Source organism: Peribacillus sp. Aquil_B1 (assembly GCF_022603275.1).
Taxonomy (GTDB): domain Bacteria; phylum Bacillota; class Bacilli; order Bacillales; family DSM-1321; genus Peribacillus.
In genome coordinates this window covers 508,527-739,212 of sequence record NZ_JAKXEE010000001.1, presented here as the reverse complement: position 1 = coordinate 739,212, position 230,686 = coordinate 508,527, and the positions used below count along the sequence as shown (strand labels likewise).

Here is a 230,686-nt window from a genome sequence, read left to right as displayed (position 1 = left end):
CCATGAATTCCCGCTTGCCTCCGAAAGCTCCAACAGGCAAGCCGCCGCCAATAACTTTCCCAAGGCAAGTCAGGTCAGGTACGATATCAAAATAGCCTTGTGCACAATTATAGCCGACACGGAACCCTGTCATAACTTCGTCAAAGATCAATAGAGCCCCGTATTGGGTCGTCACTTCACGTAAGCCTTCGAGGAAACCAGGTTGTGGTGGAACCACACCCATGTTCCCTGCAACAGGTTCTACGATGATACAGGCAATGTCTTCGCCAAATTGTTCAAATGCGTATTTGGTTGCAGCTAAATCATTGTATGCTACGGTAATCGTATTTTTTGCAATGCCTTCCGGTACTCCCGGGCTATCCGGTAAACCTAATGTCGCAACGCCGGAACCCGCCTTGATCAGCAAGGAATCACCATGGCCATGATAGGAGCCTTCGAATTTCAGGATTTTATCACGGCCTGTAATGCCTCGTGCCAGCCTTAGTGCACTCATCGTCGCCTCGGTACCTGAAGATACCATACGGATCATTTCAATCGAAGGCACGCGTTCAATGACCAGCTTGGCCAGTTCATTCTCAATCTGCGTCGAGGTTCCAAAGCTTGTACCTGATTCCGCTACCTTTTTCAATGATTCCACGACACGGTCATTCGTGTGGCCCAGGATAAGCGGTCCCCATGAAAGAACATAGTCGATATATTCATTTCCATCGATATCATACATTTTTGAGCCTTTTCCGCGCTCCATGAAAATGGGATCCATGTCCACAGATTTGAAGGCACGCACCGGGCTGTTCACGCCGCCTGGCATCAAATTTTTTGCTTCGGCAAACGCTTTTTTCGATTTTTCATATGACCGCATGATTCAATCCCCTTTTTCCATTACAGGTTATATTTTTTATATCATTGATTATCTTCGTTTATCCAGCGTGCTACCTCTTTTGAAAAATACGTAATGATCAAGTCGGAACCTGCACGTTTCAAGCCTGTCAGCATTTCCATCACAATCGCTTTTTCATCAATCCAGCCATTTTGGGCAGCTGCCTTAACCATTGAATATTCACCGCTGACATTATAGGAAACAACAGGAAGATTAAAGTTATTCTTAACGTCCCTGATGATGTCCATGTAGGAAAGGGCCGGTTTCACGATCAGGAAGTCCGCACCTTCTTCAACATCGGATTCAGCTTCACGGAATGCTTCAAGGCGATTGGCGGGATCCATTTGGTAAGTTTTCCTGTCGCCGAATTGCGGCGCACCATTTGCGGCATCACGGAATGGGCCGTAAAAAGCCGAAGCATATTTCACCGCATAGGACATGATCGGAATATCTTCATAACCCGCTTCATCCAGACCCGCACGGATGGCCGCAACGAAACCGTCCATCATGTTGGAAGGTGCAATGATATCGGCGCCGGCCTCTGCTTGGCTGATTGCTGTTTTGGCAAGAAGGTCAAGTGAAGCGTCATTGAGGATTTTTTCCCCTTCTACGACCCCGCAATGGCCATGGCTTGTATATTCACACAGGCAGGTATCCGCTATGACAATAACATCAGGATATTGTTTTTTAATAAAACGTGTTGCCTCTTGCACAAGTCCGTTATGGTGAAATGCCCCTGTGCCCTGTTCGTCTTTATCATGATCAAAAGGGACACCGAATAAAATGACTGATTTAATGCCCAGACTGACGACTTCATCCATTTCGGCCCCCAGATTATCCATGGATAGCTGATAGATACCTGGCATGGAGTTGATTTCATTTTTCACATTTTCTCCGTCGATGACGAAGATCGGATAGATCAAATCCTCTTTATGCAATTGTGTTTCACGGACTAAAGCCCTCATGCCAGCACTTGCACGCAAGCGACGATGACGATTGAATGGAATGTTTTTCATTTTAAAGTTCCTCCTTATTACTTCTTTTCAAAATGAAGCGTATTAACTCCGCAACCATGGCATCCGTTGTATAAACATCTGGACAGACATTGACGGATAGCCCATGTTTTTCAGCCGTTTTAGCGGCAATCGGCCCGATTGCTGCAATGATGATCCGGTCTATGTATGTATCCAATTCATGGCGTTTCATGATCTGTAAAAAATGATTGACCGTCGATGAACTCGTAAAGGTTATGATGTCGATATCATCGTTCTTTATAAGCTGCACCAGTTTTTTTTCACTGCTTCGAGGAAGCACGGTATGATAAATAATCACTTCATCACAGGATGCACCAGCTTCATTGATTGCCTCCGCAATAACCGCCCTTGCGAGATTTCCTTTTGCCAGCAACACACGGGACCCTTTATCAAGCAGGGCATTGAACTCCGCCACGAACCCTTCGGCAACAAACTGAGTTGGAACGAAATCCGCCTTATATCCATGTCGTTTCAGGGCCGCCTCTGTTTTGGAGCCGATTACGGCTATTTTCGGAAGCTTTAAAGGCTGGTTACCAAGAAGCTTAAAGAAGAAATCCACCCCATTTTGACTGGTCAAAATGATCCAATCATAGGAAAGCAACTCATCTAACCGCTGTTGTACATCTTCCAAATGATCAGGAAGAGTGAACTCAAGCAATGGCACAAGAAGCGGCGTTCCGCCATTTTTTTCGATCGACTCTTTTAAACCATCTGCCTGTCCTTTCCCTCTGGTGATTAATACCTGATAATCCTTAAGAGGTTGAAAGGGATTCATTACTGATCAAGCTCTTCTTTTACGCGATCGATCAATTCTTTGCCGCCCATTTCGCTAATCTGTTTGGCAGCAGCATGGCCAACCGCCTCGGGATCGGTTCCCTCAACCATTTCTTTATAAATCACCTTGCCATCCGGGGCAGCGACCAAAGCCGTCAAGGATACGGATCCATTATCTTTTGCCACTGCAAATCCGGCAATCGGTACCTGGCATCCGCCTTCCATTTTATCCAAAAAGGCACGTTCCGCTTCAACCGTTCTTTTCGTTTTTTCACAGGTCAATTTCGCAAGTTCCGCCAGCAGCTCTTTGTCGTCTTCGCGGCATTCAATGGAAAGTGCCCCTTGTCCAACTGCCGGAATGCAAATATCTTCATCTAAAAATTCGGTTACGATGTCTTGCTCCCATCCCATTCTTGCTAGTCCGGCCGCTGCTAAAATGATAGCATCATAATCTTCCGTTTTCAGCTTATTCAGTCGGGTATCGATATTACCGCGAATCCATTTAATTTCAAGATCCGGCCTTCTAGCCAAAATTTGCGCGCCGCGGCGCAAGCTGCTTGTACCTATGATGGAACCCGGCTTCAGTTCGGAAAGGGTTTCATGATTTTTTGAAATCAAGGCATCCCGATGGTCCTCCCTCGGTGGTATGCAGCCAATCGTCAAGCCAGGAGGCAGCACTGCAGGCATATCTTTCATACTATGTACTGCCATATCAATTTCTTTATCAAGCATCGCTTGTTCGATTTCTTTAACGAATAAGCCCTTTCCGCCTACCTTGGAAAGTGTTACATCAAGGATTTGGTCACCCTTTGTGACAATTTCCTTCACCTCGAACTCGTATGGGACCCCAAGCTCTTTAAGTTGATCGATAACCCAGTTCGTTTGGGTGATCGCTAATTTACTACGTCTAGAACCGACAATTATTTTTCTCATAGTTTCCTCCTATGTATTCCAAAAGTGGAATGTTGAAAGACTTCCGAAAAGGAAAAAGTTAATTAACACAATCATGAAAGATCCAATATTCAGAAAGGCTAGCGTCCTTCCATACATTTGTTTCCGAATTTTCAAGTATAAAAACACACTGTAAGCGATAAGCAAAATGAATGAGCCGATGATCTTCATGTCCAGCCAGGATACCCCAGGCACTTTTATATAAGCCCATTGAATCCCCAGGATAAGGGAGACCAATAATAATGGGACACCTATTACTGCGAGGACATAAGACATATGCTCGAGCTTTGTTAAATCGCCGAGTCGAAGCAGGCGTTTTCCCCATTTCTTCCGTTTCAGTAAATCATATTGAATTAAGTATAAAAGTGAAAAAACGAAAGACAGCGTGAATGCCCCATATGATAGGATGGCAAAAGTGATATGTATGAGCAATAGCTCTGAAACCAGGCGCTGCGCAAGCACTTGAGATTCTATCTGAACAGGTGCAAAGGTATGGATGGCCATGACCATGAAACCTAATACATTCGTAAAAAAGACCGTAAAATCGACTCTTAGCAATCGGTTAATGATTAAAGATAGCGATATGAGGACCCATGCATAAAAATATAAGCCTTCAAAAATCGTCAATACCGGGAACCTTCCCGTTTTCAACACATACAAAAATAAAAAAATTGTTTGCAGTACCCAAACAATAGAAAGCAACCAGAAGGCGACCCTATTCGCCTTCTGGTTATTATTAAGGAAATCGATAAAATATAAAAGCATACTGATGGCATACAACAAAACAGTGGCTTCATGCAATCTTGTCATTAGTAATTCCATATCTACCTCATTACTGGACAGGAACTGGATTCAAAAGGGATGACTTGGAGCTGTTCCGTTCTTTTTCATCCGCAACCAGCTGGTCCTCAATCAATTCCTCTAAATGGAAGATTTTCACGAAATTATTCAATTGCTCTTTTGCATTCGGCTCATCTGCCAGCTCTTTTGCATAAAGTATCGGATCTTTCAGCATTTGGTTGATGATGCTTTTCGTATGCTTGTTCAGAACTTTTTTGTCACGTTCACTTAAATGCGGAAGCTTTCTTTCGATGCTTTCCATCGTTTCCCTCTGTATCGATAGGGATTTTTCCCGTAAAGAAGAAATGACTGGAACCACACCAAGCAAATTAATCCATTGGTTGAAGTCCACGATTTCTGATTCGATCATCAATTCTATTTTCTCTGCAGCTTTTTTGCGTTCTTCAATATTGGCTTGCACGATCCCTTCAAGATCGTCAATGTCATACAAGAAGACATTTTCCAGCTCGGCCAATGTTGGATCGAGGTCACGCGGCACGGCGATATCGACCATGAAAATAGGACGGCCTTTACGAAGCTTATTGATGAATGACATCATTTCCTTTGTTACAAGAAGATCTTTTGATCCAGTGGAAGTAATCAGGATATCAGCTTCCACTAAAGCGCATTGCAGCTCTTGAAGCTGTTTCGCCGTACCATTGAATCTCTCTGCCAGGTCGACCGCTTTCTGGAAAGTACGGTTAATGACCGTAATGCTGTCGGCACCATTGCTATGCAGATTTTGAATGGCCAGCTCACCCATCTTACCGGCCCCGAGAATCAAGACATTCTTGCCGCTCAGGCCTCCAAAGATTTTTTTTGCAAGCTCGACTGCCGCATAGCTGACGGAAACGGCATTAGTATTGATTTCGGTTTCCGAATGAGCTTTTTTAGCCAATGTAAGGGCTTGCTTGAAGAGATGGTTAAAAACGGTACCGATCGTATCTTCCTTCTGCCCTAACATATAGCTTGAACGTACTTGTCCCAAAATCTGAGTTTCTCCCAGTATCATGGAGTTCAAGCCGCAGGTAACTGAAAATAAATGCTCGACAGCCCCATCGCCTTCATAAATGAACAGATATTTAGAAAATTCTTCTTTATCGATTTTAAACCATTCCGAAAGAAATTCCTTTATATAATACCTGCTTGTATGAAGCTGGTCACCGACCGCATATATTTCCGTCCTGTTACATGTTGAAATAATAATATTTTCCAAGATGCTTTTTTTATTTTTAAGAGCTTTCATTGCCTCGGCAAGTTCGGCTTCGTTAAACGATAGTTTTTCCCGAATTTCTACAGGGGCAGTTTTGTAATTTATACCAACCGCTAGAATATGCATCCTTTTGTTTTGCACCCCCAAAATTTTTCATGTAAATTTATTATACCATGTACTAAAATGGTTTTACGCAAATAATATGAACAGTTTATGAAAACGTATGCTACCATGAAAAGACAGTTAAACGCCCGAAATGCTACAAAAGGTGTCTAAGCGGGATTGGTAAGTTACATACATATTTCGACATTGTGTACAAAAGTACCATATCAAAAATGGCAAAAAACTTCAAGTAATCGAATTGCATAGGAGGATAAAATGAAAACGCAGCGTATTTTCCCAGGAATCGTATTAATCGGTTTCGGGCTCTATTTTTTTCTTGAACATTCCCAAATCGAAATCTTTCCAGGCTTTTTCAGCTGGCCCACTTTATTATGTATAGTTGGTGCAGCCTTCCTGATTCAGGCATATAGCGGCAATGAATATGAGTCCATCCTGCCAGGCGTCATTTTACTGGGGTTCGGGGCTCACTTCCATATCGTCGAGAATCTGGATATTTGGCCGGATAATATAGGTATCTTTATTTTAATCATATCGCTGGGATTTATTCTCCGGGCACGTAAAACAAATTCTGGAATGTTTCACGGGATGGTAATACTTCTCATCTCGATCACTTTCTTATTCTATGATCAAATCACATCGTCATTTGGGCTTGTTGAAACAAGCACTGCGAACATCGAAAGGTTTTGGCCATTTGCCTTGATGGCAATCGGCATTTATTTTTTGGTTCGAAAAAAGTGAGATTGCCGATTCGCAATGTTGCAAATGAAAAAAGGGTATTCCAAATGCGGAATACCCTCTTCTTTTACATATATTTCTTAAGGACGCCCCAGGCTTGTTCCTTGCCTTCGCCTGTTTCACCAGAGAATAGAAGCAATTCATCTTCTTTTTCCATGTTTAACGTTTGGCGCGTGATTTTCAAGTGTTTCTGCCATTTGCCTTTTGGAATCTTATCCGCTTTGGTTGCAATGACGATCCGGGGCAGGTCATAATGCTTCAGGAATTCATACATCGCGATATCATCCTTTGTCGGCGGATGACGCAAATCCACAATCAGAAGCGCAGCGCGGAGCTGGTCTCTGGAAGTGAAGTACGTTTCGATCATTTTTCCCCAAGCATCACGCTCCGTCTTGGATACTTTTGCATAACCATAACCCGGTACATCCACAAAATGGAGTGCTTCATTTATGATATAAAAATTCAAGGTCTGCGTCTTACCTGGTTTAGAGGATGTGCGCGCCAAGTTTTTTCGATTGATCATTTTGTTGATGAAACTGGATTTTCCAACGTTGGAACGGCCTGCCAAGGCAAATTCCGGTATTGGAGTATTGGGATATTGCTCAGGCTTCACAGCACTGATGACAATATCTGAACTTGTCACTTTCATTCGTTCACACCTACCAATGCATGCTCAAGGACTTCATCGACGTGTGAAACTGGAACAAATGTTAATGCTTTACGGACACTTTCCGGGATATCATCAATATCCTTTTCGTTATTTTGCGGGATGATGATTTTCGTAAGTCCTGCGCGATGGGCCGCTAAAGATTTTTCTTTAAGCCCGCCAATCGGAAGAACCCGTCCGCGTAATGTAATTTCGCCTGTCATGCCTACCTCTTTTCTGATCGGCCTGTTTGTAAGGGCCGATATTAACGCTGTTGCAATCGTGATGCCTGCAGAAGGGCCATCTTTTGGGACCGCACCTTCAGGGACATGAATATGAATATCATATTTTTCATGGAAGTTCGCATCAATCTGAAGTTTCTCGGTTTTTGAACGGACATAACTGAAAGCAGCCTGGGCTGACTCTTTCATTACATCGCCAAGCTTTCCTGTCAGGATCAGCTTGCCTTTACCTGGTGATAAGGAAACCTCGATTTGCAGCGTATCGCCGCCTACCGATGTGTATGCTAATCCATTAGCTACACCGACTTGGTTCTCGACCTCCGCCTGTCCATAATGGAACATGGTTTTCCCTAAAAACTCCTCGACATTCTTTTCTGATATGACGACCCGCTTTTTATCTCCGGACACGATGATTTTTGCAGTCTTACGACAGATGCCTGCAAGCTGTCGCTCCAAACTTCGAACACCGGCTTCCCGAGTATAATAACGGATGATTTTTGTAAGAGCTTCCTCACGGATTTGCAGTTGTGTCTTCAATAAACCATGGTTTTCCAGCTGTCTAGGCAGCAAGTGATCCTTGGCTATATGAAGTTTCTCTATCTCAGTATAACCTGCAATCGAAATGATTTCCATACGATCACGAAGCGGGCCAGGAATCGACCCCAAATTATTCGCCGTCGCCACGAACATAACTTTGGAAAGATCGTAAGTTTCTTCAATATAATGATCGCTGAAATTATGATTTTGCTCTGGATCGAGTACCTCCAGCATCGCTGCAGACGGATCTCCCCTAAAGTCATTGGACATCTTATCCACTTCGTCCAGCAAAAAGACTGGATTGATCGTTCCAGCTTTTTTCATGCCTTGAATGATCCTTCCTGGCATCGCCCCTACATATGTACGGCGATGTCCGCGGATTTCTGATTCATCGCGCACCCCACCTAAAGATATACGGACGAAATTCCTATTCAGTGATGAAGCGATCGATTTAGCCAAGCTGGTTTTCCCGACCCCTGGCGGTCCCACCAAGCAAAGGATCGGTCCCTTCAATGAATTGGTCAATTGCTGGACGGCCAGATACTCAAGCACACGCTCCTTCACCTTTTCCAAACCATGATGGTCCCGGTTCAGGATTTTTTCGGCTTTATGAATATTCAAGTCATCTTTGGTCGCTTTGGTCCAAGGAAGCGAGATCAACCATTCGATATAATTGCGGATGACCGAACTTTCGGCCGAGCTGGAAGGAACCTTTTCATAACGGTCCAATTCCTTTAGTGCCGTTTCTTTGATGTGCTCCGGCATTTCCGCTTCTTCTATCTTTTCGTTGAGAACCTCAATTTCCCCTGTTTTTCCTTCTTTATCTCCCAATTCCTTTTGGATCGCTTTCATTTGTTCTCGTAAATAATATTCCTTCTGAGTCCGTTCCATCGAACGCTTAACACGCTGGCCGATTTTTTTCTCGAGAAAAAGAACTTCTTTCTCGTTATTGATGATCTCGATTACACGGCTTAAACGCTCTTTCATATCAATGGTCTCAAGCACTTCTTGTTTCTCCTTCAATTTCAAAGGCAAATGGGAAGCGATTATATCCGCTAAACGTCCAGGCTCTTCAATATCCGAAGTGGACGAAAACGTTTCACCGGTTATTTTCTTGGACATTTTTATGTATTGTTCAAAATAATCCAGTAGGGTGCGCATTAATGCCTGATGTTCAGCATCCTTTTCATCACTGTCTTCATATATTTTAATCTTGGCACCATAATGTGTCTCATAATCGTAAAATTCAATGACTTCTGCGCGATTCAACCCTTCCACCAAAACCCGGATTGTACCATTTGGAAGCTTCAGCATCTGTTTTACCTTTGTTAAAGTTCCCATTGTAAATAAATCTTCTTCAGCTGGTTCGTCCAACGAAACATCTTGTTGTGTCGTCAAAAATATAAGATGGTCTTCCACCATTGCTTTCTCAAGGGCTTGTACCGATTTATCTCGGCCTACATCTAAATGAAGTACCATCGTTGGATATACAAGCAGTCCTCTAAGCGGCAGGAGGGGGACGATGATTTCTTTATCAGTCATTTCCTGACACCTCCATCTAATTAGTATCGTCGTTGTAAACTATTTACCCATGTTCTCAACCTTTTAACAATTCTATCCTATTTATATAGAAGTGTCTATTCGTTTACCTTAACACGTTTCGACTGCTATTATTATCTCCAATATTAGATAAAAAAGCACGTCTGAATGCGTGTTTATTTTTACTTCACGTTAGTCCGGAAAGCCAATATGGTCCTTAAAATGCCCCGGTTCTTGTTTTTAGCCGGGGCATCTCCTTTATACACTTTCTTTTTTTGATAGGTCCAAGGTTGTGAGGATTTGTTCCGACATCAATTCTTTTTTCAGCGCCTGATCCAGCACTTCTTTCACATTCGAAACGGGAATGATTTCTATATCCTTGATTTCAGATAGAAGTGGCTGCATGTTTTCGGCTGGGACGATTACTCTCTTTGCCCCGGCCAGTTTTGCCGCCTTGATTTTCGGAATGACACCGCCGATCGGTTTAACGCCGCCATGAATGCTTATTTCACCAGTCATCGCCACTGTGTGATCAACAGGTATTTTATATATGGCCGAGTATATGCCTGTGGCCATTGCAATTCCTGCAGAAGGGCCATCTACTGGACTTCCGCCCGGAAAGTTCACATGGATATCGAATTGATCGGCAGGCACTCCCATCGACCGTAAAACCGTAATGACATTTTCAATTGAACCTTTTGCCATGCTCTTGCGGCGAATCGATTTGCCGCTTCCGCCGCCGATACTTTCTTCTTCAACGATGCCAGTAATGTTTATCGATCCTTTTTCATCAGAAGCGGCCATGACCGTAACTTCGATTTCCAGCAATGCCCCGCTGTTGGGACCATAAACTGCAAGACCGTTGACAAGGCCTATTTTAGAATTCGCTTCTATTTTCCTGTCCATTCTTTGGGTCAGCTGGCTGCTATGGGCCATCCAATCTATATCTTCTTCTCTGATAAAAGTCCTGTTTTCATTAATCGATATTCCAGAAAGAGTCTGAATCATGTTGACAGCTTCCCTGCCATTTCGGGCATAATCCGAAATCGACTGCAAGCCTTTTTCACTGATGGTGATCCCCACTTTATCTGAGGCATTCTTAGCCACGGTGATTATTTCTTCCCGGTCAAGTTCACGGAAAAACACTTCTATGCATCTTGAGCGTATCGCAGGCGCGATTTCATTTGGTGTTCTAGTTGTGGCTCCAATCAATCGAAAGTCAGCCGGCAGTCCATTTTTAAAAATATCATGGATGTGAGTGGGAATATTTTGATTTTCCTCTTGATAATAAGCACTTTCCAGAAAGACCTTACGATCCTCCAATACCTTTAACAGTTTATTCATCTGTATTGGATGAAGCTCCCCTATTTCATCTATGAACAGTACCCCTCCATGAGCATTGCTGACTGCGCCCTGCTTTGGCTGGGGAATGCCTGCCTGTCCCATCGCCCCGGCTCCTTGATAGATTGGATCGTGCACAGAACCGATGAGCGGATCGGCAATCCCTCGTTCATCGAACCTGGCTGTGGTGGCGTCCAATTCAACGAAAACGGCTGAATTCTTAAAAGGGGACTTGCCATTTTTCTTCGCCTCTTCCAAAACAAGTCTGGCAGCTGCCGTTTTCCCTACCCCTGGAGGACCGTAAATTATCACATGCTGGGGATTCGGCCCGCATAAAGCAGCTTTTAAAGATTTAATCCCATCTTCTTGACCGATGATTTCATTAAATGTGCTTGGTCTGACTTTCTCTGCCAATGGCTCTGTTAACGAAATCGATCTCATCTTCCGTAATTGGTCCATCTCCTTACGTGAATCACGGTCAATGGAAACTTTTTGTGTCCTCTGGCCCTTCAATAAGTTCAAAAAATACAATCCAATAATAATCCCAAAAAACAGCTGGATAAACAACGCCAATCCTGTCCAATTCATCGTATTCCCTCCTGCACTCTCCTAGTTTGTCATTTCTGTTAGTATCTCCTTTGGAAGGGCGAAATTATCCAAGAAATTCGTGTTGAAAATTTGGCGCTTTTATCCTAAATAACAACAATTTGAAAAAAAGACACAAAAAAGACTGCCAGATAAACTGGCAGTCTTTTTATTCCTTATAAATCAAGCAGATGTTTTCTTTTCTTGTCCTTTGATGGTTGTACCGTCTTTAAGGACGAGCTTTGGAGATTCATTTTTCGAAATCGTGCTGCCTGTGATTACACATTTTGCAACATCATCACGTGAAGGCAGATCGAACATCACTTCAAGAATGATGCCCTCGATGATGGAACGCAGACCACGTGCACCAGTTTTACGTTCAATTGCCTTTTTAGCAATTTCACTTAGCGCTTCCTGTTCGAATTCCAATTCAACATCGTCAAGCTCAAGCAACTTTTGATATTGTTTAACAAGGGCATTTTTCGGCTTTGTAAGGATTTCAATCAACGCAGCTTCATCCAATTGCTCAAGAGTCGCAATTACCGGAAGACGACCGATGAATTCCGGAATTAATCCGAAACGAAGCAAGTCTTCAGGAAGGACTTTTGAAAGCAATTCTTTTTCTGCAACATCATCCTTTTTCACGTCAGAGCCAAAGCCAATGACTTTTTGACCAAGACGGCGTTTGATGATCGGTTCGATGCCATCAAAGGCACCGCCGCAGATGAACAAAATATTGGTCGTATCGATTTGGATGAATTCCTGATGTGGATGTTTACGTCCACCTTGAGGCGGAACGCTTGCAACCGTTCCTTCAAGGATTTTCAATAATGCTTGTTGCACACCTTCACCAGACACGTCACGTGTAATAGAAGGATTTTCCGATTTACGGGCAACTTTATCGATTTCATCAATATAAATGATGCCTTTTTCCGCTTTTTCCACATCATAATCAGCGGCTTGGATCAGCTTTAGAAGGATGTTTTCGACATCTTCCCCAACATATCCAGCTTCCGTCAATGAAGTGGCATCAGCAATCGCAAAAGGAACATTCAGTAATCGTGCCAATGTTTGCGCAAGAAGGGTTTTCCCGCTTCCCGTCGGTCCAATCAGGGCGATATTACTTTTAGAAAGCTCCACATCGTCGACTTTGCTATTGGAATTGATACGTTTATAATGGTTGTAAACAGCGACAGCCAATGATTTCTTTGCCTGTTCTTGTCCAATCACATATTCGTCAAGAATTTCACGGATTTCCATAGGTTTAGGAACATCTCTGAATTCTACTTCTTCATCAGTGCCCAGCTCTTCTTCGACGATCTCCGTACAAAGTTCTATACACTCGTCACAAATATAGACACCTGGACCAGCAACCAGTTTACGGACTTGTTCTTGTGTTTTACCGCAAAAAGAACATTTTAACTGTCCTTTTTCATCATTAAATTTAAACATGTACGTTCACCCCTTTAAATACTCTTCCAACTCTATTACATAGCGGTACCCAATCGTAATGAAAAAAAAACTAGGCACACATCTACTTAAGCATTCCAAAATCCCTAGTATGTTTTGCATTTTATCATGTTCTTGGAAGTTTAGTAACAAAAATGCTCACGCGTCCGAGTTGTTAAATAAGTACAATAATCAATCAATATGTATTTGCCCTTTACCAGTATGCCCAAAACTTTGGATTTTTAAAAGCAGGATTTGCTGTATAAATATGTATATGCGGTATTAGAACTAATCTACACTGAAATCCAAAAAAAATCAATCAGGAAATAACCGATATTTGAAATTTACACTAATTCTCAATATGTATAAAACAAGGCACGATTACTCGCGCCTTGTTTTTTTAAAGGAAATATTTAAATCTACTTATTTATAAAAATTATTTTGCGTCAACTGTTTTGCTGTTTTCTACCAAGAAGTCAATTGCTTTCTTAATTTTAAGATCGCCTTTGATTCCTTCTAAGTTTCCAAGAGCTTGTTTGATCGCATCAACTTCCATATTGTACATAGTAGCCATTTGTGCAAGTTCAGCTTCTACATCTTCGTCAGTCGCTTCAAGTTTTTCAACTTCAGCGATTGCTTCAAGAGTTAGGCTCGTACGAACTTGTCCTTCAGCTTCTTCTTTCATTTGCGCTTTTAAAGCTTCTTCGTCTTGACCTGAGAATTGGTAGTAAAGTTCCAAATTCAGACCTTGAGATTGAATGCGTTGAGAGAACTCATTCATCATGCGGTCAACTTCATTTGAAATCATCGCTTCAGGAACGTCCATTTCTGCGCCTTCAACAGCTTTACCAATTACAGTGTTTTGAATGAAGTTTTCTTCTTCGTGTTTTTTGTCATGCTCTAATTTATGTTTTGTTTTTTCTTTAAGTTCAGCCAAAGTTTCCACTTCGTCGTCGACATCTTTCGCGAACTCATCATCCAACTCAGGAAGTTGTTTTGTTTTGATTTCGTGAATTTTCACTTTGAATACTGCTGGTTTACCTGCAAGTTCAGCAGCATGGTATTCTTCAGGGAATGTAACTTCGATATCTTTTTCAGCGCCAGTTTCAAGACCGACAAGCTGCTCTTCAAATCCTGGAATGAAAGAGTTTGAACCGATTTCCAATGAATGGTTTTCTGAAGCGCCGCCTTCGAATGCTTCACCATCAACGAATCCTTCAAAGTCAAGAACAACTGTATCGCCTTCAGCAACTTGTCCTTCTTCTTTAACGACAAGCTCAGCTTGACGCTCTTGTAAAGTTTTCAATTCGTTTTCAACATCTTCGTCAGTTACTTCAGTATTGAATTTTTCAACTTCAACACCTTTGTAGTCTCCCAATTTAACTTCAGGCTTAACTGTTACAGTTGCAGTGAAGATCAGGTTTTCGCCTTTTTCCATTTTCTCGATGTCGATTTCTGGACGATCTACAGGCTGAATTCCAGCTTCTTCGACAGCATTTGCATAAGCATCTGGAAGAATGATATCAAGCGCATCTTGGTAAAGTGATTCTACGCCGAATTTTTTTTCGAACATTTGACGTGGCATTTTACCTTTACGGAAGCCAGGTACATTTACTTGTTTCACTACTTTTTTGAAAGCTGCGTCTAAACCTTCGTTTACTTTTGCAGCGTCAACTTCAATTGTTAGTACGCCTTGATTACCTTCTTGTTTTTCCCATTTTACAGACATGTGTTTCCCTCCAAAAAATCTATATACTTCAATAATAAGCATTGGATGAATATGCTTTGCAAGTGTTAACAAGTCATCCTTCAAATATACCCAAAAAATATTGGGGAAATCGTCAAAATTAGACGAATATACATTACAACCACTACATTATACCACAGGATTAATCTGTTACAACAGCAATAGCTTAAATAATGGGATAAGAAATTTCTTCAATTTCTTTTATATAGGAAAGAATATCCGCAATGCTTTCCTCTTCAGCCTGGTACAGGTCCGCTAAGTCCCTACCGAAAACTTCCCCGGTCATGTATTCTTCCGCCAAGGCATGGTAGGCAGCTGCCCATGCAGGCAAGCTTTCAGGTCCGGGTTCTAAAGGGAACAATAAAAAAGTATGACGTTCAATCAAACTATGGACCATTTCAAATAAGCTCGGATTATCCTGACTGATTTCCGCTTCGGCCAGTCCGGTTACCTTCTTATAGAAGTCCGTCTCCTTCAAACTTTTCATTTCACTTGGTATGACCGACTTCGATTGATTGAATTTCCTCAACGTCACTTCCTCGTTATATTCCTGGTCGATAAGGATGTTAAGGAGCATCGTTTTAAAGAAAGGGTGTCCCTCGTCTTTTTGTAGAAATTTTTCGATTTGAGGGATAAATGGTCGAATATTGATATTCGTGAGTTTTGAAATGATCATTAGCATTTCATTATCCGTTTTCCCTTCAAAAAGTTCATCCTCCTGCAATTCCTCCGAAAGCTGTTGATTTTGCCTTTCTTTCTCCTCTTTTTTATCCTCAAGTGCCCTTTTACTGAACTGAAGCATCTTTTCGAAATGTTCCTCTTTATCAAAGGGAATTTGGCTTTCTTCAAATAGCAGTTCGATCGTCGTGACCATTTCCTGATGCTCGCCTAATTGCAGCAGTACCATCAAATAAATATTGATCAGCTGAAAATAGTCACCGATGCCTTTGTTCAGCATCTCTATACACAACTCTTTTGACTCATTGTAATGCTCAAGTTCGACTAGAGAGACCACTAGCCCCATGCAAACTTCATCATTCTCGGGCGCATACTCCCTGGCTTGGCTGAAAAGCTGTGCAGCCGCTTTAAAGTTTCTGTTTCCAAGCTCATCCAGTCCCTTTGCAATCAGCCTTTCACCGAGATTTGGAAAGGCGATAATCTTGGTTTCTCCGGCCTTCTTTGGGTTTTTCTCATTATCCATCCTATTTTCCGCCTCACCGTTCGCTTTTTGAGAAACAGTTTAGCATGTAATAGCAGGAAACACAAAATTTATATGGGCGGATGAACACCTTTCTTTCTTTCCCAGATAAAAAAATCCCGCATCCTTTCAAATTAAGAAAGGAGAACGGGATATGACCTTCTTCTATTAAATACTCGAAACAGCCTTTTTTGAGATTCATAGGCAGAAATCTCTTTATCATATTGAAGCGTTATCGAAATTTCATCCCAGCCTTTGATGAGCATTTCCTTCCAATATGGATGAATTTCAAAGCTTGTTTCAAACCCTTGACCATCATTCAATGTCTGATTGGGAAGGTCGATCGTCAACTCATAGTCAGGTGCGGACACTCTCTCCATTAAATAGTTTACTTCAGCCTGGGTTAAAGCGATGGGGACCATGCCATTTTTCATGCAATTACTTTTAAAGATATCAGCATAAGACGGAGCGATGATGATATCGAATCCGTAGTCTTTCAATGACCAAGGGGCATGCTCACGCGAAGAACCGCAGCCAAAATTTTCTCCTGCTATTAAAATGGACGTGTTTTGATTATGAGGCTGATTCAATTCAAAATCAGGACGTTTCTTTCCATTTTCATCAAAACGCCAGTTGTAGAATAAAAATTCGCCAAATCCGCTTCGCTCAATCCGTTTTAAAAATTGCTTTGGAATGATTTGGTCTGTATCCACGTTTTTACGGTCAAGCGCCGCCGCTCTTCCTTTATATATAGTAATGGGTTCCATTCTATGCACCTCCGGTTAATTCGTATTCTTAATGGACTTGTTCAGTTCTTTTCAAATTCCTAATATCGACAAATTTCCCATGAATGGCGGCCGCGGCAGCCATAGCCGGACTAACCAAGTGCGTTCTTGCTCCAGCGCCTTGCCTGCCTTCGAAGTTCCGGTTACTTGTGGAGGCGCAATGCTCACCGGCCGGAACAACGTCAGGATTCATGCTCAGGCACATACTGCAGCCCGACTCACGCCATTCGAAGCCCGCAGATTTGAAGATTTCATCCAATCCTTCATCTTCCGCTTCCCTTTTGACGCTTTGTGAACCGGGAACGACCATCGCCCGAACTCCTTTTTGAACAGTTTGACCTTCAATCATTTCTGCAGCTTGCCGTAAGTCCTCAATGCGCGAATTGGTACACGATCCTATGAAAACATGTTGAACGGGAATTTCCGTGATTGGCATGCCTTCCTTAAGACCCATATACTCAATGGCCCGATTCAGTTCCTTGGGATCCATGATATCTTCCGCGAAGGTAGGCACTTTACCGTCAACGCCACTAGCCATCCCAGGATTCGTCCCCCAGCTCACCATTGGTGGAATCAAACTGCCATCAAGAATGATTTCTTGGTCATATACAGCATCTTCATCACTGGAAAGTGACTTCCAGTCCTGCACACATCGCTCGAACTCTTCTCCTTTCGGCAAATATTTACGACCTTTCAAATAAGAGAACGTTGTTTCATCGGGAGCTACCAGCCCCGCTCTTGCCCCGCCCTCGATCGACATATTGCAAACCGTCATTCTCTCTTCCATCGACATATCCCGGAAAACTTCCCCGCAATACTCAATGATATGTCCAGTACCGAAATTGACGCCGAATTTAGAAATCACATATAAAATGACATCTTTCGCCATCACACCATGACCAAGCTTGCCATTAACCTCAAGCTTTAATGTTTTCGGTTTCGTTTGCCAAAGGGTTTGTGTAGCCAAAACATGCTCGACCTCACTCGTACCGATTCCAAACGCAATCGAGCCAAACGCACCATGTGTGGAAGTATGGCTGTCTCCGCAGACAATGGTCATCCCTGGCTGTGTAAGCCCTAATTCCGGCCCGATAACGTGAACGATACCTTGATCCGGGCTGTTTAAATCAGCAAGGCGAATACCGAACTCCTTACAGTTTTGCTCAAGCGCCTCTAGTTGTTTCCTCGCAATATCATCCTCGATGAAATAGCGATTAACGGTTGGCACATTATGATCCATTGTCGCGAAAGTACGGTCGGGTCTCCTGACTGTGCGTCCTTTTAATCTCAACCCTTCAAATGCTTGCGGAGAGGTCACTTCATGAATATATTGAAGGTCTATATAAATTAAATCCGGTTTATTCTCCTCTTCATTTACAATATGGCGATCCCATATTTTTTCTATTATTGACTTTCCCATCACTATCCCACCTCGATCAATTCTGTATTTTTTTAAAAAACACGGCCTAATGTTAGGCCGTGAAAGAAGTTTATGCGTAAGCTCCCATGATATTGGAAATGGCTTCCTGGTCTAAAAGATTTGCTTTTATTTCTGCAATCATCTCTGAAGTGGACGTAATATTTGGATGGCCATTTGCGATATCGCCTGTTCTTAAGCCATATTCAAGGACCCTTTCCACCGCCTGCTCAACGGCTTTCGCCTCATCTTCCAAACCAAAGGATAGACGCAGCATGGAAGCCGCTGACAAAATCGTCCCAATCGGATTAGCCAGGTTTTTACCTGCGATATCCGGGGCGGAGCCATGAATCGGTTCATATAGATTAGGCCCATTTGTTGATATGGAGGCGGAAGGAAGCATTCCAAGCGAGCCAGTCAATACCGACGCTTCATCGCTTAAAATATCACCGAACATATTCTCCGTCACGATAATATCAAATTGTTTAGGGTTTTTGATCAATTGCATGGCTGCATTATCAACAAGCATATGTTCAAGGATTACATCCGGATACTCCTTGGCAATTTCTTCAGCCGTCTCACGCCACATCCTGCTGGATTCAAGAACATTCGCTTTATCCACGGAAGTTACTTTTTTCTTGCGATCCGATGCTAATGCAAAAGCAAGTTCAATGATGCGCTTCATTTCGCTTTTCTGGTAGAAAAGGGTATCGACGACCGCCTCTTTTCCTTCTTTTTCAACGCGCTCACTTGGCTTTCCGAAATAAAGGCCGCCAGTTAGTTCCCTGACAATCACGAAATCCACATCTTCAATGAATTCCTTTTTAAGAGGAGAAGATTCCGACAAGCTGGAATAATAGCTGATTGGACGGATGTTGGCATAAAGATTCAAATCTTTTCGGATTTTCAGCAAACCTCGTTCCGGTCTTAGGTGCGCAGGCTGGTCATCCCACTTAGGTCCTCCAACGGCCCCTAATAATACCGCGTCGCTGTTTTTACAAATCTCCACTGTTTCATCCGGCAGGGGTGAACCTGTGTTATCGATGGCCCCGCCGCCAATCTCACCATATTGAAATTCAAAATCGTGTCCATATCTTTGGGCAACGGCTTCGAGGATTTCTACAGCGCCTCTTGTTACTTCTTTCCCGATGCCATCTCCTTGAAGCACCGCAATATTCCTTTTCATCGAAATCTCCCCTTCCTATTGTAATACTGCTTTTTCTTCCAGTTCCTTCATGATGATCACACGGTTCACAGCGTTCAAATACGCTTTGGCGGATGCTTCCAAGACGTCCTGATCAAGACCCCTGCCGCTTGTTTCTACACCGTTATAATCAATTTTCACAAAAACTTGAGCAAGGGCATCCATTCCGCCGCCCACCGATTGAATTCGATAGTCCAGCAAGCTGATCTCGCTGCCCAAACATCTTTCAAGCGTGTTATATAAGGCTTCTACACTTCCTGCACCTGTAGCCGCTTCCTGAATCTCTTCATTATCGCCTTTTTTCAGTGTGACCGTCGCTGTCGCCGTCTGATGGGTACCATGGGAAATCTGTAAGGAAATCATGTCATAAAAACTGATATCCGTCGCTTTCTCTTCAAGCACCAGCGCAACGATATCTTCATCCGTCATGTTCTTTTTATTATCGGCCAATTCCTTGAACTGAATGAATAATGAGTTCATTTCCTCATCCGTTACCGTAAAATTCAACTCTTGTAATCTTTCTTTGAAAGCATGGCGTCCTGAATGCTTTCCTAAAACTAGTGAATTGGACGAAACCCCGACAAGTTCAGGTGAAATGATTTCATATGTCGTTTTTTCTTTTAACACGCCATCCTGGTGAATGCCAGATTCATGTGCGTATGCATTGGCACCAATAATGGCTTTATTAGCAGGTACTTGCATTCCCGTAAGGCGGCTGACCAAATCACTGGTCCTTTTTATTTCATTCAATACAAGACCCGTTTCCGCTTGATAGAAATCTTTACGGATGTAGAGTGCCATGGCCACTTCTTCAAGCGCCACGTTTCCGGCACGTTCACCAATTCCGTTGATTGTACCTTCGACTTGCGTAGCTCCGCCTTCGATGGCAGCCAATGAATTGGCCGTCGCCATTCCAAGATCGTCATGGCAGTGTGCGGATAAACTAACTTTATCAATAGAAGGAACATGTTCACGAAGGTATCTGAAAATGTTTCCGTACTCGATTGGCGCTGCATATCCAACAGTATCCGGGATGTTAATGACCTTGGCACCAGCTTGAATGACCGCTTCAACGATTTCAGCCAAATAGTCAAGTTCTGTACGGCTTGCATCTTCTGCAGACCATTGTACGATCGGAAAACGCGCTGCCCCGTACTTGACCATCTCAACTGCCTTTTCAATCACTTGCTGCTTCGACATTTTCAACTTATATTCACGATGAATGGGCGAAGTGGCGATGAAAGTATGCAACCTTGGTTCTTCCCCGCCCCTTAATGAATCCCAAGCTGCATCGATATCTCCTTTTACAGCACGCGCCAGCCCTGTGACAGAGCTGTTTTTGATTTTGCGCGCGATTTCCTGTACGGAGTTGAAATCCCCTTTGGATGCTGCCGGAAAACCGGCTTCGATAATATCAACACCCAATCTTTCAAGCTGATAAGCAATTTCAAGTTTTTCGGTAAAATTCAAATTTACACCGGCTGATTGCTCGCCATCTCGAAGTGTAGTTTCAAATATATTAATTTTTCGCAACGGCTACCACTTCTTTCTCTTTTTGTTGAGGTTTTACGAATGGCATCATTTTTCTTAATTCACGGCCAACCACTTCGATTTGATGTTGGTTTTCACGATTATTGATCGCATTGAAGACTGGACGATTCGCTTGGTTTTCCAAGATCCATCCTTTAGCGAACTCACCGTCTTGGATGTCTTTCAAGATCGCTTTCATTGCCTCTTTCGTAGTTTCCGTCACAACGCGTGGTCCAGAAACGAAATCTCCCCATTGAGCTGTGTCAGAAATGGAATAGCGCATGTTTTCCATACCGCCTTCATACATAAGGTCGATGATTAATTTAAGTTCATGCAAACACTCGAAATATGCTACTTCCGGTTGGTATCCAGCTTCTGTCAAGGTTTCGAATCCAGCTTTTACAAGGGCAGTCAATCCGCCGCAAAGTACGGCCTGCTCTCCAAATAGATCCGTTTCCGTTTCTTCCTGGAATGTAGTTTCCAAACCGCCAGCTCTTAAAGAGCCGATTCCCCGGGCGTACGCAAGGGCCAAATCTTTTGCTTCACCCGTAACATTTTGATAGATGGCGAATAATGCCGGCACCCCTGCACCTTGTTCATATGTACGGCGAACAAGATGTCCCGGACCCTTCGGAGCGACTAATAATACATCTACGTCTGCCGGAGGAACGATTTGATTGAAATGGACGTTGAATCCGTGTGCGAACATTAACGCTTGGCCTGGACGCAATACCGGTTTGATTTCTTCTTGGTATACTTTCGGCTGAGTTTCATCCGGTAATAGGTTCATGATCACGTCTGCCTGTTCAGCTGCCTCTTTCACCGTGTAAACATTAAAGCCGTCTTCCACCGCTTTATCGAAGGATTTACCTTTCCTGATTCCGATGATTACATCTACACCGCTATCACGTAGGTTTTGTGCGTGTGCGTGTCCTTGTGAACCATATCCGATGACCGCTACCTTTTTATTGTTGAAGAAATTCTCGTTTGCTTCTGCGTTATAATATACTTTTGCCATAATAATTACATCTCCCTTTTCATCATTGTTTTTTGTTTTTTGTTTTTTGTTTTGGTTTTTTTTTTTGTTTTATACGATTGTCGCACTCTTAGCGTGTGCAATTTGCATTCCACGCGGGATGGCGGCTGTCCCTGTCCTTGCCAATTCCTTGATGCCATATGGCTTGATCAGTTCAATGAAGGCTTCGATTTTATCCGATTCCCCTGTGATTTGAACTGTCAGGCTATCTTTACTGACATCAATAACTGAAGCTCGGAAGGGTTCGATGACTGAATAAATCTCGGCTCGGGTTTGTGTTGTCACCAATATTTTAATGAGTGCAAGTTCCCTCGCCACAATCGATTGATTCGTAATATCATATACTTTCAAAACATCGATCTGCTTATTCAATTGCTTGGTGATCTGTTCAATGACGGCTTCGTCATCAACATCGACCACGAAGGTCATCCTTGAAATGCCATCCTGTTCGGAAGGTCCGACAGTCATGCCTTCAATGTTATAATTTCTTTTCGTGAACAGGTTCGTAATCCGATTCAGGACGCCTGGCCTGTTATTCACGGTGAGGCTAAGAATTCCCTTCATTGATTAAACTCCTTCCATTTCATCAAGCCCTTTTCCTTGCGCTACCATCGGAAAGACATTTTCGTTTTGTTTTACCCGGAAATCAATCAACACTGGACCATCAGTCTTTAACGCTACATCCAGGCAGTTGCTTGCTTCTTCCTCCGTCGTCACTTTGTATCCCGGAATTCCATAAGCATCGGCCAATTTCACGAAATCCGGATGCGATTGAAAAATACTGTGTGAGAAACGTTTATCGTGAAAGAGTTCCTGCCACTGTCTTACCATCCCTAGTGCCCCGTTGTTGACGATGATGATTTTGATTGGCAGATTCATTTCGGCAATGACTGAAAGTTCCTGCAGGCACATCTGGAATCCACCATCCCCCGATACGGAAAGCACCGTCGCTTTCGGATTCGCCAGTTGCGCCCCGAGAGCCGATGGTAAGCCAAAGCCCATTGTCCCCAATCCACCGGAAGTGACCCATGAATTCGGTTTGTTAAATGGATAGTATTGCGCTGCCCACATTTGATGCTGTCCAACATCCGTCGTAACAATGGCTTCCCCATTCGTTTTTTCATGAAGCATCTGGATGACCCGCTGAGGTTTCAATACCCCTTCTTCATGGGTATAACGTAATGGGAACTCTTCATTCCATGCAGTCAGCTGTGTTGTCCATTCGTCAATTTCCGGTTTCTTGCCATTTTGCGCAATCAACTCCGCCAGCGCTTCCTTGGCACTTCCGACGACCGGAATTTTTGTCGGCACATTTTTACCGATTTCCGCTGGATCAATATCGATATGGGCCACCGTTGCATGCTGTGCGAATTTCGCCAGGTTCCCAGTCAATCGATCATCGAACCTGGCACCGATATTGATTAATAGATCACATTTCGCTAACGCCATGTTTGCTGCATAGCAGCCATGCATACCACCCATTCCGATAAAGAGAGGATGTTCCGCCGGAAAGCCCCCAAGACCCAATAAAGTGTGGACGACGGGAATGCCTTGCTGCTCGACATATTCCTTTAATAGATGGGAGGCCTTTGCATGCAGGACACCTGCTCCTGCAAGAATGACCGGTCTTTTCGCCCCGCTTACGGCTTCAACAAGCTTTCTGATCTGTAAGTAATTCGGCTTGGTCGTCGGCTGATAGCCCGGGAGATTCATTTCTGGCTCCTCATCAGTCGATACACCTTCTATAATGGCCATATCCTTGGGTATATCGATTAATACTGGACCGGGCCGGCCGCTGGAAGCGATATAAAAAGCTTCTTTTATAATGCGCGGAAGGTCTTCCGGCCGCCTTACCTGATAGTTATGTTTTGTGATCGGGGTAGTAATCCCCAGTACATCAGCCTCCTGGAAAGCATCTGAGCCAATTACACTGGTAGCTACCTGACCCGAAATTACCACAAGCGGTAAAGAGTCAATCATTGCATCAGCCAAACCGGTGACAATGTTCGTTGCCCCTGGACCGGATGTGACTATGACCACCCCTGGCTTGCCGGTAATCCTGGCGTATCCTTCCGCTGCATGAATCGCACCTTGTTCGTGCCTTGTCAAAATATGAAAAAGTTCTGAACTGTAAAGTTTGTCATAAATCGGCAACACAGAACCTCCCGGATAACCAAAGATGACTTCAACATTTTCCTTTTTCAATGCATTCAGCAGAAATTCGGCACCACTATAATGTGTCTTTCCGCTTTTCCGATCAGCAACAACTGACTTTTGTGTCATTTCGTAAAAAACCTCCTTCGCTTTTCTATTGAATATTTCCTAAGATTCAGAATTTTCAGCTTTTTATGCATACAAAAAAGCCTTTTCACCCCAAATGTACTTGCACTCGGCAAGTTAAAGGGGTGAAAAGGCTTGATGAGCCACTCCACGGTACCACCCTTTTTCGCATGAAACTCCATGCGCACTTTGAATAGCCTACACTATTCTCTGTTTTGGTAACGGGTACTGGTACGCACCCGTTCAGCCCTACTAGTCTGACGTTCAAGCTGAAACTCCAAGGTGAGTTCATCTTTCGGGACAATACCGGCTCTCAGCTACCCGGCTCTCTGTGACTGCCTTTTTAAAAGACTACTTATCCTCTTCAATGCTTTTCGCATTATTCATATTTTTCGAAACGCTTATGTTTGATGTCTTGTATTTGTGATTATCTTACGTGTATTTCAGGTAGTAGTCAACAGGTTTTTTGAAATTTTTTGATAATTCTAAATTGAAAGATTTGTTGTATCCGCTTACATACCTATCATGACCACATTCTATAAAAAAAGTTTTTTCAATATTTAATTTTTCAAAACGTAAGATATCTCATTAAAATTATTAAAGTGATAACGAACTTCTCCACTGAAATATCGCGCACTACCCACATGATGCCAGTCACAAGATTCTCAAATGGCTGATCATCCATTTTCCCGTTCACTGTTCGCTGACGCCACTCTCGATACAAGATTCGGCCTCAATCCCTTTTGAAGATCTCTCGTGGATAAACCGCCTGACATTCCAAGATGCGGAAAATCACGGAACAATTCAAAATCCCCTCCCCAAACAAGTCCCAGGGATTTTGCTATGGCTGCCACCCTTGTCCACTTTTCGTCCTCTGTCCATAATGTTCGCTTGCCGTCATCACTAATAATGACAAAATCTACAGCAAGTCCATAGTTATGCAAGGACTGGCCCGCTCTGGCATAAGTCACGATAGGCATTGATTTATTCGTTCTGCCTCGTTCATATAATTCATTTTGTTCTGGGAAACTTCGATAACCAGCCGTTATTTGAACAAAAATTCCCGCTTCATAAGCTAATTTAACCACTTCAAGTATCGTCTCGTTCACGACCGGGTTCATACCGCCTCCCATATTTTCCTTTGCGCGATTCAATAGGGTTTGTAATTTGATGGCCATCCTGGCACCTCCCCTATATTAAATGCGAACAACACTGTAGGCGGAAAGGCGTTTACTATTTTTTTCTTGGAAATTGAAGGGGTTAAGATTATCTAAAAATGACAAAGGGCTGAACACAGGTGTTATGAATTCCCCTGGTCCAGCCCTCTGGTTCATTTAGCCAATACATCCTCGTATTCTTCATGTTTTTCAAATTGTTTTTGAACGAACGAACAAACCGGAACAATCTTCAGTTTTTCCTCCCTTGCGAATCCTATTACCTTTTCAACAAGGGCATTTCCTACCTTTTGCCCGCGCAGCTCGTCAGAAACAACGGTATGATCGACCGTGATTTCATCATCACCTGATTTAAAGAATGTAATTTCCGCTAATTTCTCACCAGATTCTTCGACAAAAAAAGAACTTTCACCTTTTCTGATATCAACCATGTTAATGACCTCCTTTTAGTTCCTCTTTATCATATCTCACAAAATCGAAATTAAACAAATATTTAAAACGGGATTGAAATTGAATAAAGTAAAGTACTTTGAAGAGTTTTAAAGCTAGCATTTCCCATGTGAAGTTTATTCACAAACTGATGGAGGATAAATATGTAATTTTTCAAGGAAGGCAAAAATTGACCGCTCTTTTCCTAGCCATACCTAAGCTTTACCATAGCTGACGTATACAATACTGAATGAAATATTTTTATAAGGTTTTTAATCGATTTTATATAATGGAAGAAATCTTTCCATAACCATGTAAGAATAAGTATATTAATAGTAGAAACTGAAAAAACTGCCCTTTACATGTTAGGACAGTTTTACACTTTTATGAAAAAAAAAAATATAAAATGATCAACGATAACAATATGACCATAAAAATAGCGATTAGAATAACGTGCGCACTCTAGGGCCGGAATTCCCTTCTTTGATTTGCCGCTTCTTCTGAAGATAACCGAACATCGCCAACACTAATCACAAGGCCCCATACACATGCAAACATCCCAGCATGATACTGATCAGATCAACCCGGGATCCCGATGCCTACCAATCGTAAAATGCGGCTTGTCGCAAGAAAACCAACCCCGCTATCACCGTTCTTACCCAGCTAAAAAGGTGCGTTCATTAGCCAGATGCTGCCGGGCTTCAATTGGTTTTTCTCCATGTTTTTTGATCAACCTTTAAATCAATCATCTTTTCAGGAGCGAAAAGGCCCTGAACATAGACCCGACAAACATTAGCCCCGCACCGCCGAGCAATAAATATATACACAGAGTTTTATCAATAACATCCAAAGGATAAAGTAAGGCCCCCAGCGCTATGATTGCTCCTATCCCCGTTATGGTCCATCCTATTTTTTTCATTCGCAACTCCTAAAATTAATTATTTAGTGAAGGTCCTCCACGGGTTTCCCCCCATTTCATGAACAGGACCCTCATTATTAGCTTAAACCATTTAAAAACTTACAACAAGTGAGATCCCCTGATTATTTTCCCACAAAAAAAAGAGCCACAAACGACTCCCTGTTTTAAAGGCCACTTACAAGTCAGTGGATTTTTTTCTATTGTATCCCCGTTCTTCGTATGGCTGAATTTTTTCCATCCATATTTCTTCAAGCTTTTTCAATTCCCGTTTAACATCAAAAAATCCTGTATCTTTGGGCTTCAATACTTCCAGTACCTCAAAAGAAAAAGCATCTTTCCCATATTGGTTCCACTCACCCTGCAGCACTTTATTGGTGTTCGTTCCGACTTCCAATTCAAATTGCTTCCCCTTCAACGTCTTTAAATTCCTGGTGCTTCCGATAAAAACTTTATTATTTACCGTATTTCTGATTTGGTACACACCTGCTTCAACTTTCGTTTCTTTATATAATTGCTTCAATTCTTTTTTACGATCCATCTTTCTTGCCTCCTCATTTCTTCAGCCAATATTGGCTCCCATCAGGCTTTCTATCCAAGAATCCATATTCTATTAAATATCTTCTCAAAAGAACATGATCATGATAAACGGTACCCAATATTTGATTGATTTCTTTTTCTTCGTATTTCCGATCATTTTCAAAACGATTCATAATTTCTTGGAGAATGATCAGCCTTTGTTTTTCCTTCGGCGGGAAAGACTTTAATGCATCCTGACTGCCTTTAGGGAAGTATTTTTTCAGTACAGTCACCTTTTCATCCTCGGTAACGTTATAACGATCATCAACCATCGTCGCTTTTTGATGAAGCGGGATAAATGCCGGTGCATGTTCATCTTTATCTTTCAAAAGTTCCATCAGGGCTAAAAACAACTTAGCCTGACGCTCTTTCTCTTTCAACACAAAACGATGATTCCGAATGGTGGACGGACTGCCAATCCCCATTTCCTCCTGAACCTCAGCATCATTCTTCCCTTGGTAAAATAGACGAAGAAGCCGGTTTTGATGGTCCGTAAGGCCTGTAAGTTTTTTATCGAGATCAATCAAATATTCAAAAACGGAGCTGTGTGCATGTTCAATATGAATTCGCATATACCTCTTTGCTTCATAAAGAACCCCATCTTTCGGATATACTATCCCCTTTTCAACTGCATTTCCGCACAGCAAACAAACAAATTGGTTCTCACCTTCTATATACCCTTGTTTAAGCTCATCCTGAGAGGCGTTCCAAAACATTTCAGCGTCCTTCATAAAACAAACACTTCCCTATAAAGTTTATAATATAATAAACATAATATTAATTCGTTTACATTATGTCAATGTTTTTTCTGATTTAATTCCAGCAAATCATCTAAAGATGCCCTTGATGGCCAGAGGCTTCATTAACACACAGCCGGCTTACAAATACACCATCCATTAGTAGATTCCCATGGTACTATGCCGATATAATTTATTGAATAATAAGCGTAATTTCCCCAATAATATGCTATATAAGCGTGAATAAGCTTTAGAGGAGGATATATTATTGAAAAATGAAAACGATTCGATTGTTCCATCAATCCATAACACCGATTTACACAAGGCATTACAACATTTATCTGAACAATTCAATGTATCACTGCCAGAATTACGCGATACGATTGAATTACTTATACAAAACCAATCAAGTGGGATGCAGCTTAGTTTAGAAGATGATAAAAGTTCACCCGTCGAAGAATTGAATACGGCAATAATCAAAAACCGTGAAATCATTAAAAAAAATCTCCAAACATTAAATAGAATTTGATATAGAAAAAAGGTATCCGATCATGGATACCTGAATTTGTAGACAAACTCGATAATCATTGATTTTTGTAAAATTCGAACGTTAGCCACTCGCTTTCCGCGGGCGGTCCGGGAGCCTCCTTGGCGCCCTTTGCGCCTGTGAGGTCTCCCTTGGACGCACTTTTCGCCCGGAGTCTCTCACACCCGCTCCAATCAACTTTACTTTAAAATCAGATACAAACTCAGGCATCCAATCATGGATGCCTGAGTTTGTGGAGCATATGAAATTCCTAATATCAGTCCTCCGTTGGGGCTCATTAAGTATTAGCTAGGCACAAACTTAAGTATTCCTTCCAGATAAACACCCTGTTCTTTTCGTGTGCATTCCCTTAACTTGATTCTTCCTTCTTTTTCTAACTCCTTGGCTAATTGGACCACTTCTGTTCCATCTTCGGTTATTTCGACTGAGAAGAAATTGCCCCGAGTGGAAGTTTGAATGAACTTGAATAATCTATCTTTATTCATTTAAACATCTCCTTATTTATAACAAGTTCGACATAAAAGGTCATCCACCTGCGATAAATATGAAATAAAAAACTTCTTGTCGTCATACGAACTTTAACAGTTAAAAGGATAGCAAACTGAAATGACCCTCGTTGACTTAAGCCAAAAGTAAAAAAAGCCAAAACCTTAAAAGGTTTTGGCTTTTTTTTAGTTAGTGTCCCAGGAGAGATTCGAACTCCCGACCGACGCCTTAGAAGGGCGTTGCTCTATCCAGCTGAGCTACTGAGACGTTTATGATATAAGTTGCGGTAAAACTTATGTATTACCTTAACTGTTCCCTTAGGACACTTCTTATTATAGTAGGATATCAAAAGAAAGTCAACGGTTTTTCATAAAAAGTTTTTTCTTTTTTTTATGAACAGGAAGCGGGGAAAAACGCTTCCTGTTCATTATACATGAAGTCATCCCATTTGATAAGCATTTCTTAGTTCTTCTACGATTTTTCCTTCAAGGTCATAATAGATGATTTCAAGTTGGTCATTTCCGATTTCCAAAATGGCATAGGTTTTCTCTTTTCGTCCACGCGGCTGACGTATGCTTCCCGGGTTGATGAAGAGCTTGCCGTCAATCAATTCGGAGCCTGCAGCGTGGGAGTGACCAAAGCAAATAATATCCGCCCCTGTCTCTTCACTTTTATAAGATAGGTTCATCAAGGTCATATTTATGTTATAGAGGTGTCCATGCGTAAGGAAGAAACGCTTGCCTGCGATACTCTCCACAATATCATTCGGATATCCCGAATCATAGTCACAATTCCCGCGTACAGCTAAGAACTCCGACATGTGAGGGTCATTTCTTTCCAACTCTGAATCACCGCAATGGATCATGGCAGCAACCTCTTGTTTATGACGGTCGGCAATCATGCTGATTTCGTGAGTTAAGCCATGACTGTCACTCATTATTAGCACTTTCATCGTCACATTCCTTCTTCCCCTTTAAGAAATAGATCAAGTTTTTCATCTAGAGCCCTCAATGCATTCGCACGGTGGCTGATTTTGTTTTTTTCCTCTTTTGTCAATTCGGCGTTTGTTTTACCCTGTTCCTCAACAAAAAAGATGGGATCATAACCAAATCCATTCGCTCCTGAAGGCTGTTCTGTAATCAAGCCTTCCATCGTTCCCGATACCGTAATCGTTTCCTGGTTGGGTGACGCTAGTGCCAAGGCGCAATAAAACCTCGCCGTTCTATCCTCTTTTGGCACGCCTTCCAGTTCCCGGAGGACTTTTTCAGTGTTTGCTGCATCACTCTTGGACTCTCCAGCATAGCGCGCAGAATATACGCCTGGACGGCCCTCCAATGCATCTACAATCAATCCGGAATCATCAGCAATGACAAAACGGCCTAGCTGATGGGCAATGGCCTCTGCCTTCAGGATCGCATTTTCTTCAAAGGTCGTCCCTGTTTCCTCAACATCCGGAGCATCCTGTACATCAAGAAGTGTTTTGACTTCATATCCTTTAGCAGAGAATAAGCTTTCGAACTCCTTTGCTTTTCCTTTATTTTTCGTTGCAATGATTACTGTCTTCATTTTTCATTTCACCCTTTTTCATTTTATCGGCATGTGAGCTTTTTTCGGGCTAAGAAAGAATTTGCTGTAACTCGTTATATGTAAAAGCCGCTTTTTCTCCAGTGCCAAACGGACGAATTCAGCGCCGCCTTTCATGATCAATAGGCCGCTGAATTTTCCAGATAAATTAAGTCTAACACAACTCCCTCATCTGCAATAACCTGAAACTTATAAACTAACGTTTGTAATTTTCACTATGTTCAATATGGATATTAACTTTTATGTTATTTATTGAAGTCTTATCAAAGGCATTAATCATTTTATTATCCCACTTATTGACATGGTATCTGTATGCCTTTTCACTTATGTTAAATAGGTCTGTATTGATTTCCCCCCCCGTCTCCAATGTCTTCAAAATATCTTGCTTAACTTTTGCTTCTACCTTTTTTTCGATTTTTTTCATATCCAAGTTATTTATATTTTGTTTCAATATTCCATTTGCTCTAACCTCTAATTCATATAAAGGTTTCTTTTGTTGTTCCAATACTATGATTTTTGTTTTGGGGTCCATGATTTCAACACTTACCTTTTGTTTGTTCAGGGAGAAAAACATGACTGTCGCCTTGTTTTCAACCCATTTTAAACCTATCAAATCTTGTTTACTTACGAACCCTTTATATTGTTGTTTTGATAAAACATAGCCGCCATTCAACGTTGGTATCTTCTTTCCTTTCCCGCTCCCTGAGAAATGATGCTCATCTATGACCAAAGAGGGAATTAAAATGGAACCGACCGGTTGATAAAACTTTGAAACCAGTTCACTGAATTTTAACGGGGAAATGAAATAGTTCTCATTAATAACAGTCTCTGGCCTTTGAATGATCGTGAATATGTTAGGAAGATTAAAGAAACTATCACTGTTAAACACCTTTTTAATATCCTCGTTCGTAACGAACAGCCATGAATTGTATCGCAATAAGGGTTCTTTTCCTACATATTCAATGAAATCCTTCATTTTATTCTTGATTACACGCTCACTTAAAATGAAGGAGTTAATATGCCCGATATAAAGCGGTAATGCCGCATGTTGTTCTAATTCGGTAAATGCTTCCTCGATACTTTTCCCTTTACCTTCCCCAATGACAACATTAGATTTTTCTTGTAATATAGCTGCCCCCTCCTGTTTTGCAATATCCGCAAAATTCAACGCTTGAAAGTATAAGATGAATTCACCCTCTTTATAATCGATCCCTAGGGCTGTTCCATATGTTTGGGCTTGAATTTCCTTCATTCCCCAGCATCCTGTCGTCAGTAAAAGTTGACAGCCAATAACCATGACTGCAATTAGCTTTCTCATTTGTTTGACTCCTTTTGAGGTTCATTATCAGTGGACTGTATAGCATGATTCCGCTGCTTTAACATCCCATACGGAAGCCTGAACAAGACTTTTAACATATCCGATTTATTTGGCTTGGAAAGTGGATTCACAAAAGGCTGGCTGAAACTTTCCAACGAAACCACAACAATCAAGACAAGGAATATTCCCATGAAGAATCCAAACAAGCCTAAAAACGCTGAACACACAAATATGAATAACCTTATAAGAACGATATTCCCAGCAATATTCTGATTGATTAAGGTATAGCTTGCGAGAACGGTAACAGCTATTATTACAAGCATGGAGGGGGAAGTCAGCCCTGCCCGAATCGCTGCATCACCTATGATTAACCCACCCAATACAGAAACCGTCGGACCTACAGCTTTTGGCAGGCGAAGACCAGCTTCTTTAAATAGCTCAAACAATATGATCATCATGAAAGCCTCCAACGAAGCAGGGATCGGCAATCCCTGTCTCGTGATTGAAATCGTCGCAAGAAGCGAAAAGGGAATTTGGTCGAATTGATAGGAAACTAACGCTATAAAAAAACCAGGTAACGTAACCGCTACAAATAAGGCGACTACACGAAGAACGCGCATGAAACTGATGTAAAAAAAGCTTGCATGCGCGTCATCAGCAGCATACAGTAACTGATTAATGCTTGTCGGTCCGATCAAGCATGTGGGATTCCCATCCACCAGGATGGCAAAGCGCCCTTGATTCAAGGATTCAACAACATAGTCCGGTCGACCGATATAATCCATTAAAGGGAAGATGGAAAATTGAGTATCATACAGGTGCTCTTCAACTTGGTAACTGCTGACTATGATATCGACCTTTAATGAATCCAATCGTTTTTTAATATCCAAAAGAATTGAGGGATTAATAATGTCATCTATATAAAGCAGCAATATTTTAGTTTTACTTCTTTCCCCGACTGTATATTCAATGCATTTAAGTGTTGACGTTTTTAACCTTTGGCGAATTAAAGACATGTTATCCGATATATTCTCAACAAATCCATCTCTAGGTCCGCGAATGGAAGATTCTATATTGGATTCTTCCGGACTTCGCTTAGGGGAATTAGCTAATGGGGTATAGTAAATTTCATCAGAAGATTCATTAATAATGATTAGGTCTCCTGAAAAAAGAATGCTTTCTACTTCCCCTTTTATATCGGAGTCTTTTTTTAGCGTACCGATCTCCATAATGTTGCTTAATCGATCAATCGTTAACTCCCCATTTTCTTGGATCGCTTTTGATATTGTAGGCAGTATCACTTCATTGATAAATTGCATATCCACTAAGTTTGGCGCATATAAAAACCCCAACAAATAACGACCTTCGGGATCAAATGTTTTTGTTCTTAAATCAACATCAGAGGAATGATCGAACCATTTTTGGATTTGGCCAATGCAAGAAGGTGTTCCATTCAATTTTCCCTTCCTCATAATGTTTCACCTTTTCCTTTTCCTTTTTTTATGATAAGAAATAACAGTATAATTGCAGCACTCAAGAGAAACAGACTACTGATTGGAAAGAAATATTTATATATAAAATAAAAAAATGAAGTGGCATCCCACTGGATGAGCGTTCCAATAACAATCATTAAATATAAGGAAAGCAGTATCCACTTCTGATGTTTTGAATTCGAGATTAATTTATATCCTATAAATAAACATAAACTTATTCGAATCATGGAACCTGATAGCCATTGGAAAATGGAAAGGAAATCGAGTCGAGTGATATAATAGCCAAACCTTAACAACTTCCACTGTTCATAAGCTGGATTCCTCATTTTCACCGCTTCCACAGAACCAAATTCTGCAATCGCTCCCATGAGTGGTCCTAACGTCAGCATGATTAAAATTACACCAACTAATAAAATCCACTTGGCTTTTAGCTTATCTTTCAGGTAAGGAGTCAAAAATAAAAAAACGATCATTTCTAAATATCCTGCACTCGTATACAAAATACCATTTAGAGTATTGCGATACCCGCTTTCTAATATCGGGAACAATAATTCGTAATTCTTATTAGTCGTATTCCCCAGCCCCACAAATATCCCGAAAAAAGTGACGAACGGAAGAAACAGGAGAGCCAAAGTGCTTATGGTGCGTATTCCTTTATACGTTGCAAAAATACAAATAAAAGTGAATAGGCTGACGACTACGATGTTTGGGATGTCATGAGTGTAATTAGCTTTTGCCCAAATCACTGTAAATTTGACGGTAATGAATGCGTTCATTACAAAGTACAACCCAAATGCCATCGTGAAAATATTTGTAACCAAAGGTGTAGACCATTTTTTTAGAAGATCGATTATATCTTCTTTATCTAGTTTTTTATAAATATAAAAAATAAATAGGGTCCAAACGATACAAGGAACAACACTTATTATGACACTTATCCATGCATCGCGTTGAGATGCAGTCAAGATATTGGGAAGGAGCAGGACATGTACCATGAATCCTGTATTCATAATGATTAAAACATAGATGTGTACAGCTTGAATTACCCTTTGATCCAAAAATATCCCCCCCATTGATCGCATTATTAAAAGTAATTTCCCCTTTTAAAAATTTATTTATGTAAAAACTTTCTCACGATACGAGAAATTGCCAGGCAGGGGTATTAGTTTTCATCTAATGCAATTCTGGAGGCAAAAAAATAAGAGACAGCGTCAGGCTGTCTCATCGTGCTATTTCCAATATAATATCGTTCCTTAAAAACTTCCTGTGTTGACTTTCTCTGGACGTACCACTGGTTCGGATAATTTCTTTCCATCTTCATTAAGAACATCTGCGCTGCCCTGCACTTGCACTTCAACGCTTTCAATTCCTTTCTGTTCCGTTAAAGAAAGGACCAAGGCATCAAGGACTTCTTGTGATACCTTTTTCTCTTTAAAGCTTCCAAGGATATTTTCGTTAAAATTGAGGCTTACCTTACCTTCTGCCACTTTAGGCTCGTCAAGTAAAGCTACATCACTCATGAACCCTGTTTGCAGGCTAGAACCTGAAGGACTCTTCGTTAATTCCTTAATGACCGCCGTTACATTATCAGACACCGTTTCACTGATCCTGCGCGTCACCGGAACATAATAGGTGTACTCCTCGTCACCGCCTACATAATAAACGGTTAGTGCTTTTGTATTGGAAATGTCGACTACGTCACTCGTATCGATATTGATTCCTGACGACCTTGAGATGTTTTCATCTATCGGTGTGCCATTGACCGGCATTTCGGAAATATCTTCTCCATTGATTCTCATTTGGATTTTATCGACCGAGTCGAATTGTGTCAGGGTCCATGTAATGGCTTGAAGGATTTTAAGTTCATCCTCTTTCTGATAGTTCTTGAACTCCGGCGAAAAGTCCGCCACAGCCACTCCGTCTTTAATATTCACGCTTATTTGGGTATCGGCAGGAATGACGGCCCTGAACCCGTTTGGAAGTTTATCCGTGACTGGTCCATTACTGACAAGGTAATCAAGGGCCTGTTTAGCGACAGCTTCCGATTTAGGAAGTTCCAATGTCTGCGGAACCACATACCCGCTTTTATCAATTAAATATAACTCCGTCTTCACCGTTTTCGATTCAACAGCGCCTGATTCTCCATCAGCCGCTGGCTTTTCCTCACCATTCGTTTCTGTTTCTTTCAATGAAGATTCATCCTCGACTAATGAAACATCCTTTGGTGGATCGATTTCCTTTTTCTCTTCACCGCCAAATAATCCGCAGCCCGAAAGCCAAAAAGAAGATGCCAGAATGGTCACAACCATTGTTACTTTTGATTTATTGGACATAAAATCACTCCTAGGACAGTTTGTACTCCTATTTATACGAGCCCTAGGGGAAAATAGACCAATTATTTTTCTCTCTGATATGGAGCCCGGCATCTTGCCCGTATTGCAGCATCTTTGTCAGCTTCTGATTGAGCAATCAGCTCCCATCCCCAAGTGTAATCGGAATGATGGACAGAATCATTTCATCCCCCTGCGTTTCCCTGATGAAATCACTCACTCTTTCTGCACCGCCGACAAGACAGGTTCTTGAACCTTCTTTCTGTCTTCCGATGACATCACCTACATCTTCGTTCATAAATTCGGCATATCCTTCTTTCCCTTTCGCACTTCTTGAAAAGACATAGCAGGCTTTATGTTGATAGGGAATTCTTGTTCCAAAATATGAATCTGATATATGGCTCATAATCACCGTATCGATACTAACACCGTCTGTTCAAGACAAGAAAAAAGACTTCCAAATGGAAGTCTTATAAGTGATCGATTTTAATTGTTTCGATGGTATTGACATGAATACCGAGCCAACTCGACGCGATGGAACCAAACATATCTTTGGAACCGGTTGTATAAAAGCGATGAACTGGGCGGAGCTTGCTTTTATTGATTAATTTATAGTAATCCAAAATGACACTTGCCTCACGGGCCGTTTCTTCCCCAGAGGAAATGACTTGTACTTCATCCCCCATATAGGAAGAGATTACAGGCCCCAGCAGCGGATAATGGGTACAGCCAAGGATCAATGTATCGATCTTCGTTTTCTTCAACGGGTTCAAGGTTTGTGCCACGACCCTATTGACGATACCCCCTTCAAACTCCCCGCTTTCTACGATCGGGACAAATTTCGGGCATGCTAAACTATCCACTTTCACATCGGAATTGATGGAGGCAAGCGCGTCGTCATATGCTTTGCTTTTCACCGTGCCTTCCGTACCAATAACGCCTATATGCAAGGAATCAGAAACTTTCAAAGCCGCCCTTGCCCCTGGATGGATGACACCCAACACCGGAATCGGAAGTGTTGCCCTGATCTCATCCAGTACAGCTGCAGTCGCTGTATTGCAAGCGATGATCAGCATTTTTATTTCCTTCTTCATCAAAAACCTCGTCATTTGCCATGTAAAGGTTTGGACATCTTTTTTGGTCCTCGGCCCATAAGGGCATCTTGCTGTATCACCTAAGTAAATTATATTTTCATTTGGAAGCTGACGCATGACTTCTTTAGCCACTGTCAAACCGCCTACCCCTGAATCAATGATGCCTATCGGTTGTTTCAAAAAACTCGCCTCATTTTTCTTTCATTTCTTGATGTAGTTTCACTAGAATCCCTTTGAGGGACATGATGTCAGATTCGTTAAAATTGACTAATACGCCGCTCAAGTACTGCTGCCGTTTATTAATCACTTCTTCGATTATCCGTTCACCTTCTTCAAGAAGGTGAATTCGAACCACACGCCGGTCCTTTTCATCCCTGACACGCTGGACAAGCTGATGTTTCTCCATGCGGTCAATCAGATCCGTCGTTGTACTGAAGGCGAGAAACATCTTCGTGGACAATTCGCCAATCGTCATGTCTCCTGATTCAAAAAGCCATTGCAAAGCCACGAATTGAGGAATGGTAATTTTATAATCATGGAGAATTTCTCTTCCCCTTTGCTTAAGCCATGACGATACATAGCGCAATTCCCTCTCGATATCGGCTACATATGCCGCCTGCTTCTCTTCATCCATACACACAGCTCCCCACTTCATGAAACTTATCATACTACCATTTTGGATGAAAGTGAAATGATTTTCAAGATTGATTACCTGGAATCATATTGAAAACCCTTCAAAAAAATAAGCAGCATCCAAAGAAGTCAAAACAACCAGATTGTTTTGCCCTTCCTTATATGCTGCCAATGAACGGGAGAGAAAATATTTATAAGGCTTACGTATTAAAAGTTAACACATCAAAGCTTAAGTTCTCCCATACGAAGGAGTTCTATGACTGCCTGCGAACGTCCTTTAACTCCAAGCTTCTGCATCGCATTCGAAATATGGTTTCGAACTGTTTTTTCGCTAATAAACAATTCACCTGCGATTTCTTTTGTTGTTTTGTCTTGTACTAGTAACTCAAATACTTCTTTTTCTCTTTTGGTGAGTAGTGGCTTATGAGTGAATTCGTTCTCCTTCAAGTAATGTTACCCTCCTTGCCTTCACCAGCATAAAACCCGGAGTGGGTGTCTATTTAGTCAAGATATAGTATGTCGGCTGGGGCAATGGAGTGACTCTTTTACTTGTCTAAATGGAAATATTTTTAGGAATGTTCCAGCACAGTATGGCACATCGATTGCTTCATCTCTTCCGTCCAAGGTATCGGCTTTCCCGTTGCCTTGGAGACTTGTACAATCGTCCCCCTGCCCGTTAGACAAATTGAACCATCTTGTTTGGTCCCCATATAATGTATATCCACTGAAGAATTTCCGATATGGTCAGCTTTCACATGGATCGTCAATCGATCATTGAAAAACACCTGCTTCAAGTAATCGCACTGTAAGTTAGCAACAACCGGCATCTCACCGCATTCAGCAGAGGTCCAATCCTTCATGAATCCCATGCTATTGAAATACTCAATCCGTGCTTCCTCAAAATAAGTAAAAGGAATCGTGTTATTCAAGTGCCCAAACATATCAGTTTCTGAAAAGCGGACCTTAATCTCATGTTTAAAGGAAAAATCATTGATCCACTCCGTTATATTATCGATATATGATATTCTGCCCAACTTGTGCACACCCTTTCTGAAATGAATGACTATTCACTCATTTTATAAGAAAACAGCCATAATGAAAAGTATTTTATATTGTAAGCTGCTTAAATTGATCATACTCACTTCATTAATCGAATCATTCAGCATTTGCCGGGTGACGCCAATCATTTTACACATCAATCTCAGCTATATTGAGAAAAAAAGAACCCGTATCATAAGATACAGGTTCTTTCATGTTCATTATTAAACTTCATCGCTGCCGAAGAAGTTACGGAATTGTTGGATCGTCGTATCACGGTTCAACGCTGCAATCGAAGTCGTTAATGGAATGCCTTTAGGGCATGACTGCACACAGTTTTGTGAGTTACCGCAGTTTGCAAGTCCTCCATCACCCATGATTGTATTTAAACGTTCCGCTTTGTTCATTGCACCTGTTGGATGTGCGTTGAATAAACGAACTTGTGATAATGGTTGTGGCCCCATGAAGTCTGAATTGCTGTTTACGTTCGGACAAGCTTCCAAACAAACACCGCAAGTCATGCATTTAGATAATTCGTAAGCCCATTGACGTTTCTTTTCTGGCATACGCGGTCCCGGTCCAAGATTGTACGTTCCATCGATTGGAATCCATGCTTTTACCTTTTTCAATGAGTCGAACATACGGCTGCGATCGACTTGCAGGTCACGAACGACAGGGAATGTACGCATTGGAGCAAGACGAACCGGCTGCTCCAATTGATCGATAAGAGCTGTACATGATTGTCTTGGTTTACCATTGATAACCATTGAACAAGCACCACATACCTCTTCAAGACAGTTCATGTCCCATGCGATTGCTGTAGTGTGCTTGCCTTGTACAGTTACCGGATTACGACGGATTTCCATTAGAGCGGAAATTACGTTCATATTCGGGCGGTACGCTAATTCGAATTCCTCATCATAAGGAGCTGAATCCGGTGTATCTTGACGAGTGATTATAAAACGGACTGTTTTAGTCTCAGATTTAGTTTCAACCATTTTTTTGCTCCCCCTCTTTAGTGTTTCGTAGTGTAGTCACGTTTACGCGGTGCGATCAGTGATACATCAATATCTTCATAATGGAATTCAGGTGCTTGATCCAAGCCTTTGAATGTTGCCATAGTAGTTTTCATGAATTCCTCATCATTACGTTCTGGGAAATCAGGTTTGTAATGCGCTCCGCGGCTTTCGTCACGGTTTAACGCACCAATTGTGATTACACGAGCCAATTGCATCATGTTTTGCAGCTGTCTAGTGAACGCAGCTCCTTGGTTACTCCATTTAGCCGTGTCATTGATGTTAATTTTCTTGTAACGTTCCATCAGCTCAAGAATCTTGTTATCCGTTTCTTTCAGCTTGTCATTGTAACGAACTACAGTAACATGCTGTGTCATCCACTCACCAAGTTCTTTGTGAAGGACGTACGCATTTTCGTTACCATCAAGAGACATGACTTCATTCCATTTCTCCTGTTCTTGTTTTTCGTACCCTTCATACAATGAAGAAGGAATGGATTCTGAAGTTTTATCAAGGCCTTCAATATATTTAACGGCATTCGGTCCAGCGACTGAACCGCCATAGATTGCAGAAAGAAGTGAGTTCGCACCAAGACGGTTACCGCCATGTTGTGAGTAATCACACTCACCTGCAGCGAATAAACCTTTGATGTTAGTCATTTGGTCATAATCCACCCAAAGTCCGCCCATAGAATAGTGAACGGCAGGGAAAATTTTCATTGGAACTTTACGAGGATCTTCGCCCATGAATTTCTCGTAGATTTCAATGATTCCGCCAAGTTTAATATCAAGTAATTTCGGATCTTTATGTGATAGATCCAGGTAAACCATGTTTTCACCATTAATGCCAAGCTTCATGTTCATGCAGACGTCGAAGATTTCACGAGTCGCGATATCACGAGGTACTAGATTACCATAAGCAGGGTATTTTTCTTCAAGGAAATACCAAGGTTTTCCGTCTTTATATGTCCAGATACGTCCACCTTCACCACGAGCGGATTCACTCATTAGACGAAGTTTGTCATCTCCAGGGATTGCTGTCGGGTGAATTTGAATGAACTCACCATTAGCATAATTTACACCTTGTTGATAAACGATGGATGCTGCTGAACCTGTATTGATCATTGAGTTAGTTGATTTACCGAAAATGATTCCAGGGCCGCCGCTCGCCATGATGACTGCGTCTCCAGGGAATGATTTGATTTCCATTGAAGTCAGGTTTTGAGCTACGATTCCGCGTGCTGTTTGCTCATCATCGATGACAGCTCCAAGGAATTCCCAGCCTTCATATTTTGTTACAAGGCCTTCAACTTCATAACGGCGAACCTGCTCGTCCAATGCGTAAAGTAATTGCTGACCAGTTGTTGCACCAGCGAATGCTGTACGGCTATGTTGAGTACCACCGAAACGACGAAAATCAAGTAGACCTTCCGGAGTACGGTTGAACATAACACCCATACGGTCAAACATATGGATGATTGATGGTGCTGCTTCGCACATCGCTTTAACCGGCGGTTGGTTAGCCAAGAAATCTCCGCCATAAACTGTATCGTCGAAGTGGATATATGGAGAATCCCCTTCACCTTTTGTATTTACTGCCCCGTTGATTCCGCCTTGGGCACAAACTGAGTGAGAGCGTTTAACAGGCACTAAAGAAAATAAATCAACCTGTTGTCCCAGCTCTGCTGCTTTGATCGTAGCCATTAAACCAGCTAGACCTCCACCAACGATAACTATTTTACCTTTACCCAATTCTGTCACTCCCTTATTTCCATTAGCCAAGCTAAGTTTTTCCTAATTCTTATAAATGAACTCTATCTTCTTATACGAATGCGAAAATTGCGCTGATTCCGATATAAGTAAGAAGAACGAAAACGATCAATGTAAAGTAAGTCATGATTCTTTGCGATCTTGGTGAAACTGTAAGACCCCAGCTCACAGCAAATGACCATAATCCATTAGCAAAATGGAAGATTGCCGAGGTAACACCGACAATATAGAACACAAGCATGAATGGACTGGAGAAAATCTCTGCCATCATGTCAAAGTTAACTTCTGCACCCATAGCAGCTTGAATTCTAGTTGCCCATATATGCCAAACAAGGAAAATCAACGTTATGATTCCAGTTAGGCGTTGTAGCATGAACATCCAGTTACGGAAAAAACTAAATCTGCCTAAATTGTTTTTGGCTGTAAAGGCAATATAAATTCCGTATACAGCATGGAAAATGAGCGGTAGATAGATGACGACCCATTCTACCAAAATCTTCACGGGCGTATACTCAATTAAATGAACTGCCCCATTAAAAGTTTCTTCTCCTTTTGTTGCCATAAAGTTTACCGATAAATGAAAAATTAGGAATAGACCAATTGGAATTACTCCTAGAAGTGAATGAAGCCTGCGATTCCCAAACTCACGATTTTTTGCCACTAAGTGCCCCCCCTTAATTTGTGAAAAATCATGCAAAGATAAACTGGTGGCTACCTTTTATCTCCGCGTGAAAATACAGTATAGAGTCAAAAAAAAATCCTCTATACTTCCTTTACAATTATGTGACATGTCCATTTTACTCCTGACTTCTATGTGCGTCAAGAAAACGGATACAAGAAATCTCTTTTTCAGAATAGATTTTATTGGATTAAATTGGCTATTTTTTGTTTGTCAAGATGATATTTTGAATAAATTTCTCATTTACCTATTAATATCTCGGTATAATTTCTCATTTTTTTCCAATTGTTATTTAAATAAATAAAAAACAGTATAATTTGCAAAAGAAATACGTTTATAATAGATTTACAGAAAGAGGCGATAAATTATGAAAAAAAATATTGCTGCTGCGATAGAAGAAGAGATTCAAACTGAAGAAATTCAAACAACTGAAGAATTCCTGGTTCCAGCTTTCGGATACGAATTAATCAGAGAAGTTCTATTGAACGATATTCTCGGAAAAGACTCTAATCAAATCCTCTATTGGGCAGGTAAACAATTAGCAAGAAAATTCCCATTGAATGGCGATCAGGAAGTGATTGAATTTTTCCAAAGCGCCGGATGGGGCAATCTAGAAATCTTGAAATATACGAAACACGAGATGGAATTATCCCTGACAGGTGAAATAATCAGCCGCCGCTTGGATTTACACCCTGATTGTCACTTCCAACTTGAAGCCGGTTTCCTTGCCGAGCAGTTTACACTGCAAAAAAAATTCCTCAGCGAATCAACGGAAGAAATCAAACGCCGCGCAAAAAAAGTGATATTCACCATCCAATGGGATCCCAGAGATCCAATCTAATGAGCCCTGAAAACAGACTTACCCTTTTTACCGGAAGTCTGTTTTTTATTGGACTCAGACACTTACGCTAGCACATTTGCATGCTGACCTAGTTTAAATGCTTCATGAAGAGATTCAACCGCCTTCACCATTTCCTTTTCATTGACGACAGTGGAAACTTTAATTTCAGATGTGCTGACCATCTTCACCTGGATGCCTGTATTGGCCATCACTTCAAACATCTCGGCAGCCACTCCCGGATTGGATACCATTCCAGAACCGACGATGGATACTTTGGCCAATCCGCTCTCCGTTTCGACTCGGTCGAATCCCAATTGTTCTTTATTATTTTCCAGCACAATCAAGGCCGCTTCCGTATCTTCACTTTTTGTGGAAAAAGATAGATTCGTCGTATCCTCGGCAGTCATGCTTTGAATGATGATGTCCACATTAATCCGGTTTTTCGCAAGTGTCGTGAAGATTGTGGATAATGCACCAAGTGATTGGGGCAAACCATATATGGTGACCCTCGTAATACTGTCTTCAAAAGCAATCCCGCGTACAATTAAGTTTTCTTCCATAGTTGCTTCCTCCTCAATGATCGTTCCTGATTCTCTCTCCATGCTTGAACGGACTTCAAGCGGTATTTGATAATTTTTTGCATATTCGACAGCCCTTGGATGAAGGACGCCCGCCCCCAGATTGGCAAGTTCCAGCATTTCATCATAAGAAATGGATTGGAGTTTCCGTGCGCCTTTTATGTAGCGGGGGTCCGTTGTGAAAACGCCCGTTACATCCGTATAAATATCGCATCTATCCGCATTCAGCGCTGCAGCGATAGCAACCGCCGTCGTATCGGAACCGCCTCGCCCTAAGGTAGTAATTTCCCCATTTGCATCGGTCCCCTGGAAACCGGCCACGACCACTATTTTCTTCTTCTGAAGCTGAGCTTGGATCCTCGTGGCATCGATGTTTAAAATCCGGGCATTCCCATGAACGGATTCCGTTTGCATGCCAGCCTGCCAGCCAGTATATGAAATGGCTTCATGTCCTTCTTCAATCAATGCCATCGTTAACAGGGAAATCGTTACCTGTTCCCCCGTAGTCAATAGCATATCCATTTCCCTCTTGCTCGGGGTTCCGGAAATATCCCGCGCCATGGAAACCAATTGATCCGTGGTTTTCCCCATCGCTGAAACAACGACGACTACCTCATTTCCATTCTCCACTTCCTCGATTACCCGATTGGCAACATTTTTGATTTTTTCTACGCTTCCGACGGATGTTCCGCCAAATTTTTGAACGATTAATGCCATCCCCATGCACCCTCTCTACCTTTTTAGGCAATAAAAAAAGCAATGAGAAATATCTCATTGCTGTGATCACATATCTAAATACTGTAAACACAGTGAGATAGCTCTCCAGGGTATAAACCCTGACAATCCGCCATTTATTAAATGTCGGACCAGGAAAACAAGGTATGAGTCTTGTCTTCCTTCGGCGTCATCCCCTTTCAAAACCTTTCATGGAAGCTCATACTTCTCCAGGTTTTTACTCTTGAATTCCGCACCTCTATCAGCACTTTTAAGTTGTCTAGTTAAAAATTCTTTTTAATCATAGCATAGAGATTTATCGGTAGCAAGATTATTCTTGTAATTTTCTAACGATTCCCTCGGCTACCCCTTTTGGCATGCCAGCTTCCATGATTTCCTCGGCCGTCGCCTCTTTGATTTTCTTCAATGATCCAAAATGCCTTAATAATTGCTTCCTTCGCTTTTCCCCGACTCCTGGAATATCATCAAGCTGGGAGTGAACCGCATTTTTCCCGCGTAGCTGGCGATGAAACGTAATCGCGAACCGATGCACTTCATCCTGAATTCTTTGCAATAAGTAAAATTCCTGGCTCCGTGAATCAAGAGGTACGATTTCAAGCGGATTTCCGATCATCAATTGCGAGGTCCTATGCTTTTCATCCTTAATGAGGCCTGAAAGTGGAATATCAAGGCCCAATTCATTTTCCAGAATATCCCGAACTGCTTCGACATGTCCCTTTCCGCCATCAATGATGATCAAGTCCGGAAGCGGAAGCCCTTCTTTCAATACTCTTGAATACCTTCTTCTGACCACTTCACGCATCGATTCATAATCATCAGGCCCTTGGACCGTCTTGATCTTATATTTGCGGTACTCCCTTTTTTCCGGCTTTCCATCAATGAACACGACTAAAGCGGAAACTGGGTCACTTCCCTGGATGTTGGAGTTATCGAAAGCTTCAATTCGATGCGGAGTGTAGATACCCAGTTGCTTCCCGAGGTTTTCCACCGCATTGATCGTTCTTTCTTCATCCCTTTCTATCAAAGAGAATTTTTCCTGAAGCGCGATGGAGGCATTTTTATTCGCCAATTTAAGCATGTCTTTTTTCGCTCCCCGTTTCGGGTGAATCGTTTTGACACCAAGCAGCCCTTCGGCCATTTCGGCATCCACTGATTCAGGCAGCAAGATTTCCTTTGGTTTAAAGTGGTTCGTAATCTCGTAAAACTGACCGAGGAATGTAAGAAGTTCCTGTTCGGGTTCATCGTAGACAGGAAAAAGTGAAACATCCCTTTCTATTAATTTACCCTGCCGGACAAAAAATACCTGAACGCACATCCAGCCTTTATCATAGGCAAAACCAAATACATCCCTGTCGATGAAATCTGTCGTCATCATTTTCTGCTTTTCCATCGTAATATCGATGTGGGCAATTTTGTCACGGAACTCCTTGGCCCTCTCGAAATCGAGATCTTCTGATGCCTCCAGCATTTTTTCAGTCAGTTCTTTTTTTATTTCAGTATGCCCCCCGTTCAAGAACCGGTTGATATCATCCACCATTTTTTTATATTCCTGTTCCTCTACATTATAAACACACGGGGCTAGGCACTGGCCAAGGTGATAGTAGAGACAAACGCGATCCGGTAAAGTATTGCATTTTCTTAGGGGATAGATGCGGTCAAGCAATTTTTTCGTTTCGTTAGCTGCAAATGCATTCGGATAAGGACCGAAATATTTACCTTTGTCTTTTTTGACTTTTCGCGTAATGATTAGACGTGGGTGGCGTTCCGCAGTCAGCTTTATGAAGGGATACGTCTTATCATCCTTTAGCATGACATTATATTTTGGGTCATGTTTTTTGATTAAGTTCAACTCTAAAATAAGAGCCTCGATATTGGAAGAGGTGACGATATATTCGAAATCCTCAATTTCATTCACGAGCCGGAATGTTTTTCCGTCATGCGATCCCGTGAAATAAGAACGGACACGATTTTTCAACACTTTCGCTTTGCCTACATAGATGATCGTTCCCTGACGATCTTTCATTAAATAACAACCAGGTTGATCGGGAAGAAGGGCAAGTTTATTCTTTATTTGTTGATTCATGCATTCAGCCTCCTGTTCTCCCTTTTTTACAATTATTATATATCAAGATAGCGAAAAAAGCTTCAAGTCCGCAGACTTGAAGCTTTTTTTAGCTAACCTACTATTACGCATGTTTTGAAATAAGTTCAGCAAGTGCTTCTTTAGGTTGGAAACCAACAACCTTATCAACCACTTCACCGTCTTTAAGCACGATTAATGTCGGGATGCTCATGACACCGAATTTTCCAGCTGTTTCTTGGTTTTCATCCACATCCACTTTTACGATTTTTGCTGTATCGCCAATTTCAGTATCAAGCTCTTGAAGAACAGGAGCGATCATTTTACAAGGTCCGCACCATGGAGCCCAAAAATCTACAAGAACGACACCTTCGCTAGTATCTGTTGTGAAAGTTTGGTCAGTTGCATTTATAATTGCCATATATATTTCCTCCTCAAATTTACTCAAATAACTAAAGACAGTATACCATTGTTGCTCGAATCGATGCTAATATTTTGCTTCAGTGGTAGGATGTCCAAAAAAAGAGTAAATATGCAGGCCAAATAAAGGGGCAAGACATGTATCGGCTTATGCCAAATGTCTTGCCCCTCATCTATATTGTTTCTATTACGCGTTAACTTTAAGTTTTTTGAATTCTTCCGTAAGTAACGGAACGACTTCGAAAAGGTCTCCGACAATTCCATAATCAGCCACATTGAATATGTTAGCTTCCGGGTCTTTATTGATCGCAACGATAACCTTGGAGTTCGACATCCCCGCTAAATGCTGAATCGCACCGGAAATTCCGCAGGCGATATAAAGGTCCGGTGTTACGACTTTACCCGTTTGCCCGATTTGCAAAGAGTAATCGCAATAATCTGCATCACATGCTCCACGGGAAGCTCCTACCGCTCCGCCAAGAACTTGTGCCAGTTCCTTTAATGGTTCAAAACCATCTTCACTTTTCACGCCGCGGCCACCAGCGATGATCACTTTCGCTTCTGAAAGGTCGACCCCTTCACTCGCTTTTCTAACAACATCTTTAATGATTGTACGTAAATCCTTGATATCCACACTTAATGTAGAAACATCACCAGAGCGGGACTCATCTTTCGCTAATGGTTCGATATTGTTCGGACGGATTGTCGCGAATATCACGCCATCTGTAACAATTTTCTTTTCAAATGCCTTACCGGAATAGATCGGGCGGGTGAAAACGATATTTCCCCCTTCTTCTTCAATGGATGTAACGTCTGAGATCAAACCTGATTCAAGCTTTCCAGCCAATTTTGGTGCAAGGTCTTTTCCTAGGGCCGTATGTCCAAAGAATATCCCTTCTGGTTTTTCCTGTTCGATGACGGCAAGCAAGCTTTGCGCATAACCATCTGAAGTATATTGTTTCAATTGATCATTTTCGACTGCAACAACCCGGTCTGCCCCATACTGGATCAATTCATTTCCGAAATTTTGAACACTGTCACCAACTAAGACACCTACAATTTCCCCGCCATCTGCAGCAAGTTTAGCCGCACCGATAGCTTCAAATGATACATTTCTCAGTGAACCGTCACGAACTTCGCCCAATACAAGAAACTTTCTAGCCATTTATAAAAACCTCCTGTGCACTATTTTATCTTTTTGTCGTGTTTTGTTATCTTGAAAAAGTACCGTTTCGATTAAATCACTTTTGCTTCGCTTCGTAATAATTGAACAAGTTCGCTTACTTGATCACCGATTTCGCCGTCCAATACTTTTCCAGCTTCTTTTTTAGCAGGAAGGTAAATTTCAATCGTTTTTGTTTTTGCCTCAACATCTTCTTCTTCTAAATCCAGGTCATCCAATTCCAATTCTTCAAGCGTTTTTTTCTTCGCTTTCATGATTCCCGGCAATGACGGATAACGTGGTTCATTTAGCCCTTGTTGAGCTGTCACCAACAATGGAAGGGATGCTTCGATCGTTTCAGAGTCCCCTTCTACATCACGGATAACGCTTACATTTCCATTTGCGATGTCCAGCTTAGTAATGGTAGTAATATAAGGAATCTCTAAAATTTCGGCAACGCGTGGCCCCACTTGTCCAGAACCGCCATCGATTGCAACGTTCCCTGCAATGATTAAATCGGCATTTTTATCTTTTAAGTATTCGCCGATAATTTTTGCAGTCGTGAATTGGTCGCCATTTTCAATGTCGTCTTCTATATTAATCAATACGGCTTTGTCAGCACCCATTGCCAGCGCCGTACGTAATTGCTTTTCAGCCTCTTCGGTTCCGACGGAAATAACCGTTACTTCGCCGCCTTGTGCATCACGCACCTGGATTGCTTCTTCAACCGCATACTCATCGTATGGATTAATGATGAATTCTGCTCCATCCTCATTAATTTTCCCATTGGATAGCGTAATTTTTTCTTCTGTATCAAATGTTCTTTTCAGCAGTACATAAATGTTCACGATAATACCTCCCGAATGATTTGAGTTTTGAAGATTATGAATTTTATTGATATATAGTATTGTATTCTACAGATTTCATCAAAATCCTGCATGATATATAAAAATAATTATTTATACTCTACTCATCATTTCCCTTTGAATACAGCTTCCCTTTTTTCAATGAAAGCGCCGATTCCTTCTTTTGCATCAGCAGTATCGAAAGCTTGGCCAAAGAGGGCGGCTTCCCTTTCCACACCTTTATGGTAGGAATCATGCTTGGAATAATTTAATAACTCTATGGCAGACTTTAAAGCCAGCGGGCTTTTCTTGGAAATTTTATTGGCTAGTTCCTTAGCTTTAGGAATCAGGTCTTCATCCGTGAAGGCATGATTCGCCAACCCGCATTGTACAGCTTGGGTACCTGAAATCGGTTCACTTGTAAACAGCATTTCAGCTGCCTTTGCCATGCCCACATAACGTGGAAGACGCTGGGTCCCAGCAAATCCAGGGATTAAGCCCAACTGCAGCTCAGGCAAACCCAGTTTAGCCCTTTCGGTTACCAAACGGATGTGACAGGCCATCGCCAGCTCCAATCCTCCGCCAAGGGCCGCCCCATGGATGGCTGCAATGACCGGTTTTGGAAAAGATTCAATTTTCTCAAATACAGATTGCCCATTCTTGGTCAGCTTCTCGAAAGCTTTCCCGTCTTTCACTTCCGTAAACTCCTTAATGTCTGCTCCTGCAGAGAAGAATCTTCCTTCACCATGAAGAAGGACAACCCGTACGGCGCCATCATTCTCAATTTGTTCGAAGGCCTGTGAAAGCTCTCCGATGATAGCCGAAGAAAGTGCATTTGCAGGTGCATGATCAATCGTTATAAAAGCCACATGATTTTCGACAGAAAGCTTAAGATATTCCATATCAATCCCTCCAGGCATACTAGTCAAACTTTTTCGAAAATTTAATATGTATCACTTCCCGATTAAACTGGAAGCAGAATTAACCGATTCTTTCGAGGATGGCTGCCCATCCTCTATTTAAATCGTTAACTTTTCAGGCCGCAGCCGCCAATCAGAAGGCGGTGAACGTCTGGGGCAAGGTCTGGGAGCGAATACTTTTGCTCATTCATGACCCAGGTCGTCACTGTTTCGTCAATCGTTCCAAAAATCATCTGCCTGGCAAGTAAATTATTTAAATCAGGCAGGAATTCGCCGTTTTCTTTTCCTTCTATAATGATTTGATCGATTAAATTTAAATACCCTCTTAACACATCATTAATTCTTAGGCGCAATTCTTTATTCGACTGTCTTAATTCCAACTGAGTGACAATTGCTAAATTCACGTCTTCTGAAAGGTTTTGAAAATGTTTTTGGATGAGCACATGCAGTTTATCCGAAGCAGTGGTCTTTCCTTTTATCTCTTCTTCGATCTGTTCCACAAAATAGCCCATCTTTTCATGGAATAATGAAATTAGGATATCTTCTTTATTTTTAAAATAAAGATATATGGTTCCATCCGCTACTCCTGCCTGCTTGGCGATTTTGGATACTTGTGCTTGATAGTACCCGTTTTGGGCAATGACGATAACGGCCGCATCAATAATTTGAGTATACTTAGGTCTGTTGCTTTTCACTGGATGTCCCCTTTCAGAAAATGAATGAACCATCATTCATATTTCTATCATAAAATGACGCCCCTTTACTGTCAAGCAAAACTTCTAAGGGTCCTGACATTCCACTTATGTTCATTGTACAGTCCCCATCCATAGGTTGTCCAGCCGTTCTGCAAAACACGGAGCTCTCTTTCGCTGCTCCGTTATTAGGGGTGCTTGTTTACGCTTCTTTTCTTTCCTCGGATATTTTTTTCTTTTCTTCCTCGATCAGGACTCTTCTCAGGATCTTTCCTATCGTCGTTTTTGGAAGTTCATTCCTGAATTCATAGCTGCGCGGCACCTTATAGGAAGCCAGGTTCTTTCTGGCAAATTCATTCAATTCCTCTTCAGTGGCCCTCGCATTTTTTTTCAGTACAACAAAGGCCTTGACGGTCTCCCCGCGATATGGGTCAGGGATACCTGCAACAACCACTTCCTGTATGGCCTCATGCTCGTATAGCACCTCTTCCACCTCACGTGGATATATATTGAAACCGCCTGCAATGATTGTATCCTTTTTCCTCTCGACGACATAGAAGAACCCCTGCTCATCCATGTAACCCAGATCGCCTGTAAGCAGCCAGCCATTTTTAAAGGTTTTTTCCGTTTCATCCGGACGTTTCCAATATCCCTGCATGACCTGTGGTCCTTTTATGGCAATCTCTCCAATTTCATTCGGAGGAAGCTCTTCAAAGTTTTCCAGGGACAGAATCACCGAGTCGGTATCTGGCCAAGGCAGTCCAATGCTTCCTTTTACGCGCGGCTGATCCCAAATGAAATTAGCATGTGTCACCGGTGAGGTTTCCGAAAGACCATAGCCTTCAACAAGCTTCCCGCCGGTAATTTTCTCAAACTGCTCCTGGACCTCTAAGGGCAATGATGCAGAACCGCTTATACATGCATTGATGGAAGAAAGGTCATATTTGGCGATATCCGGATGGTTCAAGAGGCCGATATACATCGTTGGCGCTCCTGGGAACATGGTCGGTTTCTGTTTTTGGATGGTTTTTAGCGTCGCTTGGACATCAAATTTTGGCATGATGATCATGGTGTTCCCTTCCATGACGGATAGAACCAAGACTGTAGTCATACCGTACACATGGAAGAAAGGCAGTATCGCAAGGATCCTTTCCTCACCGCGCTTATTTTTATAAAGCCATGCATTGCACATTTTCGTATTCGCAAGCATATTCTTATGGGTAAGCATGACCCCTTTGGGAAAGCCTGTTGTCCCACCTGTATATTGCAAAAGCGCAAGGTCATTATCCACATCGATTGGCACAGTGACTTCTTCAGTGATCCTTCGTCTCATGATTTCGGAAAATAAATGATGATTCCCTTCATGCTCCACATTGATGACAATGCCGTATTGCTTTTTTTGAATAAAAGGATAGATAAGATTTTTCGGGAATGGCAAATATTCCTTGATAGCGGTTACAATTATATGTTCTATTTCTGTTCTTGATGCCACTGCAGAAACACGGGGAAATAAAATATCCATCGCTAAAATTATTTTCGCTCCGGAATCTTTCATTTGATATTCTAATTCACGTTCCGTATAGGTTGGATTCGTTTGAACCACGACTCCGCCGGCCATCAAAATCCCAAAAAAGCTTATGACACCCTGAGGACAGTTAGGAAGCATGACGGCAACGCGTTCACCTTTTTGAAGACCGATACTTTTTAAATAGGCTGCAAACTTTAAAGCAGATTCATACACTTCCCGGAAGGTTAATTCTTTTCCCTGGAAATGAATCGATACTTTATCAGGGAATTCTTCGGCTGATTCCTTCAAAAAAGAATAAAGAGGTTTATCTTCGTACGACAAAACAGCAGGTATCTGTTCCGGATAAATAGCTTGCCAAGGCTTATTGCTCATTTGCCCCCTCCTTCTGAATATTCTCAATACTCTTAATCATTATAATACAATCGGGATTTTCTTACAATTGCCGAATTCATGAGTAAGATGACTGAATAATATTCTGTACAAACCACAGGGAATATTGGATGAAACCCTTAAAGGGAAACAAAGAAAAGGAGTGGTTCCACTCCTTACAGACTGCAGACAAATTAGAGTAGAACCAGTTCACCTTCAATTTTCTCTTTAAAAATTTCAGAAATCCGATCCCTGTCTGCCAAGCTCCTGGCTAAAGCGTCTAGCGGATCTTTTCTACAAGCCGGTTATTCGCTAGGAGTGTTCGTAGTGATGGTCAAACTTTCTTTTAAAATCATGGTTCGGGATGAGACCATTCCATACCTCCTTTGTCATCATACTGAAAGGAGTGGTCCTACTCCTTCGTTTTAATTCTGTACCAATACTTATATTTTTCTTCAAACCCCAGTTTCCCGTACAAGCTTAGAGCAGGCGCGTTCGTTTCTATCACCTGTAGATAAGCATTTTCCGCTCCATTTTCTTTACCCCATTGCAATAGATTACGAACGAGTTTTGCGCCATTGCCTTGATTTCGAAAATTTTCATGGGTAATGATATTGTACAAGCCTATGTATTCGTCTTCCAAAACACCCAGTCCACCTGCTGTCACCGTTCCACCCTCATCAGTCAACAACATATAGCAGGTTTTTGGAATGATATTCCCTAACATCTTTTTAAAGATGGTTTGATCGTGATCATTAATATTACTCAGGAGGCAGAAATCGTGAAACCATTCATCATGTAAATGATCATATTTTATGATATTGGTATCATTCGGTGATTCAGCTTCTGCCAAGTTAAATACTTGGACACTTGTTGTTCCCTCAAGGACATACCCGGACTCTTCCAGTACACGATCCAAATTGATTGGCATGGCCTGTGGAGTCATTTTGTACACCGCCTTATCATTCCTGGCAAAATATAATTGTTCACAATTCCATATTTTCTTTTTCACATTTTCATTCGACGTATAGATGGGGTTAATAGAATTCGCACGTTTCGTATATCCATCCGCAAATCGGACAACCCACCCGTCATAGATTTGCGTTTGCATGGCCGGTAAAGCATTCAGCGATAATTCTTCAATCTTTTGTATCAATTTGGAGTGCACCAAATTCCTCCTCCTCTGCCGTAAAGTCTATTTGACCAATGTTATTCTATCTTTTGTAAGAGTTCAAATAAAAGAAGCGGCACAATGGCCGCTTCAGTTGAAGAATGTCATATAAATGATTCCAAATAGAAAAAAGATACCGCAACAAACTATTAATACCTTTGCAAGTTTCTCCACAGCTTACTCCCTCTCATGAAGGGCATTAAGAAATTCCGGCGCCGATGACAAAAGATAATGCGATTGATATGATCATCGATAGGAATCCAACTGCCCGATTATCTTTTTGTATTTCTTCATCTATTTTAAATCCAGGAGTCATAAATTCAAAAATGAAATAACCGATCAACAGCAGGACAAATCCGTATACGCCCCAGCCAATCATCGTAAGAAGCGAATTCTGATGGAGAATGGACTGTTGGAATACATAGGCGATCCCAAATATTTTACCACCTGTTGCCAATGCGACAGAAAGGTTTCCCTGTTTGATTTCCTCCCAGTTCTTGTACTTTGTGACAAGTTCAAAAATGGCTAAAAAAACAATCATGCACAAAATAACGACACTGTAACGAGCAGCTATGTATACATATTCATTTTCCCACATGTTCTCCATGGTCCAACTCCCGAATGGTAACTAGCCACCCGGCTTGGCTGAATAGCCGAGTGACCGCTTTCCTTTATTTAAATTCCACCACCGTAACTCCTGTTCCGCCTTCACCGGCTTCCCCGAAGCGAATCCTTTTGACAGAGCGGTGATTTTTCAAGTATTCCTGGACCCCGGACCGAAGAGCGCCCGTTCCTTTACCATGAATGATGGAAACACTCGAATAACCGGCCAAAAGAGCATCATCGATGTACTTTTCCACTCTTGAAATTGCATTTTCATAGCGTTCTCCACGGAGGTCAAGTTCCACGCTAACATGATAATCGCGACCTTTGATCGTGGTAAGCGGCTTTGTTTCTTTTACTTTTGTGCTCTTGATGAATTCCAGGTCAGACTCCTTCACCTTCATCTTCATGATGCCGATTTGAACCTGCCATTCATTATTTGAGACCTTCTCAATCAAGTGACCTTTTTGACCAAAGCTTATTACCTTAACTTCATCTCCAGGTTTCAAACTTTTATCCAGCGGCTTAGCCGCTTTATTTGACGTTTTTTTCACTTTAGGCGCTGCTTCTTCAAGCCGCTTTTTGGCATCGATCAGTTCATGCTCTTTAACATCGGCATGCTTTTCCAGTCGCAGTTTACGTAAATCGGCAATGATCGCTTCCGCTTCTTTTTGTGCATTTTCAACGATTGCGGCTGCCTCTTTTGCTGCCTTTTCGACCATCGCATCCCGTTCGTCATGGTACTCATCAATTTGCCTTTGAAGGTCTTTATGAAGAATTTCCGCCTCTTTCAGGTGTTTCTTGGCTTCCAGCTCCTCTTCTTCGGCCTTCTTGCGGCTGTCTTCAAGGGATGCAATCATATTTTCAACTTTATTCGTATCCTCACCAATATGACTGCGGGCGCTGCTTATCACGCTTTCTTCCAAACCAAGGCGCTTGGAAATTTCAAAAGCATTACTCCGCCCTGGTACACCGATCAAAAGTTTATAGGTGGGACTCAAGGTTTCCACATTAAATTCGACGCTTGCATTAATGACGCCTTCCCGATCATATCCATACGCTTTTAATTCCGGGTAATGTGTCGTTGCAATTACACGTGCTCCGCGCTTATACACTTCATCCAAAATGGAAATGGCCAAAGCGGCACCTTCCTGTGGATCTGTTCCCGCTCCAAGCTCATCGAATAAAACAAGGCTGTCATAATCGACATGCTTAAGGATATCGACAATGTTGACCATATGCGAAGAGAATGTACTTAAGCTTTGTTCAATCGACTGTTCATCGCCAATATCGGCATAAACAGAGGAAAACACAGCCGTTTCGGAACCATCCAGGGCAGGGATTTGAAGACCGGACTGGGCCATTAACGTACAGAGGCCTATCGTTTTCAGGGTAACCGTCTTCCCTCCTGTATTCGGACCGGTGATGACGATTGTCGTAAATTCATCACCAAGAAAAATATCATTGGCCACGACAACATCACTCGGAATGAGCGGATGTTTCGCTTTGAATAATTTCACGCGTCCCTCATTATTCAGGATCGGCTTGGATCCTTTTATCGCTTTTGCATACTTTGCCTTGGCAACAAGGAAATCGATTTGTGCAAGCACTTTGACATTATGAAGCAATTCAGGGGTGAACGCACCGACTTTTTCCGATAGTTCAACCAATATCCGTTCTATTTCCTGCGTTTCTTTCATTCGGGTTTCCTGCAGGACATTATTCAGTTGAACGATTGCTTGCGGTTCAATGAACAATGTCTGCCCTGATGATGATTGATCATGAATGATCCCGCCATATACACTGCGGTATTCCTGTTTTACCGGGATGACAAAGCGGTCATTCCGGATGGTGATGATGGCATCGGATAACATTGTTGCTGCATTGGAAGAACGGATCATGCTTTCTAGTTTTTCCCTGACACGGCTTTCGTTCGTCCGAATTTGGTTTCTTAGGGTACGAAGCTTGTCGCTGGCAGAATCCATCACTTCGCCATGTTCGCTTACTGCAAACGTAATTTCCTGTTGCAAATCAATCAACGGATGAAGGGAATCGATATATTCGGCTAATAGCGGAACATCAATTTCCTGCTCAGCGAGTTCTTCGAAGAAACGGCTGAGGATCCTGCCGGCACGAATCGTACTCGCAAGTTCCATCAGTTCCATGGGTGAGAGCATTCCGCCAATCTGTGCCCTTTTTGCATGTGGACGGATATCGAAAATTCCGCCCAATGGCAAGTTACCTTTCAACCGGACGATCTTGGCTGACTCATCTGTTTCTTCCTGCCACCTCGACACTTCTTCAAAATCCGTGGAAGGCATTAATTGCTCTGCCTTTTCTTTTCCTATGGATGAGGATGCGTGCGAGATTAATTGTTCTTTTATTTTATGAAATTCCAATGTCTTTAAAGCTTTATTATGCATGGAGTTAAAGCTCCTCCTTATTTATGGGCAAATAGTTAATCATTTCTCTTTAAAAACGCCAATAATCCATCCGTATCCCTTGCATTAAGAACCGTTGATTCTTTAATCCAGCCCTTTTTGGCTGACGAGACCCCAACAGGCATATGTTCAAGCATGTCGATGCTGTGGGCATCCGTATTGATCACGATAGGAACGCCCGCTTCCTGCGCCTTGCGCAGATGGGGAGGTGCCAAATCCAATCGGTTCGGATTCGCATTCAATTCCAAAGCAGTATTCGTTTCACGGGCCAGTTCGATCAGCATCTCTATATCCACATCATATCCGGCGCGTCTGCCAATGATCCTTCCCGTTGGATGGGCGATGATATCTACATGCGGATTATTCAGAGCCGTTTTTAAGCGCTCCATGATCGTTTCCCGAGGCTGTGAAAAGCTTGAGTGAATCGATGCGATCACTAAATCCATCTCTGCAAGCAGCTCATCGTCATAATCAAGTGTCCCATCAGGAAGTATATCCATTTCAATCCCTGAAAGAACGGTAAAGTCAGCGTATTTTTCATTTAGTTCATGGATGATCCGTTTTTGTTCTCGTAAACGTTCCGCGGTCAAGCCGTTCGCCACTTTCAGATATTGCGAATGATCGGTGATGGCCATATATCGATACCCTTTTGCACGGCATGCTTCGATCATTTCTTCAATCGTATGAGCCCCATCACTCCATGTGGTATGCATATGCAGATCACCTTTAATGGCCTCTAAAGATACGAGAGGTTCATTAGCATCATAATGCTCCACTTCCGTTCCGTCTTCACGTATTTCTGGCGGAATGAAAGGAAGGCCAAAGTGATTATAAAATTGTTCTTCCGTTTCAAACGTCAATACATCACCGGTTTCAGTCACTTCCACTCCATATTCGCTGATTTTCTCGCCGCGTTCCTTAGCAAGCTGGCGCATCCGCACATTGTGATCCTTCGAACCTGTAAAATGATGGAGTGTCGTGATGAATTCCTTATCCTTCACGATTCGGAAATCAACAGAAATATCATATTCATAATCAAGCACGACCGATACTTTTGTATCACCGGCCGCAATCACCTGCTTTATCCCTTTTATTGCAAGCAGTTGATTCTTAACCTCTTCGGGATGATCTGTCGAAATGATGAAATCGAGGTCCTTGATCGTTTCCCTCATGCGCCGGATGCTGCCGGCCCTGGAAGAACGGATGATGTATTCCATGTTAGCAAGGGCCGTTTCAATATCAGCCGCAATCGGCCTCATGAAGGCAAGGGGAAGTCGATCGGGCCTTGAACCCGCCTCGGCAATTGCAGACAGGATCTTCTCTTCCGTTTTTTTGCCGAAACCGGCAAGCGCCGCGACCCTTCCTTCTTCACAGGCGATTTTAAGATCATTCACATCATTGACATGCAGCTCTTTATGAAGCTTGGCAATCTTCTTCCCGCCCAAACCTTGAAGCTGAAGTAGCGGAATCAATCCTTTTGGCACCTGCTCCTGAAGCTCTTCAAGTACAGTCGATTTCCCCTCATTCATATACTCTTCGATGACGGATGCCGTTCCTTTCCCGATTCCATTCAAAGCGGTAAAATCTTCGATCTCCGGCAGGCTCCGGTCATCCGTTTCCAAGGCGCCTGCTGCCTTTCGGAAAGCTGAAACCTTGAACGGGTTCTCTCCTTTTAGTTCCATATATATTGCAATTTTTTCTAATAGTTTAATGATATCTTTTTTGTTAATTGTCATTTTATTCACCGCCGAAAAAATTAGTAGGGTGTCCCATGTTCACTTTCTTAAAGATACCTTTCTTGGAGGTAAAGTACAAGCAGTCCGATTCTGAACTTTCGAATCAAATAGGGGAAGTTACATGCTGCTACATAAAAAGGGGCCTCCCCCGTTCAAAGTATAGGAATCCAGGACTTTGAGAAAGGGAGGCAGGCCCACTTATACTGACATTATGATTGTTTTAGATCATGAAACCAAAGTTCCTTCACTTGCTCGGAAAGGAACGGCGTATGTTTCACGATCGATTCTGCCAGAAATGAGCCCGTTAATGGTTTCTGGATGGAATCCATTGGCAGCATGGCAGCTATATATAATATAATAAACATGATAAGATAGACTTCGAGAAAACCCAATATCCCTCCACCCCAGCGATTCAGCTGCTTTAATATCGGAAGATGGGTAATGAAGTTGAGCATGGATCCTATCATTTGCCAAAGTATCTTGGCAGCAAAGAAAATGATTGCAAAGGCAATTGCATTGTAATACGCCGTATCAAGCCCGACTGTATCGAAAAACATATTAAGGGTCGAGGAATCACCCATCGTCGGAAACGGAATCCACAATTTCAGATTGGGAGCAAGATCTCCGTAAAATACATAGGCGACGATGAAGGCTACTATGAACCCTGTCATATGAACCGTTTGTAAAATGAAGCCACGCTTTAAACCGATTAATAAACCGATTAAAAGAATGGCCAGAATTGCTAAATCAAGCATGTACTCAGTCCTTCTCTCTCTTTAATTCCAGTTGAAGCTGGTCTAGTTCATCTTTTAATTTAATATATTCGTGGATGGTATTCACGGCCGTTAGCACCGCTAGCTTACTTGTATCCAAGTATGGATTTTTCATCCTGATCTCTCTCATTTTTTCGTCAACCATCGAAGCGACCAGGCGCATATGACTTGCGCTTTCTGTGCCGACGATTGTATATGGTTGTCCGTATATATCAACTGTTGTTTTATTTCGTTTATCGTCTGACAAAATGATGCCCCCAATCTAAACAATCCTAATTCTATCATATCACGAAGTTTTTCGTCATGAAAGAGAGTACATCGTCATTTCTCGCATAAAAATTTCAATAATTTGTCAAACGAAAACGAATTTTAAGTAGAAGATTACCAAATAAACAAAATGAAGTTAGGAGCTTACCCATATGTCCCATGTTGTTTTACTTATCAGCCCTGAACAAATAAAGGCGATGAAGTCCCACTATTCTTCATCCTTGGCCGCCAAGCTGCCGCCCGGGAGCATCTTTTCCGCCAAACCGCCGCTATGTACGGTGACAGCCTATAAATCTGGAAAGGTGCTTTTCCAGGGTAAAAATGCCGAACTAGAAGCGGTAAAATGGCAAAAGGGCACCACTGCTGCTGCGCCAAAGAAAAAAACGGCATCCTCTGCATCAGTCAATGTCCATCGGTATTCGCCGCCTGCAAATATCGGGACCATGTCTGTAATTGGATCCGATGAGGTCGGAACAGGAGACTATTTCGGCCCGATCACCGTCGTAGCCGTCTATGCAAAAAAAGAGCAACTAGCCCTATTAAAGGAGCTTGGTGTCCAGGATTCCAAAAATCTCAAAGATCCACAGATCATCGAAATTGCCAAACAGATTAAGGATGTAGTGCCATTCAGCCTGCTTACATGCGACAACCCGAAATATAATGCGCTTCAGGCAAAGGGAATGTCACAAGGAAAAATGAAGGCACTCCTCCATAACCAAGCAATCAAGAATCTCATGCAAAAGATCCACCCGGAGCAAGCGGAAGCGGTCCTTATTGATCAATTCGCTCAACCAGAGGTATTTTTCAATTACCTAAAAGGGCAAGAACTATTTCAAGCTAACGCCACCTATCTATGCACAAAAGCGGAAGGCATACACCTTGGAGTAGCAGCCGCATCCATCCTGGCCCGATATGCTTTCGTGAAACGCTTCGACTTGCTGAGTGAAAAGGCCGGATTCAAAATCCCTAAAGGAGCCGGATTTGCAGTAGATGAAGCGGCCGCAAGATTGATTCACGAAAAAGGAATCGATTCATTACACGAATTCACGAAAACCCACTTCGCCAATACAGAAAAAGCAAAGCGACTATATCAACAGAAATATCATAAGTAGAAGAAAGCGGCTGATCTTTTGGAAAAGCCGCCTTTTTCTCGTGAGTTTACGCCGTTTACTCGTGAATTTGCGTTTTACTCGTGAGTTCGCATCATTTACTCGTGAATTTGCGTTTTACTCGTGAGTTCGCATCATTTACTCGTGAACTCTCGCCTTTTACTCGTGTATTTACGCTATTTACTCGTGAATTCTCGCTTTTTTCTCGTGAGTTTGCGCTTTTTACTCGTGGGTTTGCATCTTTTACTCGTGAATTTGCGCTATTTACTCGTGAATTCTCGCCTTTTACTCGTGAATTTATGCTATTTACTCGTGAATTCTCGCCTTTACTCGTGAGTTTGCGTTTTACTCGTGAGTTCGCATCATTTACTCGTGAATTTTCTCCATTTACTCGTAAAATCCAAAAAGACAGCTCCCCAGGATTCAGGGAGCTGTCTTTTTGGTTTTATCCTCTTAGCTCTGCGCCGGCTTTTTCTTTAACGGCTTCAAGCACTTTATCATGTGCTTTTGTAATGTCCTCGTCCGTCAGTGTACGTTCCGGGTCGAAGTATTTCAGTGAGTAGGCAATGGATTTCTTGCCTTCCTCCATTCTTTCACCTTCGTATAAGTCGAAGATGCTTACTTCTTTCAGCAGTTTACCACCGGCTTCTTCAATAATATCCTGAATGTCCCCGGCTTTCGTAGCTTGATCCACAACGAGTGCGATATCGCGTGTGGTTGATGGATAGCGCGGAATGGTTTGGTACGCAATCGGCGCGACTTCGGCTTCAGCCAATGCTTTTAAGGAAAGTTCGAAAATGTATGTTTCTTTAATATCCAAGTCTTTTTGGACAGTTGGGTGCACTTGGCCGATAAAGCCAATCACTTCACCATTCAATCGTACTTCCGCTGTCCGTCCTGGATGCATGTCGTTGATTTCCGCTTGGCGATAGCTAATTTGATCAGCTAATCCAAGTGTGTCGAATAATGCTTCGATCACGCCTTTGGCTACAAAGAAATCCACTGGTTTCTTTTCACCTTGCCATAGATGTGACTCCCATAGGCCTGTGATTGCTCCAGCAATATGTTCTTTTTCTTCAGGCAGCTCTTGTTCGTCACGCTTAAAGAATACAGAACCGATTTCATACAGTGCCAGTGAATCAATTTGTCGGGCATTGTTATATTTCACGACTTCCAGCAATTGAGGCACGATGCTTAAACGCAGCTGGCTCCGTTCTTCACTCATTGGCATGGCTAATCGTATGGATTCTCTTGCTTCCAGTGCAAATTGGGACGCTTTTTCCTGGCTTGTCAGTGAATAGGTCACCGCTTGATAAAGGCCTGCGCCTTCAAGTGTACGGCGTGCCTTCCGCCGTTTAATTTGATAGTCTGTCAATTGGCCTGGAGTAGCAGCACCAATCGGCAATGTAGCCGGAATGTTATCATATCCAAATAAACGTGCAGCCTCTTCGACTAAATCAGCTTCAATCGTAATATCACCACGGCGCGTCGGTACTGTGATTGTAAATGTTTCATTGTCAAGTTCAACGCCAAATTGCAGACGTTTAAAAATCGATTCCACAACTGATACGGTCATGCTTGTTCCAAGAAGTGTGTTGATTTTTTCAAGAGTGATGCTAATGACCGCAGGTTCCATAGTCAATTCATCGACTTCTGCTGCTCCTTGTAAAACTGTTCCGCCTGCATATTGTGCAATCAATTGTGCAGCACGTTCACCAGCTTCACGTACACGGGCCGGGTCAACACCTTTTTCAAAGCGGGCACTAGCTTCACTGCGTAATCCATGGTCCTTTGAAGCTTTACGAACTACTGTACCTGCAAAATATGCACTTTCAATAATGATGTTCGTCGTATCATTTTTCACTTCGGAATCCGCTCCGCCCATCACACCAGCTATCGCTACAGGCTCGCTGCCATTTGTGATCACTAAATGGTCAGGTGTCAAAGTGCGTTCCGCTTCATCCAATGTTACGATTTTTTCTGCATCCTTCGCTCTTCGGATGACGATTTCCTTTGAACCAAAGCGATCATAATCAAAGGCATGGAGCGGTTGGCCGTATTCAAGTAAAATGTAGTTCGTGATATCCACCACATTATTATGAGGTCGGATACCTGCAGACATCAACCTAGTCTGCATCCAAAGCGGTGAGGGTCCGACCTTGACATCCTTGATGATTTTAGCCATGTATATCGGGTTATCGTCTTTCGCTTCAACTTTGACACTGATATAATCCGTTGCTTTTTCAGCTGCCTCTTCTTTCTCTACAACCGGCCATTTCACTTCCCGGCCTAGAATGGCTCCCACTTCGTATGCAACACCAAGCATGCTCAATGCGTCGGAACGGTTTGGAGTCAGTCCAAGTTCCAGCACTTCATCACTTAAACCAAGTTCCTCCAATGCATCTTTCCCTACTTCCACATCATTAGGGAAGACGAAGATACCTGTAGCATAATCCTTGGAAACGAGCTTGGATTCGAAGCCCAATTCCTGAAGCGAGCAAATCATCCCGTGCGATTCCTCTCCGCGAAGTTTCGCTTTCTTGATTTTGAAATTACCTGGAAGGACTGCGCCAACAGTAGCGACTGCGACTTTTTGGCCTTTATCGACATTCGGTGCTCCACAGATGATTTGTACGGGATTTTCGGCCCCGATATCAACTTGGCATTTATTCAATTTATCCGCATTTGGATGCTGTTCACGTTCAATGACATGCCCGATGACGACCCCTTTTAGCCCTTCACTTTTCTTTTCCACCCCTTCAACCTCAATGCCGCTTTTCGTGATTTTGTCAGCTAGCTCCGTCGCATTGATGCCTGAAAGGTCAACATAATCTTGTAACCATTTATATGACACAAACATGGTAGGTCCTCCTTTTCAAAATAAAAAATTTATGCTTCGTGATGGTTGAATTGTTTTAAGAATCGAACATCATTCGTATAGAAATGACGGATATCATCCACGCCATACTTCAACATGGCAATCCGTTCCACACCGATTCCAAATGCGAATCCTGAATATTTCTTGGAATCGAAGCCAGCCATTTCAAGGACGTTCGGATGAACGATCCCGCCGCCAAGCACTTCGATCCAGCCTGTTTGTTTACAAACGCTGCAGCCTTTACCGCCGCAGATTTTACAAGAAATATCCACTTCGACGGAAGGCTCCGTAAATGGGAAGAAACTAGGACGAAGACGGATTTCACGGTCTTGCCCGAATACTTTTTTCGCAAATACGTCCAGTGTTCCTTTCAGGTCGCTCATGCTGATGTTCTCATCGATGACCAAGCCCTCAATTTGCTGGAATTGATGGGAGTGTGTCGCATCATCGTTATCACGGCGATATACTTTTCCTGGGCAAATGATTTTAACAGGACCTTGACCTTTATGTTTTTCCATCGTTCTGGCTTGAACAGGTGAAGTGTGCGTACGCATCAGGATTTCATCCGTTATGTAGAACGAATCCTGCATATCACGTGCCGGATGGCTTTTTGGCAAGTTAAGTGCCTCGAAGTTGTAGTAGTCGCTTTCGACTTCAGGACCTTCCGCAACGGTATAACCCATCCCGATGAATAAGTCTTCGATTTCTTCCACAACACGTGTTAAAGGGTGTAGGTTCCCCTTGTTAACCGGACGTCCAGGAAGTGTGACGTCAATCGTTTCAGTTGCTAGCTTTGCATTGACTGCCGCCGTTTCAAGTGCTTTTTGTTTCTCCTCGATCTTTGTTGCGATCGCTTCCCGTACATCATTGGCTAGTGCCCCGATTTTCGGGCGTTCTTCGGCAGATAATTTACCCATGCCGCGCAATACCTCAGTGATTGGCCCTTTTTTCCCTAAATAAGCAACACGGACTTCATTCAGTTCTTTCAATTCGGAAGCGGCGGCAACTTTTTGCAACGCTTCTTCCTGCAGTTCTAGTAAACGTTCCTGCATCATGTCTTCCTCCTTTATTTTCCTTTTGTAAAAATGAACACAAAAAAACCCCGATCCCTAAAGGGACGAGGTTTATGTATCGCGGTACCACCCTTATTAGTGCATAAACAAAAAAACTTCTGCACTCACTTCATTAAAAATAACGGCTCTTCACCGGAACATTTTTCAGACATCCTGTCTTCCCAATGCCAACTCGAAAGGTGAATTCACTTAAGCAGTGCCATAAAAATGCTTTCAGTCAAGGCATTTTCTCCCTGGATATGGTTAACTTAACCTACTACTCTTTGTCATCGTCGTTTCATTATAAAATTCTGTTTTATTATATTATAATTCTTCGGCCGTTTCAAATCGATTTTCGTAAATGGTACATTAAAATCCCGGCAGCGATCCCCACATTCAATGATTCACTTTTTCCGTAGATGGGAATATAAAGGTTTTTAGTCGTTTTCTCCAGTAATTCCTTCGATACCCCTTGGCCCTCATTACCGACCAGCAGGGCAAATCGGGAAGACTTTTCCACTTCTTCAAATGGCGATGCACCTTCTAATGCCGTGCCATAAACCGGTATGCCGCCTTGCTTCAGCTCATCGATGATTTCAGAAAGGTTCCCTTTAATGACTGGCATATGAAAGAGGCTCCCTTGCGTCGAACGGACCACTTTGGGATTATACAAGTCAGCACACCCTTCGCCAAGTATGACCGCATCGATTCCAGCTGCATCCGCTGTCCTGATCATCGTTCCAATATTCCCCGGATCTTGGACGGCATCGATCAGCAAAAGTTTATCCGGATTGATGGAAGCCATGCTCGTTGATTTCTGTTCACAAACAGCAGCAATTCCCTGCGGGGCTTCGGTATCACAAATCGCCTTCATAATATCATTTTTCACATAAATGAGTTCTGTGCCTTCCACCTTAAAATGGGCAGGCATTTCAGTTTCTTCATTGATGATCACTTCCAAGACGATTTCTTCTTTTAAGGCTTCTTCAACTAGGTGAAAACCCTCGACTAAATATTTACCTGTTTTTTCTCGTTCTTTTTTCGTCAAAAGTTTTTTCCATTGCTTAACTTGCGGGTTTTTTACGGATTCGATATATTTCAAGGGTAAACGCTCCTTTAACTTCACACTGATTTTCCTATTATAACGCAATTCACATACATATTGCATGCGAGTTTGTGAAATGCTATTAATGTCAGTCATTATGTGTTAGAGGAGGAATAATTATGAATTTAAACTTACGTAATGCGATCATCCAAAATGTATCTGGAAATTCGCAAGAGCAGCTGGAAGACACGATTGTCGATGCCATACAAAATGGCGAGGAAAAAATGCTACCTGGATTGGGAGTATTATTCGAGGTCATCTGGCAAAATTCATCCGAGCAGGAAAAACAGGAAATGATCACTGCTCTTGAATCAGGATTAAAAAAATAACAGCCTTCAGTGGCTGTTATTTTTTTGATTTCGCTTCAAGCCTTCAGTTCTTCAATGGAGACTTCTTCATCAAGCAGCAAGATGAATTTTTTTGCGCTCACTTCTTCAAGCATCGCTTTTGTCTCATCATAAGAGTAGCCGTATTTCGTGAAAAAGCTGCGTAAATCTCCAGATCCTTCATCTGTGAAGTAGTGGAAAATTTTCAAGAAAAGAGTGTCCTCCTTATCCTGATTGGCAATGATTAGGATATCCGTATGTTCATTTCCAAGCTGCACATAATTTTTTATATCAGCTGCCACTGTCATTTGGGTGCCAGATACGCCTTTAGCTTTTAAGTCTTGAATTGCAGCAAGTAGTTCCGGATTAGAGTCAAAAACACCATATACGTTTTTTTCCATGTTTCTCCCTCTCCTTGTTACTCTACTAAAAATAAAATTCCTTAGTCATTATACCTTGCGGCTTTAACAATAAACAAGCAAATAGTATAGCGGAGATTCCTATCTAATGAACGGGGAAACCCTTTGCCTAAAGCCAGACACTTGCTTTTGGCGGGGATTCAGGGTGCTTCCTCGGTTTGCGCCTGTGGGGTCTCCCTTGGACGCGCCTTTCCCGCAAGAGTCCCGCACACCTGCTCCCAATCAACTGGATTGAAATCAAATCGGAGGAGTATAAGATGTTGTTTTGGGTCAGGTGATTCGGGAACATAATTTGATGAAAGAAATATTTCCAAACCCTCTTTATCCACAAACTGAAGAACAGCCTTGTGCAGGCTGTTCTTTTTGCGTATTAAAGATTGTCGGTATTAATTCGATTTTTGATGTATTCTTCTTGCAAGCCTTCCTCTTGCTGTCCGCTCACATTCGGGCTCAGAGTCTGATCCAGTGATCCTTGAGCATCGAGGGCTTTGTCAGTACCGGCAGAAAATGGGTCTGCATGAGGGTCACTTGCCAGTGTTCCTTCATGATTCACTGGTTTTTGCTTCTTAAATTTTTCTGTGGAGTTCCCCCGGATTTCCCTTTCTTGAGCTCGCTTCGTACCCAGCTCTTCATTTTCAAAGATGTTAGCAGAATTCCCATGAAGTTCTTCGCTTCTGCCTGGCTGTGCTTCCACTTCCCCTGTTTGATAGGCATTCGCTGTTGTTTCAGGAAAAAGGTTAGGGTCCGGATTGTTCACCACACCTGTTTTAAGCGGATTCACTAAAGGTTCGTCCGTATCTTCGATGCGATTGGAAGTTATGTTATCTCGTGCTGATACGGTTTCCGATTCATCTATAAGAATCAGGAATTTTCCAGCCTCCACTTCATTTATATAAGCAGTGGCTTCACTATCGGCAAGCCCTAACTCACCTAGTCGGTTCCTTATATCTTCAGAACCCTCGTTCAGGAAAAAGTGTTTCATCTTATCAATGAAAGAATCCTCATTAGACTTAGTAACGACGTCGACATCCAGATCATGCTTTTCATTGACGAGATCCAAATCTTCTTTCCTATCAGCTATTACCGTTATTTCTCCTTCATGGACCCCCTTTTCCTTGAGGGATTGTATAGCCTGGATTATTTCTCTTTCCGTATTAAAAACACCATATAATGTTTTTCCCATGCTTCTTCCTCCTCCTCTTATTCCGATATTTCTTCTTATGTGTATTTATACCCTGATGGGTGCTAATTAAACAAAAAGGTTTGCCTTCCCTAGCCTCGAACCTTTAATAAGTCTTTAAAATCAAAAAGGAGCCTGCAGTTTTATAAACTGCAGGCCATTTCCTTCACTCTTAGAAGCGGTCGGTTCTACGTTCAGTTGCCTTTTTCTCATTTACGATCGATTCATCTGTACTATCAAGCTGAATATCTTCCTTTTTAAGAGTATCCTGAACTTGTTCCGTTTCTTGGACAGCATGTTTCTTGATGACAATTTCATCAGTGACGACCGGTTTTTTCGAAACTTCCAATTTTTCTTCAACAACAGGGATCCGTATAGTTTCCCCATCTTCAATGCTCCCAGTTTCCAGATTCGCTTCACGTCCTGAAACTGATCGATGCTCGACTGTCACTTCTTCGTGTTCAACAGGGACATTAATTGTTTTATGCTGTTCATTGACTTCTTTGTTAATGACGACTTCACCTGTCTGAACTCTTTCTTTGTCAATGTTCAGCTGTTCTTCCCGAAGTGTAAGCGTCCTTTCATCCTCTGGCAATTCACGGCCGTGTCCATTGACTCCATAAACATCTTCTTTATTTAATGCATCAGTTTTTTCAGTGCCGTTATATAGTTGGTTGGTGGAGTTAGTATCAAGCCTTGTACCGGCAGTGTCCATTCTTCCGGTCGTGAATTTATCTTTTGCTGTTCCAAGGTGGCCTTCACCTTCTTCAACCAGAACCAGGACTTTTCCGTTTTCTACATCAAAGACATGTTCAGCCGCTTCACTATTCGAAAGGCCTGCATTTGCCAATCTTGTTGAAAGATCTGCCGTATCTTCCGGCATGAAGAAACGTGCCACCTTGTCCATAAACGATTCGTCGTTAGGAACATTCGTCATTGTGTGAACATCCGTTTCGCGTTGAGTGTTCGTGAAATCCAATGTTTCTTCCTTGTCCGCAACGACCGTGATATCGTCCCCTTCAAAGCCCTTTGCCTTAAGTGCATTAATTGCTTGGATCACTTCTGCATTTGATTCATATACTCCATATACTGTTTTATTCATTTTACATTCCTCCTTAGGTTTTGTTGTTTCGTTTAGTGGATGCTATATATAAACAATACCCGCCATGTTCCTAAGTAAACGAGGAATTCATATTTCATTTTTGTTATATCATTTACAATTCGTTCTCAGCACAGAACGTATTTTTATCTAAAGTCCAGACTTTACAAGGGTTTCCTCATTTATTAAATTGTAATGTTTAACCAAATAATCCCATTTATTTTCCACTCGCATTCTTTTTCTTCTATTATAAAGCCACAGCCTTTAATAGCAGGTCCGCAATATGCACCGCTTTCGTACATTCCCCCAAGTTTTCCCTCTCGATACCCAATTGCATTTGCAACAGACAGCCAGGGTTTGCCGTGACAACAATATCGGCCTGTGTCGATTTCGTGTGCTCCATTTTAGAGTCAAGAATATTCATGGACATCTCTGATTCAATAATATTATAGATCCCAGCGGAGCCGCAGCACCGATCCGCATCCTTCATTTCCCTAAAATCGATTCCATCTATCGATTGAAGGAGAATTCGCGGAGCCAAGGAGGTGTTCATCACATTCCGTAAATGGCAGGAATCCTGAAAAGTTACGGATTGAGCTGGCAGTTTCAGGAGAAATTTCTCCTGAAAACGCAAATCAACGAGAATCTCGCTGATATCTTTCAACTTATTTTTAAATGCGATTGCACGGTCGAGCCATTCCGGTTCAGCTTGGAGCAGATGGTCATAATCTATGAGAAAAGCGCCGCAGCCGCCGGCATTCGTAATAATATAATCAACTTCCTCCGCTTCAAAAGCTTCTATATTACGCTTGGCCAGCTGCTTTGCACCTTCTTTTTCGCCACTGTGCCCATGCAGCGCCCCGCAACATGCCTGGGATTTCGGAATTACGATTTCACATCCGGCCAGCTGAAGAAGCTTTAGTGTCGCCTTGTTCGTTTCCAAAAACATCGTATCCATCAAGCAGCCAGAAAAGAAAGCCACCTTTTTGAGCGGCGTTCCGATTGCAGGCAGCTCGGTTGGCCTATTTTTCATTTCTGATTTTTTCGGGACTTTCGGCAGCACTTTTTCCATGGTTTCCAAATTATCCGGAAGCAGCTTGAGGACTCCCGTTTTTCGGGCCATGTATTGCAGTCCTGATTTCTGATAGAAGCCAAGCAAACTTGTCATCGCCTGCATTCGCTCCTGGTGCGGGAATAATCCGCTAAAAACGGCCTTGCGGATCGTTTTTACAGGGTAACTGTGTTTTTTATTCTGATGGATGATATCCCTTGCTTCTTCAAGAAGATGTCCATATTTCACACCTGAAGGACAAACAGGCTCACAAGCCCTGCAGCCGAGGCAAAGACTCAACGAGCGTTCTACATCCTCATCAGGCTCAATCACACCATCGGCCACCGCTTTCATAAGTGCAATCCGGCCCCTTGGTGAATGGGATTCCTTCAGCCCCGATTCTATGTATGTCGGGCAATGGGGTAAGCAAAAGCCGCAGCGCATGCAATTCAGCAATTCATCTTCATTCATTTTTTCCGCGAATTGAATGGCAATGGTTTCCCTTTCCTGAACTGTCGTCATGAAGTAACCACCACCCTTTTCCTGGTCTCCTTGGCAAATACTTTGCCTGGATTCATGATGTTAGTGGGATCGAAAGCTTGTTTAATCGCCCTCATGGCATCAATCCCTTCTTTGTTCAGCTTCCATTCAAGATACGGGGCCTTCATCGCCCCTACACCATGTTCACCGGTAATCGTTCCGCCAAGGTCGATAGCCGCGGCAAAAATGTCAGCAAAAGCGAGCTCCACCCTCTCCATTTCCTCATGATCACGAGCGTCGGTAATGCATGTTGGATGCAGGTTCCCATCCCCAGCATGACCGAAAGTGCAAATGTCCACGTTATGCTTGACAGCGATCTCATTAATCGCTTTAACCATTTTGGCAATCTCCGACCGCGGAACGGTGGCATCTTCCAAAATGGTCGTCGGTTTGAGGCGTGCCAGTGCAGAGAGGGCTGTCCGTCTTGCGGTTTTCAAGGCGACAGCGTCAGATTCCGTTTCGGCAATTTCCACGGAAACCGCCTTTTCCTCTAGACAGATATCGGCCATCCTTTTCATATCACGTTCCACCACTTCAGGCGGACCATCCTGTTCAATCAGCAGGACGGCTTCCACATTGGTGGGCAAACCGATTTTCGCGAAGTCCTCAACAACGATTAAAGTCGGCCGATCCAGAAATTCCAATGTAACAGGAATGATCTTATTTGAAATGATCTTGGCCACTGACTGGGCTGCAGCATCCAGATCTTGGTATAAAGCAAGCATCGTCTTTGTCGTTTCTGGCATGGGGATCAGCTTTAGGATCGCTTCCGTAACGATTCCCAAGGTCCCTTCAGATCCGACAAATAGTTTCGTTAAATCATATCCGGCTACGTCTTTGGCAAGCTTGCCCCCTGTTCGAATGATGTCTCCATTTGGAAGGACCACTTCAAGCCCGATGACATAATCACGGGTGACTCCGTACTTTAATCCTCGGAGTCCACCAGAATTCTCATTAATATTGCCGCCAATCGTGGAGATCTTCATCGAACTTGGATCCGGCGGATAAAACAATCCCTTTTCTTCAACTGCTGAAATCAAGTCCAATGTGATGAGCCCAGGCTGTACGGTCGCCGTTAAGTTCTCTTCATCTATTTCAAGTAATGAATTCATCCGATTGAATAAAAGGACAAGCCCCCCCTCTGTCGGGCAAGTGCCGCCGCTTAAATTCGTCCCAGACCCGCGTGGAATGATCGGAACATTAAATTCGCTGCAAACTTTGACGATGGCTGCGACTTCAGCTGTGCTGCCCGGTTTAATGACAGCATCCGGCATCGCTTGAAAGCCTGGCGTTGCATCATATGAATAGACTAGACATTCCACTTTCGAGTCATCGTAATTCTCCTGACCGACGATGGTAAGAAGTAGCTGCTTAACCTGCTTTGTTAACATGTACATCCTCCTCTTATAAACATAGGGAATTCGAGATTTTTTATATGATGTAAGTATAAGAAAAAAAACCTTGGTCTTCTATGTATGAACATATAAAATTCAGAGATTTTCAGAGGATTTATTTGTATGTTCATCCAATACACTTACTGCTAGATACATAGTGACTAAATCATCTAGCTTCCTAGGATTCAGCCGGGTCAAATCCTCTATGCGCTTGAGCCTGTAATGGAGGGTATTGATATGGATATGCAGGGCTCTAGCGGTCTCCTTCAAAGATAGATCACATGCAAAATACATGGAAAGGGTTTTAAGCAGCTCCTCATTAGGAAGAAGCCCCTGAATCGTCCGGGATAAATATTCCTGTCTTGTTTCAGCGGTAACTTCATCAAGCAGGACCTCAAGCTTCAAGTCCTCGTCAAAAATGATCCCCGATGAAGGAAACGCGATTTTCAAGGAACGTTCCGCTTTAAAAAACGCTGACCTGAAAGCGGATCCCGATGCACGCGAACTAACACCTGCACACACTTTATAACCCGAACTCTCTTCCAACTTTTTTTGCAGTTTACTTAATTTCTTAAATTGCTGGTTTTTTGAACCGATGAAATCAGCTATTGAAAGAATGACGAATTGGTTCCTCCCCCAACGGACTGCGATGTCATTGGGATGCTGCTGTCTTATGTATATCTGAAGCGTTCTCCATACATGCGGTTCAATGATTTCCTCAGTCTTAAATTCACCAAGGGTGATGATCCGGTCTGCATGGACATCGACCCCAAGCAACTTGGCCTTCTGAAGGAAATGCTCATTGAACGTCTGCATCTGATGCCATTCAAATACAAAGAATTCCATCAGACGTGATTGGGATTCTGCTTGTTCGATATGATAACTTTCCTGAATGAACATCTCCGTCATCTTTTTTAATAGTTCCGCATAAGGAGAAACATGTTTGGGGTCACCTGTAATTCCAATGACACAAACGGCTTCCTGGTTGAAGAAAATAGGCAGGTTTATACCTGCCTTCACTCCTTTCCAACTTCGTTCATCCTGTTTGTTGATGATTAATTTCTCACGATTGTTGAAAGCGTGGATGGCTCCTTCATGATAAGATCCAATACGGCTGTTGTCGGTGCTGGCGATAATCGTGCCAGCATGATCAATAATGATGATTTCCTCTTCAATCAGTTTCCGGACCTCATGAACCAATTTTCCTGCCACAGCTGCCAATTGCATGATATTTCCTCCTTTTTTGTATGGGCTTGATAAATATTTCGAGGCTCCCCTATGAAAGGAGAGCCTCATTCTACTTATGGAATCATCCAGGAAAGGACGCCATTTTGCAAGAAGGTAATCACACAAACAAGCAGCAATAAGAAAAGACTATGTTTGAGCGTGAATCTCAATAATTCTGATTCCCTGCCCGCCAATCCAACAGCAGCACATGCAATCGCTATCGATTGGGGTGAAATCATCTTTCCGGTGACCCCTCCAGAAGAGTTCGCCGCCAGTGCCAGGACCGGTTCCATCCCAACTTTAAGAGCGGTCACTTTCTGCAGACTGCCAAATAAGAGGTTGGCAGATGTATCCGATCCGGTAATGAACACACCCAGCCAACCGAGAACCGGTGCGAAGAACGGGAATAAATCACCCGATTTTGCAAGGGTCATCCCTAATGTTGTCGACATGCCTGAAGCATTCGTTACATAGGCAAAGGCCACCACGGTAGAAATCATCAAGATCGGTTTTGCCAACTCTTTCATCGCTTCAACAAAGGTGCGATAAAAGTCTTTTGCAGACATGTGTGCGATGAACTTCGTTACGATCGCAGCCAGTAAAATGGCCGTCCCGGCTGCTCCGAGCAGTTCTATTTTATAGAAAGCCGCAATCGGCAATCCATTGCTTCCGATTATCTCATTATGCAGGCCTGGGACTTCGATTTGGAAGGTTAATAGCTTCCCGATTTCATTGATTGCGCCAAGCAGCACATTGTTGCCTTCATAATGTCCGGAGAGTGCTGGCTTTATAGGGTTCATCCCCCATATTGTTATGAATAGCGTTAACAGAAGGAATGGTGACCAAGCATGGAATATCTGCCATTTCGTGTATTTTGTTTCCGCTTCGGCTGTATATAAAGGTTCGACAGTGGCTGCCGTTTCCTCGGATGCAAAGCGAAAGATCGTTTTAGGTTTCCAAAATTTAAGGAAGATCGCCAATGCAAATAGTGACACTAACGCGGAAAGGATGTCCGGTAATTCTGGCCCAAGAAAATTTGAACTTAAGTACTGTGTGATGGCAAAGGAAAATCCGGAAACCAAAATGGCCGGCAAGACTTCAAGCGACCTTTTCCACCCAGTCATTATTAAAATGAGATATAGCGGAATGAAAGCCGAAAGGAATGGCAATTGGCGGCCGACCATTTTTGAAATCTCCATGGCGGCTATGCCAGTTGGGCCTTCCATGGCGATGATCGGTATTCCAACCGCCCCGAATGCTACCGGAGCGGTATTCGCAATCAAACAAATTCCAGCTGCATATAGCGGGTTAAATCCAAGACCGACCAAAAGCGCGGCTGAAATGGCAACCGGTGCCCCAAATCCCGCCGCACCTTCTAAAAAGGCCCCGAAAGAAAATGCTACCAATAATGCCTGGAGGCGGCGGTCTTCGGTAAGCGAAAGCACCGAAGAACGAATGATATTGAATTGTCCGCTTTTAACAGTCATTTTGTACAAAAATACAGAAGTGATGATTATCCACCCGATTGGGAGCAGCCCATATACGGCTCCTTGTGAAGCAGACATCACTGCTTTTCCTGCAGGCATTCCATATATCAATACAGCCACTGCGAGAGCTACAAGCAACGTGGTTATACCTGCCATGTAACCTTTCATACGTTTGATGGTAAGCGCCCAGAAAAAGTAAAGAATTGGAATGAGTGCGGCAAGAGATGATAAAACTAAATTATCGGTGATCGGCGTAAAGTTTTGTGTCCATGTCATTCATTTCGACTCCATTTTCTATAGATTTTTTAAAAAATTCAGAAATCAACCATTATTTGAAACCCCTTACATATTCGAAAATTCTAAGTCATCAGATGACTTGATGAGTACTCATTAAAATTAAATGATTAAAAATATAAAATCAAGATTTTTTTTGTTTTTTGTTGTTTTTTTTAACCTTCTGGAAGTGTCAAAGATCATTTGTGTTATATAATATTAACCAGAGAAACTCATAGAAAATAGAGGTGCTACTACTTGGTATATAAAAAAATAAAGCCGAAAAAAATTTATGAAGAAGTCAGCGATGAACTTTATGAAATGATTCGGTCAGGCAGCCTTAAACCAGGTGAACAATTGGACTCCATTCAGCAGCTTGCGGAAAATTTCCAAGTCGGTCGCCCGGCCATCCGCGAAGCATTAAGTGCATTGAGTTCAATGGGTCTTATTGAAATAAAACAAGGTGAAGGAACATTTGTCAAAACCTTCGACCCCACCATCATGAACCATCCCTTGTCTGCCGCCCTTTTGATGGATCAAGACAATATCAAGCATTTACTGGAGGTCCGGAAAATACTTGAGTCCGGTACGGCAGAAGTGGCAGCTAAGATGAGAACGGAAGAAAACCTTAACGAACTCAAGGAAAGTCTTTTTAATATGGAAAAGGTATCCGACGATGAAGAACTCAGTGATAAAGCAGATATCGCCTTCCATGTTGCAGTGGCAAATGCATCACAAAATGAACTGCTGATTACATTGATGAACCACGTTTCAGAATTAATGACGGAAAAGATGGGTGATATCCGCCGGATAGCGCTTTATTCCGAAGAGATGACACTTAAGCAGCTTTACCAGCAGCATGTCCGGATTCATGATGCAATCGTGGCACAGGATGAAGACGGAGCGCGCAGTGCCATGCTGTTTCACCTTAAAAGCGTCGAGGAATCACTGGACCGGGTCATCCAAAAAAATCAGCAAAAGCATAGTTGACCTTCCTATAAATTTCAAAAATACCCTATACAAAAAAGGATTAAATTGATATATTATTTTGAAAACGATTACTTCATTTAAAAAATCTTGGAAATTGGTATATTCTCTTAAACCATTTCCTTTTTCCATTTTTTAGTCATCAGATGACCTGTTAACTTACTTGAAAAAGGAGGAGTTCAAATTGAAAGTTACTCTCTTTGCAACATGTTTAGTGGATTTGTTTCAATCCAATGTCGGCAAAGCGACAGTGGAGCTACTCGAGCGATTAGGCTGTGAGATCGATTTCCCTGAGTCCCAGATATGCTGCGGACAGCCCGCATATAATAGCGGGTATACGAAGGAATCGAAGGAAGCTATGAAAAAGATGATTAAAACGTTCGCGGATGCTGAATACATCGTAACCCCTTCCGGTTCCTGTGCAGCGATGTTCAAGGAATATCCGGCCCTTTTCAAAGGCGATGCCGAATGGGAAAAGAGGGCGGAATCATTAGCGGCTAAAACATATGAATTGACCCAATTCATCGTGGATGTCTTAAAAGTGACCGACGTCGGGGCGACCCTTAAGGGAAAGGCCACTTACCATACTTCATGCCATATGACACGGCTGCTTAAGGTCAAGGAAGCACCTGCCATTTTGTTAAACCATGTCAGGGGGCTGGAAATGACACCACTTCCGGATGCCCAAAACTGCTGTGGGTTCGGGGGAACCTTTTCGGTCAAGATGGGGGACATTTCCGGGCAAATGGTCGAGGAGAAAGTCTGCAATATTGAAGATACCGGGGCCGATTTTTTAATCGGAGGGGATGCAGGATGTTTGATGAATATCGGCGGACGGATCCAAAGGAAGGGGCAACCGGTGAAGGTGCTTCATATTGCGGAAGTCCTGAATAGTATTTAAAGAAAGCAAGGAGGGGAAAAACTTATGGCTATGAAAACCAGCTCTGCCAAGTTTAAAGACCGGGTGGATGAAGGAATACATAATGATTTTATGCGATTGGCCGTATCGAGTGCCCAAGAACGATTACACGGACGGCGGCTGACTGCCGTTGATGAATTGGGAAGCTGGGAGGATTGGCGTTCCCTTGGGGAAGAAATCCGGCAGCACGTGCTTAGTAACCTTGATTTCTATTTGCACCAGCTCGCAGAAAATGTTTCGAAAAGAGGCGGTCATGTCTTCTTCGCTCAAACGGCTGAAGAAGCAAGCGGATACATCAAGGATGTTATTGTAAAAAAGAACGCCAAAAAGGTCGTGAAATCCAAATCGATGGTCACGGAAGAGATCAATCTGAATGCCACTCTTGAAGCAGTTGGCCTCGATGTCGTTGAAACGGACCTTGGTGAATACATTTTACAAGTGGATGATCATGATCCCCCTTCCCATATCGTCGCACCTGCTCTCCATAAAAATAAGGAGCAGATTAGGGATGTTTTCAAAGAAAAGCTTGCATATACGCAAACTGAAAAACCGGAAGAGCTTACCGCCCATGTCCGGGGCATTCTGCGGAAAGATTTCTTAAGCGCCGATGTAGGCATTACCGGCTGTAATTTTGCGATTGCGGAAACGGGCTCGATCGGTTTGGTGACGAATGAAGGAAATGCCGATTTAGTCACTGCCCTCCCAAAAACGCAAATCACCGTGATGGGAATGGAAAGGCTTGTACCTACATTCGATGAATTCGAGGTCCTTGTCAGCTTATTGACAAGAAGCGCTGTCGGCCAAAGGCTGACCAGTTACATCACCGCACTTACCGGTCCGCGTGATGAAGGCGATGTAGACGGGCCCGAGGAATTTCACCTTGTGATCGTGGATAATGGACGCTCCTCCATTTTAGGAACTGAGTTTCAATCCGTTCTTCAATGCATTCGCTGTGCTGCCTGTATAAACGTCTGCCCGGTTTATCGCCAGGTTGGCGGTCACTCCTATGGTTCAATCTATCCGGGACCAATCGGCGCTGTGCTTTCACCCTTACTCGGAGGGTATGATGATTTCAAGGAGCTGCCATATGCCTCTACTCTATGTGCAGCCTGTACAGATGCCTGTCCCGTAAAGATTCCTCTCCATGATTTACTGAGGAAGCATCGTGAGGTCATCGTTGAAAAGGAAAAAATGGCCCCATTTTCAGAAAAGATGGCCATGAAAGCCTTCGGAATTGGTGCGGCCTCGCCTATGCTTTATAAGTTCGGCTCCAAAATGGCCCCATCCGCGATGTCTCCTTTTAAAACGGGGGATATTATCTCAAAAGGACCTGGACCACTCAAAACTTGGACAGAAAGCCGCGAGTTCCCTGCTCCAGGAAAGGAGAGCTTTCGGGACTGGTTCAAAAATCGGGAAAAAGGAGGTAAACCATCATGAATGGAACCATCCATAATGAAGGGACATTTTTAAACAATATAGCCAAAAACCTGGGAAGGGCTCCTATTACGGAAGGCATCTCCGTTCCGGAATGGAAGCACGCCCCCCAAAAAGAAGTTTTGAAACATGCGACACCAAATGATCTTGTCGCGGAATTGGAGGAGCAATGTAAACGGGTTCATACCCAGTTTCACGTTACCGACTCCAAACACGTGATGCATTGTTTAACACAGGTGATCGAGGAACTTGGAAACGGGCCCTTGATCATCCCTAAGGACAATCGATTTTCCGACTATGGATTGGAGGGCATCTTAAAGGAAAAAGATGTCCATATATGGGATCACCAAGCCGGGAAAGAAAATATCGAAAAAGCAGAAAGTGCTAACATCGGAATCACATTCAGCGAGATGACACTAGCAGAATCAGCGACCGTCGTCTTGTTCAGCGACAAGGACCATGGCCGTTCCATCAGCTTCCTTCCTTCCTGCCATGTTTCCATCATTCCAAAAAGCACAATTGTTCCGCGAATGACACAGGCTGCATCGGCCATTCGTTTAAAAGTCAAACGGGCCGAAGTCGTACCTTCCTGCATCAACTTCATAACAGGGCCAAGCAATTCGGCTGATATCGAAATGGACCTTGTCGTCGGCGTCCATGGTCCCATCAAAGCGGTCTATATAATCGTCGAAGATAAGTAGAAATAAGGAAAAAAATGGAGAGGACCTAAATTAGGCCTCTCCATTTTCAACTTTTATATTACTCATAAATGATCCGATCAACCGCTTCACGATCGAGACGTTTGATCACTTCGACAATGAGCTTAACTGCATTCTCATAATCATCTCGGTGGAGCATTGCTGCGTGTGAATGAATGTAGCGTGTGGCAATCGTGATTGCCAGTGCGGGAACACCATTTGCCGTTAAATGGATGGAGCCGGCATCCGTCCCGCCGCCTGGAATCGATTCATATTGATAAGGAATATTCATTTCATCAGCCGTGTCGGTGACGAAATCGCGTAACCCCTTATGTGCTACCATCGATGAGTCATAGATGACGAGTTGCGGGCCTTCCCCCATCTTACTCATCGCTTCTTTTTCGGAAACCCCCGGTGTATCACCAGCGATGCCAACATCGACGGCAAAACCGATATCAGGCTGAATTTTGAATGTGGATGTTTTGGAGCCACGCAGGCCGACCTCTTCTTGCACAGCGCCAATTCCATAAACTACATTAGGATGGTCGCTGTCTTTCAGCTGCTTAAGCACATCAATGGCGATTGCACAGCCAATTCGATTGTCCCAGGCTTTGGCGAGCAGCATCTTTTCATTATTCATGACAGTGAATTCAAAATATGGCACAACCATATCCCCTGGCTTGACGCCCCATTCCTTAACCTCTTCTTTATTGGATGCACCGATATCAATAAACATATCCTTAATATCAATCGGCTTTTTCCGCGCCTCCGCTGACAGGATATGCGGCGGCTTGGAACCGATAATGCCAGTTAGATCACCTTTACTTGTAACGATCGTCACGCGCTGGGCCAGCATGACCTGTGACCACCAGCCCCCTACCGGCTGAAAACGCAAAAATCCTTTATCATCAATTTGGGTGATCATGAAACCGACTTCGTCCATATGCCCGGTAACGACGATTTTCGGTCCGTTTTCATCACCCGTTTTCCTGGCAATCAAACTTCCCAGGCCATCTGTCGATATTTCATCCGCAAATGGTGTTATGTATTCGGTCATCACTTTTCGTACTTCACTTTCATTACCTGCGATGCCTTTAGCATCCGTTAAGTCTCGAAGCATCCTTAACGTTTCATCCAATTGAGCCATCCCTATACCTCCCTATAACTTACATTACAAGAATAATTATACAGATAATCGATTACATAAACAATCAGTAGCCTTGCTTTTGCCTTTCGTAATTCACTTCATTCTTGCTGACATATGCTTTTTCCACATCCATTGCCGAAAATCCAAGCAACTCTCCTAAATGTAAATACGCAGCAAAAACCTTTTGGAAAGATGACTCTGTCAACTTTGTGCGAAATTCACTGATGTAGCCGTAAATAGCAGTAAATTGGACCGTCAAATCCTCCTGATGCATGGTGGGGGCAGATGGAACTTCCGGTACAAATCCCCGTTCGATCCCGAGTGACAAAATGAAATGAATGCCATCCACGTATTCAGCCAAAATCGTTTCTTTATCAGAGGGGCCTTTAAGACTCCAGAATTTAAAACATCTCGTTTCATTGGCAAGCTCACCAAGCTCCACTAAAAGAGCAAGTATCTTCCGTTCCACCAAGTCCTCAGCACCCAAATCATGCTTTGATTGTATATGCTCATCCAAAGCTGCCTGCATTTCCATTAATTTACCTATGTTCATTTTCATCACTTCTTTCCTTGTCTTCCCCTAAATTATATCAAATAAATGAAACTTATTAAAAACCCATACGTAAATGAAGGGAATCACTCTGTTTAAGGAGGTGGCTCCATGGTATTGATCATGCGGTTCATTCTTTTGGCTCTCATCATTTTCTTAATATATACAGTCATCAAATACCTATTTAATCCGAAAAGAAAATTAGAGCTGGCACATGAACAGAAAAAGTTCTTTCTGCTCGACGATACAGCCAATATACGAAAGAATTTTTTATTGACGTACAACGGGGTGATGTTTGAGGGGGAAAAGTATCTAGGGACGACGGAACGCTCCTTTGAGGTCATCTCCATCTTCATATGGCCCAAGAAAGTGGCCGGTCTAAAAGGCTTGAAGCGAAATGACTTCTTAAAAATCGAGGAAGCCATTAAAAAACAATACCCGGATGCCGTTATTGATTGGAAGAGCCCTGTTAAGGAATTTTTACAAAAATGAAAAAAAATCACGCGTAATGAAGAGCCTTGAGAAAAATGTACTCAAGGCTCAATATTAATCATCTGAACGAAAAAATTCCTTCCAAGGAACGACCGTCTGCTTCTCTCTCAATAAATAGAGCAATAAGGTTAAGGATAACAAAATGATGACGATCAGGGTTGGACTGAAATCTGCAATATAGTGGCCAAAAACCGTATATACGAATGCAACAGGGAGATTGGTCATGAAGGATAGATAAAAATAATTTTTCAGCCCTTTATTGGATTCCAATAAGCAAAGTGACAGCAAGTAAAAGTGAATGAATGGTATTAGCCTCAGTACTGCAATTTGCCGGCTGTTTAGCTTTCGGTTTCCAAACAGCTTATTCTTAAGCCGCAGCAGCCTATCCTTTGTTTTCGGAAATTTTCCTATCACGAAATAAAAGGCCATACTGGACAACGTCAAACCGATTACCGAATAGATGGTTCCAAAAGCTGCCCCGAATAATACTCCGCCAGACATGCAAACCACAATCACGGGAATGAATAAAAATTGCCTTAATAAATGAAAAGTGATAAAAATCAACGGTGCAAATACGCTTCCTGATTGAACGTAGCTCATCACAAGTGTCAGTTTATCATTCATGCTCTCCCTCCAGCTACTCTTTGCTGCTTCTACAAGCATATACATTATACGGGCTACATATTACAATTGAATGAATATCTTGATCAATAGGGCTATCTGAAGAATCATCAATATAGGCAGGCCCCACTTAAAAGCGGCATGCTTCGTCTTATGGCGGAATTGCTTCATCCCCAAAAAGGACCCAGTCCCTCCGCCTATGACTGCCCATAACCAAAGTGTCTTTTCACTGATCCGGTACTCCCCATTCCGCGCTTTCCTTTTATCGATTCCCATTAAGGCAAACCCGATGATGTTCGTGATGATCATATAAGCAGCAATGAACCATACTCCTTGCATCCTCATTCCCTCCTTTAAATATGTAAAAAGCCACTCTCTTGAAAAGAGAGTGGCTGTATCAGTCAGACTTATTTGTCTAATTGTTGTTTAGCAGCAGTTGCTAATTGAGCAAAAGCTTGTTCGTCAGCAACAGCAAGATCAGCAAGCATTTTGCGGTTCACTTCGATACCAGCAAGCTTTAGACCATGCATTAAACGGCTGTAAGAAAGACCGTTGATGCGTGCTGCAGCGTTGATACGAGTGATCCAAAGTTTGCGGAAATCACGTTTCTTTTGACGACGGTCACGGAAAGCATAGTTTCCTGACTTCATTACTTGTTGGTTAGCTACTTTGAAAAGAATATGTTTCGCGCCATAGTAACCTTTAGCTAATTTTATTACCTTTTTACGACGTTTGCGAGTAACAGTACCGCCTTTTACACGTGGCATGTTATTTCCCTCCTATTTAACTCGATAAATCGAACTTATTTAATGTTGTCTAGCATATGACGAATACGTTTGAAGTCACCTTTGCTTACAAGGCTAGCTTTGCGAAGCTTACGCTTTTGCTTAGTAGATTTGTTAGCAAATAAATGGCTTGTGTAAGCGTTAGAACGCTTAAGTTTGCCGGATCCAGTCTTTTTGAAACGTTTAGCAGATCCGCGGTGAGTTTTCATTTTAGGCATAAGGTATTCCTCCTCATTACAAATTACTTTACAATTACTTTTCGTTTTTCGGTGCTAAGATAATGAACATGCTGCGCCCGTCCATTTTTGGGTGTTGCTCGATTGTAGCCACTTCTTTACATGCTTCAGAAAAACGAACGAGTACACGTTGACCAATTTCCTTATGCGTAATGGCACGTCCTTTGAATCGGATAGAAGCTTTTACTTTATCGCCTTTTTCAAGGAATTTAATACCGTTGCGAAGCTTCGTATTGAAATCATGTTCTTCAATCGTCGGGCTCAAACGAACCTCTTTCAGACTGATGACTTTTTGATTTTTACGTGCTTCCTTGTCTTTCTTTTGCTGCTCGAAGCGGTGTTTTCCGTAGTCCATGATCCGGGCTACCGGAGGCTTTGCATTTGCAGCAACTAAAACTAGATCAAGATTTACACGAGCGGCAATTTCCAATGCTTCGAATTTCGTTTTAATTCCAAGTTGTTCTCCGTTTTGGTCAATAAGACGAACTTCACGGGCTCGGATGCCCTCGTTTACCATCGCGTCTTTACTAATAGTTAGCCACCTCCAAAGATATTGGCGAATACGAATATTTGAATAAATTCGGTCACGCTCACAACTCGCTTACAGGATATAATCATAATAAAAAAGTGTGGATGCATGCTGCACCCACACTGATAGACTCATTCAGAAAGATCCAAATAATCAAATCATGACCTGTTAACTGCATTGTTTGCGTCAACCAGGTGAGAAGCGGGTGCTTCTTCTTTTCATCAAACACGTATTCAATTCACTTTAGAAATATATCATAAACACTGATGACTTGTCAAATGCTAAATTTTATTCGTTTTTCACAACAAAATTAATATTATCAGACATTCAGTTATTTGACAATACGTTTTTTAAAGTAATTTGGACAAAAAATATTCATCATGATACTTCCCATCAAAAAACAGTGATTCCCGCTTTATTCCTTCCTTTACAAAACCCATCTTTCGATATAAGGAAAGCGCAGGTGCGTTGTTTGCGATGACGGACAATTCCAGGCGCCGTATTTCGTTTGTCCGTGCATGCTCCTCCATTTTCTGAAATAGCTTCGTACCGATGCCTTTTCCTCTGTCCTGTTCATTGATGCCTATGACGATTTTGGCTGAATGCCTCGTTCGGCCCATTTGATTGCCCAATAAGATTAAATAACCTTTCAACTCATGTCCGCTAGCAGCAACGAGGAAAACGGAAAGGGGATTTTTTTCGATTTGATCCATTTGCTTTTCCATTTGTTTCGCTGTCGCTTTTCTTTCCCCAGGGTTGAACAGCATATACCCGGAATCTTCAACATGATTGAACAGAGCAGCCAAGTTACCCGCGTCTTCCCTTGAAGCCTTTCTAATCTCCATTTATCCCCACTCCCCCTTTGGTTACAGTCCGTACTGACCGATGCCATCAAATGTTAAGAGTTTTCTTTCGCCTTTTTCTTTTTCTCAATGGCGTCCCAAGAAAATAGGGCTATCCAAAATAACAGGACCGGGACGATGGCATATTGTCGATAACCATCCAATAACAATAAGATGATGATGACAAGGAATGTCGGTCCGAATAGATAAGTAAATTTCTTTTTCATGCTGTCCCCCCTTTCATTGCTGTACATATTTTCACATGATGGTTTCATTTTATCATGCCATAATTAAAAAGAGGGACACAACTATATGTGCCCCTCTTTTTGATGTTAACGGCTTACTTCAGCCTTAATCGCTGAAACGAAGTCTTCAAAAGCGATCGTTTCGGACTTTTGTTCACCGTACTTACGTACATTCACGCTGCCTTCTTTGGCTTCATTGTCTCCAACAACCAGCATGTACGGGATTTTTTGCATTTGCGCTTCACGGATTTTGTAACCGATTTTCTCGTCACGTGTATCCAGGTCGACACGAATGCCTTGCGCTTTAAGTTTTTCCTGTACTTCTTTCGCATAATCCAAATGCACTTCAGGTGAGACCGGGATCACTTGTGCTTGGATAGGTGCAAGCCAAGTTGGGAATGCACCCTTGTATTCTTCGATCAAGTAAGCGACAAAACGTTCCATTGTGGAAACGACACCGCGGTGGATAACAACCGGACGGTGCTGCTTGCCGTCCTCACCGACGTAATTAAGATCAAAACGTTCAGGAAGCAAGAAGTCAAGCTGAACAGTGGAAAGCGTTTCATCTTTTCCTAGAGCAGTACGTACCTGAACATCGAGCTTAGGACCGTAGAAAGCCGCTTCACCTTCCGCTTCAAAGTAATCCAGACCTAGTTCATCCATGGCGCCTTTTAACATGCTTTGCGCTTTCTCCCACATGTCATCATCATCGAAGTATTTTTCTGTATCCTGCGGATCGCGATAAGACAGGCGGAATGAATAATCCTTGATATCGAAATCTTTATATACTTCCAGAACCAGGTTCACAACGCGCTTGAACTCTTCTTTGATTTGGTCGGGGCGGACGAAAATGTGCGCATCATTCAATGTCATCCCACGTACACGCTGAAGGCCTGAAAGGGCACCTGACATTTCATAGCGGTGCATCAAGCCTAGCTCGGCAATCCGGATTGGCAGTTCCCGGTAGCTGTGGATGCTGTTTTTATAGACCATCATGTGATGCGGGCAGTTCATAGGACGCAGGACAAGCTGTTCGTTTTCCATCTCCATGACAGGGAACATGCCGTCCTGGTAATGGTCCCAGTGTCCAGAAGTTTTATAAAGGTCCACGCTACCCATTACAGGTGTGTAGACATGGTCATAACCCAAACGTTCTTCCTTGTCCACGATATACCTTTCGATTGTCCGGCGGATGGTCGCTCCTTTTGGCAACCACATCGGCAGCCCTTGTCCCACTTTCTGTGAGCTCATGAACAAGTTCAATTCTTTGCCGATTTTACGATGGTCACGTTCCTTGGCTTCTTCTAGGAAACGCAGGTGTTCGGCCAAATCTTCTTTTTTATAGAAAGCCGTACCGTAAATGCGTTGCAGCATTTTGTTTTTGCTATCGCCTCTCCAGTATGCTCCAGCGATGCTCAATAGCTTGAATTCTTTGATTTTCCCAGTTGATGGAACATGAATTCCACGGCAAAGGTCAAAGAATTCACCCTGCTCATAAAGCGTTACCTGCTGATCGCCAGGAATTGCATCGATCAACTCCAATTTATACTCGTCGCCTATTTCTTTAAAACGGGAAATCGCTTCATCACGACTCACTTCGATGCGGGAAATTTCCAAGTTCTCGTTGACGATTTTCTTCATTTCTTTTTCAATCAATGGAAGGTCTTCGGGAGTCAATGATTCCTCTAGATCCATATCATAGTAAAAGCCGCCCTCGATGACCGGACCTACGCCGAATTTAGCGTTTTTGTACAAACGTTTGATCGCTTGTGCCATCAAGTGTGCTGTACTGTGACGCAGTACTTCAAGAGCATCCGCTGTGTCCTGTGTGACGATTTCGATTGAACCATCTTGTTCAATCGGGCGTTTCAAATCATATAATTCACCATTGAATTTTCCGGCAATGGATTTTTTCCTTAAACCAGGACTGATGGATGCAGCGATGTCTTCAGTTGTTGTGCCTTTAGCAAACTCCTTAACCGCTCCGTCAGGAAAAGATATTTTCAGTAATTCTGACATTCAGTTTCACTCCTTCTTATTGTTCGAACAATTTACAGGTATTTGATTCCATTACAACACAAAAAAGCCCGTCCCTGTATAAAACAGGGACGAGCTTAGTAATAAATATCATTAACCCGCGGTTCCACCCTCGTTCCAGCTTGCTTTTCACGGCAAAATGGCACTTGTAACTTGGTAACGGCAGCTTCCCGTCAGCTCATATTCACAGAATGCCTGCTTTCCGAGCCGAAGTTTAAAGGTGGTAAGTGTTCCATGCGAATAGGAAGCTTACAGCCTGTTGGCTCCCCTCTCTGATAATCGGCGACTAGAATACCCTTGTCCTCATCATAACTTTTAGTTTTTTAATAGTATGTAGGAAATTATAATTTGTTATACGGTGAAAATCAAGGTTAATTTTCTTTTTTCCACGAAAGATCATTCAAATGCATAGAAAATGACGAAAGTGGAAGGATAGTGGCCCGTTCTTCGAAAATCCTTGAAATGGTCTGGATCAGCCCCTCATCCTTGTCATCGGTATAGATACACAAGTTTTCAGGAGCAATCGATAAAAGCGGGGCAAGTATCACCGTATCGAGAAATAGTGAACTTTTGGCAAGAAGCCTCCTGTCGATCATACTATTGATTTTTGGACGGTCGAGCTTGCTGAACTTCTGATCATAGAAATGAAAACCATCCCGGTTGACAAGGTGAAGCTTTCTTAATTTCGACTCCTGCCCATGAAGGCAATCACGGAGTGTAGCAATGAAATTTTGATAGTCCTGTTCCAGCTTGTATTCATCAATCGCCTTGACGACATACTTTTCCAACGTGTGCTGAAATGACTTCAAACGGAAGGTCGTAAAAGAATCGAATGAAAAAGATACCTTTCCAGCCAAGATGCTTTGAAGTCCTTCCTCAATCAATCGTTTCTCTGTACTGAATGCTTCATCTTGACTCCTGGCTCTTTCCACCTCGATGATTGATGATGCAATTTCAATGATGGCTTCAATTTCTTCCCGTTCCCTATAAAAAAATTTACCGACTATTATTTGCTCCAGAACAGGAAGCGTTTTTTCTTCCAATAAAAAAGAATGAAATGCATCACGAAGCAGAATTAGCCATTCATCACCTGAAGAATCCGTCATATCCACATAAATGCCTTGTTGCGGAAGAAATCGAATATATGCTTGAAATTCTGCCCCCAGTGGATGGACAGAAACGAAATTCAGTAATTTCAATGCCTCTGAATCGTTTTGAAACGAAATTTGCACTACGACATCCCCCCCTTCCCCCTTGCTTCTTTTTTCATGTATATGGGGATGGGGACGTGTTTAGAAGTAGGATGGACCTTGTAAGAAGAAAAAAGTGACCTCCTTTAAGAGACCACTTTTCTTCATCTTCTCCGATTCACGCCATCAAGCTTGACCGGCTCAGCTAAATATTGAATTCTTTCCAGTACCCTGGCGGCCTTCACTTCTTCCTTCTCACCACGCTGTGAAAAGGTCAGGTGGTTCTCCAGGCCATTCAAGTCAAAATTCGAAGTGAAAAACGTTGGCAGGTTTTCCAGCATCCTAAATTGTAAAATCGGACCAAAAACCTCATCGCGCCCCCAGCTCGTCATGGACTCCGCTCCAATATCATCAAGCATGAGGACAGGTGCCGTTTTCACCATTTCAATTTTTTCATTGACCGTATTATCGCCTATCGATCCCTTAAGTTCCCTCAAGTAGTCAGGGACATAGACTATAAGGGAGGAAATTTGCCTTTTTGCAAGTTCATTGGCAATCGCACCTAATAAGTACGTTTTCCCAACACCGAATTTCCCATATATATATAAGCCTTTTTGCCTTTTACCCGGCTCATATTCCATAATGAACGACATAGCTTTACTTAAGACGGACAAGCGTTTGTTTTCATTATCCGTTTGGGTAAAGTCTTCAATGCTCGCCTTTAAAATATCCTTCGGTACATACAGGCTGCGGATCAGCTTTTCCCGTTTCCGCTTTTCATCCTCTGCCAATTTCCGCGGGCAGACTTCATAATGCAGGTTCAGGGCTTTCCCTTGAACCACCAATTTGGGATAATACCCTTGCATCATATTGATGCAGCCATCCAAGCTCGGACATTTATCACACTTATTGCTTTGTGAAGTGAACTCATAAAGCTTCCCCAAGTTTTTATCAATCATTTCTTTCGTGACCGTCGAGCTGTTGGCATTCATAAATAACCGCACTTGTTCGTTTTCAAAAATCTCCTGTTTCAGCTTTTCATAACGCTGTTGAAATTGATTTGTATTGGCCAATTTATTAAGGGACCTATTAATCTTTTCCATCGTTCATTTCACCTCCTGCTTTCCACAGCTTCCATTTCTCCAGAAGCTCGCGTTTCTGGGCATCCAATTCAGGCTGATCTGCATTCTGCTCCTGCTGTGCTTCTTCTTTTTTCCCAAGCCAATCCGGAACCACTTCTTCACGTATCGCCTTTTTCCTGCTGCCCTTCGCAGCATTCCTGCTTCCTTGGGCCCAGTCCTGATATTTCCTATGTTCATTTTTAGCCAGTTCCATCGCCTCGACGACCGTGGAGACCTTCAGCCGTGCCCAATGGCCTGCCAGCTTTTCGACATAGCCCTTCGTGAACTTCATATCCGTTTTGAGCATGACATATTCGATCAATACATTGACGACACCCGGATTCAGCTTTTGATTGATCATCACGCCCTCAACGACTTTCAAATCACCGCTTGATGGCTCTGCACCGCCAGACAATTGCATCAGCCGCTCCCTTGGAGAAATCGTCTCCAAATGACGGATTAACTCTTGTTCCTGTGTTTTCGGTTCCTCTTTTTGTGTCCGTTCACGAATCGGCTGCACCCGATTGACAAGGGAAGGCATATCGGCCTGCCGTTCGATCTGGTACCAGTCCCTTGCCGCCTTTCTGAGCACTTCCTCATCGATCTCATCATCCAATGAAACGGCATCCATTACTAGTTTTTGCATTTCAAGCGGATCGATGCCATATAAAAAAGCAAGTTTGGCAATCGTATTTTTTATTTTCGGAGTAAAGGCCTTTTTCGGTACGATCGAGGATTTTATCCCGGCAAATAAAAGGTCAAAATCAAATAAGTCATCAAACCCCGATGGCTCGACGCCTTCCGTCCGGTCGATGTATTGCTGTTCTGGAATCGGTTGCCATTCATCTTTCGCTTCATCCGTTACATATAAAGAGTCCAAATGATCTGATGAGAATACTTCCGCAAAAGATTTAGTCACACCTTCATATTGATCGGGTAAGATATGGTCATCACAAAAGAATCTCTTTAACCGGTTGAATTGCGCTTTTCCGATTTTTTTGTATAAGTAAATATTCAGCATTCCATCCGTGAAAAACTGCTGGGGGGAAAGCGGCGGGTTTAACTCATAGATGAATTCCTTCGTTTCATTTTTCGATTTCTTATATACATTCAACAGACCGATTCCCTCAAGTAAAAGCCGTGCTTCGTAAATATCACCTAACTTAAGGCCGATGGTATTCATTAATTGATAATGTGAGGAGGTTTCCGACCATAGCCTGTTTTCCTCCAACTCACTCCATAACGTCATATATAGGCTAATGCAGATAGGTCCAATAAGAGGTTGATATAGTCGGGTAAGTATTTTCCGATCATAATCATGAAGCAGCCCCGCAGATGAGACCAAATATGAATCAGCTGGGAGCAATTCTTGCCAATGCTTTGACATCTCCATTCAAACCTTTCAAAAGATGTAGTGAAAAAAGAGCCAAAGTGAATCTTCAGCTCTACTTTCTTTCTTTATTTATCAAATCTTTCAATTCATCGATAAAGACATTGATGTCTTTAAATTGTCGATAGACGGATGCGAACCTTACATAGGCAACCTCATCGACTTCTGCCAGCTTGTCCATCACCATCTCGCCGACATTGTCGCTTTTCACTTCCGATATGCCCTGGTTGCGCAGTTCTTTTTCTACATAACTGGTAATTTGCTCTAGTTCTTTCAAGGGAACCGGACGTTTTTCGCAAGCCCTGATCAAGCCGCGCAGGATTTTATCACGACTGAACTCTTCCCGCGTCCCGCCCTTTTTCACTACAATAAGCGGTGTTTCCTCCACCTTTTCAAATGTCGTGAATCGAAAACCACATGCCTCACATTCACGGCGTCGTCGAATCGATTTACTTTCATCGACTGGCCTGGAATCGAGCACTCTTGTTCCGTTATATTGACATGATGGGCATTTCATCATTATCAGCTCCGTATTTTATGTAGGACTCCCCTATCTAAATGTTCCCCAAGGAATTACTCTCTATCTTAATCTTATATTAAATGGAACGGCCAGTACAAGTAAAAAGTGTAACTTCCGGCAGCAGGCATTTTTTGTTCTGCCGTTGAAGCGCCGTTGTGAAAGTCTTTATGCTGTAAGGGCAGCCTCCCCTATAAAGGGAAGCAGACTGCCGATTGATTGCATTAAAAAAGAGATGCACCCATGGCATCTCTGTGTATACGTGTTTTTTATAGGGCACTTATATTGGCTTTTTTCATTTGTACAGGACCTAATCCACGTGGTAATTCTATGTTTTCACGTGTTTGCGCATTTAAAGCTTCTGCAATATAATCTGCCGCAATATTCGGATCCAAGTTACCGCATGTATAGACATCAATGCTCGCATAGCCGTGTTCTGGAAAACTGTGAATCGTTAAGTGTGATTCAGAAATGATGACAACCCCGCTGACTCCTTGTGGAGCAAATTTGTGAAAGGCAACTTCTCGTACCTCTGCACCTGATTTCAAAGCAGCATCAACAAAAATCTTTTCAATTAAATCGATATTGTTCAGTTTTTCAAAGTCACAACCCCAAAGTTCAGAAATGACGTGTCTACCCATAGTTTCCATAGTGTAAGCTGTTTCCATATTAAGCTTCCCCCTTACCATGATTTAAAAATAAGTTCTGATAACTACCACGGGGGAAAGTTAGTCCAAAGAGGTCCTAACCCTTTAAGTAGCCATCATGCAAACCGCTATTGAAGAAGTTCACGATTCATAGTATATATGGTTTGAATTTTTTTTGCAACTCCAAATTGAATTTTTGGAAAGATAAACTTTATATGTAATAGGGATATTGCGATTGGAGCAAATTCTGTTTTCTGGTTTATTCAGCGCCTTAAAGCCGTAAGGAATTAATGGATCACTGTATTAAAAATAGCCCGCTAAAAAATTTTAGCAGGCTCTGACTGTAGTTCGTCTACAGTTTTTTTAGTTATTTTATATTAGGCCGTTGATTTCCACTCCAGGCACTCGCTTTCCGCGGGCGGTCCGGGAGCCTCCTCGGCGCCATTGCGCCTGCGGGGTCTCCCTTTGACGCACTTTCCCCGCAGGAGTCTCGTCGTACCTTCCGTTCCAATTAACTTTGTTTTAACAGTAAGATAGAACTCCTTTTACCTACAGTCTATTTTAAGAAGAAACCAAGGAGATTAAGGGCAGTTCAACTGATACTAAGAGTAGTTACTATTATGTGAATGATGAACGAACAAAATAAGTTTGCCTATTCGTTTCATGCTGCATCATACGCAATGGAATTGTGTTAGGGACGATAGTAACACCTGGAAATACGCATGATAATCATATCTTAGAGCTTCTGGTTGAACTAGTGATTGAGAAAGTTGGAAAACCAGGAGCAGATTCAAAAGATAATTATGCGTTAGGTCACCATTATCTATAACTGCTTCAAATCCAATAAAGAATCAAAAATAGCCCGCTAAAAAATTTTAGCAGGCCCGTTTTTTCAATTTATTTTACTGATAATTCGACTTCTGAAGTTTTTTTCAACTCGGAGCCAACTAATTTCACAAGGTCCACTACCCGGTTGGAGTAACCCCACTCATTATCATACCATGCAAGGACTTTCACTTTCCTGTCCCCGATCATCATCGTCGTCAACCCATCGATGATTGCCGAGTGTGGATTCGTTTTGAAATCACTGGAAACTAAAGGTTCCATCGTGAATTCCATGATTCCTTTGAGTTCATTTTCTGAAGCATCGATGAAGGCTTGGTTCACTTCATCAATCGTGACATCACGGTTTAAATCCACAACAAGATCGACTAAAGATACGTTAGGTGTCGGTACGCGGATCGCCATACCATGAAGCTTGCCTTTTAATTGCGGCAACACTAGTGAGATGGCTTTTGCAGCTCCTGTAGTCGTAGGAATCATGCTTTCCGCTGCGGCACGGGCACGTCTCAAGTCTTTGTGCGGGTTATCGATATTATTTTGATCATTAGTATAAGAATGTATCGTAGTCATTAAACCGTTGTTTATGCCGAATTTTTCATCAAGCACTTTTGCAACCGGTCCAAGACAGTTCGTTGTACAAGATGCATTGGATATGACGAAATGCTTGTCAATTTCCAGGACTTCCTCATTTACTCCCATTACAATGGTAACGTCTTCATTTTTACCCGGAGCTGATAATATGACTCTTTTTGCTCCTGCTTCTAAATGAAGAGCTGCTTTAGAACGATCATTGAATTTCCCAGTGGCTTCAATTACAATATCTATGTTCATCTCTTCCCAAGGCAATAGCTTTGGATCGCGGTTATTTATTAGTTTTACTCGGCGGCCATTCACTACTAGTGAATCATCTTCAGCTATAATGATACCGTCGAATTTACCATGTATCGTATCATATTTTAGTAAGTGTGCTAAAGTTTCAGCTGGATAGCTTGCATTAATGGCAACGATGTCCAAACTCTCATCTAATATGGCTTTTCGGAAAACCATTCTTCCAATTCTCCCAAATCCGTTAATCGCTATTCTTGAATTCATTGTTCGGACCCTCCAGAAATATTAGTGTTATACTTATTACCTTTCACATGTAATTAGTATAACATAATTCAGAGGAATTGTGCTAATAAAAATGCGGATTGTTCTTATTTTTTCAACACAAAAAGAAGAAACCGGGCGGTTTCTTCTTTTTGTGTTGATTATATGACATACCATTCGCTAAGTATGGACTTCACTTGCCGCTTCGTTTCATTAATGTCACCATTATTATCGATGACGGCATCCGCTAATGCCTTTTTATCGGCCAAGGGCATTTGCGAATTGATCCTGGCAAGTGCCTCCGTCTCCGAAAGACCATTCCTGTTCATTAATCGCTGCAATTGAACTTGCTCATCCACATAGATTAAAAGCGTCTTATCCACCATGAATGTCAGCTTGCTTTCGAATAGGAGCGGAATATCCATGAACACCGTTTCTTCTCCTGATGATAGTGCCTCTTCCGTTTTCAGCCGCATCCAATTCCTGACGGCAGGATGCACGATGCCATTCAATAGCAATCTCTTTTCTTGATCATTAAAAATGATCGACCCGAGCTTTACGCGATCTATATTCCCATCCGTCAATAAGATATCTTCACCAAATGCCTTCACAACTTGATGATAGGCTTCTTCACCTGGCTCAACGACAGCACGGGAAGCCAGATCTGCATCGACAATCGTGAATCCGAGTTCCTGTAAATAGAGGCTGACGGTGCTTTTCCCACTGGCAATGCCTCCGGTGATTCCGATGATTTGTCCCATAAGCTCCCCCTTTTAAACTTATCATAACTTGAATAAACCGATGATAATCAATAGTACACCTGGAAGAAAGGTCAAATGCTGGACAACTTTATTATTTGAAAGCAATTTCCCGCTTTGAATTCCGCTCCAAATGAAAATCGAACTCATAACAGCGATGCACCCTGCAAGGATGATCGGTGAAATCCCGATCATAGCCGCTCCTACTCCGGCACCGAACGCATCCAGCGAAAGGGCAAACCCGAGAACAAGCGCTTCAACACCTGTAATCGTACCTGATTTATCAAAATCGGCATTCAATGGTTTTTGTAAAATATTAATGACTACCCCAAGTGATTTAATTTCAAAATTAAAGATGATCTTTTCATGATATCTATCATCTTTCAGATCTTTTTCAGGCTTAAAATATTGGTATACCATCCAGGCACCAAGAAAAATGAGGATGATGCCACCCGTTTTTTCAGCCGCCCCGATAGATATGAGCTGACTGATGAATTGTCCGATGACCATCGCTATACCTAAACTCAATGCAGAGCAAAATGAGATGACTGCTATTGACCTTAAGGGGATTTTCATCTTCCGCATACCGAATGTCAAACCTACGCCAAATCCGTCAATACTAACTGCAAAAGCGAGAAAAATAATTTGTAGCCACATCGGAATGTTACTCCTTCCCTACTCGTTGCTACCCTAGTATATGGAAGGAGCCCATCCGATGTGTTTGAAAAAACCATTACCTATTTAAGCGGCTGGCATAACGGGCAAATATGTGTACCGCGTCCTGCAACAACCAGTTTCTCAAGCGGCGTGCCGCATGTTTTGCAGTTCTCGCCCTTTCGCCCATAAACATTCAGCTCCAACTGAAACATGCCGATTTGCCCTTGGGAATTGATGTAAGAACGAATCGTACTTCCGCCTTTTTCCACAGCTTCACCTAAAGTCGCAATGATTTCTCCATGCAACGTCTTGATTTCCTGCAATGAGAGTGAAGAAGCGATTCTCTCCGGATGGATACCGGAACGGAATAACGACTCGTCTACATATATATTCCCAATCCCGACGACAACCGTTTGATCAAGGAGAACAGGCTTGATTTTCCTGTTGGTTCTTGCCAGTTTCCTACTTAGCCCCTCGACAGTAAAATCATCAGACAAAGGTTCAGGTCCTAAATGCAAAAGAGGAAGCCGATCAAGTTCTTCCCCTTTGGCAAATAAATGCATCGTTCCGAATTTCCGGACATCCCTGTACCGAAGTTCACTGCCATCCGTGAAAGTGAAGATTACATGGGTATGCTTATCATACGCCTCTTCTTTTGGATGAACGCCGTATTTCCCCTCCATCCTTAAATGCGAAACCATCGAATAATCATCCAAGGTGAAAATGAGGAACTTGCCCCGCCGGCCTATTCCCCTTATCGTCTGCCCCCTTAAAGCATCCTGAAACTGTTCGACAGGTTCAGGAGCTTTAATGATCTTTGGCCAGAAGACGGACACTTCCTTGATCTCTTTTCCGAGTACGAGCTGCTCTAACGTTCTTCTGACTGTTTCCACTTCTGGAAGTTCTGGCATTGCAATCACCTATCTTTTATTATTTGGCATCAAACCATGTTGGCCCGAAAGCATAATCCACTTTAAGGGGCACGTTCAATTCAATGGCATTTTCCATTTCCTCCGGAACGATCACTTTAAGGATTTCCAATTCCTCAGGAGGAGTTTCAAAAATCAATTCATCATGCACTTGAAGAAGCATTCTCGTTTTAAGACCTTCACTTTTCAGGCGCTTATTCATGTTTATCATGGCAAGCTTGATGATATCCGCGGCACTGCCTTGAATCGGCGTGTTCATTGCTGTCCGTTCAGCAAAGCTCCTGATGTTGAAGTTCCTGCTTGTTATCTCAGGTATATAGCGCCTTCTTTGCATCAGAGTCGTGCTATACCCTTTTTGACGGGCCTCATGTATGCTTTCTTCCATATATTCCTGAACACCAGGAAAGCTTCTTAAATACTTCTCGATGAACTCTCCAGCTTCTTTTCTCGTGATGCCAAGACTTTGCGATAGTCCGTAATCACTTATACCATAAACGATTCCGAAGTTTACCGCTTTGGCATGACGCCTCATATTCGAAGTGACTTCCTCTGCCGATACATGGAACACATCCATCGCTGTCTTTGTATGGATGTCCATCCCGGCCTGGAATGCTTCCACCAATCCGCTGTCATTGGCGATATGCGCCAGAACCCGCAACTCGATCTGGGAGTAGTCGGCAGCAAAAATAATCCAATCCTTTTCGGAGGGAATGAAGGCCTGCCTGATTTTCCTTCCTTCTTCCAGTCTGATCGGGATATTCTGCAGATTGGGATCTGTAGAGCTTAACCGGCCGGTCTGGGTCAATGCTTGGTTGAACCGGGTGTGCACCTTGTCCGTTTTGCCATTGACCACCTTAAGCAGCCCTTCAATATAAGTGGATTGCAACTTACCAAGCTGGCGATACAGCAGTATCTCCTTAACGATATCATGCTTGCTTTCCAGTTTTTCCAGTACATCGGCTGACGTCGAATAACCTGTTTTGGTTTTCTTCATGACAGGAAGCTCCAACTTTTCAAACAGGATGGCCCCAAGCTGTTTAGGTGAATTGATATTGAACGCCTCTCCAGCCAAATCAAAAATTCGTGCTTCGATGTTTCTTAAGCGAATGGCTAATTCCTGTCCCATGTTTTTCAGTCGGCCTATATCCACCTTGATTCCCTGCCATTCCATATTGGCCAGGATGATCGACAGTGGCAGCTCCAGTTCCGTAAATAGGTGAAATTGCTCGAATTCATGCAGCTTATCGATCATCGGTTCTTTCAGGGACAGAATCGCCTTCGCTTTTCTGGCGATATGCTCCCTCAATTCCGCTTCCTCAGGTATTTTGCGTTTTGCACCTTTTCCATAAAAAACGTCATCCGTTTCAAGGCGGATAGCACCTTGAGTTTTCGTGATTTCTGCCACTTCGTCCACTGACTCTGCCGGATCCAGGATATAGGATGCCAAAAATACATCAAAATCGATGCCTTTTATTTCGACTCCTCGATGGCGAAGTGCCACAACCGTACGCTTTGCATCGAAAACCGTTTTCTTTTTTGTTTCATCCTCTGCCCAGGTTTTAAAGGCCCCGGAACTCAGAGCGTCTTCTCCATGGAAGTAAAAATGACCTTGTTCATTACTGATGGCGATCCCCATTATATCGGCACGATGATAATTATCTTCTAATATTTCAACATACAAAGCACTTTCATCGGCAAACATTCCTTCTGTCATTTCAGCCGAGTGGTGAACCTCAATCTTCTCCTGTTCAAGCGGTGCACTTTCCGTTACATCCAATTTATCGAGCAAAGTCGAAAAGCCAAGCTCTTTATAGAATGAGATGACTCGGTCCTGGTTAATGCCAGTATACTTGGTCTCGTTTACGGAAACTTCAAGCGGCGCTTCCCTCGTTATTGTAGCCAGCTCTTTGCTTAATAGGGCCAGGTCTTTATGCTCTTCTATTTTCTCTTTCAATTTCTGTCCGCTTACCTCATCAATCGACTGCAAAAGGTTTTCAACTGTTTCAAATTGATGCAATAATTTAAGGGCAGTCTTTTCACCAACACCCGGTATACCGGGAATATTGTCGGAGGCATCTCCCATCAGCCCTTTTAAATCAATGATTTGCAAAGGGGAAAGACCGTATTTTTCATGAATATGCTTTGGAGTGTATTCCTCAATTTCAGTAATCCCCTTTTTCGTTATGGAAACCGTCGTACTAGGGGAGGATAATTGCGTTAAATCCTTATCCCCGGATATGACCTTCACTTCAAAACCATCTTTTTCCGCTTGCAAAGAAAGCGTACCGATAATATCATCGGCTTCGTAGTTCTCCAGTTCATACCTTTTTATTTGAAAACAATCAAGCAGCTCGCGAATGAAAGGGAATTGCTCCGATAATTCTGGCGGCGTTTTTTGGCGCCCTCCCTTATATTCTTTAAATGATGCATGCCTGAATGTCGTTTTACCCGCATCAAATGCCACAAGTATGTGCGTTGGCTTTTCTTCTTCAAGAATGCGGTTGAGCATCATGGTGAATCCGTACACGGAATTCGTATGGACCCCCTTATCATTATTCAAGAGCGGAAGCGCAAAAAACGCACGGTATGCAATGCTGTTTCCATCTATTAGTACTAGCTTTTTATCCAAATCCGTCTTCCTCCAGTCATACAGGTTTATGTAGTTATAGCTTCTATATAAAAACGCAAAAAGCCGTTCATTTTCTTTCTCTATTCTACCATGAGTAGAAGCGGAAAGAAAAATGACGGCATCAAGGTTATTTAGTATTTCCCATTAACAAGCTGGCATAAGGGGAATCCGAAGGAAGAACGATGACCGTTTGATCTCCGATCGTTTTTTTGTAGGATTCAAGAGTCCGGTATAGCTTATAGAATTCGGGATCTTTGGAAAACGACTTATTATAGATTTTCGCTGCTTCCCCTTCTCCTTCAGCCCTGATCACTTCTGCATCAGCCTCTGCAGTAGAGAGCAATTCTTTCACTTTCCGGTCAGTATCCGCAATGATACGGTTTTTCTTCGCATCACCTTTTGATAGGTATTCTTGAGCTTTCGATTCCCGCTCTGAAATCATCCTCTTGAAGACGGACGCTTCGTTTTCGGCGGGTAGGTCAGTCCGCTTTATCCGGACATCCGTCAAGCTTATGCCATAACTGTCCTTTTGCAGCAGATCGTTGACTTTTTCGGTTATGCGGTCGTTTAAACTTCCCCTGGATGACTTCTCATCATTGATGATCTCATCATAATTCAGCTGGCCCAGCTCCGAACGAACTGCAGAATAGATGAACTCTTCCATTTTCGTTTCAGCGTTCTCAAGTGTCCTCGCATTTGTAATCAATTTCTTCGGATCTTCTATTCTCCAAACGGCATAGTTGTCGATCAGCATCCGCTTTTTATCTTTCGTATTGATTTCCGCTTCTGAAACATCAGAACTCATCTGATACTTCGGCAATGTCACAACGCTCTGAATGAATGGCACCTTCGCTTTCAATCCCGGGGTCTTATCGATCCTTACCACTTCACCGAATTGGCGGACGACTTTATATTCCCCCTCTTTGACGATATATACATTGGTGAAGATGATTAGCAGCAGCGCGATGATAATAATCAGGAAAATGCCAAATCTCACATAGCCCCTCCAATGAAAATTCCCTTTTTTTAGTTCAGAGAAATCTATTATTTTTCCGCTCATTGTTTAGCGCCCCCTTCCGCTGTCGCTTTTTCTTCCGATGCATTCCCTTTTTTCGTATCTTCTTCAGGTATAGTGGCTTCATCAGGGGCGGGAGTTTTTTTCGTTTCCTCTTTTTCAAGAGAGCGAAGCGGCAAGTATTTCATTGTGTTTCCATCATCATTCATAATATATATCTCAGCATTCGGCAATACTTCCTCAAGGGTCTCAATAATAAGGCGGTCCTTCGTAATCCCCTTATTGCCCTTATACTCACTGAGTAATTTTTCAAAGACCGCTACATCCCCACGGGCAGCTTCCGTACGGGCAGCTTTATCCCCATTAGCCTGAGAAATGAGGGCATCTTTTTCCCCTTCCGCTTCATTCATACGCTTATTTTCATATTTATCCGCTTCGTTGATTTTCGTATTCGCCGTTTCCCGGGCATCCGTTACATTGGTAAATGCTTTCCGCACTTCTTCATTCGGTAACTCCACATCCTGGAGTTTAACCGCAGATATGGAAATCCCGACATCATATTTCTCCATTAGCTGTGACAATAAATCGCGTACATCCGCTTCGATTTGCGCTTTACCGGATGTAAGGGCATCATCGATTTTCGTGCTGCCGATAATACTCCGTAATGCTGCTGAAGTCGTATCGTATAATATTTTTTCCGGGTCATCTGCATTGTATAGATATTTTGGAGGGTCGGTGATTTTCCACTGAACCACTAGGTCGGCCAGCACAATATTTTCATCACCCGTAATCATTTTGGTTTCACTCGGGTAATTCGTCACCTCTCCATCCTCTTCTTTATATCCAAATTTAAGACTGAATGTTTCTTTAGATAATTTCTCGACCGATTGAATGGGCCAAGGCAGTTTAAAGTGAAGTCCTGGTTCCGTTATCGTCTCCTCCACTTTACCAAACGTCATTATGACAGCTTGATCGGATTCATCTACCGTGTACCAGGTCGATATCGCAACTACACCTAAAATTAAAATAAGGAAGACAAGTCCTGTGATCGTATATATCCTTTTTAAGCTAACGATATGTATCACCCCTTCTTTGCAGTTATATCTTATTTACGCAAGAAAGGGCCTAAAGTTTCATGAAAATCAAATATTTTCCTAGAAAAATAGGATAGAGGAATGGTTCCAGGGGAATATAGCCAAAATTAAAAGACAGAGACTACGTCTCTGTCTAAAGTTTTTTTAGGGTTTTGTGCAATTGGAACGTTGGGCACTCGCGGTCCGCCCTTTGCGCTTGCGGGGTCTCCTTGGACGGGGCTATTCCTACAGGAGTTTCGCCCGCCTGTTCCAATCAGCTTTAAAATTTTGATTGAACTTATAAAAAAAATCAAACAGAGACTATGTCTCTGTCAATGTTTAACTCCTTGGATGAGGGGTTGTACAACCATTGTACCCCTGCATTATGAAGTCCGTTTTAAGGAATTGTAAAGGAATTGTAAATAAGCAACCCCGCTACATTTTCCCTTTTAAGCTTTTATTTAAAGTGACTGTAAAAGTCGTCCCTGTTCCAGGTGTGCTTTCGACGTTGATTTTACCTTTATGGACTTCAATTATATGCTTGACGATTGCCAGTCCAATGCCCGTTCCTCCTGAATCGCGGCTCCTCGCCTTATCAATCCGGTAAAACCGCTCAAAGATCCTTGGCAGTTCTTTTTCTTCGATGCCGATCCCGCTGTCTTGAACTGCAATATCGACCGTCTGTTCATTTTCAATGATATCAACGGTGACCCTGCCTCCATTTGGTGTATAGGTCAAAGCGTTCGTAATCAAATTGATGAAAACCTGTTTGATCCTGTCCGATTCCCCTTCAATGAATACAGGTTCCGGTGACGTTTTAATTTCAAGGGATACTTCTTTTTCCTTCAGCTTGCCTATTAGCATCTCTTGTATTTCGCCAAGAACTTTCGTAATATCCACGACCCCTGCGTTTAAAACGAATTCCTGTTGCTCCATTTTGGACAAATTCAGAAGCTCCTGAATGAGTTCTTGCAGCCGGTCACTTTCTTTCAGGATAATCGATAAAAAGTGCTTTAGGGTCTTTTCGTCTTTTAGTGCACCATCTAACAATGTTTCAGAAAAGCCTTTAATGGAAGTGATCGGCGTCCTCAATTCATGGGACACATTAGCCACGAAATCCTTCCGCATCTGCTCGAGCCTTTTCAATTCGGTGATATCATGGAAAATGAGGAGGATCCCCTTCCATTCATCATGATTCCCGATAATTGGCGCCCCGTAAATCTCAAAATGCTTTCGTTCTATGGCAAGCGGTATCTTCACCTGTCGTTTTATCGTTTTTTCCGTTCGAAAGATCTCTTCGATGATGGCAATCACTTCCTGATCTTTAATGACCGAATAATATTCCTGAAACAAAAACGTAGCGGCGTTCACATGGAAGCTTTTCTTGAATTCCCGGTTGATTAAGGTCGTATACCCTTTACTGTCTATCAGCAAGACCCCACTACCGATATTTTCAACAAGTGCTTCCAAACGATCCTGATTCATTTCCCTCGCTACCTCTGTTTCCTGAAGGTTCCTCGCCAATATGTTCAAGGAAGTTGTCAGCATGCCCGTTTCATCGGAATGCCGGCCGAATGTCCGGGTTCCGTAATTCCCTTTTGCCAGTTCAATGGCTGCCATCGTCGCCTCTTCGATCGGACGGGTATAATATGAAGTGATTTTGCTCGCAAGCATGAGAATGATGATCAAGGCAACCCCTAAACAAATGATCAATATTTGCCACATTTGTTTATTCACTTGATGGATGGCCTCAATTTCATTGCTATGGACGACAAACCCTTCAATCTCGCCGTCCTTTTCAACCGTTTTCCAATAATAATGGAGGTCCGATTCCCCTTCGACCACTTCATACCCTTCCCCATGCTTAAGCCCTTTTTCCAAAGTTATTTTGCGAAGGACATTTGCATGGCTTTTTAGTATTTCATTGGATGATGTGGAATCGTATAATATTTCCCCATTCGTGGAGAGAATGGTTAAATTCGAATCTAAAAGGGGTGTCAGTTTTGCCGTCTTCCCTTTTTCCAAAAAGGACTCGATCCCGCCATGCTCCTGAATATATGTAGAAATGAAAAATGTTTCGTTCTGTATACGCTCATTGAATGTTTTAATATAATAGCTTTTGAACAAGTGCCCCAATAAAAAGCCCACGGCCATCAGGACGACCATCACCAATGTGATGAGGGTATATAAGAGCTTTTTACGATAGGTCGTCATTCTTTTTTAGGCTCCTCAAGCTTATACCCCAAGCCCCTTATCGTTTTAATATAGAGAGGTTTTTTTGTATCTTTCTCTATTTTTTCACGAAGATGGCTAATATGGACATCGACGATCCGTGAGTCTCCCGCGAAATCATAATTCCATACCGCACTGAGCAGTTGATCCCTGGTCAGCACTCTTCCTTTATTCTTCGCCAAGTATAAAAGTAATTCAAATTCCTTTGGAGTCAATTCTAATTGCTGTTCATCAAAGAATGCTTCGTATCGTTCCGGGAACACTTTCAATTCGCCTAATTTCAAGAGACCATCTTCCTGATCCTGACTTGATTCACTTCCGTTCGATTGCAACTGGGATCTTCTTAAAATGGCTTTAATCCGGGCCACTACCTCCCTGGGACTAAATGGCTTGGTCAAGTAATCATCCGCCCCTAGTTCCAGTCCCAGCACCTTGTCAAATTCATCGTCCTTAGCTGTCAGCATCAAGATCGGTATATTGATTTTTTGCTGGCGAAGCTGCTTACAAACTTCAAGCCCGTCCATTTTAGGCAGCATCAAATCCAAAACCACTAAATCGGGGCGTATATCCACGGCAGCCTCCAGCCCTTGTTCTCCATCCAAAGCTGTGATAACCGTATAGCCTGATTGTTCTAAATTGTACTGAAGTAAGGTAACTATTGATTGCTCATCATCCACTACGAGAATTTTCTTTGACATTAGATCCTCCTGAATTATGTATTACCCAAAAGACCAATTCCTTGGTCTACTCATCCAATTCCATTATAAAGAATATTATATGAAAATTACACATAAAAAAAACGGAATAAAGTTATTCTTAGCCTGAGCACGGAGAATACTTGTTCCAGGATTCTTTTGAAGCGGATTAAAAAACTGCCCGGAGTCGGAAAAAGGCCTTGGCCTTTTCTTCCAATATCCGGGCAGTCTATTCATGATCTCTTATTGAAGAACTTGCATAACAGCTTTAACTGATTCGACTGATTTTGAAAGTGCAGCCTTTTCATCTTCAGTCAAATCAAGTTCGATGATTTGTTCAATACCGTTTGCACCAAGTACAGTCGGCACTCCAAGGTAAATACCTTCAAAGCCGTATTCACCTTCAAGATAAGCGATGGATGGAAGAACGCGACGTTGATCTTTAAGGATCGCTTCAGCCATTTCCACTAGAGACGCAGCTGGTGCATAATATGCGCTTCCGTTTCCTAGAAGGTTTACGATTTCTCCGCCGCCAGTGCGGGTACGAGCCACTATTGCTTCTAAACGATCTTTAGGGATCAATGTTTCCAATGGAATTCCGCCTGCATAAGAGTAACGCACTAGAGGGACCATATCGTCTCCGTGTCCGCCAAGTACGAAACCAGTTACATCTTTAACGGATAAGTTTAATTCTTGAGCTACGAAAGTGCGGAAACGAGCTGTATCAAGTACACCTGATTGTCCGATAACGCGTTCTTTAGGGAAACCAGACTCTTTGTATACAGTGTAAGTCATTGCATCTACAGGGTTCGTCAAAACGATGATTGTTGTATTAGGGGAATACCTAACCACTTCTTTAGTTACTGATTTCATAACTTTTTGGTTAGTTTGAACTAAGTCGTCACGGCTCATGCCGGGCTTACGGGCAATTCCGGCAGTGATGATCACTACGTCGGAATCAGCAGTTTCTGCATAGTCGGATGTACCGATGATATTAGCATCGAAACCTAGAACAGGTCCTGCTTCCGCCATATCAAGGGCTTTACCTTTTGTAGGGTTTTCAGCTTGCGGAATATCAACCAAAACGATATCGCCAAGTTCTTTTTGTGCTGCAAGGAATGCAGCTGTAGCGCCAGTGAATCCAGCACCTACCACTGTGATTTTATTACGTTTAGACATGTTATTTCCTCCTTAAAATATATAAATACTTTTGGAATACTTTTAACATTCTCTTGAAAATATATATAAGCCTCCTGGAAAAGCAGCCCATTCAGGCACTTTTCCAGAAAGCATATAATGAATTATTTAAGGTTTTTAATAAGCTCGTCTGCGAACTCAGAACATTTAACTTCCGTTGCACCTTCCATTAGGCGGGCAAAGTCGTATGTAACAACTTTAGAAGCGATTGTTTGTTCCACTGATTTTGTGATGCTGTTTGCAGCTTCGGTCCAGCCAAGGTGCTCAAGTAAAAGAACTCCTGAAAGAAGAACTGAAGATGGGTTAACTTTATCAAGACCAGCATATTTAGGAGCCGTTCCGTGAGTTGCTTCGAAGATGGCATGTCCAGTTTCGTAGTTGATGTTAGCTCCTGGAGCGATACCGATTCCGCCAACTTGTGCAGCTAGTGCATCAGAAATGTAATCTCCATTCAAGTTCATTGTTGCAACAACATCAAACTCTTTAGGACGAGTCAGGATTTGTTGTAAGAAGATATCAGCAATGGAATCCTTAACGATGATTTTGCCTTCAGCTTCAGCAGCAGATTGTGCTTTGTTAGCCGCTTCAGTTCCTTCAGCTTCTTTAATTTTGTCATATTGGTTCCATGTGAACACTTTATCGGCGAATTCTTGTTCTGCAACTTCATAACCCCAAGTTTTGAATGCACCTTCCGTGAATTTCATGATGTTACCTTTATGAACAAGCGTTAATGACTTACGGCCTTCTTTGATTGCATAGTTAAGTGCAGAGCGAACAAGACGTTTTGTTCCTTCTTCGGAAATCGGTTTGATTCCGATACCTGAAGTTTCAGGGAAACGAATTTTTTGAACGCCGAATTCATTTTGCAGGAATTCAATTAATTTCTTAGCTTCGTCAGAACCTTTTGCATATTCGATACCAGCATAAATGTCTTCAGTGTTTTCACGGAAGATGACCATGTCAGTGTCTTCTGGACGTTTAACCGGTGAAGGTACACCATCAAAGTAACGTACTGGACGAAGACATACGAATAAGTCCAATACTTGACGCAATGCAACGTTCAATGAGCGGATACCGCCGCCGATTGGAGTTGTAAGAGGTCCTTTAATAGCGATTAGGTATTCGTTAATGACATCAAGAGTTTCTTGCGGAAGCCATTCGCCCGTTTGGTCAAATGCTTTTTGTCCAGCTAAAACTTCTTTCCATTCGATTTTCTTTTCGCCATTGTAAGCTTTTTCAACTGCTGCGTCTAAAACGCGGGATGCTGCAGCCCAGATATCAGGACCGATTCCGTCTCCCTCAATATAAGGAACGATTGGGTTGTTTGGTACGTTAAGAGCACCGTTAGTAACTGTGATTTTTTGGCTTTGTGTCATGTCTCTTACCTCCGATTCAAATTCAAAGGTTAGATGGCCTGCCATTAAATGAGGCAGCACCACTAACCTTTTTTACTCACATCTATTAATTTACTACAAATTCGATGAAATAAAAAATGATTTTTCGAAAAAACTTTTAATTAGCGGTTTTCAATCGGTACGTATTTTTGCATTCCTGGTCCAACATACTCTGCACGCGGACGGATAAGGCGGTTGTTTGAATATTGCTCAAGGATATGAGCGATCCAGCCTGAAGCACGGCTTACAGCAAAGATTGGTGTAAATAGGTCATGCTCGATACCTAAACTATGGTATACGGAAGCAGAATAGAAATCAACGTTCGGCGGAAGGTTTTTTTGACCGGTTACGATTTCATTAATTTTGATGGACATATCATAATATTGCGGTTGTCCAGTAAGTTCAGTCAGTTTTTGTGACATTTCTTTAAGGTGTTTAGCACGTGGATCACCTTTACGGTATACACGGTGGCCAAAGCCCATGATTTTTTCTTTATTGGCTAATTTTTCGTTGATATATGGTTCAACGTTATCAACTGAACCAATTTCTGTAAGCATTTTCATGACTTGTTCGTTAGCTCCGCCGTGAAGTGGGCCTTTTAAAGCGCCGATCGCAGCAGTTACACCAGAATAGATATCAGCTAATGTAGCCACACAAACGCGTGCAGTGAATGTAGAAGCGTTTAATTCATGGTCAGCATGAAGAACCAATGCTTTGTTGAATGCTTCTTCTTCGATTGCCGTTGGTTCGTTACCGCTTAACATATATAAGAAGTTAGCAGCAAAGCTTAAATCAGTACGTGGAGCAACAGCTTCTTTCCCTTGACGGACGCGAGCGAAAGTTGTTACCAATGTAGGGATTTTTGCTTGGATGCGGATTGCTTTACGATAGTTAGCGTCTTCACTCATTACATCTGCTTCTTCATCATAAAGACCAAGAAGAGATACTGCAGTGCGAAGAGCTCCCATTGGATGTACTTTATCAATTGGGTATGTTTTGAAGTGATTAACAACTTCAGCTGGAATTTCAGCATTTTCAGCAAGTTGTTTAGTTAATTCTTCTAATTGGCTTTTGTTCGGAAGAGCTCCGTGCCATAAAAGATAGATTACTTCCTCGAATGTTGCGTTTGAAGCCAAATCATCGATGTCATAACCTACATACGTTAATGTGTCATCGATAATGGAGCTTACTGATGAAGTTGTTGCTACCACACCTTCAAGACCTTTTGTTGCTGTCATACTAAATCTCTCCTTTTCCTAGATATTCCCCTATGCCCTTGCTTTTAGCGTATAAATGTAGCGCTTCCAAGAAATTAGCTATTGTAAACAACCATCTATTTTTTAGCAGAAGACATACATCTTGTATTGAAAGCGTTCACAGAATATGACCCCAACAATAGTAAAATGTACGATAATCTTTAATACGAAATTCTAAAAATAATGCTTGTAGCTATTCCTAGTGAGCGCTTGCTCAATAACTACATCTTTTTTTTAAGATTCCTCAAAAATATCAATGATATTCTGAATCCCATTTTTAATAAATCAGAGCAGTTACATGATTATTATAAACAATAAACACTTTTTTGGGAATGAAAAGCACTTAAAATGTGAAAAAATTATTATTTTATTAGAAAAATTAGCTACATATTCTCTTGCTTTTTTTTATGCGATTCATAACAGTTCTTTTGAAAATTTGCCCCAAAGCAGAATAAATGAAACATTAAATAGAAAATTTATATTCCCAGGAATGACGGACTTTTCTGCCCTAAGTCATTCGCTTCATTTAAAGAAATTGAAGATCTGCATGCATAAATAAGCAATTCCCGCCCCGATTAACGGACCGACAGCCACACCTTTGAATAATGCGACCGCAAGAATCGTCCCAAATACAAGAGCCGTGGTAATGTGCGGATCATGTGATAGGAGCGTAATCCCATTTTTTGCTATGAGCGCAACGGCTATTCCAGATGCAAGCGCAATCCAGGCATAAGGAGATTTTATCGCGTCTCCTAGTTCCTTGAAACCTATCGCCCCGTTTGCTATTGGTATGAGTACGGAAATCGTAATGATCGTAACGCCCAGGTTGATTCCTTTCGCTTCCAGGTATGGAAACACTTTGGCATCAAGGCCAATCAGTTTCATGATTAAAAGAAAACCCGCAGCCATGATCAGTGAGGTATTTTTCCCAAACCAACCGATTGCAGCAAGCAGAATTAAAAATACGACAGGACCGTTGATCATTATCCCTTCACCTTCTTCCTTTCTTTTTTGTTATTTTAACATAACAAACTCCCTTGTTTCTTAGGAGAAAAATGATTTATGGAACGATGCATCGAAGAAAAAAGTTAAGCCGAAAGATGAAAGAATCTTTCCTTTCTTTTCCATCATCGTTACAATTATAATACAAACTTTATGATTGAAGGAGGATATGACTTGAATCCGGTATATATGTATCGTTTCATTCGCTCTTTACTGGTCGTTGGAGGGGTAATTTTAGGCGGGATTGCCGTGTTTTATTTATCTAAATATACATATCCATTCATCATTGCCATGATAATCGCTTTCTTGATGAATCCCTTGGTCACTTTTTTCGAAAGGAAAGGGAGGCTGCCCCGAGGATTGGCTGTATTCGTTTCCCTGTTACTCATTTTCCTTTTATTTGCAGGTCTTATCACTTTACTGGTTGCCGAGATCATTTCAGGAACCAATTACCTTGCCGGAGTCATCCCGAAACACATTGAAACCATCGTGGATTATATAGAAACATACATCGCGACCACTATCATCCCTTTATATAATCAAATAGCTGCCATGTTCAATAATTTGGATATCGAGCAGCAAGACACTGTCCTCAAGAATATCCAAAATATCGGTGAGTCCATCACTACCGGAGTAAGCGGCTTCATTCAAGCTTTCTTGAAGAACATCCCCACAATCATCGGATGGTTTCCAACTACAGCAACAGCACTCCTTTTTACCCTGCTTGGCACTTTCTTCATCAGCAAAGATTGGGATACCTTTGGCCGAATGACCGGAAAAGTGTTGCCTGATAAGATTTTTGCGGGTGCAAAGCGTTTATTCAAGGATTTAAAAAGGGCTTTGTTCGGGTTTATCCGGGCACAATTCACTCTTGTTTCATTGACGACTGTCACGATTTTAATCGGATTTCTCATTTTAGGGGTGAATTATTCAATAACCATTGCCCTGATATGCGGGCTGGTCGATATCATCCCCTATTTAGGGACAGGTACGATTTTCATTCCATGGATCATCTTTGAATTCATCGCCGGTAATACAAGTCTCGCAATCGGTTTGTCCGTCCTTTACATAATCGTCGTTGTCCAACGTCAGCTAATAGAGCCAAAAGTACTTTCTTCCAGTATTGGTTTGGATCCGCTTGCCACTCTCATCGCCTTGTTCATCGGCTTCAAATTGATCGGTTTCCTAGGTCTGATTGCAGGACCTGTAGTGCTTGTCATATTCAATACGCTCCAGCGTGCAAATGTCTTCAAAGCCATATGGACTTTCATCATTGGGGATACAAAGAAAACCACTTAAGTTGATCAAGAATATCCTTAGCATTCACCGATTTCCATTTAAAAATCCGCCTCTGGTAAAAGGCGGATCTTTGGTTTTAAGCTAAAATTATTTTGATGTCTCGAATTGTTCTGTTTCAGTGGAACCGGCAAGTGCTGTTGTGGATGATGTTCCACCAGAAACGACTTGTGCCACTTCATCAAAGTAACCAGTTCCCACTTCACGCTGATGACGTGTTGCTGTATAGCCATCGGGCTCACTAGCGAACTCCGCTTGTTGAAGCTCTGAGTATGCAGCCATGCCGCGGTCTTTATAGCCAAGAGCAAGATTGAACATGCTATGGTTCAATGAGTGGAAGCCTGCAAGTGTAACGAATTGGAATTTATAACCCAATTTACCCAATTCCACTTGATAATTGGCAATCTCTTCATCACTTAATTTCGCTTTCCAGTTAAATGATGGTGAACAATTGTAAGCAAGCAGTTTGCCCGGGAACTCTGCATGGATCGCTTCCGCAAAGCGGCGAGCATCCGCTAGATTAGGTTCAGAAGTCTCACACCAGATAAGGTCGGCATACGGAGCATAAGCAAGACCTCTTGCAATTGCTTGGTCAAGACCTGCGTTCGTGCGGTAGAATCCTTCTAGAGTCCTTTCACCCGTGATGAATGGTGCATCGACCGGATCAATATCATCGGTGATCAAATCTGCTGCATCAGCATCCGTACGGGCAATCAGGATAGTCGGTGTACCCATTACGTCGGCTGCCAATCGGGCGGAAACTAAATTACGTACTGCCGTTTGGGTTGGAAGAAGGACTTTACCGCCTAGGTGACCACATTTTTTCTCGGAAGAAAGCTGGTCTTCAAAGTGAACGCCCGCCGCTCCAGCTTCGATCATGCCTTTCATTAATTCAAAGACGTTAAGGGAACCGCCAAAGCCTGCTTCAGCATCTGCCACGATTGGAGCGAACCAATCAATATCATCTTTGCCTTCAGCAAAGCTGATTTGGTCTGCACGCTGAAGTGTCTGATTAATGCGTTTAACCACTTGCGGTACGGAGTTGGCAGGATATAAACTTTGGTCAGGGTACATTTGCCCTGCGATGTTAGCATCTGCCGCCACTTGCCAGCCGCTTAAGTAGATTGCTTTTAAACCAGCTTTCACCTGCTGCATGGCTTGGTTACCAGTCAATGCTCCTAATGCATTGATGAAATCCTCTGTATTTAATAGATTCCATAGTTTTTCAGAACCACGGCGGGCCAATGTTTGTTCAATATCGATGGAACCCCTTAGTTTAATAACTTCCTCGGCCGTATAAGGACGCTTGATTCCAGTCCACCGTGAGTCATTTTCCCAGCTTTGTTGTAATTTTTGCGCTCTCTCATTCTTCATCATTATTTCCTCCTAATTTATATTTTATTTTTTGAATATTAAGATAATTTTTCGTATGCCGCGTTGGTTAAGAAATCTGCAAAGTCATCCGCTTCAATCAATTGTTCAAATAGTTTAGTAGACTCTTCAAACTTTCCTGATATGAAAGTTTCTTCCCCTACTTCCGATTTAATGACCGCCAATTCTTCTTCTTTAATTTGATGGAATAATTCCTCGGTTATTTTCCTGCCATCTTCGAGAATGCCTTTTGGATGACGGATCCATTGCCAGACTTGAGCCCTTGAAATTTCAGCGGTTGCAGCATCTTCCATTAAGTTATTGATGGGTGCCGCACCCCTGCCGCATAGCCAAGAGGCGATATATTGGATGCCTACGTTAATATTCGTCCTTAATCCTGCCTCTGTGATCGTTCCTTCCGGTACAGCAAGCAGCTCATGAGCTGTTACATGGACATCTTCCCGTTTTCGGAAAATTTGATTCGGTTTTGGAACGAGCAGGTCAAAAACCTCTTTTGCCGTGCTTACCATACCTGGGTGGGCAACCCATGTTCCATCATGACCGTCTCTTGCTTCGCGTTCTTTATCTGCCCTTACTTTCGCAAAAGCCTCATCGTTCTTAACAGGATCATTTTTAACAGGAATTTGCGCGGCCATCCCGCCAATTGCAGGAGCATTACGAGTGTGACATGTTTTGATTGCCAGTAGGGAATACGCCCTCATATTCGGGACGGTCATCGTGACCTGCTGCCTGTCTGGGAAGATAACATCATCCGAGTGACGGAATTTTTTCAGGAAACTAAAGATATAATCCCAGCGGCCACAGTTCAGGCCTGCCGAATGTTCTTTCAGCTCGTACAGAATTTCGTCCATTTCGAATGCAGCAAGAATCGTTTCTATCAAGACCGTTGCCTTGATGGTTCCTTGCGGAATTCTCAAATCGTTCTGTGCATATACGAATATTTCATTCCATAATCTTGCTTCGAGATGGCTTTCCATTTTTGGTAAGTAAAAGTATGGACCGCTTTGTTTTTCGATCAATGCTTTTGCGTTGTGGTAAAAGTACAGTCCGAAGTCAAAAATGCTGGCTGATATAGGCTGTCCATCCAAAAGGACATGTTTTTCCTCTAAATGCCAGCCGCGCGGCCTTACCTTTAGGACAGCAGTCCTTTCATTTAATTCATACACTTTGCCATTTGGGTTTTTAAATGAAATGGTTCCGCGGATTGCATCGCGCAGATTCAATTGGCCATCCATGCAGTTCTCCCAAGTGGGTGAATTGGCATCTTCAAAGTCCGCCATGAATACATTGGCACCTGAGTTCATGGCATTAATGATCATTTTACGATCGACAGGTCCAGTGATTTCGACCCTGCGGTCCTGCAAATCATTCGGAAGGTGCGCAATTGTCCAATCACTTTCACGAATATGCTTCGTTTCTTCAAGGAAATCAGGAAGCTTGCCTTGATTCAGTTCTTCCTGAACGCTTTTTCGCCGTTCCAGAAGTTCTGCCCTTCTTCCACTGAAATGCCGTTCAATTCTTTCGATGAATTGAAGAGCATCCGTTGTAAGTATTTGTTCATATCCTGGCTTAATGCTGCCTGTAATTTGTAAGCCTTTTGCTTCCGTAATCATGTTGTCTCTCCACATCCTTTCCAACTCTTCTATGTTATAATACAGTTGTTTTATTTCCTGTTTGTATTATATAACACGTTGTATAAATTTGTCACCAGTTTTTTCTAAAAAATCTAAAAAAAGATTTTTCAGCATGGAAAAGCCTGATTTACCAATGTTTCCAAAGGGTTAATAATTTTTAAATCCTGTTATTATACACATTTCATTCTCATGGAAATCATCATTTAATGCTGAAACAGAGAACACCCGATTAACATGGAAACTCCTATTTTATTGAAAAGCAAAAAAGCACCCTATAAAAACTTGGATGCTTTTTGTAGCCATTTTTCAAGACCAAAAAGGCTGCCTAAAAGCTTAGCCTTTAGACAGCCTTATATTATTTATGCCGAATGATGGTAACTTTCCCTTTATTCATCCTGTTCATGATAAACCGGATAACAATCGGTTTGAGGAGATTCCGGGTTGGCGGAAACACAAGGATCAATCCCATGATATCCGAGATGAGCCCAGGGGACAGCAACAGTGCAGCTCCGATAAAGATACAGATCCCATCGATGATTTCATTTCCTGGCATCATTCCGTAACGAATCTGTTCCTGTGCCTTTTTCCATGTTTCCATCCCTTGCCGTTTAGCCAAATAGGCTCCGATCAAGCCTGTGGCTACAATCAGGAACAGCGTTGGCCAAAAACCAATGAGATTGCCTGACAGCAAAAGGACAATAATTTCAACGACCGGCATCGCAATGATAAACATTAAAAAATATTTCATCCTACATTCCTCCTGCACTGCCCATTTCTGGTGCGGTACATACATCTTACCTCATTGGCACGGAATCAGCCAAAATTTCGTTTTACAAAACGTTGGCATGTCCATCATAAATGACTCCACGCCCTGCATCGACTGTTATTCTTTGACCATCCGTGAAAACCTTGGTCGCGTCCTCCGCCCCAACGATGACCGGTATGCCCAATGTGACTCCTACAACAGCTGCATGGCTTGTCAAACCGCCTTCTTCCGTAATCAATGCGGCACACTTTTCAATCGCCGGCATCATATCGCGGTCCGAACCGATTGTAACCAAGACAGAGCCTTCCGTCACTTTTTCCAAAGCTTCCTTGGCATTCTTAGCTATAACCACTTCACCTTTCGCTGATTTCCTGCCGATTCCTTGAGCCTTCAAAAGAACCTCTCCTAACACATGAATTTTCATCAAGTTAGTCGTACCTGTTTCACCTACAGGAACACCGGCTGTAATGACGACTAAATCCCCATGGGAAACTAAGCCAGAATGCAAGCTTTCATCTATTGCAGTTTGAAGCATTTCATCGGTAGTCGTCGCTTTTGGACCAATTTGCGGATAGACTCCCCAAGCCAATGCAAGCCGTCTTGAAACATGATCATTGGAAGTAACCGCAATGATCGGTGCTTTAGGGCGGTATTTGGAAATCATCCTTGCTGTATGACCGCTTTCCGTAGGGGTGATGATTGCCCCGGCATTAAGATTAAGCGCGGTATGGGCAACGGATTGACCAATAGCATCAGTGACATTATGACGGTTCACTTTGCTTCTGACTGATAATATATCCCGATAATCAAGGGCAGTTTCAGCACGTGAAGCTATGTTATGCATCGTTTGCACCGCTTCGACAGGATAGGTTCCAGCCGCTGTTTCACCAGAAAGCATGATTGCATCCGTTCCATCAAATATGGCATTGGCCACGTCACTTGCTTCTGCACGGGTCGGCCTTGGGTTACGCTGCATCGAATCGAGCATTTGTGTAGCCGTTATGACTGGTTTTCCGGCATTATTACATTTTTTGATCATTTGTTTTTGGACTAATGGCACTTCTTCTGCAGGAATTTCCACTCCCAAGTCTCCACGTGCTACCATCAAGCCATCGGAAACTTCCAAAATTTCATCAAGCCGGTCTACACCCTCTTGATTTTCGATTTTTGGGATGATTTGAATATGTTCCGCTCCATTTTGCTGCAATAATTCACTTACTTCAAGCACGTCGGAAGCCCTGCGTACAAATGAGGCAGCGATGAAGTCGATACCCTGTTCAATTCCAAAAAGGATATCCTGTTCATCTTTCTCCGTTATTCCCGGCAGGTTAACCGAAACTCCAGGAACATTCACGCCTTTTTTGTTCTTAAGTGTACCGCTATTCAAGATCTTCGTATGGATTTCTTTTCTTACCTCATCTACCTTCAACACTTCAAGGCCGATCAATCCATCATCCAAAAGGATTTTAGAACCTGGATGGACATCATGCAGAAGCCCTCCATAGGTAATGGAGAATTTTTCAGGTGTTCCAAGGACTTCATCCATGGAAATAATGACTTCATTTCCGGCTACAAGCTCTATAGAGTCATTTTCCATATTATTTGTCCGTATTTCAGGTCCTTTTGTATCCAACAGGATGGCAACTTGTTTACCCGTTTTTTCGGCAGCTTCCCTGATATTACGGATTCTAGCGGCATGTTCTTCATGATTTCCATGAGAAAAGTTAAGACGTGCCACATTCATCCCTGCTTCTATTAATTGAACCAGCTTTTCTATACTTTCACTCGCGGGTCCAATCGTACAAACAATCTTGGTTTTACGCATGTGTCATCCTCCTTTAAGGAAAAACTCGCCGCCTGTCCACCTTTTGAAGACAGGGGCGCAGTGTTTTTGTCTTCTATTTAAATACCCAATTCTTTAAAAAGCAATTCCTATCAATAATGATTAAATCGATAGCTCGGCAGATAAATCATACATTTTCTTGTCAATTGTATGCGGTTTAGCAAGAGCTTCGATGATATCATAATCAACAAGTTGATTTTGTTCTATCCCTACAGCCCTGCCTCCTTTTCCTTCAAGAAGCAATTCAACTGCTCTTGCTCCAAGGCGGCTTGCCAATACCCGGTCATTAGCCGAAGGAGATCCTCCGCGCTGGACATGGCCCAGGACCGTTACACGGGTTTCAATTCCCGCTTTCGCTTCAATACTCCTGGAGATATCAACGGCACTTCCAACACCTTCAGCTACAATGATGATACTGTGCTTTTTCCCTCGGTCATGTCCGCGGTTCAGCTTCCCAATCAAATCATCTATATCATATTCATATTCAGGACACAGAATCGTTTCAGCTCCGCCAGCCAATCCAGCCCAAAGCGCTATATCGCCGGCATCTCTTCCCATCACTTCAACTACATAAGTCCTTTCATGAGAAGTAGCCGTATCCCGAATTTTATCGATAGCATCGATGACTGTATTCAGGGCCGTATCGAAACCAATCGTAAAGTCCGTACCCGGTATGTCATTATCAATTGTTCCAGGAACTCCGATACAAGGAAAGCCCCTTTCCGTTAAAGCTTTCGCTCCGCGGTAAGAACCATCGCCACCAATTATGACAATGCCCTCGATACCAAGTTTATTCAATTGTTCAATCGCTTTCAGCTGGACTTCCTCTGTCTTAAATTCCGGACAGCGAGCCGTATGTAACATCGTGCCGCCTCGATGAATGATATCCCCGACCGACCCAAGTTCAAGCTTCTTTATATTTCCATTTATTAAACCCTGATAACCATGATAAATCCCGAAGACCTCAATTTCATGAAAAATTGCTTTCCGGACAACTGCTCGGACTGCCGCATTCATTCCTGGAGAATCTCCTCCACTTGTCAATACACCTATTCTTTTCATAAATGTCACCTCTCTACAGCACTAATCATTTCAAGCTTCATTATATCATTGTACCCTTTTTCATGCTTCAATAAGCAGTATCTTGTTTCACTTATGCTCACTTGATGTTATAAGCCTAACCGATTCTCTTCAGAAATTGAAGTAAAATGGCGTAAAAGTTTACATTCTACACACAAACCATATTCTTTACTCGTTTCGGTAATGAATACATATGCGCCCATGAAAGGATGAAAAAACGTGTTGCCCCAGGCAGCACGTTTTTCCTTTACATAATGTGTTTATGAATGCTGTTCCACTTCCTTAGGTTCACCCTCAGGTTGTTTTGCAAATTCATATTCACCGATTTTCTTGAATTTCATATAACGCTGGTTGATAAGATCATCGCTATTCAATGGCAGAAGTTCATTGAATGACCGTTTCAGGATATCCTTGATGGCTTCAGCCTGTAAATTCGAATCCCTATGGGCGCCGCCCCTCACTTCAGGGATGATCTCATCGATGACTCCTAAGCGGTTTAAGTCAGGAGCCGTGATTTTCATCGATTCCGCAGCCCTCTTAGCCTGGGAGGCATCCTTCCACAGCAAGGCTGCAGCCCCTTCTGGGGAAATTACCGAATAGGTTGAGTTCTCAAGCATGAAAATTCGGTCTCCGACACCAAGTGCCAATGCACCTCCGCTTCCGCCTTCACCGATGACTATACTGATGACCGGTACCTTAAGCCCTGCCATTTCGAAAAGGTTTTTCGCAATGGCTTCACTTTGCCCGCGCTCTTCAGCAGCTTTACCAGGGAAAGCTCCCTTCGTATCAATGAAACAAATGATCGGCCGGTTGAATTTTTCAGCCTGTTTCATCAGACGCAATGCTTTTCGATAGCCTTCAGGATGGGGCATGCCAAAGTTACGACGGATGTTTTCCTTCGTATCCTTACCTCGTTGATGGCCGATGACCGTCACGGCAAGTCCATCAAATTCCGCGATTCCAGCGACAATCGCTTCATCATCCCCATAATAACGATCACCATGAAATTCGATGAAGTCATTGAATAGTAGCGGAATGTAATCAAGCGTCGTCGGACGTGCTGGGTGCCTGGCAATCTGAACACGATCCCACGGTTTAAGATGGTTATAAATATCCACTTCCAGCTTCTCTAAACGCTTTTCCAATGTTTCGATTTCAGCTGTAAGGTCTACTTCAGCATCTTTCGAAATCGACTTTAGCTCTTTAATCTTATTTCTCAGGTCCGTAATGGGACGCTCGAATTCCAATTCGTAAATCATAACCACTCACCGCCCGGGGCATGGATTTTAAGGATCGTCGTCAAGGTTTCCTTCATTTCCGTCCGTTTGACGACGGCATCCAGTTGGCCGTGCTTCATCAAGAATTCAGCCGTTTGGAAATCTTCAGGAAGCTCTTCATGGATCGTCTGTTCAATGATCCTTCTTCCCGCAAAACCAATAAGGGCTCCAGGTTCGGCTAGATTAATATCGCCAAGTGACGCGAAACTTGCCGAAACCCCACCTGTGGTAGGATGGGTCATCATTGAAATGATCAGTCCGCCTTCATTGCTGAATATCTTGAGTGCTGCACTTGTCTTTGCCATTTGCATCAAGCTTAAAACGCCCTCCTGCATCCGAGCGCCGCCTGATGCCGTAAAAATGATGAACGGAATCTTCAATTCACCTGCACGTTCAATGGCACGGGTAATTTTTTCCCCAACAACGGATCCCATGCTCCCCATCCGGAAATTTGAATCCATGATGGCTGTTGAAACTTGGTATCCATTGATGCTTCCAACTCCAGTGACAACCGCCTCATTAATCTTGGCTTTTTTTCTATCTTTTTCCAATTTTTCTAAGTAATCCGGAAATTCAAGCGGGTTAACGGAAATCATTTCTTTATCAAATTCATTAAAACTCCCGGCGTCGAATAAAAATTCGATGCGCTCATGGGAAGACATCGGATGGTGATGTCCGCAATGTAAACAAACTTTCTTGTTTTTCACCAATTCTTTTGTATACATGATTTTTTTACAGCCGGTGCACTTTGTCATGATTCCTTCTGGTACATCTTGTTTCTCCCGATCTAAAGGAACCGTTGCATATTTCTTCTTAGACTTCGCAAATAGCTCTTTAAGCAAGCTTAATCCTCCCTTTACCACCAATTATCTATTTTATGATACTTGGTACAAACTATATCAGAAATAAAATTAGTATCGTGTAAAAAGGTGTCACTCGTCCTTCGACATATTTCTAATTCTAATAAGATACGTTTCGATGGCTTTTTCTTCATCACGTTCGAGCAAATATGTAAGAAGTGACAGATAGTCTTCTTTTTTCACATTACCCTGTACCATCTCTGATGTTCTAGCATAGCTGTTGACAATGCGCCAAATTCTTTCCAGCAATCGATTGCGATTCAAAATGGCAATTCTTAAGAAGAAATCATCATCATGAAACTCATCCGCTTTGACCCAGGCCATTAATCTTTTGATGTCCTCAGCCGTAGCGAAAAAAGCGACGATCCGCAAACAGTCAATTTCAATCAGCCTTTTCGTCTCAGACAAATCTTCTTGTACTTTTTTATCTTGCAAAAAAAAGGTTCCCAGAAGCTCGACTAGCTTATGCTCCTGGAAATCCCTGATAAACGTCCCTTCACCACGCCTTGTTTCTATTAATCCTAATAGCTCTAAGGCACGCAATGCTTCACGGACAGAGGAACGGCCTACATTAAAACGATCCGATAACTCCCGTTCTGATGGGATTTTATCTCCCGGCAGGAGGCTGTCCGCTTCAATCATGCTACGTAGGCTCTCAACTACATCGAGATAAATTTTGGATGAAGATGTACGACCTGCCAAATTAATTATTCCTCACTTTTTCCAATGATCGCTAATTTCCTTGTTTTTTCTTTAATTACCTCGGGATCTACATTAATTCTAGCCACTCCCGTTTCCATCGCTGCCTTGGCAACAGCAGCCGCAACGGCAGGTGCTACCCTCTCATCAAATGGAGCAGGGATAACGTAGTCTTCGTTTAACTCATGTTCCTGTATTAAACCGGCAATGGCTTGTACTGCAGCAACCTTCATTTTTTCATTGATATGTGTTGCACGTACATCCAAGGCACCACGGAAAATCCCTGGGAAAGCAAGGACGTTATTGACCTGATTCGGGAAATCCGAACGGCCTGTTCCTACAACCTTGGCACCCGCTGCCTTCGCATCTTCCGGCATGATTTCCGGATCCGGATTAGCCATCGCGAAAATGATTGCATCCCGATTCATCGAAGAAACCATTTCTTTTGTCAATGCACCTGCGGCAGAAACACCGATAAATACATCAGCGTTTTGAATGACAGTTTCCAAAGGTCCTGAAATCTTATTTCGATTGGTCACTTTCGCCACTTGTTCTTTAGTATCATTCATACCTGTCGAACGGCCCTCATAAATGGCACCCTTCGTATCACACATGATGATGTCACGAACTCCATAGCTATAAAGCAATTTAATGATGGCAATGCCCGCAGCGCCTGCTCCATTCGCCACTACTTTTATTTCCGACATTGATTTATTCACAAGTCGTAACGCGTTCACTAGACCGGCAACAGTAACAATGGCTGTACCGTGCTGATCATCATGAAAAACAGGGATATTCATTTCTTTCTTAAGTCTTTCTTCAATTTCAAAACAATTTGGTGCGGCTATGTCCTCTAAGTTCACTCCACCGAAAGTCGGTTCGAGTAATTTAACGGTCTCTACAATTTTGTCCACATCCGTCGTTTTTAAACAGATTGGGAAAGCGTCCACTCCAGCGAAACTTTTAAATAATACGGCTTTTCCTTCCATAACCGGCATAGCAGCTTCCGGACCGATGTTTCCAAGTCCCAACACAGCCGTTCCATCAGAAATAACGGCAACAGTATTCCCCTTCATTGTATAGTCATAGACGCTCTCCGGCTTATCGTAAATATCTTTACACGGTTCTGCGACACCAGGAGAATAAGCCAGGCTTAAATCTACTGCATTCCTTACCGGTACTTTCGATACTGTTTCTAATTTCCCTTGATTCAAGCGGTGCATATGTAATGCTTCTTCTCTTAATGTCATAGTTTCACTCCTAAAACAAATTGGATAACCCATATCTTATATGCTGAAATCTAGTGGTCAGACCACAGCGGCCTGTTTTCAATATAACATAACTATTAAAGTTGTAAAACAGTTATTCTTTCTTGTAAACCACATTCCCTTTTCCGACCAAGTCAAATAATGCCTGCATCAGACTATCTGAAGGATTGACCCAATCCCAATAAGATAGCTGTACATAGCGGTTTTCCCTCTCGTAAAAAAGCATGACCTTGGTTTCACCGCTATGCTGCATTAAAATTTTTTTTATTTTTTGCAGTGTATCCTTCGTTTGCTTGCCGGCCTCAATTTTCAGGAATATCGTTCCGTTTTGTTCCTCTTTCATCTGCTTCACTTTTTCAAGCGGGTATACGTTCCTGATCAGAAGCTGTGTTTTTCCATCCCGCTCTTCTAATGTTCCTTGCAGCATAACGAGTTGTCCATGATTCAAGTCGGCAGAGTGATTTTTATAAACATTTGGAAAAACGACCGCTTCAATATCCCCCTCTTCATCACTAACGCTCAAGAAAGCCATCACATCGCCCTTTTTTGTCCTTATTGTTTTAACCGACGTAATGTATGCGCCAAGTAAGACTTTTGATTCCTTTTTATCGGTAGCTTCATCTATGGTCAAGCAGCCGAAGTGCTGAAAAAGTTCTCGGTAGCTTGTTACCGGATGATTCGACAGATAAAGCCCCAATGCGCTTTTTTCCAATGAGAGTTTGTGCTCGATAGGGATGGGATCGACCCGGTTGTATTTCGGTTTGAGTGAAAACTCACCATCCGAAAACATATCGAATAGGTCATCATCCGGATTAACCAATTCCGTATGATTGATCGCTACGTCCAAGCTCGCCAACAATGTTGCCCGGTCTTCACCGAATTCATCGAATGCACCTGAATGCACAAGCGCCTCCAACACTTTCCTATTTACGATTTTCCCTGAAACGCGCAAACAGAAATCGAATAAATCAGCGAACTTCTTCTGCCTCCTCGCAGCAAATATTTCTTTCAGGACCGTACCGCCTATCCCTTTTATGGCTCCAAGGCTATAACGGATCCCTTCCTTTTCCGGTAAAAACGGGTATCCGCTCCGGTTAATCGAGGGAGTTAGAACCGATATCCCTTTCTTTTTTGCTTCACGGATATATTGCGAAATCTTTTCATCATTCCCGACGACCGATGTCAAGAGTGCTGCCATGAAATATTCCGGATGGTGGGTTTTCAAGTAACCAAGCTGATAAGCGATGAAACTATACGCCACCGCATGGCTTCGGTTGAATCCGTAGTTAGCGAAGCGGACAATCAAGGAGTAAATCTCATCTGCCGTTTTTTCGGAATATCCTTGTTTCAATGAGCCGCTCACGAAATGCTGCCGTTCTTGATCCAGAACATCCTTCTTCTTCTTGGAAACGGCACGGCGGAGCAGGTCAGCCTCTCCTAGTGAAAACCCGGCTAAGCGGGAAGCAATTTGCATGATTTGTTCTTGATATACGATGACCCCGTATGTAGGCTCAAGGATATCCTTCAAATCCTCGTGCATGTAATCAATCGGAGCCAGTCCATGTTTTCTCTCGATGAACAGCGGTATATTTTCCATCGGACCTGGACGATATAGGGCATTGACCGCGACGATATCCTCGAATCGGTTCGGTTTCAGCTTGATCAAAACCTTTCGGATGCCATCCGATTCAAATTGAAACACTCCGGTTGTTTCGCCTCTCCCTAAAAGGGCTAGCGTCTCGGGGTCATCCATCGGGATATGGGACAAGTCGAGCTTTTTCCCCGTCCCCTTTTTAATGTTATTTAGAATATTATCGATGAGCGTTAAATTGCGAAGTCCAAGAAAATCCATTTTAAGAAGTCCCAGTTCTTCGAGAAGGTCCATTGGATATTGAGTCAGATGGATTCCGTCATGCCCTCCCTGAATCGGAATATGCTCGGTCAGTGCCTGGTCGCTGATGACGACGCCGGCAGCATGAGTCGAAGCATGGCGAGGCAGCCCTTCAAGCAATAACGCGGTTTGAAAAAGTTTTTGATTCAGGTCACTCTCATTAACGAATTCCCTGAGCCTTTTCGATTCCTTGAAAGCCTCGGGAAGCGTGATGCCCAGACGGCCTGGAATCATTTTCGATACCGCTTCCTGTTCCTTAGAATTCAAGCCGAAAACACGCCCTGTGTCCCTTAACGCAGCCTTGGCAGCCAATGTTCCGAATGTAATGATTTGTGCTACGTGAAGTTCCCCGTACTTCTTCGCGACATAGGCAATCACTTCTTCGCGGCGGTTATCCGGAAAGTCAATGTCGATATCCGGCATCGAGACACGTTCCGGATTCAGGAAACGCTCGAACAGCAAGGAATGTTCGATAGGATCGACATCCGTTATCGACAGGACATAAGCGACCATCGATCCGGCGGCAGAGCCCCTTCCAGGACCAGTCAGGATTTGATGGTCCTTAGCGAATTTCATGAAATCCCAAACGATTAAAAAGTAATCGCTGAATTTCATCTTGGTGATGATATCCAATTCATATCGCAGGCGCTCTTCATATTGTATGGATGGCTCCGGCAATCTTCTCTTCAACCCTTGGAAACAGATGGATTCGAGCATTTCCTGGGCTGAGACCCCATCTTCAGTAGGGTACTTAGGCAGCAGTGAACGATGAAATGGAATCTCCAGATTGCATTGCGCGGCAATATGCAGTGTATTTTCGAGTGCATCCGGTCTGTCATGGAATAGGTCTGCCATCTGAGCCCTGCTTTTCAAATAAAATTGATCTGATCCAAGAACCGTATGCGTCTCATCCGCCAGCTTGTCGCCATTCCCAATCGCCAACAGGACTTCTTGTGCGAGTGCATCGCTTTCATTCAAATAATAGACCGGATTCGTCGCGACAATCTTTATCTCTAAATCTCTCGCCAGCTGACTTATGGCTTCGTTACCTTTTTCCTCATCCGTAATCGAAAGTCTCTGTATGGATACATAAAAATTATCATGTCCAAAAATTTGCAGAAATCGCCCTGCTGCCTGTTTGGCTTCTTCAGGGTTTTCTTCTCTCAACAGCGTTTCTATTCGCCCTTCCGCACCCGGTGTGATGGCAATCAAACCCTTGGAATAGGCTTTTAGCCAATTCATCGGAATGCCTGACGGGGATTTCGTTTTTATGGCACTGCTTATTTTAAGCAGGTTTTGATATCCTTGTAGACTTTTTGCCAATAAAAGAAGTCCATGTGGCGATTCCCGTTCATCAAGGACATCCGCAAGTATGCCGATGATCGGCTTTATACCCTGTCTCTTGCATTCTTTATAAAAATAGACCGAACCGTACATAACATTTCGATCGGTTAAGGCAAGACTTGTACAGCCATCCGCTTTCGCTTTGGCAACAAGTTCAGTGATCTTCACCGTACTTGTCAGCAGGCTGTATCCGCTCTGAATATGGAGATGAGTATACACGTTTTTTCTCCCACCTTTGTAAGGCATGTTTCTTTTCATTATAGTGTTTATTTCAAAAAAAGAAAATATGTTCTCATTACCAATGCAATTTAACTTCCTGATTTCCGGCGACTATCATATTACCTCTGAACTTCCCATATAAATGAAATAGAAGAATATCAAGCAAAAAAGGATGATGATATATGAATGAAGCCTTTGTTCCAGCCTTTCTCAACAGCTTTTTCATATCGCTTGGCGTATTGCTTGGCGGCTCGATAATCGGGGGTCTCGCGGCTTTTTTTACTGGACAAGCGCCGATGACGACTGTATTCCGGCTGTCGGACAGCCTTCGTATTTGGGCCATTGTCGCTGCGATCGGGGGTACTTTTGATATGGTCTATAATTTCGAACGCGGTATTTTCCACGGAGAAACGAAGGATATAGTCAAGCAGGTCCTATTGATTCTATCTGCACTTGGAGGGGCGCAGACAGGAGCACTGATCATAAACTGGTTCACGCAAGAGCATATTTCACCATGAGAATTCCTCCCTATCACAGGTCTCCCACCTGGCAGCGTTTTTTTGCCGGAGCCGCACTTGGCGGATTGATCAGCTGGGTTATTTTCTTTTATATGCATGGTGTCCAGCAGGAGAAGCAGATCCGGACCCTTCACGAACAAAGGGAAGAGATCAAGGATCTAAACGGGGAAATCGCAATTTGGGAGCAGGATTATAAAAAATTGAACGAGAAAAACGAGGAAATCCTGACGATTCAGGAAGTGGAAGTAACCATCACGAATGAAAGGTACAGTCTGGATCGGCTGAGTATTGCAGAAGCGGAGGATGTGATTGAGGACGACCTATCCTCTCTTCTCGCAAAAGACGTCGCCAGTGTTTATGACGGAAAGGTGCTTTTGAAAAAATCGATAGAAAATAAGATCGTGACCATCAATAAAAAGCGCTATCGACTTGAAGTCGTCGAGATCATGTTTTATACGAAAATGAATATTGAAATCAAACTAAAAAGGACTACTACTTAGATGTTGGCTTAATTGATTTCTACCAAATTTAAAGACCAAATCATATGCGATTTGGTCTTTAAACTTTTTCATTCCGCTTTATTCAACTCTTCCATGTCGGCAAGGATATGATCCACTTCATCCCAGGAATGAATCGAAGCCCCTGCTGCAAGCGGGTGGCCTCCGCCGTTATATTTACGGGCAATCGTATTGATGATTGGTCCTTTAGAACGGAAACGGACTCTGATTTCTTTATCCTCTTCAATGAAAAAGACCCATGACTTAACATTTTTAATCGAACCGAGCGAGGAAACGAGCTGAGATGCCTCAGATGTAGAAGCATGAAATTTTTCAAGTATATCTTTTGTGATGATCATTTTCCCTGTGCCATATGGGAGGATTTCAAAATGCTGCAGCACATAGCCATTCAACCGGACAATGCTTTCCTCGACGTCATACATCTCCTGATATAACTGAGGGCGGGAGAACGAGTAATGAATCAACTCACTGGCATAGGCAAATGTCTTTTCAGTCGTACTTTGGAATAGGAATCGACCTGTATCGCCAACAATGCCTGCATATAGAAGGCGTGCCGCTTCATCACTCATCTTCAAGCCTTCCTCTTTCCCGAACTGGTAAAACTCATAAATCATCTCACTTGTCGAACTTGCCGTTGTATCGACCCAGCGCATATCGCCATATGGATCTTCATTGGGATGATGATCGATCTTAATCAGTTTATCCCCCGTTGTGTACCGTGCATCACAAATCCGGTCCGTATTTGCGGTATCACAAACGATGACCAGAGCACCTTGATATGTTTCATCCGAAATCACATCGAGTCTTCTTAAGTAATTCAATGACGGTTCTTCTTTCCCAACCGTAAAAATTCGTTTTTCAGGGAAAGATGCTTTCAGGATTTCCGCCAATCCCCCTTGTGAACCATAAGCGTCCGGATCTGGACGGACATGACGATGGAGAATGATAGTATCATAACGCTTTATATCTGCTAATATTTCAGCTTTCATATTGATCTCCCCTTAACATATGTATTATCGAGCCTATTAAAGATGATATATTTCATTTAATCAAAAAATTGCGGAAATAGGAAGACTGATCTTGTTTACGGTGGCATTCTCTTTCATTTCCCGCTACAATAAAAAGGTACATATGTTAAATTGGGGGAATTTCAAACGATGCCTATTCTTGTCACCTTGATCGTTCTTTCATTAGGGGTCTATCTGTTTTATAAAATCAAATCGGTCCGAACCAGAATGCCGATGGAGAAAAAGTGGATTTCAGGGAAGTCTTCCATTGCCCTTGGTGCGTTTGTCGCACTATTCGGAATCAATCAGCTTTTTCTATTCCACACGACCATCACTTATATCATTGCTGCCGTTTTCATCTTCGTTGGCCTATTCAGTGTTTGGGGCGGCTATAAAATGTATAAATTTTATTTGCCTCATGCAATCGAAGAAGCTGCAAATCAAAAAGGATAATCGAAAATTCGATTATCCTTTTTATTTTTTCATGATCGATCGAGCAATTGGCAAGTCAACATCGCCTTGCCGACAAGTTTGCCTTGGTTAAACACCTCAACATCCACTTTTCCGAATTTACGTCCTACATCGAGGACACGCGGGTGGATTTCAAGCGTACTGTCGATCTGGACTGGCTTGATGAAATAAATCGTCATGTTTTCCACGACCAAGTCACCGCGCTTATAGCTTCGAAGTGCACGATTTGCTGAGTCGGTGACCAATGTCGTGAACACGCCGCTTGAAATGGTCCCAAGGTAATTGGTCATCTGCGGAGTGACTCCATAGTTATACACTTCCTCGCCCTTGCCGCGATTCGAAGTCATCACAAGCTGGCTTGTAATCGTATCGTCGATCGTTTCGCCGACCTGAGGCTGCCTTTGGCTCATTTGCAGTGCCTTCAGGACATCCTGCCTGCTCACGATACCTTTGAGGATATGGCTGTCATTCACGACCGGGATTAACTCAATCCCTTCCCAAACCATCATATGTGCAGAAGATGCTACACTCATTTTATCGCCTACGGTCATCGGATTTTTCGTCATCACCTTATCAATGAGCGTCAGTTCTTCCTGTCCGATGATATCTTTTGATGTGACCATTCCTTGAACCTTCATATTGTCATCAACAACTGGGAAACGGCTATGCCCCGATTCCTGATTCAGTTCATGCCAAGTCTGAACCCGGTCACCCACCGTTAAAAAGGTCGTTTCCTGTACGGGTGTCAAAATATCCTCCACCAGCAAGATTTCCTTTTTGATCAATTGGTCATAGATTGCCCGATTGATCATCGTTGCGACGGTAAAGGTATCGTAACTGGTTGAGATGACTGGCATCTCCAATTCATCGGCTAACCTTTTAACGGGCTCTTCCGTATCGAACCCTCCGGTGATCAGCACCGCTGCACCCGCTTTTAGCGCGTGCTCGTGTGCCTGTGTCCGGTTTCCGACGATCAGCAGGTTTCCTGCACCCGTATATCTCATCATGGCATCCAGCTTCATCGCCCCGATGACGAATTTATTTAATGTCTTATGAAGACCCGTTTTCCCACCCAGAACTTGTCCGTCAACAATATTGACTACCTCTGCGAAAGTGAGCTTTTCAATATTCTCTTTTTTCTTTTTCTCAATGCGGATCGTGCCTACCCGCTCAATCGAGCTCACGTAGCCCTGGTTCTCCGCCTCTTTAATTGCCCGGTATGCCGTACCTTCACTAACATTCAATGCTTTAGCTATTTGACGGACGGAAATCTTTTCGCCGACAGGAAGCCCATCGATATGTTTTAATATTTGTTCATGCTTTGTAGCCAAGCGCTTCACCCTTTTCACGGTATTCCTATTCTCCATTATAAGGTCAAAGAGCCTAGTTTATCAAACAACTACTAGTATTGGCGCAACCTTTTGTATTCCGGCTGGCGTTTTACCTTTTGTTTCTTAGGAGAATATAGTATGCCCGTCAAGTTTCCAGCCACCGCCAACAATGCAAACAACAGCCAGGATCCAGCAAACAGACCCTCCAGACCGCCACTTTCCAACGACAAACGCGGCACGGCATAGTACAGCATAACACCGCATAGAAGCAAACACAGTAATAATCTCTGTTTCATCCAACCCCCCCTTTTTTCATCTATTTATTTTATGCTTGTGAAAGGAAAAAAGACTTGGCTCAAAACGAGACTTTACTTTCCGATACATTCACTTTGTATTGATTCTCTTTCATAAAAGAGGGGTACACTTACTCGAAACATAGGGAGGGAAAGTTTTGTTAAACTGATCAATTCAATAATAGGTGCATTGAGCGCCCTAACTATAGATGGATGTTCTGAAGCAGGTGATAAAGTGGCAGTCAATGGAGAGGAAAATGATTCTAAACAAACAGATAATAAAGAATTGTCAGTAATTAATGATGAAGATTAGAAAAAAACTCACTGTACGTGGTAGTTTGCAAGGAAAATAGGAAACAGTAGAATTGGTAAAACAACAATCATCGCTTGGTCGAAACAGCGGTGCAGACCAACGTGGTAACTACCATGATTTTCTAAGCGGTAGTTTTGGAAACTGGACGCTATCTTGATAATGAGATATACGGAAGTATGAACTTGACTTATTTTCCTGAATTTCTCCTTTTCTAATAAAAACAAAAAAGACTTTAGGCAAAGGCGGATCTAACTAATTGTTAAGTCTTAGTGGAGTGAAAAGATACAGTCAACGTACAAACCTTCCAAAACTGAGGGCAATTGGGTTACTATCTTAGTTTTAATGCAGAGTTGATTGGAACGGAAGGTACGAGACTCCTGCGGGGATGCGGGTCCAAGGGAGACCCCGCAGGCGCATAAGCGCCGAGGAGGGCTCCCGGAACGTCCGCGGAAAGCGAGTGCCTGCAGTGGAAAGAAACGGTCATCGTACAAACCTAAAAAAAACTGTAGACACACTCCACTATCATCGAGCTTGTCTACAGTCTAACGGAAGCCCCATAGGCTCCCGCTCCTATTAAAATTCGATTTCATCCCCGGCTTCCATGATCAATCCATTTCCCTCTTCAAGCAAATCGATGAATTTGTTAGGATCCTGTTTGATGACAGGGAAAGTATTGTAATGAATCGGCACGACTTGTTTGGCTTGAAGGAATTTCGCTGCAAGTGCGGCATCCTCCGGGCCCATGGTGTAATTGTCGCCGATTGGCAGGAATGCCAAGTCAATCGGATGTCGCTCCCCGATCAGCTTCATATCGGAAAATACCGCTGTATCCCCTGCATGATAGATCGTTTTCCCTTCTATCGTAAGCAATATGCCAGCAGGCATTCCCAAATAAATGATTTGCCCATCTCCGTTATTGAATCCCGTTCCATGGAAAGCTGGCGTCAGTTTCACTTTTCCAAAGTCGAACTCGAAAGCTCCGCCGATGCTCATCCCGTGTGTTCGAACTCCTTGAGCACCCAGGTAGTCGGCCATCTCTGCAATGCCGATGACAAGTGCATCATGCCTTTTGGCCAATTCAACCGTATCACCGACGTGGTCATTATGACCATGTGATAAGATGATTACATCCGGTTTCACATCTTCTACCTTCAAGTCGGTCAATTCGTTTCCGGTAATGAACGGATCGATTAAAATCGTTTTGCCATTCGTTTCGACCTTTACAACTGCATGTCCATGAAAAGATACTTTCATTTTTGACGCTCCCTTCCCATACCCACTAATTTTTTTAAGTAGCTTTCTTAGGCCTTTCCCATTTACTATACTATTAAATATTGCTAAGGTAATTATAACTTATTAATGGAGGTATCGTCATGAATGAACGTTTGACAGAACTACAAAATTGGCTTCAGGCCAATGAGGCTGAAGCCGCTTTACTTACATCTACAGAAAGCATCTTCTATTTGAGCGGTTTTTTTAGTGATCCTCATGAAAGACTGCTGGCACTTGCCATTTTTGCAAATGCCGAACCATTCCTTATCTGCCCGCAGATGGAAGTCCCGGATGCTAAACAGGCTGGATGGAATGGGGATATCATCGGTTACACCGACATTGAAGATCCATGGGAAAAAGTTAAGCAAGCAGTGGAAAATCGCGGGTTATCCATCCATAAAATGGCCATTGAAAAAGAGCATATGAATGTAGAACGTTATGAAAAGGTCCAACAACACTTCGGTGCCCCAAAGCTCGTTTCCGCAGAAGAAAAACTTCAAAGGATGCGAATGATCAAGTCGGAGGATGAAATGGTCAAAATCCGTGAAGCATGCCGCCTTGCCGACTTTGCGATTGAAGTGGGTGTCAATGAAATTCATGAAGGTAAAACGGAAATGGAAATCCTTGCAGCGATAGAATTCGAATTGAAAAAGGCTGGAGTCAGCCAAATGTCTTTCTCCACCATGGTCCTGACTGGTAAAAATGGCGCTTCCCCACATGGCACACCCGGGAATACGAAGGTTCAGCGGGGCGACCTCGTCCTCTTTGACCTTGGCGTCGTTCATGAAGGGTACTGCTCTGACATCACTAGAACGGTCGCATACGGAGATATCAATGATAAACAGGCAGAGATATATGAAACTGTGCTTAAAGCACAAGAAGCTGCCGTTAGAGCCAGTAAACCTGGTGTATCCTGTTCCGAGATAGACTTGACGGCCAGAAACATCATCAGCAATAAGGGATACGGTGAATTCTTCCCGCACAGGCTCGGTCATGGACTTGGGATTAGCGTCCATGAGTATCCATCCTTGACTGAAACGAATTCCCTCGAACTTCAATCCGGAATGGTTTATACCATCGAACCTGGCATATATGTTCCAAATGTTGCAGGTGTCAGGATTGAAGATGATCTATTGATCACCGATACGGGCTGTGAGGTTTTGACCAAATTCCCGAAGAGCCTGCAAATCATTAAATGATCATGCATTAACAATATAATAACCGGATACCCCCGCCTTCTTTAAAGACGGGGGTATTTATTCAACATTTCAACTAATCGGTCCGCAGTTCATACTTCATTGCTTTATCACTGCCGTCAAACCAAATGACCAGCCATTCACTATCTATTCTTATGATTCCCCTCTCGGCACCGAGATAATAAACAATATTATCTTCCTCTTTAAAATATTCCGTTTCTGTGGGAGGCCCTAAAAGCGTGAACACTTCATCTTTTGTCATCCCTATCATTTCATGTTCATTCATTAAATCATCTACCAGATATACTCTTCCCTCATCATCATTTAACCATCTTTCAATGGTGAAGCTTGAATCAAATTCATTTACCCCCAACAGAACCAAACAAAAAACTAGAAGGGCAAAGCCAACGCTTGATATGCCTATAAATCTCATTTTAATTTTCCTTTTATTATGCTTATTGGTATGTTTCCATGATATCCATTGAAAAAATAGTAATAGGATAAATGGAAGCAGCAGTGCTGATATACTCATTAAACTGATCGAAGCATGTATAAAATTGATGAAAAAAATATAAATGAAATAGATCAAAGCATACAGAAGCACGAATGAATATAATGCATAGTTTACTATTTTTGAAACACTCAAAGAAAAAAACTCCCCTCTCACATTAAAGGTTACCATAAATAAACAAATAAGGTAAAAAGGAGAGGTTTTCGTTCCTGCAATGATTCATTACATCCCATTATGTAATTTCCAGATTATTGGCATAAACATTCGCTAATTTGTTACAATTGAAATCAGATCCATTAGGTAAATCATTGTATAATAGGAATGAAATAGAAGGAGGAGATTCACTTGAATAGTATAGATTATAAAAATATTCTTGTAGCAGTGGACGGCTCGGAAGAAGCAGAGTGGGCCCTAAAAAAGGCAATATACTTAGCAAAACTCAGTGACGCTACCCTTGTGCTCACACATATCGTGGATACAAGGAATTTCCCTACTGTCGAAGCTTATGATATGACTATCCGTGATCACTCTGAAACCTTTGCCAATGAGCTATTGGACAAGTATAAAACGGAAGCCATTGCCTCCGGGATTGCAAAGGTCCAAACAGAAGTTGCATATGGTTCCCCTAAAGTTCAAATTCCAAGGGATTTAGCGAAAAAGCATTCGATCGATTTAATTGTTTGCGGTGCAACGGGCCTTAACGCAGTCGAACGTTTCCTTATCGGCAGCGTGTCGGAAGGCATCGTTCGCCATTCAAACTGTGATGTAATGGTCGTACGTACGAATTGATAAAAGAAAATAATAGAAAAAGCTCGTTCGCCAAATTGGTGAACGAGCTTTTTCCTGTTATTCACTTACCAGTTTTTCAGCCTTTTCAATCGCCAGCAATACTTGGGCAAAACCTGTACCGCCCGCACTGTTACGGCGTTTAACGGCCTCATATGGATTTAATGCATCATAAATATCATGTTCAAACAACTCGGAAGCTTCCTGGAATTGTTCCATGCTTAGGTCCACTAAATAGCAGCCATTCTGGACACAGAACAATACAAGCTTCCCGACCACTTCGTGCGCCTCACGGAAAGGCATACCCTTCGAAGCCAGGTAATCAGCTAATTCCGTCGCATTCGAAAAGTCATTTTTTGTTGCTTTTTCCATGATGTCCGTTTTCACTTTCATCGTTGAAATCATGCCGGCAAATATTTTAAGTGAACCAACAATGGTCTTAACCGTATCAAAAACGCCTTCTTTATCTTCTTGCATATCTTTGTTATAAGCAAGCGGCAGTCCTTTCAAAACAGTCAATAACCCCGTTAGGTTCCCATAAACCCGTCCTGTTTTACCACGGATCAATTCCGCCATATCAGGGTTTTTCTTTTGCGGCATGATGCTGCTTCCCGTGGAAAACGCATCATCCAATTCAATGAATTGGAATTCCTGGCTTGACCAGAGAATGATTTCTTCGCTGAAACGGGATAAATGCATCATCATTGTCGCACTGTTGCTCATGAATTCAATGGCAAAATCACGATCACTCACCGCATCAAGGCTGTTTTCGTAAATTCCCTCAAACCCCAATAACTCGGCACTGAGGGCACGGTCAATCGGGAAAGTAGTCCCAGCTAATGCCCCGGCACCCAATGGAGAGATGTTAATCCTTTTGAAACTCTCGGTGAAGCGCTGCTTATCACGCTCAAGCATCCAAAAATAAGCCATTAAGTGGTGCGCAAATGAAATGGGCTGTGCACGCTGCAAATGTGTATAACCTGGAATTAGTGTTTCCACATTTTTCTTGGATTGTCCCAAAATCGCCATTTGCAAATCATTGATGAGTTCCAGAATCACTTTCGTTTGGTTACGCATATATAGATGAAGGTCTGTTGCAACTTGATCATTACGGCTTCTTCCTGTATGAAGCTTTCCGCCAACTGGACCGATTTCGCTAATTAGCATACTTTCCAGGTTAAGATGGATATCTTCCATCTCAACCTTAAAAGTCAATTCACCCTTCTCAGCCTTTTCCTGTAAAGTTTTCAGACCCGCAATGATCTGATCCGCATCTTCCTCAGGTAAAATGCTGCATTTCTTTAACATGGTTACATGAGCTAAACTGCCTTGAATATCTTCAAGGACAAGTTCCTGGTCAAAGGAAATGGAAGCTCCAAACTCATCTACCCATTCTTCGGCAGATTTCGTGAATCTTCCTCCCCAAAGCTTGCTGCTCACACTGTCACCTTCTTGTTAGTGACCATGCTGTTCACTTTCGTTGGAAGGCCCCATAACTTAATGAATCCAACTGCTGCATCATGATCGAATTCGTCAGCTTTTGTATAAGTAGCCAATTTTTCGTCATATAGAGAGTACTCGGATTTTCTTCCTTCTACAATCGCATGACCTTTGAATAGTTTCACACGAACCGTACCCGTTACATTCACTTGTGTTTCTTTCAGGAATGCGGCCAAAGCTTTTTGAAGCGGAGAGAACCAAAGTCCTTCATAAATCAATTCAGTCATTTTCTTCTCGATCACCGGCTTGAAGTGAGCCAATTCTTTTACAAGCGTGATATCTTCAAGTTCTTTGTGAGCAGCTATCAATGTCATCGCACCAGGAGCTTCATAGACTTCACGTGATTTGATTCCTACTAATCTATTTTCAACGTGATCGATACGTCCAACTCCATGTTTGCCGGCAATTTGATTCAACTCGACAATCAGGTCAGCCAATTTATAGTTTTTATCATTCAATGTAACCGGCACACCTTGTTCAAAACCAATTTCAATGATATCGGCAGTATCTGGCGTACATTCAAGGCTTGCAGTCAAATCATAGGCTTCTTCCGGCGGGGCTGCCCAAGGATCTTCCAGGATTCCACACTCGTTACTTCTTCCCCAAAGGTTTTGGTCAATCGAGAACGGACTCGCCATGCCAATCGGAACAGGAATGCCATTTTTCGCTGCATATTCAATCTCCTCTTCACGAGACCATTTCCAGTCACGGACAGGTGCAAGAACTTGCAAATTAGGGTTCAAGGCGGAGATGGATACTTCGAAACGCACTTGGTCATTTCCTTTTCCCGTACAACCGTGTGCAACGGCTACCGCGTTTTCCGCTTCAGCCACTTCCACTAACTTCTTCGCGATCAGCGGACGTGATAAAGCTGATACCAATGGATATTTCCCTTCATACAAAGTATGTGCCTGAAGAGCCGTCAATGCGAATTCATCAGCGAACTCGTCCTTCGCATCAATGACATAGGAACTTACTGCACCAACAGTGATCGCTTTTTCTTTAATGAAGTCCAAATCTTTTCCTTCACCGACATCCAAACAGCATGCCACAACTTCGTACCCTTGATCTTGTAACCATTTAATTGCAACGGAAGTATCCAAACCTCCGGAATATGCTAAAACAACTTTTTGATTTTCCATTTCCATCGCCCTTTCGTGTGAATAAAAATTCATCGTTTGTTATTTTTATTCAATCTATGATTAGTACTTTATCATCTTTATTAAAGGAATACAAGGGGTATTTTAAAGATTTTGCTAAATAATCCGCTAATAATTTTAGTGAATTTACACATTGGATGCTTCCGCGGGAATATAGTAAACTAGGAGTATGATAAATCGAAAAGCGGAGGGCATATGAAAGAACTATTTACCTTTGATGAACGCCTTGGCATCTCAATTCCCGATTTGAATCTGGAGTGGGATGAATATACAAAAGGCGAGCAACAGCAAATACTCGTACACTGGGAGAATATCCGGGGAAGCATCCCGGACCGCATCAAGGAACTGGAATCCACCATTAACCGAAAGCAGTTTCGGCTCTCCGATGAGAGTAATTTCGCCAAATCATGCCAGCTCAATTCCGAAATTGCGGAACTTGCTTCCATCATCAATGATTTATGGCTATGGTATCGTGCCAATCAGGTCGTAAGTGAAAAGATGCATAATTAAGGCCTATTCCATGCAAAAAAAAAGCCACAGTTCAAAACTGTGGCTTTTTTGCATCCTCTTATAAATCCTTGCGAAGTTCACCAACGACATGTCCCAATTCCGGAAGAATCAATTTATTCATCGCAAGCCGAACCGCCCCTGATGAGCCTGGGGTGGAAAAAACGGCTTTATTGTTCACGACTCCGGCAATCGCCCTGGATAGAATGGCGGCAGACCCGATATCCTCTTGATAGCTGAGCATTCGAAAAATCTCGCCAAAACCGGGAATTTCCTTGGTCATCAACTCTTTGACCGCCTCGATCGTAACATCCCTATTGGCGATGCCTGTGCCTCCATTTGTTAATATGACATCGACCTTGCTGCTTTGGCTGCCAGAAGTGACCGCATCCTGAATCGCATTCCGCTCATCTTTAACGATTACATATTCATTCACTTCATGACCATTCGATTTCAGCAATTCCATCATCAGTGCTCCGCTTTTATCCGTTTCTTCATTACGTGTATCACTGACGGTTATCACCATGCAGCGAACTGCTTCTGTGATGGCTTTTTTATGATTCTTGACACTCATTCTTCATCAGCCTTCTTCTCCAGTAAATAACGATATTGATAGAACTTCTGGGCAAATTCACTGACACTCCGGGTCATTTGATAATTGGATCCAGCCCCGATGGCCATGCTGATGAACGGTATGCCCCGAACTAGTTTTTTTCGAAAAACAGTAATGGATAATGCTTTCAACAGCTGCTTCAGAGGCTGTTCCATCCAGGTAGGGTTTGTCAGTTCTTCGATTCCTAAATAAAAATAGTCATCTTCTGCGGTCTGGACCTCGCGGATCAATTCTTCCCACGCTATTCCTTGGAGCCTCTTTGGCATCGCTCCTGCATTGAATACTTTAAGGGCCAACATCATTTCAAACGGCGTATTCACCTCAACACCATAAGACATCGCAATCAGTTGTACGATCCTGACATTAATGACCGTCATGGCCGGAATATCGCTCCCTAGCAGAAGCAGGCCTCCTGATCCGCTCATCCCGCCCTGTGCAAATGAATATAAGCGATGCTTAGCGATATGCTGATTGGCTATGTAATTCAACTGATCGATCGATAGGTGATTCAAATCACTCAACGTTTCGATTTCTTCATTAAAAACGCGCGCAGACGCTAAAATCCGCTCTCTTGCATCTATTTGAACTTGTGAGCTCTGAACCATGGCATGCAAATGAAAAAGCCAAGTATCCAGCTTGTCAAAAAACTGTTGTTGGACGTTTTCAGGAAGCAGGGCAAAACCCTGCTCCAACCATTTATCATACAATGCAGCAAGGTCCGTGGGCTCATATTGATAAAGCTTTTCCTGCCATTCACTAATTTCATTCCAAATTTTCATTTCCCGGTTCGAGAATTCCATGCATCAAGCCTCCTATGTACAGAATTGGTGGATTCTCCCTTAAGTATACCATAGAGGGATGCTTTTCAGAGAACGGATGATGGGAATCCAGTGTTAATGGGGATCGGCCGCATGGGCATAAACTCCATGAGGAGCCGGATTTCAAGGAGGAAAATTTATGGGAAAGACCCCTTACCCAGAGGGATAAGGGGATCATTATAAAAAAACAGGAAGTCATGTTTTCCAAGTCTCGCTCAAAGCTATTTTCATGGTATCCCTGACAATCATGATTTCTTCATTAGTGGGGATGACCATGACTTTTACAGGGGAATAGGGTGCATTGATGAACGCTTCCTTACCCGAGGTGCGATTGAGATCCTTATCCCAATATACCCCCATGAATTCAAGTCCCTCCAAGATTCGCCCCCTAATGGTTTGACTGTTTTCACCGATGCCCGCTGTAAAAATGATGCCATCCACACCTCCCATTTTAGCTGAATAGGAGCCAATGTACTTGTGAATTCGGTCTGCGAATACTTTAAGTGCGAGTTCAGCCCGCTCATTGCCTTTATCCGCTTCAACTTGAATATCGCGCAGGTCGCTGGAAAAACCGGAAAGGGCCAGGATGCCGCTTTTCTTATTCAGGACATCCAGAACTTCATCAGCTGTTTTACCCGTCTTCTCCATGATATAAGGAATCAATGCAGGGTCGATGTTCCCTGAACGAGTTCCCATAGTAACACCGGCCAATGGTGTAAATCCCATTGATGTATCAATTGATTTGCCGCCCTTTATGGCCGTGATGCTTGCACCATTCCCTAAATGGCACGATATCAATCGAAGCTGTTCAATTGGGCGGCCAATCATTACGGCAGCCCGCTGTGATACATATTTATGTGAAGTACCATGAAACCCATACTTCCTTATTCCGTATTTTTCATAATATTCAAGAGGCAAGCTGTACAAATAGGAACCTGCTGCCATCGTTTGATGGAAGGCAGTGTCGAATACCGCAACCGCTGGCACATTACCCAGTGCTTGCCTGAAGGCTTTGATCCCGGTGATATTGGCGGGATTATGAAGGGGCGCCAACTCGGAAAGCTTTTCGATTTCCTCTATTACGTCCTCCGTAATCAAGACCGAGTCACTGAATACCTCACCGCCATGCACCACCCGATGCCCTACGCCATCTATCTCTTCAAAGGAGTCAATGATGCGATGGTCAATCAGCTTTTTCAATAAAAGCCCTACAGCCACTTCATGATTGGGTATATCCAGCGTTTCAGAAACCTTTTCGCCTTCGACGCTTAGAGTAAATGCGGAATCTTTCAAGCCGATTCTCTCAACAAGACCTTTTGTAATTACTTCTTCACAAGGCATCTCAAAAAGCTGAAACTTCAATGAAGAGCTGCCCGCATTAATAGCCATGATTTTTGACATCCATCCTGCTCCTTTTCTCTAAGCTAGTTCTTCCAATGTTATCTCATCGAAACGTGCAGTATATTGTACAATCTTATCATGACAAGCGAATTCAACCAAATATTAATGAATAATTGCAAATAATCACTCTCAAATAAAAAAATGAAAGCCAATGCCTGGGGCATCAGCTTTCATTGCTATTTTTCCTCTTTAAACCAATCGTCCATCTGTTGCATGACAGACCTGGTCGCTTCGAAATCCGACAACTTCGGAAGCTGTACGAGCAATGCCTTCTTCGGTGCTTCGATACCCTCTTTTTTCTTTTGAAGGATCAGGATGCTTTTCGCAGCCGCTTCATTTTTAAACATGGAAAGCGGCAATTGCACCATCCCTTGAATATGTGTATGCTTCTTCAGAAAATCATTGAGTTTCGGCGCTTCCTCCGAGACGAACAGGTTATTCGGGACAACGAAGAATAGATGTCCGCCATCCTTCGCATGTTTAACACCTTGTTCAATAAACAAATGGTGTGCATACGAATGTCCCTTATCGGCCTTCAATTCATATTCAGCTGCACGTACATCATTCGGATAATAACCAATCGGCAAATCACTGACAACAACATCTGAAGGATCGATGAAAAGCGGCTCCAGGCTGTCCTGGTTGAAAAATTGCAGCGGGTGTTCTTGCAGGTTGGCACCTGCATAAGCAAGCCTGATCAAGGTTTCATCAATCTCGACACCATATGAAGCGATGTTTTTATCAGTAAGTTGATTCAAAATCGCAAATAGTAAGTTCCCCGTTCCGATGGCTGGATCGAGCATGACTATCTCTTTTTGATCCTTTGTGAATTTACCGACTAAATAACTGACGAACATGCCGACTGCATCAGGAGTCATATGATGATTCGGCTGAATGTTCTGCTGCATGCCTTTTAAAATGGCAAGCTGGTACGCTTTTCGGATTGCTTCTTTTTCATATTTCTCTGGTGAAAAATCTGCATAATGCTTCACTAACCTTTTTTTTGATACTTCACTGATTTCCTCCTGCAGGACTTTCCCTTCGAAGAAATTCTCGCCCGTTTCACCTAAGGCATCCAGATACGTACATGATAGTTCACTTTGCAATATTTGGGCTGTTTCATCAAATTCATAAAATAATTGTTCAACTGGGGTAGACTTCACTTATTTATTCCTCCTGTTTGCTTCTGTCCCTATTTTAAAGGTAAGAAGAAAGAGATACAAGCCGTACGTCCTGCTCATCATTCTTCGTACCGTTTTCCGTTTGAAAGTCCGCATATAATGAATTCGCACAGCAACTCTTTTTCAAAATTTTAACCAGGCGTAAAAAATGGGTAAATAAAACACAGAGCTGTTGCCCTGTATTTTTTATTACTTGGATAGGCTCAATAAATGCCCAAACAGAATACCATGCATGAGGTGGTGATTATATATGGATAATCAATATCAAAACTATCATGGGCAGGTTAATCCGATAAATCAGCAACATGATATTCAGTCAGCAGATGATTTAAACAGGCAGCAACAGGGGTTCCAACAAGGGTTTCGTCAAGGATTTCGTCAAGGGTATCGACAAGGGTATCGAGAAGGATTTCGAGCAGGGCAACAAGCGGGTTTTTTTCCAGGACCCCATCAAAGACAAATGCCGTCGTGGCCTAATGAAATTGACATAAAAGTTGGGACACCTAATGGCCAAGAGTGGTCTGGCAAGATTGTTTTACCACAAAATGGCCAGACTTTCGAGCCTTAACTGATCCTTCAGATCGACCTCAGAAATTAATAATAACCACAACTTAAATGAATATTAAAGCCTAAAAAGGACCTATCCACTTCAACGACAAGGTGTTTATCAACAAGAAAATCAAAATTCAAACAAAAAACCGGGCACATTGCGCCCGGTTTCTTAAAATTCGCATCTTATTTTGCCGCTTTAGCCGCTTCGATTGCACCTTCGTAATTAGGGTGGCTGGTGCCTTCACTTACATATTCTACATATGTGATTTCATCAGAGCTGTTCACTACGAATACAGAGCGAGCCAATAGACGGAGTTCTTGCATGACGACACCATATGCTTCACCGAATGAAAGGTCACGGTGATCGGAAAGAACTTGAACATTGTCCAAGCCGCTGGCAGCACACCAGCGTTTTTGCGCGAAAGGAAGATCGTTACTGATCGTAAGTACTTTTACATTATCCAATTTTGCCGCTTCTTCATTGAATTTACGTGTCTGTGCGTCACAAACACCTGTATCCACGGATGGAACCACGCTGATTATGCGGACAGAACCTTTGGAGTCGTTTAAAGTAACCGGAGATAAGTCATTAGCCAATACTGTAAAATCAGGTGCTTTGTCCCCAACTTTTAGTTCTGGTCCCACTAAAGTGATCGGGTTGTTTTTAAATGTAACTGAAGCCATTAAAAATTCCTCCTTTTTCTGCTATATGTACATGCATAATAATATTGGTTTTGCCGGAATTTTGCAATTAATTGAATTGGGAAATGTGATTGGTGCTTGTACATGATATCCAAACTTTTGAATGTATAATGACATACTGCAGCAAAAATAAAACTCGGCAGATGCCGAGTCGCAGTTAGAAATCTATATCCATTTTAGGTTCTTGGTACCTTTTTGCAGCTGGTTGACTGCCGCCTTGGTTTTGATTACTGCCCTGCTTTTGATTATTGTCTTTCTTGGATAGCATGGACTGGATCTTATCGACGACTTGAGGAGCTAAATCCATCATTTTTTCGAGAAGATGCGTCCCTTCATCCAGATGGATCATTTTCACACCATGGGAACCGACAATCAAAAAGGCAATTGGTGTTATGGAAACCCCGCCGCCGCTACCGCCGCCAAAGGGCTGCTTGGAACCACCTTGCTGTCCTTGATGGTTTCCATCCATCACAAACTCGCTGCCACCGGCTGCGAAACCAAATCCCACTTTGGATACGGTTAAAATGACACTTCCATCCGGAGTTTCCACCGGATCTCCGATGATCGTGTTCACATCGACCATTTCTTTCAGATTTTCCATAGCTTCTTTCATTAAACCTTGGATCGGATGATCTGACATTTAAATTCCCTCCACTCTAGAACGATTGTTTATTGGAATCACCTGATAGCTTCGCTAATTTCCTCGACTTGAACTGCGGCTTTCCGCCTTTCCAATAACGAAGCAGTTTTATTCCAGTCACCATAGCCTGCCCGATTCTAAATTGTAATATGCAGGAAATCGACGTGTTTGCCTGCCATCTCTGAAAGTCGGGTGTAATGGAATAGGAGGGCATGATCCGGAAGTTGAAATAGGTTGTCAGCAAACCGATGATGGAACCTTTAAGTGCCCAGCATGCTCCAGTTAAAACACCGGTGTGTGCAGCGTTTTTAGTACCGACCATACTATGCCAGGTGAATTTTTTAACTTGGACTTTCCCAGCGAAGTGACGGACAATCTTATGGAATCCGAATATATGCTGAAGCATCTCCAGACTGTCTGCGAATCCGTCACGCATATCTTCGGCTGTAATTTTTTTCCTTTCTTCCTTTTGTGTATTTCCGTTCATTTCTTGCTCTTCGTTTACTACTATAGTTGCCGAGTCATCCTCCATTTTGATGACCGGAACCTTGAATGTATAGTGAAAAAGCCCATACCAAGCTGATAATTTAATATGTATTAGGTCATTCGTTTGGACACGTTTGTAGTCGATGGACACTCTTACTTTAGTGAAAACAACTATTAGCAGCACCAAAATGAGGATACCTATAATCAACAGAAGCCACTTCATGCACCCACACCCCTTCAGCCTATCATTATCGGCATATGCAAAAAAAATAAACCTGCAAAAGCGAAAATCACGCTCTTACAGATTTATGAATGGAAGAAATCATCTTCTGACCAACACAACGCCCGTGTCTGCAAAGACATCATGCAAAGCCTGTTTCTTCGGTAAAAGGCCTGCCAAGAGATAGCCAATCCAAGTGACCTTTGATATATAGCGGCCAATCAGCTCCCTGAACAATATCGTGCCCCATGAAATATTTTTTTTCTCTTCCTTCAATGCAACGACTTTCAGTCCAAAAATCATTTTGCCAAGAGTTTGGTTCAAGAATTTGGTCATCAAAACAAAGTATAAGAAGAATATGACCCCCGTTAAAAAGCCCTCTGCGGAAAACCAGAGATCATCTGTCCCTTCATAAAACTTGAAGATGGGATGAATCAAAATCCGGTTCAAACTTCCGATAACCAATAGATCGGCTAAATAGGCCCAAAACCTCATCCAAAAACCGGCAAAATGCACTTTCTTGACACCGTCATCATCCACGTCCTTACTGGCTGTTGAAACTCCCTGCTGAACGGGAACCTCTTGATCTGCCATTAGATTGGATGAAGCGATTTGTTCATTATTTTCATTTCGTTCCGTCATCCTTCAGCCCCCCTATTCCGCATACAAATACATTAAGCGTGGAGAATTTGAAGAGGAAAGGATTTTTGTCAAGACTGCCGTTTCCACATCATTTCCCAACATTTTTTGCGCACCCATACTGAATAATGAACCGAATCCAGCCTCGTCTGTATAACGGATAACTTGAGCATCCTTTTCACCGATATCCTTTTTCATCGCGGCAATTACATCATCCAAATGGCCGAAATCATCGATTAGATGGTTTTCTTTAGCCTGACGTCCATCATAAATGCGGCCATCGGCGATTTCCCTTACTTCCTTCTCTGTCATACCGCGTCCGTCTGCAATGATTTTTACAAATTGATCATAAGAATTATCGATCATGTCTTGGAGTATTTCACGTTCTTCACCAGTCATTTCCCGGGTCGGACTCATTATATCTTTGTGTGGTCCGCTTTTGATGGTTTGGAACTCAACACCATACTTCTTGGCCAACTTCTCGTAATTATACCCCTGCATGATGACACCAAGTGAACCCGTCATCGTTTCCGGACTAGCATAAATCTTATCGGCTGGTGCAGAAATATAATATCCTCCTGAAGCTGCCATAGACCCCATTGATACATACACAGGTTTTTTCACTTTCTTGATATCAAGGATCTTTTCATATATCTCTGCACTTTCGACGACACCGCCGCCTGGAGAATTCACCCGAAGGATAATTCCTTTGATATCATCATTTTCCTCAGCCATCTTCAGCTTATCCATGAAGGCACGGTGATTATATGTTGCCGAACTAAGTAATGATGCTTCCCCTGTATCCTGTATCGTGCCTTCTACATCGAAAACCGCAATAACATTAGAGAAATCATCGCCTTCTATGACTTCCTCGTAAAATGCACTTTCAGAAGCAAATAAATCATCAATGATATTTTCCGTATCCGCTGTAAATAGAGTCGTAGAAATCCCTACAGCAATAGAAACAAAAAATAAAACGGCTGCAATTCCAAGTGCCGCCCAACGCTTTCCATTCATCTGTTTTCCCCCTTAAATATATGTATCCTTCTTACCATACGAACTAATAACAAAAATGTTTCATTCCATGATAAACCAAGACATATAAAATTGTAGCAAAGAATTCTCGAATTGGAAATATATTGGTGCATTTTGCACAATCTCCATTTATTTTATATATTAATTTTCCCAAGTTTCAATTTTTGAGCGGAGCAGTAAATGCCGTAAACGGAAAATCAGCTCAACTAAAAAGCTGCCGGGATCATTTCGGCAGCTTCACTATTTATTGACTTGGAGCTAATTCAATTGCTGACTGAATGGCCGCAAGCATGCTTTTTTCATCAGCGATGTTCTTTCCAGCGATATCAAGGCTGTGCCATGATCTAAGGAAGTTCGGAAAATGCCTCCCTTGAGCCCTACGGTAATATTGACCCAGCCTCGATCCCCTGACCTTGATCGGGGCATGTCCCTGATTACATGTGCAAGCTTAATCTTTGTACGTCCGCTCATGATTAATGCTTTCGATCGCTTCAACCAGCCCCATATGAGTCGTCAAATGGATGACCTTTAAATTCGGAGTGGTCAGCATCATAACCGGAAAGGTGCATGTCGATCACTGAAAATTTGATCGATTGCTTAATTAACTTGGCCGTTCCTCCCCTGCTGATTATGTCATCCGCTCCGTTTACCGCTTCCAATTTTACAAGTTATATCCGAACCCTATTCACCAATTAGCCATAGACCCATTGTATGGCAGGGATTTAAAGGGCCCTTACTGAGTATTCATTATTCCATTATTCTCTTCACTTCCTAAATTGACGATCCTAGTTAATCATGCAAGAGCGGGCATTCTTTCTTTTCGTTACCGCTTTAACAAAAGTGCTTCATTCCATGATAAACTATGTCATATAAAAATGTACGAAATGTACAGCTGCTTCTTGTACCGCGTTATTCCTATTTCAAAAGTGAAGAAAGCCCTTTCATCAACATACATACTAGTAGGAGGGATCATGATGAACACTCGAAGGAATATTTATTTTTTCCATGCACCGAATGCAGAGATGCTTAGCAAGGTTGAATACTTGTCAGACTTGGCGAAGCAACATTCGTATGAAGTCGTCCAGGATTTCACAAAAGCAAACATCATCGTAAGCATCGGTGATGATGGCACATTCCTGCAGGCAGCCCGAAAAACCGGGTTCAGGGATGATTGTTTATATGCGGGCATTTCCACCACAGGTAACTTGAATATGTATTGCGATTTCCACTTGGAAGATACGAATAAGATGATAGATGCCATGACAAGGGAGCAAATCGAGGTGCGTAAATATCCAACCATCGATATCCAATTGGATGATCAGCCCTCCTTTTATGCCCTTAATGAACTCAGTATCCGGTCTTCCATCACCAAAACGTTCATCATGGATATTTTCATTGATCGACTCCATTTTGAAACTTTTCGCGGGGACGGAATCATCATTGCGACTCCGACAGGAAGCACCGCCTATAATAAATCGGTCAATGGGGCCGTTGTCGACCCCCTTCTCCCTTGCTTTCAAGTGAGCGAGCTTGCTTCCATCAATAATAATACCTATCGGACCTTAGGCTCCTCATTCATTCTAAGCGGTGATAGGACGTTGACCATCCACCTTGAACAAAACGGACCAAGCTATCCGATCATCGGAATGGACAATGAAGCCTTAAGCATCAATCATGTCGAACAGGTAAAGGTCCGGTTAAGCGGTAAAGTCATCAAGACCGTTAAGCTAAAAGACAATTCCTTTTGGGAAAAGGTGAAAAGAACATTCCTTTGAACGAACTAAAAAGGTACCGGATATGATAGCCGGTACCTTTATATATGATAAAAATCTTTCGTATTTTGATATAGGGTTTCATAAACATCCTCAATCGGCAATCCTTTAATCGAAGCAATTTGACGCACACTGTCATGCATCATGCCGGGATGGGTCCATTTCCCTTCGAAAACCCCTTCAAACGGCCATGGGCCATCCGTTTCAATCATCATCAGATTAAGAGGGTAAGCCGAAACTAATTCCTGTATTTCCCTCTCATAACAAACATCAGGTGTAATTGAAATGCGGTAGCCCTTTTCGGCCATTCTTTCGACTGTCCGGATATCGCCTTTAAACCAATGAAAGTGTGCCTTTGTGATTTGATGCTTATCCAAAAGGTCGCAAACGATGGGTGCATCGTCATGGACGGCATGAAGGATAACCGGCTTTTCCACCTCTTTAGCTAAGGTCAGGAACCTCTCCAGTATCTCTATATACGCTGAGTTATCAATATCGGGATTTTCCTGCCTTAAGTAATAGGGCAGCCCAACCTCACCTATGGCAACCATATCTTGACGATGTTCCCGCATCCAGTTCAAAAGTTCGTTCACTTCTTCATCGCTTGGGAGGGGCTGCTCTGGATGAAAACCAAAGGCAGGCTTTATTCGTGAATCCTTCAATGAGAGCTGATAATTGTTAATCGAAGAGGCCAAATTCATGGAAACAGACAGCAAGGATTCCACATGAACCTTTTCCATGTCAATCAGAATCTGCTTCCGCTTAACAACATCATACCGGTCCAAATGGATATGACTGTCGATGATCCTCAAGTTTAATCGCCTCCCTTAAGTAGAAAAAGTTGGTTTCAATGCTGCATATAAGTCTCTCTTCAAATGAAAAAATTCATCACTAAGAAGCTGTTCTTCACTTCTTGGCCTTGGAAATGGAACGTTCACTTCTTTGATGACAGCAGCCGGTCTTGCTGATAATACATAAATTCTATCGGATAGGAAAACCGCTTCATCTATGCTATGCGTAACAAAAAGCACCGACCTCCGATTTTCTTCCCATACCGACAACAGCCATTTTTGCATTTGCAATCTTGTCAGTTCATCCAAGGCAGAAAAGGGTTCATCCAGGCACATCAATTCCTGTGGACTTAAGATACTCCGGATGAATGCGGTCCTTTGCTTCATGCCTCCTGATAATTCATGCGGATATGCTTTCCCGTACTCTTCTAATCCAGCTTTCGTCAAAAGGGCTTTTGCCTTTTCTTTATCTCTGATCCCAGCAAGTTCACTTCCAAGCAAAACATTTTCCAATACCGTTCTCCAAGGTAAAAGGGAAGGCTGCTGCGGCATATAGCTGATATGACCCTTTAAGCCATTTATCTTTTTACCATCCAGTGAAATGATGCCATGATCCGGCTTCAAAATGCCGCCGATCAAGTGGAACAATGTACTTTTACCGCTGCCCGATGGCCCAAGGATCGTGACAAATTCCCCATCATCCACATGGAAATTCATATTCTCCAATATATTCTGTTTACCATCAAAAGAATAGGAGACATCTTTAATTTCCAGCTTCATCCTTGCCACCCTCCTTTCTCTTCCAAGAAACTAAATATTTCTCCAGGAAGGTGATGATTCCAAAAAAGATCAGGCTCATTCCCATAATGATGAAAATGGCAACAAACACCCGGTCTGTCCTGAACGCAGAGGATGCGAGCGTCATATAAACACCAACCCCCGATTTTGCCCCGAGCCACTCTGAAATAACCGCACCCATTACACTATAGGTGGCCGAAATTTTCAGACCGGAGAAAATGAACGGGATTGAGTGAGGAAATTCCAGCTTCCAAAATAACTGGTTTTTTCCCGCTCCCATCATCTTGAAATAATGCTTAAGTTCGTATGGTGTCTGGCGAAAACCGTCCAATGATGCAACCGCAACCGGAAAAAAACATACAAGCGAAATCACTATTAACTTAGGCAGCATGCCAAAGCCAAACCAGATCACCAAAAGCGGGGCCAAAACTATGATAGGTATATTTTGTGATAGTATGAGCAGAGGATAAACCGCGTCCTTCACACCTGGAAATAGATGTAGGATTGCCGCGATCAATAAGCCGATGCAGCTTCCAATAAAAAAACCCGACAACGCAAGCTCGGTTGTGGATATAAGGTGTCCGTAAAGATTGTGCGACGACTCAATTCCTTCAATAAAAATGGCCGATGGAGCGGGAAGCAGCCATTCTTCAACCTTCAATAAGACTGTCACTGACTCCCAAACTATCAGCAACAATAATAAAAGAAAGAAGGGAGCCCCCTTCTTCCAAATTCCCCTTCCGATCATGCCCGATATTTCTCCGTCAACGTATCCATCGTAATCCCGCTCGGCTGATATAATATTTTCACTTGCGAAATGACATTCGGCGATCCTATTTCAATCATTCTTACATTCATTTTTTCTATCACGGCAAAAAGTTCGGAAAGCTCGCCCTCCATTGTCGTTTCAAGCGGGTGAACCTCATACTTGACACCTGATTCTTCAATGATCTTGATTGCTTCATCGACCATAGGGATGACATTTTCCCCTTTAGGAATAATTTGTATACTAATTAATGAATTGGCCATTGTATTTCCTCCTATTTTGGTAAAAATTCATTGGTAAATGCCTTTTCAGGATCGAAATCACCTTCAAGAAGCTTGTTTTCAGTCATCCAATCACTGTAATTCTTCCAGATTTCCAGTTTTTGTTCACCCCAACGCGGAGCATCATCCTGATACTTGTCTGCAAGCCACTCCTGGCTTTTCTTAACTAGTTTTGCATCAAGATCCGGCGCAGACTTAATTAACATGTCTGCTGCATCAGCAGGATTTTTAATCGCAAACTGGTACCCTTTCGATGCTGCATGAACGAATGCTTTAACAGTTTCCGGATCTTCTTTTATCATCTTTTCATTTGTCGTCAAAACAGGCGTATAGTAATCAAGCTTATCAGAGTATTCGGTTAAGTAAACCATATTAAGCTTTTCATTTCGCAGCTCAGCCTCAATGCCTGTCCATCCATAATAAATCCAGGCAAAATCTATATCCCTTTTAACCGAAGTGAAAAAATCCATGTCTCCTGTATTGACTATATCCACTTTATTTACATCCGCATTTTCTTTTTTCATGAGTGAATCAATGATGGCCTTTTCTACCGGAGACCCCCAGCCACCATACGTTTTCCCTTCAAAATCCTTGGGAGATGTAATGTCCTTTGCCTCAGGGGAAGCGAATCCCGAGGTATTATGCTGGATGACGGCAGCTACCGAAACAATCGGCACGCCCTGCACGCGGGCCTGCGTTATGCCCTCCTGGTAGCTCACGCCAAATTCAGATTTCCCTGAAGCGACAAGCTTATCCGCTCCGGCTTCACCTGGCATGATGATTTCCACATCAAGACCTTGCTCTTTAAAATAACCTTTTTCCTTGGCTACATACAATCCTGTATGGTTTGTATTCGGTGTCCAATCGAGCACGACAGATACTTTTTTTAATTTTTCATTTCCTTCATTTTTAGATGCTTCTTCTTTTTCATTAGTTCCGCCTGCACCGCATCCAGCCAATAGGAACAACGAAGTTAACAGTGGCAAGAATTTATTCAAGTCATTATCCTCCTACACATCATATAAGATCCATATGCCGAAACCATAATGGGGCTCCAGGGTTTATTCGAATATTGGATAAAATAGCAAAAAACGCCCGAAGATGAATTCGGACGTTAACATACAAAACAGAAAGTCAGTAATAATATGTTCCCTCCGCTGGCATCATCCAGATCAGGTTCAAAGAGTCAGCATCTAAAGGATGCAATCTCAGCCAGCAGTACTGGCCCCCCTACATTTCTCGCACATATGAACTTTTCTCTCTCATTATATCAATTCATGGGGAAAAGGGAATACTAATTTGCTTCTTCTAACTAATTGGAAAGGTATTCCTCGCTCTTAAAGATATCTAGCAAAACATCTTTTGGAATGAAAACAAAAAAATTCTGCCTCTATTCACTCCAATCACTCTCGGCAGCAAGGGTGGCTGACACGTTACAAATAGTCAATTCCTTGCCGGCATTCATATAATGAGCATTACATGTAGACATTTTTGTTTACCGGTTTTATAAACCGTTAATTTCATAAGCAAAAGGTGGATATGATCATGATAAAGATTAATCACAAATGGTTAGATGTCAGTCAAATCCAACCAGGAATAGCATCTGCTAAATCGCTTGAAATTGTCCAATTGCTGGCGGAAGATTCTAACGTTTTTGAATACCGGAACTTTGGAGACTTTAATTTCGAGATACAGCTGAGGAACCGAGTCATTGCGGCAGCTATTGCGTTGGATAAAAGTAATGCAGAATTTTCCACACTCGAGGAATCGCAATCCAATGAACAATATTGGCGCCTTTCAAGGGATGGCACCTTTACCCTTCAGCCAGGGATTCTCCCCCATGCTGCACTTCTGGACATATTCATGAATGGAAGGCTTTATGCCTTCGAATGCGGGACAGCAATAGTCGTCACTTTTTTAAAGGCGATTTTGGATTTAATCGGCTCTAGGAATTTCGATTATCTTTTTTCAAACCTATTTTTATATGACTGGCGCCCTCCAGAGAATATGGCTCTTAATATTCATAAAGGGAGGGATTATACACCAGGCGATTGCGTTTACTTCATAAACCCTGATCATGACGAGTCAACTCCTGAATGGCAAGGTGAAAATGCCATACTATTAGGGAATAACCTCTTTTATGGACACGGGATCGGGATTACCACTTCACAGGGAATCATCAATGAATTAAATAGCAATAGAAGGCCGTTCGCAACCAGATCAGCATTCCTGACAACGCATATCATTTTCCTGGATAGTTCCTTCTATAGGCAATTCCAACTAAATAGAGCAAAGCCCGATCACTTTCCTGTCAGCCTTTCCAATTGTATTGTTTCTGAAATAGGTTCGAAGATTTACCTTTCATGACCTTTCTGTTTTATATACCGGCATAAAAAAAATGCTTGGGGAGAGATCTCCCAAGCATTTTTTTATTATTCATGCACCTATATTCCCTTTGCCTTTGAACCTGCGGACACTTGCCTGACCCCATTTCGTTATGGATAGTGTATAAACAGCCAAGGCTGACCATATGAACAAAAAGGCTAAAAGATGTGCTTTGGTGAAACTTTCATGATAGACGAATACCCCGATCAATAAGGATAAGGTCGGAGCGATATACTGAAAAATGCCAAGCATCGATAACGGGATCTTCTCCGCCCCTTTTGCAAAATATAAAAGAGGCAAGGCCGTGGCAATCCCGCCGCCCACCAACAGCAAGCTTGTGCTTCCATCCGTAAAGAACTGCATTTCTGACCGGTTCATCAAGTAGATCAGGTAACCCAGGGCCAGAGGCGTTACCATCATCGTTTCGAGCGTCAGCCCGATCGCCGATTCGGCCTTGATCATTTTTTTTGCCAGACCGTATAATCCAAAGGTCATGGCCAAAACCAGAGAGATCCACGGGATCGTGCCGAAATGAATGCCAAGGATCAAGACTCCGATTCCTGCAAGCAGGAATGAAATGATTTGGGCCCCGCTCAATTTTTCTTTTAAGACTATCACTCCCAATAGTACACTGACTAGCGGATTGATATAATATCCAAGGCTCGTGTCGAGGATCCGTCCTGAGTTAACGGCCCAGATGAACACTCCCCAATTAGCTGTAACAAGCAGTGAGGCCGTTAGTAATGCCGTAAAGAGTTTCGGATTTCCCATTATTTTTTTGACATAATCAAGAAACGCTTGCCACTTTTTCATGAACATCAATAAAACCAGCATGAACACGAAAGACCATAATACCCTCTGAGCTAAAATTTCCATTGCACCGACTCCCTGAAGGAACTTCCAGTAAACCGGCACAACTCCCCACATCATGTAAGATAGGGCTGCATAAATCGCCCCTTCTTTTTGTTCATCCACTTTCATAACAAGCCTTCTTTCCATTTACATTCCTTTATCTAATTCCATCTAACAATTTTGTATTTCCATTTCTTTTTTTGCAACTGTTAATTTTTATCATGCATGATTTTGTCATCGATGACCGTCATGACCGCCTCAGCTTTCAGGAGATCATCCGGCGCTACAGCAAAGACATCCAGATTAAACACGGTAAAATCGGCATCGTACCCTTTAATGATCATACCGCGGCGTTTTTCCTGCCCGATTGCCGCAGCACTCCCTTTGGTATACAGTGCGAAAGCCTCGTAAACGGAAAGCCTTTCACCCAAGCCATATACGGTACGGTCCTCATTATTGATTTTCATCCTTGTGACAGCTGCATGAATGCCCAAAATTGGATTTAATGGTTCAATGGGTGCATCCGACCCACCCGCACAAATGATGCCCAAATTCAAATAGGTTTTCCAGGCATAGGAGGATTCCAATAGATCGGCTGGAACCTTTTCTTCCACCCACGGAAAATCGGACGGAACGAAGCCCGGTTGGATATCAAAGATTAACGGCAGCTTTGCCGCCCGCTGCAACAGCTCCGGCCTAACGATCTGCGCATGAATGAGCCGGTCCCTCTGTCCCTTTTTCGGTGGGAAGGCTTCAATTGCATTCAAGACGTATTCAAAAGCGAGATCGCCAATTGCATGGACAGCAATCGGCATGCCGGCATCCCTTGCTTTTTTCAACAATTCCTGAAGCTCGTTTTCAGTGAATATCGCGACTCCATTCGTATTCTTTTGATCTACATAAGGTTCGCTCAACAGGGCTGTCCGTCCGCCTAAGGAGCCATCGGTAAATATCTTCATGCTGTCGAATTTAATATATCGCGTACCTCTCTGATAGCCGCCGCCTGCTGCCAGCATTTCTTCAAACGCTTCGTGATGGACGAGCAAATTGGCGCGAAAGGTCATTTCCCGGTCCTCGATCACCGATTTAAACGCCTGATATGTCGGCATGAAGCCATTGTAATAATGGAGGTCCTCAGTATGTCCGCCAGTCAACCCCAGCTTATATGCGTCTTCTATGGCCTCTGTGAGCGCGTTTTCGATATACTCTTGATCAATGCCGGGAAGGCTGTCTAAAATAAGGTTCTGCGCCTGACTTTCTTTAAATAGACCATTTAAACGTCCGTCAGGATAACGGCAGATCACCCCGCCTGAAGGTTCTTTTATTTCTTCTTTAATATCCGCTTCCAAAAGGGCGCGGGAATTGACAACCAGGGCATGACGGCAGATCCTTTTCAAAACGATGGGATGTTCTGACGATATCGCGTCAAGCTCATCCCGTAATATCAGTTCAGGTCTCGGCCATTCATTTTCATTCCACCCTTCGGCAACGATCCACTTTCCGGCCGGTGTCTTTGAGCACTTTTCCTTCAAGGATTTCATGATGGACTCCCTGCTATCCATCAAGGAGAGGTCTAAACGAAGCAGCCTTTCACCATGCCCGACCAAATGAAGATGACTATCCACTAACCCAGGCAGCATCGTTTGTCCCTTTAAGTCGATTTCCCTGGAAATATTGCCGGCATATTCACTTTTCAAGTAGTCCAGGCTGCCGGTATCAACAATTATCCCCTTTTCAGTGAAGACTGCCTCCACTTGATCGTTCTCTTTAACCATCGTATAAATCGACCCATTGAACCATAACGTTCCCATTCCGGCTTTACACTCCTTATTAAATGATTGTTACTGTGCAGATATGCAGTAAGTGTACCATCTCATATCATGAATTCCCATATTTATGCTTTTAACCAAACCTCTGTGTAATAAAAAAACGTCAGCCGTGGGGGCTGACGGTAATGCTTTCAATCAATTGTTAAGGAGTGCTTCTTCCCTTTTTCGTAAATCCACCCGTTTAATTTTACCTGATGTCGTTTTGGGCAGCTCTTCTAAAAATTCGATTTTCCTTGGATATTTATATGGGGCAGTCAATTCCTTCACGTGCGTTTGGAGCGTCTGGATCAAGCCTTGGCTGTTCGGATCGATATCCTCCATCAATACGACATATGCCTTGACCACATTTCCCCTTATTTCATCAGGGCTTGCTATAACGGCACACTCTTTAACAAATGGATGCTTAACGAGTGCATCTTCCACTTCAAACGGTCCAATCGTATATCCCGAGCTGATGATGATATCATCAGAACGACCCTCAAACCAGAAGTAACCATCCTCATCCTTTTTCGCCTGATCGCCAGTGATATAATAATCCCCGCGGAATTGCTTCGATGTCCGCTCGGGATCTTTAAAATATTCTTTAAAGAGAGCAGGTGTATCGACATGTACGGCAATATCCCCCACTACGCCAGGAGAACAAGGTTTACCGGAATCATCAACGATTTCCACATGGTTGCCCGGTGTCGGTTTGCCCATGGAGCCCAATTTAATTTCCATCCCTTTTGTTACTCCTACCAACAGGGTGTTTTCAGTCTGTCCATATCCATCACGCACTTCAATATGGAAATGGTTTTTAAAGACCTCGAACACTTTTTGATTCAAAGGTTCTCCCGCTGATACAGCACTATGAAGATGGGATAAATCATAGTCATCAAGGTTATCCACCTTTGCAATCAATCGATACTCGGTTGGTGTGCAGCATAATGCATTCACTTTGTAGTCCTGAAGCAGCTGAAGATATTTTTTCGCCTCGAACTTACCATGATAGGCAAGACCGGTCGCTCCCGTTCCTAGAACCGCAAGGAAAGGACTCCAGATCCACTTTTGCCACCCTGGACCTGCAGTTGCCCAAACCACATCATTTTCGCTGATGCCAAGCCAGTTTGCAGCAGACGTTTTCAAGTGGGCATAAGCCCAGCCATGTGTATGGACGACCCCTTTTGGATTGCCTGTCGTTCCGGAAGTATACGATAAGAACGCCATATCCCCACTCTTCGTGTCGGCCAATTGCAGCTGATCGGATTCCTCGTCGGCAAGCTCATTCAAATCCAGCCAATTTTCGATTCGTTTCCCGATTGAGAATTTCAGAAGGCCTTCCGCTCCTTCGATTTCATTCAATTCATGAGTATATTCATGATAACTGATGATTCCTTTGACCTCACCATGATTGACTCGATACTGCAAGTCTTTCGCACGAAGCATTTCAGAACAAGGTATGACAATCATGCCAATTTTCAATGCGGCTAAATACACTTGATAAGCTTCCACCAAACGAGGAATTATGATAAGGACCGTATCACCTTTACCCAGTCCCTTTTTCTTGAAGGCATTTCCAATTTTATTTGCACTCTTTAATAAATTCTCATATGTAAGTTGTTTTTTATCTCCGGTTTCGTTCTCCCAGAGTACGGCAACTTTTTCTGGATCTTTTGCATAACGTTCCATTTCACTCACTAAGTTGTAATGTTCCGGAGCCAATAAGTCTTCACGCTTCATATTCTTCCCCTCCAATTATGAACTCTTAGTACCTACTCATTATACAAGATACTTCTCTAATATTTCTATTTATTTTTACAAATAAATAAAGAGAGCGGGTGTTGAACCTGCTCTCTGCGGACTGTAGACAAACTCGAAGAAAAATGAATTTGCTTGCAGTTTTTTTATTAAAACGTTCCAATTGATATCTTTCTGCCAAGCATCAGTGGGTTACGGCTAGCCAGAGTATCGGCAGATTTCTTCAATCAATAAGAATTACAGGAATAAACCATGTAGTATAAAGAAGTCGACAAACAGAAGAGAGCGGGTGTTAAAACCCGCTCTCTGTAGCCATATTTATTAAATTATCTGTTGAAGCCTCCGCCTAATTGTTGTTCAGCCATTTGAACAAGGCGTTTTGTGATTTCTCCACCAACTGAACCGTTAGCGCGAGATGTTGTGTCGGCACCAAGTTGTACGCCGAATTCTGTAGCGATTTCATATTTCATTTGTTGTAGAGCTTGTTCCACTCCAGGTACCAATAATTCGTTTGAGCTGTTGTTGTTTGCCATGTGTTTTTCACCTCCTTGTGATTATAGAGTGTGTTAAAACACATGGCTTCATTCGCACTATTTTATTGGTAATTACAGGATATTAAAATAAGTCTTCCATCGTTTCTTCCTTATCGAAAGTCTGACCAGGTTTAACCGTCAATATTTCTGTTTCGGAGACCGCCTTTTCGATTAAGGATTCAAAGTCGACGAAGCTTTCATAGTAATTGACCTTTTCACGTTTCGGTTTCGTTTTTGGGCTTGCCGGCGTAAAGACCGTACAGCAATCTTCGTACGGCAAATTGGATATTTCAAAAGTATCAAGCTCTCTTGCAATTTTGATGATTTCCGTTTTATCCATGGTAATCAGCGGGCGCAGGATCGGTGTATTCGTCACCTCATTGATGGCAAACATGCTGCTCATCGTCTGGCTAGCAACCTGTCCAAGGCTTTCACCGGTAACAAGTGCCATGGCTTCTTCCTTTTCACGAATTCGATCGGCGACCCGCATCATTAAACGACGGGTAGTAGTCATTGAGTAGTTTTCCGGGATTTGTTTTTGAATCAATAATTGGATTTCCGTAAATGGAACGATATGCACTTTCATGCTTCCATTTATTTCGGCAAGCTTGCCCGCCAAATCAATGACCTTTTGACGTGAACGTTCGCTCGTGAACGGTGGGCTGTAGAAGTGGATCGCTTCCACGTCCAATCCGCGTTTCATTGAAAGGAATCCTGCAACAGGGCTATCAATCCCGCCTGAAAGCATCAGCATCGCCTTTCCACTTGACCCGAATGGCAGACCGCCTGCCCCCTGGATGATTTCACCTGTCAAATACACGGCTTCGCGTCTCACTTCCACTAGCAGGTTCAAATCAGGGTTCTTTACATCCACTTTTAAATCCTCTGTATTCCGAAGCAAATGCCCGCCGATTGCCCTGTTAATCTCATCGGTGTTATATGGAAAATCCTTATCCGCGCGTTTAGTCGTGATCTTGAACGTTTTTACCTCTTCAAGAGTATGATTCAGGTAATACAACGCTGCCGTCTTCATCACTTCCAGATCACGCTCTATTTTTATCGCAGGGCTTAATGACTGTATTCCAAAAATGCCTTTCAATTGGTCAATGACAGGCTTATGGTCCGCACCGTTCAGGAGAACGTACATCCGCTCCCGGTTGGCTGTCAGCACTACGCCTTCAATATCTTTTAAACTCCAGCGGATATGTGCCTTCATTTTGTCTACAAAGCCTTTACGGTTTCTTTTTTTCGTGGAGATTTCTCCATAACGGATAATTATATGATCAAATTTCATTTTGCAACCCTCATTATTTTTTCTAAATTAGCGACTATTTTCTGTATCGCCGCCAGAACTTGCTTTGCTTCTTCCATTTCATTGCCATAGGTAGAACTGATTCGGATGACGCTTTCGGAACGAGCCGAATTATGGAACATTGCATCCACCGTTTTGCTTATCGTCCTTTTTTTCGAAGAACAGGCACTAGTTGTCGATACATATATTCCTTCCGATTCAAGTGCATGCAGCAATACTTCGGATTTAAGTCCCGGAACGGAAAAATTCACAATATGGGGTGCCCCTTTTTCAGGACTGTTAACCAACACCCCGTCCATTTCTTTCAAACCTTTATATAAATAAGTTTTGATTTGCTGCAGCTTATCATGATACAGCAATTGATTGTTCATACTAATACGCAAGGCCTTCGATAGGGAGACGATTCCCGCAACATTTTCGGTGCCGCTCCTGATTTTCGTTTCTTGGTTGCCGCCATGGAAAAGCGGATCGACCCGAACGCCTTCACGAACATAAAGGATGCCCGTCCCCTTCAAGCCGTGGACCTTGTGGCCGGAAATTGTACATAAATCCACATTGGCATCACGCAATGATAAAGAAACTTTGCCTGCTCCCTGCACATTATCGACATGAAAGAGCACGTTTGGGTATTGTTTTATCAATTTGCCGATTTCAGCAATCGGCTGTATCGAGCCAACTTCATTATTAACATGCATGACGGAAACCAAAATGGTATCCTCCCTCAATGCATCCTTAAGGTCCGTTACATCAATTTGCCCAAATTCGTTAACGGGAAGATATGTGATCTCATAACCCATTTTCGTCAATGATTGGCATGCATCTTCTACAGAAGGATGTTCAATCGCTGTCGTGATTATGTGTTTGCCGCGATTCCCCTGAGAGTGGGCGGCCCCTTTAATGGCAAGATTATTTCCTTCCGTCCCACCGGAAGTGAAAAATATTTCCGAACTCTTCACCTTTAATAAATCAGCGATCTGCTTTCTTGCAGCGGAAAGCAGTTTTTCGGATTGCACCCCAAGTCCATGAAGCGAAGAGGGGTTGCCGAAATAGTCCGAAGTAACCTTCATGAATGATTCGATTACTTCGGGATATGGTTTTGTTGTTGCACTATTATCAAAATAAATCATGGGCTCACCTTCCATGTTTTTGTATCTATGATGATCACTCTATTAAATATAAGTTTCAATGTTGCTGTTGCAACATCTAATATTAACATAATTGAATTTGAAAGAGAATGTAAAACACTGGTCCATAAATGATAGGAGAATTGCTTCTTTTTATTCCTCAGAATGATTTAAACTTCCCACCTGTCTATTCGCGGTCGGTCCGGTAAAAGAAAAAAACCCGCCATGGCGGGTTTTTTAGGAAAGGACTTCTTCTATGTTCGCCCCGATTTTTCGTAAACTGCCTGGGTCGACCTTTTCTATGGCCGTTGCTGCCGTTTCCAACGCTGCTTGATATTCATAGCTTCTAAATTTCGCTTCGGCTTCCCTAAGGCTCTCGGCAACCATATCGTGACTGCTTCGATAGCGATTTCCGAATTGGATCACCTTTTCGGCCAAATACATATGTTCGATCAATTCATGGGCTTTTTCGTGGACCCTATTCACCTGTTGAACCGCTTTTTCCAAATAAATATAAACAACGGCCATGTCAAGCGGCTTTTCTTCAAGTTTTCCCTGAACGTCATCCATGCTTTCTTTGGCATCCTGAAGCACCACTTTATACTCTTCTGGAAGACCTGGAATATTGCTTTTTGCAATTAATCGTCCAGTATCGACCATTTTACGTTTCAATTCAGCCAGTGAATCCCTGGCATCCATTTCATCTTTCCGTAAAGCCTGTAATTTAATGGTAAAATCTTTCTGATTTTCCTGTAATTCCTTCAACTGCACAGCCAGCCCCTGCATCTCTTCGCTGATAAGGGAGCTTGCCATCACATTATCCTCCATTTTCAAGACAAGCAATTGATGGCGTTTCGAAATCTGGGCAATCTGCTTTTCCATTTTCCGCTGTGCATCGAGCTCGTTTTCCGTCAGATGATATGTGTGTTGAACATGTATGGTTTCAACTTTAAGTTTATCGTTTTCATATTCAAGGTCACTAATCGTTTTCCTGAGAACTTCATCATTTTTCAAGATATACTGCTTAGACAGTACTTCTTTTTCCAAAAGGTCATAAAGCACCTCAATGCTTTCGCGCATATCTTTAATGCCCTTATCCACGGCTTCCGTTTCGGCATTTTCCAATTGTGTTTTATATAGTTCCAGTTCTTCCTCAAGCCGGGATATTTCCTGCTCGAATTGGATATGGCTCAACAGATACCCCTGTCCTGACATCTCCTCATAACCATCCTTCAATTCTTGAAGCTGGGAATGCAGCTCGGATTGGCTATCTACCAATAATTTCGGGAGCATTTCCATTTTAACTGACAGAACCGCCAATTTTTCCTTAATGGATAGAACAAGCTCCCTCGCATTCAAATAATTGCCGTTCACGGTCTCTTCGTCATATTTTTGAAGGATCTGCAATACTTCATCCAAGGTATTTTCCAGCTTATCAGCCGCTTTCCCGTAATTATGCCTGTGTGCAAGCAGGGATTTCTTCAATTGACGGTAGGATTCCTTGATATCCTCAATTTCCAATCGGTTTTTTTCCTCACTGCCTACGAGTTCATTCAGTTCGTATAAGATCTTTTTGATCATTTCCTCAATTTCATTCAGCTTGACTGTAATTTTGCGCTGTACTTCTTTTGATCGGCTGAAACGGTATTTATCGACGAATTCCTCGGCATCGAATAAAAGCTCTTCGACTTCAGGCATATGATCAGTAATGATGGCGTCCCATTCAATGCGCCAGTTCTCGAACATTTCCTCTGTTTCACCTGTCATGTTCAATTGTTTGACTTTAGAAAGCTCTTCCAGCACGGGGCGGTGCATGATGCTTATTTTCCAGGATTCCAGTCGATCGATTTCTTTAAAATATCTCTTTTTGAAAAAATAACCCCAAATGATGAAAATCAAAATTAATACAATTACCCCAATTATGTAATCCATGGTAAGCCCCCTGTTCTAGTCCTTACAGTCTTGCTCGTTTATATGTCAATTTTAAAAAATGTTAAATTTAATGCTTTTATGATACCATGTTAGCAATAATTTTTGACGAGAAAAATGTTTTTTTTGTAGAAAATTGCTACAAATACCTGTTTTTTGGGAGGGAAGGACCATGAAAGCTGACGGTCATGTGCACACTCCGTTTTGCCCTCACGGCTCTACGGATAAATTCGTTGAATATATTACGCGGGGAATCGAGCTAGGATTAAAGGAAATCACATTTACGGAACATGCTCCATTGCCACGAAATTTTCAAGATCCTACGCCTGAAAAAGACAGCGGCATGGACGCTGCCCTGCTCCTGGATTACTTTCAAGAGCTCCGCGTACTGAAAGAACGCCATAAAGACAAAATCCTGATCAAAACAGGTCTGGAGGTTGACTTTATAGAGGGTTATGAAAAAGAAACAAAAGAATTCCTCGACGAAATCGGAGAATTCCTGGATGATAGTATACTTTCCGTCCACTTCATCAAGCATCAAAGCAGTTGGCACTGCATCGATTTCAGCGAAAATGGGTTTGGTGAGATTGCCAATGAACTAGGTTCAGTCGAATCGGTTTATGCCAAATATTTCGATACACTGGAAAAATCAATAACAACGGATTTAGGCATTTATAAACCAAAACGAATCGGGCATATTACGCTTGTCCATAAATTCCAGCATCGATATCCGCCGGCTTCTAGTTTTGACGACCGGGTTTACAAGGTGCTCGACATGATCAAAGAACAAAGGTATGAACTAGATTATAATGGAGCCGGGCATGTAAAGCCGCTATGCGGTGAACCATACCCTCCTGAACGGTTTGCAAAGCGTGCTTTCGATCTCGGCATTCCGCTTATTTACGGATCCGATGCACATCAGGCTAAGGATTTGGGTCAGGGCCATCAGGCACTGATTGAAGGGTTCAATGGGTAATTCATGTATACACTTCAGCTCCGGCCGGCTAACAGTGGCTGCAAGTCTATGAAAAGGGTATCCTGCAAAAAACGTCCGACTTCATTGGCATAAATATTCGTATAATATTCTTCCTGAGGGAACACATGAAGCACATCCATCGCATAATGGGTATGCAGGACAGGGGCCGTCAATAAACCCTTCAACTGCAGCATATACATGGGAACCGAGACCTGCTGGAAACTCCTGCTCTTGATCCCCTGTTCCAAAATATATTGAAAATAAGACTTTTCCTTTGTAAAATAAGTCGAATGAATTTCGCGATTTAAATTGGAATCGAGCGAAGATTCCCCATATATGAACCGTGCAGCAAGGAAGTTTTCCCTCTGGAAAGCGAGAATATCCTTTACAAGATTCATCAAGCAATGCTGCGGGCCTTTAAGTTCCAGCAATGTCATGTTCGTCTCAAGGACCAGGATATACTCTTCTAAATAGGAAGTGAAACAGAATTCAAGCAACCCCTGCTTATTCTTGAAATAGTAGGCAATATTTGCAGCGTTCACTTTGGCTTTATTCGCAATATCCCGTATGGATGTAGCATGATAGCCTTTTAAATGAAATAAATGCAATGCAGCTTCCACAATGGCTTGTTTCGTTGGCGTCTGGCGATTCATTCAGGCAATCCCTCGCTTTCTTTGAGACAAGTCTTATGGACTACTTCTTCACGGAAGAGCCTGAATCCTTTAGTAAGTTCTCGACAATTTCCCTACAATAAAGCAACATGATTAGAAAGTGCTGTAAAAATATGCGGAAGACAGGTGAACGCTTTTGTTTAATGTCGAAATGTATCAAGGAAAAAAAGAAAATAACTATGATTTGGTCCAAAAGCAGCTTCTTGCCTTAATAGAAGATGAAAAGAACCGGATAGCCAATTTAAGCAATGCGGCAGCTTTACTCAATCAGTTTCTTGATGAGATTAACTGGGTCGGCTTCTATTTATACGAAGAAGGCCAATTAATTCTAGGACCCTTCCAGGGTCTTCCAGCCTGCGTCCGCATTCCAATGGGCAGGGGCGTTTGCGGGACTTCAGCGGCGACTGAAAAAACCCTGCGCATAGAGGATGTCCACCAATTTCCTGGACATATCGCCTGTGATGCGGCATCAAGATCTGAAATTGTCATACCGCTCATGAAGGATGGCAATTTGATCGGTGTCCTCGATATCGACAGCCCGGTCACGGACCGTTTTGACGAAATGGATCAGCAAGGACTTGAGAAGTTCGCTGAAATCCTTTCCAGGCATCTATAAAGTTAAAGGGAGCGGCAATCCTTGCCTGCTCCCTTTAACTTTATAGGACCCATGTACTTGTACCCAGTCCTTCTTGAATTCTTCGCAAAATACAACGCCTCATCGGCCATTTGATATTTTTCTCCATGTATTCATTCTCTCATCATAACGCTTACGGTGGAAAAACCTCACTAAAAATTGCATGTTTTAAATACCTGCTGCCATTCTCTTTATCTACTCCTTAATTATTCACAACTCTCCTTGACTCATTGAGCAGAATATTATACAATACTCTTTGTGTAAAATATTGCAGCCTATGTGACAGCCTTTATGTTCTCATTTTGTTCCTCAATACAGAGGTGTATCTCGTAACCCTCTGCTGCTAGGGCGAAGGTACATGAAAACAAAATGGTCATAATCGTACATTCACACGGTTTTTATTTTACCAAAATAAAAACATTTAAAGGAGGAGTCATCCTATGGCTCGTTATACTGGCCCAAGCTGGAAACTATCCCGTCGTTTAGGAATTTCCCTAACAGGTACTGGTAAAGAATTAGAAAAACGCCCTTATGCTCCAGGACAACATGGTCCTAACCAACGTAGAAAAATTTCTGAATACGGAATGCAACTACAAGAGAAACAAAAACTTCGTCACATGTACGGAATCACTGAACGTCAATTCCGCACAATGTTCGACCGCGCTGGCAAACTTAAAGGTGTACATGGTGAAAACTTCATGGTTCTTCTTGAATCACGTCTTGACAACCTAGTTTACCGTCTTGGTTTAGCTCGTACACGTCGTCAAGCACGTCAACTTGTTAACCATGGTCACATCACTGTAGACGGAAGCCGCGTAGACATTCCATCTTACAAAGTGTCTCTTGGACAAACAATCTCAGTTCGTGAAAAATCACGCAACTTCTCAATCATTAAAGAATCAGTTGAAGCAACTAACTTCGTTCCTGATTTCCTTACTTTCGATGCTGAGAAATTAGAAGGTACTTTCACTCGTTTACCAGAACGTTCTGAATTGCCTGCTGAAATTAACGAAGCTCTTATCGTTGAGTTCTACTCTCGTTAATAACTTCAAAAACCCCATCCTTGGATGGGGTTTTTTTTTGCACTTAAACACCCCTGCATGACAAAGCCCGGCTGAGATCCAGCCGGGCCTTGGACAATCATTTCACTAATGTGTATTTCTTTTTGCCGCGACGAACGAGGATGAACTCCCCTTCAATCTTGGCAGCTTCCGTCACTACATATTGCAGATCGGTCACTTTCTCCCCATTTATGGAGATTGCCCCGTTCTGAATATCTTCACGTGCTTGACGCTTTGATGGCGAAATTTTCGCTTCAACGATTAAATCGACCAAACCGATATCTTCCTTGCTTTCACGTTCGAAGCTAGGGACATCTTTAAAGCCCAATTTGATTTCCGCTGCACTTAAATTCTTCACCTCACCGCTGAATAGGGCGGCAGAGATTTTGATTGCCTGGTCAAGAGCTTCCTGACCATGAATCAAACGGGTCATTTCTTCCCCTAAAGCTTTTTGCGCTTTACGCAAATGCGGTTCATTTTGTACGGATTGCTCCAACTCTTCTATCGCCTCACGAGATAGGAACGTGAAGAATTTCAGGTATTTTACGACATCAGCATCCGCTGTATTGATCCAGAATTGGTAAAATTCATACGGAGTCGTTTTTTCCGGGTCAAGCCAAATCGCTCCGCCTTCCGTTTTACCGAATTTCGTTCCATCCGCTTTCGTTACAAGCGGGATCGTCATACCGAATGCTTTGGCATTCTCATCATTGGATTTCCTGATCATTTCAAGGCCGGTCGTAATGTTGCCCCATTGATCACTGCCGCCAATTTGCAATTTACAGTCGTAATTGCTGTATAAATGGCCGAAATCAATTCCTTGTAAGATCGTGTAAGCAAATTCAGTAAAGGAAATTCCCGTATCCAAGCGGGAAGCAACCGTATCTTTTGCCAGCATGTAGTTAATGCCGATGTATTTCCCGTAATCACGCAAAAATGTAACCATATCGATTTTGCCTATCCAGTCATAGTTATTGACCATGACCGCACCATTTTCACCGTCGAATTCAAAGATGTGGGACAGCTGCCCTTTTATGCAGTCTGCATTATAAAGCACTTTTTCCAGCGTTTGCAGCTGACGTTCCTCTTTTTTACCGCTTGGATCACCGATAAGTCCTGTCGCACCGCCTACCAGTACAAGGGGACGATGACCGTGCTGCTGGAAACGGCGCAATGTCAAAAATGGCAATAGATGACCGATGTGCATACTATCCGCAGTTGGATCGACACCACAGTATAAAGAAATTTTCTCTTTTTCCAAAAGGTTCTTAAAACCTTCTTCATCCGTTTGTTGATAAATAATTCCTCTCCACTCGAGGTCTTTAAGCAATTCCATTAAATATTCCTCCTCCATCTTAGAAAAAAACCGCAAAAAGCACACAAAAACGCCCCTTCATAAATATGAAGGGACGAATGAATTCGCGGTACCACCCAACTTGAGGACATAACATGCCCTCCGCTCAAGACGAATAACGGTCGTCAGCCGTTTCCTGCTACTAATCATTTCACAGCAAATGCTCCAGGAAGTAATTCATCATACCATTTGTACCGATTTCCACTAACCACCGGCTCTCTGAAACAGGGATAGTCTGACTACTGGGTCCTATCATCGCGATCATTTAATCATTTTATTGTTGTTAATAAACTTTTATCATACATAAGAATCCTTGTCAACATCACCCTTACAGATTATAGAAAAATAAGAAAGATCCCTTTCCCCTACCTGTTATATGCTATAATATATGTGATTTCAGGGGGTATGATACGATGAATAATAATCAAAAAGATAGATTTCAAACAGTCTGGAAGCAGCTGACCCGTTTTTTCCAAAGTGAAAAAACACATAAGAATGCACGGGTTACATACCAAGTCATTTGGAATTTAACACTGATCCTCATTATTGTCGGGATCCTAGGATTCTCATTCGCCGGCGGCGTCGGAGCCGGCTATTTCGCTGCCCTCGTCAATGATGAGCCAGTGCGCTCAAAAGAAGATTTGAAAAAAGACATTTACAATTATGAAGAGACCTCTGAAGTATACTTTGCAGATGAAGTATACTTGGGCAAGCTTAAGAGTGACCTTGAACGTGAAGAAGTGTCCATCGATAAAGTTTCCGAGCATCTAAAAAATGCAGTCATCGCTACAGAAGATGAGTATTTTTATGAGCATGACGGCGTTGTCCCGAAAGCCATCCTGCGTGCGATATACCAGGAATTTTCGAATGCAACCGTCCAATCGGGAGGAAGTACATTAACACAGCAGCTCATTAAAAACCAGGTCCTCACCAACGAAGTATCATTTGAACGAAAAGCAAAAGAAATCCTGCTTGCGCTCCGGGTCGAAAAGTTCTTTGAAAAAGAAGAGATTTTGGAAACCTACTTAAACGTCTCTACTTTGGGGCGAAACTCTTCAGGCCGTAACATCGCTGGTGTCGAGTCTGCCGCTGAAGGTATTTTTGGCGTGGAGGCCAAAGATCTGACACTGCCCCAATCAGCCTTTATCGCTGGATTGCCGCAAAGCCCTTTCGGTTATACACCGTATACCCAGAAAGGAAAACTGAAAGAAAATCAAGAGCCCGGCATCAACCGGATGAAAACCGTTTTAAAGCGGATGTATAGTAACGGATACATAACAAAAGAAGAATATGATAAAGCAGTCGCATACGACATAACAAAAGACTTTATCGGTAAAACGGAGATGCCATCCGAGAAATATCCATGGCTCACCTATGAAATCGAAAAACGCTCCATCGAAATCCTATCTGTCAGTCTGGCAAAAGATGATGGGTATGAAGAGAAAGATTTAAAGAATGATGATTTAAAAGCTCAATATCTAGCACTTGCCGATCGTAAGCTGCGTCAAAACGGCTATCAGATCTATACGACAATCGATAAAAAGATTTATGACAAGATGCAGGAAGTGACGAAAAACTATCCGAATTACGGATACGATAAGACGGCACAAGTCGTCGATCCTGATACGAAAGAAATGAAAACGGTGAGTGAGCCCGTTGAAGCCGGGGCCATTCTCATCGAAAATAAAACAGGAAAAATCATCAGTTTCGTAGGTGGCCGTGATTTCAAGCGGGAACAGACGAACCATGCCACCGCATCACTGCGATCGAACGGATCAACGATGAAGCCGCTGCTCGTGTATGGCCCAGGAATCGAGTTAGGAAAGATCTCACCTGGAAGCGTATCGGCCAACGTACCCATTTCCATTCCAGCAGGAAAAATGTGGCGTCCAGGAAACTATGGCGGCGGAAGCTATACGGGGGTAACGACAGCCCGTGAAGCACTGAAGAATTCCTATAACATCCCGGCAGCGCTCTTTTACATGAAAATCATCAACCAAGGTCCAGCTTCCTATTTGGAAAAAATGGGCTTCACCACAGTGACGAAAGAAGATTACTCTAATGCAGCCATGTCACTGGGAGCTATGTCAAAAGGTGTAACCGTTGAAGAGAACGTCAATGCATTTGGCACATTTGCCAATTCAGGGGAATTCATCGATGCTTATATGATCGATAAAATCGTATCAAAAGATGGCAAAGTCATCTATGAACATAAAGCGAAACCAGTGGAAGTATTTTCTCCGCAAGCTGCTTACCTGACGCTTGATATGATGCGTGATGTCGTAAACAGCGGGACGGCCGCTTCGGTCAGGAACCGACTTGCTTTCTCAAGTGATTGGGCAGGTAAGACCGGAACTTCCCAAAACTATTCGGACGCTTGGTTCGTCGCAACCAATCCAAATGTATCATTCGGTACATGGCTCGGATATGACACACCGAAATCCTTGCAAGGGACCTACAATGGTCTGGAATATAATAAACGTAATATGTATTATTGGGCAGATCTGATCAATGCCGCATACAAAGTCGATCCTAAACTCATCGACCCCGATAAGCGATTTGAAATGCCGGGCGGAATTGTCAGCCGTTCCTTCTGTGGCGTTTCAGGACTGCTGCCTTCAAGTTCATGCCAAAAGGCCGGGCTTGTCAAATCGGATTTATTCATCGCCAAATATGCTCCAACCAAGGCAGATGATAGTTTCATAGATGGACAATATGTATCAGTCGGCAGTAAACGCTACGCAGCCCTTCCGCAAACGCCTGGCGAATTCACAAGCGGCGGGTTCATGTTGAATCCCGATTCCTTTGCAGATATCGGATTGAAATATGTCGATGACCCGGGATCCGTGATTCCTGGAGCCGAAAAATCAGGAAATGTCGTCGGCGCGACAGCGAAATTGAATGATAATGGCAAGGCACCAGATCCCCTATCCATAACGATCGGTAACGATAAGATTACATGGGGCTTGCATGATGAAGGAGATGTCGTCGGTTATCGTGTCTATAAAGACGGCAAGAAAGTGGCGAGCATCAATGCTGGGGAGAATCTTGTTTACAAAGTCGGCTCTGGCGGTTCCTATTACGTAACGGCCGTAGACATAGTCGGTAAAGAATCGGCCCCTTCTCAACGTGTTGAAAGCGGCGCTAAAAAGACAGGTTCAAAAGAAGATTCCACAAAAACTAAAGATGATCGTGGAAAAGATAAATTAGCTAACGAAGATAAAAAATCAGACTCAAAAGAAGAGAACGCTTCAGATAAAGAGAAAGAAAAAGAACCAGTAAAAGAAACGCAAACGGATAAAGATAAAGAGCCAGCACAAGACAAAGAGCAGCAAAACAAAGAAAATACAGATCAAGAAAAACAAGAGACCGACAAAGAGCAAGACACAGTCAATGATAAAGAGCAAGACACGGATAAAGCTGAAGAAGAGGAAGAATGACACTCTTTCTTGAACTAAAACAGGCTGTCGGTTACCCCCGACAGCCTATTTCCTTATAATCTACAAAAAGGCATCCACGGAAGTGACCATGGATGCCTTTTTCCTTTTCAATAATGACTCAGTTTCTCAATCCTCCATCGATGATAAATCACCCGTTGGCAGATCAAGTTCCCAAGCTTTCAGGACACGGCGCATGATTTTGCCGCTTCTTGTTTTAGGAAGTTTATCCCTGAATTCAATTTCACGAGGTGCCGCATGTGCCGCTAGACCATGCTTTACAAATGTACGAATTTCCTCAATCAATTCATCGTTTGCCTCGTATCCATCACGAAGGGCGATGAACGCTTTGATAATCTCCCCCCGAACCGGGTCCGGCTTACCGATGACCCCCGCTTCGGCTACGGCTGGATGCTCGACCAATTTGCTTTCCACTTCGAAAGGTCCGACCCTCTCCCCTGCCGTCATGATGACATCATCCACACGGCCTTGGAACCAGAAATAACCATCTTCATCCATATATGCGGAATCTCCTGAAACATACCAATCACCTGGCATAAAGTAAGATTCATATTTCGCTTCATTCTTCCAGACGGTCTTCATCATCGAAGGCCAGCCTTTCTTGATGGCAAGGTTCCCCATTCTATGCGGCGGAAGCTCGTTACCTTGATCATCCACTATTGCCGCCTTCACACCTGGAATCGGTTTGCCCATCGAACCCGGTTTGATTTCCAGGCAAGGATAATTGCAGATGACCTGCGCCCCGGTCTCCGTCATCCACCATGTATCATGGATACGGTGATTGAATACCTTCATTCCCCAGCGCACCACTTCCGGGTTCAACGGTTCACCGACACTTAATATATGGCGGAGAGACCTCAAATCGAACCGCTTAACGATTTCGTCACCTGCGCCCATCAGCATCCTGAAGGCAGTCGGGGCACTATACCATACCGTGACACCAAAGTCCTCCAAGGTCTTGTACCAGGATTCAGGCTTGAACCGCCCGCCTACAATGACATTCGAGGTCCCTGTCAGCCAAGGTCCAAATATCCCGTAAGACGTCCCTGTCACCCATCCAGGGTCCGCTGTGCACCAATACACGTCCTCATCCTGCAAATCAAGGACCCATCTTGCCGTTTGATAATGCTGGATCATCGCATTATGAACGTGCAGCACTCCTTTTGGTTTACCTGTGGAACCTGAGGTGTAGTGAAGAATCAGACCGTCATTCCGATCCACCCATTCAATTTCGAATTTTTTGTCGGCTTCTTTTAATTTTTTATTGAAGTCATGGTACTTTCCTTCTTCTTTTATATTTTCCCCCACCAAGAAAATATGCTTTAAATGGGGTAATTCATCCACCGGGACACGCGGCAAAAGTTCAGGTGTCGTCACTATCACACTTGCCTCACTATCTTCAAGACGGTCCCTTATGGCGCCTTCCATGAAGGCTTCGAACAACGGCCCTACGACAGCACCCGTTTTAATCGCGCCCAACAATGCAAAATAAAGCTCCGGGGAGCGAGGCATGAAGATGAAAACACGATCTCCTTTTTCCACATTGGCAATGTTCTTGAACACATTGGCCGCTTGATTCGTATACTCTTTCATTTCCTTGAATGTATACTTTTCATTTCTTTTATCGTCTTTGTAATAAAGGGCCACTTTATTCTTTTTGTATGTTTCGACATGGCGGTCAATGGCTTCATATGCAAGATTCACTTTACCGGTTTCAGACCAGGAGAATTCCTTTTCCGTCTCAGACCAGTCAAACTTCTTGTATTTTTCATCATAATTCTTTAAATTAAAATTACCTTCCACTACTGGCAACGCTTTCACATCCATACGACAAACTCCCCCTTCATTCGGTTCTATATTTTTATTATAGTATAAGAATCAAATTATCTCAATTTTTAAAATATTAACCACTTCCATATTAGGGAAATCCCTTCTTGGTGAATTTTGAAAGTTACTGGTATATTGTTATGGTTAAGGTGAATCCATATGATGGCCGTGAAAGAAGAAGCACTGTAACAAAAGCGCCTTGAACTTTCTGAATGATGCCCCTCTTTTTCATGTATAATTTATGTAAGCTTTCCATTCGGTCAGTTTTTAAAAGAAATGCTTCGTATACTCCGGAATGCGAGAGTGTAAGATTACTATATAACAAGGGTGGTGAAAGAATGGAATATAGTAAGACCTTTTACACTAAGGAACTGCAGACATTAAGCGGAACACTCATCATCGAGGGGCCGTTAAGCGGAGAAAGAATGTCCGCTTATGAGTTTCACGAAGACTTGGTCGCCTTTCGCCCGCCTGCTTTGCAGCATAAAGCGTTAATAGAGATTGCAGACTTGCCTGAGGGCAGGATCTTTATCGCCCGTGAAAATGAAACAATCGTGGGTTATGTAACTTACTTATATCCCGATCCATTGGAGCGCTGGTCTGAAATCAAGATGGAGGACCTGATTGAGCTTGGTGCAATCGAGGTCATCCCTAAATACCGGGGTGCCTCCGTCGGGAAGAACCTAATCCGCCTTTCCATGGAAGACGATTCGGTTGAAGACTTCATCATCATCACCACTGAATACTATTGGCATTGGGATCTGAAAGGGACAGGGCTGAATATTTGGGACTATCGCAAGGTCATGGAAAAAATGATGAGTGCCGGTGGTTTGGTCTACTTTGCAACAGATGATCCTGAAATCAGTTCCCACCCGGCCAACTGCCTGATGGCCCGTATTGGCAAAAGGGTCCCGCCGGAATCCATCCAGAAATTCGACCAATTGCGTTTTATGAATCGGTTTATGTATTAAAGAGGCGAGTAAGAGGAGGAAGGAAAATGATTGTTGAAACAATAATGAATGAGGATATTATCACCCTCACTCCAACGGATACAATCCATAGCGCTGTCTTGATCATCAAGGAGAAGCGAATTCGCCATATCCCCATTGTCGATGACAGCTTTCAACTTGTGGGATTAGTCAGCGACCGTGATATTCGGGATGCTGCCCCTTCTATATTCCGTACCGAAGAATACAAAAATGATTTACAAAAACCACTGTCAAGCATCATGAAAACGGAAATAATCACGGGGCACCCGCTGGATTTCGTGGAAGAAATCGGGGCTGTTTTCTGTGATAACAATATCAGCTGCCTTCCAATCGTAAAGGGGAGGAAGTTAGTGGGCATCATAACCGGTTCTGATTTACTTCATTCATACGTTGAGTTGACTGGAGTCAATCAGCCCGGTTCCCAAATCGAAATCAGAATCCCGGATAAGGCAGGTTCCCTCCATGATATTGCCCATATTTTTAAAAGGCGCAATACGAATATCCTGAGCACCCTTGTTTATCCTGAAAAAAATGGAACAGACTATAAAATTCTTGTAATTCGTGTACAGACGATGAATCCATTTATGGTGGTGGAGGATTTGAAGAAAGAAGGCTATACCGTTTTATGGCCTAGCCTACCGGGGATTTCACATGAATGATATATCCCTTTTCGTTTATTCGGATGAACTCCTTACCTACAAATTCAACGATGAGCATCCATTCAATCAAAAACGACTTAAACTCACGCTTGATTTATTAAAAAAACACCATGCCATCAATGATGATCAAATTATCAAGCCCAGAATGGCAACCGATGCAGAATTGGAACTGATTCATGATCACCATTATGTAAACGCTGTCAGATTGGCAGGCCAGGGAAAGCTCCCCCCTGAAAAGGCTGTAAATTATGGGCTAGGAACGGAGGATACCCCTATCTTCCCCAAAATGCACGAAGCAAGTGCCTTGCTTGTAGGCGGTACCTTGACAGCTGTGGATGCAGTCATGACCGGTCAGTCCCTGCACGCACTTAATCTTGGCGGCGGCCTGCATCACGGTTTCCGCGGGAAAGCCTCGGGCTTTTGCATTTACAACGATAGTTCGGTCGCGATTAAATACCTGCAAAAAAAATATGGGGCGCGTGTCTTGTATGTCGATACCGATGCACATCATGGTGATGGAGTCCAATGGTCATTTTATGATGATCCCGATGTATGCACCCTATCCATTCATGAAACGGGGCGCTACTTATTTCCCGGCACCGGCAATATTAACGAGCGGGGCCAGGGAAAAGGCTACGGCTATTCATTCAACATCCCGGTCGATGCGTTCACTGAAGATGAATCCTGGCTCGAATGCTACAGGGCTTCCTTTAAAGAGGTCATTGAATTCTTCAAACCGGATGTCATATTAACGCAAAACGGAGCCGACTCCCATTATTACGATCCGCTCACCCACTTATCAGCCACCATGAAGATTTATAGGGAAATACCAAAGCTGGCCCACGAAATGGCCCATAAGTATTGCGAAGGACGGTGGATTGCAGTGGGCGGCGGCGGATATGATATATGGCGCGTCGTCCCGAGGGCTTGGGCGAGGGTCTGGCTTGAAATGACGAATAATGATATATCAGGTCCCCTATCAAAGGAATGGCTCGATTGCTGGCAGCCTGAGTCCCCTGTTCCCCTGCCGAATGAATGGGATGACATGGAGGATATATATGAACCCATTCCGAGGAAGCCTGAAATTACCGAGAAGAATGCCCTGACGCTTGAAAAGGTCCTTTATCCCATCAGGTCTTCCAGGCAAACAACGAAAAGCAATGAACAAAGTTAACCAAAAGATCGTTGAAAAACGATCTTTTTTGTTCGGGCAACCATTTGAGGAACAAAAAGAGAGTGCCCTCAGGACACTCTCCAAACCAGTTTTATTTCGTTGATTGACGGTTTTCAATCCGATGTGGCAGGATCACTTTTTCAAGACCTTCCTCCACTTGTTCTTTATTCATCAACTTTGTAAGAAGCCTCATCGCAACCGCACCAATATCATATAAAGGTTGAACGATCGTCGTGATTTGCGGACGCACCATCAAAGTCAATCTCGTGTTATCGAAGCTGATCACTTCAAAGTCTTCCGGTACATTAAACCCTTTGTCCTGAGCGGCATGGACAATTCCAAGCGCCATTTCATCAGCACCGGCGATGAATGCTGTCGGTCTGTCTTCAGCTTCCAGGTACTTTTCAAAAGATTCAATTCCTGAATCATATGTATAATCACCTTCAACGACATAACTTTCATCAAATGAAAGCCCAGCTTCTTTCAATCCTCGTTTATAACCAGTCAATTTCATTTCATTAATCAGCGCGGAAGGGTTTCCGCTTACAAAAGCGATATGCTTGTGGCCTTTTTTAGCGAAGAAGGTCACTGCGTCGAATGCCGCCGCCTCATAATCAATATTGACCGATGGAACTTGTCCGCTTTCATCCACCGAACCTGCCAGAACGATTGGAACAGGTGAATTCTTAAACTCTTTGACATGCTCATCAGAAATGTTGCCGCCCATGAATACGATACCATCCACTTGTTTTCCAAGCATCGTATTCAGCAAATGGAATTCCTTATCTATATTCTCATCAGAACTGCTTAGAATGATATTGTATTTATACATGGTGGCTATATCTTCTATGCCCCGCGCCAATTCAGCAAAAAAGATGCTTGAGATATCCGGGATGATGACCCCGACTGTAGTCGTTTTCTTTGAGGCAAGTCCTCTTGCCACTGCATTGGGACGGTACCCTAACTTCTCAATTACATCTGAAACTTTCTTCCTTGTTGCAGGCTTTACATTTGGATTCCCGTTAACTACGCGGGAAACGGTGGCCATGGAAACATTCGCCTCACGCGCCACATCATAAATGGTTATATTATTCATTCATCCATTCCTCCATTTCTTTCATTTTCCCCATAAAAGACCCGAATTATTTCGGAAAATAATCTTTTATGCGTTTTTCTCTATAAGGAAGATTATTTTAGGAACGATCTGCCTAACAAAAAATGCAGTCCTACTCTCTTCTCAGTCAAATATTCAATACCCTATTCAAGTATAAAATTCACATAGATATCACTTTATGTATGACTCAATCTTCCGAACAGTTCTCATTCTTGTTATTTATCATACGATAGTCGAATCTTTCCTGCAATCCAATAGTGCTCATTTCGAAGCTTTTTCTGCAAAAACTAGTATTTTACCATTAAAAAAAGCCCTTGCCAAGTTGGTAAGGGCTGAAATTAAATCATTTAAAGACTTTCTTAGCTTATACAGTTACCCAGTTCAAACGTTTAATTTCTTCGTAGAATTCATCAAATTGTTTGAAGTCCATTTGCTGTGCAGAATCTGATAAAGCAACGGAAGGATCTGGATGCACTTCAGCCATAACACCGTCAGCACCGATTGCAAGAGCCGCTTTAGCCGTAGGGAGCAGAAGATCGCGACGTCCAGTTGAATGCGTTACATCAACCATGACCGGTAAATGAGTTTCTTGCTTTAAAATCGGTACAGCAGAGATATCAAGTGTATTTCTTGTTGCTTTTTCGTAAGTACGGATACCGCGCTCACAAAGAATGATGTTACCATTGCCCTGCGACATGATGTATTCCGCTGCATGAATGAACTCTTCAATCGTTGCAGCCAGTCCACGTTTTAAAAGAACTGGTTTATTTACAGCACCTGCCGCTTTTAGCAAGTCGAAGTTTTGCATGTTGCGCGCCCCGATTTGGATGACATCGATATGATCGATCGCCGCTTCGATATCATTGGCACTCACGATTTCACTGATTACAGCCAAGCCGTATTCATCAGCAACACGTTTAAGTATTTGTAACCCTTCCAAACCAAGCCCTTGGAAGTCATATGGAGATGTACGTGGCTTAAATGCACCGCCGCGCATCAATTTCAAACCTTTAGCTTTAATGACTTCCGCCACCGCAGCTGTCTGTTCATAAGATTCAACGGCACAAGGTCCGAAAACGAAGCTAGGGATCCCGTTACCGACCAATTCACCTTTAATGTTGATGATCGTGTCTTCAGCCTTTTGTTTTCTCGATACAAGAAGCGTTTTCTTCTGATCATCTTTTTGTAGCTCCAAGCCCAATTTAAAGATTTCTTTGAAAATATGTTTAATCGAACCAAGATCAAGCGGTCCTTGATTATTGGCTTCGATAAGATCCAGCATTGTTCTTTCACGGACCGGATCGTAACGGTTTACACCTTGTTTTTCTTTAACGCGACCAATTTCCTGTACAAGTTCAGCACGTTGATTAATAAGATGTAATAACTGAAGGTTCACATCATCCAGTTGATTACGAAGTCCATCAAGCTCTTTGTTGCTCATTACAAATCCATCCCTTCGTTTTTTAAAATAGAAATCGGTTCAGCGGACTCAAACTAAAAAAATCCCATCTGGATCCTCGAACATCCACCCCGATTGTATTATCAATGAAAAATTTAGAATATTTCATGTATGATTAAATCAATTATAAAGGAAGTGCCCATAAATGTCACGATATTTTTCTTTAATAATTAAACGCTTTTAAGCATTAAAGTTATAAATACATAAAATCAGGTGTTACACATGCAGGAAAAACGATTTAGACTGAATATTGGAACAATCCGTTGTAGGCATTATATTGGAAATAGAACAAGAAAGCTATCATTTAATTGATATTTTATCTCAAAGAGCATTGGACCATGATCAAATCGGCTGCCACTTGAACAGGAAGGGCCTTTAAAGAAAGGTTTCCCCTGGAGATCGTTTAAAAATCCTATGGAAATAATAAAAGGCCGGAACCCTTGCCAAAGGGATCCGGCCTTCATGATTCATTCAGTGATGGCCTTGCTCAATGAATCATATGTAATACGCCAATGAGACTCATTCCAGGCCGGTTTTCCATTTTTAAAAAGGATGGCCTGAGGTGATTGATGTTTGATATCAAATGTTTCTGCCACATAATTGGATAGTGGACGAGCTTCCTGAACGGCTAAATAGGCCGTTTTAATTTGTGCATTCTCTAAAATGTACCTCTCATATTGTTCAAATGCTTCAGCGCTGACCGGGCATGTTACGCTATGCTTGAAAAGCAGGAATGTATCCTCTTTTAGAAGCTCATTGAATTGTTCTTCTGTTTCGATTTTGCTCATGACCATAATACAGTCTCCTTTCCTTGTCCATATAAATTTTACCATCAAAAAGGCGATGAAGCCATCGAAGCACTTCACCGCCTTATTCTTCGTCCCTTTATGCCCCTTCATCCCCATTAAAGGAATTCAAGAATATTATTTCTTTAGATTATTCTCTGTTTCATCAAATGCCTTTTTCGCTTCATCTAGCTTTAATTTTGCCGCATTCTTGTTTCCGCTTGTAGGATCGGCAGGATTATTTGCCGAATCATTGCCGGTAGCAAAGTTCGTTTCGACGGATACGATAGGAGAATCGGAAGTTCCGGTTACATCTATATCCTTATTGCTCGAATTCGTCGTATCATCAGCAGCGTCGCCGTTTTCTTTACCCGTTTTTAGGTTTTTCACTTTATTGACGATATTTGAAGATTTATTGGAAACGATTTCCGTGACAGAGCTCGTTTTCTCTTTTGCAGTATCAGCAAGGGATGCACCTTTTTCCATCGCCGTTTGTCTTAATCTTTCTGTTTTCTCTGAAATGTTTTTAGCTTGTTCATTGAAGTCATTCCTTAATTCCTTGCCTGCTTTCGGGGCCATGAACAATGCTGTAGCCGCTCCGATCATCCCGCCGATCAAGGCGCCAATCATAAAGTCCTTCGAATTGATCGAGTCGCGTTCGTCCTCATATGATTTCTGATATTCCTTTGTCGCGAATTCTTTTTGAGTCATAATACATTCCCCTTTCAATTTTAAGTTCATTTTTTTAACTAGCTTTTAAGATCTGGAACGTAAAAACCTTTTTTTAGGCAGGTTATCTGTTTCCAGCGCTTCCCTTTCTAATTCCGCCCTTTCGGTTGGGGTCGGGGCGGCCTGTTTGCTTCTGGACTTCCATTTGTCCCTTATCTCCATGGCTACATTGCTCCATTGTACAATTTGTGAGATTCGGTCTTGATTATTATCAATCTCAGCCTGCACTTTATGGGAAACCTTTTGGATGGAAGAATTGAAGCTAGAGATGGATGTACCTACATCCTTCACGGCATCCACCACAGTGTTCAGGTTTTCTGACTTATGCTGCAAATCTTCAGCCAACGTATTCGTTTTATGTAATAACTGAGTAGTTTCCAGCGTTATGCCTTGCATTTGGCTCTCTAATCCTGTCAGCGTCCGGGCCACACTGTCCAGGGTAGTTTGAAGTGATGTCAGTACCTTTGTCAGGAAAATGACAAGTACCAAAAAAGCGATCGCTGCAACAGCAGCACTTACGTATAAAATAATCTCCATTGGAACACCTCCGAAAAAATTCGACTTATTTAATAGCTGTTAGATATTAATTACCCCTTCCCTAGTATTATAAACGTATTTATTTTTTCAATATACCCTATCAAACCCTAATCTGGAAATATTGTTGTCTCCATCCAGTTCTTCGGTGAAATTCATGGGTGACACTTATGGCAGGAAATCGGGTATGATAGAAAAGATAAGTCGAATTTAAACAATGGAGGTATTTTTTATGAAAGATCCCAGAATTGGTACATTGGCCAAAAACTTAATCAATTATTCCGTGAAGCTTCAAAAAGGTGAAAAAATCTTGATAGAAAACTTCGGATTGCAGCGTGAGCTTGTTAACGCACTTGTGAATGAAGCCTATGCAGCAGGTGGTTACCCATTCGTCCTTTTAAAGGATCACCAAGTGGATCGTGCCTTGCTGATGGGTGCCAAAGAAGAACAGTACAAGCTGATGGGTGAGTTTGAAGCAAACGTAATGAACCAGATGGATGCTTATATCGGGCTTCGTGCCGGGGATAATATCAATGAACAATCCGATGTCCCTTCAGAGAAGATGGCGATTCATGGACAGACAGTCGGTAAAGTACATAGAAATATCCGCGTGCCAAAAACAAAATGGGTCGTACTTCGCTACCCGACAAATTCAATGGCCCAATTAGCCAAAATGAGCACAGAAGCATTCGAAGATTTTTATTTCGAAGTCTGCAACCTCGACTATGGCAAAATGAGCGCAGCAATGGACAACCTTGTTGAATTGATGGATAAAACGGATAAGGTCCGCTTAACTGGGCCCGGTACGGATCTAACCTTCTCCATCAAAGACATTAAAGCCATCAAATGTGCGGGTGAGCTGAACATTCCTGACGGTGAAGTATATACGGCTCCGGTTAAAGATTCCATCAATGGAGTGATTTCGTATAATACTCCGTCCCCTTATCAGGGTTTTACTTTTGAAAACGTGAAGTTGACATTCAAGGATGGAAAAATCGTTGAAGCGGTTGCGAATGATACGGAACGCATCAACAAAATTTTTGATACTGATGAAGGCGCACGATATGTCGGTGAATTTGCAATTGGTGTAAATCCTTATATTCTACACCCGATGCAAGATATCCTCTTTGATGAAAAAATTGATGGAAGTTTTCATTTCACTCCCGGACAATGCTATGATGATGCCTTTAACGGAAACCATTCAGACATTCACTGGGACCTGGTCAATATTCAGCGTCCTGAATATGGCGGCGGGGAAATTCATTTTGATGACGTCTTGATACGTAAGGACGGACGATTCGTTATACCTGAACTGGAAAATTTAAATCCAGAAAATTTAAAATAACGTAAAAACCAATAAAAAACGACCGACCCGCTCTAACGGGTCGATCGTTTTTTTATTTTACCTGCAGTGAATGCTCATAGGCAGCTTGGAACTTTTGAATGTCCCCCGCACCCATGAATAACACGACACTGTTTTCATGATTTTGCAATATTGATGTTGTATTCTCCGTAATCAGCTCGGCACCGGGAATCTTATCTTGAAGATCTTCAATCGATAACTTCCCTTGATTTTCACGAGCAGATCCAAAAATTTCACATAAGTATACTTTGTCGGCCAAATTCAAGCTGTCGGCGAATTCATCAAGGAATGCCTGAGTTCTCGAGAAAGTATGCGGTTGGAATACCGCAACAACTTCACGCTCTGGATATTTCTGACGCGCCGAGTCGACAGTTGCAGAGATCTCGGTCGGATGATGTGCATAATCATCAATGATGATCTGGCTTCCGATTTCCTTTTCTGAGAACCGGCGTTTAACTCCTCCAAAAGTCCGCAATTGGGCTTTCACAGCTTCCGTATCCAAGTTTTCATATTTACAAAGTGCAATGACACCAAGTGCATTCAACACATTATGCTTTCCAAAAGTAGGAATAGTGAATGTATCATAGTAATTGTTCCTTACATGCACATCAAAAGTCGTGCCATCCGGAGTGACGGAAACATTTTTCGCTTGAAAATCATTTCCTTCTGCAAATCCGTAAAAAATAACCGGTACTTTCGCCTGAATATGTGGTAAATGTTCATCATCCCCGCACGCAATGATGCCTTTGTTGACTTGAAGGGCCATCGTTTGGAAAGCCTCGAACACGTCTTCGACATTGGCATAATAATCAGGATGATCAAAATCGATATTCGTCATGATTGCATAATCCGGATAATAGGAAAGGAAATGACGGCGATATTCACATGCTTCGAATACGAAGTAATCAGAATTCACGATTCCTTTACCTGTTCCATCCCCAATCAAGAAGGATGTCGGTTTAGCGCCCCCCATCACATGGGCAAGTAAGCCGGTCGTCGATGTTTTACCATGCGCTCCCGTAACCGCCACGCTGATGAAGTTTTTCATGAAATCACCTAGGAAACGGTGATAACGGATGATCGGCAAATCAAGTTCTTTTGCCTTCACGATTTCCGGATGACTATCCGGAAAAGCATTTCCTGCAATGATGGTCATTCCAGGTTGAATATTTTCCTCGTTGAAAGGAAGGATTTTAATCCCGGCTTTTTCTAATGCCAATTGTGTAAAAAATTCTTTTTCGTAATCGGAACCCTGCACTTCAATATTCATATCATGCAGTATTTGTGCAAGAGCACTCATACCCGACCCTTTAATTCCCACAAAATGGTAAGCAGTCATAAAGCGAACCTCCACCAATCGTCTACCTGTATGACAGTATATGACGTCATCTTTTATTTGTTTTTTCATTACGAGACTTGTTAGTAACGCAATTTCTTCATAGGTTTTTCAAGCTTATATTTTCAATCATTCATCAACAAAAAACTATTATATCACTTTTTTATTCATTCATCCATGTCAGGCAGATGCCAATTTATCAAATCATTGGCTTTTCCCTTAAATAAGGTGATAAAAAAGGGTTTTCACCCTTTCACATTATATACAATTTCCTTTTATTAGGTTCTCTTAATTAACATGTAAAAATTCCAGTTCTTCTTCCGTAATCAATACATCCCTGGGCCTTGAGCCCCTGGATTCGGAAACTACTCCATGTTGCTCCATCATTTCTATTAGGCGTGCTGCACGGTTATAACCGACACGGAAGCGCCTTTGGACACTAGATGCAGATGCAGCCTGCTGGCTCACGACAAATTCACAGGCCTCGAAAAAAAGTTCATCCGCTTCTTCCGTGACCTGGGCCCTGTTCAGCAAGTCTTCCTGCTCGAACAGGTATTTTGGCTGCTGCTCCAGTTTAACATGGTTGACGACTTGGTCGATTTCTTCATCACTCACAAAAGTCCCTTGTAGGCGCACCGTTTTTGAAGAGCCGTTTTCAGCGAATAACATATCTCCTCTTCCCAATAATTTTTCTGCACCGCCGCTATCGATGATCGTACGGGAGTCGACTTGTGAAGAAACGGAAAAAGCGATCCTTGTCGGGATATTTGCCTTGATCAATCCAGTTATGACATCGACTGAAGGTCTTTGAGTGGCTACAATCAAATGGATGCCGCAGGCACGGGCCTTTTGGGCAATCCGGCAAATCGCTTCCTCTACATCAGCCGGGGACATCATCATTAAATCCGCAAGCTCATCGATGATCACCAGGATATAAGGCAGTTTGCTTGAATATTGACCGGCTTTTTCCGCTTGGTCATTAAAGCGGGTGATATCACGGACACCGGCATGTACAAACAATTCATAACGCCGTTCCATCTCCTCTACAGCCCACTTCAACGCAGCCGTAGCGGCTTTTACATCGGTTATGACTGGACTGACCAAATGCGGGATCCGGTTATATGGGGCGAGCTCGACCATTTTCGGATCGATCAACAGCAATTTCAACTCCTGCGGCGTCGCTTTATAAAGCAAGCTTACCAGCATGGTGTTGATACAGACACTTTTCCCCGATCCCGTTTGCCCGGCTATCAATCCATGCGGCATTTTTCTCAAATCCGTGATGATCGGCTGACCGGATATATCGAGTCCCAAAGCCACAGCAAGCGGTGATTCATGTTCTTGAAACTCAGTACTTTCCAAAACCTCCCGCAAAAATACCGGTTTGCTTTTCCTATTCGGAATCTCGATGCCAATTGTATGTTTACCCGGAATAGGCGCTTCCATCCGCATATCCTGAGCAGCAAGGCTTAATTTGATATCATCCATCAGGTTCGTCACTTTATTCACCTTCACTCCCGGTTCCGGATGCACCTCGAAACGAGTTACTGCCGGTCCTTGAGTGACATTGACGACCTTTGCACGGACATTGAAATTTTTCAATGTCTCATCAAGTAATAAAGTCTGTTCCTCGAGCCACACATCATCATGAACAGCATAAGTGGGAGGTGTCAGCAATTCGATATTCGGAAACACATAGTATGGATTTTCATTTTCATCCGCTTCCACGGAGCCAAAAACTGCCGGGTTTTCGCCCTTACTGCTTTCTGCCGCTGCCTCTGTATAAACTGCTTCTTGATACCCGGTTCCAGAAATGGGGGATTCCTGTTCCAATAGCGGCTTAAGGTTGGAACCGATGTTGGATTCGACTGTATTATCAGGCACGGCGACGGTTTCGGAACCAACCTTATTGTCCAAAAAGGATGGTGAAATGGCCGGAGTCTGCTCTTTCGGCATATCTCTGCCTTCCTCCGGTTTCCGTTCAGGAATCGCGGATGGTTTCGCTTGTCCCGCCTCCATTTGGGCAGCATCATCCATTGGCCGCTTATCAGGTGAAACTACTGCCCTTTCCGAATTAAGGCTTTTTTTTTCCGACATCATTTTATTCATGAAAACATTTTTTTCCCGGTCTTGCTTAAGCATCATCACATTAAATGGGATATGTTTTTTCGGACGTTTGTGCTGCACTTCAGAAATTGCCTCAGATGGGTCTTCAGGCATTGTCCCTTGACTAACGGATGGTTGATTGGATTGTACAGCAACCTCCCCAGGAACCGATATCGCTTCAGGCAGTGTGTCGTCCGTCTGTTCCATGATGGATACAGCGACTTCGCGTCCAAAATCGACTTCGTCCTGTCCAATAGCTTCTTTTTCCACCGCAGGCTCCGTTATGTTAGGCTCGATTACTGCTTGTTCTGGCACTGTCTCAATGGAATTCCTGCGAAAGAAAGCGGGTATCTCCGAATCTTCCCGTTTTTCTTCCGCTAGTTCCGGTATAAGTATGGATGGTTCTGTCGTCAATTCCTCATGTGACACTTCTTTTGGGATTTCAGGAATCGATACTGGAGTCCCGATATCGGGTTCTTCTTTTTTAAGGATAGGCATTTTGCTTTCCAGTTCATATTCGACAATTTCTTCAGAAGCGACTATTTTTTTTTCCGGGCGACGGAACCCATAAATGGGTGAAGGGATCTCCGTCGGGCGGAATGGAGTATTTGAAGGGACTATTTTTGAGACTTCCTCCCGTTCAAAGTTTCTCCGTTTTGGTTCAGGATCCCTCACCGGCCTTCTCGTTTCTTTGGCCGCTTTCCCCTGTTTAGGTTCATGATCTTCCCTGTTTCTTTCCCGAGGTTTTCTTTTGTTCTGTTCACGGTCTGGAATGAGCGGAAATTTGAACTGTCCTTTTGGATATTGAAACAGGATTTTCGTATCCGGGTCTGGCGTCTGCGTCTGCGACATCTTTTCCACTTTTTGATTGTAAACCTTTATTTCTTCTTCCTTTGACTTCGAAAGCTTTGAAAAATCCATTTTCCTTAATGTCTCTTCATCAAGCGGTTCATCTATAATAATTTCTTCGATTTCGATAATTTCCTCTGCTTGGAACCATTTTTTCATCTTATTTAGCCATTTCAAAACTATCACTCTTTCTACATCTGTAGTTATGTAACTAATTCTACCAGTTATTTTAAAAATATCGAGAAAATTTAAGCTAAATTGGGATTAGTATCTATTTTTTTATCGCACTCTTACTAACTTAACGTATTTCGCAGAACTCCTACCCTATTAAACCCCTTCTGAAATGAGTTTAAACCTCCCCATCGCGAAATAACATTAGCCCCTAGTCTACTATTTAAATAAAACATCGCTGTTAAATCGCGTTTACAAAGAGATTAAGTTTTCATGCAGCGCAAGAAGCAGACTGGTCAATTCATTGAAGCATCCTTCACGAAACCTCCGGTGGCATCCTGAAACCCATAAAACACCGTTCGTTAATACCGAACGGTGTTTTGTGGGTTTCTGCATTTTTTTGCAAACAAATATACCAATGGGACTATTCCCATTCATAAAAATTGCATACAACCTGGGCCACTGATTTGGATGCGATCAAAAGGGCATCTTCATCAATGTCGAATTTAGGATGGTGATTGAAATATGCCTTCTCCACCCCTTTCGGTTTACAGCCAATGTAAAAGAAGCAGCCAGGAATCTTTTCGGCATAATACGAAAAATCCTCTGAACCTGAGAAAACCGGAAATTCCAAGACATTTTTAATGTCTTTGTCATTCATGCTTTCCAGACTATTTTTCACGAATCCAGTCAGTTCAGGGTCATTATATAACGGAGGATAATCAGGCACATATGTTAGCTCGCACTGAACATCAAATTCCGTTTCTATCCCTTTGACGATGCGGTGGATTTCCTTATCGATCAGCTGTTGAGTCTCTGATGTCATATAACGGACATCCCCTTCAATTTCTATACGATCTTTAATGACATTAAAGCTTCCTTTTCCATCGAAGGAGCCGATTGTGACCACGCCCATATCAAAAGGGTTCAAACGGCGGCTGATTACAGTTTGTACGGCTGTCACGAAGTGGGCGCCTGCCACAATGGCATCATTAGCCATATGCGGGGACGAACCATGGCCGCCTACACCCTTTATCGCTAGCTTGAAATAGGTCCGTCCAGCCATCGAATAGCCGCCGTGATATCCGACAACTCCTGCTGGATGGGACGGAAATAAGTGGATTCCAAAAACGGCATCCAGTTCATCCAAAAACCCTGATTCCATCATGCTTTTTGCTCCACCTGGGGGCGTCTCTTCTGCATGTTGGTGAATTATTTTGATCGTACCGGATAGGGAAGCTTTAAGCTCATTGATGCAGTCTGCCAGAACCAATAAGTAAGCGGTATGACCATCGTGTCCGCAGGCATGCATGACACCTTCATTTTTTGAACGGAACGGAACTTCCGCTTCTTCTGTAATCGGCAATGCATCGAAATCTGCACGGAGACCTATCGTTTTCCCAGGTTTTCCGCCTTCGATTGTTACGATGATCCCTAATCCATTTCCTACATTCGTTTGAATCGACACATCCTTTCCCTTATAAAAATCAATGATATATTGTGCCGTTTTCTCTTCTTTGAAGGATAGTTCCGGATTCTCGTGTAAATGACGGCGGATTTGAACCATTTCCCCTTTACGGGCTTCCAGCATGTTCATTAATTTGCTTTTCACGTTCACGATCATTCTCCCCCTTATTTCAAGTTGAGCATATTAGTAAGTTCCATGTTCGCTGCAAACCTTCTTATACAAAGTGCCAAATAAAAAGGGCAGAGAAGATTGCGTAAACTTACCGCTTCCTTCTCTGTCCTTTTACCTGAGTGTTTGCCTCCATTTCGGTCATGGAGATTTCCCCGTTGGTGGCACTCTTCCTGCGCGCTCTCCAGAGTTACGTCCAGCTGCGGTTCCATTTACCTGAGAGATTTGCTCCAAGGTATATTTTTGGAACTTGCTCCTTTGGTGGCTCAAAGCTTTGCACACTCCCACAACGTTCATTTGCTCATTCTATTGTTTTATTCCATATTTTCAAAATACTACAATTATATTATCACCGATTAAAAAATAAATATCAACTCTAAGTGTAATAAACTCTATTAAACTTTAAAAGGACCGCTGCCAGATGCTGACACGGTCCTTATGTATTCAATATATTATTGTTCACGCTTTTTGTTTTTACCCATGATGAAGATGGGCTCCAACTCATTTTCTTCGTAAAGAAATGATAGAGCCGTTATTGGAACATGACCGCTGGCAAAGAAGCTCATCGCCATTTGCGCAAGAATGTCATAGCCCGTATCATTCTTCACATCGGCAATGATGATGACGTCCTGATGGGGAATGGCCACAGCCATGGTTCCCTCGATCTTGTCCTTCATTTCCCGAAGCCATGATTCATTCAGGATCCTGCTGGCATCATATCCATCATTCGTGTTCAAAAAATAAAATGCATTACCTGCAACGATATCCGACTTCATTTCAGTGGAGAGGGAACGGGCATTGAAAAGGGCAATTTCACGGATCCTGTCACCCTGCCAATTTTCCCGTTGAATCATCTTTTCATCTATAAGACGGTAGGTTTTTCCTAAATCAAGGGCATAAAAAACCCGGGTTTCAGCCGTATGCTCATCGAATAAAAATGGATTTCCTTCTTCCGATTCCATTGGAAAGGAGGTCGAGCGGATGACTGGGAAAATGAATTTCTCCTTGCCTTCCATGCTGTGTTCTCCCCCCATCACATTCAGGGCCTCTTCCACGTAATAGATAATTTCATCGATGGCCTTTTCCTGTACGTTTTCATAGTTAGCAAGTACAGGAGGCAGCTCGATGGTGATACCCTTTCCGGTCTTCACATTTTCCACCCGTAACGTATCTTGCTTGCTATCGAATTTGAATGTGCGATTTTCATCTTTTAAACGTTCCTTCAGAATATTTTTCAGCTTCGTGCTGTCCATTTTCATGACTGACCCTCCTCTTCATTGAAAAATCCCCAGCGAGAAGGGGATTTTGATTATAATGATTGAATGAATTCCTCAATTTGTTCTTGCGTTTTGCGATCCTTGCTCACGAATCTGCCTAGCTCTTTACCATTCTCATACGCGATGAAACTTGGTATACCGAATACATCATGAGCCGCACACACATCGATGAATTCATCACGGTCCACATGAATGAATGTAAAGTCTGGAAATTTCGTTTCAATCTCCGGCATTATCGGTTCGATGACACGGCAATCCCCACACCATGTTGCTGAAAAAAGAAAGATATGTTTGCCTTCATTTTTCAATGCATCATATTGCTCAACGGTTTGTAAATTTTCCATTTGTATATTCCTCCTGCTCTAAATAACACCTTAGTTTTTATAATCCCATCATACCAGACTCTCCAGAAATCAACCATTAATACGGATCGGTTGAAAGGCAAGGGTCCGCTTATTTCTGAGGCACGGATGAAACGATTTCCATCATTTGTTTTGCATCGGTTTTTAATTGGTCTTTATCCGTTTCGGTTGTCAGCTTCACCCCGCCGATCCCCACCGCAAGCTCATACTTTTCTTTCGGTATCTCTTTGATCGAGATAAAGCCGAATTTATCATCAGTCTGAAAAGAATGCAGCATTACATTTTGATCATCTTGTTCCTTTATCGCCAAATATAACACGGAGCTGTCTTCTTTTTCATTTGGATTGACAAATAATATATAAATCTTATCATCTTTTTGTAAAATCAAATTATTATCATGTTCTTCCACTACTTTAAAATCCTTTGGCAGATAGACCTGAATTAGCCCAGCCTCTTGATTGGGCTGTTTTTCATCGTCACGAAAAGCCACTTCAGCAGCCTTCATTGCCTTTTCGGTTTGTCTCTCGATACCTGAGCAGCCCACGATCAAACTGCTTATCAACAGGAAAACAAGAAAATTCTTATTGGATAAAGCCATCGTCATTCCTCCAGCCGTCTCTTTTACTACCTTATGGATAATATTATCCTTATTTACGGAATTCATCCATTTTCTAAAAAACATGGTACAATGAAAGCAATTTTATTATCGAGGAGGAAAACAATGAAGTTAATCGTGTATCTTGCTGGGGAGATCCATTCAAATTGGAGAAGTGAGCTGAGAGATAAGGCCGCTGCACTAAAGCTTCCTTTAGAATTTGTAGGACCGATGGAAAATCATGAACGCTCCGATAATATCGGTGAAGATATCCTCGGGGAACAGCCGAATCCCATCCTGAAGGATGCGGCCGCTTCCCAAATCAATAATTTGCGAACAGGTCTTTTGATGAAAAAAGCTGATCTTGTCGTCGCTCTGTTTGGCGAGAAATATAAACAGTGGAATACTGCCATGGACGCAAGCACCGCCATTTCCCTGGGTAAACCGCTTATTTTGATTCGTCCGGAATCCCATCATCATGCCTTAAAGGAATTATCGGAAAAGGCGAGTGTCACGGTAGAATCCGTTAACCAAGCCATGAAGGTTCTTTCTTATATTTTTGAAGAAGGGCTGTAAATCCTATTGTCCCTTAACTGTCCAGCTCAAGTATGGAGGACTGATCATTTTAAAGAAACGAATAAAAAGCTTGCAGGGCCTCCCCTGCAAGCGAAAAACGAATATTTTACCTTATCCCTTTTTAATGGGAATCCAAATTTCGGAGTAATAGTCAGGGTTTGAAGCGTCGTCATTCGCGTACACTTCCAATTCTGGAGTTCCGGCATGTTCATAACCGCTGGTAGGGAACCATTCGGAAAAGATTCGTTTCCAAGCTTGTTGGATGCTATCAGGCATAGGTCCGTGAACTTCGAATGCTACCCACTTGGAAGCCGGTAACGTAAGGGTTGAAAACTCTTCAGGCACTTTCCCGGAATACTCTGCACCTATCCAATAATCCATCGTTTCATTTTTTTCCACCGCCCGCTTATCGACACATACACCAATCAAGCCATCTATTTCGCCATTGTTCAATTTCGCTAACCTATCACTTGTTCCATCCGAATTCACTTTCTCCCACAACTTTGGAATCCCGATCAAATTCTCTTCATTAACCAAGGAAAACTCCTGCTTGATTCCAATCAATTGAAAGGAATCCCTTTCAAGGATATTGTATTTCATCGGTTTTGCCCCTTTCAGAATTACCTGTATCACCAGGCGTTCATAGAATTTCAGCTTCCCCATATACTTTCGGGCTTCGCTTGGAGATACCCCATGCTGCCTTCGAAAAGCTTTCGAGAATGCCTCGGGGGTGTCATAGCCATACTTGTAGGCTAAATCAATGACCTTGCCATTTGTTGATGAAATCTCCTGGGCAGCTAAGGTCAGTCTTCGACGACGGATATAGTCACCAATGGTTATATCCGTTAAAATGGTGAATGTCCGTTGAAAATGAAGTGCCGAGGCATTCGCCTGCCTGGAAATGCTCTCGATTGTCAGGTCCTCCAATAAGTGCTCCTCGATATATTCGATGGCCTTTTGGATTGATTCAACCCACCCCATTTCGTTCCCCCCTTGTCACTATACTAGCAAGGCCGCTCAATAAAATCCTGTCCGTTCCTGCTCTGTTTTGGCAGTATTCGTTTCCATCATTCGAAACCCGCTTTTCCATGACAGTGATTCAAAAATCCTGCTTTTTCATTTTCAGCTTATACTCGTGTTGACCGGCAAGCATCCTCATGATATGAAGGAACATTTCCTCCCTGGTGATTCGCTCATTTGTAAATACGCCGATCGCTCCTTCCTTTTTGCTAATATTCTCTTGCCTTGTGAAGGCGTCCATCACCGGGCCCAACTCTTCACCGTCCAGCAGCTTCTCAGCAACAATTCCCGGAACTGGGATTCTCGCTCCGGCAGCTACTAAGACCTCACCGTCCCTTGTTGCCATTGCACCCCAATTACACAAAAACAGGGATTGTTTCATTTTCACGACACCGCCTTCAAGCCCGATGCCCATTTCGGCATCACTGTGAATCAAGCAGTTCCTGGCACGTGTCATTGCCCCCTCCATCGTTTCCTCGTCTGAAAAAGGCTGTTCCGGGACCCCGCTCTCCACTTGAAGCGAAATGATTTCTGCATCTTCATATACACCAAGCACGGCACTAACTTTCGCCGGGTTTTTACTGCCTACTGCTATTTTCAATATTATTACCTTCCTTCTATGTAAAAAAAGCTGATGGAAAAGGATACATGACAGCATCTCTTTCCATTTCAGCTTCTACCATCAACCGTTATTAATCAAGGTCTCGAATGTCGTTTTATCACAGGAACGAACCAATTTCCCAATCAGCTCACGTGCAGCGGCATAATCATCAATATGAATCATGGATGCATGTGTATGAATATAGCGGGAACAAATGCCAATCACCCCGCTTGGAATGCCTTCGTTTGCAATATGGACTTGCCCTGCATCCGTGCCGCCTTGGGAAACGAAATATTGATACGGAATCTCATTCGACTCGGCCGTATCAAGGATGAATTCCCTCATGCCGCGATGAGTGACCATCGAACGATCAAAAATGCGGAGCAATGCCCCTTTTCCCAGCTGACCAAATTCATTTTTACTGCCGGACATATCGTTCGCCGGACTTGCATCCAAAGCGAAGAAAAGATCCGGTTTGATCATATGAGCTGCAGTTTGCGCACCCCGTAATCCGACTTCCTCCTGGACGGTTGCCCCGGAATATAAGACATTCGGTAACGTTTCACCTTTTAAATCCTTTAACAATTCAATCGCAAGTCCGCAGCCATAACGATTATCCCACGCTTTTGCGAGGATTTTCTTCTCATTGGCCATCGGCGTGAATGGACAAATCGGTACAATCTGCTGACCTGGCTTAATACCGATTCTCTTAACATCTTCCTTATCATCCGCCCCGATATCAATCAGCATATTTTTGATATCCATTGGTTTTGAGCGTTGCGACTCATCAAGCAAATGAGGCGGAATCGAACCGATGACACCAATGACCGGACCGTTATCGGTTATGATTTCGACTCTTTGGGCCAAAAGCACTTGACTCCACCAGCCTCCTAGGGTCTGAAAGCGAATCATTCCATTTTCCGTTACGGAGGTGACCATGAATCCCACTTCATCCATGTGGCCGGCAACTAGTACAGTCGGCCCATCTTCATTGCCTCTTTTTACGCCAAATATTCCGCCAAGGCGATCCTGGACAATTTCATCCGAATACTTTGTCAGCTCACTTTTCATGAAACTCCGAACTGCATGTTCATTTCCCGAGGCTCCCGGTAATTCCGTCAATGTTTTAAAAAGCTCCAAAGTCTCATGATTCATTTTTCTACCCCTAACCTATGTATTGTTTCTTACTATTTTACAGAACTTAGCATCGTGTTACACTAGAAAGTTCTAATTTATCAGTTAATGGGTAAAATTTCAAATTATTAGTCAAATAAAGCGTTCTTCTGTATACTGAAAGAAGTGATTTTAAAAAATGCAATGGAGGAGAAATCAATGAATTGGAAAACGTTTTTACTGGGTACTGCAGCCGGGTTTGCTGCGGGCTATGCGACAAAACAACTATTGGATCAATCAAGTAAACCTTCTCCCGATAAAGTCTTGGCCCAAGTGAAGGAAACAGTCAAAAAAGATGGAAATATATATGGCTCATGGATCTTGATGAAGCCGGAGAACTATACAAAAAATGATTTGGACTATGAAGTGTACAAAGGCGGGATCACCAGAAACACGGAGGGTAAACGCGAGCAATTCGAATTTGTTGCAGATGCCTCAACAGGAACGATATTGGAGCTTAATGCGCAAAATGATTGAAACATAAAAGGAGGGCCGTCATAATGACGTCCTCCTTTTCTCTCGCTTACCGCTTCCGTTTCAATTCGTCTATTATCTCCTTACCCGTTTCATCCCATTTGATGGCACAGTATTGGGCATCATGGTAAAAGCTGTACCAAGACCCATTTTCCAGTCCGGATTTCATCCACTTTTCCTTCGCTTCGATGGAAGTCATGGGATAATCATCATATGCGAGGACCCAGAGGACATTCGCATGGGCGTGCGTCGGCATGATATCTGCCATGTGAATCAATCTATCCCCGCCATCCTCAATGATGATGATCGCATGTCCATCACTATGTCCGCCAGTATGGATCATTTTAATCCCGTCCGTAATTTCCAGCTCACCTTCAAAAGGACGTACAAAAGAAGCGACAGCCTCCCAGTTTTCTGCCCAATATGTACTTTTTGAACGAATATTCGGGTTTTTCATTTCATCCCATTCAGTTTGGGTCGTAATGATTTCTGCACGTTCAAAAACAGGCACCCACGTTTCACCTTCACGTTTCGTCAACCCGCAGGCATGGTCGAAATGTAGATGGGTCATTAAAATGTAATCGATATCATTTGGCTGAAGCCCAAGTCTGCTAAGATCTTCGACAAGATTGGATTCCTCCGTCACCCCAAAATTCCGTTTCTGCTTGTCATTCAGCTTTCCATTGCCAATACCGGAATCTATAAGCATGTTCAATCCATTAGCCTGCACCAAAATCGGATCCGTTCGTAGTTCGATTTGGTTATTTTCGTTAACAGGATACTTCTTGGCCCAAAGCGGTTTCGGTACAACACCGAACATTGCACCGCCATCCAAGTGAGTCACACCGCCATTCAACCATGTTAATTTAATTTCCCCTATTTGCATCTTTTCCATTATACCCCTCCTCTTCCTTTAGTTTAACACCCACTTCCATATATTGAAATCGATAACAATCAAGTCACCCTTCTGAATGAAGTACACCGCCTTAACAAGGAAAAAAACCAGATGCTGTGCACCTGGTTTTTAATCGATGATTATTGGAACATTGCTTCCAATCGGTATATCCGGTTGCCTTTACTCGAGAACTTTTCTTCATATTCAGTCATGATATTACCTTCAAAATTGCTGTTATGCAGATCAAGGCTTACATATTTCAAGAGCATGCCGTATTCGGAAATACTCTTCAAGGAAGATTCGAATAACCCTTGGTTATCCGTCTTGAAGTGGATCTCGCCTTTGTCTGGCAGGATGCCTTCATATACTTCGAGGAAGGTCTTATACGTTAACCGACGTTTTGCATGACGTGATTTCGGCCACGGATCAGAGAAATTCAAGTAAACGCGATCCACGTCACCTTTTGCAAAATAGTCCCCCAAGTTCGCTGCGTCAACATTCAACAGCTTTAAATTTGGAACATCCGCTTCAATCAGCAAGTCCAATGCAGCTACAATGACGCTTCCATATACTTCAATTCCAATGAAATTCACATCAGGATGGGCTTTTGCCATTTCTGTGATGAATCGGCCTTTGCCCGTACCCACTTCAATATATAACGGATTATCGTTACCGAAAACTTCATGCCATTTACCTTTATGGCTCACTGGCTGATGAATTACATATTGTGGAAAATCATTCAAACGGTCTTCAGCCCAAGGTTTATTTCTTAAACGCATGATGACACCCCTATTTATAATATAATCGTTCAAACCATACCACGAGTGGATGGATCCCTGCAAGTTGATTTTTTCAGGAAACAGCCTGCATGCACCGACTTAACAAATAAAAAAACTGCCGGCCATCCAGGCGACAGTCTCTGTAGTTTTCATGTATAAAACTTATCGCAAAACACACCATAAATAAGTGAAGGGCAGGCAAGAACCACCTGAGAATCCCTTGAATCCATATTTAAGAAAGGAGTGGTATTATATGCCGCTTTCCCATGAACATCAAATGTCACTATTGAAAGATATATTGACCAATCATCAATCAGACTGCTGCGGATCCGTTTCTGAATGTGAACAGGTTGAAAGGCTCGTCAAATCCTTAATGGTCAATATGGATATTGACAGCAATGTGAAAACGATACTGACGGAGATTTACGAATACAGCCAGACTGGCATCGGCACCGCCGATTTAGATGCACATATTTCAACCCACCAGAACGACTTGTCCCAGTGGGTGGATGATATAGATCAATTCTGATCAGCCAACCATCAATAATGCTTCCAGTTTTTGCAGTAATTCATTTCTTTCCTCGTACCGCTTTCTGCGATGATGCCATTGGATGGAAAGCACAAGTTGTGAAACCGTGTGCCATTTCATCCTCATCTCCAGACCTGCGTCTAGCTTCTTGCCGTAGCGGGCAAGCCATTGATTCCATTCTTCCCTTGGGACATATGAATATAGGAGTATGCCGAGGTCAATGGCCGGGTCGCCAATGACCGCTCCGTCCCAATCAATCAAGAACAATCCGTCGGTTTCAGTCATGAGCCAATTATTATGGTTCACATCACAATGACAAACGACCTTTTCATCGCATTCAATCAACAGGAGATTATTCTGTAAAAAATGGATGGCCTGCTTAATAATCGGAATATCCGTAACATCCGAAGATAACCCGGTTTCTATGTCTGTAAGTATACTTTCAGGTCGTAAAGGGGATTTCCCAAGCCTTTTGAGCATGCTTAACAAAGGATCGGATTGATGAATTTTTTGAAGCAGCTTTGCGACTCTTATATTGTTCATTTCCTGCTGAGATAGCTCCCTGCCTTCCATCCAATGCTGGGCCGTAATTACATCCCCGTTTTCCAGGCGTTTTGTCCACATTAACTTTGGAACAATGCCCTCAGCTGAGAGAACAGCTAAAAATGGCGATGAATTTCGTTTAAGGAAGAGCTTCTGTCCCTCTTTCTCGGCAATAAAGGCTTCTCCCGTAGCTCCTCCAGCAGGGGATATATCCCACTCCTGACCTAATAAATGTTCCAACTGGTTCACCTTCGATTTCCTCGCTTAATCATACAAATGTGGGTACGTTCACCTAGTGTATGTATTACCACTACTTTGAGTCCATGTTTTATAAAAAATCCGCCTGCTGGCGAAGCTGCATATATACTTGCATCGGGATGATACCCGCAATTAAAAACATCCTCATTTTAGAGAAATAAAAAAATAGCTATTGAGCAATTAAACAATAGCCATAAATTAAATTTTAGTTGAAAAACGGTTTCTTCGTCAAGTACTATAAAACGATTATACGCATAAAACAAAAACAAATAAATCATTTCATATTTTTGTATGGGATATCACCCTTGAACATGACGCGCATTTTCTCTTTCAGAACCACTGCAGCTACTTCGTCCCTACCAACAATTTCTCCATCAGACTGGATTTTTACTGACCCATGATTCTTCATTTTTATCATTTTACCAGAAAAAGAATCAACATTTTTAATGTTGAGGTGACCGCCCCATAAAACGGTGATGAAGACGGTCAATAATTTCAACAAAGTAATATCATGGACCGCAATCACGTTCAACCTTCCATCATCCACCTTCGACATCGGTGAAATTTTCATTCCACCTCCAAAGTAGGGCTGATTCGCAATGACGATGAACCATACCTTTTTCAAAAGATGCCGTTTTCCATCAATGATCAATTCCATGCAGCTGGGCTTGTAAGAAAATAACTTTTTTATAAAAATGAACAGATAAATTAATTTACCCGCCCTGACAAAATTAAACCATTTTTTCAGAGGGGAACGGTTTGCTTCATCGGAAATTTCAGCATCAATGCCCATTCCCAGGCTGTTCACGAAATAACCCACCTTGCCATTCGTCTCGAACTGTCCAATATCAATGGTATTAAAGGCATTATCCTGAAATAAAGAAAGGGCTTCTTCCATACTCTCAGTTTTTTGAATGCCCCTTACATAATCATTGCCGGATCCAGCCGCAAGGGAGCCGATGATTGCGTTAGGGAAACCCATGGCGCCATTTATCATTTCATTAATCGTGCCATCTCCCCCGACAGCAATCACCCGGGTATCCTGATTCGTCCCTGATAGAATTTTCTTCGTCAATCTTAGCGCATGCCCCTTTTCCCGTGTAAAAAACACCTCATGGGGAACAGCTTTTGATTTCAGTATTTCCTCGGCTTTTTTCCAAATCTTCAAACTCTCTTCATTTCCAGCCATTGGATTGACAATGAAATACACTGTTTCATTAAGGTGCGGCATGCTCATTTCCTTCTGTTTGGTTATCTTCAGCTTCCCATTCAGGTCTCAGGCTGGATGTAGTTTGGCAATATTCAAGCAATGCCTGCGCCCCTTTTAACTGCTGCGCCTTAAGAGGAGACGATATTGCCCGCATCCTTTCAAACCATTCCGCGAAGGTCCGTTTATCCAATATCGTAATATCATAAGGGGCTTCGGGATAATCCACATATCCATTCCGGGATAAAATCACCTTTTTAATCGGCATGTTCACTTCATATAGCTCAAATAACTGGGTGACGATGTTCGTCATCCGATTTGCGCCCAACAAAGGATTGAGCACTTTTTTATCAGGATGCTTATGATGCCTGCGGACCCAGAACCGATCACTCGAACCGATGAATGCAGCTTCTTCTTCCGCTTCCAGAAAAGTGATGCACCAAGCATCAACAGGGGTCAATAAAATGACTTCGACTTCAACAGGCGCATTTTTCAATAGAAAGATAGGTTTATATAATACGAGAAACGTATCCGGAAAACGCTGCAGAAAAAAGCGGAGCCTCTCATCCAAAAAGAATGATTGGTCCACAAATGACTTTTCACGAAGCGTCGAACTCCCCCATTTCATTTGAAAGCGGAGCAATTGATTTAAATAATTTTGCTTTAATTCATCCAGACTGGCCGGTTGGAACGGAAATCTTAACGAAAAAACATTATTATCTTCGATTTGGTTCGGTATTAGCAGTTCTTCTGCTTCTGCCTCCTGTTTACCCCGGTGGAAGATGCCTTTCACCTTTTTTAACAGGCCCTTTGACTCTTCCTGAGGCGGATCGAATTTAACTTGTGTTTCAGTATGTTCGCTATACAACCGATCTAGCTCGCCCGCATGATAAGCAGCCTTCAACTTATCCCATTGCTGTTTTTTCAACCGTGCAAATTGTGTTGGATAACGATAAATATCCTGCTCATACCGGGAAATATAATCCTGAATCTTTATGAGCTGTGCCATTCGACCACCACCCATCTCTCTCTCTATTTTTGAAGGTTTATCGTGAAAACCTTCTCGTATGAAGGGGAAGCTCCAAGATGCGTTTGATATAACGCAACCTGATCTGCTTCAAAATGCTTATCCTTCAAATTCGCTATCTGGCGGACACTCTCCAACGAAAAGGGACTTTCACCCTCGAATTTTCTTGCCAGCGTTATATGAGGCTTAAACGGCTTCTTATCAAGTTCAAAACCCGCTTCGATACAAGAATTATAGACCTTCCTTTGGATGGCAAATAGCCTATCTTGCTGCTTGACGCCTGCCCATAGGATCCTTGGACTGTCACTCCTGCCAAAACCGCCGATATCGCCGAGCTCCAAGCCGAATGAATCCTCATTGGCAAGCTCGCTTTTCACACGCCCCATGGCATCCTCTTTCAATGTATCGGGAGCATTGCCCAAAAATGCCATCGTAATATGATAATCGGCTGGATGCAGCCATTTCTTAAATGAAAATTCTGGCTTCAGTTGTTCCGTAACAGCATTTAAATGAGCCTTAATATCATCAGGCAATACTAAAGCAAAGAAAAAATGAGTATTCATGGTCACTTATATTCCTTCCTATTTTCCCTTTAATTTTACCATAATTCCCATTGCATATACCTTTTCTTGGGCCTCCTAATAAATATTCCCTCCATCGGGAATATTTCAAATCTTACATAATATGAACGCAGTCCAGGAAGGTTTTTTTCGGGCTGGGTCGAATTTCGGTAGGTCGGATTATACCCGAGCTGGGTCGGATTATCTCCCATCTGGGTCGGATTATACCCGAGCTGGGTCGGATTATACCCACGCAAGGTCGGAAATATCCAAGCTGGGTCGGATTAACGAAACACACAGCAAAAAATCCAAACAAAAAAGGACCAAAGATTGGTCCCTCCCTGCTTCTTTTAACTGAAAAGTGTTTCGTAAAGCAAGAACAAGTTCAGTCCAATGATAAGTACAGCTATAAGCCAAGCGATGCAAGAGGTGATTTTATGGTTGACCAAGCTGCCCATGATTTTTTTATCGCTTGTAAACATGATCAAGGGCACTAGGGCAAACGCGATGCCGAACGAGAGTACAATTTGGCTCATCACAAGTGCTTTGGATGGGTTCACTCCCCATAATATTATGAGCAGGGGCGGAACGGTGGTAATGACCCTTCTTAAATAAATCGGTATATGTCTTTTAATGAATCCCTGCATGACAACATCACCGGTCATTACACCAACGGATGAGCTGGATAAGCCTGCAAATAAAAGCCCTATTCCAAAAAACATCGCGACTGATGGTCCAAGCATGGCCCCGAACTGTTGGTAGGCAACATCCAAGTCCTCAACCAGTGCTCCATTCTTATGAAATAGTGCAGCTGAAACAATGACCATGGCGGCATTGATCGCACCTGCAATCAACATGGCGATGACAATGTCAATTAGCTCAAAACGATAAATCCTTTTTCTTTCCAAATCGTTTACTCCGACTATCCTTCTTTGAGTCAAAGAAGAATGAAGGTAGATTGCATGTGGCATTACGGTGGCACCAAGCATGCCGGCCGATAGCAAAATACTGTCCACTCCCTCGAACTTTGGAGTGAAGAGTCCTAATACAACGGCTGAAGTGTCAGGTTTCGCATAAAAAACTTGAGCGCCAAATGCTATCACAACGACAAATATCATGACCGTGATCAGGGCTTCGAATGTTCGATAACCCCTGCGCTGGAATTCGAGAATGGCAAAGGAACCAATCGCGGCAATTATTGCCGAAGTGATAAGCGGTAAGTCAAATAACAAATAAATCCCTAGTGCAGCTCCTATGAATTCAGCTAGGTCGGTTGCCATTATAACGGCTTCGGCCTGAATCCATAATAAGAAAGATGTTTTTTTCGAAAATCTTTCCCTGCATAGCTCCGGGAGGTTCTTTCCGGTGGCTATCCCCAATTTAGCGGATAGTGATTGGATTAGCACAGCCATTAAATTGGATGCGAAGATAACCCATAATAACGTATAGCCATATTTAGATCCGGCTGTAATATTGGTCGCATAATTCCCTGGATCAATATAGGCAACAGCTGCTATAAAGGCAGGCCCTAGATAGGGAAGCAGTTTTTTTATTCCTCTCGAAGAAGATTGATGCAACACATCGGACATATCTATTTCAACTCCCTTTTACACGCAACTCAAATTGTTGCAACAGGTAAACTTTTTAGGTTATTAGCAAGTATATTCCTGGTTTTTGAAAATGTCAAAAAGGGAGCTTGAATAGGAGTAATTAACGTGATCGGGGATTCGGGAAGAACATCTCGCTTCCGACTACACAGATAAAAACCCCTTTGCCAATAGTGGCAAAGAGGCTTTTATCTAGTTAACGGAACCGCATTGCTTCTCGATTTCCTCGGAAAACAGCTTCTGCAGTCTTTGAGTTATCGGACCGGGTTCCCCGGCTGCAATCGATTGGCCATCGATATTAATAATTGGTGTCACTTCGACGCTAGTGCTTGTATAAAGGACTTCATCGGCTGCCATCATTTCCCCGACCGTGAAGGCTTCTTCGACATAGGGAATGCCATGATCAGCGCAAAGTTTCAGCATCACCTGACGGGTAATTCCATTCAGGATCAAGTTTGTGGCTGGATGCGTTTTAAGTTGACCATCCACCACGATTGAGACATTTGACGAACTTCCCTCCGTCACCGTACCATCACGATGCTGGATCGCTTCATCACAGCCGGCTTCCACCGCTTGCTGTTTAGCCATTATATTACCCAGTAGATTTAAACTTTTGATATTACAGCGCAGCCAGCGGATATCGTCGGTGGTAACAGCATTGACCCCTGGCTTCATTTTGCCTGTATAAGGCATTTCCTTGGTATAGGCGACAAAGACCGGTTCCACCACTGCTGTTGGAAAAGAGTGTGTACGCGTTGATACTCCTCTTGTCAGCTGCATATAGACAATACCGTCCTTCAGTTGATCTTCAGCGATCAGCTCTTTCATGCGGGTTTTGATTTCCGCTATGGTAAAGGGAACTTTCATCTGTATCAACTTCGCACTGTCGATCAGCCGGTTCAAATGCATATCCCCCGCAAATAATTCACCATTATAAACCCGAATGACTTCATAGACGCCATCACCGAATTGATATCCCCGGTCTTCAATATCTACCTTTACTTCGGACCTGCTTTTAAGGTCGCCGTTAAAAATGATTTTTCCCATGTCTTTCTCCCTCTTTGCCTCTTATTTAGCCAATTCATGAATGGCACGTGCATAAATGGACGTTGCCTTAAGCATATCTTCAATATCAATATATTCATCTTTCTGATGCGCAATGTCTTCGCTTCCAGGGAAAAGCGGGCCGAATGCTACGCCTTCTTTCAATGAACGGGCGTATGTTCCGCCGCCAATCGAAAGGAGTTCAGCTTTTTCACCTGTCTCCGCTTCATATACTTCCTGCAAGGTCTTAATCAAGAAGCTTTCACTGTCCACAAAATGTGGAGTCGAATGCGAATTGGTCTTCACTTTCAAATTATATGCTGCAAGTCTTTCTTCCAATGCCGCCTTTTGCTGTTCCCACTCAAACGTCACCGGATATCGCATACTGAAACCGATCGAGCTGTCCCCTTGTTTTGAATAATTGAAAACACCGGCATTGAGCGTCAGTTCACCTGTTTGCTCATCCGAGTAAGCCACACCTAAATTATTCCCGCGGGAATCTTCAAACAAACGATCCTTAATGAAAGTGAAATAGGCTTTCGCATGTGGATCGAGAGTAAGATCAGCTAAAAATGCTGCTAAAAGGAGACCTGCATTTTTTCCATTCTTCGGTTCCATCGCGTGTGCCGAGACACCATTCATTTCAAGCAGCACTTGATTTTTTTGCGGAACGGCTTGGCCGCTCAATGAGTATTTTCGCAAATAATCCTGATAGTTTGCCGCCACTTCAGCAGGGTTGGCCGCTTCCACAATGGCCGTTGCAAAATCCGGTACCATATTCGTCCTTCGCCCTGAAGAAAATTCGATAACATTCACGTCTGAGTTCGTACCATTTCCTGCATCGGCAGGATGTATGACCGAGAAATCCCAGATTCCTTTTTCCGCACTGATGATCGGGAAGTCAGCATCTGGTGCGAAGCCGATCGAGGGCATTTCCTCCACCTCAAAGTACCGGTCAACGCAGCGCCAGTTCGATTCTTCATCGGTTCCAATGATCATCCTCACACGTTTATTCAAAGGTTCTCCTAGCTCCCGGACCAGCTTCATCGCATGATAAGCAGCCATCGTCGGCCCTTTATCATCGATTGCCCCGCGAGCATATATGCGGCCATTGCGGATCTCAGCGCCGAACGGATCCGAACTCCAGCCATCTCCCTCAGGTACAACGTCGACATGGCATAATATCCCGATTAACTCCTCGCCTTCACCCATTTCAATATGACCAGCGACATTATCGACATTTTTCACAGTAAAGCCGTCTTTTTCGCCTAATTGAAGCATGAATTCAAGCGCTTCCTGCACCCCCTTACCGAATGGGGCCTCCTCTGTAGGATGTTCCTCATCCAGTACACTTTTTATTTTCAATAAGTTTTGTGTATCCAGCAATAAGTCCATTTTCCGTTTTTCAACTTCTTCTCGCCAATTCAATTCACTCAAAATACGACAACTCCTCTTTTATATATATTTTTCATTTTATCACTTTTACTACCTGATTCGCCAAGCGTTGCTACCTATTCTTCGTATTCCCGTATTATCGCTACCGTCAAACTACCGATAAAACCCCTTACATAAATAAAAAACACCCTCTTTTATTAAAAAGAAGATGATTTCATTAAACTATCGGCATCCATATGCTTTGTTACTTTTCGGTTTAGCCTTGGGATGTATAATGCTAAAAACACGGAACGTCCTAAACTGAAAGCCAGGAATGCAAGCCATAATCCATGATTGCCATGATTGCTGACTGCTGAGAACTGGACAATCAAAAAAGCCATTAGTGCAAGAAGCATCGAGTTCCTTACTGGAACGGCTTCGGTCGCACCGGTGAACACTCCATAAAAAATGAGTCCAATAAAGGCACTGAACGGGAATAGGATTATCCAAAGTCCATATTCATGGGCCAGTTCGATGACACCGGGAATATCCGTGAAAAGGAGAATGACCTCATCGCTGAATAGATAGTAAGATGCGGCAAGTATGACAGAAGCATATAAGCCCCACCGCGCCGATAGTGAGAGTGTTTTTTTATAAAGGTTTATATCTCTCGAACCAATCGCCTTCCCGACCAGAAGACTTGATGCATTCGCGAAGCCATCAAAGCAATAGGCCATCAGGTAATGGATTTGTATAAGTACGGCATTTGCCGCCAGTGTCTCTGTCCCGAAAGTGGCTCCCTTGGCCGTAAAAAGATTGAAAACCGTGATCAGGCAAATGGTCCTGATGAATAAATCCCTGTTGACCACCATCATTTTTTTTAGGGAAGCCCGATCGAACCCCTCCCGGAATGAAAATGAATCCGGTACGTTGACCGCTTTCCGGATCACCCACAAACCCAGGAAAAACGCGGCAACCTCTGATATCAATGAAGCGGCAGCAACCCCTGATACAGACCATGAAAAGCCATTTACAAAGACAAGGCATAAGACTATATTGATCACGTTCATGAAAACTTGAATGAACAAAGATGTTTTTATCTTGGATTTCCCGATTAACCAGCCTAAGATGACATAGTTCAATAATGCAAAAGGTGCACCCCATATCCGGATGCCGAAATAGTCTGCGGCAAAGGCGGAAACGTCCGATTCCGGACTGATTGCGCCTAACGAAACATTCAAAATGGGCTTTTGGATCAAGATAAAAAGAAGACCGATGATCGCTGCTATGAAAAAAGGCCGAACCAAGGCCATTAGGCTTTGCTTTTCATCCCTTGCCCCCTCCGCTTGTGCAGCGAAGGCAGATGTACTGACCCGAAGAAAACCAAAAAGCCAATACATCGTATTAAAAATAATGGTTCCGACAGCCACCCCGCCAATATAGGCGGGATCGCTCAGCTTCCCAACCACAGCCGTATCGACCGCACCGAGCAAGGGTGTACTCATCGTCGAAATCGTTAGCGGGATGGCCAGGGAAAGATACATTCTGTTATTCATAAAATGATGACCTCCAATGTACAGAAAAGTTCTGAAAAGTTAGAATTGGAATGACGTTATAAAAATTTGTATTTAAAGTACAAAAAGATTGCAGTATTCGGTTTTAATCACTAGAATTGAATATATGGTGCTCCCCAGCATCATACGATGCCTCTACAAGATTACTTGTGAATCGGTTCAAATAGAACAGATTAAGCTATTTTAGATATTGATAATCTACGGTATCAAATTGTAGATTAAAAGATTGATAACGCTCTCAACGTGGAAATTCTTTTTCCACAATCATTTTATTATCCAGCAAGAAAAAGTAAAATCGCAAGCGGAAAAATAAAATGCTTGACGGATTCTAGAAGGAGTTATAGTATTGCTCGTTGATAATATAACTTTTGAACTATGCTTGAACATATTTTCATCGTTATAACAACACATTAGGAGTGATCATGATGGGAAGATTGACTAATAAAGTAGCCATTATCACTGGCGGAGCATCTGGTATGGGCAGGGAAATGGTTGACCTATTCACAAAAGAAGGAGCACAAGTCATTGCTGCTGATATCAATGAAAAAGCTGTAGCTGTTGTGAATGAATTGGATAACGTCCACGGAGCCGTACTTGATGTATCTTCAGACGAAAGCTGGAAAAAAGTGACGGATGAAGTTATCGCTAAATTTGGCAAGATCGACATATTGGTTAACAATGCCGGTATCTCAACGGAAAAAGGCATTAACGATACGTCATTGGCCGATTGGCAGCTAATGTTAAGCATCAATGGATTTGGACCATTCCTTGGAATGAAGCACGTTGTTCCTTACATGGCTAAAGAAGGTAAAGGCGCAGTCGTGAACATTTCTTCCTTTACTGCTCAAATCGGAATGGGCTTAAACTCTTATTCTGCTTCAAAAGGTGCCGTTCGTGCTATTTCCAAGGCTGCCGCAACGCAATATGGCCGCATGGGTGTCCGTGTCAATGCTATATTCCCTGGTATCATCGAAACACCAATGACTCAAAAATTAGAAGAGTCAAAAGAGTTAGTGAACCAAATGATCAAGGCAACGCCATTACAACGCTTGGGTCAGCCGGCGGATATTGCAAATGCCGTGCTTTATCTAGCATCCGATGACGCTTCATACGTAACTGGTGCCGAGCTTGTCATCGACGGCGGATACTCAGCTCAATAAATATAGGCAGAAATGGAAAAAACCGTTTCCGGAATCCAGAAACGGTTTTTTCTGATTCAATAAAGAAATTTTGAAGTTGAAATGAGTTAAGTTAACACACCAATGAAATAGCCAAAAGTCGTAAATACCAAACACCAACTGAAAGCCCCTGCTCCGGCAAAGATAAAGTACTTTCGTTTCCCCATTCCATTCATACCGGAAATGTAACTGGCGAAGTGACGGACTCCTGGGATGAAATAGGCTATGATAATGGTCCAAGGACCGTATTTATTGAACCATTTCTCCAATTTTTCCAACCTCGCGGGGGTCATTTTAATCCACTTACCATACTTCCTCAAAAAAGGCTTCCCTACCTTTTTCCCGATGAAATAACTGAAAAGCATCCCGGATATCGATCCAAGGAAACTGACAAGGAATGCTCCCTGGACATTCAAAACGGAAATGGATGACAAATAGCCGACAAAAGTCATCATGAACTCATCAGGAACCGGCAAGCCAATAATCCCAATGGCCAACAGCCCATATATTGCGAAATAACCATAGTTTGATATTAAATCCTTTACCATATCCATCTATAGTACTCCATCTCAGCACCCTTTTTTAAAGTAATCCAATTTCTAATGCGGGCCTGGGTAACGTGATTACTTCTTTTTAATAGGATAACCTAATTTAACCCAAATGAGTTGATTTTCATAAAAAAAGATAAAAAAAAGTAGAATCGACACGTTTTTTGTTGAAAAACCTGTATGATAATGGAATGAAAAACGCAACAAAAAAGCGGACTCTAAACCTGAGTCCGCTTCTTCTTATTTCACAATCTTTATTTCATTGATCGGCCAATACACTAGATTCGCCTTGCCTACAATTTCATCGACGGAAATCGTACCGATTTCACGGCTATCCAAACTATTTTGGCGATTGTCCCCCATAAGGAACAGCTGACCTTCCGGCACAGTCATGCTGCCTGTAATATCTTCGAGCTTGAAGGATTCAGTCAGCGGCACCCCTGCCATCTGATTCTTATATTTGTCCAAGTATGGTTCTTCATAAGCTTTCCCATTAATATAAAGCGTATCATCTTTATATTCAATATGGTCTCCTGGCAGACCGATCACTCTTTTTATATAATCTTTATCGACCGTTGCATGAAAAACGACAATATCAAACCGGTCGATATTATCGATATTCGTTCCAAACTTGGTAAGAACAATTCTTTCGTGGTCTTGCAGAGTCGGCATCATTGACTCACCGTCCACGACAATCGGTGCAAAAATATACGTTCGAATTAAAAAAGCTAGAATGACTGCAATCAATATCGCTTTTATCCATGAAAAAACTTCTTTTCTATTTTCCAATCGAAGTCCCTCTCTCTGTTTTTTATTCATGCCATTATATCATAATCCTTTAATGATCACGTCATACAAATACCCACATTTTACACATTATCAATTACTTCCATTTTTCATATTGGATATCGATGCTTTCCAACTCTATTTCCCTGCGTTGCATTTTGGCTGGACAAATCGCATTATATGTATGGACTTTCTCATTTATTTCATCAATTCGTTTCATTATTTCAGATTCAGGTCCATTCATTTTTTTCAATCGAACTAATCCGGATAGCTCTTCCCGAATTTCTTTTTGCCATTTTATCCAAAGCGGAAGGTAGCCGGCATCCTTGGCCTTTGTCAAGAAATTGTCATATATATTTCCCGATAACGCCGATTCCGGAAGCGGTTTTCCAAAGCCAGGATTATTCTTCAATCCGCCGTCACGTTCATATTCCTTAAAAATCTGATCCATCCAGTTTACATGCCCGTGTTCTTTGCCCATAAACAATCCCCCTTCAGATCACTTTATATTACATCTATTTACAATTATAACATTTTTATCAATAGCCACTCCACCCTGAAGGACACTTTCTACTATTATATATGCATACCTATCAGCGAAACATATTCAGACATCAAAAAGGATTCCCTATGGCGGGAATCCAACAGATTGTAGACAAACTCGATGAAAATCAAGTGTATCTATATTTTTTATGAGGATTTGTAAAATCTCGGACGTCGATTGAAACGTAGGGCACTCGCTTTCCGTCAATCAACTTTGTTTTAAACTTTAGATAAAATAATAGTAACATGATAGACTGGTGATTGCTGGCACAAAAAGGGATATCACCCTAAAATATCCTTACACCAAAAAAAGGAGCTTACCCGCATAATCAGACCAGCTCCTTTTTTTTCAAATCACAGAACTATGTATGGTGTAGGATCATTCAATCACTTCCACCGTATCCCTTGGCTTCCTTACAAGGCACATGATTCCCGGTATGATGAAGAAGATAAGCGGCCAAACATGAAAAATCGTCAGAATGCCCGTAATGATCAATAAGATCCCGGCTCCCTTCGCTTTGCCGCCCTTTAATAGAAAGATAGCGATCAAACCGCCTGCCAAGGCAATGAACAGCGATATGATCCCAGCCCATAATAAGCCCATGAAAAATTTGACTGACATATCAATTTCAGATGAGGAAAACTCCTGAGAATCTGTCATTAATGAGTAGTCCACCATTTCTTTTAAATCGATACTGTTGAGATAAACGGCCGTTATGATCGTCACGATTAAAAAAATTGCAGCGATGCTCACGCCTATGATACTTAATACGTATTCCCATGTCCGTTTCATTTGCTTCGCCTCCCTGGAAAAGTCACTTATATATAATACCCAATCTGGGAAGGAATAAAAGACTTTTACTCTTTACTCCTCAAAATCTTACGAGCGTCCATTTGGCAAGGTTAAGTCAAGCTATAACTCGCAAACAGGAAACCGAACCGGAGATACGGCAGTCACTCATCCTTCTTTTTCAATCGATCATGTAATTCATCTCTTTTATTTTCAAGGTTATTCATTTTTGTCATATGTTTTATAAAGAAACGGATCGACTTCACGACCATTACGAATAGCAGAACTAGTAGGGCTAGGTAGAATAATTGCCATAAAATATCAACAACATTAAACATTACGTCACCCCCTGTCTTTGAATGGTAAACATCAATTCTCTCATTTTCCAGTTATGTCCCATAATTAAATGATAACACGATAGGCCATAACACTGAATGTAAACAACATTTCTATAGAAAAATGAAGCCCTCCAAAGGAAATAGACTCTGTTTTTATCAGAGCCTAAAAAACATTCCTATTCACGATCAACTCCACCAATTGTTCGACAGACGGTTCTTTGGGCATCATATCCAACGTAAATCCATAGTCTTGAAGTCTATTGCCGGTACTTTCCCCGATCACCCCGATGGAGGCTTGATTTAGCAGCCCTTCAATATCCACGTCTGCCTTGTTCCCATATTGCATCAGCATATCAACAGAATGCCGATTCGAAAAAAGCACCGTTCCTACAGCTTTCCCATCCAGCATTCTCGGTAAGATTTCAAGGAATCTTTCATCGACAAATTTAGCGATTGATTGAATATAGTCTCCGTCCCCATGAGCCGAATCTCTAAGATCCCTGTCTCGATCTCCAACAACCAACAGGGTTCCGGCTTCTGTCATCTCGGATTTGAGCTCGGCCGTCAGTCCCCGTTGCTGTAAAGCCTTTTTTGATTTCCTTGATAATACATATAACTTAGAAGAAATCCGGCGGAAATCAATAGCATGTTCTGTGAGTGAATCCAAGAATCCATAGACACTTTCGGGCGAAGTGAAGAGTATTCGATCATACGAAAGAAAAGAGAGCAGCTGACTTTCTTCTATTTTCACTTTTGCCGCATTCCATTTAGGAAACTCGATGACTTCGCCGCCAAGTTCATGCAGGGCTTCCGCCAAGGAACTCTTTGCCGTTCCGGTCCGGGCCACTAAAAACCGCTGTCCATATAGTGGCTTCTTTTCGAACCATTGCAGTTTCCCCCTTAGTGAAATGATATCCCCGACCAAGGTGATCGCAGGATTGCCAAGCGACCTTTCATTTACCCTTTCAACGATATCATCCAAGGTCCCCTCGACACTTTCCTGTCTTCCATATGTCCCCCATTGAATGACGAGTGCCGGCGTGTTCCCCGCCTTTCCATGATTGATCAAATTTTCACGGATATACGGAAGATTGGCCACACCCATATAAAAGGCAACCGTATCTATACTAACAAGCCCGCTCCAATCTATATCCTTCTTCGTTCGGTCATGGCCCGTCACCATCGCAAAGGAGCGTCCGTAATCCCGATGTGTGACGGGGACTCCTGCGTACATGGATGCAGCAATGCTGGACGTAACCCCCGGAATGACTTCGAATGGGATTCCCTCATCCTTCAACGATTCCGCTTCCTCCCCGACTCTTCCAAAAACGGCAGGATCACCGCCTTTCAAACGGACGACCCGATGCCCTGCGAGTGCTTTGGAAACTAGCAGCTCATTGATTTCCCCTTGACTGATGCCAGTAGTATAAGGTGTCTTGCCACAATATATCAATTCACAATCGAAGGTGGCAGCCTCCAACAGTTTGGGATTTAGCAATCTATCATATAAAATGACGTCCGCTTTTTCAATCGCTTTTTGACCTTTGACGGTAATCAGGCCCACATCTCCCGGACCTGCACCCACAAAATAGACCTTGCCCTTGGTCATGCTGCACTCTCCCCTATCTGCTTGCTATTCCCTGATAATATTTCACCAGCTCCACCATTGCACTGCCCATCCGTTGATCTTCAGGATAAATGACACGCTCGATCCCTTCATCGATTACCACCTGTGCCGTTACCTTTCCGACCGCAAGAGCAATTACATCTGATGCAAACAGGTCGGCTATCTTATCCTCCACACCTTTTTCACGGACAAATCTCATTAAATTTCGCGGCTGCGGTGCACTCGTGAACACAACCGAATCGATTTTGCCTTCAAGGAGTTCTTGGATCAGCTGCTGCATCGTTTCTTTTTCGGGCGGTATATGTTCATATGGCAGGATTTCTTTATGCTCCACTTTTTGTTCATCCAACCAGTTCATCAAAAGTGGCGCCGGATCGCCGTGAAGCTGCAAAGCAACCTTTACACCTCTTGGCAGATGGCCTTCCAGATTGCGAACAAGCCCTGCCGTACTGCCATCATCATCACGGATTAATGGCTGCAGGCCAAGCTTTTTCAGCATATTCACCGTTTTATAGCCCCTAGCTGCAATCTTCATAGACTGCAAGGCTTCTATGAAACGATCTCCCGCTTCCATCTTCACGGCCGTTTTATATAATAATTCCGTCCCCACTCCCGTCGTAAGGATAATCCAATCGAACTCCCCTTCCATCAACCGGGTTACATCTTCTTCCAAATGGGAATCATCAAGGAATACCGTCCCCTGTGCCGGGCGAACGAGCGGGACTCCCCCAAGATTTTGAACGATTTTACTAAGTTCTTCCGTCTTCCTTGCTCCCAATAAAGCAACGGTCCTGCCATTAAGCTTACTCATCCATGCCCCTCCTATATGTACATTCAATTAAATCCATCTCACCCATTATACAAATTTTCAGTCTTTGAAACTATAAAAAACCAATTCCAAATCAAAATCCAACGCTTTTTCTTTCTTTTATCCTATATAAATTCAAAGGAAAAAGTGGATTAGCAGCATTTTTCTTCTTATTAGTCTCACCCTCGTAAGTTTGGAGGGGATACTCGTAAGTTTCGAGCGTTTACTCGTGAGTTTCGAACGTTTACTCGTGAGTTTGGAGCAAATACTCGTGAGTTCCGGGCTTTTACTCGTGAGTTTCCTAGGAAGTAAATCTTGACATGGCGTTCCACTCCAAGTTGTATACTGTCCGCATCATTTAAAAATAATTATGAAATGGGATGTAGTATGTATGAACACCGGCAATAAAAAAGCTGCCATCAGGACAGCTATTTTCAACGATTTACCTTTTGTTAATTCTTGTTTAGTGCCCTTTGGGCAATATGCTTCTGTTCTTTTTTTACAAAAACATCATATTGAGTGGTTTCATGGCGATTCTGAATTCTTTCGGAGCCTAAATTCATAGGCGTTTTCGTTTTGAATTGTACCCCTTCCCTTTCCAACTTCGCAACCGCCTTAAAATAATTTTCGTTCCCGAATGCTGAATAAATACATGTCCAATATTTATAGGAAATTAGTTTGGCAGTTACTGCACATGCAATCACGAAGACTAGTATTCCAATCATTATATACACCTTTTAGCTCCCTTTCATTTCGTACTTTTTTGAAAAGCCATCCTGTACACTATATTCTTTGCCATACATAACATTTCCTTTTTAAGTAAAAAAGGAGACCCCAGTTTCGGGTCTCCTTCTTCATATCTTCATTATTTTTCCGGCACGTTACAAGAACCGTCCGTACAAGCGTCACCTGTTGCTGGATCATTCACGATCGTAAGCGGATTTTCCTCAGCCCATACTTTTTTTAGCGTATCCAGGAATGCTTCTGGTGGCTGGGCACCAGAGATCCCATACTTGCGGTTAATGACGAAGAATGGCACGCCTGTAATTCCAAGCAGGCTTCCTTCTTGCTCATTTCCCCTAACCTCTGCCGTGAATGCCGTTCCTGCCAGCATGGCCTCCGTCTCGGACTTTTCAAGGCCAACCTCTTCAGCCAAACTAGCCAACATAGCGTGATTGCCAATATGTTTGCCTTCCGTAAAGTAAGCTTTAAATAGGCGTTCATTCATTTCATTCTCTTTACCTTTTGATTCAGCAAAATGCATCAAACGGTGGGCATCGAATGAATTCGTTAAGACCACTTTGTCCAAATGATAATCGAGTCCCAATTCTTTGGCTTGTTGAGTCAGGTTCTGGCTGTTCGCTTCCACCTGCGCTTGAGACATGCCGTATTTCTTGGCCAGCATTTCATTTTGAGTCATGTTGATATCCCGCTCAGCCTCTGGATTCAACTCAAAACTGCGAAATGAAACCTCTACCTGATCTTTATTTTCGAACTGCTTTAACGCCTCTTCGAATCGACGCTTTCCTATATAACAGAACGGACATTGATAATCCGACCAAATTTCCACCTTCATGTAAATACCTCCTTATTTTAAATGCAATCACACTAAGCACATTATATAATCCTGGGTATCCTCTTGCAAGGATATTACCCTAGACACTCATTTTCAAAATTGGTGAAGTCGACTTTTTTCATGAATTCTTCCAATGTATAGCCCTTTAGCAGGCGCAATGTTTCCTTTTCGGCTTCGTTCATGATCTCCTCCAAAGCCGTATCCAGCTGCTTCCCGACTTCACCGCATTCGCTCGTTTCCATACAAACAAGACATTCCGGCCGTACCGCTTGATACACATCCGCCAAAGTCAGTTGAGATGCAGGCACCTTTAAGCTATATCCGCCTTCCCGTCCCTCCTTTGTTTCGACAATCCCCGCAGTTGCAAGCTGTGCCATCACCCTTCTTAAAAAAGTGGCATGTGACTTCACCTTTAAAGCGATTGCCGAACTTGTCAGGAGCTTTTCGCTTTGTGCGAGCCAAACCAGTGAGTGAATGGCAATAGCGAACCGCGGCGGTCCAATTTGATTGTTTCGATTACCTGAAGACAAGATTATCCCCCCTTACACTCTTTTCCATTGTAAGGCCATTATACTATGTTACGTTCTCCCGAACAAATGGACCCTTTGACTTAATCAGCACATCCATATAGTCTGAATAGCAAATCTTTATCACAAGAAAATTTCATGTAGGAAAAATCCCCCTATTTACTCGTCATCCTTGGCGCAATGCTGTGGGGAACGACCGGTACAGCCCAGTCATTCGCTCCCGATAAAACCCATGCAATGGGGGCCGTCCGCTTGGCAGTCGGCGGAGCCGCATTCTTGATCATTGCAATCTGGCAAAAAAAATTAACGCGATGAATGAAACCATCTTAGCCACATTAGGAATGGCCTGTTATCTGCCGCTATTTTTCATGGCTTCCAGCATGACCGGAATGGCCATCGGCATCATCATTACACTTAGCAGCGCCCCCATCATCGCCGGATTCCTTGAATGGCTATTCATAAAAGAACGTCCATCAACAAGGATCGCCACAAGTTTATCGATTGCCGGATGTTTACTGCTTTTTTCCTATCAAGGGTCAGTTGCCATCGATCCAGTAAAAATAAGCCAGGATATTATCGTGGCTTATTTTTTCAACTTTCCTTACGATCGAATCAACCTTTGAGTTTAACTAAGTAAAATAAAAACCAGACGGCATGGTTTTGTTCATCGGCAGCAGCACGCCTGAACGCCTTTCGAATGGTTCTATCAGACGCACCATCTGCAACATCCAGATAAAAATCCACGGTTTCCTGTTCATCCTGAACGGCAAATTCCACTCCGGCCGCATAGGAGTCCGGACATATTTCCGTCACTTTAGGCTTTGGCTGCATCCCGGTCAAACTGTTGTAAATACGGGTGAATGCTTGAAAATGTTTTATTTCATCTTCCCTTATTTCTATGATTTGTTTCCTCTGTTTTTCATCCGGCGCTAATGCAGCTAATTTCTCATAACATTGGATGGCACTGTACTCGCCATTTATCGCCTTTTCAAGCTGGTTAATCAATTTATCCTGCTGTCTAATCCACTCACCTTCATGCCCATACATGGCCTACCCCTCCCTGTTCTTTATCCCATATAGTATGAAAATGCAAAGAATCAGGTGCCCTTAAGGTCATCGTTCGCCTTCAATTATGAATGACAGAGGAATTCTCCTTCCCAGTTTTCATATCTTTAATTTTATGAGATTCGCTATCACTACACTTCTCCAATGATCATGACAGTTTGTATTCCTTCTTTGTTTGCCCTGTCCAATTTTTTTGTTAGTTATTTACCTGAGTGTTCAACTTTGACCTTATATCCCTTTTGGCAATATTTCCCCCACGGATAACGCTTCTTTTCCATCCCGATCGGAAGGATAATGACACCAGTGGAAAACCCGGCAAACATCCTTTTGCCGGGTTTTCCGCTTCTACTGAATGATTTGTACATTTTCATATAAATAAGCTTCTTCGGGTGCCTTTATTTTCTTCGACTCTTTTAAATCGATCACCGGTACAGGTTCCCCTTTATAGCTTCCTTTTTTTAATGTCCCTGTAATCCTATACCAATCATTCGTCTTCATTCCTTCCACGTTCCCATTGACCATATATCCGTATAACGTCGCATCGACCACACAGCAGGACATGGAGAGGCGGGAGATGGCCATTTGTTTTTTCGTAAATTCATCCTCACGGTATATGAAGCCGGAAATCTCTATTTCCTTCCCCTCGATCGTATCGAGGTTGTTCAGTAAATCATCCAGTACTTCAAAATAATTATCATCGGTTACGGAGATTTCCTCCCCATTCGCATGTTTCCCTGAATCATATGAACTTACCATTTGTGCCTGCTGCTTTGCCATCCCCCTTTTCGCCAGCACTTCCCCGCTTAATGTAAAATCGGTCAAGATGAAACCCAGAAGAATAGGAATGAAGAACAAACTATATTTCAGGACCAGTGCGGACGAGGAAGACTCTCCATTCGATCCGCAATCACAATGATGTCCACTTTGCTTTTGTTTTTTCATTCGGAGAAGGCTGATCACTAAAAAGGCAAAAAGCGCCGCCAATGCATATGGAATCATTTTGGGTGCAATCAATTTCGTTAAATATCCTGAAACATACAATTTAAAGATCATGAGGCCCAGTCCAAGCAGCAGCAATCCTTCAAGTCTTTGGATAAAAAAACGTCCCATCAGAAGCCCCCCTTACTGATCAATCCACCTGCAATCAGGCATAGGCTGAAGACGACTGCGAAAACAAGCAGGACATACGTGACGACGAAGCTCCGTTTAAAACAGGACATCATGATCAAAACATTTTTCAAATCCAGCATGGGACCAAATACAAGGAAACCCAGTATGGAGCCTGGCAGAAAACTATGGGAAAAGGAGGCCGCAACGAATGCATCAGCTGATGAACAGAGTGAAAGCACAAATGCAATTCCCATCATCAACGCCGTTCCTTTTATTGGCGCCTGACCAATATCGGCCATTACGGACCGATCCATGAACACTTGAAATACACTGGCAAACAAGGCCCCGATGATAAAGTATCTGCCGACCATAAAAAATTCCTGCGAAGTATGATCAATGAAGCTTGTCCATTTACTGGACTGAATATCATGTTCATGCCCTCGTACCAGTTCCAGCTTGTCCTCTTTCACCACATCTTTCGTGCTGAACATATGAATGAATAAGCCTGCGATTATGGCCGTCAGGACACAAAGAATGATTCTTCCATATAGAATGGCCGGATTATTTTGGAACGCATAATAAGTTGAGCCAAAAACGATGACATTCAATATTGGGGCAGTTACGAGCAAAACAACACCTGCATGGACCGGGACACCCTTTTGAATCAATTTCCGGACGACCGGGATGATCGCACATTCGCAAACCGGAATGATCAGCGCCGCCCCTATCGCGGCAAAAATGGCCGTCAGGGGTCTTTTTGGTATCATTCGCTGAATGATTTCTTCACTGATGAACAACTGGATGAACGATGAGGCAATGGCCCCGAGGAACAGGAAAGGAATCGATTCTAAAAACAATCCCAAAAACACGACGAACAGAGAGTGAAGCATCGGGTAGTCCGAGAAATCAATCGCTTTGGGAATGAAAACATCGCCTAGAAAAAAGAATGCCAGCAGCAAAAACAGCAGAATCAATAACAGCAAATTTCCCGTGTAGCGTTTCAAAAGCATATTTAACCACCTCGCAAATCATAATTATTACGATTTAAGTTTGGATTCGGTCTAGTATATGCTTTTGATAGGATGGACAGAACAAGAAAAAAAGAGAATGGAAGACATTCCCCACCCTCATTTATTTCTTCGATATAGATCCCTGCTCTTGTAACCTTCTCCTAAAATCGTTTTCATTTCCTGGCGCCGTTTCACTTGTGTCGCCTCTTGTTTTGCACTATATACGTAACGGGCCCAATCCTTACGGTACCCTGGGGTAAGTGATTGATAGAACGCAAGCAAATCAGGAGAATCCTGCAAATCTTTCTCAATTTCAGAAATCATTTCAATATAATCATCTACTGATTGGCTTGCTTTGGTAGATGGACGGTTTCTATTTTTCGAATCTTCTTTCAGTCCGACTACCGTAAAGACCTCATCCAACCCAACCATACGTGCAAACTTCAGGTCGCTCGAGCCTACATACCCTTCATCATTTGCACCAAGACCTTGCATCAGATCATCACGATGAATATATGTAGCATATTCTTTATTCCCCTTCTTGGGGTACGCCAAATAAATATAGCCGTTTTTACTCAAATGATTCTTCTCGATCACCTTATCCACGATTCTCCTTAAAGTATCCATATCCAATACAAAGGCAAATATAAGATCATAGGCACTTTCAGTAAGCTCTGTATCGTAATTCGGCAGCTCTGCTAAATAATCCGTCCCGGCTGGCTGATTGAGGACTGCCACCCGCTCATATTTATGTAAATTCAGTTTTTCAACTATTGTTTTAGCCATTGGCATTCACCATCCCAGTTCATTTTTTCTATCTTCAGTTTATAAGCTTCCCATTGCGTTAGCAACTTTCCTTATTCAAGAGAAAAAGGACGGGAAATAATTCTCCCGCCCTTTTTAAATATATTGGCTCATGCTTTAGAAAAAATCAATTCCAATGCCCAGCTTCCTCGAGTTTCCTTTTCCCTTTGAATGCAAGGATAATCAATGCTAAATTGATGATTAACATGATAGCGATCACATAGAGTACGGATGTATAGCTGCCTGTGAATTCATAGATATATCCGTATCCCGGTAAAGCAACGATCCCCGCGACTGCTAAACCTACCACAGCAGAAGCATAGATTTCACTGTATTCTTTATTGCCGAACAACGCAGATGTCAGCAGCGGTCCCAATGTGCCGATAGATGCAACTACAAATCCATAGATAGCAATGGCCAATGTAAACATTGCTGAATTTTCCGGTATGGCCAAAAGGATTACAATTGGAATCAAACCTACTATCATCGCAAAAAGTGCTGTGTTTTTCGCTCCAATTTTATCCGATAGAACACCGAAGGCTAAAGCGCCTAATAACACACCAATCGACCAGCCTCCCATTGCATTACCCGCAAATGTAACATCATAGCCCAAGCCCATCGCGAATGGGGCTACATGCTGACCAAAACTTCCTATCGCCGTTATAAAGAAGAAAAACAGAAGCAATGTATAAAATGCTGAAGATTTTCTTGCTACTGCTGCTGTGACCCCTTTATTAGCACCCACTTTATGAATAGCCTTTTCATCATTATCAGCTTCGTCTTCCCCAAGCCGCTGCATGCCTTTTTGCTGTGGGGCCATCCTGATCGTTAAGAGTACGATCGGGATTACGATTGCCATCACTAATACACCTAAAATGATATACGTATTTCTCCAGCCTTGGCTATCAATTAGATTACCTGCCATTGGTTGAAGGATTGCCCCGAATAACCCGCCTGAAGCCACCATGATTCCCATTGCCAGGCCATTATGCTTTTTAAACCAATTATTGATCAATACTGGACCAGCCATTTGGCAGACAAAAATGGATCCGATTGACATAGGGATACAGAACAAATACCAGCCCCATACGGAATTCATTAAACCAAACATAGCAAATGAACCGGCTTGTAAAATAACTCCTATCACTAATATTGTTCTAATATCATATTTCGCCATCATTTTACCTGCAATCGGCAGGAAAATCATGGTGACGATTGATGAAATGCTGAAGTACAAGGATAAGCTTCCCATCCCGATGCCCAAATCCCCTGTCACAGGTGTCAAAAACAATCCGCCTGCAGTCATAATGCCGCCTTTAGCAACACCGACCATAATAGCTAATCCAGCTAATAGCCACCAAGCAAAGTGAATTTTTTTCTTCTTACTCATCGATGTTTCCCCCTAAGCTACCGTATTGCATCAAAATCTCCGCAGTAAAAGCCAGTAGCGTTATCGATTTGAAATAACACTACTGGTTATTAATGGACATTATCTTAACTCCATATATCCAATTATTGTTTAATCCTCAAAAACACCCAGCTATCATCCGCTTAACGCAATTTAATGGAACCGCCATCCACCATGATTGTTTGACCCGTAATATAATCAGAATCCTCACTTGCCAAGAATACAGCTGTACGTCCGATGTCACTCTCAAGTTCACCAAGTCTTCTGAGAGGAATCTTCGCTAGCATATTTTGATAATATTCTGGTTGCTCCTCTGCCCATTGAAGCATGCCTGGTGATTTGGCAATCGGGGAAATGATATTGACATTGATTCCGAATGGACCGAATTCATTTGCGGCAACACGGGTAATTCCACGGATTGCTTCTTTTGCTGCTGCATACGAACCTTGATTGACATCACCATTAATCCCGGCACCTGATGCAAAGTTAATGATTTTGCCCTGTGTTTCTTTTAAATAAGGCAGTGCAGCCTGCATGAAGTAGAAGGTCGGATAGAATCCGGTATTAAAGGATAAATCCAATTCCTTTTGTGTTGTGTCAGCAATGGAAGCCATTCTAGAAGCGTGTGCATTATTTACCAAGATATCAATTTTACCGAATTTATCAGCCACTTCTTTAACGATTGAAGCCAATTTGTCATGCTCTGCAAGATTAGCTTGGATGAATATGGATTCTGGTTGATATTCTTGTAGTTCTTTAATGGTTTGGTTCCCAAGCTCTTCATTTAAATCGATGATCGCCACTTTTGCTCCTTCTTTAACAAATGCCATGGCCATACCTTTACCAATGCCGCCAGCTGCCCCTGTGATGATAGCGGTTTTCCCTTGTAGTCTACTCATTTTTCTATCCCCTTTTCAATGCATGTATTTTTTGAAATGCTATGAACTGCTTCTCTATGCATATTTTTATATCAGTATCATGAATATGCACATTAGCATGAACCAATAATATATAACGTTGACTTGTAAGTCAATCAAAAAGTTGACTGATGAGTCAATCAAAAAAGTATTCGGTGAAGAACGAGGATAACCGCCCTTTTCTATCGAATAAGTTAGTGAATGTTAAAAAGCCCCATCACTATTTTTTTTGATAAACTTATATGGTAGAGTGTTTATGAAACAGAAAAGTTTCGTACCGGTCTTATAAGCCCATAGGCGACAATGATGAAATATTATTCAGCAAGTGAGGAATCAACGATGGCTCCAAAAAATGATGAACAATTTAAGATAATCCGAGATCAACGCTATGAAGAAATCAGCAGTGCTGCACTGAAGATTTTTGCACGCAAGGGCTTTGCTGCAACAAAAATCAGCGATATTACTTCATCCGTGAATTTAAGTCATGGACTGTTTTACCATTACTTCAAATCAAAAGAGAATATTTACGTTTCCATTATCATGAACGTACTGGATATGTTTATTGAAACCGTGAATGAAGCGGAAAATAGAAAAGGCACACCTTGGGATCAACTGGTTTGGTTCACTGAACTTACTTTTTCCGGTTCACCAGAGGAAGCCTTGGACCGCCGTGTCCTTGTTATTGAAGCCCAACATTCCGACACACTCTCTAATGAGATTAAACAAGAATTGAATCAAAAATATGCCGCTGCCATGAAAGGGATTGCCCGTATTATCAGTAAAGGACAGCAGGATGGAATTTTTGTGGATGGTGACCCATTGGAACTGGCTATTTACTTCATTTCACTTAATCAAGGTCTTTTATTATGGAATTCAAAAGATATCCATCCCATTAAAGTTTCCGTTAACCAAGTAATGCGTCAATTACAGGCATAAACTTAAGTAATGTGCATAGGCATTAGGGTATCAACGCTCCTGAAAAAATGATTCTCATGGAAATACAGACCTGGCTCCAGATCTGTATTTCTTCCTCAAAATTATAAATACCAATGAAACATATCCTTTCGTTGTACTATAAGAGATATCTTTTAACACTCATTATTAAAATAGAAACCTTGCTTCAAAGCATAGTGTCTCACACCTTCAATCATCAGGAATCCACTTTAAATCAGGTGTTTTTTCCGTAGTTTTTATACATTCTTTATGCAATCAGATATCCCTTTGTTTTTTCCTATATCAAAAAATTCAGTGATGCTTTCTTTCATATTGGGGTGTCACAAAAGGGGAGTTCTCATGAATTATATCGAGTATGATTTGCTATTTGAATCAAGAAAACAGTTAATTGAGGAAATTACGGAGTTGGATGAAAAAATGCTCCACCATAGGCCTGTGCCTGAAGTATGGAACATCGCCCAAATTTGCCATCATTTATATCTTACGGAGCAGGTTTTTACAGAGGTTATAGCAAATGGCATTCGGGAAAGGGATTTTAATAATATCATTCAAAAAAACATTTACTTCGTTACTGATAGAACAAAGAAATTCTCATCCCCTGAGGCCATTTCACCCTCTTCAACCCCATTTCAATTATCGAGCCTTATGGATTTGCTGGCAGAATCAAGGGATCGATTATTACAGGTTCTTTATGATATGGATTCAGATATCTTGTTAAATAGAAAGAAAGCCAAGCATCCCCTGTTCGGGGACCTCTCATTGGATCAATGGATAGAGTTATTATCCTTACATGAACAAAGGCATATCAAACAGATACAAGAAATAAAGTCCGCCCTTATATAAGCCTTTCATGACAATGACACCATTAAAGGGTCAGCCGGAGACAGCATAAAAATCGATTTTCAAACAAATAAAGAGACCACTTCATTTTGTGGTCTAAGACTGTAAGGCTTTTTACATTTTTGTACGTTTCCTCCAGGCACTCGCTTTCCGCGGGCGGTCCGGGAGCCTCCTCGGCGCCTTTTCGCCTGCGGGGTCTCCCCTGGACACGCTTTTCTAAGCAGGAGTCCCGTACTTTCCGTTCCAATCAACTTTGTTTTTAAATTTAGATAGAACACCTATTGTCTACAAACCGAGACCATTTCATTTTGTGCTCTTCTTTCATGCATGCTATGACGAACGTGACTGTCAGGGGCTGCATCAAATTGTCAGATGGGCATACCCCATATTTAACCATTCCAGTATCAAGATGATGCTTTTAGTTTCCTTTTGATTTGTGTTGCGAAGATTTCAAGACAGATTGCGATTATCAGGATAAAATAAGTGATTGCTCCAATTTCACTCAAGTCAAAGTAAAATCCACTTGCCATGAACATATCGAAGCCGATTCCTCCTGCGCCTGCCGCTGCGCCCATGGCGACCGCCACTGCAAAATTGATTTCAAAGCGCATGAAAGTCCAGGAAATGATATAAGTGATCGAAGATGGAATGATGACTTGGAACACGATTTGCCACCAATTCGCTCCGCTTGACTGCAGGGCTTCTATAGCACCTTTATCGATTTCCTCGAAGGATTCCGAGTAGGCCTTTACAAGGTAACTTATGGAGTGAAACGTCATCCCTATAACTGCCGCTACACTGCCCAACCCTGCTGCGACTGCAAAAATGAGGACCCATAACACAGTAGGTACGGCTCTAATCAGGGCAACCGATCCCTTTATGATAATCGATAATGGCTTGGACGAGATATTTCCAGCCGCTAAAAGTCCCAACATCAGCGCAATGATCGCACCAAATATTGTCGTCAAGAAGGCTAAGCCTAATGTAATCGACACCTGATAAAGCGCTTGAGTAAAGGTAAAGTGCTTTAGATGCGGCTCAAAAAACATGGTCTTCAAATTGTCGACTGTCAATACTAGCGCGTCCCACATTTTAACATCCTTATAATCAAAACTGGCAAAAGCGTATATGGTCAAAACCGCTAGTACCAGCACACTCAACCTAATCGCGATTGAAGATTTCGAGAAAGGCTTTTTGGATAGCCGTTCAAGCAGCATTTTATCTAAATCCTGACCAGTAGGAGAAGGAAATGGTTTGATTGGGCCCTCTGCCTGCATTATAAAATCACCCTCCTCACATAATTTGAGATCAATTCAATAGATAATATCGAAATGATGATCGTAATGACGACAAGACTGGCAATGTCATAACTCAGGTTTTTGTAATAAAGATTAAACGTAAAACCAATACCCGATCCTGTAAGCAGTCCGACCAATGTTGCATTCCTGATATTCGTTTCAATCATAAAAAGTACCCAGCTAATCATTTGCGGAATGGTTGAAGGGATAACAGACTGCGAAATGACGGTTAGATAACTTGCTCCGGTTGTCTGCAAAGCTTCTACGGAACTGCAGCTCACTTCATCGATCGTTTCAATAAAAGCTCTTGTTAAAAAACCGAAAGATCCGAAAAACAAGGCAAAATAACCGGTCAAGGAACTTTGCCCAAATGAAAATAACAGAACCAACGCCCATATTGAGACATCAATATTTCTAAATAAAACGGCTAACCCTCGGCTAAAACCTCCGAAAAAGGCATTCACCCTTGTCGTATTGGAACCCAATATCGCAAATACAAAGGCCAATATTCCCGCGAGTGTGGTAGCTGCAACGGATATTAAAAGTGTTTCTTTCAGCTTTATCAAAATGTCTGGCAGTTTGGTAAGGGAATCCTTTGTTGGATAAAAATTCGATAACGACCATTGTATGGCCTTAGGAACGGAAGTAACCCCTTTTGCGATGCTGAATTCTGTAATGATAATGGAAACAGCCGACGCAGCCCCGATAAGCAAAAACAATACAAGTGAATTTCTTCTTTTTCTTGCAAAAACATCAGCCGACATGGGAACCTCCCAAATCAAAAATCAACTTTCCTTCATCCGATCCATAAATCTGATGGATATCATTTGAGGTTATATTTTGAGATGTGCCATTAAAAACAACCTTGCCGCCATTCACACCGATGATTCGATCCGAATATTTCAGGGCCACATCGACTTGATGCAGGTTGACTACAACTGTGATTCCCATGGAAGTGCAGATATTCCTTAAATGATCCATGATCACCTTGGAAGAATTCGGGTCAAGAGAGGCAATCGGTTTATCGCACAATAGCAATTTAGGGTTTTGGATAAGCGCCCGCGCTATTCCAACCCGTTGTTTCTGGCCTCCGCTCAACTGATCGGACCTTTTATAGATTATATCTTCCAGACCGAGAATTTGGAGAACTTTAGCAGCTTGAAGTTTCTCCTCTTCACTATAAAGGCCAAGGATTCCAGCCAGTGTAGATTTATAGCCTAATCGTCCATGCAGGGTATTTTCAATCACACTTAGTCTATTTACTAGATTGTAATGTTGAAAAACCATCCCTATTTTCCTGCGTACTTTCTTTAACTCCCTATTATTCACCTTGTATACATGATCATTATCAAAAATGATTTCTCCGCTAGAAGCATCGATCATCCTATTGATGCATCGAAGAAGAGTTGATTTTCCTGCTCCAGATGGCCCTATGATCGAAACGAACTCTCCTTCTTTCACAGTGAAGTCAATATTGGATAACGCCTTTGTACCATTTCCAAAATGTTTTGAGACATTTTTCACTTCCAATAATGTTTTCATGTATGATCCTCCTACATATTACTGCCTTTATTTAGATAATTCCCGAATTGGATTGAACCAGTCATCCTCGACTTCTACCAATCTTTCTTTTCCGCTCACCCGTTTAAATAGACCTGATAACTTAGAATCTTCCGGTACAAAAACTTTCTCGTTATTTGCCATTTCATCAGACATCAACGTTTCAAGAATTTTTTCACGTGTTTCCTCACTGACTAATTCGGTGTTAACAACGAAAGGTGCATTCAAAACTGGTGTCACTGAAATGAGTGAGAATGTCTTATCTGTAACTGTGTTAAAGGGTTCAGCTGCATCCTTCTTTACCTTATACACGGCACCTGCTTTATTTTCTTCCCCATCAGCCAGCTCCACATAATTATTGACACAAGTATCACAAAAAGCTGCCACTTCCGCTTTTCCGGTTAAAAGGTTTACAGCCGATCCTTGGTGTGAACCGCCATAAAGCACTTCACTGAAGAATTTATCTTTCCCGCCTTCCAATAAATCCTCGGCTTTTAATTCCTTAAATTTATCTTGCTGTGAGAAATAATCAACGATTCCTGTGGAAGGAACTTTAAAGCCGGATGTAGAGCTATTTGATACGAAAGAGAACTTTTTCCCTTGGATACCGTCTATCTTATATTCGCCGTTCATTTTATAGTCATCCGCATTTTGAACAGCCAGCCAGCTATTATAGACTGCATCTTCCAACGTACCTGATTCACCGCTTGGAACAACCAGGGGTTGAACACGATCGTTTTTGTTGTTTGCTTCAATATATCCTTGTGCACCCAGGAATGCTAAATCTGCATTTCCATTAGCAATGGCCTCGATTGCAATGTTATAATCCGTAGTTGTCTTATGTTCCACTTTCTTTCCTGTGGCATCTTCTAAGATCTTCCCGATTTCATCGCGTGCTTCCCCTAAATCTTCCCCGGATTCATTTGGCAGCCATGCTACGGTCAATGTATCATCTTCATTTGCACCTGTTGAACTGTTAGAAGAACAGCCTGTAAATACCAGCAAACTAACTAACATCAATATGGACATCATCGATTTTTTCACGTTAAATCTCCCCTCCGATTAAAAGATCTTTTCTCATTTCAGCCACTTCCCATTTAACAATACCGGTACAATGCTAACCTGCCGTTAAGGAGGCTGAATATTCAGTAAAATTTATGTGAATACATCGTTAAATTTTTTGAATATCTTGAGTAAAACATCCATTCTGCATGCTATATTCCTTACTTACTAACCGATTCATGAACTCCAAGTCATGAAAAATGCCCAGCATTGTCGTTCCTTCGTTCATTAGCTGTTCAAGGAGGGTTTTCACCTTCACTTTAGAATCGTGGTCCAAACTTGCAGTCGGTTCATCCAACAGGAGGAGCCGCGGCCTTTTCACCATTGCTCTTGCTATATTTAACCTTAGTTTCTCTCCTCCTGAAAAAGTAGCAGGGTAACTGTCCCATAGCTCTTTTCCTATTTCAAAGTGGCCGAGGATTTTTTCCGTTTCGATATTGGCCATTTCCCTGGTCTGTCCCATTTCAAGGATGGCCCCGGTAACGAGCTGCCTTGCTGTAGTTCTTGGCATGACATTTAAAAATTGGGATACATAGCCTATCTCATGCTTACGCAGGTAAATCATTTCCCTTTCTGTTGCTTTTGCCAGATTGATCGCACCATAGTGGGAAGAATCATACCAGATTTCTCCTTCTTGAACCCGATAACTACCATAAATCGATTTGAGGATGGTTGATTTGCCGCTGCCGCTCTTGCCTGTGATGCCGATGAATTCGCCTTTTTTCACTGTGATTGTAATGTTGCTGACCGCATGGATATTCTTGCGTTGATTATGTAAAATAAAAGACTTGGATAAATCATTGATTTCCAATATGTTCTCCACTTTCCCACCCGCTTTTCTAAAATTCAGATCCTGTAATTCGTTTTTTGAATTAATTTCCCGTCTACAACCACGGTTGTTATGACAGGGAAATCACCCGAAATTTTTTCAATAATAAGTATGTCAGCCTTTTTCCCTTCGTGAATAGATCCAATTTCGTCCTCCATCTTGACTGCCTTTGCGGGATTTAACGTAACTAGCTTAATCATATCGACAAGATCCATTCCATGGTTTTCGACTAATTCAAACATTGAATGCAGCAGGGCCGCAGGGTAGTAATCACTGCATAATATGTCTATGCTTCCATCCTGAATGGCTTCAGAGGCACTTAAGTTCCCGCTGTGGGAACCTCCCAAAAGCACATTTGGTGCACCAGCTATAGTATACATCCCCATATCATGGGCCTTACGGGCAATCTCAAGTGTGATTGGAAATTCACTTATACTCGTTCCAAAGCTGTGAACCAATTCAAGCTTCTCTATTGAATCATCATCATGTGAGGCAACGGCAATATTGTTTTCTTTTGCCAGCAGGGCAATTTCCTTCATTCTTTCAATCGTCAGCTTTTCTTTCACTTGGTGAGTCCGGATCATGACATCAATCGCTTCATCACTATAATTGTTATACCCCCTTAAAGTGTTTCGATATATCTCTAGATGCCGATACTGCCCTTGTCCTGGAGTGTGGTCCATGAATGAGACCAGATGCACTTTCTTTTCCAAAACATATTCTCTTAGACTATCAATATCCTCCAAATTATCGATTTCATAACGGGCATGAAAACGATGACGTACTAGGTGCTTCATCGTATGTGTTTGATCAATCAAGTCAATAAGCTTCCTAACATTCTCAGGCTCCCGAATAGGCTTATATGCGTATTCAGTGGATTTATTGAGCGACAGAGAGTGGAACATGGTCGTGATCCCGTGCGTAATCAGTTCCTTTTCCGTTTCTCTTAAGCTCAAATTAAAATTCATTAAAGAAGTCGGGCGCGGCGCAGTCATATGTTCAATATAATCCGAATGGAGATCAATGAAACCGGGTGAAACATATCCGCCCATAGCGTCCAGCACTTCCATCCCAGGGCTTCTTTCGATTTCTCCCACAGGTGCAATCCGGCAAATTCTATCATCCTTAATTAAGAGATCATGGTCCATCAGGATCGAGTCTTCCGTTATTATTTTTCCATTTTTAATCAGCAACAATGTCTCTTCCCCCATTTTGTTTGGTTTCTTTTACAGCAGCGAGTGTACTAATTGCTGGGTATAAGGATGCTGTGGATCTTCGAGTATTTGATCTGTTAATCCTTGCTCGATTACTTTACCCTCCAGCATAACGAGCGTACGGTCAGCAAGCATTCGGATTACGCCCAAATCATGGGATACCAATACAATGCTGATATTCAAATCTCTTTGGAGACTTTTAATTAAATCCAATACACTTGCTTGAACTGATAAATCCAAACCCGTGGTGACCTCATCCAAAAGCAGTATGGGTGGATTGTTGGACAATGCTTTGGCTATCTGGACCCGTTGCTGCATTCCGCCTGAGAAATTCCTTGGTTCTTCTTTCATTCGATGGATGGGAATATTGACTGCCTCCAGGAGCTCGGCGCCTCTTGATTCCATGCTGCCAACATGTCTGTTCCCAGCTGAAATTAACTTCTCGGCAATATTGCCTATCGAGGAGAAATCCATTTTCAACCCTAGAATCGGATTCTGATAAACCTTCCCCATCAGGTGGTTTCGAACGTATCTTTTCTTCTGGGCAGACTCCATGAATAAATTCTTTTTTCCATTCTCAAAGCCAGCCACATACAGTTCTCCATCGGTCACTTCTTCGTCAAAATACAAACTTTTCATTAAAGTGGATTTGCCGCTGCCGCTTTCCCCTACTATTCCGAGAACTTCACCGTGATACAAATCAAATGTCAGATCTCTGCAGGCATAAACCGTCCCGCATTCGTGACAATAGTTTTTTGTCACTTTTCCTAATTTCATATGTTTGCATGCCGAACATCCGTCACCATACTGTTTGTTCATTTGTTTAACCGATAATACGGGCACCTCAAGCACAGACATTTAATTCACTCCCAATGATTGTTTTTGATTGACCATTTCAAGGCAATTGCTTGTATCATTGCATTGGAAATACGTTTCACCTGATTCCTCATCAACAAGTTCATCCAAAAACACATCGTTGGACCCGCAGAGAATGCAAGCATGATTTGCAAAGGACTCGATTTCAAATTCGTAATCATCAAATGCCAAAGATGATACATTTGTATATGGAGGTACCGCATATACCTTTTTCTCCCTGCCTGCACCTAGCAAAATGAGCGCTTCATTATCGTCCAGCTTGGCATTATCGAATCTTGGTATTGGACTTGGTGCCATGACATACCTGTCGTGAACCATCACCGGATGGTCTGCATCCGTCGCCATTATTCCGTACTTCATAATTTGTTCAAATAACATAAGCCATGCACCGCTATACTCTTTCTCGGCATGCAGCTTTTTCGTTTCATGTTCGCTCGGCTCAAAATTCCTTAAAGGTTCCGGTAACGGAACTTGAAGAATTAAAATCTGGTCTCGTTGCAGCGGCACTTCCGGAACCCTATGTCTTGACTGGATTAAAGAGGCTTCTTTTGTGCTATCCGTTGTCCTTACCCCAGTGGTATCAGTTACGAGTTTTTTTATGTTAACGGCATTAACGGATTCATCCGAGCCTTGGTCGATCACTTTAAGGACGTCATCCTTTCCGATCAATGACAATGTCAACTGCAGGCCGCCCGTGCCCCAACCACGCCCAATCGGCATTTCCCTTGAGGCGAATGGGACTTGATAACCGGGAATGGCAATTGCCTTCAGTGTTGCTCTTCTAATTTCCCGTTTCGACCCTTCATCAAAAAATGCAAAATTATAGGTTTTATTCATGCCATCCAACCTCCTGCTCTGTGGTCTTATCTTTTGACTTCCGGATGCTATCAAGCTTGGATTGAAACGTAACATAATGAGGCATCTTCAAATGGGAGATGAAGCCCGTTGATTCCACTGAATCTATATGATAAAGAACGAATTCCTCGTTGTGACTTGGAAACTCCTTGTTCGGTTTTTCCAGGCAATTGTCCAGGATGCCCATTGCGATTGCTTTCGTTTCATTTTGTCCCATGCACATGCCATAGCCAATTTCAAACTCTATTTCTTTTTTGCCTTGTTCTTTCTCTACCGTAAGCGGAATGAGCATCTCTGCCTCCGTTGCTGTGAAGTCCCCAATATAATAGCTATCTTCCTCTTGTCCTTCGTCCAGCAGCGGGTGATCGAGATGGACGGGCAGCTGACCTACCCGCAGCTCCCCTACTGTCGGGTGCAGTGCACCATATCCACGAATGACTGCATAAGCAAGTGATGTCACTGCACCGGTTTGGCCTCTTGTTAAAATTTGCAGGCGTTCACTCCGCATTGAAGGAAACTCCAGACTCTTCCTTGTCACATCCCCAGGCTGCAAATCATTGTTTTCACAGCTTGCTAATAAGCCCTCACTTCTTAAGTAGTCCAAAACTTTAGGCAGAGAGTTCAAATCCTCCATATCGCTCTCATATTCCGTTGAACGATTTTCTTCATGAAAAGCACGTAACCAATCTTGAATGCTTATATCCGATTCATTTTTCAGCTCCGAATCTAGTAACCGATGTGTATAATCGGTCGTGGCACCTAAAATCTGCCCGCCAGGTACATCCTTAAAACTAGCTGAAATCCGCCTTTCCACTTTCATATTTTCAGAACTGATCACTCGTGAAACATGCTTTCGCGGTAAAGTGGATCGATAGGCCCTCAAGAGGAAAACAGCTTCTTCCGGATTGCCTTCAGCTTGTTTAATGGCAAGTGCAGCCAGTGATTGATCATACAAACTGCTTTCTGACATAACCTGATCAATCAACCCTCTCATCCCAGCTTCTATCTTATGCAGCTCTATGGCCGTCCCTTTTTTGACCCGTTCAAACTTTAAGCGTTTGATGGATTCTTCAATCGCCTTTGTACCGCCCTTTACTGCAACATATCCCATATAATCTCACCCCCATTTTCTCTGATTTGAGTCGTTCTCGGTAAGGCTATTAAACGATCTTGTTGATCCACAAAATACATATCGATTCCTAACGGGAATTCTATGTTTTTTTCGTTCCTTACACCAAGCCAGGCGGAGACATTCGGGAGGCTTATGAATGATTCCTCTTGAATTCCCGGTCCAGAAAGGATCATAGAGTCCCCTTTCGTTACATCCGGTACTTCTAGAATGATCATTGCCGATTCATGAGGGTTCAACAGATCTCCTATCTTTGCTTTAGTCATCGCTTCCTTCATTTGCTCCTCGGAGGCATCATGTAAAATAAAGATAAAATCCGCTTCCGGCAAATCGACAGGCTTTGAATAAGTAAGCTGATTGATCATTCTTGACACCGCCTCCTCCTCCTTTGCAATGACTTTAAAAGTCACTTCAGGGTCAAGTACAGTAAGTGCAAGCAGGATAGTAGAAGAAAGGCATTCCATTTGAACTTCCAATGTCCTGGCTTCCCTCTCCAAAACCACTGAAGTTCCAGGTCTTGAAGTCGCCGTTACAAGCTTTCTATAAACAGTTTGTATATCATGAACTACATCCAAATTCATTGCTTTCCCCCCTCTTATTGAACATCCATCGTTTCAAAATTAACCTTGGTTCTTAAGATTGATCGATTCAGCTCTTGAAGATTTTTCTGTATATTCTTCTTCTCATTTTCTAAAACATGTGACCATGATCTCGTTTCTCCAAGACCAGCCTGATAAGCAGCATCAATGATCGCTAAACGATGTGCCAGTTCTTCCCGATGTCCCTTAACGATACCAATCCCGATTGAATCCTGGATTTGGACCGTGCATTCAGTCACCAGCATTTCCCCAAGATAAAACAAGCTCTTTTTTGCCGTTTCCCTTGTCTTTAGCAACACAAGGGCACTCTCTGGCTTTTGAATGACGGTAACTTTATATTTCATTGCTATTTCCTTGGCAAATTCCTTCGCAATGTCCTCAGAGCCTTGAATCAAAATCTCGGTTCTTTCCCTTCTTCTCATTCCATTGGCCTCCAAATGTTTTAGTTTCAAGCTAACATCTTCAATGTATCTTGTTGCCAAGTGAACGTACGTTAAGAAAGAGTAAATCTTTGTATGAAATTTGTTAAAGCCGGACCTGCACTATTCAAAATTTCGTGCCATTACTCGTGAATTCGAGCTTTACTCGTGAGTTCCGTACTTTTACTCGTGAATTCGAAGCATTTACTCGTGAGTTTCGTACTTTTACTCGTGAATTCAGAGCATTTACTTGTGAATTCGAGCGATATCTGGAATGGAAGTTTTTATATAACATATGTGAAACAATCGCTTCGATAGATTATGACTGTGTGCTCAAGGACTTGATTGCTCCGCTTATCCCGGCATAATGATTCCACTTGCAAAAGTGGAATTAAACTTGAACACTGCAAAATATCCCGTTCGAAAAGAGTAGGAAAAATCACGTTCAGTGTGCTGCTGCTGGATCCGAATTCCACGAAGCCACGCTGCCGATAATATTGAAACATAGAGGTAATATCAGGACCGTCCTTTTCAATTTCAGGAAATGTTGATTTTGCCACAAAAGATGTATGAAGAGCAATCGGGAAATCGTCCATTAACCTAAGCCTGCCAATTTTAAAGACCTTATCATCACTTTCCGCCCCTAGGCTTTGAAAAATCTTCTGATCATAAGAAATTTCTTCGCAAAAAATAGTACTCGTTTGAAAGGAAAACTGGAATTCTTTCATTTTCTCGGTGAAACTGACATCACCGGATAGAATTAACGGAATTTGCTTTTTGCTTTCCTGGACATAACTTCCCTTACCTTGCTTTGAATAGATAAAGCCTAAATCTTGAAGCTGCTCGTATGCCTTCCTGACAACCATTCTTGGAACATTAAATTGATCAGCGAGTATGTGCTCTGAAGGTAACTTTTTATCCAATTGAAAGGTCCCACTCTTAATTTCCGATATTAAATGATCCACTAAAAAGTTTTTTTCCTCCAACTGAAATCCCCCTTTAACTATTAGATCTGTCCAATACCTGTTTTTCCTTGTTAATGTCAGTGTAATGAGAAAATATGAAGCTACCATGATTTTCTTGTAAAAAAAAAGTCCTGGTCAATTACCAGAACGAAAGAGAATACTTATTTTTTGGATCTTTTCAATACGACATCCAGCATATGATCAGGTCGCTTTCACAGCAAAACCCCTGGTTTCATAGATCGATATTTTTCAATACCACATCATTAATGGACATGCTTTTTTTCCTTAATTTCAAAGCATCCACACATTCCTTTCCAGGGCTCATACTGCCAAGACGAATCGGATTCTCCCCATAATCCCCATGAAAATCCGAACCTCCTGTCTTAATGAGATTATATTGATCTGCATATGAAATCGCTCTTTCCTCTTCTTCATGACCATGATGAGGGTGAAGAACTTCAATCCCTTCAAGGCCTGCTTCTACAAGATCGGGAATAATTTCGAAGCTCCCGTATTGTCCAGGATGCGCAAGGACCGGAACGCCTCCGGCAGCACGAATCGCCTTCACAGCAAGGATGGCATCCACATACTCCATAGGAATGAAGGCAATGCCTGGCACTTCTCCATTTTGGCCGCGACTGAAGATCTTCTTATACAAATCTCCATAGATAGAATCCGTATACCCCGATTCCCTTAGCGCTAGCATAATGTGCTGTTTATAAACACCCGTTCCTCCCCTGAATTTAGATACCTGATCCCACGTTATTCGATAGCCTGCATGAATCAGTCGTTCCACCATTTTTTCAGAAGCTGCATTCCTTTTTTCAATCAATGGATTACAAAGCTCATTAAGTGCCTTATGACCAGGCTCAACAAAATAGCCCAAAATATGTACACGCCTGCCTCTTGCAAAGTCATAACCAGAAACTTCTATACCAGGGATGATTTCAATTCCTATTTCCTTTCCCCGTTCCACCATCTCTTGCAATTTCATCGTTGTATCGTGATTCGTAATCGCTAAATGGCCAATTCTCTCCCTTTTTGCAACCTCCAATAGTTCTTCAAAAGAACTGGAACCATCTGAAATGTTCGTATGACAATGTAATTCAACCTTCATGCCAATCCCCCCATTCTTTTTCGTTACCCATTATCATTTTAACTTAGTGCCATGTCGGTCCCGTTAAGAAGATGTAAAAAAACGTAAAGGTGTAAAAGTCATACAGATTGGTGAAAATACTTAAGTATTTCAAGACTGTAGACAAAAAAATCTAGTTGATTTCAGAAATCCGCTCCCTTTCCGCCGATTGTCTGCCAAGCTTCATCAAAGCAAGCGCCTGTGGGGACTCGGCAATCCAGTTATTCGGCAAGAGTGTCTTTCTTCGTACAGTAAAAAAACCGGAAAGTAAACTAGTCTTAAATATGGTTCGGAATAAGACCAGCCTGCAGTTTTTTCTTTTAAAAATTCCAATTGATTGGAACGGAAGGTGCGAGACTCCCGCGGAAAGCGAGTGCCTGGAGTGGAAATCAACGTTCCCATTTTACAAACCCACAAAAAAACTGTCGGCAAACAATTATTATCTAGTTTGTAGACAAAAGAAGACCTATCTTTTTACACAAAGTTGATTGGAACGTAAGGCGCGAGACTCCTGCGGGAATACGCGTCCAAGGGAGACCCCGCAGGCGCAAAAGCGCCGAGGAGGCTTCCGGACCGCCCGCGGAAAGCGAGTGCCTGGAGTGGAAATCAACGTTCCCATTTTACAAACCCACAAAAAAACTGTCGGCAAACAATTATTATCTAGTTTGTAGCAAAGGAAGTTCTATCTTTTAAAACAAAGTAGATTGGAACGGAAGATGCGAGACTCCTGCGGGAATACGCGTCCAAGGGAGACCCCGCAGGCGCAAAAGCGCCGAGGAGGCTTCCGGACCGCCCGCGGAAAGCGAGTGCCTGGAGTGGAAATCAACGTTCCCATTTTACAAACC

At 42.6% G+C, this 230,686-nt stretch carries 223 protein-coding genes, 1 tRNA gene, 2 pseudogenes, 3 riboswitches and 4 other annotated features (1 of these 233 running past the window's edge); of the genes and pseudogenes, 38 read left to right on the top strand and 188 right to left on the bottom strand.

Annotated elements, in window-relative coordinates; all coding sequences use genetic code 11:
- The 6 genes in view from hemL to hemA are tightly spaced (at most 41 nt apart) and all read right to left on the bottom strand, a layout consistent with a single transcriptional unit that may run on beyond the window.
- On the bottom strand, positions 1 to 859 hold the 5' portion of the coding sequence (gene hemL, locus MPH60_RS03655) for a glutamate-1-semialdehyde 2,1-aminomutase (RefSeq protein ID WP_241593806.1). It extends 431 nt beyond the left edge of the window; 859 of the gene's 1,290 nt are visible here — the first part of the coding sequence; its start codon is at positions 857 to 859; its stop codon lies off the left edge, out of view.
- Positions 860 to 900: 41 nt separating this feature from the next.
- Positions 901 to 1,893, bottom strand: coding sequence for a porphobilinogen synthase (gene hemB, locus MPH60_RS03650; protein WP_241593807.1), 993 nt, complete (start codon positions 1,891 to 1,893; stop codon positions 901 to 903).
- A 1-nt stretch (position 1,894) separates the two neighbouring features.
- Positions 1,895 to 2,686, bottom strand: coding sequence for a uroporphyrinogen-III synthase (locus MPH60_RS03645; RefSeq protein ID WP_241593808.1), 792 nt, complete (start codon positions 2,684 to 2,686; stop codon positions 1,895 to 1,897).
- Positions 2,686 to 3,618, bottom strand: a complete 933-nt coding sequence (gene hemC, locus MPH60_RS03640; RefSeq protein ID WP_241593809.1) for a hydroxymethylbilane synthase — start codon at positions 3,616 to 3,618, stop codon at positions 2,686 to 2,688. The genes MPH60_RS03645 and hemC overlap by 1 nt, the downstream gene beginning before the upstream one ends.
- A 9-nt stretch (positions 3,619 to 3,627) precedes the next feature.
- Positions 3,628 to 4,458, bottom strand: a complete 831-nt coding sequence (locus tag MPH60_RS03635; RefSeq protein WP_241593810.1) for a cytochrome C assembly family protein — start codon at positions 4,456 to 4,458, stop codon at positions 3,628 to 3,630.
- A gap of 10 nt (positions 4,459 to 4,468) precedes the next feature.
- Positions 4,469 to 5,815 (bottom strand): glutamyl-tRNA reductase, encoded by a 1,347-nt coding sequence (hemA, locus tag MPH60_RS03630; protein WP_241593811.1) that lies wholly within the window; start codon positions 5,813 to 5,815, stop codon positions 4,469 to 4,471.
- Between the two features lie 252 nt (positions 5,816 to 6,067).
- Between hemA and MPH60_RS03625 the strand changes: the two genes are divergently transcribed.
- Positions 6,068 to 6,550 (top strand): LiaI-LiaF-like domain-containing protein, encoded by a 483-nt coding sequence (locus MPH60_RS03625; RefSeq protein ID WP_101222808.1) that lies wholly within the window; start codon positions 6,068 to 6,070, stop codon positions 6,548 to 6,550.
- 64 nt (positions 6,551 to 6,614) lie between these two features.
- On the opposite strand, the gene yihA is transcribed toward MPH60_RS03625, so the two are convergent.
- From yihA to MPH60_RS03540, 17 genes are all read right to left on the bottom strand, one after another.
- Positions 6,615 to 7,196, bottom strand: coding sequence for a ribosome biogenesis GTP-binding protein YihA/YsxC (gene yihA / locus MPH60_RS03620; RefSeq protein WP_034308918.1), 582 nt, complete (start codon positions 7,194 to 7,196; stop codon positions 6,615 to 6,617).
- A complete protein-coding gene (gene lon, locus MPH60_RS03615) occupies positions 7,193 to 9,514 on the bottom strand; it encodes an endopeptidase La (protein ID WP_241593812.1) in 2,322 nt (773 codons plus the stop codon). The genes yihA and lon overlap by 4 nt, the downstream gene beginning before the upstream one ends.
- A gap of 255 nt (positions 9,515 to 9,769) precedes the next feature.
- A complete protein-coding gene (lonB, locus tag MPH60_RS03610; RefSeq protein ID WP_241593813.1) occupies positions 9,770 to 11,440 on the bottom strand; it encodes an ATP-dependent protease LonB in 1,671 nt (556 codons plus the stop codon).
- Positions 11,441 to 11,620: 180 nt separating this feature from the next.
- Complete coding sequence (gene clpX / locus MPH60_RS03605) at positions 11,621 to 12,889, bottom strand: ATP-dependent protease ATP-binding subunit ClpX (RefSeq protein ID WP_101222811.1); 1,269 nt, start codon at positions 12,887 to 12,889, stop codon at positions 11,621 to 11,623.
- 433 nt (positions 12,890 to 13,322) lie between these two features.
- Positions 13,323 to 14,615 (bottom strand): trigger factor, encoded by a 1,293-nt coding sequence (gene tig, locus MPH60_RS03600; protein WP_101222812.1) that lies wholly within the window; start codon positions 14,613 to 14,615, stop codon positions 13,323 to 13,325.
- A gap of 184 nt (positions 14,616 to 14,799) precedes the next feature.
- Complete coding sequence (locus MPH60_RS03595; protein WP_241593814.1) at positions 14,800 to 15,834, bottom strand: tetratricopeptide repeat protein; 1,035 nt, start codon at positions 15,832 to 15,834, stop codon at positions 14,800 to 14,802.
- A gap of 131 nt (positions 15,835 to 15,965) precedes the next feature.
- Positions 15,966 to 16,598, bottom strand: a complete 633-nt coding sequence (gene leuD, locus MPH60_RS03590; RefSeq protein ID WP_241615808.1) for a 3-isopropylmalate dehydratase small subunit — start codon at positions 16,596 to 16,598, stop codon at positions 15,966 to 15,968.
- 28 nt (positions 16,599 to 16,626) lie between these two features.
- Positions 16,627 to 18,036, bottom strand: a complete 1,410-nt coding sequence (gene leuC, locus MPH60_RS03585) for a 3-isopropylmalate dehydratase large subunit (protein WP_241593816.1) — start codon at positions 18,034 to 18,036, stop codon at positions 16,627 to 16,629.
- 70 nt (positions 18,037 to 18,106) lie between these two features.
- Positions 18,107 to 19,219: a 3-isopropylmalate dehydrogenase gene (leuB, locus tag MPH60_RS03580; RefSeq protein ID WP_241593817.1), complete on the bottom strand. Its 1,113-nt coding sequence runs from the start codon at positions 19,217 to 19,219 to the stop codon at positions 18,107 to 18,109.
- A gap of 15 nt (positions 19,220 to 19,234) precedes the next feature.
- Positions 19,235 to 20,770, bottom strand: a complete 1,536-nt coding sequence (locus MPH60_RS03575; protein WP_137020101.1) for a 2-isopropylmalate synthase — start codon at positions 20,768 to 20,770, stop codon at positions 19,235 to 19,237.
- Positions 20,757 to 21,785: a ketol-acid reductoisomerase gene (gene ilvC, locus MPH60_RS03570; RefSeq protein ID WP_241593818.1), complete on the bottom strand. Its 1,029-nt coding sequence runs from the start codon at positions 21,783 to 21,785 to the stop codon at positions 20,757 to 20,759. Before ilvC ends, MPH60_RS03575 begins: the two co-directional genes overlap by 14 nt.
- Positions 21,786 to 21,854: 69 nt before the next feature.
- Positions 21,855 to 22,367 (bottom strand): acetolactate synthase small subunit, encoded by a 513-nt coding sequence (gene ilvN / locus MPH60_RS03565; RefSeq protein ID WP_101222819.1) that lies wholly within the window; start codon positions 22,365 to 22,367, stop codon positions 21,855 to 21,857.
- A 3-nt stretch (positions 22,368 to 22,370) separates the two neighbouring features.
- Positions 22,371 to 24,086, bottom strand: coding sequence for an acetolactate synthase large subunit (gene ilvB / locus MPH60_RS03560; protein WP_241593819.1), 1,716 nt, complete (start codon positions 24,084 to 24,086; stop codon positions 22,371 to 22,373).
- 115 nt (positions 24,087 to 24,201) lie between these two features.
- Positions 24,202 to 24,460: a binding site (T-box leader), on the bottom strand.
- A 300-nt stretch (positions 24,461 to 24,760) separates the two neighbouring features.
- Entirely contained in the window at positions 24,761 to 25,261 is a 501-nt protein-coding gene (locus MPH60_RS03555; RefSeq protein ID WP_241593820.1) for a M15 family metallopeptidase, read from the bottom strand.
- A gap of 152 nt (positions 25,262 to 25,413) precedes the next feature.
- A complete protein-coding gene (locus MPH60_RS03550; RefSeq protein ID WP_241593821.1) occupies positions 25,414 to 25,689 on the bottom strand; it encodes a GNAT family N-acetyltransferase in 276 nt (91 codons plus the stop codon).
- Positions 25,690 to 26,781: 1,092 nt separating this feature from the next.
- Positions 26,782 to 27,144 carry a GIY-YIG nuclease family protein gene (locus MPH60_RS03545; RefSeq protein ID WP_241593822.1) on the bottom strand — a complete coding sequence of 121 codons (363 nt, stop codon included), beginning with the start codon at positions 27,142 to 27,144 and terminating at the stop codon, positions 26,782 to 26,784.
- Between the two features lie 13 nt (positions 27,145 to 27,157).
- Entirely contained in the window at positions 27,158 to 27,913 is a 756-nt protein-coding gene (locus MPH60_RS03540; protein WP_241593823.1) for a DUF2087 domain-containing protein, read from the bottom strand.
- 274 nt (positions 27,914 to 28,187) lie between these two features.
- Between MPH60_RS03540 and MPH60_RS03535 the strand changes: the two genes are divergently transcribed.
- Positions 28,188 to 28,448 (top strand): hypothetical protein, encoded by a 261-nt coding sequence (locus tag MPH60_RS03535; RefSeq protein ID WP_241593824.1) that lies wholly within the window; start codon positions 28,188 to 28,190, stop codon positions 28,446 to 28,448.
- Positions 28,449 to 28,750: 302 nt separating this feature from the next.
- Here the strand turns inward: MPH60_RS03535 and MPH60_RS03530 are convergent, their stop codons facing one another.
- The 16 genes from MPH60_RS03530 to MPH60_RS03455 all read right to left on the bottom strand — a co-directional run bounded on the left by MPH60_RS03530 (position 28,751) and on the right by MPH60_RS03455 (position 41,888).
- Positions 28,751 to 28,951, bottom strand: coding sequence for a hypothetical protein (locus MPH60_RS03530; RefSeq protein WP_048688856.1), 201 nt, complete (start codon positions 28,949 to 28,951; stop codon positions 28,751 to 28,753).
- 194 nt (positions 28,952 to 29,145) lie between these two features.
- Positions 29,146 to 29,219 (bottom strand) — tRNA-Arg (locus MPH60_RS03525).
- A 172-nt stretch (positions 29,220 to 29,391) separates the two neighbouring features.
- Positions 29,392 to 29,904 carry a metallophosphoesterase gene (locus tag MPH60_RS03520; protein WP_241593825.1) on the bottom strand — a complete coding sequence of 171 codons (513 nt, stop codon included), beginning with the start codon at positions 29,902 to 29,904 and terminating at the stop codon, positions 29,392 to 29,394.
- Positions 29,905 to 29,906: 2 nt separating this feature from the next.
- Positions 29,907 to 30,518, bottom strand: a complete 612-nt coding sequence (locus tag MPH60_RS03515; protein ID WP_241593826.1) for an XTP/dITP diphosphatase — start codon at positions 30,516 to 30,518, stop codon at positions 29,907 to 29,909.
- 214 nt (positions 30,519 to 30,732) lie between these two features.
- Positions 30,733 to 31,854, bottom strand: a complete 1,122-nt coding sequence (locus tag MPH60_RS03510) for a Ger(x)C family spore germination protein (protein ID WP_241593827.1) — start codon at positions 31,852 to 31,854, stop codon at positions 30,733 to 30,735.
- Positions 31,851 to 33,326, bottom strand: coding sequence for a spore germination protein (locus tag MPH60_RS03505; protein ID WP_241593828.1), 1,476 nt, complete (start codon positions 33,324 to 33,326; stop codon positions 31,851 to 31,853). The genes MPH60_RS03510 and MPH60_RS03505 overlap by 4 nt, the downstream gene beginning before the upstream one ends.
- Positions 33,323 to 34,405: a GerAB/ArcD/ProY family transporter gene (locus MPH60_RS03500; protein WP_241593829.1), complete on the bottom strand. Its 1,083-nt coding sequence runs from the start codon at positions 34,403 to 34,405 to the stop codon at positions 33,323 to 33,325. Before MPH60_RS03500 ends, MPH60_RS03505 begins: the two co-directional genes overlap by 4 nt.
- A 195-nt stretch (positions 34,406 to 34,600) precedes the next feature.
- Positions 34,601 to 35,680 (bottom strand): GerMN domain-containing protein, encoded by a 1,080-nt coding sequence (locus MPH60_RS03495; protein ID WP_241593830.1) that lies wholly within the window; start codon positions 35,678 to 35,680, stop codon positions 34,601 to 34,603.
- Between the two features lie 136 nt (positions 35,681 to 35,816).
- Positions 35,817 to 35,975 carry a hypothetical protein gene (locus MPH60_RS03490; protein WP_241593831.1) on the bottom strand — a complete coding sequence of 53 codons (159 nt, stop codon included), beginning with the start codon at positions 35,973 to 35,975 and terminating at the stop codon, positions 35,817 to 35,819.
- A 172-nt stretch (positions 35,976 to 36,147) separates the two neighbouring features.
- The gene (gene racE / locus MPH60_RS03485; RefSeq protein ID WP_241593832.1) at positions 36,148 to 36,951 is read right to left on the bottom strand and encodes a glutamate racemase; all 804 of its coding nucleotides are present in this window, start codon (positions 36,949 to 36,951) and stop codon (positions 36,148 to 36,150) included.
- Between the two features lie 10 nt (positions 36,952 to 36,961).
- The gene (locus tag MPH60_RS03480) at positions 36,962 to 37,405 is read right to left on the bottom strand and encodes a MarR family winged helix-turn-helix transcriptional regulator (RefSeq protein ID WP_101222835.1); all 444 of its coding nucleotides are present in this window, start codon (positions 37,403 to 37,405) and stop codon (positions 36,962 to 36,964) included.
- A gap of 221 nt (positions 37,406 to 37,626) precedes the next feature.
- Entirely contained in the window at positions 37,627 to 37,851 is a 225-nt protein-coding gene (locus MPH60_RS03475; protein ID WP_028392149.1) for a helix-turn-helix domain-containing protein, read from the bottom strand.
- A gap of 122 nt (positions 37,852 to 37,973) precedes the next feature.
- Entirely contained in the window at positions 37,974 to 38,438 is a 465-nt protein-coding gene (locus MPH60_RS03470; RefSeq protein WP_241593833.1) for an acyl-CoA thioesterase, read from the bottom strand.
- Between the two features lie 228 nt (positions 38,439 to 38,666).
- Positions 38,667 to 39,440, bottom strand: coding sequence for a succinate dehydrogenase iron-sulfur subunit (sdhB, locus tag MPH60_RS03465; protein ID WP_048689018.1), 774 nt, complete (start codon positions 39,438 to 39,440; stop codon positions 38,667 to 38,669).
- A gap of 17 nt (positions 39,441 to 39,457) precedes the next feature.
- Positions 39,458 to 41,209 carry a succinate dehydrogenase flavoprotein subunit gene (sdhA, locus tag MPH60_RS03460; RefSeq protein WP_095390769.1) on the bottom strand — a complete coding sequence of 584 codons (1,752 nt, stop codon included), beginning with the start codon at positions 41,207 to 41,209 and terminating at the stop codon, positions 39,458 to 39,460.
- Positions 41,210 to 41,279: 70 nt separating this feature from the next.
- Positions 41,280 to 41,888: a succinate dehydrogenase cytochrome b558 subunit gene (locus MPH60_RS03455; RefSeq protein WP_048689016.1), complete on the bottom strand. Its 609-nt coding sequence runs from the start codon at positions 41,886 to 41,888 to the stop codon at positions 41,280 to 41,282.
- 385 nt (positions 41,889 to 42,273) lie between these two features.
- Here MPH60_RS03455 and MPH60_RS03450 point away from each other — a divergent pair, with 385 nt between their 5' ends.
- Complete coding sequence (locus MPH60_RS03450) at positions 42,274 to 42,747, top strand: YslB family protein (RefSeq protein WP_241593834.1); 474 nt, start codon at positions 42,274 to 42,276, stop codon at positions 42,745 to 42,747.
- Positions 42,748 to 42,809: 62 nt separating this feature from the next.
- Here MPH60_RS03450 and MPH60_RS03445 read toward each other — a convergent pair whose 3' ends face one another.
- The 14 genes from MPH60_RS03445 to zapA form a co-directional block, all read right to left on the bottom strand.
- Positions 42,810 to 44,042 (bottom strand): aspartate kinase, encoded by a 1,233-nt coding sequence (locus MPH60_RS03445; RefSeq protein WP_241593835.1) that lies wholly within the window; start codon positions 44,040 to 44,042, stop codon positions 42,810 to 42,812.
- A gap of 90 nt (positions 44,043 to 44,132) precedes the next feature.
- Positions 44,133 to 44,309, bottom strand: a riboswitch (Lysine riboswitch).
- Between the two features lie 61 nt (positions 44,310 to 44,370).
- Complete coding sequence (uvrC, locus tag MPH60_RS03440; RefSeq protein WP_241593836.1) at positions 44,371 to 46,143, bottom strand: excinuclease ABC subunit UvrC; 1,773 nt, start codon at positions 46,141 to 46,143, stop codon at positions 44,371 to 44,373.
- A gap of 103 nt (positions 46,144 to 46,246) precedes the next feature.
- Entirely contained in the window at positions 46,247 to 46,561 is a 315-nt protein-coding gene (gene trxA / locus MPH60_RS03435) for a thioredoxin (protein WP_101222840.1), read from the bottom strand.
- A gap of 186 nt (positions 46,562 to 46,747) precedes the next feature.
- Positions 46,748 to 47,725: an electron transfer flavoprotein subunit alpha/FixB family protein gene (locus tag MPH60_RS03430; RefSeq protein WP_098370029.1), complete on the bottom strand. Its 978-nt coding sequence runs from the start codon at positions 47,723 to 47,725 to the stop codon at positions 46,748 to 46,750.
- 71 nt (positions 47,726 to 47,796) lie between these two features.
- Positions 47,797 to 48,570: an electron transfer flavoprotein subunit beta/FixA family protein gene (locus tag MPH60_RS03425; RefSeq protein WP_241593837.1), complete on the bottom strand. Its 774-nt coding sequence runs from the start codon at positions 48,568 to 48,570 to the stop codon at positions 47,797 to 47,799.
- A gap of 125 nt (positions 48,571 to 48,695) precedes the next feature.
- Positions 48,696 to 49,469: an enoyl-CoA hydratase gene (locus MPH60_RS03420; protein ID WP_241593838.1), complete on the bottom strand. Its 774-nt coding sequence runs from the start codon at positions 49,467 to 49,469 to the stop codon at positions 48,696 to 48,698.
- A gap of 125 nt (positions 49,470 to 49,594) precedes the next feature.
- A complete protein-coding gene (locus MPH60_RS03415) occupies positions 49,595 to 50,182 on the bottom strand; it encodes a TetR/AcrR family transcriptional regulator (RefSeq protein WP_241593839.1) in 588 nt (195 codons plus the stop codon).
- Positions 50,183 to 50,381: 199 nt separating this feature from the next.
- Entirely contained in the window at positions 50,382 to 52,079 is a 1,698-nt protein-coding gene (locus MPH60_RS03410; RefSeq protein WP_241615807.1) for a long-chain-fatty-acid--CoA ligase, read from the bottom strand.
- A gap of 409 nt (positions 52,080 to 52,488) precedes the next feature.
- Positions 52,489 to 53,244 carry a GNAT family N-acetyltransferase gene (locus tag MPH60_RS03405; protein WP_241594792.1) on the bottom strand — a complete coding sequence of 252 codons (756 nt, stop codon included), beginning with the start codon at positions 53,242 to 53,244 and terminating at the stop codon, positions 52,489 to 52,491.
- Positions 53,245 to 53,446: 202 nt separating this feature from the next.
- Entirely contained in the window at positions 53,447 to 53,854 is a 408-nt protein-coding gene (locus MPH60_RS03400; RefSeq protein ID WP_034309012.1) for a DUF350 domain-containing protein, read from the bottom strand.
- A gap of 64 nt (positions 53,855 to 53,918) precedes the next feature.
- Positions 53,919 to 56,273 carry an endonuclease MutS2 gene (locus tag MPH60_RS03395; RefSeq protein ID WP_241594793.1) on the bottom strand — a complete coding sequence of 785 codons (2,355 nt, stop codon included), beginning with the start codon at positions 56,271 to 56,273 and terminating at the stop codon, positions 53,919 to 53,921.
- A gap of 35 nt (positions 56,274 to 56,308) precedes the next feature.
- Complete coding sequence (gene polX / locus MPH60_RS03390) at positions 56,309 to 58,027, bottom strand: DNA polymerase/3'-5' exonuclease PolX (protein WP_241594794.1); 1,719 nt, start codon at positions 58,025 to 58,027, stop codon at positions 56,309 to 56,311.
- A gap of 209 nt (positions 58,028 to 58,236) precedes the next feature.
- The gene (locus MPH60_RS03385) at positions 58,237 to 58,782 is read right to left on the bottom strand and encodes a CvpA family protein (RefSeq protein WP_101222851.1); all 546 of its coding nucleotides are present in this window, start codon (positions 58,780 to 58,782) and stop codon (positions 58,237 to 58,239) included.
- Positions 58,783 to 58,786: 4 nt separating this feature from the next.
- On the bottom strand, positions 58,787 to 59,047 hold the full coding sequence (gene zapA / locus MPH60_RS03380) for a cell division protein ZapA (protein ID WP_048678967.1): 261 nt from the start codon (positions 59,045 to 59,047) through the stop codon (positions 58,787 to 58,789).
- 172 nt (positions 59,048 to 59,219) lie between these two features.
- Here zapA and rnhC point away from each other — a divergent pair, with 172 nt between their 5' ends.
- Positions 59,220 to 60,179 (top strand): ribonuclease HIII, encoded by a 960-nt coding sequence (gene rnhC, locus MPH60_RS03375; protein ID WP_241594795.1) that lies wholly within the window; start codon positions 59,220 to 59,222, stop codon positions 60,177 to 60,179.
- 442 nt (positions 60,180 to 60,621) lie between these two features.
- Here the strand turns inward: rnhC and pheT are convergent, their stop codons facing one another.
- The 3 genes from pheT to MPH60_RS03360 all read right to left on the bottom strand — a co-directional run bounded on the left by pheT (position 60,622) and on the right by MPH60_RS03360 (position 65,208).
- Positions 60,622 to 63,036: a phenylalanine--tRNA ligase subunit beta gene (gene pheT / locus MPH60_RS03370; RefSeq protein WP_241594796.1), complete on the bottom strand. Its 2,415-nt coding sequence runs from the start codon at positions 63,034 to 63,036 to the stop codon at positions 60,622 to 60,624.
- 29 nt (positions 63,037 to 63,065) lie between these two features.
- On the bottom strand, positions 63,066 to 64,106 hold the full coding sequence (pheS, locus tag MPH60_RS03365) for a phenylalanine--tRNA ligase subunit alpha (RefSeq protein ID WP_098370018.1): 1,041 nt from the start codon (positions 64,104 to 64,106) through the stop codon (positions 63,066 to 63,068).
- Positions 64,107 to 64,164: 58 nt separating this feature from the next.
- Positions 64,165 to 64,406 (bottom strand) — a binding site (T-box leader).
- A gap of 43 nt (positions 64,407 to 64,449) precedes the next feature.
- Entirely contained in the window at positions 64,450 to 65,208 is a 759-nt protein-coding gene (locus MPH60_RS03360; protein WP_241594797.1) for a TrmH family RNA methyltransferase, read from the bottom strand.
- 122 nt (positions 65,209 to 65,330) lie between these two features.
- Here MPH60_RS03360 and sspI point away from each other — a divergent pair, with 122 nt between their 5' ends.
- Positions 65,331 to 65,540, top strand: coding sequence for a small acid-soluble spore protein SspI (gene sspI, locus MPH60_RS03355; protein ID WP_076364828.1), 210 nt, complete (start codon positions 65,331 to 65,333; stop codon positions 65,538 to 65,540).
- Between the two features lie 35 nt (positions 65,541 to 65,575).
- Here the strand turns inward: sspI and MPH60_RS03350 are convergent, their stop codons facing one another.
- The 7 genes from MPH60_RS03350 to MPH60_RS03320 form a co-directional block, all read right to left on the bottom strand.
- Positions 65,576 to 65,938 (bottom strand): general stress protein, encoded by a 363-nt coding sequence (locus MPH60_RS03350; protein ID WP_241594798.1) that lies wholly within the window; start codon positions 65,936 to 65,938, stop codon positions 65,576 to 65,578.
- Positions 65,939 to 66,326: 388 nt separating this feature from the next.
- Positions 66,327 to 67,139 (bottom strand): general stress protein, encoded by an 813-nt coding sequence (locus MPH60_RS03345; protein ID WP_241594799.1) that lies wholly within the window; start codon positions 67,137 to 67,139, stop codon positions 66,327 to 66,329.
- A gap of 169 nt (positions 67,140 to 67,308) precedes the next feature.
- Positions 67,309 to 68,238, bottom strand: coding sequence for a YsnF/AvaK domain-containing protein (locus MPH60_RS03340; protein ID WP_241594800.1), 930 nt, complete (start codon positions 68,236 to 68,238; stop codon positions 67,309 to 67,311).
- 244 nt (positions 68,239 to 68,482) lie between these two features.
- A complete protein-coding gene (locus MPH60_RS03335) occupies positions 68,483 to 69,808 on the bottom strand; it encodes a (Fe-S)-binding protein (RefSeq protein ID WP_241594406.1) in 1,326 nt (441 codons plus the stop codon).
- Positions 69,805 to 71,217, bottom strand: coding sequence for a glycolate oxidase subunit GlcD (glcD, locus tag MPH60_RS03330; RefSeq protein WP_241594405.1), 1,413 nt, complete (start codon positions 71,215 to 71,217; stop codon positions 69,805 to 69,807). Before glcD ends, MPH60_RS03335 begins: the two co-directional genes overlap by 4 nt.
- Before the next feature lie 99 nt (positions 71,218 to 71,316).
- Complete coding sequence (locus MPH60_RS03325; RefSeq protein WP_241594404.1) at positions 71,317 to 72,447, bottom strand: PucR family transcriptional regulator; 1,131 nt, start codon at positions 72,445 to 72,447, stop codon at positions 71,317 to 71,319.
- A gap of 74 nt (positions 72,448 to 72,521) precedes the next feature.
- A complete protein-coding gene (locus MPH60_RS03320; RefSeq protein WP_241594403.1) occupies positions 72,522 to 74,210 on the bottom strand; it encodes an L-lactate permease in 1,689 nt (562 codons plus the stop codon).
- Between the two features lie 255 nt (positions 74,211 to 74,465).
- On the opposite strand from MPH60_RS03320, the gene MPH60_RS03315 reads away from it, so the two are divergent.
- From MPH60_RS03315 to MPH60_RS03300, 4 genes are all read left to right on the top strand, one after another.
- Positions 74,466 to 75,197 (top strand): FadR/GntR family transcriptional regulator, encoded by a 732-nt coding sequence (locus MPH60_RS03315; protein ID WP_272492861.1) that lies wholly within the window; start codon positions 74,466 to 74,468, stop codon positions 75,195 to 75,197.
- Between the two features lie 181 nt (positions 75,198 to 75,378).
- Positions 75,379 to 76,095 (top strand): (Fe-S)-binding protein, encoded by a 717-nt coding sequence (locus tag MPH60_RS03310; protein WP_241594402.1) that lies wholly within the window; start codon positions 75,379 to 75,381, stop codon positions 76,093 to 76,095.
- A 24-nt stretch (positions 76,096 to 76,119) separates the two neighbouring features.
- Positions 76,120 to 77,550: a LutB/LldF family L-lactate oxidation iron-sulfur protein gene (locus MPH60_RS03305; protein WP_241594401.1), complete on the top strand. Its 1,431-nt coding sequence runs from the start codon at positions 76,120 to 76,122 to the stop codon at positions 77,548 to 77,550.
- Complete coding sequence (locus MPH60_RS03300; protein ID WP_241594409.1) at positions 77,544 to 78,248, top strand: LutC/YkgG family protein; 705 nt, start codon at positions 77,544 to 77,546, stop codon at positions 78,246 to 78,248. The genes MPH60_RS03305 and MPH60_RS03300 overlap by 7 nt, the downstream gene beginning before the upstream one ends.
- Positions 78,249 to 78,306: 58 nt before the next feature.
- On the opposite strand, the gene MPH60_RS03295 is transcribed toward MPH60_RS03300, so the two are convergent.
- Positions 78,307 to 79,392 (bottom strand): M42 family metallopeptidase, encoded by a 1,086-nt coding sequence (locus tag MPH60_RS03295; protein WP_241594400.1) that lies wholly within the window; start codon positions 79,390 to 79,392, stop codon positions 78,307 to 78,309.
- A 64-nt stretch (positions 79,393 to 79,456) separates the two neighbouring features.
- The gene (locus tag MPH60_RS03290; RefSeq protein ID WP_336275429.1) at positions 79,457 to 79,951 is read right to left on the bottom strand and encodes a dUTP diphosphatase; all 495 of its coding nucleotides are present in this window, start codon (positions 79,949 to 79,951) and stop codon (positions 79,457 to 79,459) included.
- A gap of 102 nt (positions 79,952 to 80,053) precedes the next feature.
- On the opposite strand from MPH60_RS03290, the gene MPH60_RS03285 reads away from it, so the two are divergent.
- Positions 80,054 to 80,434 carry a sigma-w pathway protein ysdB gene (locus tag MPH60_RS03285; protein ID WP_101222875.1) on the top strand — a complete coding sequence of 127 codons (381 nt, stop codon included), beginning with the start codon at positions 80,054 to 80,056 and terminating at the stop codon, positions 80,432 to 80,434.
- 54 nt (positions 80,435 to 80,488) lie between these two features.
- Here the strand turns inward: MPH60_RS03285 and MPH60_RS03280 are convergent, their stop codons facing one another.
- The 13 genes from MPH60_RS03280 to speD all read right to left on the bottom strand — a co-directional run bounded on the left by MPH60_RS03280 (position 80,489) and on the right by speD (position 90,597).
- Positions 80,489 to 81,058: a TVP38/TMEM64 family protein gene (locus tag MPH60_RS03280; protein ID WP_101222877.1), complete on the bottom strand. Its 570-nt coding sequence runs from the start codon at positions 81,056 to 81,058 to the stop codon at positions 80,489 to 80,491.
- A gap of 60 nt (positions 81,059 to 81,118) precedes the next feature.
- Positions 81,119 to 81,394, bottom strand: coding sequence for a DUF1294 domain-containing protein (locus MPH60_RS03275; RefSeq protein WP_241594399.1), 276 nt, complete (start codon positions 81,392 to 81,394; stop codon positions 81,119 to 81,121).
- A 68-nt stretch (positions 81,395 to 81,462) separates the two neighbouring features.
- Positions 81,463 to 81,822: a 50S ribosomal protein L20 gene (rplT, locus tag MPH60_RS03270; protein ID WP_034309067.1), complete on the bottom strand. Its 360-nt coding sequence runs from the start codon at positions 81,820 to 81,822 to the stop codon at positions 81,463 to 81,465.
- 35 nt (positions 81,823 to 81,857) lie between these two features.
- Positions 81,858 to 82,058: a 50S ribosomal protein L35 gene (rpmI, locus tag MPH60_RS03265; protein ID WP_034309070.1), complete on the bottom strand. Its 201-nt coding sequence runs from the start codon at positions 82,056 to 82,058 to the stop codon at positions 81,858 to 81,860.
- A 34-nt stretch (positions 82,059 to 82,092) separates the two neighbouring features.
- Positions 82,093 to 82,593, bottom strand: coding sequence for a translation initiation factor IF-3 (infC, locus tag MPH60_RS03260; protein ID WP_034309072.1), 501 nt, complete (start codon positions 82,591 to 82,593; stop codon positions 82,093 to 82,095).
- 98 nt (positions 82,594 to 82,691) lie between these two features.
- Positions 82,692 to 82,828: a sequence feature (ribosomal protein L20 leader region), on the bottom strand.
- A gap of 127 nt (positions 82,829 to 82,955) precedes the next feature.
- Positions 82,956 to 83,450 carry a GNAT family N-acetyltransferase gene (locus tag MPH60_RS03255; RefSeq protein ID WP_241594398.1) on the bottom strand — a complete coding sequence of 165 codons (495 nt, stop codon included), beginning with the start codon at positions 83,448 to 83,450 and terminating at the stop codon, positions 82,956 to 82,958.
- A 53-nt stretch (positions 83,451 to 83,503) separates the two neighbouring features.
- Positions 83,504 to 83,674 (bottom strand): hypothetical protein, encoded by a 171-nt coding sequence (locus MPH60_RS03250; protein ID WP_157831018.1) that lies wholly within the window; start codon positions 83,672 to 83,674, stop codon positions 83,504 to 83,506.
- A gap of 105 nt (positions 83,675 to 83,779) precedes the next feature.
- Positions 83,780 to 85,711 (bottom strand): threonine--tRNA ligase, encoded by a 1,932-nt coding sequence (gene thrS, locus MPH60_RS03245; protein WP_241594397.1) that lies wholly within the window; start codon positions 85,709 to 85,711, stop codon positions 83,780 to 83,782.
- A gap of 389 nt (positions 85,712 to 86,100) precedes the next feature.
- A complete protein-coding gene (gene ytxC / locus MPH60_RS03240; protein WP_241594396.1) occupies positions 86,101 to 86,961 on the bottom strand; it encodes a sporulation protein YtxC in 861 nt (286 codons plus the stop codon).
- A gap of 122 nt (positions 86,962 to 87,083) precedes the next feature.
- Positions 87,084 to 88,022 (bottom strand): primosomal protein DnaI, encoded by a 939-nt coding sequence (gene dnaI, locus MPH60_RS03235; RefSeq protein ID WP_241594395.1) that lies wholly within the window; start codon positions 88,020 to 88,022, stop codon positions 87,084 to 87,086.
- A complete protein-coding gene (locus MPH60_RS03230; protein WP_241594394.1) occupies positions 88,009 to 89,427 on the bottom strand; it encodes a replication initiation and membrane attachment family protein in 1,419 nt (472 codons plus the stop codon). The genes dnaI and MPH60_RS03230 overlap by 14 nt, the downstream gene beginning before the upstream one ends.
- A 58-nt stretch (positions 89,428 to 89,485) precedes the next feature.
- Positions 89,486 to 89,947 carry a transcriptional regulator NrdR gene (gene nrdR / locus MPH60_RS03225; protein ID WP_057911467.1) on the bottom strand — a complete coding sequence of 154 codons (462 nt, stop codon included), beginning with the start codon at positions 89,945 to 89,947 and terminating at the stop codon, positions 89,486 to 89,488.
- A 269-nt stretch (positions 89,948 to 90,216) separates the two neighbouring features.
- Complete coding sequence (speD, locus tag MPH60_RS03220) at positions 90,217 to 90,597, bottom strand: adenosylmethionine decarboxylase (RefSeq protein WP_034311443.1); 381 nt, start codon at positions 90,595 to 90,597, stop codon at positions 90,217 to 90,219.
- A gap of 562 nt (positions 90,598 to 91,159) precedes the next feature.
- Here speD and MPH60_RS27940 point away from each other — a divergent pair.
- Positions 91,160 to 91,393 (top strand): annotated as a pseudogene (locus MPH60_RS27940) (IS5/IS1182 family transposase); the annotation flags it as partial.
- 98 nt (positions 91,394 to 91,491) lie between these two features.
- Here MPH60_RS27940 and MPH60_RS03215 read toward each other — a convergent pair.
- The 13 genes from MPH60_RS03215 to MPH60_RS03155 all read right to left on the bottom strand — a co-directional run bounded on the left by MPH60_RS03215 (position 91,492) and on the right by MPH60_RS03155 (position 107,345).
- Entirely contained in the window at positions 91,492 to 92,529 is a 1,038-nt protein-coding gene (locus tag MPH60_RS03215; protein WP_241594393.1) for a glyceraldehyde-3-phosphate dehydrogenase, read from the bottom strand.
- A 158-nt stretch (positions 92,530 to 92,687) separates the two neighbouring features.
- Positions 92,688 to 93,287, bottom strand: coding sequence for a dephospho-CoA kinase (gene coaE / locus MPH60_RS03210; RefSeq protein ID WP_241594392.1), 600 nt, complete (start codon positions 93,285 to 93,287; stop codon positions 92,688 to 92,690).
- A gap of 21 nt (positions 93,288 to 93,308) precedes the next feature.
- Complete coding sequence (gene ytaF / locus MPH60_RS03205) at positions 93,309 to 93,941, bottom strand: sporulation membrane protein YtaF (RefSeq protein WP_034309090.1); 633 nt, start codon at positions 93,939 to 93,941, stop codon at positions 93,309 to 93,311.
- 80 nt (positions 93,942 to 94,021) lie between these two features.
- On the bottom strand, positions 94,022 to 94,852 hold the full coding sequence (mutM, locus tag MPH60_RS03200; RefSeq protein WP_241594391.1) for a DNA-formamidopyrimidine glycosylase: 831 nt from the start codon (positions 94,850 to 94,852) through the stop codon (positions 94,022 to 94,024).
- A 19-nt stretch (positions 94,853 to 94,871) separates the two neighbouring features.
- Positions 94,872 to 97,499, bottom strand: coding sequence for a DNA polymerase I (polA, locus tag MPH60_RS03195; protein WP_241594390.1), 2,628 nt, complete (start codon positions 97,497 to 97,499; stop codon positions 94,872 to 94,874).
- A 127-nt stretch (positions 97,500 to 97,626) separates the two neighbouring features.
- Positions 97,627 to 98,559: a protease modulator HflC gene (gene hflC / locus MPH60_RS03190; protein WP_241594389.1), complete on the bottom strand. Its 933-nt coding sequence runs from the start codon at positions 98,557 to 98,559 to the stop codon at positions 97,627 to 97,629.
- Entirely contained in the window at positions 98,556 to 99,590 is a 1,035-nt protein-coding gene (hflK, locus tag MPH60_RS03185; protein WP_241594407.1) for an FtsH protease activity modulator HflK, read from the bottom strand. The genes hflC and hflK overlap by 4 nt, the downstream gene beginning before the upstream one ends.
- 432 nt (positions 99,591 to 100,022) lie before the next feature.
- Entirely contained in the window at positions 100,023 to 101,801 is a 1,779-nt protein-coding gene (gene pnpS, locus MPH60_RS03180) for a two-component system histidine kinase PnpS (protein WP_241594388.1), read from the bottom strand.
- A complete protein-coding gene (locus MPH60_RS03175) occupies positions 101,798 to 102,517 on the bottom strand; it encodes a response regulator transcription factor (RefSeq protein WP_101222903.1) in 720 nt (239 codons plus the stop codon). The genes pnpS and MPH60_RS03175 overlap by 4 nt, the downstream gene beginning before the upstream one ends.
- Positions 102,518 to 102,757: 240 nt before the next feature.
- Positions 102,758 to 103,693: a malate dehydrogenase gene (gene mdh, locus MPH60_RS03170; protein WP_241594387.1), complete on the bottom strand. Its 936-nt coding sequence runs from the start codon at positions 103,691 to 103,693 to the stop codon at positions 102,758 to 102,760.
- A gap of 122 nt (positions 103,694 to 103,815) precedes the next feature.
- Complete coding sequence (gene icd / locus MPH60_RS03165) at positions 103,816 to 105,132, bottom strand: NADP-dependent isocitrate dehydrogenase (protein ID WP_272492860.1); 1,317 nt, start codon at positions 105,130 to 105,132, stop codon at positions 103,816 to 103,818.
- A gap of 95 nt (positions 105,133 to 105,227) precedes the next feature.
- The gene (citZ, locus tag MPH60_RS03160) at positions 105,228 to 106,343 is read right to left on the bottom strand and encodes a citrate synthase (RefSeq protein ID WP_241594385.1); all 1,116 of its coding nucleotides are present in this window, start codon (positions 106,341 to 106,343) and stop codon (positions 105,228 to 105,230) included.
- Between the two features lie 540 nt (positions 106,344 to 106,883).
- Positions 106,884 to 107,345: a DUF441 domain-containing protein gene (locus MPH60_RS03155; protein ID WP_101222907.1), complete on the bottom strand. Its 462-nt coding sequence runs from the start codon at positions 107,343 to 107,345 to the stop codon at positions 106,884 to 106,886.
- Positions 107,346 to 107,537: 192 nt separating this feature from the next.
- Here MPH60_RS03155 and ytvI point away from each other — a divergent pair, with 192 nt between their 5' ends.
- Complete coding sequence (gene ytvI / locus MPH60_RS03150; RefSeq protein ID WP_241594384.1) at positions 107,538 to 108,662, top strand: sporulation integral membrane protein YtvI; 1,125 nt, start codon at positions 107,538 to 107,540, stop codon at positions 108,660 to 108,662.
- 87 nt (positions 108,663 to 108,749) lie between these two features.
- Here the strand turns inward: ytvI and aceA are convergent, their stop codons facing one another.
- The 10 genes from aceA to dnaE all read right to left on the bottom strand — a co-directional run bounded on the left by aceA (position 108,750) and on the right by dnaE (position 122,932).
- Positions 108,750 to 110,033: an isocitrate lyase gene (gene aceA, locus MPH60_RS03145; RefSeq protein ID WP_241592415.1), complete on the bottom strand. Its 1,284-nt coding sequence runs from the start codon at positions 110,031 to 110,033 to the stop codon at positions 108,750 to 108,752.
- Positions 110,034 to 110,071: 38 nt separating this feature from the next.
- Complete coding sequence (aceB, locus tag MPH60_RS03140) at positions 110,072 to 111,664, bottom strand: malate synthase A (RefSeq protein WP_241592418.1); 1,593 nt, start codon at positions 111,662 to 111,664, stop codon at positions 110,072 to 110,074.
- Between the two features lie 376 nt (positions 111,665 to 112,040).
- Positions 112,041 to 112,433 (bottom strand): FxsA family protein, encoded by a 393-nt coding sequence (locus tag MPH60_RS03135; protein WP_034309123.1) that lies wholly within the window; start codon positions 112,431 to 112,433, stop codon positions 112,041 to 112,043.
- Positions 112,434 to 112,515: 82 nt separating this feature from the next.
- Positions 112,516 to 114,276 (bottom strand): pyruvate kinase, encoded by a 1,761-nt coding sequence (gene pyk, locus MPH60_RS03130; RefSeq protein ID WP_241592420.1) that lies wholly within the window; start codon positions 114,274 to 114,276, stop codon positions 112,516 to 112,518.
- A 120-nt stretch (positions 114,277 to 114,396) separates the two neighbouring features.
- Positions 114,397 to 115,356, bottom strand: a complete 960-nt coding sequence (pfkA, locus tag MPH60_RS03125) for a 6-phosphofructokinase (RefSeq protein WP_241592422.1) — start codon at positions 115,354 to 115,356, stop codon at positions 114,397 to 114,399.
- A 278-nt stretch (positions 115,357 to 115,634) separates the two neighbouring features.
- Positions 115,635 to 116,633, bottom strand: coding sequence for an acetyl-CoA carboxylase carboxyl transferase subunit alpha (gene accA / locus MPH60_RS03120; protein WP_241592424.1), 999 nt, complete (start codon positions 116,631 to 116,633; stop codon positions 115,635 to 115,637).
- A complete protein-coding gene (accD, locus tag MPH60_RS03115; protein WP_230176751.1) occupies positions 116,630 to 117,493 on the bottom strand; it encodes an acetyl-CoA carboxylase, carboxyltransferase subunit beta in 864 nt (287 codons plus the stop codon). Before accD ends, accA begins: the two co-directional genes overlap by 4 nt.
- Positions 117,494 to 117,583: 90 nt before the next feature.
- Entirely contained in the window at positions 117,584 to 118,213 is a 630-nt protein-coding gene (locus tag MPH60_RS03110) for a FadR/GntR family transcriptional regulator (RefSeq protein WP_272492829.1), read from the bottom strand.
- Between the two features lie 5 nt (positions 118,214 to 118,218).
- Positions 118,219 to 119,460, bottom strand: coding sequence for an NAD(P)-dependent malic enzyme (locus MPH60_RS03105; protein WP_241592426.1), 1,242 nt, complete (start codon positions 119,458 to 119,460; stop codon positions 118,219 to 118,221).
- Between the two features lie 112 nt (positions 119,461 to 119,572).
- Positions 119,573 to 122,932 carry a DNA polymerase III subunit alpha gene (gene dnaE / locus MPH60_RS03100; protein WP_336275416.1) on the bottom strand — a complete coding sequence of 1,120 codons (3,360 nt, stop codon included), beginning with the start codon at positions 122,930 to 122,932 and terminating at the stop codon, positions 119,573 to 119,575.
- Positions 122,933 to 123,114: 182 nt separating this feature from the next.
- Here dnaE and MPH60_RS03095 point away from each other — a divergent pair, with 182 nt between their 5' ends.
- Positions 123,115 to 123,450 carry a YtrH family sporulation protein gene (locus MPH60_RS03095; RefSeq protein ID WP_034309135.1) on the top strand — a complete coding sequence of 112 codons (336 nt, stop codon included), beginning with the start codon at positions 123,115 to 123,117 and terminating at the stop codon, positions 123,448 to 123,450.
- Complete coding sequence (gene ytrI / locus MPH60_RS03090; RefSeq protein ID WP_241592430.1) at positions 123,447 to 123,950, top strand: sporulation membrane protein YtrI; 504 nt, start codon at positions 123,447 to 123,449, stop codon at positions 123,948 to 123,950. Before MPH60_RS03095 ends, ytrI begins: the two co-directional genes overlap by 4 nt.
- Positions 123,951 to 124,018: 68 nt before the next feature.
- On the opposite strand, the gene MPH60_RS03085 is transcribed toward ytrI, so the two are convergent.
- Positions 124,019 to 124,957 carry a DHH family phosphoesterase gene (locus MPH60_RS03085; RefSeq protein WP_241592432.1) on the bottom strand — a complete coding sequence of 313 codons (939 nt, stop codon included), beginning with the start codon at positions 124,955 to 124,957 and terminating at the stop codon, positions 124,019 to 124,021.
- A 168-nt stretch (positions 124,958 to 125,125) separates the two neighbouring features.
- Between MPH60_RS03085 and MPH60_RS03080 the strand changes: the two genes are divergently transcribed.
- Positions 125,126 to 125,428, top strand: a complete 303-nt coding sequence (locus MPH60_RS03080; RefSeq protein ID WP_076364735.1) for a YtpI family protein — start codon at positions 125,126 to 125,128, stop codon at positions 125,426 to 125,428.
- A gap of 29 nt (positions 125,429 to 125,457) precedes the next feature.
- Here MPH60_RS03080 and MPH60_RS03075 read toward each other — a convergent pair whose 3' ends face one another.
- Positions 125,458 to 126,777 (bottom strand): DRTGG domain-containing protein, encoded by a 1,320-nt coding sequence (locus MPH60_RS03075; protein WP_137018167.1) that lies wholly within the window; start codon positions 126,775 to 126,777, stop codon positions 125,458 to 125,460.
- Between the two features lie 71 nt (positions 126,778 to 126,848).
- Positions 126,849 to 127,073 (bottom strand): hypothetical protein, encoded by a 225-nt coding sequence (locus MPH60_RS03070; RefSeq protein WP_034309145.1) that lies wholly within the window; start codon positions 127,071 to 127,073, stop codon positions 126,849 to 126,851.
- 187 nt (positions 127,074 to 127,260) lie between these two features.
- Between MPH60_RS03070 and MPH60_RS27675 the strand changes: the two genes are divergently transcribed.
- A complete protein-coding gene (locus MPH60_RS27675; protein WP_272492874.1) occupies positions 127,261 to 127,383 on the top strand; it encodes a hypothetical protein in 123 nt (40 codons plus the stop codon).
- Positions 127,384 to 127,956: 573 nt separating this feature from the next.
- Here MPH60_RS27675 and MPH60_RS03065 read toward each other — a convergent pair.
- Positions 127,957 to 128,637 carry a metal-dependent hydrolase gene (locus tag MPH60_RS03065; protein ID WP_241592435.1) on the bottom strand — a complete coding sequence of 227 codons (681 nt, stop codon included), beginning with the start codon at positions 128,635 to 128,637 and terminating at the stop codon, positions 127,957 to 127,959.
- A gap of 119 nt (positions 128,638 to 128,756) precedes the next feature.
- Here MPH60_RS03065 and MPH60_RS03060 point away from each other — a divergent pair, with 119 nt between their 5' ends.
- Positions 128,757 to 129,854 (top strand): M24 family metallopeptidase, encoded by a 1,098-nt coding sequence (locus MPH60_RS03060; protein ID WP_241592437.1) that lies wholly within the window; start codon positions 128,757 to 128,759, stop codon positions 129,852 to 129,854.
- A gap of 73 nt (positions 129,855 to 129,927) precedes the next feature.
- On the opposite strand, the gene MPH60_RS03055 is transcribed toward MPH60_RS03060, so the two are convergent.
- Positions 129,928 to 130,497 carry a hypothetical protein gene (locus MPH60_RS03055; protein WP_241592438.1) on the bottom strand — a complete coding sequence of 190 codons (570 nt, stop codon included), beginning with the start codon at positions 130,495 to 130,497 and terminating at the stop codon, positions 129,928 to 129,930.
- A gap of 219 nt (positions 130,498 to 130,716) precedes the next feature.
- On the opposite strand from MPH60_RS03055, the gene MPH60_RS03050 reads away from it, so the two are divergent.
- On the top strand, positions 130,717 to 131,151 hold the full coding sequence (locus MPH60_RS03050) for a universal stress protein (RefSeq protein ID WP_214791049.1): 435 nt from the start codon (positions 130,717 to 130,719) through the stop codon (positions 131,149 to 131,151).
- Between the two features lie 57 nt (positions 131,152 to 131,208).
- Here MPH60_RS03050 and argH read toward each other — a convergent pair whose 3' ends face one another.
- Both argH and MPH60_RS03040 read right to left on the bottom strand, forming a co-directional pair.
- On the bottom strand, positions 131,209 to 132,588 hold the full coding sequence (gene argH / locus MPH60_RS03045) for an argininosuccinate lyase (protein WP_241592440.1): 1,380 nt from the start codon (positions 132,586 to 132,588) through the stop codon (positions 131,209 to 131,211).
- A complete protein-coding gene (locus tag MPH60_RS03040; protein WP_241592442.1) occupies positions 132,585 to 133,790 on the bottom strand; it encodes an argininosuccinate synthase in 1,206 nt (401 codons plus the stop codon). The genes argH and MPH60_RS03040 overlap by 4 nt, the downstream gene beginning before the upstream one ends.
- A gap of 213 nt (positions 133,791 to 134,003) precedes the next feature.
- Between MPH60_RS03040 and MPH60_RS03035 the strand changes: the two genes are divergently transcribed.
- Positions 134,004 to 134,318 carry a hypothetical protein gene (locus MPH60_RS03035; protein ID WP_101222925.1) on the top strand — a complete coding sequence of 105 codons (315 nt, stop codon included), beginning with the start codon at positions 134,004 to 134,006 and terminating at the stop codon, positions 134,316 to 134,318.
- A gap of 58 nt (positions 134,319 to 134,376) precedes the next feature.
- On the opposite strand, the gene MPH60_RS03030 is transcribed toward MPH60_RS03035, so the two are convergent.
- The 4 genes from MPH60_RS03030 to MPH60_RS03015 all read right to left on the bottom strand — a co-directional run bounded on the left by MPH60_RS03030 (position 134,377) and on the right by MPH60_RS03015 (position 138,310).
- Positions 134,377 to 134,889 carry a MogA/MoaB family molybdenum cofactor biosynthesis protein gene (locus MPH60_RS03030; protein ID WP_241592444.1) on the bottom strand — a complete coding sequence of 171 codons (513 nt, stop codon included), beginning with the start codon at positions 134,887 to 134,889 and terminating at the stop codon, positions 134,377 to 134,379.
- Positions 134,886 to 135,728 carry an EcsC family protein gene (locus MPH60_RS03025; RefSeq protein WP_241592445.1) on the bottom strand — a complete coding sequence of 281 codons (843 nt, stop codon included), beginning with the start codon at positions 135,726 to 135,728 and terminating at the stop codon, positions 134,886 to 134,888. Before MPH60_RS03025 ends, MPH60_RS03030 begins: the two co-directional genes overlap by 4 nt.
- Positions 135,729 to 135,941: 213 nt before the next feature.
- A complete protein-coding gene (locus MPH60_RS03020; protein WP_241592447.1) occupies positions 135,942 to 137,147 on the bottom strand; it encodes an acetate kinase in 1,206 nt (401 codons plus the stop codon).
- A 176-nt stretch (positions 137,148 to 137,323) separates the two neighbouring features.
- A complete protein-coding gene (locus tag MPH60_RS03015) occupies positions 137,324 to 138,310 on the bottom strand; it encodes a class I SAM-dependent methyltransferase (protein ID WP_241592448.1) in 987 nt (328 codons plus the stop codon).
- A 268-nt stretch (positions 138,311 to 138,578) separates the two neighbouring features.
- Here MPH60_RS03015 and MPH60_RS03010 point away from each other — a divergent pair, with 268 nt between their 5' ends.
- A complete protein-coding gene (locus MPH60_RS03010) occupies positions 138,579 to 138,896 on the top strand; it encodes a hypothetical protein (protein ID WP_241592449.1) in 318 nt (105 codons plus the stop codon).
- A gap of 167 nt (positions 138,897 to 139,063) precedes the next feature.
- On the opposite strand, the gene tpx is transcribed toward MPH60_RS03010, so the two are convergent.
- From tpx to MPH60_RS02975, 7 genes and pseudogenes are all read right to left on the bottom strand, one after another.
- Complete coding sequence (gene tpx, locus MPH60_RS03005) at positions 139,064 to 139,564, bottom strand: thiol peroxidase (protein WP_101222931.1); 501 nt, start codon at positions 139,562 to 139,564, stop codon at positions 139,064 to 139,066.
- 175 nt (positions 139,565 to 139,739) lie between these two features.
- Entirely contained in the window at positions 139,740 to 140,222 is a 483-nt protein-coding gene (gene ytfJ / locus MPH60_RS03000) for a GerW family sporulation protein (RefSeq protein ID WP_137018154.1), read from the bottom strand.
- Between the two features lie 16 nt (positions 140,223 to 140,238).
- A complete protein-coding gene (locus MPH60_RS02995) occupies positions 140,239 to 140,931 on the bottom strand; it encodes a DUF2953 domain-containing protein (RefSeq protein ID WP_241592450.1) in 693 nt (230 codons plus the stop codon).
- Between the two features lie 99 nt (positions 140,932 to 141,030).
- The gene (locus tag MPH60_RS02990; RefSeq protein WP_241592451.1) at positions 141,031 to 141,570 is read right to left on the bottom strand and encodes an RDD family protein; all 540 of its coding nucleotides are present in this window, start codon (positions 141,568 to 141,570) and stop codon (positions 141,031 to 141,033) included.
- A gap of 12 nt (positions 141,571 to 141,582) precedes the next feature.
- Positions 141,583 to 142,584, bottom strand: coding sequence for a signal peptide peptidase SppA (gene sppA / locus MPH60_RS02985; protein WP_241592452.1), 1,002 nt, complete (start codon positions 142,582 to 142,584; stop codon positions 141,583 to 141,585).
- Positions 142,585 to 142,846: 262 nt separating this feature from the next.
- Positions 142,847 to 143,155 (bottom strand): annotated as a pseudogene (locus tag MPH60_RS02980) (4-hydroxythreonine-4-phosphate dehydrogenase PdxA); the annotation flags it as partial.
- Positions 143,094 to 143,261, bottom strand: a complete 168-nt coding sequence (locus MPH60_RS02975; protein ID WP_241592453.1) for a PrpR N-terminal domain-containing protein — start codon at positions 143,259 to 143,261, stop codon at positions 143,094 to 143,096. The gene MPH60_RS02975 and the pseudogene MPH60_RS02980, both read right to left, overlap by 62 nt.
- Positions 143,262 to 143,576: 315 nt before the next feature.
- Between MPH60_RS02975 and MPH60_RS02970 the strand changes: the two genes are divergently transcribed.
- Positions 143,577 to 144,377, top strand: coding sequence for an NAD kinase (locus MPH60_RS02970; protein ID WP_241592454.1), 801 nt, complete (start codon positions 143,577 to 143,579; stop codon positions 144,375 to 144,377).
- 38 nt (positions 144,378 to 144,415) lie between these two features.
- On the opposite strand, the gene MPH60_RS02965 is transcribed toward MPH60_RS02970, so the two are convergent.
- The 5 genes from MPH60_RS02965 to MPH60_RS02945 are packed head-to-tail and all read right to left on the bottom strand — an operon-like array spanning position 144,416 to position 148,008.
- Positions 144,416 to 145,186, bottom strand: a complete 771-nt coding sequence (locus tag MPH60_RS02965; protein WP_241592456.1) for a TatD family hydrolase — start codon at positions 145,184 to 145,186, stop codon at positions 144,416 to 144,418.
- Positions 145,187 to 145,201: 15 nt separating this feature from the next.
- Positions 145,202 to 145,945: an ABC transporter ATP-binding protein gene (locus tag MPH60_RS02960; RefSeq protein ID WP_241592458.1), complete on the bottom strand. Its 744-nt coding sequence runs from the start codon at positions 145,943 to 145,945 to the stop codon at positions 145,202 to 145,204.
- The gene (locus MPH60_RS02955) at positions 145,929 to 146,711 is read right to left on the bottom strand and encodes an ABC transporter permease (protein ID WP_241592460.1); all 783 of its coding nucleotides are present in this window, start codon (positions 146,709 to 146,711) and stop codon (positions 145,929 to 145,931) included. The genes MPH60_RS02960 and MPH60_RS02955 overlap by 17 nt, the downstream gene beginning before the upstream one ends.
- Positions 146,708 to 146,992 (bottom strand): thiamine-binding protein, encoded by a 285-nt coding sequence (locus tag MPH60_RS02950; RefSeq protein WP_034309193.1) that lies wholly within the window; start codon positions 146,990 to 146,992, stop codon positions 146,708 to 146,710. Before MPH60_RS02950 ends, MPH60_RS02955 begins: the two co-directional genes overlap by 4 nt.
- 11 nt (positions 146,993 to 147,003) lie before the next feature.
- Complete coding sequence (locus tag MPH60_RS02945; protein ID WP_241592462.1) at positions 147,004 to 148,008, bottom strand: ABC transporter substrate-binding protein; 1,005 nt, start codon at positions 148,006 to 148,008, stop codon at positions 147,004 to 147,006.
- A gap of 134 nt (positions 148,009 to 148,142) precedes the next feature.
- Positions 148,143 to 148,252, bottom strand: a riboswitch (TPP riboswitch).
- A 303-nt stretch (positions 148,253 to 148,555) separates the two neighbouring features.
- Between MPH60_RS02945 and MPH60_RS02940 the strand changes: the two genes are divergently transcribed.
- Complete coding sequence (locus tag MPH60_RS02940; protein ID WP_241592464.1) at positions 148,556 to 149,377, top strand: protein-glutamine gamma-glutamyltransferase; 822 nt, start codon at positions 148,556 to 148,558, stop codon at positions 149,375 to 149,377.
- Between the two features lie 69 nt (positions 149,378 to 149,446).
- On the opposite strand, the gene rarD is transcribed toward MPH60_RS02940, so the two are convergent.
- The 7 genes from rarD to ezrA form a co-directional block, all read right to left on the bottom strand.
- Positions 149,447 to 150,376 (bottom strand): EamA family transporter RarD, encoded by a 930-nt coding sequence (gene rarD, locus MPH60_RS02935; protein WP_241615806.1) that lies wholly within the window; start codon positions 150,374 to 150,376, stop codon positions 149,447 to 149,449.
- An 80-nt stretch (positions 150,377 to 150,456) separates the two neighbouring features.
- On the bottom strand, positions 150,457 to 152,058 hold the full coding sequence (locus MPH60_RS02930) for an amidohydrolase (RefSeq protein WP_241592469.1): 1,602 nt from the start codon (positions 152,056 to 152,058) through the stop codon (positions 150,457 to 150,459).
- 153 nt (positions 152,059 to 152,211) lie between these two features.
- On the bottom strand, positions 152,212 to 153,795 hold the full coding sequence (gene mbcS, locus MPH60_RS02925) for an acyl-CoA synthetase MbcS (RefSeq protein ID WP_241592471.1): 1,584 nt from the start codon (positions 153,793 to 153,795) through the stop codon (positions 152,212 to 152,214).
- A 344-nt stretch (positions 153,796 to 154,139) separates the two neighbouring features.
- Entirely contained in the window at positions 154,140 to 154,346 is a 207-nt protein-coding gene (locus tag MPH60_RS02920) for an alpha/beta-type small acid-soluble spore protein (RefSeq protein ID WP_034309203.1), read from the bottom strand.
- A gap of 82 nt (positions 154,347 to 154,428) precedes the next feature.
- Entirely contained in the window at positions 154,429 to 155,640 is a 1,212-nt protein-coding gene (gene thiI / locus MPH60_RS02915) for a tRNA uracil 4-sulfurtransferase ThiI (protein WP_241592473.1), read from the bottom strand.
- The gene (locus MPH60_RS02910; protein WP_241592474.1) at positions 155,637 to 156,785 is read right to left on the bottom strand and encodes a cysteine desulfurase family protein; all 1,149 of its coding nucleotides are present in this window, start codon (positions 156,783 to 156,785) and stop codon (positions 155,637 to 155,639) included. The genes thiI and MPH60_RS02910 overlap by 4 nt, the downstream gene beginning before the upstream one ends.
- A 234-nt stretch (positions 156,786 to 157,019) precedes the next feature.
- Positions 157,020 to 158,714 (bottom strand): septation ring formation regulator EzrA, encoded by a 1,695-nt coding sequence (gene ezrA, locus MPH60_RS02905; protein WP_241592476.1) that lies wholly within the window; start codon positions 158,712 to 158,714, stop codon positions 157,020 to 157,022.
- A 169-nt stretch (positions 158,715 to 158,883) separates the two neighbouring features.
- Between ezrA and hisJ the strand changes: the two genes are divergently transcribed.
- Entirely contained in the window at positions 158,884 to 159,687 is an 804-nt protein-coding gene (gene hisJ / locus MPH60_RS02900) for a histidinol-phosphatase HisJ (RefSeq protein ID WP_241592478.1), read from the top strand.
- Between the two features lie 14 nt (positions 159,688 to 159,701).
- Here the strand turns inward: hisJ and refZ are convergent, their stop codons facing one another.
- The gene (gene refZ, locus MPH60_RS02895) at positions 159,702 to 160,340 is read right to left on the bottom strand and encodes a forespore capture DNA-binding protein RefZ (RefSeq protein ID WP_241592481.1); all 639 of its coding nucleotides are present in this window, start codon (positions 160,338 to 160,340) and stop codon (positions 159,702 to 159,704) included.
- Positions 160,341 to 160,494: 154 nt separating this feature from the next.
- On the opposite strand from refZ, the gene MPH60_RS02890 reads away from it, so the two are divergent.
- Positions 160,495 to 160,974 carry a GAF domain-containing protein gene (locus MPH60_RS02890; protein WP_241592483.1) on the top strand — a complete coding sequence of 160 codons (480 nt, stop codon included), beginning with the start codon at positions 160,495 to 160,497 and terminating at the stop codon, positions 160,972 to 160,974.
- A 458-nt stretch (positions 160,975 to 161,432) separates the two neighbouring features.
- Positions 161,433 to 162,035 carry a 30S ribosomal protein S4 gene (gene rpsD / locus MPH60_RS02885; RefSeq protein ID WP_241592485.1) on the top strand — a complete coding sequence of 201 codons (603 nt, stop codon included), beginning with the start codon at positions 161,433 to 161,435 and terminating at the stop codon, positions 162,033 to 162,035.
- Between the two features lie 97 nt (positions 162,036 to 162,132).
- Here the strand turns inward: rpsD and tyrS are convergent, their stop codons facing one another.
- Positions 162,133 to 163,389 carry a tyrosine--tRNA ligase gene (gene tyrS / locus MPH60_RS02880; RefSeq protein WP_241592487.1) on the bottom strand — a complete coding sequence of 419 codons (1,257 nt, stop codon included), beginning with the start codon at positions 163,387 to 163,389 and terminating at the stop codon, positions 162,133 to 162,135.
- A 66-nt stretch (positions 163,390 to 163,455) separates the two neighbouring features.
- Positions 163,456 to 163,672: a binding site (T-box leader), on the bottom strand.
- Positions 163,673 to 163,820: 148 nt separating this feature from the next.
- On the opposite strand from tyrS, the gene MPH60_RS02875 reads away from it, so the two are divergent.
- Positions 163,821 to 166,847, top strand: coding sequence for a transglycosylase domain-containing protein (locus tag MPH60_RS02875; RefSeq protein ID WP_241592495.1), 3,027 nt, complete (start codon positions 163,821 to 163,823; stop codon positions 166,845 to 166,847).
- 126 nt (positions 166,848 to 166,973) lie between these two features.
- Here the strand turns inward: MPH60_RS02875 and acsA are convergent, their stop codons facing one another.
- The gene (gene acsA, locus MPH60_RS02870) at positions 166,974 to 168,692 is read right to left on the bottom strand and encodes an acetate--CoA ligase (protein WP_241592504.1); all 1,719 of its coding nucleotides are present in this window, start codon (positions 168,690 to 168,692) and stop codon (positions 166,974 to 166,976) included.
- 338 nt (positions 168,693 to 169,030) lie between these two features.
- On the opposite strand from acsA, the gene MPH60_RS02865 reads away from it, so the two are divergent.
- Genes MPH60_RS02865 through MPH60_RS02855 form a run of 3 tightly spaced genes read left to right on the top strand, consistent with a single transcriptional unit; the run spans position 169,031 to position 171,514 of the window.
- A complete protein-coding gene (locus MPH60_RS02865) occupies positions 169,031 to 169,663 on the top strand; it encodes a GNAT family N-acetyltransferase (protein WP_241592506.1) in 633 nt (210 codons plus the stop codon).
- A 26-nt stretch (positions 169,664 to 169,689) separates the two neighbouring features.
- Positions 169,690 to 170,340 (top strand): acetoin utilization AcuB family protein, encoded by a 651-nt coding sequence (locus MPH60_RS02860; protein ID WP_214748659.1) that lies wholly within the window; start codon positions 169,690 to 169,692, stop codon positions 170,338 to 170,340.
- Positions 170,333 to 171,514 (top strand): acetoin utilization protein AcuC, encoded by a 1,182-nt coding sequence (locus MPH60_RS02855; RefSeq protein WP_241592508.1) that lies wholly within the window; start codon positions 170,333 to 170,335, stop codon positions 171,512 to 171,514. The genes MPH60_RS02860 and MPH60_RS02855 overlap by 8 nt, the downstream gene beginning before the upstream one ends.
- Positions 171,515 to 171,605: 91 nt before the next feature.
- Here the strand turns inward: MPH60_RS02855 and ccpA are convergent, their stop codons facing one another.
- The 5 genes from ccpA to MPH60_RS02830 all read right to left on the bottom strand — a co-directional run bounded on the left by ccpA (position 171,606) and on the right by MPH60_RS02830 (position 176,138).
- On the bottom strand, positions 171,606 to 172,610 hold the full coding sequence (ccpA, locus tag MPH60_RS02850) for a catabolite control protein A (protein ID WP_241592525.1): 1,005 nt from the start codon (positions 172,608 to 172,610) through the stop codon (positions 171,606 to 171,608).
- A gap of 382 nt (positions 172,611 to 172,992) precedes the next feature.
- Positions 172,993 to 174,069 carry a bifunctional 3-deoxy-7-phosphoheptulonate synthase/chorismate mutase gene (locus MPH60_RS02845; protein WP_241592527.1) on the bottom strand — a complete coding sequence of 359 codons (1,077 nt, stop codon included), beginning with the start codon at positions 174,067 to 174,069 and terminating at the stop codon, positions 172,993 to 172,995.
- Positions 174,070 to 174,554: 485 nt separating this feature from the next.
- Entirely contained in the window at positions 174,555 to 174,881 is a 327-nt protein-coding gene (gene ytxJ / locus MPH60_RS02840; protein WP_241592541.1) for a bacillithiol system redox-active protein YtxJ, read from the bottom strand.
- Between the two features lie 129 nt (positions 174,882 to 175,010).
- Entirely contained in the window at positions 175,011 to 175,583 is a 573-nt protein-coding gene (locus tag MPH60_RS02835) for a YtxH domain-containing protein (protein ID WP_241592544.1), read from the bottom strand.
- Positions 175,584 to 175,628: 45 nt separating this feature from the next.
- A complete protein-coding gene (locus MPH60_RS02830) occupies positions 175,629 to 176,138 on the bottom strand; it encodes a DUF948 domain-containing protein (protein ID WP_214748672.1) in 510 nt (169 codons plus the stop codon).
- A 229-nt stretch (positions 176,139 to 176,367) separates the two neighbouring features.
- On the opposite strand from MPH60_RS02830, the gene MPH60_RS02825 reads away from it, so the two are divergent.
- The gene (locus tag MPH60_RS02825) at positions 176,368 to 177,480 is read left to right on the top strand and encodes an aminopeptidase (RefSeq protein ID WP_241592546.1); all 1,113 of its coding nucleotides are present in this window, start codon (positions 176,368 to 176,370) and stop codon (positions 177,478 to 177,480) included.
- A 52-nt stretch (positions 177,481 to 177,532) separates the two neighbouring features.
- Here the strand turns inward: MPH60_RS02825 and murC are convergent, their stop codons facing one another.
- The 6 genes from murC to MPH60_RS02795 form a co-directional block, all read right to left on the bottom strand.
- Positions 177,533 to 178,837: a UDP-N-acetylmuramate--L-alanine ligase gene (gene murC / locus MPH60_RS02820; RefSeq protein ID WP_241592548.1), complete on the bottom strand. Its 1,305-nt coding sequence runs from the start codon at positions 178,835 to 178,837 to the stop codon at positions 177,533 to 177,535.
- Between the two features lie 285 nt (positions 178,838 to 179,122).
- Positions 179,123 to 181,966 carry a DNA translocase FtsK gene (locus MPH60_RS02815; RefSeq protein WP_405389240.1) on the bottom strand — a complete coding sequence of 948 codons (2,844 nt, stop codon included), beginning with the start codon at positions 181,964 to 181,966 and terminating at the stop codon, positions 179,123 to 179,125.
- A 418-nt stretch (positions 181,967 to 182,384) separates the two neighbouring features.
- Positions 182,385 to 183,572 carry an amidohydrolase gene (locus MPH60_RS02810; RefSeq protein ID WP_241592658.1) on the bottom strand — a complete coding sequence of 396 codons (1,188 nt, stop codon included), beginning with the start codon at positions 183,570 to 183,572 and terminating at the stop codon, positions 182,385 to 182,387.
- A gap of 120 nt (positions 183,573 to 183,692) precedes the next feature.
- Positions 183,693 to 183,794, bottom strand: a riboswitch (glycine riboswitch).
- Positions 183,795 to 184,048: 254 nt separating this feature from the next.
- On the bottom strand, positions 184,049 to 184,855 hold the full coding sequence (locus tag MPH60_RS02805; protein WP_241592549.1) for a DUF1444 domain-containing protein: 807 nt from the start codon (positions 184,853 to 184,855) through the stop codon (positions 184,049 to 184,051).
- Between the two features lie 50 nt (positions 184,856 to 184,905).
- Positions 184,906 to 185,217: a thioredoxin family protein gene (locus MPH60_RS02800; RefSeq protein WP_241592551.1), complete on the bottom strand. Its 312-nt coding sequence runs from the start codon at positions 185,215 to 185,217 to the stop codon at positions 184,906 to 184,908.
- A gap of 109 nt (positions 185,218 to 185,326) precedes the next feature.
- A complete protein-coding gene (locus tag MPH60_RS02795) occupies positions 185,327 to 185,833 on the bottom strand; it encodes a hypothetical protein (protein WP_241592553.1) in 507 nt (168 codons plus the stop codon).
- A gap of 123 nt (positions 185,834 to 185,956) precedes the next feature.
- Here MPH60_RS02795 and MPH60_RS02790 point away from each other — a divergent pair, with 123 nt between their 5' ends.
- Positions 185,957 to 186,406, top strand: coding sequence for a YtoQ family protein (locus tag MPH60_RS02790; RefSeq protein WP_241592555.1), 450 nt, complete (start codon positions 185,957 to 185,959; stop codon positions 186,404 to 186,406).
- 111 nt (positions 186,407 to 186,517) lie between these two features.
- Here MPH60_RS02790 and MPH60_RS02785 read toward each other — a convergent pair whose 3' ends face one another.
- The 3 genes from MPH60_RS02785 to MPH60_RS02775 form a co-directional block, all read right to left on the bottom strand.
- A complete protein-coding gene (locus MPH60_RS02785) occupies positions 186,518 to 187,387 on the bottom strand; it encodes an AraC family transcriptional regulator (RefSeq protein ID WP_241592557.1) in 870 nt (289 codons plus the stop codon).
- Between the two features lie 118 nt (positions 187,388 to 187,505).
- Positions 187,506 to 188,027, bottom strand: coding sequence for a DUF84 family protein (locus MPH60_RS02780; protein ID WP_241592559.1), 522 nt, complete (start codon positions 188,025 to 188,027; stop codon positions 187,506 to 187,508).
- An 81-nt stretch (positions 188,028 to 188,108) separates the two neighbouring features.
- On the bottom strand, positions 188,109 to 189,182 hold the full coding sequence (locus MPH60_RS02775) for a M42 family metallopeptidase (RefSeq protein WP_241592561.1): 1,074 nt from the start codon (positions 189,180 to 189,182) through the stop codon (positions 188,109 to 188,111).
- Between the two features lie 177 nt (positions 189,183 to 189,359).
- Between MPH60_RS02775 and MPH60_RS02770 the strand changes: the two genes are divergently transcribed.
- The gene (locus MPH60_RS02770) at positions 189,360 to 189,677 is read left to right on the top strand and encodes a PepSY domain-containing protein (protein WP_076364628.1); all 318 of its coding nucleotides are present in this window, start codon (positions 189,360 to 189,362) and stop codon (positions 189,675 to 189,677) included.
- Between the two features lie 46 nt (positions 189,678 to 189,723).
- Here the strand turns inward: MPH60_RS02770 and MPH60_RS02765 are convergent, their stop codons facing one another.
- Complete coding sequence (locus MPH60_RS02765) at positions 189,724 to 190,569, bottom strand: YtnP family quorum-quenching lactonase (protein ID WP_241592563.1); 846 nt, start codon at positions 190,567 to 190,569, stop codon at positions 189,724 to 189,726.
- A gap of 140 nt (positions 190,570 to 190,709) precedes the next feature.
- Entirely contained in the window at positions 190,710 to 191,348 is a 639-nt protein-coding gene (gene trmB, locus MPH60_RS02760) for a tRNA (guanosine(46)-N7)-methyltransferase TrmB (RefSeq protein WP_241592565.1), read from the bottom strand.
- Between the two features lie 253 nt (positions 191,349 to 191,601).
- Between trmB and MPH60_RS02755 the strand changes: the two genes are divergently transcribed.
- Positions 191,602 to 191,877 (top strand): YtzH-like family protein, encoded by a 276-nt coding sequence (locus MPH60_RS02755; RefSeq protein ID WP_241592567.1) that lies wholly within the window; start codon positions 191,602 to 191,604, stop codon positions 191,875 to 191,877.
- On the opposite strand, the gene MPH60_RS02750 is transcribed toward MPH60_RS02755, so the two are convergent.
- The 8 genes from MPH60_RS02750 to MPH60_RS02715 form a co-directional block, all read right to left on the bottom strand.
- Complete coding sequence (locus tag MPH60_RS02750; RefSeq protein WP_063232868.1) at positions 191,878 to 192,660, bottom strand: phosphotransferase family protein; 783 nt, start codon at positions 192,658 to 192,660, stop codon at positions 191,878 to 191,880. It abuts the gene before it with no gap.
- Positions 192,661 to 192,952: 292 nt separating this feature from the next.
- Positions 192,953 to 193,909 carry a diacylglycerol/lipid kinase family protein gene (locus tag MPH60_RS02745; protein ID WP_241592569.1) on the bottom strand — a complete coding sequence of 319 codons (957 nt, stop codon included), beginning with the start codon at positions 193,907 to 193,909 and terminating at the stop codon, positions 192,953 to 192,955.
- Positions 193,896 to 194,894: an NERD domain-containing protein gene (locus tag MPH60_RS02740; RefSeq protein WP_241592571.1), complete on the bottom strand. Its 999-nt coding sequence runs from the start codon at positions 194,892 to 194,894 to the stop codon at positions 193,896 to 193,898. Before MPH60_RS02740 ends, MPH60_RS02745 begins: the two co-directional genes overlap by 14 nt.
- Before the next feature lie 23 nt (positions 194,895 to 194,917).
- A complete protein-coding gene (gene thpR, locus MPH60_RS02735) occupies positions 194,918 to 195,475 on the bottom strand; it encodes an RNA 2',3'-cyclic phosphodiesterase (RefSeq protein ID WP_241592660.1) in 558 nt (185 codons plus the stop codon).
- A 347-nt stretch (positions 195,476 to 195,822) separates the two neighbouring features.
- Positions 195,823 to 197,061: an Nramp family divalent metal transporter gene (locus tag MPH60_RS02730; RefSeq protein ID WP_272492830.1), complete on the bottom strand. Its 1,239-nt coding sequence runs from the start codon at positions 197,059 to 197,061 to the stop codon at positions 195,823 to 195,825.
- A 210-nt stretch (positions 197,062 to 197,271) separates the two neighbouring features.
- Positions 197,272 to 198,126, bottom strand: a complete 855-nt coding sequence (dat, locus tag MPH60_RS02725; protein ID WP_241592573.1) for a D-amino-acid transaminase — start codon at positions 198,124 to 198,126, stop codon at positions 197,272 to 197,274.
- Between the two features lie 21 nt (positions 198,127 to 198,147).
- Positions 198,148 to 199,560 (bottom strand): dipeptidase PepV, encoded by a 1,413-nt coding sequence (gene pepV / locus MPH60_RS02720; RefSeq protein ID WP_241592575.1) that lies wholly within the window; start codon positions 199,558 to 199,560, stop codon positions 198,148 to 198,150.
- Positions 199,561 to 199,715: 155 nt separating this feature from the next.
- The gene (locus tag MPH60_RS02715) at positions 199,716 to 201,053 is read right to left on the bottom strand and encodes an MATE family efflux transporter (protein ID WP_241592584.1); all 1,338 of its coding nucleotides are present in this window, start codon (positions 201,051 to 201,053) and stop codon (positions 199,716 to 199,718) included.
- Between the two features lie 443 nt (positions 201,054 to 201,496).
- Between MPH60_RS02715 and MPH60_RS02710 the strand changes: the two genes are divergently transcribed.
- Positions 201,497 to 202,231 carry an SDR family NAD(P)-dependent oxidoreductase gene (locus MPH60_RS02710; RefSeq protein ID WP_241592586.1) on the top strand — a complete coding sequence of 245 codons (735 nt, stop codon included), beginning with the start codon at positions 201,497 to 201,499 and terminating at the stop codon, positions 202,229 to 202,231.
- Positions 202,232 to 202,317: 86 nt separating this feature from the next.
- Here the strand turns inward: MPH60_RS02710 and MPH60_RS02705 are convergent, their stop codons facing one another.
- From MPH60_RS02705 to MPH60_RS02660, 10 genes are all read right to left on the bottom strand, one after another.
- The gene (locus MPH60_RS02705; protein WP_137018105.1) at positions 202,318 to 202,803 is read right to left on the bottom strand and encodes a DedA family protein; all 486 of its coding nucleotides are present in this window, start codon (positions 202,801 to 202,803) and stop codon (positions 202,318 to 202,320) included.
- A gap of 234 nt (positions 202,804 to 203,037) precedes the next feature.
- Positions 203,038 to 203,616, bottom strand: coding sequence for a signal peptidase I (gene lepB, locus MPH60_RS02700; protein WP_241615805.1), 579 nt, complete (start codon positions 203,614 to 203,616; stop codon positions 203,038 to 203,040).
- Positions 203,617 to 203,680: 64 nt separating this feature from the next.
- Positions 203,681 to 204,064, bottom strand: coding sequence for a DnaJ family domain-containing protein (locus MPH60_RS02695; RefSeq protein ID WP_241592590.1), 384 nt, complete (start codon positions 204,062 to 204,064; stop codon positions 203,681 to 203,683).
- 441 nt (positions 204,065 to 204,505) lie between these two features.
- On the bottom strand, positions 204,506 to 204,919 hold the full coding sequence (locus MPH60_RS02690; protein WP_241592591.1) for a DUF4064 domain-containing protein: 414 nt from the start codon (positions 204,917 to 204,919) through the stop codon (positions 204,506 to 204,508).
- Positions 204,920 to 205,080: 161 nt separating this feature from the next.
- Positions 205,081 to 205,254 (bottom strand): hypothetical protein, encoded by a 174-nt coding sequence (locus MPH60_RS02685; protein ID WP_241592593.1) that lies wholly within the window; start codon positions 205,252 to 205,254, stop codon positions 205,081 to 205,083.
- 163 nt (positions 205,255 to 205,417) lie between these two features.
- Entirely contained in the window at positions 205,418 to 206,863 is a 1,446-nt protein-coding gene (cobA, locus tag MPH60_RS02680) for a uroporphyrinogen-III C-methyltransferase (RefSeq protein ID WP_241592595.1), read from the bottom strand.
- 13 nt (positions 206,864 to 206,876) lie between these two features.
- Positions 206,877 to 207,692, bottom strand: coding sequence for a uroporphyrinogen-III synthase (locus tag MPH60_RS02675; RefSeq protein ID WP_241592597.1), 816 nt, complete (start codon positions 207,690 to 207,692; stop codon positions 206,877 to 206,879).
- A gap of 449 nt (positions 207,693 to 208,141) precedes the next feature.
- Positions 208,142 to 208,414 carry a hypothetical protein gene (locus MPH60_RS02670; RefSeq protein ID WP_241592606.1) on the bottom strand — a complete coding sequence of 91 codons (273 nt, stop codon included), beginning with the start codon at positions 208,412 to 208,414 and terminating at the stop codon, positions 208,142 to 208,144.
- Between the two features lie 140 nt (positions 208,415 to 208,554).
- Positions 208,555 to 209,265: a DsbA family oxidoreductase gene (locus tag MPH60_RS02665; protein ID WP_241592608.1), complete on the bottom strand. Its 711-nt coding sequence runs from the start codon at positions 209,263 to 209,265 to the stop codon at positions 208,555 to 208,557.
- Positions 209,266 to 209,339: 74 nt separating this feature from the next.
- A complete protein-coding gene (locus tag MPH60_RS02660) occupies positions 209,340 to 209,795 on the bottom strand; it encodes an RrF2 family transcriptional regulator (RefSeq protein WP_241592610.1) in 456 nt (151 codons plus the stop codon).
- A gap of 177 nt (positions 209,796 to 209,972) precedes the next feature.
- Between MPH60_RS02660 and MPH60_RS27670 the strand changes: the two genes are divergently transcribed.
- Both MPH60_RS27670 and MPH60_RS02655 read left to right on the top strand, forming a co-directional pair.
- Positions 209,973 to 210,107 carry a hypothetical protein gene (locus MPH60_RS27670; RefSeq protein ID WP_272492831.1) on the top strand — a complete coding sequence of 45 codons (135 nt, stop codon included), beginning with the start codon at positions 209,973 to 209,975 and terminating at the stop codon, positions 210,105 to 210,107.
- Positions 210,104 to 210,415 (top strand): hypothetical protein, encoded by a 312-nt coding sequence (locus MPH60_RS02655; protein WP_241592613.1) that lies wholly within the window; start codon positions 210,104 to 210,106, stop codon positions 210,413 to 210,415. The genes MPH60_RS27670 and MPH60_RS02655 overlap by 4 nt, the downstream gene beginning before the upstream one ends.
- On the opposite strand, the gene MPH60_RS02650 is transcribed toward MPH60_RS02655, so the two are convergent.
- The 7 genes from MPH60_RS02650 to MPH60_RS02620 all read right to left on the bottom strand — a co-directional run bounded on the left by MPH60_RS02650 (position 210,405) and on the right by MPH60_RS02620 (position 216,088).
- A complete protein-coding gene (locus MPH60_RS02650) occupies positions 210,405 to 210,839 on the bottom strand; it encodes a ferritin-like domain-containing protein (RefSeq protein WP_241592615.1) in 435 nt (144 codons plus the stop codon). The two genes, MPH60_RS02655 and MPH60_RS02650, sit on opposite strands and share 11 nt — an antisense overlap.
- Before the next feature lie 218 nt (positions 210,840 to 211,057).
- Positions 211,058 to 211,228 carry a hypothetical protein gene (locus MPH60_RS02645; protein ID WP_241592617.1) on the bottom strand — a complete coding sequence of 57 codons (171 nt, stop codon included), beginning with the start codon at positions 211,226 to 211,228 and terminating at the stop codon, positions 211,058 to 211,060.
- A complete protein-coding gene (locus MPH60_RS02640) occupies positions 211,203 to 211,967 on the bottom strand; it encodes a TIGR03943 family putative permease subunit (protein ID WP_241592619.1) in 765 nt (254 codons plus the stop codon). The genes MPH60_RS02645 and MPH60_RS02640 overlap by 26 nt, the downstream gene beginning before the upstream one ends.
- Complete coding sequence (locus tag MPH60_RS02635) at positions 211,967 to 212,977, bottom strand: permease (RefSeq protein WP_241592621.1); 1,011 nt, start codon at positions 212,975 to 212,977, stop codon at positions 211,967 to 211,969. Before MPH60_RS02635 ends, MPH60_RS02640 begins: the two co-directional genes overlap by 1 nt.
- Before the next feature lie 117 nt (positions 212,978 to 213,094).
- Positions 213,095 to 213,763: a YdeI/OmpD-associated family protein gene (locus MPH60_RS02630; protein WP_241592622.1), complete on the bottom strand. Its 669-nt coding sequence runs from the start codon at positions 213,761 to 213,763 to the stop codon at positions 213,095 to 213,097.
- A gap of 145 nt (positions 213,764 to 213,908) precedes the next feature.
- Positions 213,909 to 215,171 carry an MFS transporter gene (locus tag MPH60_RS02625; protein ID WP_241592624.1) on the bottom strand — a complete coding sequence of 421 codons (1,263 nt, stop codon included), beginning with the start codon at positions 215,169 to 215,171 and terminating at the stop codon, positions 213,909 to 213,911.
- 161 nt (positions 215,172 to 215,332) lie between these two features.
- A complete protein-coding gene (locus MPH60_RS02620; RefSeq protein ID WP_241592626.1) occupies positions 215,333 to 216,088 on the bottom strand; it encodes an SDR family NAD(P)-dependent oxidoreductase in 756 nt (251 codons plus the stop codon).
- 357 nt (positions 216,089 to 216,445) lie between these two features.
- Between MPH60_RS02620 and MPH60_RS02615 the strand changes: the two genes are divergently transcribed.
- A complete protein-coding gene (locus MPH60_RS02615) occupies positions 216,446 to 217,042 on the top strand; it encodes a TetR/AcrR family transcriptional regulator (RefSeq protein WP_241592628.1) in 597 nt (198 codons plus the stop codon).
- Positions 217,043 to 217,399: 357 nt separating this feature from the next.
- On the top strand, positions 217,400 to 217,903 hold the full coding sequence (locus tag MPH60_RS02610) for a DinB family protein (RefSeq protein ID WP_241592629.1): 504 nt from the start codon (positions 217,400 to 217,402) through the stop codon (positions 217,901 to 217,903).
- A 401-nt stretch (positions 217,904 to 218,304) separates the two neighbouring features.
- Here the strand turns inward: MPH60_RS02610 and MPH60_RS02605 are convergent, their stop codons facing one another.
- From MPH60_RS02605 to MPH60_RS02545, 13 genes are all read right to left on the bottom strand, one after another.
- Entirely contained in the window at positions 218,305 to 219,177 is an 873-nt protein-coding gene (locus tag MPH60_RS02605; protein WP_405389226.1) for a PhnE/PtxC family ABC transporter permease, read from the bottom strand.
- A complete protein-coding gene (locus tag MPH60_RS02600; RefSeq protein ID WP_241592631.1) occupies positions 219,177 to 219,962 on the bottom strand; it encodes a PhnE/PtxC family ABC transporter permease in 786 nt (261 codons plus the stop codon). The genes MPH60_RS02605 and MPH60_RS02600 overlap by 1 nt, the downstream gene beginning before the upstream one ends.
- Positions 219,952 to 220,740, bottom strand: a complete 789-nt coding sequence (gene phnC, locus MPH60_RS02595; RefSeq protein WP_241592633.1) for a phosphonate ABC transporter ATP-binding protein — start codon at positions 220,738 to 220,740, stop codon at positions 219,952 to 219,954. Before phnC ends, MPH60_RS02600 begins: the two co-directional genes overlap by 11 nt.
- A gap of 27 nt (positions 220,741 to 220,767) precedes the next feature.
- A complete protein-coding gene (phnD, locus tag MPH60_RS02590) occupies positions 220,768 to 221,802 on the bottom strand; it encodes a phosphate/phosphite/phosphonate ABC transporter substrate-binding protein (protein ID WP_241592635.1) in 1,035 nt (344 codons plus the stop codon).
- Between the two features lie 127 nt (positions 221,803 to 221,929).
- Positions 221,930 to 222,643, bottom strand: a complete 714-nt coding sequence (locus MPH60_RS02585) for a phosphonate C-P lyase system protein PhnL (protein ID WP_241592637.1) — start codon at positions 222,641 to 222,643, stop codon at positions 221,930 to 221,932.
- A gap of 23 nt (positions 222,644 to 222,666) precedes the next feature.
- Positions 222,667 to 223,845 (bottom strand): phosphonate metabolism protein PhnM, encoded by a 1,179-nt coding sequence (gene phnM / locus MPH60_RS02580; RefSeq protein WP_241592639.1) that lies wholly within the window; start codon positions 223,843 to 223,845, stop codon positions 222,667 to 222,669.
- A 30-nt stretch (positions 223,846 to 223,875) separates the two neighbouring features.
- Positions 223,876 to 224,721 (bottom strand): ATP-binding cassette domain-containing protein, encoded by an 846-nt coding sequence (locus MPH60_RS02575; RefSeq protein WP_241592640.1) that lies wholly within the window; start codon positions 224,719 to 224,721, stop codon positions 223,876 to 223,878.
- The gene (locus MPH60_RS02570) at positions 224,722 to 225,576 is read right to left on the bottom strand and encodes an alpha-D-ribose 1-methylphosphonate 5-phosphate C-P-lyase PhnJ (protein ID WP_241592642.1); all 855 of its coding nucleotides are present in this window, start codon (positions 225,574 to 225,576) and stop codon (positions 224,722 to 224,724) included.
- Positions 225,569 to 226,705 (bottom strand): carbon-phosphorus lyase complex subunit PhnI, encoded by a 1,137-nt coding sequence (locus MPH60_RS02565; RefSeq protein ID WP_241592644.1) that lies wholly within the window; start codon positions 226,703 to 226,705, stop codon positions 225,569 to 225,571. Before MPH60_RS02565 ends, MPH60_RS02570 begins: the two co-directional genes overlap by 8 nt.
- Positions 226,687 to 227,304: a phosphonate C-P lyase system protein PhnH gene (gene phnH / locus MPH60_RS02560; protein ID WP_241592646.1), complete on the bottom strand. Its 618-nt coding sequence runs from the start codon at positions 227,302 to 227,304 to the stop codon at positions 226,687 to 226,689. Before phnH ends, MPH60_RS02565 begins: the two co-directional genes overlap by 19 nt.
- 14 nt (positions 227,305 to 227,318) lie before the next feature.
- Positions 227,319 to 227,744, bottom strand: coding sequence for a phosphonate C-P lyase system protein PhnG (gene phnG / locus MPH60_RS02555; protein WP_241592647.1), 426 nt, complete (start codon positions 227,742 to 227,744; stop codon positions 227,319 to 227,321).
- A 281-nt stretch (positions 227,745 to 228,025) separates the two neighbouring features.
- On the bottom strand, positions 228,026 to 228,727 hold the full coding sequence (locus tag MPH60_RS02550; RefSeq protein ID WP_241592649.1) for a GntR family transcriptional regulator: 702 nt from the start codon (positions 228,725 to 228,727) through the stop codon (positions 228,026 to 228,028).
- A 211-nt stretch (positions 228,728 to 228,938) separates the two neighbouring features.
- The gene (locus MPH60_RS02545) at positions 228,939 to 229,823 is read right to left on the bottom strand and encodes a PHP domain-containing protein (RefSeq protein WP_241592651.1); all 885 of its coding nucleotides are present in this window, start codon (positions 229,821 to 229,823) and stop codon (positions 228,939 to 228,941) included.
- Positions 229,824 to 230,686: the final 863 nt, after the last annotated feature.

Excerpts from the sequence above, each read along its gene's own strand:
- hemB (WP_241593807.1), bottom strand. The coding sequence starts at position 1,893 with ATGAAAAACATTCCATTCAATCGTCATCGTCGCTTGCGTGCAAGTGCT.
- MPH60_RS03645 (WP_241593808.1), bottom strand. The coding sequence starts at position 2,686 with ATGAATCCCTTTCAACCTCTTAAGGATTATCAGGTATTAATCACCAGA.
- hemC (WP_241593809.1), bottom strand. The coding sequence starts at position 3,618 with ATGAGAAAAATAATTGTCGGTTCTAGACGTAGTAAATTAGCGATCACC.
- MPH60_RS03635 (WP_241593810.1), bottom strand. The coding sequence starts at position 4,458 with ATGGAATTACTAATGACAAGATTGCATGAAGCCACTGTTTTGTTGTAT.
- hemA (WP_241593811.1), bottom strand. The coding sequence starts at position 5,815 with ATGCATATTCTAGCGGTTGGTATAAATTACAAAACTGCCCCTGTAGAA.
- MPH60_RS03625 (WP_101222808.1), top strand. The coding sequence starts at position 6,068 with ATGAAAACGCAGCGTATTTTCCCAGGAATCGTATTAATCGGTTTCGGG.
- yihA (WP_034308918.1), bottom strand. The coding sequence starts at position 7,196 with ATGAAAGTGACAAGTTCAGATATTGTCATCAGTGCTGTGAAGCCTGAG.
- lon (WP_241593812.1), bottom strand. The coding sequence starts at position 9,514 with ATGACTGATAAAGAAATCATCGTCCCCCTCCTGCCGCTTAGAGGACTG.
- lonB (WP_241593813.1), bottom strand. The coding sequence starts at position 11,440 with ATGAATTGGACAGGATTGGCGTTGTTTATCCAGCTGTTTTTTGGGATT.
- clpX (WP_101222811.1), bottom strand. The coding sequence starts at position 12,889 with ATGTTTAAATTTAATGATGAAAAAGGACAGTTAAAATGTTCTTTTTGC.
- tig (WP_101222812.1), bottom strand. The coding sequence starts at position 14,615 with ATGTCTGTAAAATGGGAAAAACAAGAAGGTAATCAAGGCGTACTAACA.
- MPH60_RS03595 (WP_241593814.1), bottom strand. The coding sequence starts at position 15,834 with ATGGATAATGAGAAAAACCCAAAGAAGGCCGGAGAAACCAAGATTATC.
- leuD (WP_241615808.1), bottom strand. The coding sequence starts at position 16,598 with ATGGAACCCATTACTATATATAAAGGAAGAGCGGCGGCGCTTGACCGT.
- leuC (WP_241593816.1), bottom strand. The coding sequence starts at position 18,036 with ATGGGAAAGTCAATAATAGAAAAAATATGGGATCGCCATATTGTAAAT.
- leuB (WP_241593817.1), bottom strand. The coding sequence starts at position 19,219 with ATGAAAAGGAATATTGCGGTGCTTCAAGGAGATGGCATCGGGAAAGAA.
- ilvC (WP_241593818.1), bottom strand. The coding sequence starts at position 21,785 with ATGGCAAAAGTATATTATAACGCAGAAGCAAACGAGAATTTCTTCAAC.
- ilvN (WP_101222819.1), bottom strand. The coding sequence starts at position 22,367 with ATGAAGGGAATTCTTAGCCTCACCGTGAATAACAGGCCAGGCGTCCTG.
- ilvB (WP_241593819.1), bottom strand. The coding sequence starts at position 24,086 with ATGACACAAAAGTCAGTTGTTGCTGATCGGAAAAGCGGAAAGACACAT.
- MPH60_RS03555 (WP_241593820.1), bottom strand. The coding sequence starts at position 25,261 with ATGGCCATCAAATTACAAACCCTATTGAATCGCGCAAAGGAAAATATG.
- MPH60_RS03550 (WP_241593821.1), bottom strand. The coding sequence starts at position 25,689 with ATGGTTGATATCAGAAAAGGTGAAAGTTCTTTTTTTGTCGAAGAATCT.
- MPH60_RS03545 (WP_241593822.1), bottom strand. The coding sequence starts at position 27,144 with ATGGATCGTAAAAAAGAATTGAAGCAATTATATAAAGAAACGAAAGTT.
- MPH60_RS03540 (WP_241593823.1), bottom strand. The coding sequence starts at position 27,913 with ATGAAGGACGCTGAAATGTTTTGGAACGCCTCTCAGGATGAGCTTAAA.
- MPH60_RS03530 (WP_048688856.1), bottom strand. The coding sequence starts at position 28,951 with ATGAATAAAGATAGATTATTCAAGTTCATTCAAACTTCCACTCGGGGC.
- MPH60_RS03520 (WP_241593825.1), bottom strand. The coding sequence starts at position 29,904 with ATGAAAGTGCTAATAATGAGTGACAGTCATGGCTTAACTCACGAAATC.
- MPH60_RS03515 (WP_241593826.1), bottom strand. The coding sequence starts at position 30,518 with ATGAAGACAGTAATCATTGCAACGAAAAATAAAGGAAAAGCAAAGGAG.
- MPH60_RS03510 (WP_241593827.1), bottom strand. The coding sequence starts at position 31,854 with ATGAGAAAGCTAATTGCAGTCATGGTTATTGGCTGTCAACTTTTACTG.
- MPH60_RS03505 (WP_241593828.1), bottom strand. The coding sequence starts at position 33,326 with ATGAGGAAGGGAAAATTGAATGGAACACCTTCTTGCATTGGCCAAATC.
- MPH60_RS03495 (WP_241593830.1), bottom strand. The coding sequence starts at position 35,680 with ATGTCCAATAAATCAAAAGTAACAATGGTTGTGACCATTCTGGCATCT.
- MPH60_RS03490 (WP_241593831.1), bottom strand. The coding sequence starts at position 35,975 with ATGAACGAAGATGTAGGTGATGTCATCGGAAGACAGAAAGAAGGTTCA.
- MPH60_RS03480 (WP_101222835.1), bottom strand. The coding sequence starts at position 37,405 with ATGGATGAAGAGAAGCAGGCGGCATATGTAGCCGATATCGAGAGGGAA.
- sdhB (WP_048689018.1), bottom strand. The coding sequence starts at position 39,440 with ATGGTTGAAACTAAATCTGAGACTAAAACAGTCCGTTTTATAATCACT.
- MPH60_RS03450 (WP_241593834.1), top strand. The coding sequence starts at position 42,274 with ATGAAAAAAAATATTGCTGCTGCGATAGAAGAAGAGATTCAAACTGAA.
- MPH60_RS03445 (WP_241593835.1), bottom strand. The coding sequence starts at position 44,042 with ATGGCATTAATCGTTCAAAAATTTGGCGGAACATCCGTCGGAAGCGTA.
- uvrC (WP_241593836.1), bottom strand. The coding sequence starts at position 46,143 with ATGAATCAACAAATAAAGAATAAACTTGCCCTTCTTCCCGATCAACCT.
- trxA (WP_101222840.1), bottom strand. The coding sequence starts at position 46,561 with ATGGCAATTATAAATGCAACTGACCAAACTTTCACAACAGATACTAGC.
- MPH60_RS03430 (WP_098370029.1), bottom strand. The coding sequence starts at position 47,725 with ATGGCTAGAAAGTTTCTTGTATTGGGCGAAGTTCGTGACGGTTCACTG.
- MPH60_RS03420 (WP_241593838.1), bottom strand. The coding sequence starts at position 49,469 with ATGGAATATCTTAAGCTTTCTGTCGAAAATCATGTGGCTTTTATAACG.
- MPH60_RS03410 (WP_241615807.1), bottom strand. The coding sequence starts at position 52,079 with ATGAGCAATAAGCCTTGGCAAGCTATTTATCCGGAACAGATACCTGCT.
- MPH60_RS03400 (WP_034309012.1), bottom strand. The coding sequence starts at position 53,854 with ATGGAGAACATGTGGGAAAATGAATATGTATACATAGCTGCTCGTTAC.
- MPH60_RS03395 (WP_241594793.1), bottom strand. The coding sequence starts at position 56,273 with ATGCATAATAAAGCTTTAAAGACATTGGAATTTCATAAAATAAAAGAA.
- polX (WP_241594794.1), bottom strand. The coding sequence starts at position 58,027 with ATGACAATTAACAAAAAAGATATCATTAAACTATTAGAAAAAATTGCA.
- MPH60_RS03385 (WP_101222851.1), bottom strand. The coding sequence starts at position 58,782 with ATGCTTGATTTAGCAATTCTGGCCATTCTTTTAATCGGTTTATTAATC.
- rnhC (WP_241594795.1), top strand. The coding sequence starts at position 59,220 with ATGTCCCATGTTGTTTTACTTATCAGCCCTGAACAAATAAAGGCGATG.
- pheT (WP_241594796.1), bottom strand. The coding sequence starts at position 63,036 with ATGTTTGTGTCATATAAATGGTTACAAGATTATGTTGACCTTTCAGGC.
- pheS (WP_098370018.1), bottom strand. The coding sequence starts at position 64,106 with ATGCAGGAACGTTTACTAGAACTGCAGGAAGAAGCGTTGCAAAAAGTT.
- sspI (WP_076364828.1), top strand. The coding sequence starts at position 65,331 with ATGAATTTAAACTTACGTAATGCGATCATCCAAAATGTATCTGGAAAT.
- MPH60_RS03350 (WP_241594798.1), bottom strand. The coding sequence starts at position 65,938 with ATGGAAAAAAACGTATATGGTGTTTTTGACTCTAATCCGGAACTACTT.
- MPH60_RS03345 (WP_241594799.1), bottom strand. The coding sequence starts at position 67,139 with ATGGGAAAAACATTATATGGTGTTTTTAATACGGAAAGAGAAATAATC.
- MPH60_RS03340 (WP_241594800.1), bottom strand. The coding sequence starts at position 68,238 with ATGAATAAAACAGTATATGGAGTATATGAATCAAATGCAGAAGTGATC.
- MPH60_RS03335 (WP_241594406.1), bottom strand. The coding sequence starts at position 69,808 with ATGACGACAGTTCAGGAAAGGGAAACCATTGCCATTCAATTCGCGGAA.
- glcD (WP_241594405.1), bottom strand. The coding sequence starts at position 71,217 with ATGTTAACAAAGCAGGTTAAGCAGCTACTTCTTACCATCGTCGGTCAG.
- MPH60_RS03325 (WP_241594404.1), bottom strand. The coding sequence starts at position 72,447 with ATGCAATTGGCAGCTGTGGCAGGAAAATTGGTTCATGAGGTCCGGAAA.
- MPH60_RS03320 (WP_241594403.1), bottom strand. The coding sequence starts at position 74,210 with ATGACATGGACACAAAACTTTACGCCGATCACCGATAATTTAGTTTTA.
- MPH60_RS03305 (WP_241594401.1), top strand. The coding sequence starts at position 76,120 with ATGGCTATGAAAACCAGCTCTGCCAAGTTTAAAGACCGGGTGGATGAA.
- MPH60_RS03295 (WP_241594400.1), bottom strand. The coding sequence starts at position 79,392 with ATGGCTCAATTGGATGAAACGTTAAGGATGCTTCGAGACTTAACGGAT.
- MPH60_RS03290 (WP_336275429.1), bottom strand. The coding sequence starts at position 79,951 with ATGAAAATGAACATAGGTAAATTAATGGAAATGCAGGCAGCTTTGGAT.
- MPH60_RS03285 (WP_101222875.1), top strand. The coding sequence starts at position 80,054 with ATGGTATTGATCATGCGGTTCATTCTTTTGGCTCTCATCATTTTCTTA.
- MPH60_RS03280 (WP_101222877.1), bottom strand. The coding sequence starts at position 81,058 with ATGAATGATAAACTGACACTTGTGATGAGCTACGTTCAATCAGGAAGC.
- MPH60_RS03275 (WP_241594399.1), bottom strand. The coding sequence starts at position 81,394 with ATGCAAGGAGTATGGTTCATTGCTGCTTATATGATCATCACGAACATC.
- rplT (WP_034309067.1), bottom strand. The coding sequence starts at position 81,822 with ATGCCACGTGTAAAAGGCGGTACTGTTACTCGCAAACGTCGTAAAAAG.
- rpmI (WP_034309070.1), bottom strand. The coding sequence starts at position 82,058 with ATGCCTAAAATGAAAACTCACCGCGGATCTGCTAAACGTTTCAAAAAG.
- infC (WP_034309072.1), bottom strand. The coding sequence starts at position 82,593 with ATGGTAAACGAGGGCATCCGAGCCCGTGAAGTTCGTCTTATTGACCAA.
- MPH60_RS03255 (WP_241594398.1), bottom strand. The coding sequence starts at position 83,450 with ATGGAGATTAGAAAGGCTTCAAGGGAAGACGCGGGTAACTTGGCTGCT.
- MPH60_RS03250 (WP_157831018.1), bottom strand. The coding sequence starts at position 83,674 with ATGAAAAAGAAATTTACTTATCTATTCGGACCGACATTCCTTGTCATC.
- thrS (WP_241594397.1), bottom strand. The coding sequence starts at position 85,711 with ATGTCAGAATTACTGAAAATATCTTTTCCTGACGGAGCGGTTAAGGAG.
- dnaI (WP_241594395.1), bottom strand. The coding sequence starts at position 88,022 with ATGGAAAAGATTAATAGGTCCCTTAATAAATTGGCCAATACAAATCAA.
- MPH60_RS03230 (WP_241594394.1), bottom strand. The coding sequence starts at position 89,427 with ATGTCAAAGCATTGGCAAGAATTGCTCCCAGCTGATTCATATTTGGTC.
- nrdR (WP_057911467.1), bottom strand. The coding sequence starts at position 89,947 with ATGAAATGCCCATCATGTCAATATAACGGAACAAGAGTGCTCGATTCC.
- speD (WP_034311443.1), bottom strand. The coding sequence starts at position 90,597 with ATGGAAACTATGGGTAGACACGTCATTTCTGAACTTTGGGGTTGTGAC.
- MPH60_RS03215 (WP_241594393.1), bottom strand. The coding sequence starts at position 92,529 with ATGAATTCAAGAATAGCGATTAACGGATTTGGGAGAATTGGAAGAATG.
- coaE (WP_241594392.1), bottom strand. The coding sequence starts at position 93,287 with ATGGGACAAATCATCGGAATCACCGGAGGCATTGCCAGTGGGAAAAGC.
- ytaF (WP_034309090.1), bottom strand. The coding sequence starts at position 93,941 with ATGTGGCTACAAATTATTTTTCTCGCTTTTGCAGTTAGTATTGACGGA.
- mutM (WP_241594391.1), bottom strand. The coding sequence starts at position 94,852 with ATGCCAGAACTTCCAGAAGTGGAAACAGTCAGAAGAACGTTAGAGCAG.
- hflC (WP_241594389.1), bottom strand. The coding sequence starts at position 98,559 with ATGAGCGGAAAAATAATAGATTTCTCTGAACTAAAAAAAGGGAATTTT.
- pnpS (WP_241594388.1), bottom strand. The coding sequence starts at position 101,801 with ATGACGACCTATCGTAAAAAGCTCTTATATACCCTCATCACATTGGTG.
- MPH60_RS03175 (WP_101222903.1), bottom strand. The coding sequence starts at position 102,517 with ATGTCAAAGAAAATTCTCGTAGTGGATGATGAGCAATCAATAGTTACC.
- mdh (WP_241594387.1), bottom strand. The coding sequence starts at position 103,693 with ATGTCTAAACGTAATAAAATCACAGTGGTAGGTGCTGGATTCACTGGC.
- icd (WP_272492860.1), bottom strand. The coding sequence starts at position 105,132 with ATGGCAGGCCATCTAACCTTTGAATTTGAATCGGAGGTAAGAGACATG.
- citZ (WP_241594385.1), bottom strand. The coding sequence starts at position 106,343 with ATGACAGCAACAAAAGGTCTTGAAGGTGTGGTAGCAACAACTTCATCA.
- MPH60_RS03155 (WP_101222907.1), bottom strand. The coding sequence starts at position 107,345 with ATGATCAACGGTCCTGTCGTATTTTTAATTCTGCTTGCTGCAATCGGT.
- aceA (WP_241592415.1), bottom strand. The coding sequence starts at position 110,033 with ATGAAGAATGAGAGAGCGCAAAAATTACAACAAAGCTGGGAAAATGAC.
- aceB (WP_241592418.1), bottom strand. The coding sequence starts at position 111,664 with ATGATTACGGAAGCAAAAGGCTTACAAATTACAGGCAGCATTAAGCCA.
- MPH60_RS03135 (WP_034309123.1), bottom strand. The coding sequence starts at position 112,433 with ATGAAATATTTTTTAATGTTTATCATTGCGATGCCGGTCGTTGAAATT.
- pyk (WP_241592420.1), bottom strand. The coding sequence starts at position 114,276 with ATGCGTAAAACCAAGATTGTTTGTACGATTGGACCCGCGAGTGAAAGT.
- pfkA (WP_241592422.1), bottom strand. The coding sequence starts at position 115,356 with ATGAAAAGAATAGGTGTATTGACAAGTGGAGGAGATTCTCCAGGAATG.
- accA (WP_241592424.1), bottom strand. The coding sequence starts at position 116,633 with ATGATTTACGAATTGGAATTCGAGCGTCCCATTACGGACCTGAGAAAT.
- MPH60_RS03105 (WP_241592426.1), bottom strand. The coding sequence starts at position 119,460 with ATGACATTAAGAGAAGAAGCATTACATATGCACCGCTTGAATCAAGGG.
- MPH60_RS03095 (WP_034309135.1), top strand. The coding sequence starts at position 123,115 with ATGAATGAAGCCTTTGTTCCAGCCTTTCTCAACAGCTTTTTCATATCG.
- ytrI (WP_241592430.1), top strand. The coding sequence starts at position 123,447 with ATGAGAATTCCTCCCTATCACAGGTCTCCCACCTGGCAGCGTTTTTTT.
- MPH60_RS03085 (WP_241592432.1), bottom strand. The coding sequence starts at position 124,957 with ATGAAAGCTGAAATATTAGCAGATATAAAGCGTTATGATACTATCATT.
- MPH60_RS03080 (WP_076364735.1), top strand. The coding sequence starts at position 125,126 with ATGCCTATTCTTGTCACCTTGATCGTTCTTTCATTAGGGGTCTATCTG.
- MPH60_RS03070 (WP_034309145.1), bottom strand. The coding sequence starts at position 127,073 with ATGAAACAGAGATTATTACTGTGTTTGCTTCTATGCGGTGTTATGCTG.
- MPH60_RS03065 (WP_241592435.1), bottom strand. The coding sequence starts at position 128,637 with ATGAAAGTATCTTTTCATGGACATGCAGTTGTAAAGGTCGAAACGAAT.
- MPH60_RS03060 (WP_241592437.1), top strand. The coding sequence starts at position 128,757 with ATGAATGAACGTTTGACAGAACTACAAAATTGGCTTCAGGCCAATGAG.
- MPH60_RS03040 (WP_241592442.1), bottom strand. The coding sequence starts at position 133,790 with ATGGAAAATCAAAAAGTTGTTTTAGCATATTCCGGAGGTTTGGATACT.
- MPH60_RS03035 (WP_101222925.1), top strand. The coding sequence starts at position 134,004 with ATGAAAGAACTATTTACCTTTGATGAACGCCTTGGCATCTCAATTCCC.
- MPH60_RS03030 (WP_241592444.1), bottom strand. The coding sequence starts at position 134,889 with ATGAGTGTCAAGAATCATAAAAAAGCCATCACAGAAGCAGTTCGCTGC.
- MPH60_RS03025 (WP_241592445.1), bottom strand. The coding sequence starts at position 135,728 with ATGGAATTCTCGAACCGGGAAATGAAAATTTGGAATGAAATTAGTGAA.
- MPH60_RS03020 (WP_241592447.1), bottom strand. The coding sequence starts at position 137,147 with ATGTCAAAAATCATGGCTATTAATGCGGGCAGCTCTTCATTGAAGTTT.
- MPH60_RS03010 (WP_241592449.1), top strand. The coding sequence starts at position 138,579 with ATGGATAATCAATATCAAAACTATCATGGGCAGGTTAATCCGATAAAT.
- tpx (WP_101222931.1), bottom strand. The coding sequence starts at position 139,564 with ATGGCTTCAGTTACATTTAAAAACAACCCGATCACTTTAGTGGGACCA.
- ytfJ (WP_137018154.1), bottom strand. The coding sequence starts at position 140,222 with ATGTCAGATCATCCGATCCAAGGTTTAATGAAAGAAGCTATGGAAAAT.
- MPH60_RS02995 (WP_241592450.1), bottom strand. The coding sequence starts at position 140,931 with ATGAAGTGGCTTCTGTTGATTATAGGTATCCTCATTTTGGTGCTGCTA.
- MPH60_RS02990 (WP_241592451.1), bottom strand. The coding sequence starts at position 141,570 with ATGACGGAACGAAATGAAAATAATGAACAAATCGCTTCATCCAATCTA.
- sppA (WP_241592452.1), bottom strand. The coding sequence starts at position 142,584 with ATGAATGGAAAGCGTTGGGCGGCACTTGGAATTGCAGCCGTTTTATTT.
- MPH60_RS02970 (WP_241592454.1), top strand. The coding sequence starts at position 143,577 with ATGAACACTCGAAGGAATATTTATTTTTTCCATGCACCGAATGCAGAG.
- MPH60_RS02960 (WP_241592458.1), bottom strand. The coding sequence starts at position 145,945 with ATGAAGCTGGAAATTAAAGATGTCTCCTATTCTTTTGATGGTAAACAG.
- MPH60_RS02955 (WP_241592460.1), bottom strand. The coding sequence starts at position 146,711 with ATGATCGGAAGGGGAATTTGGAAGAAGGGGGCTCCCTTCTTTCTTTTA.
- MPH60_RS02950 (WP_034309193.1), bottom strand. The coding sequence starts at position 146,992 with ATGGCCAATTCATTAATTAGTATACAAATTATTCCTAAAGGGGAAAAT.
- MPH60_RS02940 (WP_241592464.1), top strand. The coding sequence starts at position 148,556 with ATGATAAAGATTAATCACAAATGGTTAGATGTCAGTCAAATCCAACCA.
- rarD (WP_241615806.1), bottom strand. The coding sequence starts at position 150,376 with ATGAAAGTGGATGAACAAAAAGAAGGGGCGATTTATGCAGCCCTATCT.
- MPH60_RS02930 (WP_241592469.1), bottom strand. The coding sequence starts at position 152,058 with ATGGGAACGTTATGGTTCAATGGGTCGATTTATACGATGGTTAAAGAG.
- mbcS (WP_241592471.1), bottom strand. The coding sequence starts at position 153,795 with ATGAAGCGTGAAGACTTATTGGCTCCGGAACATTACAACTTAGTGAGT.
- MPH60_RS02920 (WP_034309203.1), bottom strand. The coding sequence starts at position 154,346 with ATGGCAAACAACAACAGCTCAAACGAATTATTGGTACCTGGAGTGGAA.
- thiI (WP_241592473.1), bottom strand. The coding sequence starts at position 155,640 with ATGAAATTTGATCATATAATTATCCGTTATGGAGAAATCTCCACGAAA.
- MPH60_RS02910 (WP_241592474.1), bottom strand. The coding sequence starts at position 156,785 with ATGATTTATTTTGATAATAGTGCAACAACAAAACCATATCCCGAAGTA.
- ezrA (WP_241592476.1), bottom strand. The coding sequence starts at position 158,714 with ATGGATTACATAATTGGGGTAATTGTATTAATTTTGATTTTCATCATT.
- hisJ (WP_241592478.1), top strand. The coding sequence starts at position 158,884 with ATGAAAGCTGACGGTCATGTGCACACTCCGTTTTGCCCTCACGGCTCT.
- refZ (WP_241592481.1), bottom strand. The coding sequence starts at position 160,340 with ATGAATCGCCAGACGCCAACGAAACAAGCCATTGTGGAAGCTGCATTG.
- rpsD (WP_241592485.1), top strand. The coding sequence starts at position 161,433 with ATGGCTCGTTATACTGGCCCAAGCTGGAAACTATCCCGTCGTTTAGGA.
- tyrS (WP_241592487.1), bottom strand. The coding sequence starts at position 163,389 with ATGGAATTGCTTAAAGACCTCGAGTGGAGAGGAATTATTTATCAACAA.
- MPH60_RS02875 (WP_241592495.1), top strand. The coding sequence starts at position 163,821 with ATGAATAATAATCAAAAAGATAGATTTCAAACAGTCTGGAAGCAGCTG.
- acsA (WP_241592504.1), bottom strand. The coding sequence starts at position 168,692 with ATGGATGTGAAAGCGTTGCCAGTAGTGGAAGGTAATTTTAATTTAAAG.
- MPH60_RS02865 (WP_241592506.1), top strand. The coding sequence starts at position 169,031 with ATGGAATATAGTAAGACCTTTTACACTAAGGAACTGCAGACATTAAGC.
- MPH60_RS02860 (WP_214748659.1), top strand. The coding sequence starts at position 169,690 with ATGATTGTTGAAACAATAATGAATGAGGATATTATCACCCTCACTCCA.
- MPH60_RS02855 (WP_241592508.1), top strand. The coding sequence starts at position 170,333 with ATGAATGATATATCCCTTTTCGTTTATTCGGATGAACTCCTTACCTAC.
- ccpA (WP_241592525.1), bottom strand. The coding sequence starts at position 172,610 with ATGAATAATATAACCATTTATGATGTGGCGCGTGAGGCGAATGTTTCC.
- MPH60_RS02845 (WP_241592527.1), bottom strand. The coding sequence starts at position 174,069 with ATGAGCAACAAAGAGCTTGATGGACTTCGTAATCAACTGGATGATGTG.
- ytxJ (WP_241592541.1), bottom strand. The coding sequence starts at position 174,881 with ATGGTCATGAGCAAAATCGAAACAGAAGAACAATTCAATGAGCTTCTA.
- MPH60_RS02835 (WP_241592544.1), bottom strand. The coding sequence starts at position 175,583 with ATGACTCAAAAAGAATTCGCGACAAAGGAATATCAGAAATCATATGAG.
- MPH60_RS02830 (WP_214748672.1), bottom strand. The coding sequence starts at position 176,138 with ATGGAGATTATTTTATACGTAAGTGCTGCTGTTGCAGCGATCGCTTTT.
- MPH60_RS02825 (WP_241592546.1), top strand. The coding sequence starts at position 176,368 with ATGAAAGATCCCAGAATTGGTACATTGGCCAAAAACTTAATCAATTAT.
- murC (WP_241592548.1), bottom strand. The coding sequence starts at position 178,837 with ATGACTGCTTACCATTTTGTGGGAATTAAAGGGTCGGGTATGAGTGCT.
- MPH60_RS02805 (WP_241592549.1), bottom strand. The coding sequence starts at position 184,855 with ATGAAAATGGACAGCACGAAGCTGAAAAATATTCTGAAGGAACGTTTA.
- MPH60_RS02800 (WP_241592551.1), bottom strand. The coding sequence starts at position 185,217 with ATGGAAAATTTACAAACCGTTGAGCAATATGATGCATTGAAAAATGAA.
- MPH60_RS02795 (WP_241592553.1), bottom strand. The coding sequence starts at position 185,833 with ATGGCTTTATCCAATAAGAATTTTCTTGTTTTCCTGTTGATAAGCAGT.
- MPH60_RS02790 (WP_241592555.1), top strand. The coding sequence starts at position 185,957 with ATGAAGTTAATCGTGTATCTTGCTGGGGAGATCCATTCAAATTGGAGA.
- MPH60_RS02785 (WP_241592557.1), bottom strand. The coding sequence starts at position 187,387 with ATGGGGTGGGTTGAATCAATCCAAAAGGCCATCGAATATATCGAGGAG.
- MPH60_RS02775 (WP_241592561.1), bottom strand. The coding sequence starts at position 189,182 with ATGAATCATGAGACTTTGGAGCTTTTTAAAACATTGACGGAATTACCG.
- MPH60_RS02770 (WP_076364628.1), top strand. The coding sequence starts at position 189,360 with ATGAATTGGAAAACGTTTTTACTGGGTACTGCAGCCGGGTTTGCTGCG.
- MPH60_RS02765 (WP_241592563.1), bottom strand. The coding sequence starts at position 190,569 with ATGGAAAAGATGCAAATAGGGGAAATTAAATTAACATGGTTGAATGGC.
- trmB (WP_241592565.1), bottom strand. The coding sequence starts at position 191,348 with ATGCGTTTAAGAAATAAACCTTGGGCTGAAGACCGTTTGAATGATTTT.
- MPH60_RS02755 (WP_241592567.1), top strand. The coding sequence starts at position 191,602 with ATGCCGCTTTCCCATGAACATCAAATGTCACTATTGAAAGATATATTG.
- MPH60_RS02745 (WP_241592569.1), bottom strand. The coding sequence starts at position 193,909 with ATGCCGCACCTTAATGAAACAGTGTATTTCATTGTCAATCCAATGGCT.
- MPH60_RS02740 (WP_241592571.1), bottom strand. The coding sequence starts at position 194,894 with ATGGCACAGCTCATAAAGATTCAGGATTATATTTCCCGGTATGAGCAG.
- thpR (WP_241592660.1), bottom strand. The coding sequence starts at position 195,475 with ATGAATACTCATTTTTTCTTTGCTTTAGTATTGCCTGATGATATTAAG.
- MPH60_RS02730 (WP_272492830.1), bottom strand. The coding sequence starts at position 197,061 with ATGTCCGATGTGTTGCATCAATCTTCTTCGAGAGGAATAAAAAAACTG.
- dat (WP_241592573.1), bottom strand. The coding sequence starts at position 198,126 with ATGGGAAAAATCATTTTTAACGGCGACCTTAAAAGCAGGTCCGAAGTA.
- MPH60_RS02715 (WP_241592584.1), bottom strand. The coding sequence starts at position 201,053 with ATGAATAACAGAATGTATCTTTCCCTGGCCATCCCGCTAACGATTTCG.
- MPH60_RS02710 (WP_241592586.1), top strand. The coding sequence starts at position 201,497 with ATGGGAAGATTGACTAATAAAGTAGCCATTATCACTGGCGGAGCATCT.
- MPH60_RS02705 (WP_137018105.1), bottom strand. The coding sequence starts at position 202,803 with ATGGATATGGTAAAGGATTTAATATCAAACTATGGTTATTTCGCAATA.
- lepB (WP_241615805.1), bottom strand. The coding sequence starts at position 203,616 with ATGAATAAAAAACAGAGAGAGGGACTTCGATTGGAAAATAGAAAAGAA.
- MPH60_RS02695 (WP_241592590.1), bottom strand. The coding sequence starts at position 204,064 with ATGGGCAAAGAACACGGGCATGTAAACTGGATGGATCAGATTTTTAAG.
- MPH60_RS02690 (WP_241592591.1), bottom strand. The coding sequence starts at position 204,919 with ATGAAACGGACATGGGAATACGTATTAAGTATCATAGGCGTGAGCATC.
- MPH60_RS02685 (WP_241592593.1), bottom strand. The coding sequence starts at position 205,254 with ATGTTTAATGTTGTTGATATTTTATGGCAATTATTCTACCTAGCCCTA.
- cobA (WP_241592595.1), bottom strand. The coding sequence starts at position 206,863 with ATGACCAAGGGCAAGGTCTATTTTGTGGGTGCAGGTCCGGGAGATGTG.
- MPH60_RS02675 (WP_241592597.1), bottom strand. The coding sequence starts at position 207,692 with ATGAGTAAGCTTAATGGCAGGACCGTTGCTTTATTGGGAGCAAGGAAG.
- MPH60_RS02670 (WP_241592606.1), bottom strand. The coding sequence starts at position 208,414 with ATGATTGGAATACTAGTCTTCGTGATTGCATGTGCAGTAACTGCCAAA.
- MPH60_RS02665 (WP_241592608.1), bottom strand. The coding sequence starts at position 209,265 with ATGAAGGTGGAAATTTGGTCGGATTATCAATGTCCGTTCTGTTATATA.
- MPH60_RS27670 (WP_272492831.1), top strand. The coding sequence starts at position 209,973 with ATGCTGTGGGGAACGACCGGTACAGCCCAGTCATTCGCTCCCGATAAA.
- MPH60_RS02655 (WP_241592613.1), top strand. The coding sequence starts at position 210,104 with ATGAATGAAACCATCTTAGCCACATTAGGAATGGCCTGTTATCTGCCG.
- MPH60_RS02650 (WP_241592615.1), bottom strand. The coding sequence starts at position 210,839 with ATGTATGGGCATGAAGGTGAGTGGATTAGACAGCAGGATAAATTGATT.
- MPH60_RS02645 (WP_241592617.1), bottom strand. The coding sequence starts at position 211,228 with ATGAAAATGTACAAATCATTCAGTAGAAGCGGAAAACCCGGCAAAAGG.
- MPH60_RS02640 (WP_241592619.1), bottom strand. The coding sequence starts at position 211,967 with ATGGGACGTTTTTTTATCCAAAGACTTGAAGGATTGCTGCTGCTTGGA.
- MPH60_RS02635 (WP_241592621.1), bottom strand. The coding sequence starts at position 212,977 with ATGCTTTTGAAACGCTACACGGGAAATTTGCTGTTATTGATTCTGCTG.
- MPH60_RS02630 (WP_241592622.1), bottom strand. The coding sequence starts at position 213,763 with ATGGCTAAAACAATAGTTGAAAAACTGAATTTACATAAATATGAGCGG.
- MPH60_RS02625 (WP_241592624.1), bottom strand. The coding sequence starts at position 215,171 with ATGAGTAAGAAGAAAAAAATTCACTTTGCTTGGTGGCTATTAGCTGGA.
- MPH60_RS02620 (WP_241592626.1), bottom strand. The coding sequence starts at position 216,088 with ATGAGTAGACTACAAGGGAAAACCGCTATCATCACAGGGGCAGCTGGC.
- MPH60_RS02615 (WP_241592628.1), top strand. The coding sequence starts at position 216,446 with ATGGCTCCAAAAAATGATGAACAATTTAAGATAATCCGAGATCAACGC.
- MPH60_RS02610 (WP_241592629.1), top strand. The coding sequence starts at position 217,400 with ATGAATTATATCGAGTATGATTTGCTATTTGAATCAAGAAAACAGTTA.
- MPH60_RS02605 (WP_405389226.1), bottom strand. The coding sequence starts at position 219,177 with ATGCAGGCAGAGGGCCCAATCAAACCATTTCCTTCTCCTACTGGTCAG.
- MPH60_RS02600 (WP_241592631.1), bottom strand. The coding sequence starts at position 219,962 with ATGTCGGCTGATGTTTTTGCAAGAAAAAGAAGAAATTCACTTGTATTG.
- phnC (WP_241592633.1), bottom strand. The coding sequence starts at position 220,740 with ATGAAAACATTATTGGAAGTGAAAAATGTCTCAAAACATTTTGGAAAT.
- MPH60_RS02575 (WP_241592640.1), bottom strand. The coding sequence starts at position 224,721 with ATGTCTGTGCTTGAGGTGCCCGTATTATCGGTTAAACAAATGAACAAA.
- MPH60_RS02570 (WP_241592642.1), bottom strand. The coding sequence starts at position 225,576 with ATGAATAAAACCTATAATTTTGCATTTTTTGATGAAGGGTCGAAACGG.
- MPH60_RS02565 (WP_241592644.1), bottom strand. The coding sequence starts at position 226,705 with ATGGGATATGTTGCAGTAAAGGGCGGTACAAAGGCGATTGAAGAATCC.
- phnH (WP_241592646.1), bottom strand. The coding sequence starts at position 227,304 with ATGAATTTGGATGTAGTTCATGATATACAAACTGTTTATAGAAAGCTT.
- phnG (WP_241592647.1), bottom strand. The coding sequence starts at position 227,744 with ATGAGAAGAAGGGAAAGAACCGAGATTTTGATTCAAGGCTCTGAGGAC.
- MPH60_RS02545 (WP_241592651.1), bottom strand. The coding sequence starts at position 229,823 with ATGAAGGTTGAATTACATTGTCATACGAACATTTCAGATGGTTCCAGT.